The sequence below is a fragment of the Paenibacillus sp. FA6 genome, assembly GCF_051550225.1.
GTDB lineage: Bacteria > Bacillota > Bacilli > Paenibacillales > Paenibacillaceae > Paenibacillus_AQ.
The window spans coordinates 2,998,911-3,229,596 of the sequence record NZ_CP188820.1 but is presented as its reverse complement, the minus strand read 5'-3'; the positions used below and the strand labels follow the sequence as shown (position 1 = coordinate 3,229,596).

The following is a 230,686-nucleotide window of genomic DNA, read 5'->3' as shown; positions in this document are numbered from 1 at the left end:
TCGTGATTATATCCATGTGAGTGATCTAGCAGATGCTCATTACCGTGCGGTAACTTATTTGCGAAGTGGTCAAGACAGCAACGTATTTAACCTTGGGAATGGACAAGGATTCTCTGTTAAAGACGTGATTGAAACGGCTAAGAAAGTAACGGGACTCGATATTCCTGTAGTAACCCAAGCACGTCGTGCTGGAGATCCTGCCGTATTAGTAGCTTCGTCAGAGAAAGCTCGTACCGTTCTTGGTTGGAAGCCAACACATGATAGTCTTGAGAACATTATTCAAAGTGCTTGGAGCTGGCATCAGTCTCACCCACAAGGGTACGGAGAATAAGGGGGATGAACATGGATAGTGCAACTAGAACTCCTGAACAAGATGAAGTTTTACATGCTATTGAGCGTCTTGTACATTTTTCCTACCAGCATAGCTTAATTAAGCAAGAGGATATTGATTATAGTCGCAACATGCTGATGGAGCTTTTTCGTTTCAGCGAACCTTTCGCAGGCGAAGTAGATTATTCACATGCAGGAAGTCCACAGTCTATGATCGATGTATTGATCAACTATGGGTATGAACTTGGGCTAATTCCTGAGAATAGTGATACTTATCGGGATTTGTTAGATGCCAAAATCATGGGGGTTCTGATGGCTCGTCCATCTGAAGTGATTGCGGAGTTTGAAGCTATTTCGGCTGAACGCGGGATTGAAGCGGCCACAGATACCTTTTATAAATTGAGCATAGATTCCAACTACATTCGCATGGACCGCGTGTCTAAGAATGTATACTGGAAGCAGGAGACGGCTTATGGCGATATTGAAATGACCATTAACTTGTCTAAACCGGAGAAGAATCCGAAAGAGATCGCAATGGCTAAGCTACTACCGCCCCCTGTCTATCCAAATTGCCAACTATGTCGGGAGAATGTGGGATATGCCGGGCGGATTAATCATCCAGCACGTCAGAATCTACGAGTTATTCCGCTAGAGATGAACGGAGAGCCTTGGTATTTCCAATACTCTCCATATGTTTATTACAATGAACATAGTATCATCTTTCATCGTGATCATGTACCTATGAAATTGACCAAGGATACATTGAAAAGACTTCTGTCTTTCGTAGATGTAGTTCCACATTATTTCATTGGATCGAATGCGGATCTACCTATCGTTGGTGGCTCAATTCTGACACATGATCATTTCCAAGGGGGTCGTCATACGTTCCCGATTCAGAATGCACCCAAAGAAGCGGTGTTCACGCACAATAAATACCCTGGAGTATTTGTAAGTATTGTGAAATGGCCGATGTCCGTATTGCGCCTTACTTCACAAGATAGTCAGGTCCTGCTCGAAAGTGCCAATGACATCTATGAATCATGGAAGCAATATAGTGATCCAGAAGCAGATATTCTGGCCTTTACAAAGAATGAGTCAGGGGAGGACGTCCCTCATAACACCGTTACGCCGATTGTTCATCGTACAGATGACGGCGCTTATGAAATGGCTCTGGTGCTTCGTAACAATCGTACGAATGAACAGTATCCAGATGGGATCTTCCACCCTCATCCAGAAATGCATCATATTAAGAAAGAGAATATCGGCCTGATCGAAGTGATGGGTCTAGCTATATTACCGGGAAGACTGAAGGAAGAGTTGGATTTGGTAGCTGATATTCTAAGTGGCGATGAACTGCTGTATACATCTGCTACAGCTGGAGAAGTTCCTGTGTTGGCTCAACATTTGGAATGGATCGAGGAACTTCTCGCTGAACATGGCAATCAATATAGTAAAGATGCGGCTGTGCAATTGGTTCAGCATGAAGTTGGCGAAAAATTTGTAGAGATTCTGGGTCATGCTGGTGTCTACAAGAGAACAGAAGCAGGACAGCAAGCGTTTAAGGCATTTCTACAGCATTTGGGATATAACCAATCCTAATATAATCAATGATAATGACCGTTCTTCCACTTTAGGGAGGACGGTTTGTTCCTGTATAGGGAAAGGTTTATACTATAGGAGTGACGTATTATCAAACCATGTGCAATAGGGCTTGATAGTACGTTGGGGAAATTACCAATAATTATCGGAGGCGAGACATATCATGATAGCATTTGAATTTAATAATCCGACCAAGTTAATCTTTGGAAGAGGGACGCTTGCTGCACTTAAAACGGAAGTTCCTAAATATGGTACGAAGGTATTATTCCTATATGGTGGGGGTAGTATTAAGCGAAGTGGTCTCTATGATAATGTTATAGCATTGTTAAATGAGATTGGGGCTGAAGTTACTGAGCAAGGTGGAGTAGAGCCTAATCCACGGTTGTCCACAGTTCATAAAGGTGTAGATTTGTGTAAAACGAAGGGAATTGAACTCATACTGGCCGTTGGAGGCGGAAGTGTTCTTGACTGCGCTAAGGCGATTGCAGTAGGTGCGAAGTATGATGGGGATATGTGGGACTTTTTAGAGCGTAAAGCTAGTCCACAAGCAGCGCTTCCCTTAGGGACAGTATTGACTATGGCGGCGACCGGATCAGAAATGAATGGCGGGTCTGTGATAACCAATGAAGTGACACAAGAAAAAATGGGTTGGGGTAGTTCATACGCTTATCCGGCATTTTCCATTCTGGATCCTGTACATACATTCTCACTTCCGAAGGATCAGACTGTATATGGTATGGTAGATATCATGTCTCATGTGTTAGAACATTATTTCCATGCAGAGCATAATACGCCCGTTCAGGATGGCTTCTGTGAGACGATACTACGAACAGTGATTGATACGGCTCCAAAGCTAATTGAAGATCTAGAGAACTATGAGTTGCGTTCCACGATTATGTACTGCGGCACGATGGCATTGAATGGTGTACTAAATATGGGGATGTCCGGAGATTGGGCCACTCATAATATTGAGCATGCGGTATCGGCCGTATACGATATCCCACATGGAGGTGGATTGGCAATCCTATTCCCGAATTGGATGACATATAATCAGAGCGTCGATATTGCACGCTTCAAACGACTAGCCATTCAAGTATTTGATATTGATCCATCAGGTAAAAGTGATGAGCAGATTGGATTAGAAGGAATCGAGGCATTGCGTTCATTCTGGAATTCCATTGGTGCACCAAGTCGCTTAAGCGATTATGATATCGATGCAAGCCAAATTGAAGCGATGGCTGATAAGGCGCTACGTTTTGGCCCATTCGGTAATTTTAACAAATTGGATCGAGAAGATGTCATTAAAATTTATAATATGTCACTCTAAATTATTGGAATAAGAATATGTTGGGAATAGGGGGAATGTTCGATCTGTGTCGTTTGAGATCACTCGAACATTCCCTTATTAATACTTCCGTAGAGACCGATATCATCTTTCAAAAGGAAGGCTCAGCTTAATGTAGAAGGAAATAAATGAAACAAAAGGGAATGTTAACACGTATAAGTTATTATGAACATAAAGAAGCCCGACAGGAGGGTGTATAATGGAGGCGCTTTATTTAGGCTGTTTGGTAGGAGGTGTATTATTTGCCTTAGTTACTGTAGTACTTGGAGATGTACTTAGTAATGCGCTAGATGGTTTTCTTGATTTCATGTCGGTGGATATTCTGAAGCCAACAGTAGTAGCAAGTGCAGTTACAGTGTTTGGTGGGGCGGGTGTATTATTAACTCGTTACTCTGGGTTGGATAATGTTCCTAACATGTTGCTTTCTATAGTGATTGCGATGTTCATCTCGGTTCTTGTGTTCTATTTATATGTTAAGCCGATGGAGAATAGTGAGAATTCCACCGGATACTCTATCCAGGACTTGGTCGGTAGAATTGGGGAGATCACCATCCCATTACCTGCACTTGGTTATGGAGAAGTCATGGTGAAGGTAGGAGCGGGGAATGTATTACATATTGCATCTAGTCTTGAGGGAGAAGAAGTACCCGCGGGCACTCGTGTTGTTATTGTAAAAGAAGCGGATGGTGTGCTACAAGTTACTGAATTCGAAAAAGGAAGAGGAGATGATGTCTAATGGAATCAATACCAGATTATTTGATTATTCCAGCAATTGTGATTGCCGTCATTATTGTACTTGGATTGGCATTTTGGGCTCGTTATAAGACCGTGGGACCAGATGAAGCAATGATCGTTACGGGTTCCTTTTTGGGGAATAAGAATATTTCAGACGAAGATGGGCGTAGAATTAAAATTATACGTGGTGGTGGAGCATTCATCATTCCTGTATTTCAACAGTCGCAATTCATTTCATTACTCTCACATAAATTAGATGTCTCGACACCGGAAGTATATACAGAGCAAGGTGTTCCTGTTATGGCTGATGGTGTAGCCATTATCAAAGTAGGAGGCTCCATTGAAGATGTAGTTACTGCTTCTGAACAGTTCATAGGAAAGCCTGTCGAATCATTAAGAAGTGAAGCGCAAGAAGTTCTCGAGGGACATCTTAGAGCGATCCTAGGTATGATGACTGTTGAGGAAGTCTACAAGAATCGTGACAAGTTCGCACAGGAGGTACAGGGCGTAGCTGCGCGCGATCTCAAGAAGATGGGGCTGCAGATTGTATCTTTTACAATTAAGGATTTGCGTGACAAACATGGTTACTTGGAAGCGCTAGGTAAACCACGGATTGCTACTGTTAAGCGTGACGCGGAAATTGCTGAGGCTGATGCGGTAAGAGATGCGCGTATTCAGAAGGCTAATGCCGAAGAGCAAGGGCAAAAGGCAGAGCTATTAAGAGATACGAACATCGCTGAAGCATCCAAGGAGAAGGAATTGAAAGTGGCTTCCTTTAAGAAAGTCCAGGATACGGCAAAGGCAGAGGCAGACCAAGCCTATCATATTCAAGAAGCACGTGCTAAACAGATCGTGGTGGAAGAGCAGATGCAGGTAGAGATCGTCCGCAAAAATCGTGAAGTTGATCTGCAGGAAAAGGAAATATTGGTTCGTCAGATGCAATACGATGCAGATGTGAAGAAGAAAGCGGATGCGGATCGTTATTCTGTTGAGGTTGGAGCAGAGGCAGATAAGGCGCGCAGAATGCTTGAAGCGGATGCTATGCAGTATTCAATCGAGACGCAGGCCAAAGCTTCTGCAACACAGAAGCGACTAGACGGGGAAGCAATGGCAGATTCAGAACGTGCACGCGGTACTGCAGATGCAGACGTTATTCGTCTGAAAGGACTTGCTGAAGCAGAGGCGAAAGAGAAATTGGCAGATGCATTCCAAAAGTACGGGGAAGCTGCAATACTCGACATCGTGATGAAGATGCTGCCTGAACTAGCAGGGAAAATTGCTCAGCCGTTGGCTTCGATTGATTCATTGACTGTCGTAGACACTGGAAAAGGCGAAGGAGCCGCTCGAGTTAGTAATTACGTAACGGAGCTAATGGCGACGGCACCAGCGATGTTGAAGAATGTTTCTGGGCTTGACATTGAAAGCTTGATTAAGGGATTTACTCAAAAGCAGCCTGTTGTACAGCCAGTGGCATCATTGCCTGAATTGGCAAAAGCACCTGTTGAGACACAATCTGAAGAATAGTCGATATAAACCCAAATATCAGAAAAAGAGATCGTTGTACAAATAATAGCAGGTCAAGGTGGTTATCCTTGACCTGCTATTTAGTTTTTTTTGGTCTATTGCAACTTGTTAAAGTAGATTATGGGAGAGCGAAATCCACGGTTGTTCTTCCTTTGCTCAAACATACTTGTGCTTGGATAGTGCCGGTGGCGAATTTCATAGTCACTTTCCGTAATTTTTTTTTTGTTTTGGGTGAAGATAAGATGAACAATGTATGCTCGAAGTAGCGCAGCTGTCCCTTGAAAACGATTATAAAACGAAACCACTAACAAAATGGATCATGCTCACATATGATATATTGAACGTGGAATGTGGATTATCGTAAGGTTCTCAATACGACATACGATGGTGGTGAAATTTCATGATCAATATAACGAATTATTACGAAGGTAGAGATTTGGGCTGTTGCTATGCGTCGAAAGGAAGCATGTTTAAAGTATGGGCGCCTACAGCAAGTCTTGTATCGTTAGTTATATATAAAGATTCAGGTCGTTACAATCGGCTTGGTCAAGTGACGAGGCACAATGAGGGTACTGAAATAGTGATGGTGAAGGATGTAGATGGTGTGTGGTCAAGTTACTGTGAGAGGGACTTGAAAGGTTTATTCTATATGTATAAAACGGAGTTTACAGATGGAATAGTTCATTATGTGGTTGATCCATATGCAAAGGCGGTTTCGGCCAATGGAGAAAGAACGGCCATTGTTGATCTGAAAATGACAGATCCACTCGGCTGGGACGAGGATGTGAAGCCAGCACTTTGTCATCCAACAGATAGCATCCTTTATGAACTGCATGTACGTGATTTCTCGATACATCCAGATTCAGGTGTAGTCAATAAAGGAGGGTTTAAGGCTTTCACAGAGTTCGGACTAAAAGATGTCAACGGGAATACGCTAGGAATCGATCATTTGGAGGAACTCGGTGTAACACATATTCAGATTATGCCGGTGTTTGATTTCAAAACAGTGAATGAGTTGAACGTTGGTCACCAAGATGCTTCTATATCGGAGTACAATTGGGGTTATGACCCTCAGAATTATAATGTACCAGAAGGTTCGTATGCTAGCGATGCCAGTAATCCAGCCATACGGATTATAGAACTTAAGGAAATGATTCAAGCTTTGCATAGAAAGGGCATACGTATCATTATGGATGTGGTTTATAATCATACGTATTTGGTCGAGGGCGGACCATTTGAAACGATTGTACCTGGCTACTTCTACAGGACGGATGATTCCGGAAGATATACGGATGGCTCAGGTGTGGGTAATGAGCTTGCTACGGAGCGTCCGATGGTTCGTAAATATATTAAAGATTCCGTGCGGTACTGGGCAGAAGAATACCATATTGACGGATTCAGATTTGATCTAATGGGTCTTATAGATACACTGACGATGAAAGAAATTGCCGATGAACTGCATGATGAAGTAGATCGTAGCATTATGATCTATGGAGAACCATGGACAGGAGGATTATCCCCGCTTACTCATCAGACATTGAAGGGAACGCAAAGGGGGACAAAGATCTCCATGTTTAATGACCATTTCCGTAGTGCGATTAAAGGAGATAGTGATGGAACGGGACGTGGGTTTGCTACAGGTGAGTCTGGTAAGGAGTGGGCCATATGGAATGGAGTATGCGCATCTATTCATGATTTCACGGAGTCTCCGATGGAGACAATCAACTACGTAACTGTGCATGACAACTTGAACTTGTGGGATAAAGTGTTGACGACTGAGGGGCTGCGACAAGAGGCTGGTATGCTAGATATATTCGGTGGTTTACGTGCGGATAGCGTGGAAGTGAAATTAACTGAGACAGCTGATCCTTATAAAAGTGTGGATCCAAAACAACCACTCACAAGTGACGTGGTTCGACGGAGTCTTCTTGCTAACGGGATTATATTAACATCACAAGGAATTCCTCTGATTCATGCAGGAGATGAGATGTTACGCTCCAAATTTGGTGATCACAATAGTTACCAAAGTGGGGACTCGATCAATGGGATCAGGTGGGATAACAAAGGGAAGTTTCAAGCGGTCTTCGAGTATTATCGAGGTTTGATTGAGCTACGTAACAATCATCCTGCTTTTCGTATGCATACTAGGGCACAAATTGAGAAGCATCTAGAAATGTTACAATGTAGTGGCAACGTAGTTGCATATCAACTGAAGAATCATGCCCATGGAGATATATGGCGTAATATTGTAGTTATCTATAATGGGAACAAGGATGCTGTAGCAGTAGATATTCCAGAATCCACAGCGGGTTGGAATATAACAGTCAACGATCAGAAGGCTGGAACGTCATTACTGGAGAGGGTCATTGGGGATACCGTCTTAGTTCCAAGGCTATCCATCATGGTGCTGTATCAAGAACAGCGCCCAACTCTTCTGGAAAAAAGAATGTAATACAAAAAAAAGTGGCAGGCTAAGGGGGTGACCTCAGTCTGCCATGTTGTTTTTTTATCTAGAGAAACATGTCTTTATTTACTTTTTGAAAATACCGAATGGTGAACCGAGGGGGAGAAAGCTACGTCCGAAATGAGCATTAAGAACAGAAGCACCACAGCCATATAACGATACGATAGCAATTCCCATTTCAGCATAAGCTGCAAGTGTATGAAATATATGAGTAGCGATACCGAAAGCATCAAACATTAATCCTAAGAAAAGTAAATCGATCAAAATAAAAATAGTGAAGAGTACTTTATGAGTCTCCATGGCACCAATGGTCATAAATAACGTGAACACTAGATAGCCTAGAAAGGCAAAACCTAATTGCTTGCTATCTATATCTGCGGCCAGTTGTGGACCGAATACACCTAACTTCATCAACCAACTGCTGGCAACTCCAAGCCAAAAAAGACCATAAGCACCGAAAGCCGTCATTCCAAATGTGTTGTTATGTTTAGCATCTTGAACACAAGCGAAAAGCTGGGCAAAAGCACCTAGGAAAATAGCCCATGGAATAATGTAGCCGAACCCTGATGTAAGTCCAAGCTTTTGTGAAGATGCGACGAGTGTTACCATCGCCAGACCAAATAGACCGATTCCACTAGGATCTGCAGTAATAATTTGTACGGATTGTTTCGTTTGTGATGACATAGTTGCCTCCAAATAAATTATGATAAGGGCTGAATCAAAAGCATAAGAAAAGCCCGAACAGCCTTGGATATCATATCACAGTAGTGGATGACTTGCACTCAGAGGAGTGGGTTACAAATGCTACAAATTTGTGACAAGTACACATTTTACTGAAATAACAATCATTGGATTTATAGAAAGATGTTTGAACATATGACTAATTGGGTAATAGATAGGTATGCCTGTAATTTGGCGTGTAACAATACATTCTATAATTGGAGGAATAATGATGACATTACTAATGATTACTGCTGAAAAAAGATTGGAAAACGGTCCACCATCTGTACTAAGAAATTTAAGAGCAAGCGGGAGAATTCCTGCTGTCGTGTATGGTCTGAATGCAGAGAGCCTTTCAGTTCATGTTGACGATAAAGAATTAACGAGAGTAGCTCGTACAGGGCGTTCCGAAATGTTTAAATTAAAAGTTGAAGGTATGAAGGATCTGTCCGTTATTATAAAAGATTTTCAGAAGAAGAGTGGCAAATGGAATCATGTAGACTTTTTACAAATTTCAGAGTCAGTGCCTCTCCGTATAGCTATATCTATTGACTATCAAGGTATTGCAGCAGGAAGTAAATTCGGTGGAGTGGTTCAGACCCTAGTAACAGAACTAGAAGTTGAAGGTCTGCCTGCGGAACTTCCATCTATCATTGAAATTGATATTTCTCACCTTGAGATCGGCGACAAGCTAGTAGCCACTGATGTGAAGTTGCCGAAGGGGATTACATTAGTCCCAACTACTGAAGAATTGTTACTCGCTTTAGTTGCAGCTCCACGTGTTGCCCTTGAAGGAGAAGAAGTAGAGGTTGAACCAGAAGCAATCAATAAATAATTTCTATATGCAATACTGGTTAATTTGAATTGGATTTGAAGCTAATTACTGTTTATAATAGGTACAGTCAAAGGAAATACCGGTTATAACATAATTAGTGGGAGGAAACATATGCAACAAATAACGATAGGAATTGTAGGCTACGGTAATTTGGGTAAGGGTGTAGAAAAGGCTATTCGACAAAATCCAGATTTAAAATTGGTGGCTGTATTTACTCGGCGTGATCCACAAGGCGTAACGGCAAGCGTACCAGTTCTGCAAATTGCAGAAGCTGAAAAGTATAAAGGAACGATTGACGTAATGATTCTATGTGGTGGATCCGCAAAGGATTTACCTGAGCAAGGACCATACTTTGCTAAATTGTTTGATACTGTGGATAGTTATGATACACATGCTTTGATCCCTGATTATTTCGCGAAAGTGGATGCTGTAGCTAAGGAGAACGGACATGTTAGTGTGATCTCAACCGGTTGGGATCCAGGTCTGTTCTCGTTAAATCGGATGTTAGGGGAAGCGATATTACCAGAAGGTAAAGAATATACCTTCTGGGGTCGCGGTGTAAGTCAAGGGCATTCTGATGCGGTTCGTCGGGTTGAAGGCGTTAAGAATGGGATTCAGTATACGATTCCTGTTGATGCTGTTGTATCTAAAGTACGTGCAGGTGAAAATCCAGAGCTATCCACTCGTGATAAGCATTTACGTGATTGTTACGTTGTGGCTAAGGAAGGTGCTGATCTCGTACGTATTGAAAAAGAGATCGTTGAAATGCCTAACTATTTCGCTGATTATGATACAACGGTAACCTTCATTACGGAAGAGGAATTAAAAGACAAGCATTCTGCTATGCCTCATGGAGGTAATGTACTTCGGAGTGGTCGAACTGGAGACAATAATACACAAATTATTGAATTTGGATTGAAGCTTGGTAGCAATCCAGAATTTACAGCGAGTGTTCTAGTAGCCTACGCTCGTGCAGCTTATAAATTGGCGAAACAAGATCAGTCTGGTGCAAAGACGGTCTATGATATTCCATTTGGTCTGCTATCACCGAAATCTGCAGAACAATTACGTAAAGAGTTGCTGTAGTAGTCCATTGTATTCCCGTCTTTGATAAATGAAGCGGCTTGAAATAAAACCTATCTTTCATCATGAAAGATAGGTTTTATTCAAATATAAGTAAGTATTAGTTTCACTTGATACTCTATTCCTTATATTTCCGCTGAAACGAGTGTCGTCTTTGAAGAAGGACGGCATAACCGTTTCTACTTGGTTGTCGTTACGAATGATAGTTATAACGCTTTCTAAGTCGTCTGTAATACAGCCATGTTCTGACCAAGGACGAGCCAATGGTGAGGCTAACAAGCATAAGTGAAATCATGCTCATTATTTGTATTTTATCAAATCCATTATTAAACTCAAGTTCCATATTCAACCTTATATTAACAATATAAATGATGATCAAAGGAAGAAATAGACATGAATAGGTGATCGCTATGCGTCTTGCATGTTTTAAATGGTGTGACTTGTCACTGTAGAGCTGTGGTCTATCTTCTCCCTCTGAATATTCACGGCTCCATATGGACCATTTTTGAAAAGATGAATTGGAAATAAAAACACTCTTCCAGCCAGAATCTCTGTGTATGTCATTATAGCTATTATCGGTAATATTTTGATAATCAGCACAATAACTTACCTTGCGTGGGCGATCTACTCTAAAATAGAAAGTGGTCCCTAGTTTACTCATACGAACAAGGTTATAACCTTGTTCTTCCATGGTTTCGAGCCACTCTTCAAGCTTATCCGGAGCGTAGATCCACCCGAATCTTCTTTTAACAACTATTTGACCAGAACGCTTCAATTGCTTTTCTTCATGTTTACTTAGTCTTCCTTCATCATGATCCATCCCGTAAAATTTATTTTGCTGTATGTTTTCACTGATTAATTTCTTGTTGGTTTTATTGATTTTGACGACAGAATAGATAGTAAGAATCCATAGGGATAATACAGCGCCCATATAAAAATATGTGATGATCCAAAAGGGACTTTTGACAACTGTAAACGATGCATCTTCGGAAGAAAAGATAGTTAAGCTAATTATAGTGACGAAAAAGATAGTCATAGTAGTCATATATATTAAAATACTACCGAAAATGTACATAATCACTCTATTATGTTTGATAATGCCTTCACGAACAGGGGAGGTTTTAATTTCCTCAAGAGGATTTTCATTCGAAATTATATACCAGTGTCCGCTCTGTAGAATCTTCATCCAACCATCATCTATTAAAGCTCTAGACAATGAATCAGCTTGTATTTTATCGTATCCTATTCGATAAGTTATTCTTTTTGGATCGCCTTTTTTAAAGAAAAAACAACGTGTTCCTCGATTCAATTTCACGAAGCAATAACCCTTTTCGGCCATAGACGAGAGCCATTCTTCTGTTTTGCTCACATCATAGCTCCAAAATGGCCTAAATATTTTTTTAATCATTAAAGTCCTCCTCGTATTTTAATGCATTCTGGTGCAGCTCTTTAAGTCTATTTATCTCAACAGTAATTAGATTTTTTCCAATGTCAGTAATTTCATAAACGGTTCTTCTCTCCTCATCGGCAAATACAGTAATAATCCCATCTTTCTGCATTTTTGTTAGAGTTCCGTAAACCGTACCCGATCCTAATTGAACTCGTGATCTTGAAATTTCCTCTACATGTTTAATAATTCCATATCCATGGAGCGGCTTTGTTAAGGATAGGAGAATATAAAACGCCGTTTCTGTCATGGGTACATACTTTTTTAGCACTTTTTCAATCATGTCTAAAGTGATCACCTTTCTGCTATTATGTTAGCTTTATAATAAAGGTTGCAATGAAGAGTTATATCGCAAGTTGATATGTCATGGTATGACTATATCACGACGTGACATAGTTGTAAATATGAGATTATTTGATTGGGAATTCCTTTAGCATAATAAGAAATTTAACATCTAGCTTTACGAGCTATGTACAAAAAAATGCGAGGGGCTGTCCCCTAGCCATTTTCATGACTTATGGGACAGTCCTTCGCATTTTTGTTCGGATCAAGCTTTAGAATTAGCAATAACATAAGAACAATTGGTGCCGCCAGTGGATAAGCACTCTGTACGATTCACATCAACTTGTAGAAGCGATTTGAATAATTCAAGCTCACAGTGACAAGCATGTTGATATTGATTAGCAATGTGAGAGATGGGGCAATTATGTTCTTTTATAATAAAAGTTCCATCGTCAAATTCTTCGCATTCAGCCATATATCCGTTCTCGTTCTGAATCTGCGTAAGTAGAAGTACTCTTTCAGATAAAGGAAGACCTGTCATGGTGGTTTCATATTTCTGCTCTAGCTTGCTCTTGCGTCGCTCGAAGAGAAGGTTAATCATATCTTGACCTGATTCCGCTTCAAGCTCACCAAGTAAATCTAGGGCCAAATTATGATACGTTTTAGGGAAGAAACGTTCTGCCAGCTCACTTAACCGATAGAGCGCCGTAGGCCTACCCATGGATTGACGGATCATACTGTATTCAATATATCCGTCCCTCTCAAGTGTGCTCAAATGTCGACGAACGGCCATTTCAGTAATTTTTAGTTCGTTTGTAATATCCTTTGCTGTTAAAGGTGCCTTAGTCTTCAGCATGTGGACAATTTGTTCTCGAGTGGAGAGTTCAATAGGTTTATTCATTTGAGCCCTCCATAGTTAAACTTGTTTTTGTACCATATTATTGGAATGCTCTTCACATTCATCTGAGCAGAATCCGCGATGTAATTGTTCACACTCTTCGCAGCATATATGCTTGGCATGACAGAGAGTATATCCACAGTTGATGTATCGATCTTCTGACTTGCCGCAATGATGGCATTGGCTGATAACGACATCTTCAGAAGTATGGTTAATGGGTACGGAGATACGTTCATCGAATACGTAACATTTACCATCGAAAAGTCTTCCCTGGACTTCAGGGTCTTTTCCATAAGTTACGATTCCACCATCCAATTGTGCAACATCATTAAATCCTTCATTCATTAAGAATCCTGTCAATTTCTCACAACGGATTCCTCCTGTACAATAAGTCAGTACTTTTTTATCTTTGTATTCGCTTAAATTATTTCGGATCCATTCAGGGAACTCACGAAAGGATTCGACATCAGGACGGATCGCATTACGGAAATGACCAATCTTGTATTCATAATCATTTCTTCCGTCGATCACAATGACATCGTCTTGCTGAAGTTGTTCATGGAATTCGGTAGGAGATAATCTTTTTCCGCTTAATTCATTAGGATCTAGATGTTTCTCATAACGGAAAGTGACGAGTTCTTCCTTGTGTCGTACGAACATCTTCTTGAAAGCATGCTCATGAGATGGATCGATTTTGAAAACCATATCAGCAAATAGAGGATTTTCATGAAAATCCTTCATATATTGCTCCGTTTGTTCAACAGTTCCAGATAAGGTACCGTTAATTCCTTCTCCAGCAATAATTATTCTTCCTTTGACGCCGAGATCTTTACAATATTGCAAATGATCTGCAGTAAATTGTTCGGGATCAGGAATGCTTACAAATTTATAATACAATAATATGTTGTACTGAAGTTGATCTTGGGACATGACTTAATCACCTTGCCTATTAAATTTTTATTCTACTAATTGTAGATGACCTTGACCTACTTAGTCAATATAGAAGTATATTAAGTCTGAAAACAGATATTCGAGCAGGTGAATAAATACATCAATTTAATTATTATTTGGAAGCAGGTATATTAGATGAAGAAGAATTGTAATAAGATGGAATAGGAGGTCTCGTAAAGAGAATAAAAAATTTGAGGAGGAATGACAGATGGGTTTCTTAAATGGTCTGCTGGGAAATGCTTCTCAAGTGGATTTGTCAGAGGTTCGGAAGGAGTATGCTCAAATCTTAGCATCTCAAGAGGTCATCGAGAGAGCCTATAAGTTAGTGCGTGACATGTTTATATTCACCGACAAGCGACTAATTCTGGTCGACAAACAGGGAATAACAGGGAAAAAGATGGAATATCACTCCATTCCTTACAAGAGTATTTCACATTATTCCGTAGAGACGGCTGGGCATTTCGATCTTGATGCGGAACTCAAAATATATATTTCAAGTAGTTCAGTTCCTATTGTCAAGACATTCAATAAGAACGTCAGCATTTATGAGGTTCAAAGCGTTCTATCACAGTATGTTTTGAAATAGTGTGTTAAGCTGATTGTAAAAAGGGGTGTCCTAAAAGCCGGAATAATCAGCTTAGGACACTCGTTAGATGCGGTATCCAAACGTAACTTCAAAAAGAACACCATTTAATATCATAGTAAAATAGATATTGCTTATTTGTAAATCATCCACTATGATATTGTTATAAGTTATCCTGAAAGTTAAAGCACTTAAACTTTTGGGATTTCTGGTACTCAAAAGGATATAATTAATAGGGATAGTTTACTGTAAAGTTAAAGCGCTATAACTTTATAGAGTGCAGAAAGGTTGGTGATTCCGTGACCCATCATGATGATCGACGAGAGATGCCGTACATGTACTTGTACATATCTCCTTGGATCATCGGAATTCTTGTATTCGCTTATCAGTGCTCCTATACAGTTTCTGCTCGGAATCATATGCTTAGCGGTCAGCCTTTCGTCCATGTATACTAAGGATAAGTATATAGGTACGGAAAATCTGCCGCAAGGAGAATTTATAAATGAAGGTAAGTATTTTTGATGTAGCCAAAAAGTCAGGATTGTCAGTAGTGACGGTCTCTCGTGTGTTAAATGGAGTACAATCTGTACGGGAAAATAACCGCAAAAAGGTGCTCGACACGATCAAGGAGCTGGATTACCGCCCCAATGCGGCTGCTCGTAGTCTTGCTCGTGGAAAAACAGGTATCATCGGCTTGATCATGACGACTCTACAGGATTCATTCTTCGATGCAGTTGTCAAGGAACTTAACGATGTGCTCGCGCTGCATGGTTACTTTCTTGCAGTCTCGGTATCTACCAGCATCAGTTCGGATGGAGATCACTATCTCATTCAGGAAGACCGAGTCGATGGATTGATCCTACTCTCACCTGTGGAAGAGGATAGTTATATTTTAGAATTAAAGCGCCGCAATATCCCGTACGTGCTGATCGACAATCAGAAGCCCGAGAACGACGCCTTTTCAGTAACTATCGACAATTTCAAGGGTGGATACGAAGCAACCAATCATTTGCTCGATCTGGGTCACACTTCAATTGCCCATCTGTGCGGTAGTGAGATGTTCCGGAGTACGCGTGAACGCCGCAACGGATTCTTGCAGGCTCTGCAGGAGAAAGCGCTAACTCCATTTGAGATGGTACATGGCGATTTCGAAATTGAATTCGGTTATGAGACTTGCCGGAAGTGGATTCACGACGGTAATCTACCTACTGCAGTATTCGCTGGGGATGATAATATTGCCCTGGGTGTGATAAATGCCTTGATGGAAGCCCAGATACCTGTTCCGGAACAGGTATCTATCGTCGGCTATGATGATCAATACATTGCTTCACAGCTTCGCCCGTATCTAACAACGGTCCGCCAGCCAGCTGATCAGATTGGACTTGCTGCGGCTGATATGCTACTGAAGCGGATAGATGGTTCGATGAAGCGTGCTTCAAGCATTAAAATTGATCCGAAGCTGATTGTAAGGGAATCAACGGTAGAGAGTAAACGTTTCTGATATTTTATCAATTATAGTGTGAGTTCAAAAGATGACTATTTGAACGACCTCTTAATAGGAGTGACAATCATTGGCTTACTACTTGGGAATAGATGGGGGAGGTACGAAGACGTACGCCCTGCTGACTGACGAATATGGAAACGTGCTTGGTAAAGGCAAGAGTGGTAATGGCAACCACCAGATTAATGTTGATATAGCAGCCAATAGTATTCGAGAAGCTACGCTAAGCGCACTCTCGGAGGCAGGTCTTCAGCTTGAAGACATCCGACATGCTTACTTGGGTCTTGCAGGTGCGGATCGCGAAGTGGATTATATGATTCTGCATCCGATCATCCGTAACATTGGATTTACGAATTATACCATTAACTGTGACACTATGATCGGGCTCCGGGCAGGAACCAATCATCCATATGGCATTTCTATCATCTGTGGTACGGGAACCAACTCTGCTGGAAGAAATACACAAGGTGAAGATTATCAATGTGGTGGTTTTAGTTATATGTATGGTGATTTTGGTGGTGGAGGCTCGTTGAATATTGAGGTATTCCGCTCCGTTATCCGTGCATGGGATGGTCGTGAGCAGCCTACTTTATTAACCGACCTGTTGCTTCAGCTTCTTGGTTACGACGCCGTGGAAGTTATGTTTAACGATTTTCAGGATTATGGAAAACAGGTACCTGTAGACGCTGTCAGATTGCTGTTTGAAGCAGCAGCTAAAGAGGACGTTGTGGCAATAGAAATTTTAAATCATCAAGGCGTTGAACTTGGCAAATCGGCTGTTGCTGTCGTGAACAGGCTAGGTATGGCAAACGATGCATTTGACGTTGTACTTGTCGGTAGTCTGCTGACAAGAGGGGATCGTGGCTGGATTCGTGGTCCTATCGAGCAGGCGTTGCTTACGGTTGCACCTCACGCGTCAGTCGTTACATTAACGACTGAACCGGTTGTTGGTGCTTTGTGGTCTGCTATGGAAGAAGACGGACTGACGATCAGCGAAGAGGTACATGTGAGAATGCGGTCTTTTTCTGATTTTGAACTTATCAAATAAACGATACGATTGGATGTGAACAATAATGGCAACAAAGCAAGGATTGAAAATAGCTGTTATCGGCGGAGGATCTTCTTATACTCCTGAGTTAGTAGAGGGTTTCATTCTCCATTATGAAGAACTTCCTGTGCGTGAATTGTGGCTTGTTGATATTGAATCCGGATTGCATAAGTTGAATATTGTTGGTGATTTAGCGAAGCGTATGGTTGAGAAATCAGGGCTTCCCATCCAGGTTCATCTGACAACGGATCGCCGTAAGGCCATTACCGGAGCTGACTTCGTCAGCACCCAGATGCGTGTGGGTATGTTGGATGCGCGCGGTCGAGACGAATCCATTCCACTGAAATACGGCGTCATCGGTCAGGAAACTACCGGTCCTGGTGGGATGATGAAGGCATTACGAACCATTCCTGTTCTGCTTGATGTCTGCCGGGATATAGAAGAGCTCGCCCCTGACGCGTGGTTACTCAATTTCACGAATCCGGCGGGGATGGTAACTGAAGCTATTCTCAAGTATTCTAATGTCAAAAGCATTGGACTGTGCAATGCGCCGATCGGTCTAATTAAGCAGGTTTCAGCTAAGTATGAGGTTGAGCCTGACCGTGTATACGCTGAATTTGTAGGATTGAACCATCTTCATTGGATTACCCGTATTGATGTCGACGGTGAGGATAAACTGGACGAAATGTTAGCAGACACGGCTGGATACAGCGCTAAGAACGTGCCTGCCCGCGAGTGGAATCCGGAATTTCTACAGTCGCTTCGGGCTTTACCTTCATATTATTTGAAATATTTCTACATGACTGATGATATGTTGAAAGAGCAGCTTGAATCCATCAAGAGTGGCGGCAACCGTGCCGAAGTCGTCAAGCGCGTAGAAGCAGAACTGTTCGAGCTATACAGTGATCCAGAACTAAAGGATAAACCGAAGCAACTGGAGCAACGTGGTGGTGCCTTTTATTCTGAAGCAGCTGTGAACCTGATGAGATCGCTTTATAACGGTACTAACGATATTCAAACGCTGAATGTAGCGAACAACGGTATTATTGACTTCCTACCGGACAATGCAAGCATAGAAGTCAATTGTGTCGTCACAAAGAACGGTCCTCTTCCGCTACAAGTGACGAAGATCCCACGTTCTGCCGTAGGACTTATCCATGCAGTCAAAACCTACGAGCAACTCGCCATAGAGGCTGCTGTAACAGGAGATCGCGGTCTAGCTATTCAAGCGATGGCTCATCATCCGCTCGTGCCATCTGTGGAAGTAGCTATTCAGATGTTGGACGAAATGCTGGAAGCCAATAAGGAATATTTGCCACTGTTTTTCGCATCAGATTCGGTATCTTAAGAGCTTGAATAGCTGAGCGATTCGTTTTACAAATCATAAATGACAGCCCCGAACAGGATTGATCTAGTTCGGGGCTGTCATTATTTTTGTTGGTCTGATGGATGGAAAGGATATTGGCTGTTCGAATTTCATGTTATAATACACAGTAAAAGAGTATCAATTCTGATTTGGAGAGGAACTGTCATCATGAAATTAATGTACAAGGGCAAAACGAAAGATGTATTTGCGTTAGATAATGGTCATTATTTACTGAAATTTAAAGATGATGTAACTGGAGAGAATGGGGTATTCGATCCTGGAGCCAATACCGTTGGACTAGTGATGGAAGGAGCAGGTCGGGCAGGGCTTAGCTTAACGAAATTCTTCTTTGAGAAATTGAGAGAAGCGGGAATCCCTACGCATTATATAGATGCTAATATTGAAGAGGCGGTGATGACGGTAAAGCCAGCAACCGTATTCGGCAAAGGGCTTGAAGTTATTTGTCGCTATAGAGCTGTTGGTAGCTTCCTCCGCCGTTATGGCTTATATGCGGAAGAGGGTCAGTCATTAGATGGCTTCGTTGAAGTTACACTTAAGGACGATGAACGCTTAGATCCGCCCATTAGCAAAGATGCACTCGATATGCTAGGAATACTTTCAGCGGATGAATATGAAACATTGAAAGACCTTACGAAGAAAATTAGTGATGTTATTAAGGCAGAGATGAGCATCAAAGGTATTGAACTGTATGATATTAAATTAGAGTTCGGCAGAGTGGACAAGGACAAGCAAATTGTTCTGATCGATGAAATCTCCGGTGGAAATATGAGAGCTTACAAAGATGGGAATTATATAGAACCGTTGGAATTAGAGAAAATGATGCTAGAAGGCAACTAAAATTGCAAATGAACCAAAGGGCACCCCAAGCGGGTGTCCTTATATTTAAAGTATAAGTTTCACGCGATACTCTATTCTTTATATTTCCGCTGAAACGGGTGCCATCTTTGAAAAAAAGGACGGCAGAGCCGTTTCTACTTGGCGAATTGCACTCATACTAATTTTTTTTTGAAGGGACGTAATATGATGACTTATAAAATGGTAGTACTAGATTTGGATGATACGTTGCTCCGGGATGATCATACGATCTCACCACGCACGAAGAAGGCATTAATGGACGCACAGGAGGCAGGCGTTAAAGTTGTCCTTGCGTCAGGTCGTCCTACATTTGCGATGACGCATATTGCTAAGGAATTGGAGCTTGAGAAATACGGAAGTTTCATTCTATCTTTTAACGGGGCCAATATTACTAACTGTGCAACGAACGAACAAATATTCAGCAGTACGTTATCACCTGAAACAGTACATGAGCTATACCATATTAGTAAACAAGAAGAAGTATGGATTCACACCTATATCGGAGATGATATCGTAACACCCGCAAATAATGAGTATACCAATATCGAAGCTGAAATTACGGGAATGCCAATTATAGAACAAGAAGATTTCGTCGGAGCGATCCAAGAGCCAGTTGTTAAGGTGTTAATGGTAGGTGCACCTGAAAAGTTGGTTATATTGGAAAAGAAACTGCAACAACAACTTGAAGGTAAATTGACTGTTGTAACGTCCAAACCATATTTCTTAGAATTCACAGAATTTGGTGTAGATAAAGGGACGAGCTTGCATCATCTCATAATGAAACTAGGCATTAAACAAGAAGAAGTTATTGCGATGGGCGACAGTTACAATGATCTTGCGATGATTAAATTTGCCGGTCTTGGTGTGGCTATGGGGAATGCGCCCGATGATATTAAAGAAATCGCCGACTATGTAGCAGATACGAATATGGAAGATGGCGTGGCAAAAGTCGTTGAATCGTTTATTCTTAGCAAAATTGAGCAGACGAAATAAATTGATATGATGAGGCGGACCTGTTTATTCTCAGCGAATAGGAAATATGCTGTGTTAGTCAGATCATAGATTTGGTAGTGTCGAGTTCAATATGATAGGAATGGGGCATATTAAACTGATTCTCGATGGACAAAGCATAAGCTTAGGACGTGACAACAAACATTCCTTATTTTGCAATCAAGTTGTATGACTTGCTCGATCTCTTAAACAACGAGAAAGCCGTTCTAGCAATGTATGCTAGAACGGCTTTCTTTCAGTCCATTATTTGTAGAATAATTTCATTACATTGTAGATCATTATGGCGCTTTCGGCACGTGTAGCCGTATTAGCGGGATCTAGCTTGCTTGGCGATTTGCCTTGCATCCAACCCAGCTCAACCGCAACCGTAATCGCCTGTTCCGCCCATGGGCTTATTTCAGAAGTGTCTGCGTATTGTAATTGTTCTCCTTGTACGTTTGGAAGTCCATATCCTTTTTCGTATGCACGTACAAGCATTAGGGCCATCTGTTCACGTGTGATGGACGCATATGGATCGAATCGATCCATGGCTACGCCACTTACAACACCAGCGGATACTGCAGCTGCAATATCCTTCGCATACCAGTCTTCCGGTGTTATATCGCTGAATTCAGTCTTCGTCGAGTCACTTGACTGAAGATCGAAGGCGTGTACAAGCATCGTAACGAATTGAGCCCTCGTTAATGTTTCCGTTGGACCAAATTGAGCTTCAGTTACACCTTTAAACACATGCTTGGCACTCAATGTCCGAATAGCTGTGTCAGCCCAATGATCGTTTGGTACATCTGTGTACGACTTGTTATACTCGAACACACCGTAATTTCCAACACGGGTCACTTCGGCTTCGATCCACTTACCGTTTCTTTTGCCTCCAACGAATTCCAGCTTGTCGTCTTCATCAATATAATAGATGCCGAGCAGCTTACCATCGACTTGTTCGCCAATATCGATCTGTAATTTCACTGGCTGCTTAAACTTCGAATAAGGAAGCTTTGCACCCGATTGAAGTTGAAGATTTAATTCTATAGGTATGATCGCGCCAGCTAACTGTATTTGAACATGCTCTTCACCTTGTACGCTGTTAGCAATAAGCTTCGCTTGCTCTGTACTGCGTTGACCCAACGTGAGGGAGATGAACGAACTAGCGTGTTGTGTAGAACCAAGTGTGTTTATTAGATCCTCTAGCACAGCCACCGGCAACTTGATAATGATGTGCTCTTGCACAATTTGCAGCATTTCATCAGCAATTAACTCTGCTGCATTCGTTGGCAGTAGTAGTTCATTCGTATTACTGTTCACCATAATCATTGTTGATCCTTGCTGGGAGCGTAACTGGCTGGCTGGCACCACTTGTGTTGTTTTTTTCTTAGAGTCAACAGGAGTTGTCTGTTTGACAGGCTCCGATGATTCCGATCGTTCAGGTGGATTCGTAGGATCTACAGGATCTGTAGGATCCACGGGATCTATAGGATCTACGGGATCTACGGGATCTATAGGATCTACGGGATCTATAGGATCTATAGGATCTAAGGGATCTACAGGATCTGTAGGGTCTACGGGATCTACAGGATCTACAGGATCTACAGGATCTACAGGATCTACAGGATCTACAGGGTCTACTGGATCTGTAGGGTCTACTGTATCCTGTATCCTAGGTAGTTTAAACAGCTTCGCATTATCTACATAATAGATGTCTCCGTTATCAGCCATTGTCATTAAATTAATTGTTTTACCAATCAACAGCTGCTTTGCATGTAATGTTTCTGGATCAATCATGAATAGTTTTCGTCCAATTGTCGAATACAACATGCCATCTTTATCCCAACGGAGATGGTAAGGGCGATATTTACTCGTTGTGTTGGGAGACATGGTGATGATCTTGCTCTTCACAATATCCATCGTTTCGGGATCCATCGCGAATATGGCTGCCTTGTAACCCGTCGCTGCATCCACAAAGCTGTCTAATACGCCCCATATCAGACCATCGGGTCCTACGGACAATTCACCAATAATTTGAACTTTGCTATCAATCCCATCCACCTGGGGAGTGAATGAATTCTCGATTTTTTTCGTATCGAAATTGAAACGGAATACAGTGGCATTATCATTCATTGGAGCTGGAGTCGCACTGCCACTGCCGCTGAATGCGGTTGTGCTGCCGAATAGTTTACCGTTATGATAAGCCAATCCAATAATTGTGCGATTCTCAGCAGGATTAGAGAATGTTTCGGATGTAACACCTATGACTTTGTTCTGAGCATCTTGAACTTCTTCCATAATCGTCAATGCCCCATCGAAACGGCTACCCGAAGGGAATGTGCCGACGAATAGCTTCCCATCGCCACCGGTCATGACATAAGGTCGGTTTTGATCTTCAATTTTCAGAGCAAGTCCGGGGTTGCCCCAGCCGAATTGATTGTATTGGAGAGGTTCTGATAAATCCATACGATACATTTTGGCACCTGTATAGGTTCCGAAATAAGCAGCCCCATTAAAGAAACCAATGCTTTCAGGTTGATGGAATGTCGGATAATCATGAACAATCTTCCCACTGGCAATATCATATATACTCATCCCGCGTTGGAAGCCGCCTATATATAACAGTCCTTCATGATGCTCCAAGGTATTAATGGGAGTCCCAATGACCGGAATCTGTGCTACATAGGATGCATATTCTCCGCTTGCTGGATCAAAAATGATAGTCTCACCATAAGCCGCCATACTGTACAGTACGTTGCGACCGGCAAAATCCCCCGAAGCAGGTGTAATCCACTGATGGGCTTTAAATTCCGTATCAGGAAGAGGCTGCTTAATGGCCGTGACTGCCGTAGGTTCACTATTAGTTTCCATATTGTAGCTAAATAATTGCTCACCTACTTTGTAGTAGATGATATTAGGCTCTGTTATTGAGGGTGGAGATATTTTATTTTGGAATGGAAGCTCTCTAACGAATGTATTATTTTTATCTTCTTTCAGAATATAGACTTTATCGCCAGCATACACGAATAGATGTCCGCCGTAGATGTCTACTGTTGAAAGTGTCTTTTTCTGACCGCTAATAGGCGGTATGTGAATTTCAATCGTTTCTTTCGTTGCTCGATCAATCCGCATAAGGTGAGCCAATTCACCTACTCCGACATAAACATATTGGTCTGTCACACCGAGTCCTCGTGCATACTTCTGCTCAGCTTTACTTACTCCAAGGTCTGTAAAGCTATTCTGAGCGATATCATATTCGAATACCTTTCCCATATTAGTGGCATGGAATGTACTTCCATATATTTTTCCGTCATTACTTGCTTTGATATCATAGATCGTTGTGTTTCCAGTAGGGTTAACTCCCAAGTTCTCTATCTTCTTATCCTTGACTAGGTAGCGATAGAGCTTGCCGGAGGACCCGAAATAAATATTATCATCTGATCCTTTCGCAATTCCCCAAACGGGGTCGTTCGCGCCAGCTACGCGTTCAGTGAATTTCTGCTCACCCGTAATGGCATCGACGACTGTGAAAGCACTTGGTGATCCCGTCGTTGTTATATACTGCTCATGCTTCCCATCTGGTCCTATGCCAAATGTAGCGGCTTGTGACAATCCAATCTTCACCATTTCGCCGAGATCCACGGCTTGATCTTCATAAGGAGCATCAAGTTCAGCTTCTATGGATTCTATTTTTTTCTCAAAGACGACATCATCGATGTATACTTTTGTACCTACACCTGCAGGCGATTTATAGTACCAGATCTCCGCATAGGAAGCAGTTACAGGTGCAAATACTTCCAGCTGTTTTAATTCCCACGCCATTGGTTTGTTAGCCAAAATATTGCTGTCCACGACGAACTTTCCGTTACTGTCATAATACTTCACATAAATACCTACACTCTTCGCAGCAGCATAGACCGACGTGGTTACTCGATAAAAGTTACCTCCTTCAATTGAAATCTTGTTACTTTTAAATTCGATTCCTTTCTTCGGGCTATGATCTTCTAACTTTAAGCTGCGGAAACCAGACTTAACATAAGTACTGTCGGTGACAGATACGGCTTCAGCAAGGAGGCCATCGTCAGTACCGGTAATATTAATATTCCATCCTGGAAAGCTGCCATCATCATTAACCTGTTCAAACCCTGGGTTTTCAATAGTTACCGGTACGTACTCAATGTTAGGTTGTGCTTGCGCCTTCTGGATCATCGGCGTAAATGCCGGTATGGCAAGCAACATGCTCAGTATCACCATAATGACTCGTTTCGACTTCAATTGAACATCTTCCCCTTCACTTTGGATTTTTTAGAGTGTATTCTAGACCATACTATACAGCCTAGACTCTAATGATAGCGCTGTCAATACTAAAAAGTAAGTGTTTCCAGTCTATTACTCCGCTAGAATTCCCTAGGCTATATCTAGTGGAAAGTGAGCTTATTTCCTTAATATCGCTGTGATTTTCATTGTTTATAATGTTTTTTTTGAAAAGTCCATTTTTACATATGTCTTTTTTATGGTAAACTTCACCTTGAAGATGCTTCTCTTTTTATAAGATAAGATATAAGTAAATGAGGCGAAATCATGGCAAGACCAACTCAAACTGAATTTAATCAACGAATTCAGCATTTAATAGTTCAACTCCGAGATCAAATTTACAATGGTTGGATCCAACCGAATGAGTATCTCCCTTCGGAGCTTCGTTTAGGGAAACAATATCATTTAAATAAAGAGTCAGTAAGACGTGCATTGGATGGGCTCGTCAAGGAAGGCTTGATAACGAAGGTGCGCCGGGTGGGCAATCAAGTTAACGATCCTTCCATGTGGCTGCGGGGATCTAATCGATCTGAAGCAAGCGAGCATTGCGGGTCTTCCGGCATGACAACAATTGAATACGGACAAACGACACTTCGTTTCGCTTATCATCCATCTTTACTTAATGAAGCGAATCTGCAGCAGTTAGTGGATTCATTCGAGGATACTCATTCGGGTGTGCGCGTTCAAATGATGCCGACAGCATTCCCGATTGAGTATGCCGATCATGGACTAGCTGACGTGGTCACCGTTACTTCTTGGGACACGATGAAACGACGGAACCATTCACACAGCGCGCGTCTTAGTCATTTGACGTCAGCTCCCTATGACGATGCAGCTAGCCCAAAACTGAACATTCCGTTTCTAGATCCCCATTCGTCGAACAATCAACGTCTGATTGCGACGCCGTTCTTGTTCTCACCGCTTGTCCTTTGTTATAATCGTGCACACTTTGTGGAATGCGGTATAGAGGTGCCAGACGGAACTTGGACCTGGTACACACTGCTAAATGCTGTTCGGAAGCTGACAAGCCGTTTAGATGTATGGGGCTTCGCAACGCATATTCAATCGATTAATCGCTGGCCGATCTTCTTGTTGCAGAATGGATTTCATTTCCGTCCCGACGAGCCAGGGAAGCGTGTGATCGATGATCCAGCGCTATGGGAAGGCTTGCGGATAGCTCGTGACCTTATTCACAAGCAAGGAAGACCGATATCGTTGTGGACGGAGGACAATTCGGATACAGAGCAATTGTTTCTGGAGGGTAATGCCTCTATCATCCTGACGACGTACTTTGGGCTCAATCGGATGTATAACTCTAGTCTTGATTATGCGCTAGCACCGCTTCCAATTATTACCAATTCGGATACGTTGTTGCTTGTCACAGGTCTGTCTGTTCATAGACATTCACCGCAGCAAGATTTGGCCAACCAATTTGTTAACTACTTAAGTTCTTTCGAGGCGCAGTCACATATACGTCGACAGACCCTTTCATTACCAGCACACGCGAAGGCACTTTCACTAACGGATGGATTGCTTGGCAATCGGCCCCAAAACGAAGACGTATATATGAGTATGTGGCCCCATTGTCGACAATATTCCGACCTCGGACTTGATGCTGATATGATAGAGGCCGTCCGTTTACAGCTTAAGGGCTATTGGTCACGTATGGAAGATGAAGCAGAAGTAAGCGCTCGTCTAGAGATGCTACTCAGATAAGGAAAGAAGTAGAAGCGTGAGCCCGATGGGTTTACGCTTTTTCGAAATATAAGAAATAAAGTATAAGTTTCTGTTTGGATGAATACAGCGATAATCAGATAAGTAGTCATAATATCTAGCTTCGTATCATAAATCAAACAATGACCTTTATTCCAATTGTTTATGCTATTATAAATAGTAACATTATACTATAAGGGGTTAAACAACCATGAGAAAAAGAGTCATTACTAGTTCTTTAGCATTCATTTTACTTCTATCCAGTGCAACCGTATCTGCTCATCCAGGTAGAACGGACTCAAGTGGTGGTCATTATTGTCGTACCAACTGTGCGAAATGGGGATTAAAAACGGGAGAATACCATTATCATAATGGTGGGGGTTCCACTTCAAGCGGTTCTTCATCTAGTTCAAGTTACACAGCGCCTAAAAAAGATTCAAAACCTAAACCTACAAAGCCAACTTATAAAGAGTCTGGTCTTGAAGTTTATGTGAATAGCGAGAGAATCGTATTTAGGAGTGAGCCGGTAATTTACCAGAATACTAATCTTGTTCCACTCCGTGAGATTGCTGAAGGAATGGGCGCGACTCTTACCTATGATAAGGATAGCGGGACGATTGGCGTAACAAAGGGAGATAGAAAGATGACTTTGACCATAGGAAGTAAAACAGTGTTTTATAATGGTATATCGGAAACAGCTAGTGTAGCTCCGATAGTAATCAAAGGGGTAACATATGTTCCTGCTCAGGTTTTTGCTAGGGGCTTGGGAGGAGTAATGGAATACAATAAGAATAATAACACGTTGGAAATTACAATCTAACATACGTAGGAGAGCTGAATGGCTCTCCTTTTTTGTGATTGATAAACAAGAAAAGGGTTGGGGACATACGCCATATCTATCTATTTAGATTGGAGCCATATTACTGCAATAGCAATTGCAGAATTTCTATTATCGTTTTAATTCGCCGTGTTGAAGTTCATACCGTATGACATGCTTGCCTCTTACTTTCTGTTACATTCTAATAGTCAAACACTGATTTTGAGGTTGAGTCATAAAATAGAAGCTAAAAATAGTGAATCAATTCCTTATTTTGGTTAATAGGCAGGTATGATATAATATGGGAAACAATGAAACATATTAGATCAAGCATCTAGTTGAGAAGCCGGTTTACAAGTTGAAGGGTTATTGATTTTCTAGTGCGAACCCGAAGCACACATGAATTCCCTGGGAGGTTCGCACCTACAATTGGTGAAAAATAGACAAAATTTAGTTAATTTCGGGATTTAAATTGAGAGTAAAAGTGTTAATTTGTTTATTTCCACTAAAAAATCATTGAAAATCTACTTTTACATCACTTTTTCGCAGTCGCACTCTGTATGGAGTGCGTGGATTGAAATCGGAACAACATAAGTAAAGTTAATTGATCCGTATTCGTCGCACTCTGTATGGAGTGCGTGGATTGAAATCTCTAACTTCTTTCTTAATCTGCTTGCGCCTGAGTCGCACTCTGTATGGAGTGCGTGGATTGAAATTTTTACAGATGGATCTGATTCAACGAATGCAATGGTCGCACTCTGTATGGAGTGCGTGGATTGAAATCAATAAACAGTATTCGTCTGCTGATCTACTGCCGTCGCACTCTGTATGGAGTGCGTGGATTGAAATGATTACCGTATTACCTTGTTGGATGCTAGTTAAGGTCGCACTCTGTATGGAGTGCGTGGATTGAAATATATCATCTTTTGTCATTATAATGAGTCCCCCAGTCGCACTCTGTATGGAGTGCGTGGATTGAAATCATACGCGTACATCGGTAACGACTTTACGACTAGTCGCACTCTGTATGGAGTGCGTGGATTGAAATCGAGGGCGTTAAACTCGTCCGTAATCAGCACGGGTCGCACTCTGTATGGAGTGCGTGGATTGAAATACCCTCTTCTCCTGCCTCACATCGGACGAGACAGGGTCGCACTCTGTATGGAGTGCGTGGATTGAAATTCTCTTTTTTATGTTTGGAGGGCTAAATAATGAAATCGTCGCACTCTGTATGGAGTGCGTGGATTGAAATGTTGTAATCGATGTTTTTAAAACCCCGCCTTTAGTCGCACTCTGTATGGAGTGCGTGGATTGAAATTTCTACGCTAGCCTGAATACTGTTGCGAAGCTGACGTCGCACTCTGTATGGAGTGCGTGGATTGAAATCCTTTCAGTCCTTCGCGATACTCTTCCTGCTCTTCGTCGCACTCTGTATGGAGTGCGTGGATTGAAATCATCTATATCAAGAGCGACAATTCCTGTCTTGGGTCGCACTCTGTATGGAGTGCGTGGATTGAAATATTTTGCAATATGCGCTGGATCGTCGTGACCCCCGTCGCACTCTGTATGGAGTGCGTGGATTGAAATCTAGCAAGCCTCCTAACAATCCCGACCCGTCACCATAGTCGCACTCTGTATGGAGTGCGTGGATTGAAATTTCGAATCGCATCCCTCGGTTAGCGTGACTCATTCGTCGCACTCTGTATGGAGTGCGTGGATTGAAATCATTGCGTCCTCTGGGTGATCGTAGTCACGACCCTGTCGCACTCTGTATGGAGTGCGTGGATTGAAATTCTTCAGCCTGTATAACGACTAATCGTTTTTCGTGTCGCACTCTGTATGGAGTGCGTGGATTGAAATGATTTCCGAATATTCTATCTCAGCTAAGAGGTATCGTCGCACTCTGTATGGAGTGCGTGGATTGAAATCTATGTAGATCATAGTGGTGCGCTGAGATGAATGTCGCACTCTGTATGGAGTGCGTGGATTGAAATAAGGTTAGCGAAGTAGGGCGCTGCCCCTTACACCCGTCGCACTCTGTATGGAGTGCGTGGATTGAAATATTTATTCATTGCTTATGTATCCATATTACAATCGTCGCACTCTGTATGGAGTGCGTGGATTGAAATGTTTCTAGTGTGTAAGCACAATTACGGAAGGAGGTGTCGCACTCTGTATGGAGTGCGTGGATTGAAATCACTGATTGTGACAAGTAACGTCCTCGACTATCGTCGCACTCTGTATGGAGTGCGTGGATTGAAATATAATCGCCTGTACATTAAATCAACAGGAGATTTCGTCGCACTCTGTATGGAGTGCGTGGATTGAAATCGTCAATTAACGCTGCAATCGGCGGAGGGTACTTGTCGCACTCTGTATGGAGTGCGTGGATTGAAATTTCGGTGTCGCCTATGAGATCGAGAAAACACCTGGTCGCACTCTGTATGGAGTGCGTGGATTGAAATTCTCACCATTTTCGTAACGCTCAATCACTAATGCGTCGCACTCTGTATGGAGTGCGTGGATTGAAATATCCATGGGTGAATCATGTATACCTCACCGATCTGCGTCGCACTCTGCGTGAGTTCCTAGATTGAAATATTAATGTTTCAATGTTATAATTCTTCACATCTTTTGTCGCACTCTATATGAGTGCGTGGATTGAAAATATATATTATTTAATATGAAGAGAAAAAGGTCCATTTTTACTTTAGTAAAAGGGGACCTTTGTTTTAATGAGTAATTTGACATTCTATATATTATTTAATATAATAATTTTACTATTTTGAAATAGATCGCTCTTTTATTATTTGCAAATGCACGAACGTTGGCCAACTTCTTCATACTCTTAGCATCTTCAGAATTCGCTAAACTGAGCATGAAGTTCAAGGGAATAAACGCTGGGCCGTCTCAGCAATCCAAAGTTAACTATTATACGTAAGCTTTTGTAGTGGTGCTAGAGGTAATCCAAACAGATACTGGTACTATTATAAATCAGTGGACATGTACTGGGGGAATGTTACAATTATAATGGGAGGTTGTGTCGATCCATGACAGATAAGCAAGTCGGACAGCGTGTAACTAAAAAAATCAGAGTAGGTAATGAACAGATTTCTGCCGTAGAGGTCAAGAAATTCAAATCCAGAATTAAAGAACTTGAAGAGCAAAATGGTGCCTTAAAAAAAGTTGTGACCCTATTCGCTAAGGACCAGAAGATCGATTAAGGAAGGAAACCAAAGATGATTATCCGGATATATCACGAAGAAGGTGGTTATGGTGGTCATAGGACTATTAAGAAACTGTTCAGTTTAGTGTCGAGAATCCGTTATGGATAAGGAGATGTGTTCATGATTGCGCATATGAGAAAGTCTGATTTCAAAGAACAAACAGTGCAAGAACATTTGGAAGCGGTCTCAAACATTGCGAAGGAATTCGGCAAGAAGGTGAACGTTCCATCCATGGCGGAGCTTGCTGGTTATTTACATGACATGGGAAAGAATACGAAAGCCTTCAGTACATATATTGAAAATGCTGTGAAAAAGCTAGGAGCACCTTCTGTAAAAATTGATCATTCGTCGGCAGGGGCGAAGTATTTATATGAAAAATATTATATTGATTCTCCCAAAAAGCTAAGCGAGAGTATATCCAATATTGTGATCGAAATGGTAGGGATGGTTATTCTCTCACATCATTCGGGATTGCAGAACTTTTTGCAGACGGATGGGAGTCAATCTGATTTCTTTAGAAGGGTATGTAGGGAAGACCTCCCTCATTACGAGGAAGTATGCACAACATTCTTAAGCGTTCCAGGCAATCAAGCGAGGGTTGAAGAACTCTATCAGGCTTCATTGAAGGAAATGAAAACCTTTCTATTGCAACTTCAACAACTATCGAAGCAATGGCAGAGGAAAAGTCACATCTCTAAGCCTGTCTATCATAGTATATTGATGAAGTATATCTTTAGTTGTCTTATTGATGCGGATCGTACAGATTCTCGTCGATTTGATGAAGATGATCATTCGGATTTATATCCATCGAATCAGTTGTTTTTTAAAGAGAGTTATGATCATTTGATAGATCAATTACAAGAATGGGCAGCAGGTCCAGATGCGTCACATCCGATCAATGAGCTACGTGCAGCGATGTCAGAGCAATGCGATCTTTTAGCAAAAGAACCTTCAGCCATTTATCAACTATCGATTCCGACGGGTGGTGGGAAGACATTTGCAAGCTTGCGATATGCGTTGAAGCACGCGCATTTAGAAGCCAAGGATCGAATTATCTATGTCGTCCCATACACAACAATATTAGAACAAAATGCAGATGCCGTTCGGAAGATTATTAAGAACAAAGACATGGTCTTGGAACATCATGCGAATGTCATTGATGATGCAGCAGGTGATGACGAACTAGATGGTTATCAAAAGCCTTCACTAAAACAAATACAGTTAGCACGAGATAATTGGGATCACCCGATTATTTTCACCACGATGGTACAATTTCTAGATACATTCTATGGTAAGGGCACTCGTAAAGCACGTAGACTACATAATCTAACTAATGCGATTGTCATCTTCGATGAAGTGCAATCTGTCCCTATCAAGCATATCCCTTTATTTAATAGCGCTGTGAACTTTCTACATTACTTTGGCAAGAGCAGTATTATTCTGTGCACAGCAACGCAGCCATCGCTTACAGAAACAGATTATCCACTACTGATGGATGCAGATGCTGAAATGGTGAAGGATTTACCCTATGTTGTGAAAGCGTTTCAACGGGTGTCTATCGCGAGTAAAGTAACCACAGAAGGTTGGAATGCGAACAAAATTAGCAACTTTGCGTTAGATGAATTGGAAGATAAGCAATCATTACTTATTATTTTAAATACGAAAAAGGCAGTTCTAAATGTGTATCATGAGTTGAAGGAATCATCAGGATACAGCGTATATCATTTAAGTACATCGATGTGTCCGCAGCATCGCAAAGATATTCTAAAAGAAGTAAAGAAGAAGCTTATGTCAGGCAATGAGAAAGTGATCTGCGTAAGTACGCAACTTATCGAGGCAGGAGTAGATATTAGCTTTGAATGTGTCATTCGCTCACTTGCTGGATTAGATTCGATCGCCCAAGCGGCAGGTCGCTGTAACCGCAATGGTGAATACGCCAAAGGAACGGTATATATAATACGTGCTCAAGACGAAGCTTTATCCAGATTACCTGAAATTGCACTTGGTCAAAAGGTGACCGAACAAGATGTCCTAACTCGAAGTGAATTAGCTGAAGATCTGCTTAGTCCGATAGCGATTCAGACTTATTTTGACTTCTATTTAACGAAGGCCAAGCGAGAAATCCAAATGTTAGATACCAAGCTTAATATTCCCTTAATTGAATTGATTGATCAGAGTCAGAAGTATTACGGAGCTGTGCCACAGGGAAGTCCTACAACGTCAGAACGATCGATGTATAAGACGCTTGAATCTCGTTTCGAAGTTATTGAAGCCCCGACGACAGGGATATTAGTTCCATATCATGTTGAAGGCAGGAATTTAATAGCAGACTTGAATGAGGAGATCCGTGATTACGATCGTTTGAATCTGTTGTTAAAAAAGGCTCAGCTATATAGTGTCAATGTGTATAGTCATACGTTACGTCAGTTAGTTAAAGAAGATTTGATCTTTCCACTTCATACGGAGGGGATATATGCACTTCAGGATGGCGGCTATCATAAGGAATTCGGTCTGTCCCTTACTGGAGAAGGAGAACAGAGTCAATCTATCTATTGAAGGAGGTGAGAAAACATGCGAAATAGTATTGATTTTATTGTTCATGGTAAATACGCTCTGTTTACAGATCCTGTTACCAAAATTGGCGGGGAAAAGTTCACATATCAAATTCCAACATACCAAGCGCTGAAAGGGATTGTTGAATCTATCTACTGGAAGCCCACCGTTATTTGGTATATAGATGAAGTCAGAGTAATGAATGCAATACAAACGGAAGTGAAGGGCTTACGTCCGACGAAATATCACGATTCATCCAATGAGCTAGCTTATTATACTTATTTACGTAATCCATCCTATCAAGTTCGCGCTCACTTTGAGTTCAATGAGCATCGTCCTGACCTTGAACAAGATCGCAATGAGAATAAACATCATAATGTCGCGAAGCGTTCAGTTGAACGTGGGGGACGGCGAGATATTTATCTTGGAAGCCGAGAGTGTCAAGGTTATGTTGAAGCTTGTGATTTCGGAAGCGATGAGAGTTACTACGATAAATATGGAGAGATTAATTTCGGCTCCATGTTTCATGGATTTAACTACCCAGATGAGACTGGCAGAAATGAATTAGAAGCACGGATCTGTATTCCTGTGATGAAGAATGGTGTTATCCAATTCGATAGACCCGAAGATTGTCTTACTGTGCGTTCCATTAAAGAGCAGGAGCTAAAAGCATTCAAGCTAGGTACGAATCTGAAGTGTGTGGAGGAAGAGTATTCCGAAATGTTCCACGGGGAGGTGAATAAATGAGCTGGATGAAGCGCTTGTATGATGTGTACGATAATAATATCAAGCAAGTAGGAGAGTTTAAATCGCGGGGAGAAGGTCAACGTTTCACGTTGCTTCCAATCTCCCATGTGACTCAAAGTGCCCAGATTGAAGTGACATTAGATCGTGAGGGTAACTTTTTTGATGCAAGGGTTGTAGCAAAAGAGGAAGCAAGAACTATTGTGCCAGCAACGCTAAACTCGGCTAATCGCGCAGGAGCGAAGGTAGCGGGACACTTTATACACGATAAGTTGTTTTATGTAGCAGCAGATTATATGAAGTATGGTGGGGCGCAGAAACGTGCAGATAATTACCTGCAATATATCGCCCAGATGGAAGATTGGGCAACGAGTGAATTCAGTCATCCCAAGGTTGAACTAATATACAACTACGTGAAAAAAGGTAATGTTATCCGTGATCTTGTGGAAGCGAAGGTGCTATTTGTAGATGAGAATGGCAAGTTAATTGAGAAATGGACAAGCAGTGATGCTACGAAATATGGGATAGAGAAACCCGATATTTATAAAGTCGTCACTGGAGATAGCAGCGAGTCACTTGTGCGCTTCAATCTGTTAAGGGAACACTCAAAGGATCTTCCTGTATGGGAAGATAAAGAACTTTTTCAAATATTCCAGAACTACCTTGCTCATACAATGGACGGAACTGCGGCCAAAGGTCTCTGCTATATTAGCGGTGAAATTGTAACATTGTCAGAGCAGCATGGATCACGCTTGCGTAATGCGGGTGATATGTCCAAGTTAATTTCTTCTAATGATGACAAAGGATTTACATATCGCGGTCGTTTCGACAAACCTAGTCAAGCCGTGCAGATCGGATATGATGTATCTCAAAAAGCGCATAGTGCATTAAGATGGCTCATTCAACGGCAAGGATACCGCGCGGATACACGGAGTTTTATTACATTTGGAGTTGAAAAACCTGCGGTAGTTCAGCCTCTCCAAGGAACATTAGATATATTTAAGAACTTGAATAAATTAGATGCATCAGACGAATTGGATGAATTAGACGAACAGGAGCTCGAATTGGAACGTGGCCTGTTATTTAACAACGAGACTGAACGAGATTATACGAATCTTGTTATCGCTGAACAAGTTCAACAAGCACTTCAGGGAATGAAGCATAACTTCCAAATTGAAGGAGTTAAACAAATTATTGTGATGGCTGTTGATGCTGCGACAACCGGAAGATTGGCTATAGTGTATTACCAGGAGCTGGATAGTGAGTTATTTCTAGATGAATTATCTCATTGGCATCGTACGTGCAAATGGTATCAGTCTTATTATGATGAGGATACCAAAAAGGTAGTGAACTATGTAGGAACACCTTCAACATACCATATTGTTGAGTCGGTCTACGGTGACAGAGCAGATCCCAGAATAAAAAGGGAATTGTTTACGCGGTTACTACCTTGCATCGTTGACCATGCGGCGATACCAAAAGATATCGTAAGAACGATCTTTAATAGGGTAAGAAATCCAATGAGCTTCAAGGATGACTTATTAAGTCCATCAGGGGATTGGCAAAGAACATTGAATATTGCTTGCGCATTGATTCGCAAACAGTATGAAAAGGAGAAAATCGATATGACGTTAGACCTTGGAAATTCATCGCGCGACTATTTGTTTGGAAGGTTGCTTGGTGTGGCGGAAGTGCTAGAGCGTAACGAACTTAAACTTCGGAAAGACAGCCGTGCAACGAATGCTTTACGCTATTTCAATGCATTCTCACAGCGTCCTGCACGTACATGGATGACGATCCGCAAACAAATCCATCCTTATCAAGTCAACCGAGGGGAAGAAATGTCTTATTATAATAAGATGATTCGAGAGATTGAAGATCGTATATCAGTTGATAAAATGAATAATGAAGCGTTAGGTCCGTTGTTCTTACTCGGATACAGTAGCCAAGTAAAGGAGCTTTACACAAAAAAAGAACAGAAAGAGGAGAATAAGGATGACAATAATTCAGAACAAAATTGATTTTGCTATTGTGTTTACAGTAAATAAAGCTAATCCTAACGGAGACCCTTTGAATGGGAATCGCCCGCGTCAAGATTATGATGGACATGGAGAAGTATCCGACGTTGCGATTAAGAGGAAACTTCGCAATAGGTTACAAGACGCAGGAGAAGCCATCTTAGTCCAATCGGATGAACGTCGTACAGATGGCTATCGTAGTATTAATGACCGTGTATTAGGAAATGAAGATGTTGCACCGTATTTTGCAAAGAATAATAAAGCGGCGAATAAAGAGGAATTAGTTGAAATGTTTGCTAGCAAGGCGTGGTATGATGTTCGCGCATTCGGGCAAGTGTTCGCTTTTAAAGGAACGGATGTATCAGTAGGAGTAAGAGGCCCTGTTTCTATTCATGCAGCAACCAGCGTTAGTCCTGTTGAAATTACGAGTATGCAAATTACGAAGAGCGTCAACTCTACGACGAATGAGAAGGATCCAAGTAGGAAGACTTCCGACACCATGGGGATGAAGCATCGCGTCGATTTCGGAGTATACCTTTTCTGCGGTAGTATTAATCCACAATTAGCGGAGAGAACGGGATTCTCAGATGAAGATAGTGAGAAGTTGAAACAGGCATTCATTACATTATTCGCAAATGATTCTTCTTCAGCAAGACCAGATGGCAGTATGGAAGTGAATAAAGTGTTCTGGTGGGAACACAACTCGAAGCTAGGTCAATATTCATCTGCAAAAGTACATCGTTCGATTAAAGTAAAGTTAAATGACGACGATAAAATTCCGAATTCAATAGATCACTATACGATCACAGTAGAGCAACTAGAGGGTTTATCTGTGAAAGAATATGACGGACTATGATGCATCGGAGTTTCTCTTATTGTCAGGGATTCAGCATTTCCAGTTTTGCGAAAGACAATGGGCACTAATCCATATTGAACAAGAATGGGAAGAGAATGTTCTAACGATTGAAGGGAGCCATCTACATGAGAAAGCGGATGACCCTTTTATTAGAGAAAAGCGAAAAGATGTATTATATGTGCGCGGGCTTCCCGTGCACTCTTCTAAATTGGGACTTACAGGGGTTTGTGATGTCGTTGAGTTTCATAAAGATCCTAATGGCGTACCGTTACAAAATGAAGAAGGAACATACTTGCCCATACCAGTTGAATATAAGAGAGGTAAACCTAAAAAGGATCAGTCAGACATTTCCCAACTTGTGGCACAGGCGATATGTTTAGAAGATATGCTATATTGCACAGTTCCTCGCGGTGAACTCTTTTATCATGAGACTCGTCGGAGGGTAGAAGTGGAAATAACAGAAGATTTGAAAAACAATGTGAGAAAAACAGCCCAACGTATGCATGACTACTATAAAAGAAGGCACACACCTCGTGTGAAAACAGGGGAACACTGTCAGAGCTGTTCATTACGTCATATTTGTTTGCCAGAGTTACTTACGAAGGAATCTGTCGCACGTTATATGAAAAGGATGTTGGCAGAATGAGAAAGTTGTTAAATACGATATACGTTACAACGCCAGATGCTTATCTTGCTTTGAAAGGTGAGAATGTGTTGATCATCAAAGATGATGAAACGATTGGTCGAGTACCTCTACATAATTTGGAAGCCATTTGTACATTTGGACATCAAGGAGCAAGTCCTGCGCTTATGGCTGCTTGTGTAGAACAGAATATTGCCATCGTCTTTCTAACGAGTAATGGTCGATTTCGTGCAAGAGTCATCGGGCCTTCCAATGGAAATGTCGTGTTAAGGAAAACACAATATAGAATTTCAGATGATGAGCAGAAAAGCGCACATATCGCCAGGCATTTTCTAGTTGGAAAGTTGTACAATGCGAAATGGACTTTAGAGCGAATGACAAGAGATCATGCTTTGCGAATTGATGTTGAGAAATTCAAAAACGTGTCAGCTCATTTAACAGAGTCGATGAAACAACTCATGACTATCGATGATTTAGAAGTGTTACGTGGGGTCGAGGGGAATGCCGCCAGTGCTTATTTTTCTGTAATGGACGATATGATCCTGCAGCAGAAGAAGGATTTTTTCTTCAAAGGTAGAAATCGAAGACCCCCACTGGATAATGTGAATGCACTATTGTCATTTGCTTATTCATTACTATCTTCTGAGGTTGGAGCCGCATTGGAAGGCGTCGGGCTAGATGCTTATGTTGGTTTTCTACATCGAGATCGTCCAGGTAGAATGTCACTCGCGCTTGATATGATGGAAGAATTGAGAAGTGTGTACGCAGACCGATTCGTGCTATCGTTAATTAATTTGAAACAGGTACAAGCATCTGATTTTCTGAAAAAAGAAAGTGGTGCCGTACTGATGACGGACGATGCACGCAAAAAGATACTACAACTGTGGAAAGACAAAAAGGAAGAGAAGATTACACATCCATTTCTAAAGGAAAAGATATCTTGGGGACTTGTCCCGCACGCTCAAGCGCTTCTGTTAGCTCGTTTCATTAGAGGAGATATTGATGCATACCCGCCATTTCTATGGAAGTAGGTGAACGATAATTCTAGTATTGATTACGTATGATGTCAGCACGATATCTGATGGAGGTACAAGAAGGCTGAGGGTAGTCGCTAAGAAATGTGAGGACTATGGTGTACGCGTACAAAATTCAGTCTTCGAATGCATTGTTGACGCAACACAATTAAAAAAGCTAGAAATAGAATTAGAAGAACTAATTGATCCAACTGTCGATAGTTTAAGGTTTTATATACTAGGAAACAACCATAAACATAAGGTCAAACATATTGGAGCTAAGTCGAGTTTAGACGTTGAAGGACCATTGATTTTCTAGTGCGAACCCTAAGCACACATGAATTCCCTGGGAGGTTCGCACCAGAAAAGAGTGGATAATATACTTTATTTTAATAATACTGGGTTTTTATATTAATGGAAAAGGCTGGATTCATTTGTTTTCCTCTATAAAATCGTTGGAAATCCACTTTTACATTAGTTTTTCGCAGTCGCACTCTACACGAGTGCGTGGATTGAAATATGGCGATGCGTATAGTCGGTAACATGCGGGGAGGTCGCACTCTACACGAGTGCGTGGATTGAAATCCAGGAGTACATGCTGTATATGCTTTTTGTCCCTGTCGCACTCTACACGAGTGCGTGGATTGAAATGGATGGTGGCTATATCTATCCTGATTTAACAGAGTCGCACTCTACACGAGTGCGTGGATTGAAATTTTTTTTTCAACTTCCAAAGGTTCTTCACGATCAAGTCGCACTCTACACGAGTGCGTGGATTGAAATTCCGATCTGAACATCGGTTAAGCAGCTTAGAGTGGTCGCACTCTACACGAGTGCGTGGATTGAAATGCCCGATGGTAGAGCCTATATATATCAGGATATGGGTCGCACTCTACACGAGTGCGTGGATTGAAATTTATGAAGATTGGTATCGGATCGCGGACGTACATGGTCGCACTCTACACGAGTGCGTGGATTGAAATCAACTTGGAATAAGCTATATCCGAACAATTCAATCGTCGCACTCTACACGAGTGCGTGGATTGAAATGTCCAAAGTGATCTCTGATTAAGATGTAACTTAGTGTCGCACTCTACACGAGTGCGTGGATTGAAATATGTTATCTAAAGGACGTCCAATATCATTGGGTTGTCGCACTCTACACGAGTGCGTGGATTGAAATGATAAATCACGTAATCCCACCGGAGTCCTAACGCGTCGCACTCTACACGAGTGCGTGGATTGAAATCTCCAGTGTGATTCTCCCTTTTGCAACTTGACCCTGTCGCACTCTACACGAGTGCGTGGATTGAAATTTCCTCAACGTCCTGCGCTGTGCAAACATCACACGTCGCACTCTACACGAGTGCGTGGATTGAAATGAAAGCAGCGCGCAGCACATCGTTAATAATATCGTCGCACTCTACACGAGTGCGTGGATTGAAATTTTGTCCATCCTCTTCACCACCCGTTTCCCTCGAGTCGCACTCTACACGAGTGCGTGGATTGAAATGTTCACTTGGCGCGAATGGTCGGAGCAGTCGTTCCGTCGCACTCTACACGAGTGCGTGGATTGAAATATAACTAGCACTTTCACGTATAAAGGATTCTTGATGGTCGCACTCTACACGAGTGCGTGGATTGAAATTGTAGGTGAGCTACCTGGATGACCCGTTGTATTGACGTCGCACTCTACACGAGTGCGTGGATTGAAATCTGGAACTTGACCGCAGACATGAGGCAGCACTGAGGTCGCACTCTACACGAGTGCGTGGATTGAAATTTCGGGAGTTCCGTTGTAAAGTGTGTCCATTTCGTCGCACTCTACACGAGTGCGTGGATTGAAATCTGTAGCCAGTTATAACACACTCCGAATACTGCGTCGCACTCTACACGAGTGCGTGGATTGAAATCTCTTATGTGTTATTATTTATCCAACTACGTTAGGTCGCACTCTACACGAGTGCGTGGATTGAAATTCTTCATTGATCTGCTTATCGAGTGCAGATGTTGTCGCACTCTACACGAGTGCGTGGATTGAAATATTTTAGGGTAGATCACGCTATTCCCATCTCCTGAGTCGCACTCTACACGAGTGCGTGGATTGAAATTTGGTTGGCGGTGGTCCTAAGCGATCATTCAACGCGTCGCACTCTACACGAGTGCGTGGATTGAAATCATTTTATTTAGTGACCATGTTTTTGTTAGAGTTGTCGCACTCTACACGAGTGCGTGGATTGAAATTTCGATGTACCACACCGCTCACATACTGGAATGTCGTCGCACTCTACACGAGTGCGTGGATTGAAATTTTTATCCTAAATCCCATGTCACGCATTTTCACAGTCGCACTCTACACGAGTGCGTGGATTGAAATTCAACAGCATCCATGAACAAGTCTGGAATACACACGTCGCACTCTACACGAGTGCGTGGATTGAAATTCACTATCAGGAAGGTAAGCGTCCAAAAGATATCGTCGCACTCTACACGAGTGCGTGGATTGAAATGATAAAAACATCATGGAACTTCCACAGGAAAGATAGTCGCACTCTACACGAGTGCGTGGATTGAAATATCCGGAGGGTATCGATCAAGAAACCGAGGTTATCGTCGCACTCTACACGAGTGCGTGGATTGAAATTGATTCTCGCTGCAGTAACTCTTTGATATTTTTCGTCGCACTCTACACGAGTGCGTGGATTGAAATCAAAAAGATGCAGCAGGAACGATCGTTACATTTGTCGCACTCTACACGAGTGCGTGGATTGAAATTTCTTCAAATGGATGCTCCGGCTCATCAGGCGCTAATTCGCACTCTACACGAGTGCGTGGATTGAAATTACAAGCGAGTTTGGAACGTACAAAGCCTGTAACGTCGCACTCAACATGAGTGCGTGGATTAAAATTGCTAAGGCGCTATTGGCAATACGATGCCGTAATGGGAAGTACCAAATAAAGCGGTCACTGCATTGGCTCGCACTCTGAAACGATTTTCTCATGAAATAATGAGTTTTTTAAAATGTCTACTTAAAGGAGATAATAGCATCTTTTAGCTTTTTTTATTTCGACAAACCTTTTACTCAGTGATTAGACAAGGTTTTACAAATCAAGTGATTGACACATATATTACTAGAAAAAAGATCTGCTTATTGCACTCTTAGCAATGAGGTATAATGATAACTAATTAATTGATTTAAGAGATTCTAAGTTGGGGGAAGTGCAATATGTTAGAGTTGATCATTGACGAATCGGAACGTTTACGAATAGTGGCGCATGCGTTATCTTCAGATGTTCGTATTAACATTATTAAGCTTTTGAATTTTAAAAAGGAGAACATCGTGGATATTGCTGAGAAGCTAAATCTACCTGTTTCTACAGTCGCGTCGAATATCAAAGTTCTGGAGGGTGCTGGGTTAATCGTTACGGAAGTACAGGCTGCATCCAGGGGAACTATGAAACTTTGTACAGTAAATTTCAATGAAATTCATATGAATCTAAATGTAAATGTAGGGTATAATGATCCAACAAATGTTTACCAAATCGATATGCCAGTTGGCTTTTTTACCGATTGCGAAATTCATCCCACTTGCGGTTTGATTAATGATAATGGGATTGTTAAACCTCAAGACGAACCGTCTTATTTCTTTCATCCGGGGAGAGTTTCCGCTCAACTGATTTGGTTCCAGCGGGGTTACGTCGATTATAAATTCCCGATTACCTCTGATACAAATACGAACATCAAGTCAATTCAATTTTCTATGGAGCTTTGTTCCGAAGCGCCTGGTTATGATCACAATTGGCCGTCTGACATTACAGTATGGATCAATGATATAGAAATTGGAACTTGGACTTGTCCTGGAGATTTTGGCGATAGAAGGGGAAAACTTAACCCACTATGGCTTCCTGACAATCATACACAATACGGTTTGCTAAAAACCTGGAAAGTTGATAACGGGGGAAGTTACTTGGATGATGTGAAAATTTCGGATATTAGATTGCCGGATATCTCATTTAAAATGAATAAATTTATTAAATTTAGAATAGGCATCAAACCCTATTCAGCGAATATCGGCGGAATCAATCTATTTGGAAAAGAGTTCGGTGATTACAATCAGGACATCATTATGAGAATTATATACTAAAGTTAATGTAGAAGGATCGCAGAAAATGGCGATAGCATGCCGCAACCTTTAGACCCGGATTGGGTCTATTTGGCATAATTAGGTATATAAAAGAAGGTAAGCATCGAATATGTTATTGTAAAATGATTCTATCCGTTAATAATAGACTGATCTCGACAGCAATCTCTTGCATTCGAGTATATTTTGAACAATCTGATGTTTTTCTATTTCGTCATAAGAAAGGTCGTTCCCGGGACTGGGCTTTCTCATTTCCGAGGAGTAATTTCAAGTCAAAAGGTATCAATACACGATTCATTACGGATATTGTGTAACAAATCAAAAAGTGGGAAAAAAGTGTTGACGAAACAAAATAACTGATTTATTGTTTAGATTGTCATTGGACGGAAACGTTAATGGAAAAATATTTGTGGAAAGGAGAAAGAATTGTAAACGCTGTCACAAAGAAAACTTAGTTGGGTTTAGATTACACTTGTGGGGGGGATTTCTGTGAAACGGTTCAAAATCTGTGCGATTACAGTATGCGTAATTCTTCTTTCAACTTTGATTCTAAGTGCTTGTTCCAGTACCGGTAATAATAAATCTGTTTCGGAACCGAAAAGTAGTGATCCTGTAGCTTCTGGTGAGAAGGTCACTATTACCTATTGGAACTTATTCGGTGGTGGCGATGGTGTTATCATGAATGAAATGGTTAAGAAATTTAATGATGAATACAAGGATCAAATCGAAGTCAAAGCTCTGACGCAAGATTGGGGCCAGTTCTATACAAAACTTCAAACGGCAGTTGCTGGAGGGAATGCTCCGGATCTCGCAATTTCACATACATCGAAGCTTTCCGAATTAGTAAGTTTAGGAATCGTTGAACCGATGGATGCTTATTCGGAATCCATTGGTTTGGAATGGAACGATTTTAATGAGAACATTCTATCCGCGTCAATCTTTGATGGTAAGCATTACGCAATGCCTCTAGATGCTCATCCGCTTATATTATACTATAACAAGAAAATTTTGAGAGATTTGAACTTGTTGGACGAGAATGACCAGCCTCAAATTGAACCTGGCCCGGAGGGATTTACAAGCTTTATCCAAAAGATTAAAGAGAGCGCTCCAAGTGGCATTGAGGCGATGCTTATTCCATCTGATGGTGAAGATCCGTACCGGGTTTGGTGGGCGCTGTACAATCAGCTAGGCGGACAAGGGTTATTTGATGAATCTGGTAAAAAGGTTACATTGAATAACGAGCAAGGCAAAAAGGCAGCAGAGTTTGTCAGTAGTCTATTTAGTAGTGGTTTGGTGAAGAAGAACTTTCCGAAGGTCGGTGAAACATTCCAAGCGGGTAAGGGAGCTTTACTACCAACAGGTGTATGGTTTACGAGTACGCTTGAAGCAACGAAAGGTTTAGAGTTTGGAGCCATTCCGTTCCCACAGATCTTCGATAAGCCTGCTACATGGGTCGATTCGCATAATTTCATTCTACCTATGCAAAAGAAAGGTGCAGACGCAAACAAAGTGAATGCAGCGATGACTTTTGCTAAATATGTAACGGACCATGCTGCGATGTGGTCTAAGGCTGGGCATATCCCAGCTTCCAAGGTGGCCGTAGAGTCTGAAGAATTTAAGAAGTTGCCTCTTCGCCAGGATTATCTTCAGGCAGGTAACGATGGGGTATATCTACCTAATTCGCCAAAATTGTGGCCAGTGAAGGATCAGCTAGTTCAGGCCTTGAATACAATTTGGTCTGGAAAAGTCCCTGTAGATAAAGGTTTAGAGGCAGCCGTTCAAAGTATGGAGAAGATTCTGACACGATAAATCATGTTTGGCATCGGGGTTATTGAGAGTAACTCCGATGTACTATGGAGGTGAATCATGAAAACGGTAACGGTAGTAGAACCTGAACTTACCCATATCTCTGTAGGAATGCGAAAGAGGAAGAGGAAGCTAAATAATGAACTACTAGCATCCGCCTTCTTAGGGCCTTATTTCATTTTTTTTCTAATCTTTTCAATTGTTCCGATTTTTTACGGGCTATTCGTAAGTCTTCACGATTGGACATTGATTGGCAAAGTGGAATTTGTCGGCTTGGATAACTACTTATATGCGCTTCAGGATACTGACTTTTGGGCCTCATTGTGGAATACAACCTATTTCGTTCTGATTTCAACGCCTCTAATGATCATTACTTCTTTTGGTCTTGCTTTAATACTTGATTCAAGAATTAAAGGTCGGACATTTCTTAGAATCATATTCTTTATGCCTAATATACTATCGGTTGCGGTTGTTAGTTTCATATGGATTTTCGTTCTTGCTCCTTACAGCGGATTGGTCAATACGGTGTTACATAATATCGGCCTTTTAAGTCCAGGAACAGAACTCTTTTGGTTGGATAGTCCAGATCTGGCTTGGATATCTATTGTCATGATTACGCTTTGGTGGACACAAGGCTTTAATATGATCCTGCTCTTGGCAGGGCTACAGGATATTCCTATTGATCATTATGAAGCGGCGACGTTAGATGGTGCGAATACGTGGGCGAAATTTAAATTTATAACTATACCCGCGATGCGCGGACTAATTGTGTTAATTACTGTGCTTCAGGTTATCGCATCTTTTAAAGTATTCGGTCAGGTATGGTTAGTAACGCGCGGGGGTCCCGGCAATGAAACTAGGACAATAATCCAATACATTTATGAAACTGGTTTTACTGCGAATGATCTAGGATTATCTACGGCTATGTCATTTATGTTTTTCATTTTTCTTATTATTCTTTCATTTTTTCAACTTAAGTTTTTTGGTAAAAAGAAGGATTAAGGAGATGAACAAATGGGCGAATTCGCTGGATCTCAAAAATGGACAATTTCTAGAATACTGCTGTACGTCATAGCTTTTGGTTTAGCGATTATTTTTTTCGTTCCGGTCCTATACATGGTGTTTACTTCATTAAAACCTGAAGGTTCAATCATGGGGAATTTATTTGATCGTGTATTGCCTCCATTTACGTTTGACAATTACTTTTATATCTTTGAGACCGCGCCAGTCATAAAATGGACTATGAACAGCCTGATTGTGTCCATTATTGTTCCTGTGCTCAGTTTAACAATGGCTTCCTTGGCTGCTTTTGCACTTTCGAGAATTGATTTCAGCTACAAAAAAATTGCCTTTTGGTTAATTCTGAGCGGAATGATGATTCCAGGAGAAGCAACAATCGTTTCCTTGTATATGGTAGCCAACAGCTTGAATATTCTCGACTCTTATGCGGCTTTGATTCTACCAGGACTAGCAGGGCCGCTTGCTGTAGTGATCATCAAACAGTTTTTTGACGGGATGCCTGATGAGTTAGTAGAGGCAGCCAAGATCGATGGATGTAGTCTGTTTCGTATATGGTGGAACATTTTCATCCCTCTGTCAAAACCGGTATTTGCTTCATTAATGATTTTTTCTTTTCTTGGTTCTTGGAATGATTTCCTTTGGCCGTTTTTATCGATTCAATCGGAAGATTTATTTACCTTACCCATCGGCATTCCATTTTTCATGAGTTCCTATAACCAGGATGAGACTCTACCGATGACGATTAACGCTTATGCATCGATTCCAATCATCATCGTCTTTATCATTTTCCAAAAGTATATTGTGAAAGGCATGACCTTATCCGGAATAAAAGGTTGATTATACACATGAAGATACGATTTAAGTGATATTGACCGAAATTTACCAAACTATAAACATTAAAAGGAGAATCATTCAAATGACTGTACAGTTTAGGCCACCGGCAGTTCCGCTAGTTACGGTAGATCCTTATTTCAGTGTCTGGTCTGCCGCAGATCGTCTATCCGATGAACATACCACACACTGGACCAACAAACGTAACAGCATGACTGGAATCATTATGATTGACGGTCGTCCGCGAAGATTTATTGGTAAAACGAAATTGGATGAAAGTGTCGATTATCCAGAACCGGATGCAATGGAGCAAACCGCTCTGGAAGTCACCGCATTGTCTAGCAAATACCGGTTTGAAGGAGACGGTATCCAACTTGAAGTTGATTTCACCACACCCTTGCTTCTGAGTGAACTTGATATTTTATCAAGGCCGGCTTCTTATGTAACGTTCCGCGTGCATTCTGTGGACGAGAAAACCCATGACGTGAAAATCTATTTTGACATTACCGGAGAATGGTGCGTAAATGCTCCGGATCAACAGATTGTGTGGACAAGAAAACCGACCAGTAACGGGATCGTTTCTCTGTGCATGGGGAGCGAAGAGCAGCCGGTTCTGCAGAGAGTCGGAGACAATGTGCGAATAGATTGGGGTTATGTCTACCTTGCCGTTTCCGAATCAGAACAAATCAACACGGTGATTCAATCTTGTCATATTAGAAAAGAATTCATTGATTCAGGTAATGTGACAATGTCAGATGACGTGCGACAGCCCCGCGCAGTTGAAGATGATACACCTGTGATGGCAGCCATATTCGACTTTGGCAAAGTAAATGAAGAGAAGCGCTCGCAATATGCGGTGTTGGCTTATGATGATATCCAGTCGATCGAATATTTCAATAGGCCTTTGAACGCTTACTGGCGTAGGGACGGCCTATCGTTTGAAGAGATGCTTGCTTCGGCTTTTGCGCAATATGATGAGATCATGAGCAAATGCGATGCATTTGACCAGGAATTGAAGAATGAAAGCGTGAATGTCGGTGGATCGAAATACGCGGATATTCTTTCTCTCGCTTATAGGCAGTCAATAGCGGCACATAAATTGGTCGTTGACGAAAGTGGACAGATTCTGTTTTTGTCAAAGGAATGCTTCAGTAATGGTTGTATTGGTACGGTGGATGTCAGTTATCCTTCGATTCCTCTATATTTACGATACAATCCCGAGCTTATCAAAGGTATGATGAGGCCGATTTTTCGGTATTCTGTCACTGAAGAATGGCCATATGACTTTGCACCTCATGACGTGGGATGTTATCCGAAAGCAAACGGTCAAGTATACGGTGACAATAAAATGGAAAGCCAAATGCCAATTGAGGAATGCGGCAATATGTTAATTATGGCCGCTGCAGTTTGTCTTTCTGAGAACACTGCTGATTTTGCGGATGAATACTGGGACTTGTTAACAAAGTGGGCTAATTATTTGGAGGTAAATGGTCTTGATCCCAACAATCAGTTATGCACCGATGATTTTGCCGGGCACCTTGCCCATAATGCCAACCTTTCCATTAAAGCAATCATCGGTATCGGAGCCTATTCCGTTCTATGCGAGATGAAAGGGAAAACGGATGAAGCAAGACGTTATTATGATGCGGCAAAAGACATGGCATCCCAATGGGTGATGATGGATCAGGCGGGTGACCATTACAAATTGACGTTTGACAGTTCAGAAGATACTTGGAGCTTGAAATATAATCTTGTGTGGGACAATTTATTCGGGCTTGATCTGTTTCCAAGTGAAGTTCTGGAGAAGGAAATAGCGCATTATTTCTTCAAACAAAATAGGTATGGTACGCCATTAGACAGCAGACATACCTATACGAAGTCGGATTGGTTAGTATGGTGTGCATCAATGGCAAAACCGAAAGAAGAGTTTATGGCCATGATCGTGCCGCTCTGGAAATCCTTGCATGAATCGCCAAGTAGGGTGCCTGTCACAGACTGGTATGATACGGTTTCGGGTCAGCAGATTGTTTATGATACGGCGAATGGAAAAGTAGGCTTCCAGAATCGTTCGGTAGTCGGTGGGCTTTATATCAAACTTTTACAACCATTTAAAAGAAATTAAGAGGATTCAAAGATTTCATCCTTAATGTAGGACGCCAAATAGTTTGGATTTCAGGGGTGTGATTCAGTTTCCCAGTGGAAAATCAATTCCCTGTACATGCACTCTAGGCCATTGCCAACATACGGACTTTATTTAAAAATAATATCCATTTATTGTATTCATTGTGAGTCAATCATAGCTTCTTTAAGAGGGGTCACGCTAGTTTCGTCGCACTCTACACGAGTGCGACGATTGAAATGAACGTAATCCGACAACTCGCTATGAAAGACATCGTCATTGGCGAAGATAACATCCCCCTAACTAATATACTATTGGTAAGGGGGTTTTTGGCCTACGATTATTGATGCTTGACTAAGTACTTAGTAGGCATATAACATGTAATGACAGGTAAGAAGTAAGGGAGGCATACATAGTGAGTAAAGCGATGTCGAAGTATGAACAAATTAAAGCGAAAATTGTATTAGATATTAAGCAAGGAACCTATAAACCGAACGATAAAATTCCAAGTGAAAGTGAGTATTGTCGAGCGTTCAATACGAGCAGAATTACCGTTAGAAAAGCACTGGATGAGCTTACTGCGATCGGAATACTTTATAAAATGCAGGGTATTGGAACATTTGTTAAAACGGTTCCGGTCGACCCAGTTGAACAACCGAGAAAAAATATCGTGTTTATATTACCATTTTATATAGAGCTTTTTGACTCTCAGCTTTTGTCCGATATCATCTCCGGGGTGGAGTCGGTGTTGAAAGCAGAAGGGTTCTCTATGGTGATGATTCAAAGTATGAGAGCTGACGATGGATTGGAAGCATTCTTGACGAAACTGAAAGAACTCAATCCGGCAGGGATGATCTATCCTTTTCATTGGGGAACCGATATTCAGGCGGAGCTTGTACCCTTGAATATCCCGATCGTATTTGTGGATAGCTATCCAGACAATTTGTTGTTCGATGCTGTCACCGGTGATGATTACAACAGTGCGTACAAAATTGGAAGGCTATTGCTTGAGAAGGACTGCGAGAAAATAGGCTACTATTCGCCTGTTAATTTCAACTATACGACCGTGAAGGCTAGAGCAGAAGGCCTTGTTGACGCATTAAAAGACGAAGGCAAGCACGTCGAGGAGCGGTGGATTGAATCCAAAAGAGAAGGCCGCTTCGAAGCATTGTATGATGATTTTGTGAAGCTGGATATGATCAGTGATATGAAGAGTTATTTGAAGCGAAATCCCGATCTCGATGCGGTCGTCGTATTTAACGATACCGTGGCGATGGCCTTTTATGTTGCAGCAGAGGAGCTTGGCATCCATATTCCTCAGCAGTTGAAGATCGTTAGCTACGGCAATTATTTCGTAACGAATTATTTCAAAGGTGGTATAACAACGTTTGAGCAGCATTTCTCTAAGTATGGGGAAGAAGCAGCTCGTCTCATTGTGCAGAGATTGCGAGGAGGAATACCTCCGATCCAACAAATTAGGAAAATTCCTTATGAACTTATTAGAAGAGCTACGTTTTAACATTAGGTTGAGGCGTAGTTTGATAATGTTCTATGGAGTAACTTGTCATTACATGTAAAGACAAGTAGGTTGAGTTAAGAAATTTATATGGAAATCAGCTAATATTCAAGTGAAAAGACCAACTACACCTCGCGGTGACTGAACAAGCTTATCCACGAATCGAATTCTTTATGCCTGCTGATGAATCTGCACGATGCGTGTTTGCTACATTGGGTTGTGCTGTTGATGGTTCATTCAAGAAGCTCACAATAAAGCCCGCATCATGTTGATAGAATGGAAAATGAGGTGGGTATTAATGAGTGTATGGTATTTACATCGATCTATTTCATACTGTTGCTTTCCATTAAGCGTAGTAATCGTGTCTAATTTATAAAATAAAAAGAAACCGTTTCTTGGTAAAATGGAGGTACCAATCAACCATTTAAATAAGGAACGGTTTTTTTGTACATTCAATATGCCATGGGTCAACTCAGATTCTTTCTAATACATAATTTGGTTAATCAACAGACCCGATCAGTCTTTTAGTAAGGCAAAAGCGACTCAATCCAAAAAAAGGAAATGATGAAGAAAACCGAATTCCTGGCGTCATACGATTTAGCCACGTGTGGGCAATACCCACGGATGCGGAAAAGCCCGCGGATGGCAGAAAACGAGAGAGTGGAAAGAAATGCTGAACTATTTCCTGATGCTGCATGACCATCCGCCGTTCATTGGCTATGATGAGGATCATAGTTGGCATGGAACCCACTGGCCACTACTGGTTCAGACTAGCCACATTGGCTCCTCGACCAAGGCATCGAACCCGTTCTGGTTAATCCTCATCTCGTCAAAAAGAACAAGGAAAACCGGGATCATACACCGTCTAAAAGTGACCATAAAGATGCACTTGTTATTGCAGACACGGTCAAACACGGGTACTACTCCCCTGTTCGTTTTCATTCCGAAGTTTATGAGGAACTGCGTATTTTAATGGCTAATCGAGAAACGGTTACCAAGCGCCTCAACGCTGCGGTTAATCAGATTCATCGTTGGTAGGCATTGTCTTCCCTTTACCGAAAGAGATCAGTCGGTTAAACATAGAACAGGTTCTTGACGGTTGGAAGCAATTTGTGAAGCGTCATGCGGGAGTTAAACGCGCTGAACTCCTCATTTCACTTGCAAGATCCAAAGAAGAGAGCGTTATGATGCTCAACCCGGACCTCATACTTGTTATTGGAGAGGATTATGTTGAGAAGCTTTCCAAGATTGCACCGACTGTTTTTATTCCGTATGGAGATATGACCCAGGACGAGCGGATTACCTTTATCGGCGAGGTTCTATTAAATTATTACACTGACATTTATTCGGCTACTGCTCAGATTAATTATGTAACCGAAGCATTATTGAGAGCAAGTGAATAGCATTGCTAATTGTATAAGGACTTGATTGAGTCAGTAAAATGCTAAAAAGATGATGAAAAGCATAACGTCCGTTGCCTGCTCCCCAATGTCACTTAATGATGATATACTTACCTGATGAATTATGATAATGATAATGATAATCAAAATCAATTTATGGGTAGTATATAAATCGGAAAAAATTGAGATGAGGGAGCGCGGATAGATGCAAGAAGAAGCAGAAGCAAGCCAGGTATTTACACCGGAGATGATCGATAAGATCGCCCGCATTTGGTCACGTTCGATCATTACATTAATAGATGTACGTTTTCAGAATGTAACATCCCAATACCCGTTGGAGCAGTATAAAATGCCTAGTAGCATGTTTATCTATGCATATGGGGGAGAAGCTCAAATTCAACTGAATGAAATCGCATTTGGAATGGAACGCTTCGGTTTAGTTCACGGCGGGAAGGGGAGCTTGCTCAGTATTTCGCCTAAAGAGGAGATTGTGAAGACCTTTATGGTGTTTTATAAAGCAGAATCACCTCTTTTTTTCAAGAAGTACCTGCAGCAATTACTGGAGCAAGTGAATCCATTTGTTCAACAGTTTGGTTATACGCCAAGTAATCCCATCTTGCTACTCGATTGGTTTCAACAGATGATGAATGGCTGGAACCGCGGCAAGGCGATGGATCAGCTACAGGCCAAAAGTCTTCTATATCTATTGATTCATGGGGTGTACAGAGATTTTGAGAGTGGTGAGATTCGGTATCTCCAGCCAGATCCAGCCTGTTCCACCAAGAGATATCTCGATAAACATTACAGGGAGTCGATTATGTTTCAAGAAATCGCCGATATGTTTGGAATCAGTGGTGGACAATTGACCCGGCTGTTCAAAAAGAAGGAAGGGATGAGCTTACAGGAGTACCTCATTCAGAGAAGGATTGAAGCTGTCTGTCATGACTTGAAGCATACAGAAGCAACCATTAAAGAGATTGCAACAGGATCTGGTTTTGCAGATGAGAAAAACCTATTTCGGATGTTTAAGAAGTATTACAAGATGACGCCAAGTGATTATCGGAAAATAAACGCACTATCCATGCAGGTTGATGGTATTGATAATGATTCTCATTTTCATTACAATGAGGGGGAACTAGCGAGTCTAGTCAAGACTTATAGAGAAGGGGAATCAACCATGTTTGGACAAGTAAGAAGTAAAGAAATGATCTTGGTGGCGACGATGAGCTTGATGCTGTTGTTGTCGGCATGTGGATCGGGGACGGCAACTAATAACGGAGGAACGGTGAATCCAATACCTGCGCAGACACAACAGACGACTCAACCGGAAGTATTGGAGACCAGAACGATATCCACAGTAAAAGGTGATGTTGAGGTGCCTAACAACCCTCAGCGTGTAATAGTCGATTATTTGATTGGTGATGTGGTGGCTCTAGGTGTAACTCCTCTAGGTGTGGCGAGAGTCGCAAGGGGCGAGAAAGAGGCTGTTTTTGCTAACCAGATTACAAACTCCACTAAAATAGCTATGGAGCCGGAAGATGTCATGACTCTTGAGCCAGATCTAATCATATTAGCATGGGGTGATGAAAATTATGAAGGTTTATCCAAAATAGCCCCTACAGTTTATGTCCCTTATGGTGATATGACTACAGAAGAGCGGATACATTTTATTGGCGATGTTTTGAATAAGCAGGAAGAGGCTAAAGCTGTTTTGAATACTTATGCCGAAAAAATCGCAGAAGCGAAGCTAGCCTTTCAGAATGCAGGTCTTTCAGACGTGACGGTTACTATGGGAGAATACAGTGATAAAAATAACTACATCGCTGGAGCCAAGCATGCGGTTGGCGAGCTTGTTTATAATGAACTTCAAATGCAGGCACCGTCAAAAGTTCAAACTGATATTATTGACGCAGATAAATATTGGGCAGAAATCTCTATGGAGGTCTTGGCCGCTTACATGGGGGATTATGTGATCTCCTTAGGGGATACGGAAGTTCCTACTGATAATGCGGTTTGGCAATCGGTACCTGCTGTGCAACATAACCGGATCGTAACGGTGGATAACTCGCTATCTTGGTCCACGGATATCATTACTTCCAGTGCATTGATTGATTATATTGTCAATCAATTGCTGGCATTAGCTAAATAGGGTTTTAACTCGGAATTAACAAACAGCAATATTTGAATCAGTATTGAAGCAGTTAAAACAACAATATTGTTACTTATTCACATAACTAAGATAGGAAATCACTTTATGTGATGGATAAGGTTGTAGATTTTTACTATGGGCAATTAGAAGCCTTGGTTCAAACTAGACTGTCAATAGGTCAGGAAAGGAAAACGCAATGAAAAAAAAGCCTGAACAAAAACGCCGTGGGGCGATAAACTTCACCATGTACATGGTGGTAGGGCTTGGATTAACGGTTCTCATGTCGGCGGCGTCGATTAGCTTCGGCGCCGCCGATATGAGTCTAGCGACTGTATGGGAGGCTATTTTCCGATTTGATCCAACGCACACTGAGCATCAAGTTATTCAAACCCTACGTCTTCCGCGTACCGTAGCCGATCTGATTGTTGGGTGTAGTCTTGCGGTATGTGGTGCTATCATGCAGGGTACGACGCGCAATCCACTGGCCGATTCTGGGCTGATGGGGATCAGCTCTGGGGCAGCATTCGCGATTGCGCTTTGCCTGGCTTTTCTGCCGGGTTATTCGTATGGGCAGATGATGCTGTTTGCTTGTCTGGGAGCAGCGCTCGCAACCGGGATGACCTACTTCATCGCGTCACTGGGCAAGAGCGGGATGACGCCTCAGCGGCTGGTACTGGCAGGGCTGTCCATCTCCATGCTGTTTGGCGCGCTCAGTCAGTATTTGGCGATCAATTACAACCTAGGTCGAGCATTGGCATTCTGGACGGCAGGCAGTACAGCGGGGGCCAAGTGGGGGGAATTGCTGATTATCTCACCGCTATTTGTTGGTGGTGTACTGCTGGCGCTGGCGCTATCACCTTCCGTTACACTGCTCAGTTTGGGTGATGACGTGGCAAGTGGACTCGGTATTCGCAGCGGACTGGTCAAGGGTTTATCGACGATTATCGTGCTCGTGCTGACTGGATTGTCTGTTGTCGTGGTTGGTCCGATCGGTTTTATTGGTCTGATTACCCCGCATATTGTGCGATACATGGTAGGTGTCGACTATCGGTACATTATTCCGGCTGCTGCGTTATATGGTGCGTTGCTGACCGTATCGGCCGATCTCGTTGGCCGCTTGATCAATAAGCCGTTCGAAACACCAATTGGTATTATATTTTCTATCATTGGTGTGCCGTACTTTCTCTTCCTCGCTCGTAGGCAAAGGAGGGAATTTGAATGATCAAGCAGCGTTATACGGTGCAACGGGGCATCATCGTCAATGTAGTGCTTATGGTGCTCATCGTTATGTTTGCTGTCATTAGCGTGAATTCTGGCAAGATGAATCTTTCACCGCTAGAAGTGCTGAACGTTCTAATGGGAAACGGTACCGAAAAGCAAAATCTTATCGTGTTCGATTTTCGAATGCCACGAATCGTACTGTCGATCTTGGTAGGTATGGGAATGGGAGCGGCTGGGGCGGTGATGCAAAGTTTGCTGCGCAATGACATGGCTAGTCCTGGGACACTGGGGATTAGTTCGGGATCAGGTTTGTTTGTCCTATTCTTCGTCGTATTCATCGCATCGACAGGAAAGAGCTCCTTTATTGCATTGCCATTGCTGGCCTTTGTTGGCGGACTGTTGGCGGCGGGATTGATATTCTTATTATCTTATCGCCGAGGGCGAGACATCTCGCCAATCGGTTTGATCTTAACCGGGGTCGCGCTCGGAAGTGGGTATGGTGCGCTGACCACCTTCCTGACACTCAAGCTGGATGATTCGCAGATGAGCTTCATGCTGCACTGGCTAGCGGGGAGTTTGTGGGGCGATAATTGGAGCTATATTTCCGTACTGGCACCATGGGTCTTGATTTTACTTGGCTATATTTTCTACAAGGCTCGCATGCTGAACACCCTTCATCTGGGCAATCAGACGGCAGAAGGGCTGGGTCTTTCCGTGAAGCGGCAGTTTTTGGGGTTGTCGATTGCTGCTGTTGCTTTATCCTCTGGCAGTGTGGCCGTGGGTGGAAGCTTCTTCTTCGTTGGCTTAATCGCTCCGCATATGGCAAGAAAACTGGTCGGACCCGATCACAAATTGCTCATTCCGGCTGCTAGCCTGGCCGGGGGATTAGTCGTGGTGCTGGCAGATACGATTACGCGGACGGTTAGCCTGGGGGGAGATGTACCGACGGGAATCGTCATTACGGTCATTAGTGTTCCGTATTTTCTTTATTTACTAGCGAAGGCCAAATAGGAGGATGACATGGAAAGTATTACAGCGCAACAAATCAATATAGCCTATAATGACACGCTTATCGTAAAAGAACTAGATTTGCAAATTCCGCGTGGACAGATTACCTCGATTATTGGTCCCAATGGATGCGGCAAATCAACCGTACTAAAGGCAGTCGGTCGGCTGCTCAAGACGAAGCATGGCACGGTTTATCTGAATGGTGCCGATATCCGCACACTGTCCACCAAGGAAGTGGCCAAGCAGATGGCGATTCTGCCTCAGACGCCGACCGCACCGAGCGGTTTGACGGTCGGTCAATTAGTCGCCTATGGGCGTTTTCCTCATCAACGGGGCTTCGGCAAGCTCTCCAAAGAGGATAAGGAAGTAGTCGCCTGGGCCCTATTGGTTACACAGCTTACACCGTTTGAGCATCGTGAGGTCGATACGCTCTCTGGCGGTCAACGTCAGCGCGTTTGGATTGCGATGGCGCTCGCTCAGCAGACCGATCTGATCCTGCTGGATGAACCCACCACCTATCTGGACCTGGCGCATCAGCTTGAAGTGCTGGAGCTGCTCTATGAACTGAATCGCAGTCAGCAGGTGACGATTGTGATGGTACTGCATGACCTGAATCTGGCAGCACGCTTCTCCGACTATATGGTGGCGATTCGTGATGGTCAGGTGGTGGAGCATGGCTCGCCAGAGCGCGTAATGACGGCACGGACGCTGCGTGAGGTGTTTGCCATCGATGCAGAAATTATGCTGGAACCACGAACGGGGCGACCGGTGTATGTGACGTACGAGCTATTGCGTGATAAGCGTAGAGAACAAGGGGCGGATCAAGGATTCTTAAATGTTAAAGAACAGAAGGAGGCTATTGCCACATGAAAATCGCATGGCGTGTCCTGCTGGGCGCACGGAAATATTGGTTACATTTAGGCATTGGATTTGTCGGTGCCGTGATGGCCACGATTGCCGGATTTTATTTGCCCTGGGCGCTCCGCTCGTTGACACAATTGGCGACCGATGGTAGCAGTCATTTTGCCGCAGAAGCACTGACGATTGGTTTGTTGCTTCTTGGAGCCACCTGTCTGCAAGCCATCGGAACATCACTGGCAGGCTATATGAACCATTATGCTGCACTTCATTTTGTTGCGGATTTACGAACAAGATTGTATAGCAAATTTCAGCAGATGAGCTTGCGCTATTTCCATCGAAGCCGGACGGGTGACTTGACTGGGCGCGTTGTGAATGATGCGATGGAAGCGGAAATTTTCATTGCCCATGCCATTCCTGAATTTATTATCAACGGACTGACCTTTATCGGAGTAGGCATTCTGCTCTTGATGATCAATGTGAAGCTGGCACTGATCAGTCTGATCACGATTCCGTTGCTGCTTGCGATCACGGTATGGCAAAGCAAGCGCTTGTCGCCGCTGTGGGGAGAGAATTCCAAGGCGCGGGGAGATATCGCTGGCAAGGTGCAGGAAAACTTGTCGGGCATGAAGGAAATCCAAATTTTCAATCGGCAGGAGGAGGAGCGGGGCAACGTTTCTCGACTGGCTATGAAAAATACGAAGACCTATTTACGCGCAAGTTTGTTCTATGAAACCTCTTTGCCGTTGTTGGCATTTGTGACCGCGCTAGGGACCGTGTTTGTCGTGATACTGGGCGGCAGATTGATGGCAACAGGCGAGGTAAGCATTGCTGATATCATCGGATTCATCGCCTACCTGGGTATGTTTTATCAACCGGTAAAGTCCTTTTCAGGCTTGGTGGAAATGGCCGGGAGAGCCGCAGCTAGCCTTAAACGGGTATATGATGTGCTGGAAGAAGAGGAAGACATACAGGAGAAGCGAAACGCAGTCAATTTGCCGCGTGTACAAGGACAGATCTCCTTTCAAGATGTCACATTTCTTTATCAAGATGGCGCGCCTGTATTAGAGGGGCTGAACCTGAACGTTGATCCTGGAAAGACGGTGGCGCTTGTAGGCACAACCGGCGTAGGAAAGTCGACATTGGCCAGTCTAGTTAACCGATTCTACGACCCGCAGGCAGGTTCGATTCGAGTGGATGGCATCGATATTCGTGATGTGACGCTCTCCAGCCTGCGTGATAATATCTCGATGGTGCTGCAGGATACCTTCCTGTTTGATGGCTCGGTATATGACAATATCGCTTATGGATGGAAGGACGCGACCCAGAAAGATGTGATTGCCGCAGCTAAAGCAGCTAAAGCGCATGATTTTATAGCTCAGATGGAGCAAGGCTACGATACGGTAATTGGTGAACGCGGTGTGCGTCTGTCCGGAGGGCAGAAACAGCGGCTCTCGATAGCACGGGCGATTCTGCGCAATGCACCGATCCTCATTCTGGATGAAGCGACATCGGCGCTTGATATCAAGACAGAGCAAGAGATCCAGCAGGCGCTTGACGAAATATCCAAGGATCGCACAACACTGGTGATTGCCCATCGGCTATCGACGATCCGTCATGCGGACCAGATCGTCGTGCTGGAGGGCACAGAGATTGCTGAGATAGGTACGCATGAGGAACTGCTAAGTAGCGGCGGCATTTATGCACGATTGTATGCGACTCAAGTCTCTTGAACGTAATCAATACATACAAAACAGGAGGAGGACAGACCGAAGATGACTGAATTATATGATCTAACGATTGTGGGCGGCGGTCCTGCAGGACTGTACGCTGCGTTTTATAGCGGAATGCGCGATATGAAGGTCAAACTGATCGAAGCCAAGGAAGAATTGGGCGGCAGGTTGCTGCTTTATCCGGAGAAGATGATCTGGGACGTGGGAGGCGTTACGCCGATCCGCTGCGAGCAGTTGATTCGCCAGTTGATTCAGCAGGCAAAAACCTTTGACCCGACAATCGTATTGGGACAACAAGTTAGCAAGTTGGAGCAACTGGAAGACAATACGATGATCGTGACAGCAGAAAGTGGGGAGCAGCATCATACTCGTACACTTTTGCTGGCATTGGGATACGGCGTATTAAAGTTGGCCAAGCTGGACATTGAAGGGGCCGACCGCTATGAAGTGACCAACCTGCATTATACCGTGCAGGAGCTTGAACGATTTAGAGACAGGCGGGTACTCATCTCTGGCGGAGGCGATTCCGCAGTGGACTGGGCGAATGAGCTTGAATCCATAGCGGCTAGTGTGACCGTCGTGCATCGCCGTGAACATTTTGGTGGTCATGAGAAAAATGTGAAGCGGATGAAAGAGTCTTCGGTCGATGTCCGTACCCCTTACGCACTTGCGCAATTGTATGGAAATGCGGCTGGCGATGCGATCGAGGCTGTATTGATCACTAGGTACAACGAAGAAGGAGAATTGGAAAGTGAAACGGAGCGGTTGGATGTAGACGAAGTCATCGTGAACCATGGACTTCGGGGCGAATTTGGTCCGATCGTCGAGTGGGGTATGGAGATGGGGGAGTGGAATATTCCCGTAAATGACAAGCTGGCGACGAACCTGCCGGGCATCTTTGTGGCAGGCGATACAGCCGACTATTCGACTAAAGTGCATTTGATAGCCGGTACGTTTACCGATGCGGTGCTGGCGGTCAACAATGCGAAGAAATACATCGATCCCGAAGCATGGGGCATGGCTCGCGTATCCTCTCACAACAGTGTGTTCAAGGAAAGGAACAAGGCGCTTGGTGTTGCGGAGGATGATATCTGACACCTCTAAACCTATGAAGTGGTAGCGAAGTAACCTCATGCTCCCTCAGATATCTATGTATTCCTTTTTAGTAAGAATGAAGTTGGATTCACATTCAAATTTGAAAATCTTATAATCTGCACGGAAGTAGAATGTGGCTATTGATTTTATAGAGTACAGAGCTGCATTCTGTTTCTTCTTGATGTCCATAGTCACTATATGGTTTTGATCAAATATTGTTAAAATTTCGCAAGACCTTCAATATCCTCTGTTCTTGAAGTTGCGATGTTGTTCGTGACTAAAGGATGATGTGGATATTTTTATTTTTTTCAAATTTATGGTTGCTAAAATGGCGCTGAATTCCTATTTACCTATTAAGAAGTAAATAGTGGAGGTGTCATCATGGAATCGAACATGCAAGGGATCTGTGAAAGGGTCGAAAGAGGATATTGTGCTTAGAGAGGGGACAAGCAGGCAGAGATAGAATTAATTCGCAGATACGAGCCGTTGATCAATAAGTATTCACGGCAGAATGGGAGACTTGACGAGGATTGCAAGCAACATTTGACATTAGAATTCATCATGGCCATTCGAAACTTCGATATCAAGCGATACGATCATTAACATGAGTGCCCTTCAATGGAAAATTGGAGGGCACTTTATAGGTGTAAGGCCCACTAGTGTACGATCGGTTGCAATGCAAACTTTTTTAGTAGTGCCCATATAGCTTATGATTGGGGCTTGAATTGAAAAGATCGTGAGAGGTGAGAGCAAAAAGTACATCTTTAGTTATTATTTTTTTTTCATATGGCTTCAAATCTCCAGGAACAAACATGCCAACAAGTCTGTACTTCTAAATCCTTACTCCGCTCCATTGCTCGATAAAAAACGGGCAGTTCGTACGGCATAGTAGGCAGTAGTGGTTTTTCCTGTTCCACCTTTTTGATTTGCAATGGTGATGACAGTTGTTTTGGACATATTCATTACCCTCCCTGGAGCGTTCGCTCCGTTCATTTGTCAATGGTAGGGAGCGGGGCTGTTCTATCAAAAGTTCTTTCCGAGTTCTATCCATCGTCTAAAAACGGCTTCTTTTTGAGTTATTGCCACGAACCCTTACGGGGCTTGATGAAAACATAAAAACCCACAAAAAACCTTGATTGATATTATCCCCTTCAAGTAGACACTCTTAAAAAACCTTATGTGATAACATGAGGAAACGAGTGAACTTGGAGGGGGTTTTTGTATGGCGAAAAAGGGACAGGTGTTTCAAACGTACACGGAAGAATTCAAAATGAAGGCAATACAAACGTATCTAACGGGATCGGAGAGTTATAAAGTGGTCGCAAAGAGACTGGGGATTAGAAATTGCACCCAGCTCAAAGTTTGGGTAGGGAAGTATCGTAATGGAGAGGAACTCGATACACGTAAGGGCTCAACAAGCCCTATGAAAGGGCGTCCTCGCAGCATATTTGCGACAATTGAAGAAGAACGCGATTACTTGAAAGCTCAGGTAGAATACTTGAAAAAGCGATATCCAAATCTGGTAACGGAGAGAAGCTTAGACTACGAGATAACTACGAAGTGATCGAAGAACTGCGTGAGCGCCATGGTATTACGCGCCTATTAGCCATTGCAGGGCTATCCAGGGCTAATTACTATAAATGGCGAAATGAACGCTCAAGGCGAGCTGAAATTCATACACGAGATCATGAAATCAAAGAGCATATGATCGCGATCCATTTGGCGCATCCCTATTTCGGATACCCTCGAATGCAGACCGCATTGCGTGAGGCAGGCTACCTCGTGAATCACAAAAAAATATGGAGACTCATGAAAAAGTTGTCGATCCAATCGGTCATACGAAAGAAACGAAATCGCTCCAACTATACACCTTCCGTTGTGTATCCTAACCGATTGAAGCGTCAGTTTCACGCAACTTCTCCGCAGCAAAAATTAGTCACAGATATTACGTATATCTCGGATGGCACTCGATTTTATTACTTGTCTGCGATTCAAGATCTCTTTAACAATGAGATTGTAGCCTGGCAACTATCTGAGCGTAACGATGTAAAACTAGTGATGGATACAGTTGAGCAGTGGACACGAAAAAGAGACGTTTCAGAAGCCGTGCTCCATTCGGATCAAGGCTTCCAATATACGTCTCAGGCGTAAAACACACGACTAGAATCATTCGGCGTCAAAGGCAGTCACTCTCGCAAAGCCACCTGCCTAGATAACGCATACATCGAATCCTTCTTTTCGCATCTTAAGACAGAGAAGTTGTACCTTCTTCGGTGTAAGTCAGAAGCTGAGATACATCAAGCTGTCGAAGATTATATCTACTTTTATAATTACCAACGATTTCAGAAGAAACTTAAACAGCGCGCACCGATTGAGTATCGGCACGCGTTGGCTGCATAGCTTTTTTATCTGTCTACTTGACAGGGGTATGACCAGATTATACAAGGCTTTTCGCGGGTTATAGATTCCTCTTCTTGGACTTATCTTCTGCTATCTTCGGAATAGCATGTGCGACTCAAAATCGAATGGGAGCGCGAGGAGGTTCGAGGCCTCTCGCCGGTACCAACATTAAATTTTTAAGTTCATCAGGATGATCCTAATGAACTTTTTTTGTTTGGATTTTCTGACATTCATTCATTGCCTGTATCGCTTTACTCACTATGAGGTACTTTGAACTGTGAAGCATGTCTTACACTGCTCAAGTTCGGTAGGTAAAATGCAGGAGCGTATTGGCATAGTGCTTTTATATTACAAAATGCAGATGGTACATACAAAGGAGCGGTAACCATTTCACTGCCAGCGTATGCATCCACTAGGTTGAGCGTTGCGAATGCAGTATACCAAGTGAACGGCAGTTCATGGCAACCGGTCGTTTATGATGGCAGCACGCCAGTGCAATTGATGACGGAGTCAGCGCCAGGTAAATATACAGTGAAGGCGAAGCTTAGCTTTACGTCAGGAGAAACGGTAGAGGATGAGCTGACGTTCGAAATAGCGAAGGCGAAAGATCCAGAAACTGTCGTACCAGATCCGCTTGTGCTTAGTGTACAAGGTAAGCAAAACACAGATGGAACATACGAAGGAGCAGTTGATGTCTCGCTGCCAATATATGCGTCCACTGGGCTGACGTTCGTAATCGCGAAGGCGAAGGTTCCAGATGGAGGACAGAACCCTGGCATTATAGATAAAGATAAAGATAAATATAAATATGAAGATAACAAAGTAGAAATACCACCATCGGTTTATAATGTTCCGAGAGGTGTCATTCGATTGATAGACCGTCATGACAACCTACGATTTGATCAGCATATTTCACAGCTGGAGCTGTCTGATCAAACAATCACTGTGAAAGCAGGCGATGAGGATGAAGTTTACCTCTTAGTAAGCGTTCAGACGCTAAAGGATCTTTTTGCTAACAATGAAGAGGCTGAATTATTGATCACTTTCGGTTCGGGCACCTATACGCTGCCGTTTGATTTGGTCAATCAAATGAAAGAAACCATACCGAACGATGGGATTTTGACGCTTACGATCAACAAACTATCCGATGTTGCGAAGGCAGAGGTGGAACAATCGTTCAAAGAGAAATACCCATCGGGGATGCTAGTCAGTGATTTCTATGATATTAAACTAGGTATCGCCAATCGTGATAACACCACGGTTCAAGCACTTGCTACGAACACATTTGCTAACTTGACACTTCATACTTTAGATGAGGGCAATGCAGTGCTGCGTTATGCGAATGCTGGATTCTCGTTTGTACCTGCGAAACTGACAGAGAGAGAAGCAGCAGTGCTGATGAGAGGTGATGGGATTGTCGTGGTGGCTCGCAATGATGTTCAGTTCTCAGACATTATTGGTCATTGGGGAATGCGATATATGATTGAAAGTGCTAATAAGGGGCTTATCGTTGGGAGAAGAGAGGGGATATTCGCTCCGAACGAGCTTATCACGCGTGCAGAATTCGTGCAGATGATCGTCAATAGTTTGAATCTTCCAGTCTATAACGAAGTGGTAGATCATACTAATTTGAATAATTCTTATGATGATATTGCTTCGAGTAAATGGTATTTTGAAGCGATTCATCAGGCGAAGCAGGCGGGGATTTTGACTAAGTTCTCAGAACTCGGATTTTATCCTGACAAGCCGATTACGCGAGAAGAGATGGCATCGATCATAGCAGTTGTCCTGCGCAATCATGAAATCGATGTGAAGGCAACCGAGCGTAATCTAACAGAGATTTACAAAGATGCGGGTCAGATGAGCGAAAGCTACTTCGAGGATATTGCCATGATCGTTGATGCGAACATCATGGAGGGGAAAACAAAGGACACATTCAACCCGGAAGGTGCTGCAACACGAGCAGAGTCAACCAAGGTTATCCTCTTGATGCTTCGGGCAATGGACTTTATTGAGTAAAGAACGTTCGTTGTAACGAGAGTCGAGCTAAGAATGAGTAGCTATGCGGCTATACTTGTTCTTAGCAACAAGCTCTCAGCTACATCGTGAATAACAATTAATACTTTTTTTAAAATATAAGAAAGTATAAGTTTCACATGATACTCTATTCCATATATTCCCCTGAAACGGGTGCCGTCTTTGAAAAAGGACGGCATTACTGTTTCTACTTGTTTGTTTCATTGTTTAATAACCAAGCACTGATTTTGAGGTTAAGCGATATTATTACTTATATTTTTCATTTTCTAAAATAATCATATTTTCCTCATTTGAGGATTTTCCTATTTGTTTCGTATTTTCAACCAACCGAAAAATATTGTCACAGCATTGTTTGGCACCCATAATTAATAAGGGTACACCTACAAAATCAATTTTTAATCCTCTTGAGAAAAATCCCCCAATTGACATCACGAACGGTACAGTTGGTGATGTATTAGAGAATATTATTCTTTCATGAAATTGATGTTTGTTTTGTAGTAAAAAGCTTAAGTTTTTTAAAGCTGGAACAACAAGTTTGGAGGATCTCCGTCCTATCGTATACACCGAATCTCCATTATCATCGATCCCGTGAAAAATAATTTTTCCTGAATCATCTTTAGATAATTTATTGAAATAGTTAACATTTAATATTTCTTCTTTAGTTAGTTTTCGTTCTGATTGGGTAATTTCTTTTAAATGATAGGCCGCTGCAAGAGCCGTTGTATGTGTCCCGCCATAGTCATTATAGATATAAATCATGATATCATCCTTTATATTGTTATATATAGCTATTATGGTCATGTATTCTAGTTTCAATTCGGTTCAATGCCTGGATTAATCTCAGCGATAGCGCTGTTCATTAAACAGCTTTCTCTACTGGTATCTTACGTCAAGAACAATGCCTTTCCCCAGCCTCTGTCCGAGAAGGATGAGAGTAAATACTTACAGTTGATGGCCGAAGGAGACGGCAATGCGCGAAATATGCTTATCGAACATAATCTGCGATTGGTGGCGCATATCGTCAAGACATTGTGAACACCAACCGATTTGAGGAAAAGGTGCGGTTTGTGATGTGGGACAAGTTGTTTACTACAAAATTGTTTTCAGTGAAGATCAATCAAGGTGAACCTTATCATAAATAGAGCGAATTTTTTTTATAAAAGATGGGGTTGTCCCTAAGGTCTGATCGGGTATCAGATCCATAATTTGAAAACGGATCATATGTCCGTATCTATCGAAAATAGATATCTCAAAAATATTTGATTTAACTCCTAACGGTTCAGGTAAACAATGAAGTGATGTTGAAGGTAATTGGGTAGCAGATGCTATAATAATATTATCTCTGGCTATACTGATGGAACATTCAAACCTAATGCCCAGATTACACGCGCTGAAATTATTTCTATCATTTCTAAAATTGTTAATCTTTCTTCCGTAAGCGGAAATGCATCTACTACTTTTACTGATACTGATAAAGCTTGGAATAAAGATTAAATTCAAGCAGCGGCTAATGAAGGTATTATCACTGGTAGTGGAGATGGGAAATTTGAGCCTAATAAACAATCATCACGTGCAGAAGCATTAGCAATAATTTTACGTGCTATTGAGCTTAATCCAGAAATTAAAGATTTACTACAAATTATGAAATAATAATCAATAAAGGGATCATTAGTAGAATTCTACTAATGATCCCTTTATTCTTTGTATTAATCTATGTTAGAGCACAAAATACAGCTTAAATCTCGACTCATATTCATAGCTAACCATAAACCATTAAGAATTCATTAAGATTCAAGAAGAGTTCTTGTGGCAAAATATAGTAAGGGCATAATTAAATAATAATGAAGAGGTGCAACCGTCATATGATGCGATGGAGTTTATTGGGAATAAATAAATTGATGATTTGTCTACTAGTGCTAGCTGTGATTACGCTAGGCTTATGGACAGGAGGTAGTATTCAGGAGGTAAGGGCGGCAACAACTCTCGAAGGATTAGAATACGAAATAAGAAGCTCAGGCGTAACCATTACAGGCTATACTGGAACGAACAAAGATGTTATTATACCTACTACAATAGAGGGTTCCCCTGTAACGAGCATAGGGGTTAGTGCATTTTTTTATAAGCAATTAACGAGTGTGGCGATCCCAGCCAGTGTAACGAGTATAGGGATAAGCGCATTTAATTCTAACCAATTAACGAGTGTGATGATCCCAGGCGGTGTAACGAGCATAGAGCCTAATGCATTTAGGGATAATCAATTAGCGAGTGTGACGATCCCAGAAGGCGTAACGAGTATAGGGTCTGATGCATTTAGGGATAATCAATTAGCGAGTGTGACGATCCCAGAAGGCGTAACGAGCATAGGGTCTGATGCATTTAATAAAAACCGATTAACGAGTGTGAAGATCCCAGCCAGTGTAACGAGCATAGGGGATTATGCATTTAGGGATAACCGATTAACGAGTGTGACGATCCCAGACGGCGTAACGAGCATAGGGAATTATGTATTTGCTACTAACCAATTAGCGAGTGTGACGATCCCAGCCAGTGTAACGAGCATAGGGGCAGGTGCATTTAGGGATAACCGATTAACGAGTGTGACGATCCCAGACGGCGTAACGAGCATAGGGAGTTATGTATTTGATACTAACCAATTAGCGAGTGTGACGATCCCAGACGGCGTAACGAGCATAGGGGCAGGTGCATTTAGTTCTAACCAATTAGCGAGTGTGACGATCCCAGATGGCGTAACGAGCATAGGGGATTATGCATTTAGTATTAACCAATTAATGAGTGTGACGATCCCAGCCAAAGTAACGAGCATAGGGGCTAGTGCATTTAGTATTAACCAATTAACGAGTGTGATGATCCCAGACGGCGTAACGAGCATAGGGGCAGGTGCATTTTATAAAAACCAATTAGCGAGTGTGACGATCCCAGCCAGTGTAACGAGCATAGGGGCTAGTGCATTTAGTTTTAACGAATTAACGAGTGTGATGGTTGAAGGGGATTCAACTGCCATTGGAACTGATGCGTTTGGTTCTTCTGAAAATACTTCAATGATAGCTTTTGATCCTTCTCCAGCGAAGACGTATGCTTCTGAGAAAAGTCATAAATACCTGAATATTTTATCTGCTGGGGTCAGCTATTCTCCAAACGGTGAATCGTTGGGGAAGGAACAGATTTCAACAAAGGTGATGATAAAAGTTCCTGATGCTGTATTAGTCAAAGCCGAGTACAAGTGGTCAAAAAGTGACACAACGGCAAGTTGGAACATAGGCGAGGGGACAACGTTTTACAGTGGAGACACAATAACTACCCCTACGGCTACAGGTGATTGGTATTTGCATGTTCGAGTTGATGATGAAGTGCATTCTGAGAGCTATTCACACTCAAATGCTTTTAAGGTACTTGGCCCACTAAGCAACAATGCAGATTTGAGCAGTTTGTCGCTGTCGAGTGGAAGTTTGAGTCCGACGTTTGCGTCGGGCACGATCACTTACACAGCAAGCGTAGTGAACAGCGTAAGTAACCTAACAGTCACGCCAGCTGTAGCAGATAGCGGCGCTACAGTGACGGTGAACGGCACGACGGTAGTAACGGGAATGGAGTCTGGAGCGATTAACCTGAACGTAGGTAGTAGAAATCCGATTACGATAGTAGTTACTGCACAGGATGGTGCTACGACGAAGACGTACACACTGAATGTAACGCGAGCATCGGCACCTCTAAGCAGCAATGCAGATTTGAGTAGCTTGGTTCTATCGAGTGGAAGTTTGAGTCCGACGTTTGCGTCGGGCACGACCACTTACACAGCAAGCGTAGCGAACAGCGTAAGTAACCTAACAGTCGCGCCAGCTGTAGCAGATAGCGGCGCTACAGTGAAAGTGAACGGTACGGAGGTAGCAACAGGAGCAGAGTCTGAAGCGATTGACCTGAACGTAGGTAGTAGCAATCCGATTACGATAGTAGTTACTGCACAGGATGGTGCTACGACGAAGACGTACACACTGAATGTAACGCGAGCATCGGCACCTCTAAGCAGCAATGCAGATTTGAGTAGCTTGGTTCTATCGAGTGGAAGTTTGAGTCCGACGTTTGCGTCGGGCACGATCACTTACACAACAAGTGTAGGGAACAGCGTAAGTAACCTAACAGTCACGCCAGCTGTAGCAGATAGCGGCGCTACAGTGACGGTGAACGGCACGACGGTAGTAACGGGAATGGAGTCTGGAGCGATTAACCTGAACGTAGGTAGTAGCAATCCGATTACGATAGTAGTTACTGCACAGGATGGTGCTACGACGAAGACGTACACACTGAATGTAACGCGAGCATCGGCACCGCTAAGCAACAATGCAGATTTGAGCAGCTTGGTTCTATCGAGTGGAAGTTTGAGTCCGACGTTTGCGTTGGGCACGATCACTTACACAACAAGTGTAGGGAACAGCGTAAGTAACCTAACAGTCACGCCAGCTGTAGCAGATAGTGGCGCTACAGTGACGGTGAACGGCACGACGGTAGTAACGGGAATGGAGTCTGGAGCGATTAACCTGAACGTAGGTAGTAGCAATCCGATTACGATAGTAGTTACTGCACAGGATGGTGCTACGACGAAGACGTACACACTGAATGTAACGCGAGCATCGGCACCGCTAAGCAACAATGCAGATTTGAGCAGCTTGTTGCTGTCGAGTGGAAGTTTGAGTCCGACGTTTGCGTCGGGCACGATCACTTACACAGCAAGTGTAGGGAACAGCGTAAGTAACCTAACAGTCACGCCAGCTGTAGCAGATAGCGGCGCTACAGTGACGGTGAACGGTATTCCGGTAGTAAGCGGAAGTGCGTCTGGAGTGATTGGCCTAAGCGTAGGTAGTAGCAACACGATTACGGTAGTGGTTACGGCACAGGATGGTGTGACGACGAAGACGTACACACTGAATGTAACGCGAGCATCGGCACCTCTAAGCAGCAATGCAGATTTGAGCAGCTTGGTTCTATCGAGTGGAAGTTTGAGTCCGACGTTTGCGTCGGGCACGATCACTTACACAGCAAGTGTAGGGAACAGCATAAGTAACCTAACAGTCACGCCAGCTGTAGCAGATAGCGGCGCTACAGTGACGGTGAACGGTACGGAGGTAGCAACAGGAGCAGAGTCTGAAGCGATTGACCTGAACGTAGGTGACAACACGATCACAGTGATAACGACGGCACAAGATGGAACAACGACGAAGACATACACGATCACGGTAACAAGGGCAGCGACACCACTGAGTAATAATGCAGATTTGAGTAGTCTGGGTCTAACAAGTGGTATCTTAAATCCAGTGTTCGCGTCAGGCACGACTGGTTACACGGTAAACGTGGATAACAGCGTGAGCAACATGAAAGTAACACCAGCTGTAGCAACTAGCACCGCGATAGTAACAGTGAATGGCGTAGTAGTGACGAGCGGAGCGGCGTCGGGAGCAATAAGCCTGAGCGTGGGTAACAACACGATTACCGTAGAAACAATCGCAGAGGACGGAACAACGAAGCAGACATACACGGTAATCGTGACAAGGGCGTCAGCGAGCATTAGTGATGGCGGTAGTGAAGGTAGCCCTAGCAGTGGTGGCAGCCCAACAATCCCTAGTACGGATGACAGCAGAGTGTTAACCTCAACTGATGGTAAAATAACGCTGCCTATAGGAAGCGCAGGCGAGGTGAGTCTACCGAATGCGGTGACCATTGTCATTCCAGCAGGAACATCAGACAAGGAACTAAAAATTACGATAGAGGAATTGACGGATGCGAAAGACCCTCTATTTGGTAAACTCATTCTAATCAGTCCGATCTACGAGATATTGAAAAACTTTACGGAAGATTTGGCCAAACCAGTAAGGCTGACCTTTATCTTTGATCCTTCAAGCTTGAAGGAAGATCAGTATCCAGCTGTCTTCTATTATGATGAGGTGAAGAAGGAATGGGTACAGATTGAAGGCGGTAAGATAGATGGCAATAAGATTACAGTTGAAGTCAATTTCTTTGCGAAGTTTGCGGTAATGGCTGTAAGCAAGGAGGAACAGTCTGGAACGGACCATCCGACATTTAGCGATATTACTGGTCACTGGGCAGCTTCTGACATCAATAAAGCAGCACAAAGAGGAATTGTGAATGGTTATAAGGATGGTACGTTCAAGCCGAATGGCGTTGTCACTCGTGCGGAATTTGTGGTGATGCTGATGAAGGCTTTGAAGCCGCAAGAGGAAGATGCAAAGCTGACGTTCACCGATTCGGCGAAGATTGGCACATGGGCAATAGACGCGATCGAGCAAGCAGTAAAAGCAGGTATTGTTACAGGCTACTTAGATGGCAGTTTTCGTCCAAATGCAGAAATTACACGTGCAGAGATGGCTATGATGATCGCCAAAGCGCTAGCATTAAAGGTCGAAGCGAATACTATAACTGACTTCGTGGATGAAGCAGACATTCCTAGCTGGGCGAAGGCTCCGGTAGCAGCGTTGAAAAGTCTTGGTCTAATAACAGGCAAAGGTACAAACAAATTCGCTCCAAATGCTAATGCTACAAGGGCAGAGGCAGTAACGATTCTGTTGAAGGTGATCGCTCAAGAGAGTAAGTAGAGTTAAAGTAAGCATATTTGGAAATCCAAATACGATTAACAGATAATAGGGCACCTAAAGGGTGCCCTATTAGACTATCTATTTATGATGTTAATTGTTCTCATCCTCTATGATGTGATATTTCTCTTTATTCTAAATGCCGGATTCAGATTTCGCCCTATAGATGTTACGGTGAACCCTATCACAAATGACGGATAAATTTTCGGATAAAAAAAGAGTAGAGCGCAGCAAAATTAGCTTGTGAAGATGACCCTATAAGATCAACTCCGCAAGACGATGAATTCCCTGTTCAATCGATGCTTCATCTACTTGTACAAAGCCCAACACCCATCCCTTTCGTTTGCTTTCCAAACAATAGGGTCCAAGAGGGTATACACGTATTCCCTGTTGAAGGGCTAACTGTGTCACGGTTTCTTTGTCGTATGACTCCTCAGCTTCAAGTAACATATGCAATCCAGTTTCTACACCACATAGTGTGAAACGCTCCCCTAAACCACTAGCCATAATAGCCTTTGTCATGGCTTCGTGTCTTCGTCGGTACACATTTCTGACTCTTCTCATATGGCGCATGAAGTGCCCATTCTTGATGAAGTGCGTTAATGTAAGCTGGTCCATAATCGGGAGATGACGGTAAGTCAACTCCTGTACCCTGGCTAGTTGAGCAATTGCCTCGACAGATCCAACGATGCCGAAATACGAATGCCTGGCTAAACAATGTTGGAAGCGGCTCCCCACGATATCGAAATTCACTATCATAATCGTCCTCAATGATCCAAAACTGTTCTTGAGCGGCCTTATGTAGCAATTGTTGCCTGCGAGGCTCCGACATAACGACCCCGACCGCGCACTGGTGCGAAGGGGTCACAAAGATCAGTTTGGATTGTGGGTGAATTTGCACACGTAATGGTGTGAAACCATAGGGATTACCATAAGCCCAGCTTGATAAATCCACTTCTCGCTGTTCTTTGCCTCTGAACCAGTCATGTAGTTGATCGACAGCTGAGTTTAACAAGGGAAGTTAGGGGGGATGGGGGCTTATTATTAAATTCGCTGGCATATTTGATTTTAGGGCTCGTTGTGTTTCATCACTGCGAGAAAATAGCGATGAAGAAAGGTCTTCTAGGGCAATACTAGCGTACAAAATCGTTTATCCGTTGGGTCTTGTATAAGTGAAAATGACTAACGATTAGGGCATCCAATCAGGTGCCCTTTAATTTCGCTGTTGGAGTGATAGGGAGAACCATATTATAAATGACGGCTAAGTTTTTGGTGGAGAAGAGCTTAGCGGCAAGTAAAAGGGGGTATCCCTCAGGGAGTTTCTTCTGCTCTACGAGATAACCCCATGAAAATAAATGAGTGCATTTGAATCATTTTTCCAAAGCTCAGACTTCTGTAAAAATCGTCGCCCCTAGAATTACTCAATTAAAGAGTCTAACAGCGTTTTGATCTCAAGGTTGAGGCTTAACGTGTTTAAGATAATCGTCAATGCTTCGGCACGTGAGGACGATGCATTGACGATTAAAATTACCATTTTCGTCACCGGTGATGATACCCGCTTTTTCCGCTTGGGAAATTGCATTCTTGGCTAAAGAGTCATCAATGTCTGCGAAGGTAGTTGGCTTATCGAGCTATGTCTCCGGATCAGGAACGACGGATTTGGTGTTCACCCACACACTTCGGGAAGGATATTATGGAGAAGGCATTACCGTTCCGCCGAATCTGCTTTTAAATGCATCCACCATAGTAGACACCAATCAACAGACCTACGATGGCACACTTACCGGTATTCCAGTTACCAGGGTTGATATCATGCATACGGTAAGTGCTATAGCCGCAAGCTTATGTTTTAATTCTCTAAACATGTGTTCCTCCCACAAAATGAATTTATTCTCCCCCACATTCGCAGGGAAATGTGCAACTGTATTGAGAAGCTGCCTATTCTAGCATAATTCCTGAATCCCCCCTTTTTTAAGAGGACTCGAAAATTCAATAATTATACAGGATAGTATGATTCGATCCCAAAAAGGTCCGAAGCGATAAATAAATGATAATTTTATTCTGAATATGGTCTGAATTGTAATTCGAATTACATGTTTGATCATATGTCGAGCTGAGATCGGATTTGCTCTTGAGAAACTGAACTCGGTTATCTCCGACATTTTTGAGGATATTTCACAAAATAGTTACATTTAAGCCTCCTCTGATCAACTCGTTAATATTAGGTTATCTTATACCTACCACTTGCCATTACTATGTTTCTCATCTGAGCCCATATTCAACGCGGACTATTTAGTGCATATGCACAATAATATTCATTGGAATATCAATTGTTATAAGTTAGTAATGCAAATATAATGAAAACGTATTCAAGTTAGTGGAGCAGGACATTGAAGGGGGAATAGAAAAGATTCCACATTAAATGTAGATCAATAGAACCTATTATGCGAATAAATTTACAAGGACTGTGAGTACTCATAGTAGCTCAATGGGATTTACAAAATAAAAAAAATAAAAATCACCCAGAGGAGGATTTAAGATGACAGCAGCAATGGATATTACTTGGATTGGCGCTTTAGCAGGCCTAGCACTGGCAATTATATTGATTTTGTTTAAACTGGCACCAACTTATGCATTGATTCTGGGAGCAATTGTTGGAGGATTTATTGGTGGGGCTAATTTTTCGGAGGTAATCAGCATCCTAATTTCCGGAACACAAAGCGTTCAAGGTACAGTTATTCGTATTATCGCTGCAGGTGTTTTTGCTGGAGTGATGATGGAATCTGGATCAGCGGGAACCATTGCGAAAGTTATTGTTGATAAACTCGGTGGAACGAAAGCGATGCTGTCGCTTGCATTGGCTACCATGGTTATCACTGCAGTAGGGGTATTCATTCCAGTTGCCGTATTGATTGTTGCACCAATCGCGTTGTCTGTTGGCCACAAAATGGGATATTCCAAGATTGCTTTGCTAGTTGCTTTATCTGGCGGCGGTAAAGCGGGTAACATTATTTCACCTAACCCGAATACCATTGCAGCAGCAGGCGGATTCAATCTCGATGTTAACCAGGTAATGCTTGGCGGATTAGTCCCTGCTCTTTTCGGATTAGCAGTTGCGGTGATTATCGCATCCTTAATTAAGTATAAAGGCACTAAAGTAACGGATTTGGAAGCCGTCGAATTGGAAAAGACCAGCTCCATGAATCTACCACCTTTATCTAAAGCTCTAGTAGCTCCAATCATCGCTATTGTTCTTTTGATGATTAGTCCGATTGGTTCGATTTTAGGCGTTGATTTCCTTGAAGCGCTAAAAATTGACTCCTTGTTTATCCTGCCATTTGCCGGTGTAGTTGGCGCCTTGGCATTAGGTAAGGCAAAAGAAATAGTGAATTATTGTACGGCCGGTTTAAATCGAATGACACCAACGATTTTGATCATTATTGGCGCAGGTGCCATTGGCGGATTAATTACAGCGTCAACCCTGCCTGCAGAAGTTGTTGCTCTTGTACAATCCTCGGGCATTTCCGGAATATTCCTTGCACCAATAGCAGGCATATTAATGGCAGCAGCAACAGCATCCACTTCAACAGGTGTCATTTTGGCTACGGGTTCATTCTCAAATGCAATATTAAATACAGGTGTAGCTCCTCTATCGGCTGCAGTTATGACCCATGCCGGTGCTACGGTAATCGACCACTTGCCACACGGAACCTACTTCCACGTTACACGTAATGCCATGGGCATTAGCATGAAGGATAGAATGAAGGTTGTCCTGTATGAAAGTATGGTCGGTATAACGATGACTATAGTAGCAGTAGTTCTATTCGGATTTATCTTATAAAAGGAATGGGGAATCATTTATGGGTAAAATATTTATGTTAGCTCCTGATTCGTTTAAGGAAAGCATGACGGCAAAAGAAGTATGCGAAGCCATGGAAATCGGTATAAAAAGAGCTATTCCAGACGCGGAATGCATTCATGTACCTATGGCTGATGGGGGTGAAGGCACGGTCCAGTCATTGGTAGATGCAACAGGTGGCACTCTGATACAAAAAGTAGTAACCGGACCTCTTGGTACACCGGTTGCCGCCCATTATGGAATACTGGGAGACGGCAAAACAGGCGTGATTGAAATGGCATCAGCCAGTGGAATTCATCATGTTACGAAGGAAACAAGAAATCCTTTAATTACGACGACCTTAGGAACGGGTGAGTTAATTAAGGATTGTATTGAAAAGGGCATTACGGATATCATTCTAGGTATCGGCGGAAGTGCTACGAATGATGGAGGGGCCGGAATGGCTAAAGCACTGGGGTATAAATTCCTGGATAAACAAGGGAATGAGCTAAAGCTGCTTGGCGGAGGAAACCTACTTGAGTTGGATAAGATCGATTCTACTGATGTGCTTCCGCAATTAAAAAATATTAACATCTTGGTAGCATCGGATGTAACCAATCCATTATGCGGGGAACGAGGTGCATCTGTTGTTTTTGGTCCACAGAAGGGTGCCACTCCTGAAATGGTTACATTTTTGGATGAAAATTTAAGGCACTATAGTAACGTAATAAAACAGCAACTTGGAATCGATATTGTGGATGTACCTGGTGCAGGTGGTGCAGGCGGCCTTGGCGGTGGATTGATTGCTTTCACCAACTCTACAATGAAAAAGGGAATTGAAATTGTAATCGAATATACAGGTTTGAAAGAAAAACTGCAAAATGTGGATTACTGCTTTACAGGAGAAGGGGGTATCGATTTTCAGACGAAATTCGGCAAAGCACCTTACGGAGTTGCTAAGGCAGCTAAGAGTGTTAACGGCAGTATGAAAGTAATCGCCTTGGCAGGATGTGTAGGCCAAGATGTTGAAACCTTGTACGATGAAGGATTTGATGCCATCTTTGGAATTGTTCCCGGAGCAGCAGATATTAATACCCTCCTTACGCAAGGCAAGGAGAATGTTGCCCGTACATCTGAAAGTATTGCCAGATTGTTAAGATAACATCAAAGAGGGTGGCCCACAGTCAGATGTGGACGTCCTCTTTATTTTATCCGATTAATCAGCATAAAAATGAGTTCCACGAGCTCCAAAATATTTTTGGGATCTTTGCCTGTAATATTATGAATCTTGTTTAACCTATAGTTTAATGTATTCCTGTGGATCATGAGTCTATTGGCGGTTTCATTGGCGTTAAGGTTACAGTTAAGGTAAATCTGGAGTGTCTTTATTAATTCCTCATTTTTTTCAAGTGAATGGGCTAGCCGTTCTAATCTTGTGTCGTTTTTTAGTGATTTCGACATATCGACGATGAACTCACATTGTGAATAGTAGATGGCCTTTTCGTTGAAATAAACACCCTTCAATACACGCATAGCTGATTTGGCCTGCAAAAGTCCGTCAGAAATAGTGTCGTTCATATTACTGATGGAAATGAAAGCATCCGGATACTGATTTTCTATTGTTTGTTGAAGGACTTCAGACTTATCCGATTCCTGAACGACTATACAAAGCGTATATTTGGAGATTTTAAAGGAAGATAAGCTTTTAGTGACATCCTCAGCAATCTCATTAGGAGATTCCACATAAATGATTTGGGAGGGCTTAGTTAACTGAATGCCATAGGTCAACGCCTGATTCATTAATTCTTTCGTATAGGTGGTGTCTGAATTTATAATTAAGCTAAAAAATTCTTGCTTTAAGTTGTTTTTCAAATTCTCTTTTTCCAATGCGATACTATGGTCGATTAACAAAATAACAGCTGACTTTAAAAGGTTTCCGAAGGGCCTCGTTTCCTTTACTTCGCCACTGATTCCTACGACTCCAACAATACTGCCATTCAATTCGATTGGTAAGTTAATGCCCTTCTTTACGAACTCCTCATCTTTGTTAATTTCCACGATTTTCCTTTGTTTTATGGCTTTCACCGCACCATGATGCAGCGTACCAATCCTTCCTTTATTTCCACTCCCGATGATCATACCTGTTTGATCCATAATATTAATATTATATGGAATATCCTTCATCATTCTATCAACAATGTTTTGGGCCTGAATACGCGTCAACTCATACATAGCTGTATCTCCTTCATGATCACATCTCTAAAGTATAAGCATCAATCGACACACCAGTTCTGATTCAAGGATTTTTGTGCAAAAGAACAAATATTTATTCACTCGTAGCACTTACAATCTTTATTTTACATGGATACATAATAGACTAGCTCCTTGTGAAATTATATCAATAACTATTTTATGGTGTCTATGAGAAGAAAGAAAAGGTCCCTTTTTGTTCTACAAAAATGAGGATGAGGCTGTTCCCTGGCCATTTTCATGACTTCTGGGACAGCCCCTTCTTCTTATATTGAAATTCTTAGTTCTCACTTTAAGAGAATTTACCTCGCAGGGCTATATTCTTCATCAAGAAATTGTTGCACAGTCTGGAAGACCTGTAGTCTGTTTTTCTCAAGCATGACCATATGTGTTGCTTCCCCGATTTCGACCCAACGCCGATAAGGAGCGCCTGTTATTTCGGAGAACAACTCTTTTGCCGATTCGATCGGAACATCGATGTCCCATTCTGCATGAACCAAGAGGACAGGAATCGTTATATCTTTAGGTTCATAGAACTTTTTCCCTAAGGCCCAATATTCTCGGACATCTTGTATCGGACCATTAGTGGCCCTAATGCTTGGAGTTATATGCGTCTGACTCAAGGGGTCGGAAGCAAGCGTTGCGTCCACCCACTTCTCGAACCAACCTTCTGGAAGGAGACCGGGCCTCTTATCTTCCGGAGCAGCGCTTAACCATCTTGCTTTCATATGGCCGGGCGCAACGAGACGGTACGATCCAATCGGACCGCCGGGATCGAGCGGAATCGGCTGCGAGCTCAACCATTGCGGTACTACCAGCACAAGCTTATTCACCTTGTCATTATTTTGGCAGGCGTACGCCCCTGCCACGGTTCCGCCCCAGGACATCCCGAACACATTGATTGTGGACAACTTCGTTCGATTCAAGATGAATTCAACCGCAGCACCAAAGTCCCGAACGCCTGTTTCAGTTCGGACGAGCGGAGGATTGTGACCAGCAGGCTGCTCCATCTCGGGTGGGAGAGTCGATCCACCATAACCGCGCACGTTCACAGCATACACATCATAGCCATGGCTAGCAAGGAAATCCAGAAGGGAAAAGCCGCCGAGTTCGACATCGAACAGACTTTCGATTGAAAATGTTGCGCCGTGTACCATCAATATTGTCCGTTCTGCGGAAAAGCTTTCAATGGAAGACAAGCTTTTATTTCTGACCAGAAGTTCAATGCCTGGTGTATCGCTGGCAATCCGAAAATCTTCTGTCACAATGGTTTCATTCTTTAACAATATGGTTGTGTTCTTCATGGTGTACCTCCCAATTGTCCTATTTACTCATAGCGCCATTTGAAGCCGTCTCCATCCCGAGTCACATAACCTGCCGAACTGCCAGGAAAATGTGTGCCGAAATATAGGGCATTGCGATCCGCTGCATAGGCAAGCGCCCAAAGCCGCGATTCAATGGCTTGTTCGTTGAATTCACAGAAACAAGAGTTCCATTCCGGACGATATACCTGGATTGGATGGTGCATGACATCAGAGGGAAGAGTGCTTCTTCCCCAAGTGACGTCAGACTGATCGACATTTGACCGATGCTATGGCCCGGTGATGGGATAAATTTGATTCCTTCAAGAAATTCTCCGCCCTCGGGTCCGATGTACTCGGCTAATCCCGCTTGGATAATCGGTAAAACACTTTCTTCGTAGGAATTTAAACTCACCTTGTTCGCTTCGTTATGGCTATCCGAACTAGCGTAGTAATTATCTTCGGACTTCGGAAAAACGTATTTGGCATTCGGGAAAGTCGGAACCCATTCACCATCAACTAGCTTCGTATTCCAGCCGACGTGTCTATTAGAATAGTATGCTCGGGAGTTTTCACGATCCACGTTCCGATCGTAATGATGACATGTTCAAGATCCTTTTCCATGCTTCCTTGAAGTAACCAGTCTTTATGTTGTTCTAAGAAGGACGGATCCCAATCAGGAATTAAGTCTTGTGCTGTGTATCCGTTTGTCTCCAATTCATTTAAGCGTCTAACTGTGATGTCTCCCACCTTATAGATCTTTGAGCCCAGTGTCATAATTGTTTCTCCTCCCCCGTTCTGATTAAAGATGGCCCCCGTAGCGATGTAATCGGAAAATAATGCGGGGCAATAAGAAAAAAGCACGGGGTGCAACGCTGAGCGGATTCTATTATTTTTATATGATTTGAACGATGATTTCATTTCGAATCAGTGTATAAGAATAATTTCAAAGGCTATTAAAGAAAGGGCATCCTGCGAAGGATGCCCTTTAAATATGCAGTTACAGACAGCGAGGGGAACCGGACCATAAGTAGGCCAAGCTTTCTTAGCAGTATCCGTTAGTCGGACCCAAAAGTGTCCTATTCCTGATGAAATCATTCTGAGTCTATAAGTTGGTTGGTATTTTGTTGTATATGGAAAAGAAGAGAAAGCTTGTTGGCGAGAAAAAGTGGTGTGTAGGGCATGTCTTCGCGAAGCCAACAGACAATTGTACCGATGAAAGCGGAGGAACCGTACCAGATTGCAATATCCTTCGGAATGGTCACAGCCGAAGCAGATGGGGACTCTGCATGGTTCTCTCTTCTATTAGTAATAAGATCAACGAACAGCTTCATAAGTCGATCGTTGAAGACCGGTATGCGTTGTGAAGCAAGCATCACCTTATAAAATTTTGAGTTTTCAGCGATATGCTCAAGCAGGTGGACTAGTATGGACCAATCCGTATCTATGGAATGAGACCCACTTTGAATATCATCCAGGATAGCCTGAATTTCATTAATCATGTCATCTGCCAGCTTCTCAAGCAATTCCGGAATATCCCGGTAATGAAGATAGAATGTAACACGATTGATGGTAGCACGTTCGGCAATACGATTCACGGTTATTTTCTCAAGTTGAATCACCTCAAGCAAATCGATAAATGCATTGCGAATTAATTGGCGCGTTCGAAGTACACGCGGATCCGTGCGTGGTGTTGTTGTTGGCATCGCATTCATTTCCTTTATCTGTCAATTATTTATACGACAATTATGTCTTGTTATGTAGTTTTTCTTTCACATATACGACAGATCATGATCGAATGTAAACTAAAATACACTTTTAAGGAATCTGTCGTTTGTGAAATGCAAGTGAGATAACTATAATCTTTTACATTGAGCTTATTATACTACAAAGTGTTAATTAGGTTCGTGACAAATTTGAAGGGATTGAGCATACTGAGTAAAAGTTTAGCATTTGACAGAAGTTCTATTAAGAAAGGTCCCTTGTTATTTGTCATGATTTTGGGGGCGTTTATCGCCGTTTTGAATCAAACGATTATGAGCGTCGCGACGCCGGAGCTAATGATTGACTTCAACATTGCGGCATCTACGGCCCAATGGCTGACGACCGGCTATATGTTGGTAAACGGGGTTCTTATTCCGATTACTGCATTTCTAATGCAGCGGTTTACAACCCGGGAGCTGTTTATGACTTCCATGTTAGTTTTTCTCTGTGGAACCATTGTTTCGGCAGCAGCACATTCCTTCGACATATTGTTGGTTGGCCGCCTGATTCAAGCAGCTGGAGCCGGTATTATTATGCCGCTACTTATGACTGTCATCTTGACCGTTTTTCCTCCTGATAAGCGAGGAGCCGCTATGGGATTGGTTGGTTTAGCTATTATTTTTGCCCCTGCTATCGGGCCTACAGTCGCCGGTTATGTCATGGAGCATTATTCCTGGCAAACGATGTTTTATGGGATGATTCCGTTTGTCGTTATTGTTTTAGTTATCGCCTTTGTATATCTGAAAAATGTGACTGAACGGACTTATCCCAAACTTGATATTTGGGGTGCCACTCTCTCAACCATCGGCTTTGGTGCTCTGCTGTACGGTTGTAGCAGTGCTGGAAGCAAGGGCTGGTCAAGTACGGAAGTGGTTTCACTTCTTGTTGTAGGTGTTGTCTCCTTAATTTTGTTTACATGGAGACAGTTAGTCTCTAAGAGTCCGCTTCTTGATCTAAGAGCATTCAAATATAGCATGTTCTCCCTAACGACCGTTATTAATATTGCGATTACGATGGTCATGTATGCAGATATGATGCTGCTTCCACTGTATTTGCAAAATGCACGTGGATACACAGCTATGGAGTCTGGACTTTTGATGCTCCCTGGCGCACTTCTGATGGGATTAATGATGCCGGTGACAGGGAAGCTATTCGATCGCTTTGGAGCGAAGTGGCTGGCCATCATCGGAATGGTTATTACGATCGCGACAACCATCGGGTTCGTTAATCTGACCGATTCCACTAGTTATACGTATTTAGTTCTGATGTCTACAGGACGACGCTTCGGGATGGCCATGTTCCTGATGCCAATCACAACGGCAGGCCTGAACCAATTACCTGCAAGACTGAATGCGCATGGTACAGCCATTGCCAACACCATCAAGCAGGTGGCTGGTGCGATAGGAACCTCTCTGCTTATCACGGTAATGACGACCAGTACCAAATCCCATCTTCAGGATATGACCGTCGCTGGCGGTTCAGGTACACAGGAGCATATGTTGATGGAAGCGTCGATTCAGGGTATTAATGATGCGTATCTTGTCATTATTGGAATCGGAATTGTTGGTCTGGTGCTTTCATTCTTCATTAAACGTGTGGGGCAGGCTGAGGAAGTAGAAGAAACCAAAGTAAATATGAAACTAAAAACAGTATAACCAAGAGTCCTACTTCTCTATGAAGTAGGATTCTTTTTTGTGCGCCCAGCATGGGCGCTATCCCTAAGGTTTAAGTCCGAAATGGTGAAGTATGTATGTTCCAGAAATTGCTTGGACCGATTTTAAGCTAAACCCACAGGATAAAAAAGATGGCAGTAGACCTTTGAGAGAAAAACAAGGTTGTCTCCTCCTTCATACAGAGGTTTTTTTTCCATAAGAACTAATAAGAATGTGGACTAAATGCTAATGCTTTGATAAAATATCATTCTATATTGTTGTCTTCAGGATTTTATTAAGGCAGATTGGAGAGGTAATAATGGGAAATACGGATAAGTTTGAAATGATAGCTAATCGATATGACACTTCTGAAAGAACTCAAATTGCAAAGGTATCATCAGATGCTATTCGTGAGTATTTAGTTGACGCTAAAAGTAAGAATGCTATTGATTTTGGGTGTGGAACTGGTCTTGTCGGAATGAACTTGTTAAACGATTTTAATTCTATGCTTTTTCTGGATACTTCACCAAACATGATTGATCAAATAAAGCAAAAAATTTCTGATTTGAATATTCAGAGTGTAGATACATTGTGCTTTGATTTTGAAAAGGAAGGCTTATCGGATTTACATGCTGACTATATTGTTATGGCTCAGGTTCTACTCCATATTAATGATGTTGAATTCGTTTTATCAAGATTATTTGATGTTCTAAATGAAGGAGGACATTTACTAATCGTAGATTTTAATGAAAATGAAAAAGTAGTTTCAGATATCGTTCATAACGGATTTAATCAAGTAAAGCTAACTGACATTATGACTAAAATAGGGTACAGGGATATTCAATCCAAAACTTTTTATAATGGAAGTAAAATATTCATGGGACATGATGCATCTATGTTTATTCTTGATTCTCAAAAATAAACTCTTTAGGCGGAGATTATCCCGTTAGTAGATTTGAGACTATTGAGATAGCGAGATCAAAAAAGGGCCATCCGTAAAGGATGGCCTTTAAAATTTGCCGTTACAGACAGTGCCGTGATGCGTATCATAAATAGGGCGAAATATGAGTTTTAAAAATTAAGAGCGCGGATAGTTACTCTCTCCGGGGAGTCAGGCACGTTGGTCGGACGCAGGAAAAGGTCAGCGTTACTGCTCACGCTGACCTTTTGGCAGATGGATCTCAAATACCGTCTTATCAAAAGAAACACTCGTCAAGGTAATTGATCCGTCATGGAGGGCAATGATTTCTTGGACAATGGATAGTCCAATGCCGAGTCCTTCACCTTTTCTGCTGCCATCGATACGGTAGAAACGTTCAAAGACATGCTCTTGATCCTGTAAAGGGATGCCGAGCCCTTTATCGATAACCATCATGAATAGGGTATCATCCTTTTCTGAAAGTCCCATTTCAAGATAATGGCCTTCTGATCCGTAGCGAATCGCGTTATCCAACAGGTTTCGCAGCGCACGTTCGATTAGGGAGGAATCAATACAAGCGTGGATATCCCCGTCAGGGATATTTACTTCAACAGTGAAGTTCTGCCCCTCAAGAAACATCAGGTAGTCTGCAGCAATTTTTCGCATCATTTCAGATACATTATGCACTTCAACATGAAGCTCTAAATTTCCCTCATCGTGGCGAGTTATATCTAACAATTGATCTAAAAGCTTATCGATATAACGAGAGCGCTGCAGCAAAACTTTGGCACTCGCTTGCAGCTCCTTCTCATCCTTATACAACCCAGCGCGAATCGTTTCTGCGTAGCCTAAAATCATCGTTAGTGGGGTGCGTAGATCATGGGAAAGATTAGACAGCAGCAGATTTCGTCGGGTGTCAAATTGCTTGATTTGTTCGCCTTGATTTTGAATACGGTGAACCATGGCATTATAATACGTAGTGAGCTGGCCAATTTCATCCTTTTTCGTGTCCTCTAGTACAGTAATTTCACTTTGGAGGTTAAGCTGTCCTATAGCCTGATTAAGCTTACTGATTCGTTTATTCATGGAAGAGAAAAACCCTAGAGATAGCAGATAGGGAATTAATAAAGCAACAATTAACGGTAGCATAAAAGTAGACATGGCTTTAAACGTGCGCATGAAGAAGTAAATTTGCCCATTTTTCATGTCGTCGCTGGATAAACTCATCAATAAATAATAGGGTTGATCCTCTTGGCTAATGGAGTAAGTAAGCGTAATCGGTCCATCGACCCCCCATAGGTTCTGAGGCATATTGAGCATTCGATTTGCAAACTGCCCGAAATCATAGGATTTCTTTTCTCCGAAGGTATCATAAATCGTCGATCCATCTGCTGAAATCCATTCATAACGAATATCAGGATGGTTGCTATGAGCATCATCCAGTATTGGCGTTATGTCTGCGAGATGAAAAGCTTGACGCGTAGCAATTGTTTCAAGGACTTCTTGCGAGATGTCGTTCAGGCCGTTCAGATTATAACCCTTATCTCCTATTTTGCCCATAATGAGGCTAAGAGAAGCAAACACAAGAATACTAATGATTACACTAATGAGCATAAGTAGCCAAAGCTTTGTTCTACTTTTCATTGTCCATCACCTGAGAATCTATAACCGATTCCACGTATGGTGTGAAGGTAATGAGGCGAGTCCACCGTGGGTTCAAGGATGCTTCGCAGTTTGCTTATAAAGACACTTAAATTGTTATCATCAAAGTTCTCATGATTCCACACCTGCTTGTAAATTTCCCTTTTGGTTAAAACGCGGTCTGGATTTTGCATGAACATTTCTAAAAGTCGGCACTCTACCGGGGTTACAGAAAATGATTTTCCATCATTTTGCAAAAGATAATTATCGATATCCAGCACTAACTTATTTAAACGTAGAATCTTGGCAGGATAAGAAGAATGAGGGCGATGTCTTCTTAACTGTGCTTGCACGCGAGCAACCAATTCCACTGGGCTAAAAGGCTTTGTGACATAATCATCTGCACCTAATCCGAGCGTCAGGATTTTGTCTTGCACTTCTCGTCTTGCACTAAGTGCAATTACCAACGATTCAGCCTTTGCTTCTCGTAAATATTGCAGCACCTCAAACCCGTTGCCATCATCCATCATGAGGTCCAGTATCAATAATTCGATCGTATATTTCTGTAACAAATGAATAGCTTGTCGTCCTGAACTGGCTTCAATGACTTGCAGTTCTGCTTGTTCTAAATGCATTCGAATTAACTGACGAATTTCGGGTTCATCATCTACAATTAAAATTTTAATAATGGCGAATCATTCCTCCTTCGTAAGTGACATGAAGCCAATCTTAATCTTGATCAAATCATAACAATAATAAATAGAGAAATACATGTTTTATAACATTCATTAAGATTTCATTAAGATTCAATCGGCAGATAAATTATATGCTTATAGTAGGAATGAATTATAGGAAGGTGAGGTGCTTCATATGAAAAATAAAAAACATTACGCAAGTCTTCTGCTCATTGTTTCGCTATTATTTGTGTTTCCGCAAAGTGTATTTGCTATGCAAATTTTTGTTAAAACACTAACAGGAAAAACCATTACATTAGAAGTGGAACCGGGTGATAGCATAGACAATGTAAAACAGAAGATCCAAGACAAGGAAGGAATACCGCCTGATCAAATGCGGTTAATATTTGCTGGTAAACAGCTAGAGGATGGTCGTACCTTGGCTGATTATAACATCCAGAAGGAGTCCACATTACATCTGGTACTTAGACTTATAAACCGACCTATAATTACACCAGTTAGTATTAGTATGAATGAAGGTGAGGTGTATACATTTTCTGAAGCTGTATTTACCTCGCAATACTCAGGCAATTCTCCTTTGACTCAGATTAAGATAGTCACCTTACCAGAAAACGAATATGGAAAATTACAGTTAAATACAGGGAGTGCCATAACGGATATTATTGCAGGTCAAACTGTAGATGTTATCAATTTACCTGATTCACAATTTATTTCTTACGTTGGTAAAATAGGAGCGATATCTTTTGAGTGGAGCGCAAGTGATATACATAGTGAATCATTGCCCTCTACTGTAGGCATTGATATCCTTTCCAAGGATCCAATTGTTGTGGATACGGTCCCGCCCGTCCTCTCGTTAATAGGTTTAAATCCGTTAGAGTTAGAGGTAGGTAGCCCGTTTATTGATCCCGGAGCGACTGCATTGGACGATGTGAATGGGGACTTAACTAGCGAGATTACAGTTAGCGGTTCGGTGTATACCAGTCAAGTTGGTACGTATAAGCTAACATATAAGGTACAGGATCGCTCGGGCAATGCAGCTACGGATGCAGTGCGGACGGTGAATGTTATCCAACTTCAGAATCCACCCAGCGGCGGTGATCAACCTAGCGTGACCCAATCCAGTAATGCAGATCTAGCTAAATTAACCGTTAATACATCCAGCGAACAACTGGAACTCTCGCCTGCACTCACGTCCGAGGCAAAAGCTCCTGTATGCCAATTCACAGATATTGAGAACCACTGGGCGAAGCTAGATATTTGCGAAGCGGCAGGACTGGGTATTCTGGTGGGAGAGGATGACCACACTTTATTGCCGAATGGCCTCGTCACGCGGGCAGAGTTTGCAGCGATGTTGATGAGAACCCTTCAAATTACAATAAGTGATGAATCGAGCGCGATAGACTTCAGTGATAAGGGAAGCATTCTTGGAGTGTCGCGATTGGCCATCCAGACAGCAGTGGCAGAGGGAATTCTCGAGGGATATCCCGACGGGACAATACATCCACAGCAAACGGTAAGCCGATCAGAAATGGCGGCGATGGTTTCAAGGGCAATGAAGTGGGAGGCCAACAGTACGGAAAGCACATATTTCTCTGATGATGTACGAATACCAGCCTGGGCTAAGCCGTATATCGCAGCAACCTATGAGCATGGACTTCTTAGAGGGCGAAGTGGCAATGAGTTTGTCCCGGATGGACCGACAACAAGAGCCGAAGCAGCCGTCTTACTTCTGAGATTGTGGAAAGCTCTATAACTTCAAATTTAGTGTTGTTGATAAACCTAGGCTAATCGCACAGAATTCGAGCATAAAGGGCATCCAATCGGATGTCCTTTAAAATTTCGCTCTAGAGATGATACGGTGAGCCTTATCACAAGTAGTGATAAGGCAGAAAGTTGTGTTAAAGGTGGGGACGTGGATGTTAAATATCCATATGGGTGCTTAAAACTTAAAACATGTGTAGATGTCGTAAATAGGTACTTAATAATAGAAAATATAGATGGCCGACTCAACATGCGGTAATGGCCTTAATAAAAAGGGAAAAAGCACCGGAATTGCCGGTGCTTTTTTGTATGCTGAAACTTAGAATATGTTATGATTGGCGATCGGTGTGCAATAGCCAGCGGTATATAACCGCGGATAGCTCTGCCCTAGTCATCCATTCCTGTGGGGCAATGCGCCCATCGTTACGACCTTGGACGATGCCGACAGAGATGGCTGCTCCAACATCTTTCTTTGCCCAGGAAGAAACCTGATTTGCATCTTCATGGGAGTTCAGAGCAGAAAGTGCTGCATCTTCACTAACACGGATACCTGTCAATTTTCCGATACGATTAAGGACGATAATGGCTTGCTCGCGCGTGACTAAGCTATCTCCTTGGAAGCTACCATCCTCATAACCTTGTAATAAATCAAATGCTACGGCTGCTTCCAGCTCTTTGGCAAACCATGCCTCTGGACTGACATCCTTAAAGCGGTCTGTATAATTGACTCCGCCTAAACCCAAAGCCCTTGATACTAATACAGCCAGCTGTGCTCTGGTAATATGGCGATCCGGCTGGAAGCTTCCAGCCGCGAATCCGTTCACTACACGGCGATTTGCGAGCTCTTGCACTAGGCTTTCTGACCAATGTGCTTGAATATCGTCAAAGCTTTTCGCGTAGTCAATCATGATGAAGTCACCATTAATAATGAGACTGAGCTCGGCATAATCCTTTCCATTGTGAGTGATGGTTTTAGTTGGAATATGGACAACGCCTTCCTCGACCAGACGAACTGCTGTCGTCACATCTGTCGTATCAATCGGGAAACGCAGCTGTGCAAACCTAGAATAGCGTTCAACCGTTGTTGCTTTCTCTCCTGCTTGGACTTCCATCTTGAGCCCAATGACTTTTCCTTTACCGACGACACCTTTTGGTAGCGAAGCAGGTTGAATGCTTTGTTCATCCACCTGCAGATGCAATACGATGGAATAGGTCGTCATCCCTGAAAGCTCCCATTGTCGCTTCATTTGATCAGTGACGATGTTTGCAGTAGGGAAGCGATATTCAATGCCTTGATGCTCGAGCTCCACAAAGCCTTGAGGGACGAACAGTCCTGTCCAAGCATTTTGTGAGATTTTTATTTCAATGCTTTTTTCTTCTTTGGCGGATATGATATACCATTCTCCATTAACGTCATTGGCGTGGACGCCATCGCCATTGATCCAAATATCAAATGCAGTTGTTAGCGGATGGACGATAGGTCCGGGGCCATTGAGGATAGGCCCAGGTCCGTTACCTCCCCCAGTACGTTCCGGCTCTCTAGTGACATATACAGTCGATTGGGAGATACCTAGAGCATCTGTAAAGTGAGATACAATCGTATTTAACCCAACTTTCAGCGGGATATCCATTCCCCAGGCATAAGGAACACCTTCAACCCATAGTTCTGCCAACGTAATACCCTTCGTTTGATCATAAGTGGCGTTAGTTACGGATACCTCGTATGGCACCGTTGCTGAATACACATGATCTGTTACCGTAGGTGCAAACTTTACGTTTTCAAGCTCCAATGAATGTTCGAAGGTCTCTGTTGTGAACGATATTTGCCGGCTATATCGGGTCTGGGTCCCATCAATCGCAAATGCTCTGGCATAGTATAAGGTATCCGGCCGAAGTCCCGTGAGAGGCTGAGCCATCACTTCTTCATACGGTGCAGTAATCTGGAGCATTTCATCCGCTACAGTTGGATTTGCGGAGGTGCTGACGGCAATGCCAACCTTCCGGAAATAATCTAAATTTAATGTTTTTAATATCACTTTTGTCTGTGCTGTATCATAGGTCAAATCGCTTATTTCTAGATCAACTACCCAGTTTTTAAATGCAAATTGTCGTGTAGGTGACATCGCAATTTCTGCTGTTACTGTATTTACCGTCAATACCTTCCAATAATAAGGTATACCCGGTATCAATGGTGAGGTACTCAAATTGTAGCTGGTCTGACCCGTCACATCTTCCTGTCGATAGGTGACAAAGCTAGGATCTGTAGAGAGCAACATATACTGCTTATCATAAAGGGCAGGATCATTAGAATCTACCCATTCGAGCATGATGTCATCCTCATTTTCTTCGAAAAGCACTCTATCTCCAGGAGCCTGTAATAAGAGAGACGACAGTGTATTCCCTGTTTTTAATAGAATAGGAATATAGGGTCTGCCGTGTTTGGCAAGAAATGAATCATTCACAAGATTTATGCCTTGTGCTACGCCCGAAGGGAAGCCACGGTAACTCCCACCTTCTTTAAGACGATACGTATAATACACCATTGAGGTGGTGCGTTGATGCGTTTCAGCCTGTACGACAATTTCCCCAGTTTCCTCAAAAAAGATCATCTGTAATGTTCCGTAACGCCACGTATTCATGACATTTGAAAACTGCAAAACAGCCATTCTTTTGCCAATCTCCGTGCCGATGACGGCATGGAAGATCGCACCAGGTGTACCATTGATATTCATTCCAGTCTCAGGATGATCCGTGAAAGAGACTATTTTATTACCGTATTGGGTTTGTATTTGAATCTCACTTAGCGTTGTTCCGTTATATGGAAAGTTAATACCTAAATCAAAACTGCCATCCGTGACTTCAGTAGCCGAATACAGCTGGGTTTCGGAGACCGTAGTAAATAAAGCCTCGTGATCAGAATCGGGCGTGATCATCTGCAGTAGAACAGGAATCGTGTTATATTTTTGAATAGCAGGGTCATATATCTTTTTGGGAACAAGATACGTATCCTCCGAATAATAACTCCAGAAGCTTGAATAAAGTGTATTTGGATTTCGATAAACAGTCCCATAATTCGGTTCTATGATGGACAAGGTTGTCCAATCATGGTGAATGAGGGAACCTGCGCTGTCCATAACGCCATTGCTAGAGCCAAGATGGAATGTTGTCTCTACGTATTGATGCGTATCAGGATTTAGTATATACATATTTCCGCTATCTTTTTCAGTAAAAGTAACTTGTTTCCCATCGCCATGCATATTCAGGTACCTTCCACCTACCGAATAAGTATGTTCCAATACTAGCTCTTTAGCTGAGGCATTCCACGAATATTGCTCTAGTTTGTCCTCGTAGCTCGCCAGAAATTTCCCATCAGGTGTCCATAGAATATCCGATGGTTCGATAAAGACCGTCTTTCGATGAGTGAAATCTTGAGCAGATATAATACTGATATTAGTTATGCCCTCACGTATGATCGTAAAAAAGTAGCCATCGTGATAAGTCACCTTTCCAATCTCATTCGCAAAGGTATTGCTACGTAAATAAACACCCTTTTCATCGAATTCATCAAGTGTATTGTTATTGGAATGGTTTTCAGAAACATAAAAATGATCGTTTTCCGGATTCACAATCATCTGAATGTAGTCTAGTTCATAAGTTTCCCCGCGATAACTATTTATGGTGGCCAGATAGGTGTAGTTTTTTTTAGATTGGTTATAAGCAAAGACGGATATCTCGCCGGAAGTTGAGGCTGCGATTAAATCTCCGTTATTCATCAATGCGATAAAGTCGTAACGGAGGTGATAAGGAGTGTCTATCTTAATTTCGTCGCTTCCATTAAGAAGAAGGTAGTTATCCGATTCAACATATGTTCCAAATGCACTAAATGTACCATCTGCAGAGGTAGCAGGATGGGAGTAATAGTAACTACTATCTCCAGGAAGCGGGGTGCAAGTGATCAGATCCGGCTCATCGCAAATATAGGCTGGATTATTGAAAGTTCCCTTGATAAGAAATTTGCCATCTTCTGTGGATACGATGCCAGAAATGTTTACGTTCAAACTCGTATCAACTGATATAACTGAAGGAGTGGGGGCTGTAGTGTCCAAGATAGCGTATTTACCATATGTGAAAGTGGATATATAAATGAGTCCATCCTTACCCTTTTGCATCCAAGAAGGTTGGCTTGTAAATACATGCATATTATCCGCAACTACAGTCTTGGTGGATACATCAAGCTTAATCATCGGAAAGCCAGCATTCGTATCTTTCAAGACAATATACAGATAACGTTCTGAGCCTTCCTTGGAAAAAGCCATCATAACTGGCTCGATTGTAGGTGCTTCTATGGTTGTATGCCAGTCTGCCCCTGTCAATTGAGCGGCTAACGCATCGCGAGTGATCAAACGATCAAGAAATTCCCCGTCTGTTGTGAAATGGAAAATATCACTGGCGTTAGCATAGGTTTCTTTAGCAATCACATACAGATTGTTTGAATCATCTGCATCCAGCATAGTAATGCTTTCGAGATACCCTTCGTCTGGAAAAGTAAACGCATTCGGTGCTAACGAAAAGGGAGTTTCATGAAAGCCGAACGTGTCAGCGACTACAGCTGCTTCTGCCTTGGGTTGCATGGGAAATCCTGCGAACAAAGATGCGAGTAATGTGACTACCAAAAAATAATGTAACTTTCTTTTCATAATCTTCCTCCTGGAGTGTAAAATCATTGTGAATGCAAATAGCGGGTACACTGGCACATCAAAATTGAGCCCGCTCAGATCCCTTAGATTTGAATGGTAACATAGCGTAATGAAAGAATAATGAAAGAAATAATGAAAGAAATACAGTTGACAGGTATTAGCTTATTCACTTTTTTTAAAATATATAGAAAGTCAGTAGCGTTGCATAAAAGCTAACAAGGGAATTCATCTGAATTTTTATGTAAAATTGTACTATGGAGACAAAAAACATCTTGCACCGAATCTTCTTCGATGAGAACAAACATTGGGAAATACCTGATGTCCAAAGAGAAAGTGAATTATATTTGTTTGAGATGCAAGGAAACGGAAGAGATACCGCTTAGTGTAGTGAGAAACTTTGATGCTATGGATGGAGGAGACCCAGAGGTACCACCACAATTTACATGTGGAGGGTGCGGAGGAGAAATGTATCCAGAGTTTTATGAAGGAGTACATGGTTATAACTACTGGATCGAAGATCGGTTAGTAATGAATCTGGGAGTAGCAGAACCCTCAGAGTAGAACAAGAGAAGGGGATGGATATGGAGCGAAAAGTTTACGTTCCGCCTTTAAAGTCGTGTTCCATCCATTAAGAATAATTCAAGGAATACGACTTTAATAGCGGATGCAGCCCATAGCCAGCCCCTTCCCACCCACGCTAGTCACTTTTACATGATCCTTAAACACTGGATGTTTCCGCAGTTCATTTCTACTAATCCACTACATAAACTCCTTAACCAAGGATGCCGAAGGCATTTTTCTTAATTCTTAGGATCGGTAACAGACGTCATGCATGGACCTGGGAATAGTGCGATTAGCGGAGCTAGCGTATCGATCGGTGGAACAGAGCGTAAGCGCGTGAATAATTTCGGTTACTGCGGTGATCAAATACGATAATAGTATTCAGGATAGGGTGACCTCTAGACATAGGCATCTCCTTTCGATTTCGCTCTTTAGATGTTACGGGGAACCTTATCATAAGTAGGGCGAATGGTGATGATGTGTATCCCTACGTGGTTCGGACTAATGGACCGCCCTGACTGCGTTCATTAATAATAACGATGCCATGTCCAAAACCGCAAGTTCGTTTCTTTCATTATTCTTTCATAGCTCTCTGATATAATCCGATAAGTGAAAAAGATAGAATAAATCGGAGGAAAAAAATGAAACGAATTTTAATGGGATTCATGACTGTCGTATTATTATTGTCATCCATCGTGGGCGGCGGCGGTTTATACGTAGCGAATGCAGCACCTGTGGAAAGTTCAGTAAGGTTTGAGGAGACCGATTTAGGATGGGATGCTAATGCGTTTACATTCCCGAATGTCGGAGCGATTAGAAACATCAAGCAAATAGAATCCAGTTCAGAGGATGATCTATATGTTATTGCGCGATTACTGCATGGTGATAAGTGGGATATTTATCATTTTGATACGGATGGTACCTTTCGTGGAGCCTTAGTGGATCGTGCTACACTTGGACAGGATCTATTAAATGCTGGAGCGACCTGGGTAACTGGAAGTTTCGAGTTTTACCCGGAGAAAGTCGTATTCTCTGAGGAAGATGGAGTGAATTACTTATATATTATTCACAAACAGGATGAAACGAATTATCCGATGATCAAATACAATTTGGATTCAAAGTCGGTGGAAAATCCAGAAGTTGTCATGTTTAATCAGCCTGTAACTTCTATTCAGAAAGCCTATGATGGACTTCTTTATGTGGCGACTGGAGCTGAAAATGAATTTTATAGTATAGATCCGTCAACCCCTGCAATAAACATTGAGACAACAAACTGGGGGTTTAAGATCAACAGTATTGCTAAACTCCAAAATGGTAAATTTATGTCAAGTAAATATGCTGATCCCTATTATCTCGCAAAGGGGTATCTTTGTGATGATGATCTAAGTTGTTCTGAACTACCTGATGTCAATAGTTTTTCAATGGTCAGCACTTCCGCTGACGGGACAAATGTAATGGGGATGGGATACCCTTTTGCATTTGTGAATGATTCTCCACCGATAGAGTTAGATCAATATGCAGAAAATATTGTTGAGATCAATAATCAAGGCACAATATTCATGGCCACGATGAATGAACGTCCAATTTCCGTCTTGGAATATAATTCTGAAAGCAATAAGTATGAAAAAACTAGAACGATCGGAACGAGTAGAGAGACAACCTATACGGGTAATAACCTCAATTTCGTGCAAGATGAGAAGGGCCATGTATTTATACTTGATTATCATTTCGCAAGTATCGATGAATTTGACGAATCAGGGTTATATATTCGCAGCTTGTATCTTGAAGAAAGTCCATCTGAAATCACGTATTATAATGGATTATTGTATGCCTTGGATAGTTATAGTGGAGACGTTGTTACCATCTCTACTGATGATCTTAGCTATGAGGGTACTCTTTGGAGTGATGCTAAATCAATCATGGTCACACTCGATGGGAATCTTTTTGTCGCACAGCAGAATCAATTGGAACAATATTCAATAAACCCAGACGATAATACGATGACACTTGTTCACGCTTATCCTTTCACAGGCTCTAACTTAATGATTCATACAGAAGATACGATTTCCATACTTGATAATATGAGATCTACTACGCGACTCATTAATGTTAAGAGCTTTGACACCAAGGATTTTCCGGAGATTTATGGTCAATTTTGGCTGGATCCATCCGGACTTATTGCATTTAATAATCAACACTGGGCAATTGCTGACTTAACCTTGAACATATTATACACAGCTTCTGATCGCGATTATGGCTACACCAGCTTCTACAAAGGCAATGGACAGAGAATGATTCTGAGAACTTTCTATGATTCGAGCTTAGAAACGATACGAACGATTCCTGTGGGCATCCGCATCATTGTACCTTCACTAGCTGATGCACCTGTATTTTCAACGATAAAAGATGAACTTGAGATTATACCAGGAACGCTAGTGACATCTAGTACGATTAACTTAGGAATTAATTTTCCTATGAATGGAATCGTGGTTAACGATTTAACCCTAAATGGGACCCAGATTCAATTTAATGGTGTTCCTGAAACAACTATTGGTATTAGTTCAATGCCCGGAACTATATATCAAGCAGTCATTGGTGACATCGGAAAGCGCAAAGCGATTCTTCAGTTTAATAATCTGGGTAATAATTGGAGCAAAGGCACCCTCCAGATGATCTTCTCGGAAGAAACGGGCGAAATTCAAATACAGATTGAAAAAAATCAGGGAAGCAATGTCTGGACTGACTTATACTTATCGGAAAGGGATACTTATGCACAGAATTCTCATAGTTATGTTATAGGTCTACAATCAGGAAATGTTTTAAGCTTGTTCCCGCATCGAACTCACTTTAGCTTCACTAATGCGGGTCAGTATGCGCCGATTTTCCTGCAATCCACTTCGTCGCCTACAGCGCCTGTTTTGCTATCGCCAGCGACTGGTACGATATTCTATCTAGATACCCCTGAGGTCACCTTTATGTGGGACAATCCGAACCTGCCGGGGAGTTACGACCAAACGAAATTGTTGGTAGCTACAGATCCGACGTTTATAAATGTAATCCGAACAGTGAAATTAACGAATGAAGAGTCGTATACGATGGATACCAGTGACCTCTATGCTGGCATACCTTATTACTGGAAGGTTCTCATTGCGGATACGGCGAATACGGCGTTCTCCTATTCGGATAATGGCACCTTTAGTATTGGTAATTGGTCCGTATCTCTGACAATAAACAGCGCCGATGTGACGAAGAATTCAGCAGAAGCAACTTATGAAATCTTATCCAGTGATTTGGATCAATATACGGCAAGCGGAATAGCCGTTAGTACATCAATCAATCCTACGATTTCGGATTCCGTTTATTCTACCACGGTTCAGGCAGCAGGAAAGCAAGATATCACATTGACGGAACTATTACCTAATACCACCTATTACGCACGTGCTTATGCAGTCACCGATCAAGATACGCGATATAGCGATAACGTGAGTTTTACAACAGGCGGGGAACCGATTAGTTCGCCAACACCAACCAATCCGCCGCCAACGAGTCCACCGACAAGTCCACCGGTTGATGTGAAACAGCCTGTTTTACAGGAGCCTGTAAAACAGGATCCGGTTCCTCAGGAAACGGTTTGTCCATTCACGGATCTCGAGAAACATTGGGCGAAAACAGATGTTTGCCAAGCTGCAAGCTTGGGGATTATTGAAGGCGTAGAAGCCAATCGATATGCGCCGAACTTGGAAGTAACCCGAACTGAATTCACCGTCATGTTGGCACGTGCACTACAATTACCTGCAATTGAAGATGAAGCATCGATTTCATTCCATGATCAAGAGAGCATTCCAGCATGGGCACGGCCGATGATTAAAGCAGCTCTAGCAGAAGGATTCATCACTGGCTACCCAGATGGAACGTTCCGTCCTGGGCAGACGATTACTCGGACTGAAATGGCTGTGATGCTGTCAAAGGCAATGAAATGGGATACGAAAGGGAAACAGAATCTAACCTTCGTGGATGTTGTAAGTATCCCGGCATGGGCGCTACCCTATGTGGCATTAGTATACGAGCGAGGGTTGATACAAGGTCGGGGAGGAAATCTATTCGTTCCTGATGGCATTACGACAAGAGCCGAAGCAGCTGTTGTACTACTAAGACTGTGGAATACCTTGCGTTAATAAGAAAGCCATCTAACCTTTGGGGTTAGATGGCTTTCGCTAAAGATGCTGTGCACTCATATTAGTATTTACTTATCGCGGAAATTACTAGGGATAATGGTGGAAGGCACAGTTAAATCTCCATAATTGGATTAATAGAAGGAGCGTCCGGTGATCCATATGCTTTGTTCCTTCTATCCAAAACACATGGCCAACTGAACCAACATTACTATACAGAGCGTTAATAGCCCAATCGGCTAGATGGCCAGATTGGGCATTAGCAAAGCCACATATTGAAAGGAAGAATGTAGTTAGACACATTGGTTACGGTATTCCTGATTTGGATCGTGCAACTACTAACACTCCATACAGGGTGACATTAATAACTTCGGGCAGGACAGAGATCTTTGCTAGAGATGCACATGTCTATGAAGTTCCTATTCCCGAATCTATAAGATCTGTTGGAGAAGAGTATGATATTTTAGTCGAAATAACACTATCTTATGTTGCTAAACCTAGAAGAACAAGAAAAAGATTGCGTGGATACTTATCTTCATGGGTAGATTGGAAAACAAGTAATATCGGGGAGTCTACAGAGTCTTTTAGTAATCGTGTTCTGAACGGCAGGGATCATAGTGATAGAGACGATGAATCTAGGATCCCATGGACTATAAAGAGTCGAGTTGATACTGGAATTGAGGGACTATCAAGAAATTCGAGCACTCTTCAAAAGGACTGAGCGGTTATTAAGTCTCATCAATTAACTAGCGGGTTTAACATAGCTGTTATCGGGCACCCTGGCTAGAACAAAGATCCTAATATAAAAACTTCTTACTTGATTGAAACTCAGATTGAAACAGAAATTGTTCAAGTATAATTTATTTATCGTGGAAAAACGCCGAATACGGTGTTTTCCATTCCCCCTATTTGATGATATGTTTCGCTCTACTTATGATACGGCGATGCGTATCACAAATAGGGCGAAACTTTTATAAAAATTGGATTGTCCCAAAGATCTGATCGTAATCAGACAAGTTTTCTCTTAGGAGGGAGCTTGTCTTCTTTTATTTTCTGTGGGAATTAAGGAAGGTATACCCGAATTTGACTACATTGCTACGTTAGGATAATAGAATGTGCGGAAGCAAGATAGTACCCTTAAGTTAACCAAGTCAAAGTATTCTTGAAGGGAGAATACAGGTAATAAAGGGATGGTGTTATTCGGATTTATGATTAGTAAGCCTTAATTAATTGAGAGAAACGGGAGTGTGATGCTATGAAAAAGGTGATGTTATTGGCTATCAGTTTGTTTATTCTATTGAGTGGCAGCATATCGGCGCACGGATTAACAGCGAGTGAGAAGAAAAGCGATGGATTGTCCATCAAGGTCAACGGAGTTGAAGTGAAATCAGCAGCGAATCATGTAACGACCGATGGTAAAACGTATGTGTCCGTTGAAGATTTCGCTGAGTTGTTCGATCGTACTTATACATTAAGTAAAGGGAACAAAGAAGTGGTCTTTAGTGGAGAAACAATTTCGAATATAATCATGAAGAAAAATGAACCGACAGCCTGGATTCGGGATCTGGCTGATGCGGTCCACGCCCAGAATGTCAGTTGGGATGGTAAACAAGAAGTGTATGTACTGGCGCTTCCCGAAGGAACGATCCAAATAACGGAGAGCGTACCTAGCATGGGCGGACATTGGTCGAACCCACAAGAAGGAGACCTCCCGACCGGGCCAATCTACGGCGTACATGATGGAAAACTGGTGTTCCTTGAATATATGATTGCTCAGGACGATTTTATAAAAGGAGTTAATCATACTAATGTGGCTGGTATGAAGGGGGTTCCGTCACCCGCTGTCGTGCAAATGGATATTGAGTTCCAAAAGCTGGGGCACGAAGGTTTCGAGGTTCCTCACTACGACATTCATGCATACTTTATTACCGACGAAGAGCAGCATCAAATAAAATAATAGGCAATAAACGTAGTTTGAATAAAAAAATGAAGGGATGTTGAAATGGATATTTTATTTCAGGTTTTGTTGTTTGCTCATATTTTAGGTGCCATTTGTGGGTTAGGTGCGACATTTGCTACTCCTTTTATTATGAAAGGGGGGGAACACGGTTACTACCGCAAAAACAGCTCATGCCGTTAACACTAAAGTTGAGAAACTAGCTAAAACTGGGAGCCTTACCTTGCTTGGAACCGGGTTAATTATGGGGATTATGCATACGTATTTATTTACAAAGGGATGGTATATCACCGCTATTGTTCTATATGTCGCTCTACAACAAGTTGTAGCTTATTTGTTACCGAAATACGCTAAAGAGATGATTACCATTTTAGGAACAGTCGATAGCGATGAATTGCCCAAATCGTATGATGTCGTCGCACAAAAAGTAGCACCTTTAAACCTTATTGCTCAGATTACATTGTTCATTATCGTATTTTTTATGGTGTTTAAACCTTTTTAAAAATATAAGGAAGTATAGGTTTCACTTGAATCAATTTCATAATCGCCGATGCAGCTAAATCGGGTTGCGTAATTATGAAATTGATTCTTGATACTCTATTCCTTATATTTCCGCTGAAACGGGTACCGTCTTGAAAAAGACGGCATAGCCGTTTCTACTTGTGTGGTTCATAACTATAAAATTAAAATAATAAATGAGGGTTACTCTTTAGGAGTACCCTCATTTTATCATTAGATTAAATGTAATAAGACGCAGCGAGATTAGCTTGTGAAGATGATCTTATAAGGCTAACTCCGCAAGACGATAAATCCCCTGTTCAATCGATGCTTCATCTACTTGTGCAAAGCCCAACACCCATCCCTTTCGTTTGCTTTCCAAACAATAGGGTCCAAGAGGGTATACACGTATTCCCTGTTGAAGGGCTAACTTTGTCACGGTTTCTTCGTCGTATGACTCTTCAGCTTCAAGCAACATATGCAATCCCGTTTCTACACCACTTAGTGTGAAACGCTCCCCTAAACCACTAGCCATAATAGCCTTTGTCATGGCTTCGTGTCTTCGTCGGTACACATTTCTGACTCTTCTCATATGGCGCATGAAGTGCCCATTCTTGATGAAGTGCGTTAATGTAAGCTGGTCCATAATCGGGAGATGACGGTAAGTCAACTCCTGTACCCTGGCTAGTTGAGCAATTGCCTCGACAGATCCGACGATAGCCGAAATACGAATGCCTGGAGCAATCATTTTAGAAAAACTCATGAGGTACAACGTGTTATGGGATGCCTGGCTAAACAATGTTGGAAGCGGCTCCCCACGATATCGAAATTCACTATCATAATCATCCTCAATGATCCAAAATTGTTCTTTAGCGGCCTTATGTAGCAATTGTTGCCTGCGTGGCTCTGACATAACGACCCCGACTGCACACTGGTGCGAAGGGGTCACAAAGATCAGTTTGGATTGTGGGTGAATACGCTCAACCACTAGACCATACTCATCAACGGGAACGGGCACCACATTCATACGTCGATATTTCATCGCCATCCAGGCAGCTGGAAAACCGGGATCTTCTACAGAGACAGTATCGCCATCAGCTAAAAGCGATTGTGCGATTAAGTCAATGCTGTGCTGAGCCCCTGAGGTCAACAGAATTTGATTGGTTTGGATATGGACGCCTCGTTCAAGTGATAAATAACGCTGAATTTGCTCACGTAATGGTGTGAAACCATAGGGATTACCATAAGCCCAGCTTGATAAATCCATTTCAGCAGATGCGTGGAGAAGCGATTGTCGCCAGTTTTTTTGAAATAGTCCATCCAAATAGGGTTCATGGGGACTGAAGTCAATATCCACTTCTTGCTGTTCTTTGCCTCTGAACCAGTCATGTAGTTGATCGACAGCTGAGTTCAATAGGGGAAGTGAGGGTGGGGTGGGGCCATCTATTACTATTTCCTTCGTTGACTCCGTGACTTGATTCCATTTACTAACTCGCGTTCCCCCTCGGCGAGATGTAACTGTATAGCCCCGACTTAGCAATTCCTCATACACGATCTGTATAGTTGAGCGAGAGACCCCTACTATGTGAGCGAGTTCGCGGGAAGGAATCAATAATTCTCCTGGGGCCCAGATTCCGCTTGTAATATTATGAATCGCTTGATCAAGCAATTGCTGCCAGATCGGTCTATTATCATTACGGGTTACTTTCATCATCGTGCACACCTCCAAATAGAAGATCCAACCCTAAAACATTAATTATGGATTGTTCATAACTGTGATGTTTGGATGTTTAAACACAATCCATTCATTGATATACTACCGTAATAACGCTGATATTTGCAATCTAGTCGTTGCCGCACTCAAGAAGAGTATCGTATTTAGGGCAATTGGAGCGCGATGAATATCTTATGAATGAAAGGGGAAATTTCGAAATGGATTCAGTTCGTTACAAGATCAGGGAATGTGTGGATCAAGAGAAAATTGAAAGTTTCCTTCACCAAGCGAGAACAGGGTATCTTGGGTTGGTTGATGGGAACCTTCCATATGTTGTACCGCTTAATTATGTATGGACGCAGGGGAAGCTCTATTTTCACGGGGCTGGGGATGGAAGACGTAATCAGGTCATGAAGGAAAATCCAGAGGTATGTTTTACGGTATGTGAGGAATATGGAACCATCACGGATCCGGTACCTGCCAAAACGGATACGGCTTATATGAGCGTAATGATATTTGGACAAGCGGAGCCGATCACAGATTTGGACGAAGCTACTCATGTGCTTCAGGAAATGATGAATAAATATGTACCTGGATATTATAACCGCCCCTTATCCAAGCAGCATGTGGACAAGTATAGGTCGGCTGTATTCGGCGGACCGGTTCAAGTATGCCGGGTAATTCCCCACCATATGACGGCAAAGGCAAGTCCTATTGAAGCAGAGAAAATGTATAGAACGGACATGAATGTCGGACGAGAGAATGAATGACTATGTAATATAGTTTCAGGGCACTTTTTCAGGAAAAGACTAGCTATAGCTAATAACTATAGCCTGCCATAGCTTATTGGTAGATCTGTATAGTCAATCGGAGATGCTATATTAGTATTATCATTATTTTACGAGGAGATTAATCTATGAGCACTCAAACCGAACCTAAAAAGAGAACTGTTACTCCATTTAGATATGATATCGTTGGCAGCTTCCTGCGCCCCGACGCGTTGAAAGATGCTAGATTAAAATTCAAGAGCGGCGAAATTACCGCCGAGCAGCTGAAGGAAGTAGAGAACGACGAAATCGTTAAACTCGTGCAGAAACAAAAAGAGGTTGGTCTTCAAGCTGTAACCGACGGCGAATTCCGCCGCTCCTGGTGGCATCTGGACTTCTTCTGGGGATTTGACGGTGTAGAACGGATAATCATTGATCAAGGCTACCAATTTAACGGTGCGGAGTCCAGACCAGAAACAGCCGGATTGACCGGAAAAATAAGTTACAGCGACCATCCTTTTGTTTCGCATTATGCATTTTTAAAAGGAGTTGCAGGTGAGGACGTCGTTGCGCGTCAATCGATTCCTGCAGCCGCGCAATTCCTGTTCGAGCTGGACCGGGCAGAAAATAAGGAAAGCACGAAGATCATATACCCGAATCGGGATGAGCTTGTTTCGGATATTGCCAGAGCGTACAAAGCGTCAATTCTTGCTTTCTATGCGGCGGGCTGCCGTAGCATTCAAATCGACGATTGTACGTGGGGAGCGCTTTGCGACGAACAGTTTATAGCATTTATGAAGCAGGCCGGCGTGAATGTAGCCGAATATGCGAACGAATTTGCGAAATTGAACGAGGAAGTTATATCAGGTCTGCCGGATGATCTCGTTGTAACGACACATGTATGCCGAGGCAATTATGTTTCGACTTATGCTGGAGTAGGCGGAGGTTACGAGCCTATTGCGCAAACGCTTCTGAGCATCAATAACTACTCCAGCTACTATCTGGAGTTTGATACCGAACGGGCAGGCGATTTCAAGCCACTGCGCTTCCTTAAAGACAATCAAATGGTCGTGCTTGGCTTGTTTTCTTCCAAATTTGGTGAGCTCGAAAGCAAGGAAGATATTCTGAAGCGTATTGAGGAAGCGAAGCAGTACGTCGATTTAAACCGGATTTGCCTGAGCCCGCAATGCGGCTTCGCTTCCACGGAAGAAGGCAACCACCTGACAGAGGAGCAGCAATGGCGCAAGATTGCCTATATTAAAGAAATTGCTGAAGAAATCTGGAGTTAATTGCAAGTCGTGACTGGAAGAACAGCAACCAACTGGACGGACAAAAGAGTGGATAAATAAAGGCTTGTTGAAGCCAGCAAGTGGGGCAAAGTGAATAGCGAAAATACCTATTCGTTAATACAGAAATATATTTTCTTTATGATTACTTAATAAAGCTTTGCCCTTTCAGACAGCTCGCTAAACCGTACCATAAGTAGGACGGATATCTCTGCAATAAAAGAACTAAATATAATTCCAGCCACATCTCAAAGAGATGTGGTCTTTCGTCGTTACTTGTACAAACACAACCAATCCACAAATCTCCTTCCTCAGACGGAGAAGGTATCCATCTGAAGTCAGTTAATAAAATGGAGATCCTAAAATATAATAAATAGATCAATGGAATTACTTTTTATATCGTACGGGAGAGGATGGTTATAGGGTGGAGAAAATGATTGAAGTACGGGGTATTAGCAAGGTGTATGGGAAAAGAAAAACGAAAGAGAAGATACATGCCGTTCGTGATGTTTCTTTTGATGTGAATCGTGGAGAGGTTGTCGGTTTATTAGGGCCTAATGGTGCTGGGAAAACATCAACGATCAAGATGCTCTGTGGTTTGTTAGAATCGGATACTGGTTCTATATACATTAATGGCTTAGATATTGGTAAGAAGAGACTCAAGGCTCTAGAGCATATTAGTGCTGTATTAGAGGGGAACCGAAATTTATATTGGCGTCTTACCGTCAGGGAAAACTTGGAGTATTTCGCGGGTAACCGGGGTTACTCTCGGAAGCAAGTGGCCTATCAAGCGGATAAATTATTAGAGCAATTTAACCTTAAGGAAAAGGAGAATGAGCTTGTTAATGGATTGTCCCGGGGGATGCAACAAAAGCTGGCAATCGCTGTAGCGCTATTAGCTAATACGGATGTCATCTTGCTGGATGAGCCAACGCTCGGTTTGGATGTTGAGGTTAGTTATGAATTGCGTAACATTTTAAAAACGATAGTGAAGGAAGAAAAACGCACGATTATTATTAGTTCACATGATATGCCCGTCGTTCAGGAGTTGTGTGACCGTGCCATTATCATTAATAAAGGTGAAGTTGTGATTGACGACAGAGTGGACAATTTACTTAAGTTATTTGAGACAAGGGCCTATTCAATTAAGCTGGGTGAGCAATTAAGCGTAGACCAGGAGAATACACTGTTGAGTAGATTCCCTTTAAGTACTTATAAAGCAAGTTCCCATGAAAGCATCGTGGAAGTGAATTTAGAGCATAGTCAGGACATCTACGGGTTGTTCGATCTATTGAAAAAGGAAGGTACCATGGTGGAAAGTATTGATCGTATAACCATCGACTTTGAACAAGTGTTTATTCAGATTGTGAAGGGAGGGAAAACCAATGAAATGGCTCCACTTATTCAATGCTAATTTTCGTAAGGAATATATTGAGATGAAACGTTATTTACCGAACACCATTGCGTTAGTCGTCACTTTTTATATTATATTTCTGGCTGCATTTTTTGGAATTATGTTCATTGGTGATCCAGCGAGCTTCGATATGAATGTTCAATATTCCATTGTAAGTGTCGTCTTTTGGAGCTTAACGATGATGACGATGAACTTTATTGGTTTTTCGGTGATAACAGAGGCGACGCGTGGAACGTTAGAACAAATATATATGTCTCCCATGGGTGTGTGGAAAATCATGCTTACACGGATCATCGGACAATTTGGCTTACAGTCTGTTATTATGGTGTTCTTGCTTTTTGGTGCGATGTTCACCTCTGGACAGTGGTTGAGTCTTAACCCCATGACAACGATCCCGATCATTGTAGTGACTATGATAAGTATGGTAGGTATTAGCTTTATGATTGCTGGTTTAGCTATTATCGTGAAACAAATTCAAGCATTTTTACAGATTTTTCAGTTTGTATTGATGGGACTTGTATTTGTTCCGTTAACTGTAGCTCCATTTCTAGCATTCGCTCCATTCGTCAAGGGAGTGAATATGGTAAGAACAGTGATGATGGAGGATCTCACGTTGACACAATTACCTTTGTCAGATTATGGGGCCTTATTATTAAATTCGGTGGTATATTTGATTTTAGGGCTCTTTGTTTTTCAGCGCTGTGAGAAAATAGCCATGAAAAAAGGTCTTCTAGGGCAATACTAGAGTACAAAGTCGTTTATCGTTGGGTTTTAGTACTATAAGTAGGGTGAATCCTATTGCAGAAGATTACATTAGAAGACCCTCTCCAAGGAGGGTCTTCTTTATTCAGGCTAATGCCGAGAATTTTATATCCCCCTTAAACCTATTCCAGGGGAGCCATAACTAAAGCTTTCAGATTTTCTTCCTGGTATTGGTCCATGCCACTGAAAATAGCAGTGAAATAAATATCGTCCTGTTTCCACATATAATAAGTGAGACTCAATAATTTACGTCTACTATCTGAATAGCTTGGTCGTATCGAAAAGCGGAGCTTTGCTCTGATAAAGTTGGAGGTTGTTGTACTGGTCATAAATTTTGTGATTATACGGTAAGTTGTAAATACTCCACAGAGCATCTTCGGTTTGTCTAAACGAGTACTCCGTGTCCTGATCTTCACCCCTCAACATAGTCAAGTCCCTCAAGGCAACTTCAGTGCCGTTCAAGTTGATTGGAATCTTCACCTTAGATCCAATAATTTTCTTAGCTGCAAGTAAATCCTTCTCATCATAAAGAGGAAATGAGTTTCCTTGTCCGTCATAGCGGACATGCTGAACTTCCTGCGGTGCAACAAAGGATTGTACTATTTTCGCCATTTCTTCTTGCGTCATAAACTCGCTATAGTAATTGATTGCATACCAGATACCGTCATCCTGCCAGTAGAAACTTTTACCCGTTTCCGGTATAGACTTGTAGCGTCGCGTATCCGTGAATAAAGTACCTGTGACAGAGCCAATCGTAACAGCTTCCTGTCGATATTCCGGAGTCTCGTTTGGCTCTTGAGGATAATGAGCCCCTCGCAATTGATTGTGCTCCAGCAAATTCCCATTACCGATGGCTACACTTACCTCTATGGTATTTTCATTTTTTCTTCCGAAATGTGGTAAGTGATATATTGTTGGAGGTCGAAAAGATGAGGAAAAGAATTTCATCATTAAGAAGAGTTAAACGTAATCCTAGCAAAATATCGGAAAGAGTAAGAAAGCCAAGAAGGATTCGTATTAGACAAGCAAAAGCGTATGAATTACAAGTATTTAAATTGGTAAACGAAGAACGAACAAGTCGGGGGATTGCTGCGATAACTCTTAATTCGACGCTAACAGATCTTGCGATTTTGAAATCAAGAGATATGAGAGATAACAATTATTTCGGCCATACATCTCCAACCTATGGTACCCCGGGGGAAATGTTAGATCGTTATGGAGTTAGTAATCGTGCTTACGGAGAAAATATTGCAGCGGGTCAAACAACACCAGAAGAAGTAATGAGAGTGTGGATGAATAGTCCCGGTCATAGAGAGGATGTATTCAAGATCCAAAAACCACTTCGTTTCAATGGGGTGGTTTTGTATTTCTATGCCCTAAAATAGTAGTGACAATATAAATGTCCAGATACAAACAAAGGCAAGTAATCCAATGCTGTATTTTAAAGTCATTCTCGTTAATGCAGATTCTTTACCTGTTGCAGACACAGCTGCTGTTGCAATGGCAATGGATTGTGGGGAAATTAGTTTTGCCATGACTCCCCCAGCCGTGTTAGCAGTAACTAATAAGGTTGGATTAATACCAATAATATTAGCCGCCGTGGCTTGAATGGGTGCGAACAATGTATTGTTATTTACAACTGATCCAGTCATAAATACGCCAATCCATCCTAATATGGGTGATAAAAGAGGAAGGATACTTCCCGTTGCAGCTATAGCTTCACCTAATGCGTTAGTTAAGCCTGCATAAGTCATTAATTTAGCTATACCGAGAATAGCGCATATCATCACGATTGGAATCCAAAATTCTGAAATCGTTCGTTTTAAGAGCTCGAGACCTTTTGTAATACCTATAGACTTTGTTGTTACGAGGGTTGTTAAGCCGGCTAACAATATAGCTGTACCCGTTGCACTTACTAAATCAATGCTTGAACTTAAAGTGGATCCAGGTATGCCAAGCGTTAATTTGGTCGACGCAAGAGCTCCACCCGCCGCAAATAAATTTTTGAATGCCGGTAGGCTCCAAATTAAAACAAAAAAACTTAATAAATAAAATGGGGACCAAGCTTTGATCACGTCTACGGCGGTATGTTTTTCAACTTCAACGTTATGATCTCTGAGCGTAAAGATATGCTTAGGCTTCCATTTCCTTAAGAATAAAGCTAAGATCCCCATAGTTAATAAAGAAGGAATAATATCAGCTAATTCTGGACCCAGGAATAACGTAATAATAGCTTGGGTTACGGTGTAGGTAGTAGATACAACCAAAATAGCGGGTAACACTTCTTTGATTCCTCTGAATCCATTCATTATGTAAATTAGTAAGAATGGAATCGCAAAATTAATAATGGGTAACGTGAGTGCGCTCATCATAGAGACATCCATGGAAGTAATATTGCCCTCTAGATTTAATGTGCCTGTGATTGCAACTGGAATTCCAACAGCACCGAACGCTCCTGAAGCACCATTGGCAATAAGACATAACATAGCAGCTTGTAATGGTTTGAATCCTAATGCAACTAATAGAACCGCACAAATTGCAATGGGAACACCGAATCCGGCTGCTCCTTCAAGAAATGCATTAAAACAAAATCCTATGAGTAAAAGTTGAATTCGCTGATCTTGTGAAATGCCAGAAATACTTGCGCGTAATACGCTGAATTTACCTGACTCAACAGAGATTTTATATAACCAAACAGCCATGACGATAATATAACCAATGGGCCATATCCCTTGAATGATCCCTTGAATAATACTTCCAATGGATTCAGCAATAGGTAAGTTAAATATGAGCATCGAGATCAAAAAGGTAGCGGCCAAGTTTAACAAGGCCGCATAAATACCCTTCATTTTAAATACAGTCAAACATAAAAGAAATAATACGATCGGAATAGCTGCAACCAGAGAGGAGATAATCAGATTATTGAATGGATCAAAGGTTGTTACTAACATGGTTGCTAACTCCTTTGTATGAATTCCAAAATGGAGTTTGAATTTCTTTCAGTGTTTTTACGGAAATAGCCAACTTTGCTTGTTCTTCTTCATCTAATGGAAGTTCAACGAGGTCTTTTCTGCCGGAGCGATTGATAACTGTAGGAACACCAATATACACATCGCTGTGACCATATTCGCCCTCTAACAGTGAACCAACGGGCAATATAACTTCTTCATTTTGTAGGATAGCTTTCGTTATTCTAGCCAGTCCCATTGCGATCCCATAGTATGTAGCACCTTTTGACTCGATAATGGCATAAGCTGCATCGCGAACTTGTACAAAGATGGCTTCTTTTCTTTCTTCTGTCAAACCAGATGCAATAAGTTTTCCTGAGATATTGGCTGTACTCCACACGGCAAGTTCTGAATCCCCATGCTCGCCTATGATGTAGGCATGGACACTGTTTGGTGATATATCATATTCTTCACTCAACAAATAGCGGAATCTGGCAGAGTCTAAGATGGTGCCTGAACCAATAACTCTTTCTTTAGGCAAACCAGAGAATTTCCAAGTTGCATATGCTAAAATGTCTACGGGATTCGTAGCTACTAGAAATATGCCGTTAAATCCAGCATCCATAACGCTTTTAACGATGGACTCAAAGATGTTAAGGTTCTTGTTTACAAGGTCAAGTCGTGTTTCTCCAGGCATTTGCGCTACACCAGCACAAATGACAACGATTGCCGCGTCTTTACAATCTTGATACGTACCTGAACTGATCTTTAGTGATGTTGGTGAATAAACAATCCCATGATTTAAGTCCATGACGTCGCCCACTGTTTTTTCTTTATTTAAATCGATAAGAACTAATTCATTACATATCCCTTGATTCACTAAAGCGAATGCGTAGCTAGATCCCACTGCGCCTGTTCCAATTAAAACGACTTTATCTCCGTGTGTTAAATCGCTCATAAATACCTCCAAGTAAGTTTTTTATGAATCGTTCTTAAATAATTTAATGTCCTAATACATCTCATTGTTGAATGAAGGCAAAATGAAGGGAATGACTATGATGTTGGCATCTATTCCATGTTAATCTTACCTGCTTTCGGACGTATTATGCGCCACTTTGGCGGATAGATTCCTTCTTCGATCAATATTTAAAAGGAGAGCAACAGAACGCTTCTGAATGGACCATCGTCTGAATATCCCGAAGTGAAATTTGACGGAGGATATACGAAAAAGAGAATGCAATCTGAATAAAGATGTTAAAAGACTGGGGGAACAGGCAAAGCGAACCGGGTTAAGTAAGGCAACCATCCGCTACTACGAGGATAGTGGCATCCTGCCTGTTCCCGACCGGATAGCGAATGGCTACCGTATATATACGGATAATTATCTAGTGAAGATTAAATTCATCAATGATGCCAAATCATTAGGTTATTCGCTAAAGGAAATCCAAGAAGCTCTACAAGTGCTCAGTCAAGAGATGGAGGCGGAGACGTTAAAGGGATTAGTACGCAATAAGATCTTTGAGATCGATGAGAGAATTAAAACGCTACATTGCATACAAACGCTGCTTGCCGGCTTGCTTCAAACTCCCGAAGAAGACATCCATAACTATTTGCAATCGTTTCGTAATGAGTAATTAGGGCTATAGGTCTAAAATAAAATTTTGGTAAAGACGCTGAATCTTATGTTCTTCAGTGTCTTTTTTTATGGATACTTTTTATTGATTTTCAAGTAGGGAGAAATACTGGCAGGAAATTATTGTGATTATTTAAGAAAAATTTAACAATTACCCTACTTCTTTTTAAACAGTTGTCCTTATTCTAAATGAGTGGAGGAGAAAGCTGAGGATGAAGAAGTGGTTTTTTTTGCTTCTGGGTTATGTAGTGGGGTCATTGTAACGGTGTACCCTTAAGCAGTAGTTATTGAAAGGATGGTGAAGACAACAATGAAGAAATGGATCCGGAAGGATACATCAGCGGCATTGATGTTTCTCGCGCCGAGTGGTGTCGGATTTGCGATGTTCTACCTTATTCCGTTTGCCATGGGAGTGTTCTATTCTTTTATGGACAGTACGGTAGATAGCCAATTTGTAGGGTTGGATAATTACCGTGAGCTGCTCGCGAGCAGTTCCTTCAGACAGGCAGCATCCAATACGTTTTATTTTAGCGCGGTTAGTGTTCCGCTTATGCTTGTGCTGTCGCTAGGTTTGGCGATGCTGTTGAATAAAAATATATATTTTCGAAAATGGCTGCGGACTGCATTTGTGTTACCACTTGTCGTTCCAGTCGCCTCGATTATTCTGATCTGGCAGATGCTGTTCGATTGGAACGGTTCCCTGAACGCTTGGTTGAGCTACTTTGGATCCGAACGAGTAGATTGGATGAAGACCGATGCGGCCCGGAATATAGTCATTGTCGTGTATTTATGGAAGAACATCGGCTATAACGTCATATTGTTTATGGCGGGACTACAGCAAATCCCGAAGGATTATTACGAAACCGCCCAAATTGAAGGGGCAGGGCGCTTACGGCAGTTTCGCAGTATTACACTTGTCTATCTAACATCCACGATGTTCTTTGTAGTGATCATGTCGATCATTAACTCATTTAAAGTATTTCGGGAAACGTATTTGATCGCAGGCGATTATCCGCACGACAGTATATACATGATGCAGCACTATATGAACAACATGTTCATGTCGTTGGACATTCAGAAGCTGACTGCAGCGGCGACGCTGATGTTCGGTTGTATTTTTCTGATCGTCATGGGATTGTTTGCACTTGAACGCCGGCATCGGCAGTTCATGGAATAGGGGGTAGGAAAGTTGTGCTAGTTGCAAAAATACTGCAAAAAAGTGCGTTAACGTTCGTCATGGGCACTATTGCGGTCATGTTATTATTCCCGATTGTAATCACTTTCACAAATTCGCTCATGACAGCACAAGAAATTGGCATCAATTATGGGCCCATAGGGAAGATAGAGGAAGCGGTTGCAGGGAAAGCAAATCCATTTGCGAATTTAAAATTGATACCGGATAAAGTGTCCTTGGAGCAGTATGACAAGATTTTGGTGGGTAGCCCAAAATATCTGATGATGTTCTGGAATTCGGTATTCATGGTGTTGCCGATTATTGCAGGACAGACCCTCGTAGCAGCACTGGCTGCGTACGCGTTCTCCAAGCTGAAATTTCGCGGCCGGGAGCCGTTGTTTATCGTCTATGTCTTGACGATGCTCATGCCATTCCAAGTGACGCTAGTACCGAATTACATTATGGCAGATAAGCTTGGGCTTCTGAATAGTCCGAATGCGATTATATTACCTGGGATATTCGCAGCTTTCGGTGTGTTTATGCTCAGGCAGTTCATGCTGGCTATTCCATATGCCTACATCGAAGCGGCGAAGATCGATGGAGCCGGACATATGCGGATATTCTGCACCATTATTATCCCGATGATCAAACCAGGTCTGGCTGCACTCATTATTTTATTGTTCGTCGACTATTGGAACATGGTGGAGCAGCCGCTTATTTTTCTGGACGATCCATTCAAGCAGCCGCTATCGGTTTATTTATCCAGGATCAATGAAGAGAAGGGAATTGCTTTCGCTGCATCCATGCTCTACATGTCTCCGATGGTGCTGTTGTTTCTATATGCGGAACCGTATTTCATTGAAGGTATTGAATTGTCTGGCATCAAGGGGTAATGTTCGCGAAGCTGATGCTTGCGAAGTAAACTTTCCTACGGAAAGTTCAGACAATGCTTACGAAGTAAACTTTCCTACGGAAAGTTCTTAGGAGGAGAAGAACGGGATATGGAGTTAGCAAAAGAGCCGGCTGATCGTAGGCGTAAACGAAACATTCAGATCATGTTCATTATTTTTATGGGATTGTTAATCTTCTTTACGTTGTTCAGCAACACGCTACAGTCGCTGACCTTGCCGAAAGTGCGAACGGAAAAGCCGGGTACTGGAAGTCTTGTATTTACGATCGAAGGTAGCGGAATACTGCAACCGCTCGCCGAAGCTAAACTATCGAATTCTGCCGGCTGGAAGGTCCAGAAGATTCTCGTGAAAGAGGGAGATCGTGTGAAGAAAGGGCAAAGGTTGATCATCTATGACAGCAAATCTGCCGAACGAGAATTGGAAGATGAAATAACCAATTTAGAAAAACAGCAAATCGAGCAGCAGAACATTCAAGATCAGTTCATTCAGTCGAGCATGGAAGGGGACGAACTCAAGATTCGGAATGCAAGACGTACTATCGAGACAGGTAAACTTAATCTACATACGCAGGAACGTAAAATTAACGAGATGAGAGATAAACTGACAAGCCAACAAGATATTGCCGCTCCTTTCGATGGTATTATAGCGAAATTGAATGCCGTTGAAGGGTTAACATCAGCGGGAGAACCGGATGTTCTTGTCTCGAACAGCAGCCTAGGTTACCGATTCGACATATCTGCCGATTCAAAACTGTTGTCCAGCTTAGGGATTTCGATCGGAGAGAAGATCGAGGTTGAGGTAAATACTGTCCAAGAACAACAGGCCCGTATGATCGAAGGCACGATTGAGGAAGTGGCGAATGAACAACCGCGTATCGAGAGCTCATCTAGTGAAGATGGGGGCCAGACCATAACGATCCCTCAGAAGGTTCTTCGCATAAAGGTCGTTAACTCTGAACTGAAAGGGGGTGAGCAGGCAAAGATAAAACTTGAAAAAGGTTCACGGCAAGAGGGATTGCTCATTTCCAAAAAGGCTATTCATGAGGACCGTGGCGGCATGTTTGTTTATAAAATTGAAGAGCAGAGAGGGGCATTAGGCAATATCTTTGTTGCCCGTAAAGTCCTCATTCATACAAGTGAAACGAATGACAAAGAAACGATGATCCAATCGGATAGCCTCTATGGGGAAGAACTGATTATTCTGGAAAGCAGTGAGCCTTTACAAGACGGAAACCGTATTCGTCTGGAATAGTTAAGCATGTATGCGATAAAAATTATAGGAGGAATTTATATGATGAAAAAATGGCTGTGGATGATATGTGTTGGTATTTTAATGACAACAATGACTGCATGTGGTTCTGGAGGTAGTAAGGAATTGGCAAGTAAGGAGAAACAGGTAATTAAAGAGGGGAAAACAATCGTTACTTTGTCTATACAACAACCGAGCGAATTTCTTCAGACAGCAGAGAAAAAGTTTGAAAAAAAGTATCCGGACATTGATCTTCAAATTCAGACTACAGAGGATTATGAAAAATACACAAAAACGACGAATACAGCGCTGCTATCAGGGAAGGGTCCTGATATCTTCGGAATAAGCGGCTTGCCTATCGATGATTACTTGAGCAAAAACCTTCTCCTAAACATGGATGATTCCATGGAACAAGACAAAACATTGAATAAAAGCGATTTGAAAATGAACATATTGGAACTATTGAAGGTGAATGGCGGTACGTATGCCATGCCTCTCGGATTCGGGATGAATTTATTCGTAGGAGACGGGAACGTGATTAAGAACTCCACTGTGAAGATTGACGACAAGAGCTGGAACTGGAATACCTTTGAGGAGATCTCGAAGCAGCTCATTCAACAGGCAGAGAAGGGCGGCAAGAAACAGTTTTATGCCTTGGCGGAATACCCGGCGGATAGCATTCTCAGGAAAATGGTCTCTGACAATTACGCGGAGTTCGTCGACCTCACGGCGAAAAAGGCAAAGTTCGACTCCCCCGAATTCGTGGAACTGTTGCAGAATATCAAAAAAATGTTTGATGAAAAAGTCATGACTGAGCAGCTAGCTAAAACGGACAATCAGTTGTTTTCTCACGTCAATTTAACGTCGGTAGACTTTATCGGCGGCTTATCTTCACACTTTGAAAATCCGGTACTGCTGCAACAGCCGCATATAGGGAAATCAGATGGAACGCCGATCTATCCTTTATCCGAAATTGCGATACGGGCCAATTCTCCGGTGAAGGACGAAGCGTGGAAGTTCATTTCCTTCCTATTATCTGACGAGGCACAATCGTTGCAAGAGAGAGAAGGTTTCTCCCTGCTAGCATCTGTGGACGATAAAAAAATGAACGAGATTCAGGAACAAGTTAAAAGCGGAACATATGGCAAAAAGACCAAGGTATCGGATGAAGAATTTATGCAGTTCAAACATTTAGTTAATGGCACGTATCGATACGAGGACGGGGATGTTAAAGTATTTAACATGATATACGATGATTCCGCATTCTTCTTTAGTGGACAAAAGTCGGCGGAGGAAGTTGCCAAGCTGATTCAGAACAAGGTGACAATCTATTTAAACGAATAGGAAACAATAAAACTGATGCAGCCCACCTGTGAGCTGCTTTTTTAAAGCTATCAACATGGAAAATATATATTGTTAATCATCTTATTAGGAGTGGAAAAGGAATGAGGCGTATCACGATTTTGATAGCAGATGATGAGGTGGAGATCGCTGATCTGGTTGCCTTACACTTACAAAAAGAGGGATATCATATTGTCAAAGCATCCGATGGGAAAGCAGCTATTCATGCTATTCAATCGCAATCGATAGATTTGGCCATTTTGGATATTATGATGCCTGAGCTGGATGGTTACGAGGTCACCCGTCAAATTCGGGAAAAGTATCATCTGCCGATCATTTTTTTAAGTGCCAAGACCTCTGATCTTGATAAGATCACAGGACTGGTGATGGGGGCAGACGACTATATGACTAAACCGTTCAATCCTATGGAATTGGTGGCTCGTGTGAATTCTCAACTACGCCGTTCCAAGTTGTTCAATCAACCTGCAGCAACGCATAAATGGGTACTGGAAGCCGGTGGATTAACGATTTCGCCTGATCAGCATACCGTTACCTTATATGGCGAGGTTATCGAGTTAACGCCGAAGGAATTTGACATCCTATATCTGTTAGCAAGTCATCCAAAGCAAGTCTTTAGCGCGGAAAGAATATTCCAACAGGTGTGGGGCGAAGCATACTATGAAAGAGGCAATACGGTCATGGTACATATCCGCACCTTGCGGAAGAAGCTTGGAGAAGATATCAGAAAAGATAAATTCATCAAAACCATTTGGGGTGTGGGGTATACGATCAATGAATAAGCGAATCGGAAGCTTTCGGACAAAAATGATTTTGCTGCTGGGGTTAAGTATGCTTCTGTCCGGTAGTATCACTTATGTGATCTATAGAATTCTTCAATTGTATTATTCCAGTGTTCGCCTAGAAGATCCGGTGGCCCAGTATCGTCGCTTCATGTATAACATAGGAGATATTTATTTTTTTCTGATTATTTTTATTCCGCTGTCTATATTATTTTTCTTTTTGTTCACTAAGCCGTATGCCACCTTCTTTAATGAAATTTCCAAGGGTATTCGTCATCTTGCCAATGGTGATTTTAAGAATCATGTGCATATTTCCTCGAATGATGAGTTCAGAACCATTGCGGAGGATATTAATCTGGCGAGTGAAAAACTGCAAGGGGCGGTGGAAAGAGGGAATTTTGCAGAGAACAGTAAGGATCAGTTGGTCGTAAATTTAGCTCATGATTTACGCACGCCACTTACTTCTGTATTGGGTTATTTAGATTTAATTCTTAAGGATGATCATTTGACAGAGGAGCAACACAGACATTTCACATCCATTGCCTTCACCAAATCTCAACGTCTAGAAAAGCTAATCGATGGATTATTCGAGATCACTAGAATGAACTATGGCATGCTGCCCGTTGAAAAGAAGCGAATAGACATCAGCGAGCTTCTGATGCAATTGAATGAGGAATTATATCCTGTTTTCGAGAAAAAAAACCTGATTTCCAGATTGAATATTGAACCTAACATATACATTACTGGCGATGGAGAACTGTTGGTCCGTGTATTTGAGAATCTATTGACCAATGCCACTCGTTACGGGAACGATGGACTGTATGTAGATATCAATAGCCATCTTGATTCAGGGCATGTGGTGATTCAGATCGTCAACTACGGGGGGCATATCGCTCCAGAGGAATTGCCGCATATCTTCGATATGTATTATACGAGTGATCGGGCACGAACGCATCAAGAGGGTGGTACAGGTCTTGGACTGTTCATTGCAAGGAATATTGTGGAGCAGCATGATGGAACTATTTCGGTCGAGAGTAATGTGTTGCGAACACTGTTTGAGATTCAACTGCCACAAGAATCCATAATTTAAGGAAAACTTTATATTTGTCCTGCTTTTTTCTTAACTACTTTTCTCTATCCTGATTATATGAGGTGTTAAGGAGGAAATAGTTGATGAAGAAGTGGGGATTTTTTATATGTGTGATGTTATTGCTAGGGTATATAGCGATAAAGACAACAGCGTACTTTCAGCAGGAAAGTGAGATTACCCTTGGAATTTATGAAAATCAGGGGCTGAGTTTAAAAGGTTCCAAAACTGTTACACAGGATCAAGTGTACCAAGGGGATTTATTGTTGGTTAACAAGGATTATCCTGTTCAACAGGAAGGTGTGAAATCCGATATTGTGAATTTATTTAAGCAAAAGGATTTGATACAGGGATATGTATTGCTAGATCACAATACCCTTCTGTCAAAGCATGTAGCGCAGGAATTTCAGAAGATGATCGAGGTAGCTGGAAAAGAGGGAGTTAATCGTTTCTTGATTAGCAGTGGTTATAGAGATTTTGAAAAGCAAGATAAGCTTTACGAGGAAATGGGTTCGGCTTATGCATTGCCAGCGGGTTATAGCGAACATAACGTAGGATTATCCCTTGATGTAGGATCTACACAGACTAAGATGAGTGAAGCGGATGAAGGGAAATGGTTGGAAAAAAACGCATGGAAATACGGATTTATTCTACGTTATCCCAAAGACAAAATCGAAATCACAGGCATTCAATATGAACCGTGGCACTTTCGTTATGTTGGGTTGCCTCACAGTGCCATCATGCAGGAAAGTAACCTCGTGCTGGAGCAATATTTGGATTTCTTGAAGGAAAAGAAGAGTATTTCGACAGTTGTAGAGGGTGAAGAATATAACGTTAGTTATTATTCGGTTTCCAAAAAGACGATTCTTAAAGTACCGGAGAACGGCCCATATGAGATATCAGGAAACAATATAGATGGAGTTATTGTAACTGTGAAAAAGTGAATTCATAAAAAACGAAGTAGGTTAATTAGTGAAACACACTACATCTAAGATGAAGATGAAGATGGTTTTGGTAGCGGGGTTTGTTATATATCTGTATGTACTAATCAAACTGATCTTATTTAAGTAGGGTTCTGTTGACGTCCATTTTCTACTTTATGAACTTCAGCTCACGTTACACGAACCTAATCGTATTTTCGATCGCCCCGGCAACTATACGCCGTTCAAGGAGATTTTAAAAGGGATTTATAGCTTGTCCATCTCGATTCCATTCGCATCTACGAACCTGATATGCAATATTCTGGCCTTTATTCCGCTGGGTATCTTCATTCCTAAACTATTCACACGAAGAGGCGCATCATTCGTAAATGTGTTCATTCTCTCTCTCTCTTTGAGCTTATGTTTCGAAGTTACACAGCTACTCTTGTTTATTGGCACATTTGATGTGGATGACCTCAAATTGAACGCTTTCGGCGGAATCGTTGGTTGGGTTGCCTGGAGACTGTTTATGATAAGAAACCAACCCCAATCCCATGATGATTTGGTATTATCCCCTTCAAGTAGATAATCTAAAAAAACCTTCTATTAACATGAGGAAACGAATGTGAACCTGACGGGGGCTTATATGGTGGAAGTGACAAGTATATCAACAGTATGTGGTGGGAAAATGTAAGAAATTTTATTCAGGGAGGGAAATTCATGCACAAACGAAGAAAGACGTATGCTGCAGTACTGCTTAGTACTGCGGTTCTAAGCCAGCTTATTACATACGGAGCTTACGCAGCATCGGCAGTTTCACCCGTCGCTAAATCAACAACGGCACCAGTATTCACGCTGGATAAACTGGGGTCTATACCTTTGCAGAGCAATGTTAGCGTGAAGCTGATGGATATCAACATTCTTGCGCAGCCGAGTGGTAATATTCTTATATACACGCTAAGTTATAGCAACGGTAGTGGTAGCAATGTAAGTCTTGTCGATTATTTCTCTAAGGTTACCACAGCAGGTGGTGCGGTAGTACAAGGAAGCCCTATAACAAGTGATGCGACCAAAAAATCGGTGCCCGTAAAGAGCAGCCAATCCGTAACTTATTATGTGAATATCGGCAAGGCTACAAAAGTAAACGGAGCCAAAGTTTCAATATTCGGGTGGGATTTCAACAGCGCGGATTATCAGAAAAGGCTGGGTGTTTTCACGGTTCCGGCCAATTATTCTATGGTAGCTGCTAAAGGCCAGAGCAAGAAGAGCATGATGAATAATCTGCCTATAACGACCAAGGCGGAAAGTCTGCAAGTTGTTCAACTTAACGGAAAGGTATACGCGAAGGTAGGCGTCAGTCTTGCTAACTCGGGTACAAAGGTGCTTAGCGATCCCGGCTATAAAGCATACCTGGCATCAGCGGGTGGTTCGGTATTCGAGCTCAAGCTGGATGAGACCAGCATTAGTTACAAGGTACAGCCTCAGGAGAAGAAAACAATCTACTATTTGGGAGAAATTCCTTCATATATAAAAACGGTTAATATGACGCTACAATTCGCGCAGGAAGACGCCACTTTGAAGATTGATCTTCCAGTTCATTCATTCAGTCTGCCTGTAGCAACAAATTTTGACTTACCCGTGGCTAATTACGCTGTTAAGGAAATTTCCATTGATAATAATACAGTAGAAACGCAGCTTACGAGCACCTCCGTATATTCGGAGAACGACTCCGCGAAATGGAACCTTCAATTCCGTATAAAAAATGTCGGTAATAAATTGGTCACTCTACCCGCTTACGAGCTTGCAATTAAAGCCACTGAAGGATACATCATTCCCGTGGATACAAAGGCGCTTGCCAAGCTATCCTTAAAGCCGCTTGAAGAGAAGATCATTGATCTAAGTGCGGATGTACGATTAAATCTAAATCAAAGTAAGTTAATGTTGCAGTTAACGGAACCCGCTGCTACCGACAAGATTATTTTCCCAACTGCGTATTATCAAATCCCTTATACTCAGGAAAAAAATAGCTTTGTGGGATTAGAGTCCATGTTGGAGAACCGTCATGGAACGTTCGGGGTAAAGCTCGACTCCATTCAGCGGCTACCATGGGCAGATGAAGATCAAATCGTAGCTAAAATCAGCATCCGCAACACAAAATTGACGACAGTACAACTGCCTTCGTTTAAAGCTATGGTTAAAGCGGGAATGAGCGATCTCAGCAGCACAACCCAGATCGTGGCAAAAAATGCTCAAATGTCCCTCGCTCCTAATGAAACGGCAGAGATATATGTGATAGCCAAGGTTCCTTATGCCTATAGTTTCAATCAATTAAGGATTGAGCTGCAGGAAATCTCAGGTGAAGACGTTACGAAATTTCTCTCTTTGAATACCACTCAGCTAAATAATAATGTGATGAATAGCGTTGTCGCAGGTGGCTCTTTCCATATTGATATGACAGGAAAAAAAGCAGAAATCCGCGAGCGTCGGACAACCGTCTATAGTGGGAGTAGCTCAAATGTGATGTATACAGAGCTAGAAATGAACAGCGAAGAATCACGTCAATCGAAACAGGCTCAGCTTGTTGCTTATTACAAAACACCTGATAATCAATATTATGAGGCCAAAGTTAGTCAGTCGTCGGACGCAACAAGTCCAAATGGTAGAAATTTGGTTACCGTTTGGAGTAAGCTTCCGCAGAGTGTGAATACTTCGCAGCTTGTGCTTTATATTGGCGAAGGTGTAACTGACGGTAAGCTGACAGCTCTAGGTGGTACATCAACGGGATATATCAATGCGGTTGGATTATCACTTAACACGGTAGCCGTAACGCCGTCGTCCAATCTGAACAGTGTGGAGATGTTCCCTTACAGCCTTTCGGTTGTAAATGCAGTGGGTACGATAAGCGAAGCTAAGGATGCGTTGAATACAGTTATAACATACAGCTTATCCAAAAATGGAGATTACGAAGCAGGTGCCTACGAGCACAAGCTTGTCATGGAAATCATAGATCCGTATGGACAAACGATGGAAAAGACTTTGACACTCGGGACTGATTTGCCAATGGGACAACATAAATCGTACTCAACTACGTTTAATAGTAACTTCGACACAAGATTAGGCGGAGGCGGGATTCGCATGAATCTGTACGATGAGTTCCAGGGTCAAAGAATGTTGCTGGGCAGCCAATACTATCCACTTACTTATGAAGCAGCACCAACAACGTCAACCGATGGCACTGGTAGCACAGGAGCAGGTTATCAGTAGTCCTTCTAGTGATTAACCGTGGAAACGTAAGCTGCTCTTGTACTCGAGATCGTTAGGGTGAAATTACCTATCCCTCTGTCGGCATGCTCTTTAATTTCACCCTAAAGATGTTACGATGAATCATACCACAAGTGATGGCGAAATTTATGGCCTAACCGTACGGGCGCGGAAGGTCCCCCCTCGGGGGAAGGGGAACTGGGGAAGAATAGCTACGCATACGAGCTCAAATTGGCTATTTGGACGTGTCTGTGATGAAGGCTTCTCAAGCGCCTGCGGATTTCTGCCTGGGCTGGCGCTTGAAGAATTCGATGAAAGGTTCTGGCGGTATCAGTGACTAAGGTTAAATTATGCTATCGATTAATGGTTTAAAGGAGTATGTTCATTATTAACATGATATCGTCCTTTAGGTACTACCATTGGAGAGCCTGAAATGGGATCTTCTATCACCATGCAATTAAGTCCGAAAATGTCTTTAATCAATGTGCTTGTAATAACCTTTGATGGCTCACCCTCAGCCACAAGCTTTCCTTTATGAAGCGCAAAAATATGGTCAGCATAACGTGCGGACAAGTTTATATCATGCAGAACCATTAAAATCGTAGTTCCGTGTTTTCGGTTAAGGTCTGTGAGTAGGTCAAGAATTTCGATCTGATAGGTAATATCTAAAAAGGTTGTCGGTTCATCGAGAAATAAAATGTCGGTTTGTTGCGCTAGAGCCATTGCAATCCAGACGCGCTGTCTTTGACCGCCTGAAAGTTCGTCAATATTATGATTTGCAAACTCCGTTATATCCATAATTCTCATAGCATCTGCAACGGCCTCATAATCCCTTTTGGTCCATCCGCCGAGCAATGATTGGTGCGGAAACCTTCCTCGTCCAACCAAATCCGTGACAGAGATTCCCTCCGGAACAATGGGGGATTGGGGTAGCAGTCCTATAACTCGAGCCAATTGTTTTGCTGGAATTTTGCCGATTGGCCTTCCGTCAAGAGTGACTTTTCCAGATGTAGGCTTTATAAGCCTTGCCAGTGTTTTAAGAAGCGTAGACTTTCCGCAGCCATTTGAACCAATAATAACGCTTATTTTATTACTGGGGATAACAAGGCTTACTTCTTGTATAACCGGTTTATTATCATAGCCGGCTACAACTTTTTCGGCTTGAAACGTATGTGTTTCTTTCATTATAATTCTCCCTTTCGATTCATTCGGATTAGCAAGAAGATCAGATACGGTGCCCCAAGTAATCCAGTTATGATGCCAACAGGGAATCTATACTCAAAAGAAAATTGTCCGATTAGATCTGCCGCCAAAACCAAATTAACGCCAACAAGACCCGCCGGAATTACGTTTGAGAAGCCAACTCCGACTATTCTTTTTGCGATCGGTCCCGAAAGGAAGGAGACAAAGGCTATTGGACCCGTGGTCGCGGTAGCAATAGCAATCATGAAGACAGAACTCAAAATAAGCGCAATTCTTGTCTTGTCCGTGTTCACACCGAGAGAAGAAGCCGTTTGTTCTCCAAGTTCTAATATACTTAGATGTTTGCCCAGCACGATAACGATCGGCGCAAAAATAAGAACCGTTATAACAAGAGGCGGGAGCTGGTGCATTTGAGAGCCATTGAGGCTACCGGCGAGCCATCTGAGCGCTGCAGGAACATCTTGTTGTGCACTGACCAATAGAAGATAGGATATCACAGCGTCAAGCATGGCCTGTATGCCTATGCCGATAAGGATTAATCGCCCGATCGAAAATGACTTTCCTCTGGATAAAAAATAAATTAATATGACTGTAGCAAGGCCCGCAATCACCGAAGCAATTGAAACAATAGCTCCGTTTGTATGAAGTACGATGATGCAAAAAACAGCCGCCGCGCTCGAGCCGGAGGTAATACCAATGACATTCGGGTTCGCGAGGGGATTACGCAACATGGTCTGGAAGGTATATCCGGCAATACCGAAAGCAAATCCGGCAAAAAGACCTGCCAGCATTCTCGGTAGACGTATGGTATTAATCGCAAAAGATACGCCCTTGAGTTGCTCTCCCGAAAGCGCTCGGATGACATCTTTAATCGGATAAATGGTGCTCCCCAGTAAAAGCATGGCGGAGCAAAGAAGGCATGTAAGTATCGCAAGGAAGCCAGTAACAAGTATCCATCGGCGGCGTCTTTGACGTCTGCCGGCCATAATAAATTCAATAGATTGACTTTTCATAATGAATGCACTTTCGATCTCATAGCTAATATGATTAGTACTGGAGCTCCTATAAACGCTGTAACAACGCCGACTTCAAGCTCTCCAGGACTGGCGATGAGTCTGCCGGCTACATCTGATACAGTCAAAATGATTGCTCCTGAAAGAGCTGACATCGGTATAACAAAACGCAAGTCGGGTCCAAGAATAAGGCGTATAACGTGAGTCGATAAAAGCCCGACAAAACCAATAGGTCCTGCCAACGCAGTAGTCACACCGCACAGAAGAACTCCTGCAAGAGCGGCAATAAATCTCAATATTCCTGTTCGTACACCCAGTCCGGTCGCAACATCGTCTCCAAGTGCCAGCGCATTTAGTGCTGGGGCAGAAATAAATGCTATCAATATTCCGATGATCAGAAACGGGGCGAACGTAGCAATAGCGCTCCAGGTTGCCGAACCGACGCTTCCCACTTGCCAGAACCTGAATTGATCCATGACATAAGAGCGCGGAATCATGATTGCGGTGACCAGAGAAGAAAGGGCGGCGCTTGTGGCGGCCCCCGCCAAAACAAGCTTAATGGGCGTGGCACCACCACGCCCCATAGAGCCGATTCCGAATACGAAAACTGCAGTAATCGCAGCTCCGGCTAAAGCTAGCCATATATATTGATTTGCGGTGCTTATGTTCAAGAACGCAATTCCACAAACCACAAACAATGATGCTCCTGTATTAACTCCCAGTATACTCGGGTCTGCGATCGGGTTGCGAGTGACCGCTTGCATAAGCGATCCGGAAACTCCAAGTGCCGCACCGCAAAATAAACTGAAAATGGTTCGGGAGATCCTCTTGCGAACCACATTTGCCCCGTAGGTGTCTATGTCTGGATGAAATAAACCGTCTATCAGTTCATTAAATCTCACCGGCCGAGAACCTAAGACTAGAGATGCCAACACGCATACGGTGAGCAAGACCAAACAAATCATCAGAACTATCATTAAATTCTTCGGAGTATGTGAGCTTAGTTTGTTGTTGGAAACCGATGAACTATTCATTGATCTTGTTAATGGCTCCTCCTATTAATTCAAGGTATTCATCAATGGTATAAGCAATCGAAAGCGGATTTGGGTTTCCGGAAGCTGCTAAAGGCGTACCGTTACCAATAAACACGACGGAACCTCTCTGGATTGCTGCAATTTTGCCAAGCACGGGATCAGCTTTAACTGCTTCATATAAGCTTTCATCGCCATACCCAATTAGTATATCAGCATCGTTAAGGATATCAGCATTCTCGGAGCTTAATTTCAAGGAGTAACCAGTAGGATCCGTAATCTGTTCCGTAACACTTTCGGGATAAGTCATTCCTAGTTCAATCAGAAAAGCACCGCGAGGATCAGCAGGTGTGTAAATATGTAGTTGAGACATATCTTTTGCCGAGAAGTTGACCCAGACGACTTTTTTGCCCTGCATCTGAGGATATTGGCTTGCTTTTTCATTAATGAGGTTCTCAGTGTCCTTAATAATTTGTTCACCTTCTGCTTTCATGCCCATACCTGTTGCATTAAAAGTGACTTGTTCACGCCATGTGGTTGCCCAAGGACTAGTCTGATAGGGCACAACCGGAGCGATTTGAATAAGAATATCATAATCTTCCTGCGTAATACCGGAATAAGCTGCAAGAATGACATCCGGGTTGGCATCCGAAATTGCCTCGAAATCAAGGCCGTCTGTATCCTGGAAAACACTAGGCTTATCTACGCCAAGTTCCTCGAGCTTTTTAGCTGTCCAAGGCAAAAGTCCGCTGTCATCCTGAACGCCGTAATTCGCCGCCGAGAAGCCTACAGGTACAACGCCGAGAGCGAGCACAACATCATGATTAGCCCATTGAATTGTAGCCACTCGTTCAGGCTTGCTTGGAATGACAGTTTCGCCGAAAGCATGCTTGATCACTATCGGATATTCAGAATTTGTATCTTGGGAAGCAGGTGTTTCTGTTTTAGGCGTTTCGGTACTTGCTGAAGCGCTCTCAGTCGAAGTTGGTGCAGGTGTTGAATTTGATTGCTGGCCTGAACAACCAACTAGTGAGATCATAAGCACAGCCGAAATAATTAATGTTCTTACTGAATTTTTTTGTTTTGCATTCATTTGTATACCCTACCTTGTCATAAAATGTATTTTTAAATAGTGCTGACTAACTTGACTGTTGCTTTCCACTCTGGTGATGATTAGGTCGGGATCTTGATCGATGATTTACTCAAGACTGTCTTCTTACACGTCTTCGATGGCATTCAGCTTTTCGGTGAAAAGAGGGCTATTGTTCGTCAAAGCGATGATCAGCAGCAAAGGGATGAATTGGGTGTCATGTTCGAGCTCCTTCTTATGTATTGATAATGATTTTCATTATCAATACTATATCCCATTTGCTGGGTTGTCAACGAAAAATTTATAAGAGCTATTCCCGTTGTACTTTTTTTTGTCTAAGAGAGGTCCAGACTCCATTCCTCATGTATTAACCATCTGCTGTTGTTCTTCAGTCAGGATGTATATAGAAATCGCACGAAAAAGCATCACCATTGTGCTCAAGAATGAGCGTCTCGGAGCATGATTCTCGGTGGATACATGTCTGAACCTCATAGTGCTCATAAACATGGAGCATGTTGTCAAAAAAACGTTCGGATATGACAGGGCTCCTCTTGTTTTTGGGATTAGTGTGTCTATTCTAGAAATGAAAATAAGCGATAAGTATCACATAAATGAGATAATGCCGACTAATTTGATGTGTTTAGTAAAAAAATGATTGACAGACTATCTTGTAAGCTGATAATATTCATTCATATTCAAATCTAGTTCGCCATTCATTCCAATTAAATAACGTGTTTGTAGTCGACTGGATAACCAGAGACTCAATTATGAAAGGACTATTCTTTCATTGTTGAGTCTCTTTTTTGTATTCAGATGATTCCCAAATGTATAGGAGCTGAGAAGAGAAAATGTCAAATGAATTTCAAGGAGAAATCAATCGCTATTTCGAAGATAGTAAACCGTGGTGGCCAAGTGCCAAACGTCCGCCAGAAGGTGCACCAAATGTAGTGTATATTGTGTTGGATGATACAGGTTATTCTCACTTAGGTTGCTATGGGTCAGATATTTCCACACCGAATATTGACCAATTAGCCAATGATGGACTTCGTTATACGAATTTCCACACAACAGCTATATGTTCACCTACTCGCGCTTGTTTATTGACTGGAAGAAATCATCATTCTGTGGGTATGGGCTTTCTGGCTGATATAAATAATGGATTTCCGAATGCACGGGGAAGAATCAGTAAAGAGACAGCTTTATTAAGTGAAATATTGCAAGAAGAAGGTTATAACACAATGGCTGTTGGTAAGTGGCATCTTCTACCATCGGGTGAACGTTCTGTCGCAGGACCATTTGAACACTGGCCGTTATCAAGAGGGTTTGAACGTTATTATGGCTTCTTGGGTGGAGAGACCAATCAATTCAACCCAGACTTAGTTGTAGGTAATGAATACATTGATCAACCGAAAACTGCTGAAGAGGGTTATCACTTAACAGAAGATCTCACAGATAAGGCCATTAAATACGTTAGAGAACAGAAGAGTGCAGCACCTGATAAACCATTCTTCCTTTATCTTGCATACGGTGCTACGCATGCTCCTCACCATGCACCCAAGGAATTCATAGATAAATATGCGGGTAAGTACGATCAAGGCTGGGATGTAGCACGTGAACAATGGTTCGCACGTCAGAAGGAATTAGGGATTATTCCAGATAACACAGTGCTTCCAGCACGTAATCCCGGAGTGAAAGCTTGGAATTCCTTAAACCCAACTGAGAAACGATTGTTTACTAGAATGCAAGAAGTATTTGCAGGGTTTCTTGATCATACAGACTATCATATCGGGCGATTATTGAATGCATTGAGAGAAATAGAACAATACGATAATACCATTATTGTGCTTGTGTCAGATAATGGTGCTAGTCCAGAAGGTCAGCAAGTTGGAACATGGAATGAATACAAGAATTTCAATGGTGAAGCCGAACAAGCTGAACAAGAAATCCAACATATTGATAAGCTTGGTACGCCAGATGCGTACAATCACTATCCGACCGGCTGGGCGCAAGTAGGGAATACACCGCTTAAATGGTATAAGACCTTTGTGCACGCGGGTGGCGTTAAAGATCCATTTATTATTTCTTATCCAGATAAAATAAAAGATGCTGGAGGTATTCGCACTCAATATCATCATGCGATTGATGTCGTTCCTACGATACTTGAACTGTCAGGTATTAGTGAGCCATCTGTCGTTAAGGGGACCGAGCAAAAATCAATAGAGGGTATAAGTTTAGCTTATAGTTTCGAACATCAATCAGAGCCAAGTCATAGAACGACTCAATATTACGAAATGCTTGGAAATCGTGCAATCTATCATGAAGGATGGAAAGCCGTTACTTATCATATCCCAGGCTCATCGTTCGATGCAGATAAATGGGAACTGTATCACGTAGATAAGGATTTCTCAGAAAACAATGATCTTGCAGAATCTGAACCTGAGAAGTTGAAAGAGTTGATTGAACTATGGTGGGTAGAAGCGGAACAATACGGTGTTCTCCCCATTGATGGTCGTGGTTTGTTTGGAAAGTTTAATAAGTCGGAAGTTCCCCAAACAGTGACGTATAAATACTATCCAAATCCGGATGGATTCCATCATCATGTTACTTTTAATTCTAAATTATCTCATTCAATAGAAGCTGACTTTATTCGTTCATCGATTGATGAGGAAGGGGCTCTTATTGCAAATGGTGGGAGATTTGGCGGCTGGGCACTTTTTGTTCAGAATAACCGACTGGTATACCATTCTAATTTCCTTGGCGAACATCATTATTCAGTAGTATCTAGTGAGGAATTACCTGTAGGATCTGTAAATGTAAGATTCAAATTTGAGGAGGAAGAAAAACGGGCTAAATTATTCATCAATCATAAACTAGTGGGTGAGAGTGTCATCTCGAGGATTGCTCCTTTAGGAGGTCCAGGTGTATTTTCTATTGGAAAAAGTGCATTAACCCCAGTTACGGAGGACTATGAATCGCCTTTTACATTCACGGGTGAACTGAAGGAAATTAGAGTAACTATTCCACAATTTGTTCGTGATCTTGATGCAGAGACAGCTATCGAATTAGCAATTGATTAAATGAAGACAGTAATATATTAAATCATAAGTGGGGTTAACTTTATGAGGAAAATGAAAAGTCTCACGCTATTAATGATCGTCATATCTATTGCATTATTAGCTGCATGCAATCCAACTTCTGAAGTGGGTACAGAAAAGAAAGAAAAGTCTAATTTCACTATTAATATAGCTAATATGGGAATACCTATATTGAATGTGGTGAAAGAGCAAGGCTGGTTAGAAGAAGAATTCGCCAAAATTGGCGCTACTGTTGCATGGACCAATCATACATCAGGTCCACCCATTAATGAAGGGATAGCTTCTAAACGCATAGATCTGGCTATGTTGGGGGAAGGTGCTGTGTTGTCTGGAGCAGCCAACAATATTGATGTCAAATTAATATCGTTATTATCAGATGGGGTGAAAGGTATTAACTATCTTATAGCACCAAAAGGTAGTGATATTAAAACTGCTGCGGATCTGAAAGGAAAGCAAATTGGCGTTAGTTTAGGAACATCACATCATGTGTTTTTACTTAAAGCTCTTGACTCTGTTGGACTTCAACAATCAGATGTTAAGGTCGTTAACTTATCAATAATGGATGCACAGCCTGCATTTCAGACGGGTCAATTAGATGCATGGATCACTGCAGATCCTTTTGCAGAAATAGAAGTGAAGACTAATGGCGCTATTGAGATTGCTTCAGGAGAATCCCTGAGCATTACATCTCCGACGTTCTATATCACTCGTGGTGAGTTTGCGAAGGAACATCCCGATGCCGTGAAGGTATTTCTGCAAGTGATAGAGAAAGCGAATCAATTTGGAGAAGAACATCATGAGGAATTCATTGATTTAGCGGCGAAGAGTTCTGGGCGGGATCGTTCACTAGTTGAAACTTCTGCCTCGAAGGCAGAATATCAAAGTTCTCCAACCCCCGATGAGATATTAACTGAATTACAAACCTCTGCTGATATATTGACTGATCTAAAGTATTTGACTAAGAAAGTAGATGTCAAAGGGATTGTGGATAATACGTATATTGATGAGCTGAAGAAATAACAGATGTTGTTTAAGTGAATAGAAGAGTAACGAATTAGTTTGTCTCTCACTGTGATTCTCTAGTATTAAGGAGAATTAGGGGTGGGGGATTTTTTTCTTCATAGTTATATCTCCCATTTTTTTAGCTTCATATATATCAATCAATAAATGATAGGTAAAACCCCCAGAGAGATCTATGAGGTTAACGGGGTTGACGTTAACGTAATCGGGATGAAGCGAGTAGGAATAGTGCGCTGACCGTTGGAAGAAGGCGGGGCATTGTAGGACTCTCCGACTCCCAAAAGGAGCCTCTGTTAGATTCACATCTTTCAACAGAAGTTTACGAAACTTCGTTAAAGAGCTCGGATTGATGACTCCATCTTCTGGTGCCATATCTAAGAAGTATTTGAAAGACATGTCATATTTCGATCGTTCTACGATATCCACATCCGACACATCAAAATGGATTTTAACAATAAATATTTAAACATGCGAATTGGGGGTACAGCATTGCGACCATTATCGAGATAATATTTATTCTGTAATTCTTCTCGGACAAAAGAGAAAGCAATAAGGTCATTCATTTGACGAAGCATATTATCTTTAGGCACAACTTATCGTAAATGGCTATGTATGGACTTAGAGTAAGAGATTGTTGGTTTGGAATCATCGTGAACACCACCTGGTTTTGATACCCTTATTAAACGAAAACAGGCATCTTTCGCACAAATAGATTGTGTGGAGGATGCCTGTAAACCAAAATAATGTATTAAGTGCGAAGTAGCGAAGAGAACGGAATTGCCCTGAAGAAGCGCTTGCGTTCGCCTACAAGATTTCCGCAGGAAAGCTACTTCGGAAGCCTATGCTTTGCCCTAGGATTTCAACCGCTATAAGCGGTATACAATCAAGAAATCGGAGGGCAACAGCGATCTGAAGGACAATCCGTTATCGTAGCGGCTCACCTTATTATTCACCTTCCTATTTCGGATATAATACTCTTGTCCTTAAACGCTTTCTAGGCCTTAAAGTTATCCTGCCATTTCAATAATCGCTGCTCTAAGTATCGAACCAATGAATCTGAGAATTTACCGGCTAATGCAAAGATGATAATGCCGACGAATACGGTATCTGTCTGCATGAAAGAACGAGCATCTTGGATCATGAAACCGATCCCTTTATCTGCACCTAATAATTCTGCTGCAACTAAGCACATCCACGCAACGCTTAATGATAACCGGACACCTAATAGAATATTGGGTAATGCAGAAGGTAACATTAGTTTCGTTATGAGATGGAAACGATTGTATTCCATGACTTTAGCAACTTCGAACAATTTATTATCTATATTTCGTATGCCCAGAAACGCCTGCAGGTATAAAGGGAAGAATGACCCTAGTGATATTAAGAGGATTTTTGAAACTTCTCCAAAACCAAACCAAAGAATGAAGAGTGGGGTGATAGCTAACAAAGGAACAGTACGAATCATTTGAAAAGTAGGGTTTAAATAATGTTCGGATTTGCTATTCATGCCAACCAGAATACCAAACAGTAACCCAAGAGCGCCACCTAATAAGAAACCAAGTAAGGCACGCATGAGACTGATCTCCATATTGTCCCACAATCTCCCTGATGCAGTTAATTCAATTGCTCGCGATAATATAAGCGAGGGAGAGGAGAATAATAGGGAAGGTATAAAATTGATTTTGGTTAACACTTCCCAGATGATCAGCACCAAGACAGGTAAGAACAAGGCACGGAATAAGATTATCCCTCTATTGGAGCTCGACTTTATTTTCCTTTTCTTATTGGTTTTAGCGTTACTTTGTGTAATTGACACTGTAGTCATAAAAATGTTCCTTTCTATTATTAAAATGGGATATATTAAATGCTGAAATCCTCTTTTTCATTAATCTTATGATCTAGATGTTCTAGAATAATGGTTCTAAATTGTTGGAAAGCTTTACTTGCTCTGGTTCTCGGATAAGGAATATCTATGGGTACAATAGCTTTAATGCGACCTGGTTTGGCATCCATGACGACAACTTTAGAGGATAAAAAGACAGACTCATCAATATCATGGGTGACAAGCACCATGGTGGTTTTGTTCTTCTCCCATATTTCATGAAGGGCTTCTTGCAAATGAGCACGAGTAAAGGCATCCAGCGCACCAAATGGTTCATCTAATAATAGAACTTTCGGATTACGAAGTAGTGCTCTCGCAATAGCTACACGTTGGGACATTCCACCTGATAATTGACGAGGATAAGCCTTTTCAAATCCCTTTAAATTGACGAGCTCAATTAAGTCGTCGACTCTTTTGTGGACATCGGGGTCTTTTAAAGATTGATTACTTGCGATATTCTTCTCCGTAGTTAACCATGGAAACAAACGATGCTCTTGAAAAATAAATCCTCTCTCCTTAGATGGGCCGTGGACTTCTTCAGATCCAACCACAATTTGACCTTGAAAATCTAAATCAAGACCGGCAATTAACTTTAGTAACGTACTCTTTCCACAGCCACTTGGACCGATGATGGTCACAAATTCACCGTCTTTAACAGAAAGATCTAAACGATCTAGTACATGAACACTCCCATTATCATTCTTGAAGGTTTTGCTGACTTGATTGATTTCTAACGTGGATACCATAGATAGTTCTCTTCCTTTCTGAAATAAAATAAAAAAGAGACCCAGCAAAATGACAAATAACATCATTCTCCTGAATCTCTAGTTGTCTAGTGGATTCATTCCATGTATTGAATTATTACTAACTTAACATGCATTGAATTCAATATCAATACCTAATTCCAACTAAATTTATAGGTTTAATTAAAAAGGTGTTGACATAGTATTTGGGTACTTGTTATGATACGTTCAACTCATCAGCACAGCATCATTAAAGCCCATCAGTATGGCATCATGTTTACGTCATTTGAATAAGAAAAGAATCGACTACACGAGTAGAGATTCGATGAAAAGTAATGTATTTTACTTTTTGTTGGATCTCTTTTTTTTTTTTCGAAATGACAAACAGATGTAGTAAAAGTGTTAAGTGAAATACAATAAAAAATTGGAGGTAGTTAACATGACAACACAAAAACAACTATTAAAAGTAGTACCCGTATCTGGTCGAATCGGAGCCGAAATTCAAGGTGTTCAATTAAATGGTGATTTAGATCCGGCGGTATTAAATGAAATCCAACAGGCATTAAATGAGCATAAGGTTGTATTCTTCAAAGGACAGAATCATTTAGATGATGCTGGCCAAGAAGCATTTGCCAAACTACTAGGTGAACTATACGCTCATCCGACCGTACCCGTTAAAGACAATTCGAGCGCGATATTAGAGTTGGATTCTATACATGGTGCTAAAGCCAACCACTGGCATACGGATGTAACGTTCGTTCCGGAAGTGCCGAAATACTCCATTTTAAGAGGTGTAACGATTCCATCCGTAGGTGGGGATACAGTCTGGTCGAACACAAACACAGCATATGAAGATCTTCCAGAAGGAATACAGAAATTAGCTGATGAACTATGGGCGATTCACTCAAATGATTATGACTATGCTTCCTATAAGTCGGAAAATGTTGATGCAAAGGAAGAAAATGATAACAACGAAAAATATCGTGCGACCTTTTCATCAACGGTATTTAAAACTAGACATCCTGTTGTACACATACATGCGGAAACTGGAAAAAAACATCTTCTATTAGGTGGCTTTGTAAATAAATTAGAAGGTTATAAAACGAGTGAATCGGAGCATCTGCTTAGCATCTTTAACTCATACGTAGAACGTTTAGAAAATACAGTGCGCTGGCAATGGACTGAAGGTGATGTTGTAATCTGGGATAACTTAGCTACTCAACATTATGCGATAGCCGATTATGAAGAGCGTCGCATTGTACGTCGTGTGACGGTTGGGAAAAACGTACCTGTAAACCAACGTAATGAAGCAAGTAAACTAGTAGGTAAACACAAGTAAATAGAAAGTAGACAACAAATAATAGCAGACTGCCGAATAACTTTCGGCAGTTTTTACTTTAGATTTAATTATGGAGTGTGATAATGATGCAAAACTCGACTACGAAATCATGTTGTTCTGTTTCAAGAGATCAAGGTGCGCTTATAAGAGAAACGAATATCAAAGGTACTCAAATAATCGATCTCAAAGATATGGTTCAGCTACCATCTGGTGAATTTATATTAGGATCAGAGGATGAAGAGAGTTCTGTGGAAGATGGAGAGACGATCAGAAGAAAAGTGTATATTTCATCATTTTACATGGATAAGTATGCTGTAACGAATGAACAATTTTCGCGTTTCATTGCGGAGACAGGCTATGTAACAGACGCTGAAAAATACGATTGGTCTTTTGTCTTCCATTTATTTGTTAACGATGTATTGGAGCAAGATATTCTTGGTTCACCACAGGGAACACCCTGGTGGATTGGAGTTCAAGGCGCTTGTTGGAAGTATCCAGAAGGTAGGAAATCTTCGATATCTAATCGACCTAGACATCCTGTCGTTCATGTTTCATGGAATGATGCTAAAGCTTATTCTGTATGGGCGGGGAAACGCCTGCCTACTGAAGCTGAATGGGAATATGCCGCTTCAAGTGGTGTTATAGACAAGAAATACCCATGGGGTAATGACCTGCATCAGAACGAAGAACATCATTGTAATATTTGGCAGGGAGATTTCCCACATGTGAATCATGGAGATGATGGTTTCTTAAGTACTGCTCCAGTAGATAGTTATGAACCTAATGAATTTGGCCTCTACAATATGTCAGGGAATGTGTGGGAGTGGAGTGAAGAATCATTTACGAATCAACCGTCAGATTCAAACCATATCTTATTAGACCCATCCATCAAACTAATTAAAGGTGGATCATACCTTTGTCATCTGTCTTATTGTAATCGATATCGAATATCTGCACGAACCTTCAACACAATCGACAGTTCCACGGGGCATATGGGATTTAGATGTGTGGCAAACCTTTTATAGCGTCCACTTCCCTGTACATGCACTTCTAGGCCATTGGACACGAGGTAAAGGCTATATCAGGCTAATAAGGAAAAGAACCCTTTTCTTAAAAAAGGGTTCTTTTCTATCACTAGTTTTTCAACTTGTACATACTATGAAATTAAGAAAGAGTTGCTATTCTTTCCTACTAGATTTTGTTCTTCTACTAAATTTAGTGTTTGGAATTAACTAGATAAGAAAAGAAAAGAGGGATACAAGATGGCAGGAATAAAAACATTTATTAACAATGATCAAGGGGTTTTGCAGATTACTCTCTTTGTTCGTCAAGGAGCTGATCCAATCAACCAGGATGGAACAGCTACATTTACTCTGAATCCAGGACAAACAATGTCTGTTCAATTTGGCAACGAGTCAAATCCTTTCCTTAACGGGTTAACACTGTTCACTATTTTCGCTGGAGATCTCTATAGCAAAATTCAATTTGTAACCGTAAGGGAAAGTGAGCTTGATAACCTTCTCAATACAAACGATGTTATAACGATCTCGAAAGTACTAACAGACTATGTGATATCCGGAAGTAACTCTAGTCTAGATGCTGTAAATGAGGCTCAAACTACAGCTGAGATGCGCGCTGCTATTGAAAATCCACAACTGGGGCTCGATCTCACCGCATATAATAGTCTTACTGAGGCACAAAAAAATCAAATAGCCGCATCTTTGCTAACGGAAAGACCTGTTTCAGGATATCCTACAGTAGCTAGCGTACAAGAAGAACTCAATGATGCGATCAACCAAATCGTAGATCCTAACAATATTTTTGTGCTTACTGGCTCAGTGGGGGGAGATGGAAGCATAGCGAATCCCTTTGGCACTATTCCAGCGGGTATCGCGGCGGTAAATCCCGGAGGGACTGTTAACATTTTAAGTGGGACATACCCCATTATTTCGCAAATTTCCGTGAACAAGGAGGGTATCACATTAAAGGGCGAATTAGGGACGCTTCTTTTATTACAGGCTGATCTTATTCCGTTACTGGTATTGTCGAATAATACGACTATTGATGGTGTAACCATAACAAGTGATGTCCCTTACGAAAAAGAATTTATCCAAGTTGGAGGCGCGAATACCAGTCTGATTAATAACACGATATATGGACCGCCACAAGCATTGCCTATGTCAAACTGGGTAGTAAACCGGGCAGTTGTACCTCAGGTAAATGTATCGAATTTATTCGTTGCAAATAATACGTTTCATTCATTGCGTACGGGTATATATATCAATCCAAATGTTACAGGTACCATCAATAACAATGTTGTTTATAATACAAAGGGAGCTTTTTTAGTAGATGGGGCGTTCACGACATTTAGCGGTAATTCTTGGGGAATCCCTATAAATGAGTTTGATATCGTTTTGCTTTTTGGAACTACAATGGGGCCTCCATACAATGATCTGCAAGCATTAAGTGCAGCAAATAATGGTGCGACCATATCAGATCAAAGATAACTACTTCTATAGTTAAGTCAAAAAAGGAAACATTTGAATACCAGAAAATTAATCATCTTTAAGAAAGACGAACTCCAGATACATTGAGGTTCGTTTTTTTTTTTTTTTGCCCTCAATTCCCTGTACATGCACTTCTAGGCCATTGCCCACATACACTAAAGAACAGACTTCAATATTCGACTAGAATAGGGAGCCGATTGGGATTGGCTTCTTCTCTAACGGAATCCAACGTGGGGGTGTTCGGTTCAATGCCTGGATTAATCTCAGCGATAGCGCTGTTCATTAAACAGCTTTCTCTACTTGTATCTTACGTCAAGAACAAAGCTTTTCCCCAGCCACTACCCGAGAAGGACGAGAGTAAATATTTACAGTTGATGGCGGAAGGAGACGGCAATGCGCGAAATAAGCTTATCGAACATAATCTGCGATTGGTGGCGCATATCGTCAAGACAATGTGAACACGAACCGACGTCAGGAAAAGGCACGGTTTGTTTGTAGTGGGAGGTTTGTGCGGTGAGATTAGGACGAGCAATCTAGCCATATGTATACTTCTGATCCTTTCAAGCCTCCTCTCTTAAATATTAAGGAGTGTCTACGGTAAGCTTTATATACCCCCTTCGATTAATAAACAAGACATTACTTGGCAATATTTCATAGCTATTTGGTTGAGATGGGTTCTAAAGTTTGGTTTATAATCGATATAGTGAAGATAAATCGGGGTGAACCGTATCATAAGTAGGGCGAAATGCTTTTCAAAGAGAGACGTGGCTGCGTACTTTACATACAGTCGAATAGAAGAGAGCACCCATACAGGTGCTCCTCTTTTATGTTATATAGAAAATTACGCAAACAATTCATTAAATTTCTTTTATACCTCTTTGCTCAAATACATTCATTACTTGTACCATAGCACTGCACGCTTTTGGAAAGCCAACATAAGCGGCACAATGAATAACGAGTTCAACAATTTCTTTTGGACTCATCCCCACATTGAGCGCGGCATTAAGATGAAAACCCATTTGCTCAAAAGCGCCTTGTGAAATCAACGCTGTCAGAGTGATTGTTTCTCTTTGTTTAAAATCTAATATTTCTCTGGAATATATTTCTCCAAAACCAAATGAAACTAGAAAATCAGCAAAATCCGGATAGAATTTTTTGAATGATTCTATCGCTATTAAACCTTGTGCTCCAACCATTTCATTTAGAACTTCCATTCCCTTGTTATAATTATCTGAATCTCTACTCATATTTATCCCCTCCTCGTTGTTGGTGGAATTTCTAATGGATCAATCATAGCTTCAATAACAACCGTTGTATTTGCAAGTTTAGCTTTTTCTATCGCATCTTCTAACTCCTTAGCATCGAAACATTTGAAAGAAAGAGCCCCCATGGATTCTGCAAACTTTTGAACATCTAACATCGTTTTATAAACAGTTCCCACAGCTTTTCCTAAGTGCAAAGTCATTCCTGTATCAACCATATCGATTTTACCATTATTGAAAACGACAAAAATGACATTAGCACCGTAGTTTACAGCAGTAGAAATCTCAGTTCCATGCATAAACGTGCATCCGTCCCCGGTCAAGCAAACAATCTTTGCTTTGGGATTTGAAAGCTTGGCTCCAATAGAATACCCTATAGCATGGCCCATTGTACCGAACACATCATCAAAATAAAAAGTACCGGGTATCTTAACATCGTAATATTTTATACCATAAAAAGTATGACTCCCATCATCGCCAAAAATGATAGTATCTTCATCTAAAGTTGCGCTCATCACTTTAACAGCTTCAACTGCAGACATTGGAGACATTGGAGATTGACTTTCCTTGAAAGGTTCCTCCATTTTATAATCATAAATATTAAAGGGCATTTTAGTTATTTCTTTGTAATTAAGTTTATCAAATAACGCATTTAGGTTTGTTTTAATATCACCAATAATAGGTAATGTTTCTACCTGAATAGTTTTACCTATGAAAGTCTGGTCAAAATCAAAATGGATGACGTTTTTTGGGAAATTGGAAGGTTTTAGTCCGGCAACGGACATATCAGAAAGTTTAGTTCCAATGACGATCATTAAATCTAAACCGCATTCAACGTATGCACTAGATTCCTCAGTCCCCCCAAGACCGTAAGCCCCCAATGACAAATGGTGATTACTCTCAAATACGCCCTTACCTCCTGGCGTCGTCATGACTGGAATGTTGAAAATCTCGGCTAACATTTTCACTTCTCGATATGCCCTGCTCGAATGTACGCCTTTGCCTAGAAAGATAACTTTTTTACCAGGACGGTTTATTAAATCCTTACACTTATCTAAGTTTGGAGCAACAGGATAAATAACCTCAGGTAAGTCAATTTCAAATTCAGCTATACTTTCAGCTAAAACGTCTGCGGCTATGGATAGATGAACCGGGCCTTTAACTCCTGAGTAGGCTTTTTCTATGGCATGCTGAAAATAAGACTTAAAGGTATCCGCTCTTTCCACTCTGGCGCTAAACTTTGTCACAGGTTCAAACATTTTAACGATATCCGTTCCAAACATAGTTGAGTCTTGGCCTAAAGCTTTACCTGAATCTTTGGTAGAAGGATGTCCAGTAATAAATAAAACAGGAAGATGAGATGCTTTAGCTTGACCGGCAGAAGTTAAAAGATTAGTACCTCCTGGACCCGATGTTCCAATAGCCACGGCTAATTTATTATTCATTAATGCATAACCAGCAGCCTCGAATCCAGCACCCGACTCATGTTTGGACAATACGAACTCAATGCCGTTATTATATAAATCAAGAATGAGTGGAGTGACTGGTTTGCCTGGAATGCCAAATATGTGGTTGATCCCCCACTTTTTAAAATGGATTGCTAATATCTCAGAAATTTTTTTCATTTTAACCATCCATTTCGCTTGAGTAATTGGTTTTTATATCGTCATTCAGTTGATAAAACGACTTTTCAAAATCATCGACAGAAAGAGGTTTACTAAAATAATATCCTTGAATAACATCGCATTTTTTCATTTGTAAAAAATTGAGCTGATCTTTTGTTTCTACACCCTCTGCTACAACATTTAAATTTAAATTGTGTGCCATTGAAATAATTGCGCTAACAATATTTGAATCATTTTTATCCACCATGATATCTCTGACAAAGGATTTGTCTATTTTTAAAGTATGAATAGGGAACTTCTTTAAATAATTCAAAGAGCTGTAACCGGTACCGAAATCATCAATACTAATCCTTACTCCTAAAGCGTTTAATTGACCCAAAACGTTTATCGCATGCTCAACATCCATGGTCATCGTTTCCGTAATCTCTAACTCCAAATAATTAGGATCCATTCCAGTTTCAATTAACGTATTGGAAATGACTTCAACTAAGTTATCCTTTAAAAATTGCTGTGAAGAAAGATTAACCGCTATTCTAAATTTAGGCAACCCCATTTCAACCCACCGCTTACTTTGATCACATACTTCACTTAAAACCCATTCACCAACTTGAGAAATCATTCCGTTTTCCTCTAAAATCGGAATAAATACATCTGGCGCTACAATACCATATTCTGGACTGTTCCATCTTAGGAGAGCTTCCGCTCCAATGATTTTCTTATTAACCAAGTCAACTTGCGGTTGATAGTACACGATAAATTCTTTATTTTCTAAAGCCTTTCTTAATGAAACTTCCAATGATAGTTTATCTTTTTCATTAGAATTGGACTTCATATTTGAATCGAATAGGGTATAATTATTCCTTCCCTTTGATTTCGACTTATACATTGCATTATCTGCGTAAACCATGAACGATTCAGCGTCAGTCCCATCATTGGAATAGATTGCTATACCGATACTCGCAGTTACATGGAACTTGGAACCATTAATAGTGAAGGGAGTGTAAAATAAATCAATAATTTGCTTCCCTATGTGAGTAACTTCTTTTTGCCCATCAAGGTTATGGAATAGGAAAATGAATTCGTCTCCGCCCATTCTAAACACCTTTCCATTATCACCCAAAAATTGTGTCAGTCTACCGGAAACTTGCTTTAGTAATATATCACCATTGGAATGTCCAAAAGCATCATTAATCGTTTTAAAGTGATCTAAATCCAAAAACATAAGTGCCAAATCAATATTTGTGCCAGAAGTTAGAGATGATGAAATATGATAATTTAATGTTTCACTAAGCGATCGTCTATTTGGTAATGATGTTAATTCATCGTGATAGGCCAAATAATTATGCCGTTCTTCATTCAAATAACGTTCTGTAATATCTCTAAGCTGAGAGTATGAACCAATAAAATTATTTGTTTCATCATAGATGGGTTGAGCGTCGAATAAACAAACTACGATTTGATTATCTACGGTTCTTAAAATCATTTGCACATTATCAAAACTCTGTTTGTTTTGTATTACTTTTTTCATGTGACTACTTACTAGACAACCTGGGTTTTGTTCACTTCTATCAACAATGTTGGTATCTTTGTGAATACTGAATGTTTCGACCACAAAATGGTTCACTGAACTAATGATGCCATCAGCATTTGTGATGATAATGCCATTTCTATTTTTATTAACCATAATCTGATTTAACATATCTAACTTTCTATTCTGCTTCCTAAGTAAAAGCTCTCTCTCAATAGAGTCAACAACTGTAGATAACATGGTTAAGAAAAATGGATTATGCAATTCAGTTGCAGTCATAATACATATACTTCCGAGTAAATTGTTGATATCTGTGTAATGAAAGGCCACTCCATAGCACGCTGAGTCATGAAGGATCGTATGGAAATGATTTGAACCTATGATTTGAATCGGATGGCATTGTTGAAGAGATAAGCTCACGACATTCGTGCCCATATCTTCTTGAGTAAATTGTACACCTACTTGTATACCTAATGGTTGAATTGTTTTTTTTATGGTTTCATCGCCAATCATGTGTAGCAAATATCCATTTTCGTCAGATATTACAATTAGTACAGGTGTTCCGCTTAACGAGTCTAAAATCTTTTTTGAGAAAAAATTAACAACGGATAATATTTCACTGTAGGTGTTTCTTTTTTTCATCAATTCTTGTTTTGACATAGAACGTTTCGGTTTTCTAATTTCATTTGGATCCATTCCTGCTTCGATACATTTACGCTTAGACTCAACAATATAGTCCTGTTCATGATCCAGTTGTATCATTTTAATCACCGCCCATTGACTTTAGCTTTTTATATTTATCATAATTATTTTTGAGAGTTGTAAGTTCAATTTTACTGTTTTTAAATATCCGAGACATAACCAGTTTGTGAGTGAACGGATAATCTATTCCTATTAATTTTATTTTCCATTTAATTCAATCTTCCATTTAATTCAATCTTCCTTGATATTATTCGACAAAAATAGATATTACCCTGCAACAATAAAAATTTGAATCAGAACATGAAGAGAAGTGAGGAACTCTTGTGCCCCATAATGCGGTGCGGGAGTTTATTTTTCTTTTAAGTGTTTTGTATGCACTTTAATATCTTTGTATTTTCAGCTGTATGAGTCACCCAATATTCTCCACAAAATGTTACTGTAAATTTTTGGCCTAGCCGATCACAGAAATCGTCCTAAGAAGTAGTGAGTGTGAGATAGTGAAGTTCCGGCGATGGGGAAGAACGCATCCGTTCATCAGCAATACAATCGTATCAAGCAACTCATGTAGGAGAATTCCAAGAGCAGCCCAGTCCGTCTATTACGTTACGGAATGGTATCGAAATTGGAAGTGAAACAATAAGGAATGAACCTTGGGTTCATTCCTTATTTCGGGATTCGGAAACACACCGTCGTAGCTTGATCGGGCGTACTATCAATGGTTAATCCTTGATTGTAAAGCTGCTTTAGCCGTCGGTCGATGTTCCGCAGTCCTACTCTTGTTCTTTTTTTCGTTTGTTCCGTGTGCATGAAGATTAGTTTCCGCTTTTCCTCTGTCATCCCTTTTCCATTGTCTCGAACGGACACTTCGAAATATCCCTCTATATTTTTAACGCGAATGCCGATGACGGTTGTCCTGCTCCAGCTACTAATTGACCATTCACATATACGGCTGATGCATTTCCGATATTTTGGATCGGTAGTCTAAGCGTTTGTTCATGATTCTGATCGAGTAATATCCGTAACCTATACGTGCCATAGCGGAAGGAACGATGCTTGTCCTGGACGAATGCTTCATCCCAAGTATGGGGCACTTGCAGAACGGTCTTGTCACCTTCGGCGGAGAGATTATAAGGATAGAAATCCCACTCGACATTGAACTTGAGCGTTTGATTCGACGAAAATTTCCAACCATGCCAATCCAGCACCCCGTGCTCGGGGTGCTGGATTGTGAAGATAGTCAATGGACGTTATGAAATTCATCCAAGTCAATCGAAGAACGGTAATCGCAATCAGAAAAACAAGTAAAAGGATTGTCCTTCTATTGGTCGTTCGATTTGGCGTCTCTTTATTCAATCTTCGCAATGGAAATGAGTTCTCTATGAATTAATTTGTATCTTTTCTAATCCGATGCTTCAAGACCGGCACGTAACGGGATGTATAGTTATTGTAGAGGTCGTTTTGCTATGGTTAATAATTGAAGAAGTCTATTGATAGACAACTAGGATCAGAATATGGAAGGAGCGGAATTAATAACGATGAAGAAAATCGGGAAGATACGAAAATGGATGAAGAGACCGCTTGCGGTACTGTGTTCGCTGACGCTCGTGGCGAGCAGTTTTTCGACGATGGGGCTGCCCTCGAAGGTGGAGGCTGCTGGTACATATCCGGGCGGGACGAGTACGAATCTAGCACTATGGTTAAAGGCGAATGACGGTATAGCGGATAATGGGGCAGGAACTCTTACCGGTTGGACGGATCAGACGGGTACAAATAATTTTGCGGTCAAAGGGACGCCAGGTTACACAGCTAATGGGGTTAACTTTAACCCAGTTGTTAATTTTACTGGTAATAGTGGAAATAACGAAGCAGGGGCTCTTCATAAGCTGGAAGGGGATAAGGAGATTACTTACGCAGATGCCTATGTTGTCTTTAATAATCCGGCCGGTGTAGTTGTTGGCTCCTCAACAGGTGGAAAAAATTATGGTCCAGCTATATTTAGCAAAGAGGGTAAGACTTTCTATGCAGCAGGTAATGGAGGTAACTCAACCTATACCACTTTTAATTTCCCGACCGGAAATACACAACCCCGTATGGCGAATACCGATATCGGCGGTTCAGAACATAAAGCTCGGTTAGATGGAGTAGACCAAACACTCATAAGAAAAGAAACGTTTACTCCGCTTCCATTTACACCTGTAATAGCTAGTACCTTATCAAAAAAAAACGGAAGTAACTATGTGAATTTTAATGGCGATATTGCCGAAGTGATTGTGTACTCCGGTAGTACGGCTGGCGACCGCGCGAAGATCGAAACTTATTTAGCGGTGAAGTATGGGATTACGCTGGATGGCGGTGCGAGCAATTACATTGCCACAAATGGGGATATCGTGTGGGAAGCCGACAGCACCTATAAACATAATATTGCCGGGATCGGGCTTGATGAAGCGGAAGGATTGAATCAAAAACAAAGCCGCAGCGTCAACCCTGGTAGGCAAGTGGCGATTGGGTTAAGTTCGCTTGCAGAAACGAATGCAACCCATAATGGGCTGCTTATAGACAAGCAGTATTTGATCTGGGGTGATAACGGAGCAGACATGAAATTCACTCAGCAAGTTGGCATAACCAATCAAAACCATGCCGAGCGTATTTGGAAAGTCCAGAACAATGGAAATGTCGAGGGAGTAGAAATTGCGATACCAATGGATGCGATTTTACCCAAATCGACATTACTAGTAAGCGATAGCGCGGATTTTACTACCGCAACAGAATATAAGTTAACTGAGATAACATTAAATGGCGCGGCTCATTACGCTGCAAAAGCAACGTTGAAATATGGACAATACTTCACCTTTGCTGTGCCGGCCCCAATACCGGTAAGCGCCGCGCTTGAGCAAGTGGTAGCGGGCAAAAATGAAATTATCGTTACGTTTGACCAAGAGGTGGAGCTAACCGATTTATCTAATTTTACTATTACAGTTGATGGTAAGGATGTATCGGTGGCTGATATGACATTTGAAATGGACCCAACGGATGAAACCAAGCTGATTCTTACCTTGCCTAATGGAACGGATGTAACCGATAAAGCAGTAAAAGTATCCTACGAGGGCTTAGGTAACTTAAAAGGCAAGAACGGTGTGCCCGTGAATGGTTTTACCAAGGAAGCGGTTGAACCTTTTGCCGCTGCTCTGACAATCGTTGAACCAAGCGACCATCCGGTAACAGTGCTGCGACCGGACATTACGGGAAAAGCTGAAACAGGTTCAGAAGTTACGGTAGTGATCAAAGATACTAGCGGCAACCCGATAACGGGAGCAGGCGGTACGACAACTGTTGATAACAATGGGGATTGGACGTTTATTCCATATATGGACTTGCCGGATGGCACATATACGATTGAAGTGACTGCTACCAAAGGTGGTAAGTCGGCAACGAGGACAAAAGAGATAGAAGTGGTTATCCCAGAACCGATTGCAACGATTACCGAACCAAGCGGCAATAAAGTGAACGTTACAAAACCTGTATTCGAAGGAACAACGGATGTAGGTGCTGTAGTAACTGTGGAGATCAAGGACAAGGACGGCAAGGTTATCGGCACTCCGAAGGTAACCGTGAATGCGGACGGTTCATGGAGTTTCACGCCCGACAGCGATTTGGCTGACGGTGACTACACGGTTGAAGTAACGGCTACGAAAGGAGGGAAATCTGCTACGGAAAGTAAAGCCATTACGGTGGAAGCCGCAACCGGACCGACTTTAGCAATCACCGCGCCAAACGGCAACACAGTAAACGTTGCAAAACCTGTATTCGAAGGAACAACGGATGTAGGTGATACAGTAACTGTGGAGATCAAGGATAAGGACGGCAAGGTCATCGGCACTCCGAAGGTAACCGTGAATGCGGACGGTTCATGGAGTTTCACACCCGAAATCGATTTGGCTGACGGTGACTACACATTTGAAGTAACGGCTACGATTGACGGGAAGTCTACTACGGAAAGCAAAGGGCTGAAAGTAGACACGACAGACCATTCCTCCTTGACGGGGCTGCAACTTAATAGTTCGAATAATGGAACGTCGATCGGATTGTCACCAGTATTTAATGGAGCTTCGACCCACTATACGGCTTCCGTAACGAATAGCGTTTACGGCGTAACGGTTATCCCGACGGCGCTCAATCCGGACGCCAAGCTTGAAGTCTCTGTCAATAACGCGGAGTATCAAGGTGCGGCAAGCGATCATCTGCCGTTGAACGTAGGCGTGAATACGATTGTCGTTAAGGTTACGGATGCTAAGGGCAAAGTAACGAAGTATACGTTGATTGTGACCAGAGCAGACAGCGGAACCACCACGCCGCCAACAGGTCCGACAAGTCCAACAGCTCCAACAACACCGACAGGTCTAACAGGTCCAACGACATCGGGTGAATCGGAAATCGATACGTCAGTCAACGGTAAGGAAGGTACGTTTGCAACAGGAAAAACTTCAACTTCGGGAGACCGTACGACAACGTCGGTTCAAGTGAATCTGGACAAGCTTGCTGAGGAGTTGGCTAAAGGAAACGGACAGAAGCTCGCTATTCATTCTTCGAAAGACGGCGATGTAAAGGTAGACGGATTGACGGCAGAAACCGTTAAGCAATTGTCCGACAAGGGCGCAAGCCTGGAAATCAGCAACCCGCTGGCCATCTATCCGGTTCCTGGAAAAAAGATGGACTTGAGCGGAGTGTCCGAGCAACTGGGCAACACAGCACTCGGCGATATTGCGGTTCATATCGACATCAAGAGCTCTTCGGACGCTTTGATTAATAAGACAAAGAGCAAAGCGACAGCGGGAGGATACGAACTGCTGGTCAATCCGGTTGATCTCGACCTGACCTTCTCGCATGACGGCAAGACGGTAAGATCGGGACAATTGAACGCATATGCGGCGAAATACATTGCTCTACCAGCAGGTATCGATCCGAACCGCATTACGACAGGCGTAATCGTGAACCCGGACGGCAGCGTGTTACATGTGCCGACGGTCGTGACGAAAATAGATAACCGTTACTATGCGTTGATTAATGATCTGCGCAGCCACGGTTCCTATTCGGTCATCTGGAATCCTCAGGACTTCGATGACGTAAAGGGTCACTGGGGCAAAGCGGACGTGAACAACATTGCGGCAAGACTTGATCTTGCAGGGACTGGAAACAACACTTTCTCTCCGAATCGCAATGTAACGCGTTCCGAATTTGCGGAAATTGTGGTACATGGTTTGGGCTTGATGCTTCAAGATGCGCCTCAGAGCCAATTCCCTGATGTGCCAGAAGCCGCGTGGTATCGCAACTCCGTAGCGATTGCCAACGAATTCGGTATCGTTCTCGGATATAGTAACGGAAAGTTCGAAGGCAATGACCAAATTACGCGGGAGCAAGGAATTGTGATGGTTGCACGCGCGTATGAACTGATTACGCAGAAAGGCCAGCTCGACTCATCCAAAGCCCTAGCCATATTGGCCCAATACACGGACGGCGCCAAAGTGTCCGGATGGGCGAAGGAATCTGTCGCGCGGATGATTGATGCCGGTATCGTCAAAGGTGATTCAGCTTCCGAGCTGCTGGCTCCGAAAGCGAATATGACTCGCGCAGAAGTAACAGCATTAATCGCAAGGTTGCTCAAGACGACCAATCTGATCGACAAGTAAGCAAGTTTATCCAACAACCATTGCCGACTTTCAAAGTCGTCGATGGTTGTTTTTTAGGTCCAGCAGGTCATTTATTGCCGATGGCACCATTAAACTGAGCCGTACCATAAGTAACGGCGAAAAATAATGTTGTGGAGAGGACAGGAGAATGTGTTGGATGCGTAGAATAGGTATCAGACTTCTTAGATGTGATGTTTGCTAAAGTTGGATCGTGTATCAGTATTTTACAATGCAAGAAAAGCCCGATTAGCACCCTTTCTTTGTGTATTCTATTTCTTTTACTACTGGTAATGAAAGTTCCGGATTCCATATCTAGGGTAATGGGCAGAAGATGAATTACCGTATGTAATGCTTTCACTTTCCAAAGGTTTTCAAATTGATTTAGATGATGAAAAAGGAAGTATTATATTTATGAGGATATTCGGGAACATCAACCGTTAACTTATTCGTTTTTTGATGAAGTAGCGAACGATATGAACAAAATTACAAATCCGCTTCGTTATTCGGCACATCTGCGGAATGTCCGTACCTCTTCTATCGGCTGTCGTTAATCGCTGCCATGGAACGCTGTTTATCGTTTGGGTCGAAATGTTCATTTCTATCTCTTTATTTTCCGAAAATTATAGCCGCTCCGACAAAATACGTACCACATTTTCCATATGTTTAATCTAGTCGGAATCTCTGAGATCATAAGCACAGCCGAAATAATTAATGTTATTAATGAGATTTTTCGTTTTGCATTCATTTGTATACCCTACCTTATCATGAAATGTATTTTTAAATAGTACTGACTAACTTGACTGTTTCTTTCCACTCTGGTGATGATTAGGTCGGGATCTTGATCGATGAAATTCTCAAGATTGTCTTCTTACACGTCTTCGACGGCATTCAGCTTTTCGGTGAAAAGAGGGCTATTGTTCGTCGAAGCGATGATCGGCAGCAAAGGGATGAATTTGTTATCATTTTCGAGCTCCTTGTATGTGTAGATAATGTTTTTCATTCTCGATAATATATCCCATTTTATTGGTAGATTCAGAGAATGCCCCCTTTTAGAACCCACTTATTGATATAGTAGATAAAGTTTTCATAGCTTCTGGTGGCTTTATTTTTGATGCGATTCCCCTGTACATGCACTTCTAGGCCATTGCCCACATACACTAAAGAACAGACTTCAATATTCGACTAGAATAGGGAGCCGATTGGGATTGGCTTCTTCTCTAACGGAATCCAACGTGGGGGTGTTCGGTTCAATGCCTGGATTAATCTCAGCGATAGCGCTGTTCATTAAACAGCTTTCTCTACTTGTATCTTACGTCAAGAACAATGCTTTTCCCCAGCCACTATCCGAGAAGGACGAGAGTAAATATTTACAGTTGATGGCGGAAGGAGACGGCAATGCGCGAAATAAGCTTATCGAACATAATCTGCGATTGGTGGCGCATATCGTCAAGAAATTTGATAACACAGGCGAAGACTTAGAGGACCTCATATCGATTGGAACCATTGGACTAATCAAAGCTATTGAAAGCTTCAAAACGGGTAAAGGTACGAAATTGGCCACATTCGCAGCCCGCTGTATTGAGAACGAGATATTGATGCATTTGCGTTCACTCAAGAAGACGCGTAAAGACGTATCTCTCCATGATCCGATCGGAACGGATAAAGAAGGAAACGAAATAACTTTGATAGATATTTTAGGTAGTGAAGCAGATGACGTAGCAGACTTGGTTCAGCTGAAGATTGAGAAGAGTAAAATCTATCGTAATCTTGAGATTTTGGATCCTCGTGAGCAGGAAGTCATTAAAGGGCGATTCGGATTAGAGCAAGGTGGGGAGGAACGAACACAGCGAGAAATAGCAAAGGAGCTTGGTATTAGCCGCAGCTATGTATCGCGGATTGAGAAGCGGGCGCTGATGAAGTTGTATCATGAGTTTTATAAGGTGAAGCGTTGAAATAAATAGACTATAAAAAAAGCTGAATAAACGGACGCTAATACTCTCGGTATTAGCGTCCGTTTGTTCAGCTTAAATTTTGTGATTCTTATTTATAGTGAATCAATTTCATAAATCATAAACCAGGATCATAAAACGTGTACAGAAGAATTGAAGAAAGAAGCGATTTGACTACATATGGAGATACAGAATGCTTAGCTCTTTCTGTGACAGTATGATGGGGTATGGATGATGAATTTATTTTGGAAGCTTGATTCTTACTGAAAATCGGATTACGCTATAATAGCTACAACTTGGCACCTGGATGTGCGAAACCGAAACCGTGAACAATTGATTCTGGCCGGTCCAAATGTACTTATTGAACGAAATTTCATAAATGTGGGACCTAAGGATATCTGTGAGCGAGCGAACCTCAGTAAGGTTACCTTTTATAAATGCTTCAACTCTATGGACGAGCTGATATTTGCAGTTCAACAGAAAATCCTTAGTGAAATTACGGATTTTATAGAGCAACGTATGATTATCAGTTTAATAAATTACTTATAATACTTGTAGTGTAGAAAGGAAGTCAGAACTTATGAAGTTGGGGATTATCGCTCCTGTGAATGAAGATAGCTTTGTTTTGGCACAAAAAAGAGGATTGAACTTTCTGGAACTTTGTGTGAATGAGGGAGACAGCGTAGAGGATTTTTACGAGCAGTTGGAGCAAATGTCTGAATGGATAGCCAAATATAATGTTGAGATTGGTTCCATCGGACGATGGAAATCCCAGCGTATTAATGAAAAAGGAGAAATCCTGCAAGAAGAATTGAATCGGTGCTTCAAACTAATTGATGCGGCAAGTAAGCTTAATTGTCCGAACTTTGTCGTTGGCTGCAACTATGTAGAGGAACTGTCTTTTTACGAAAACTGTACAGCAGCGATTACGTTTTTCAATGAACTCCTAGTTTATGGAAGAACGAAAAATGTTAAGATCTCAACGTATAACTGTCGAAAAGTAAACTTCGTACACTCTCCGGAAGTATGGAATATTATTCACGGTCATTTACCGGAGCTTGGGATTAAATTCGATCCATCTCATGCCCGCTTTTTTGGTGGCGATTATATGAAAGAGACGCTTGACTGGGGACACCGGTTTTATCACGTGCATTTAAAAGGTTCGCTGCTGGTAAATGGAAATAAGGTTGATGAGCCGCCTGCCGGCATGGATCAAACGGACTGGCCCTCTTTTGTAGCAATACTAAGAGCCGTTGGATATGATGCCGGACTCAGCATTGAGCCGCGTAAATCAGCACTTCCTGATGAGCTCGCAGAAAAAGGTGTGGATTATTCGGTTTTGTATTTCAAGAAACTTCTGCTGGAGATGTAAAATACAACATGAAAGAGGTGGGAAAATGACTGGAAAATTAAGATATGCCTTAATTGGTGCGGGTGGAAATGCGGAGAAGAAGCATATTCATGGCTATCTGGCTCTACCAAATGTGGAAGTTGTGGCAATCTGTGATATCAATCGAGACAAGGCAACCCGCATGGCAGAGAAACACGGGGTTTTAAACGTATACTGTGACTACAAGGAGATGTTTGCCAAAGAACGGCTTGATATAGTGAGTATTGTTACACCCAACAACCTGCATGCAGAAATTACGGAATATGCACTTTCACAAGGGATTCATGTCCATTGTGAAAAACCGCTCAGCATTAGTGCTGAGGAAGCGCGGAGAATTGTGGCGGCACAGAAGCAATCTGGCAAGAGAGTAATGATCGGTTTAAATAACCGCTTCACCAATGAAGCTGTTTTTTTGAAAAAATGGATTAGCGAAGGGAACCTCGGAGATATCTATAGTGCCAAAGCAGGCTGGATCAGAAGAAGTGGTATTCCGGGCAGAGGTACCTGGTTTACGAATAAGGCTTATTCTGGTGGTGGTGTGATGATTGATCTAGGGGCTCATTATCTGGATTTAGCCCTTTATCTTATGGGACTTCCGAAAGTATCCTACGTTGCTGGTAACACCCATCAAAATTTCGTTCATACGACGACTCGGAATCGGAACGGCTATAAAGGAGTAGACGGCGGTATATTCAACGTGGAAGATGCCGCGATCGGTTATTTGAGTTTACAGGGAGGAGCCAGTCTTGCCTTTGATTTCAGTTGGGCTTCCAATATTGAGGAAGATCGATTCTATGTGGAATTAATGGGAACAAAAGGCGGAGCCAGTCTAGTGAATGGTGTATTGAAGTTGTTCGGTGAAAGCTCCGATATATGCCTGGATATTACACCTAAACTGAAATTGAATCCAAATTTACAGTTAGTGAATGAGTTTCAGCATTTTATCGATTGCATTGAGAATGAAACGAAACGGCTGATCGCCCCAGCTGACGACGGTATTTATTTCTCTGAAATTATCGATGCTTTTTATGAGAGTGCTGCAACCGGTATACCTGTAAATATTCATGATAAACAAAAACAAGTGGTGTTTACCGGATAAAATATTCAAATTCTCGCTTATCACAAGGCGGCAGATCAGAAAAAAAATGAGCTGTCGCCCTTGATATGCTCTAAAGTAAGGATGTTAAGTTACTATCACTCCTCTTGCTTCTCCAGAATGGGCAGCGTGATTCGGATGGCTGTGCCATAGCCTTGCTCACTCTCGATATGAACACCGTAAGGTGAGCCGAACAATAATTGGATACGGCTATGAACATTGTTGATGCCGATCCCGGATAAATGCTGTTGTTTGCACTCATTCACTTGATCCTCGATAGCTAACATACCGACCCCGTCATCGATCACTTCGATAATCAGGATGTCTTCTTGCCTCCGAATAAAGATATGAATATTCCCGCTAGCATAACCGGGGAAGGCGTGGAAGAACGCGTTCTCCAGGAAGGGTTGAATGATGAGCTTCGGAATGAGCAGCTGTAAGCAACTCTCTTCGATCTCATAGTGGACACCGATCTGATCGCCATAGCGGATTTGATTAATATATACATAGTGCTTCAAGGTTTCGATTTCTTGCTCTACTGTTACGCGATCCTCCGTGGAACCGAGTGTACTCTGTAGCATGGAGATCAGACTGTTAATGGTCTCATCGACTTGATCGGTACGGTTCATTTTGGCCAAATATTTAATAGAGCTTAATGTATTGTAGAGGAAATGCGGATTGATTTGCATTTGCAGCGCATTGAGGTCCGCTTTTCGCCGCTCCTGCTGTTCATATACGAGCTTATCGGTGTATTGATCGATTTCAGTAATGAAACGATTATAAGCTTTCGTTAAAATGTTGGTCTCATAACTACCGTCTTCTTGCAAGGGGTGATACTTCAAGTTGTCCCCTGTGGAGGCTTGCATCGTCTTGACGAGTTTATTCAAGGGACGTGTTATTCGTAAACTAAGGGAATAGACGAATAACATGCTAACGATGAGAATGAAGATAACCACCTTGAGAATTTCATTTGAGATCGTGTACAGTGGAGCAAATGCCGTTAACTGATCGATTTCCTCGACGAGGTACGCATTGTACTGTGGTAAAAAATAGGAAATATAGGTTTGCTTATCATCTTCATCAGACCATACCCCTTCATGCTGCTCAGAAGTGTTCGTAGCGACGGAGAGGAGTGGTATATCACTCTTGCTAATAAGCTCCTTGTTACTGCTCGATAGGACCGTGCCGTCGGACGAAATGAGTGAGATGTGGATACCATCCGAAATATAAGGCTTAATTTTGCGGTATATATTCTGTTCATCCATAATAACGGCTACATAACCGTACATATGATCGGTGCTTGTGTCCATTAAAGGTTTGACGGCAAACAAGTAATTATCATAAGGAACGGATTCCGAGAATAAATCCAGACTGCTGTAATATTGAATTTGGTTCTGGACTTTGCCGTTGATGTTCATGAATTTCGATACGAAATCCTGCGGGATCTTGTCCCATTTCAGTGAGTTGCTTGAATAATGCCGGCCCCCTTCTCCAGGAATGCCGGATACGATGATATGAGAATTGTCTGGGCTTAGATAATCCTTATAGAGATCTAGGTACCGACCGAGCGCAATGACGAGGTTAATTTGCTCCAAGGGCGTATGGGCCGGCTTTGTAACATAATTTTTGAACTCCGTGCTTCCGTTGACTTGAAGCATCGTATTGACCACTTGGTCGTTATAGCTGAGCAAATCATCTTTCATCAAATTCATGTTGGCGGAGGCATTTCGGACAACTTGATCGAGTAGAATACGCTCCGAGATTGATGAGGATGTGAACATCAGTAGAATAGAAATAATGATGGTTCCGGATAACATCAGCATGAGGATTTTAATGAAAATGCTGTTTTTTCGAAGCACGTCATTCACCTGTCTTATTGTGAGATATGATTGCGGTACTCCACAGGAGTCATGCCGGTCATCTTTTTGAATACTTTGGAAAAATAATTATGATCCGAGAATCCGGTTAACTGGCTGATTTGGGAAATGGACAGCTCATAGTTCTGCAATAGCTCTTTTGCCTTATCGGTTCGTACGCGATTGATAAACGTCGTTAGATTTTCGCCCGTCCGTTGCTTGAAATAGGAGGACAAATAGCTGTAATTTAGATGAAATTTATCAGCCAGCTCTGACAAGGAAATATCATTCGCATAGTTCTGGTTCACATATTCATAAATCTGATGAAGAATCATCGTTTGAGGATCTGTCTGCTGAACGACAGCTTTCAAATCATCTAGAAATTGAATATAAACCGATTCCAGCTCATCCAAATCAAAAGCAAGATCAATCTTCTTGAAGAGCTTTAGCTTGGAAGAGCTTAATTCAGATAAAGGTTGCTTGATCTGTTCAAGCGTGCTCATGGCGGAATAGATAATATTTTGGCACAACCGTTTCAGGCTGTATTCGTCATACGCTTGTACGGATCGAATATGTGCGAATAATGCTTGAGATTGAATGGCAGCATCATCGATCGCAAGTGAACGGAGCGCTGATGTGAATTGAGCTTGATCAAAATTCACTTTATCACTCTCCGGCTTGATTTCATGCTCAGGTATATTATGCCGCCCAGGGAAATAAATGAGCTTTCCTAAGTAAGACGTTAATCGTTCATGCTCGGCTTGGATCCGGGCAATGTTCCCGAACTCATGGGAAAGAACAAATTTGATATAGGTAAGCGATTTCAATGCATGCTGCGTAAATTTATCCAGGCAGGATTGTACGACATCAGTTTGATGTGCATCATAATTGACTAGGACGAGGCATTCATTTTTCAGAAATACACAGACATAGTGGCAGGAACTCAAATGATCTTGTGCAAGCTCAATTAGAACTTGCTCGATTTGGGATTGAGTCCAAGGGGTTTTGGATAGTAGGATGCTAGTGCTGGCTTTTGCCATGCGAAAATATTTACCTGCGAATTGCGTTCTCCAGTCCTCCCAATCATAATCAACGTCGTCGCTAGGGGTTCTATCAGCGCTGAGCAATTGTCCGAGCTTTAGGGAAGGATCCAACTTCACGGGTGGCGACTCCAATCGGTTTGGAGGTAATTCACCACATAAAGATTGTATTAAGGCAATCAACTCCGAGGCCGATACTTTCGGCTTGAGCAAATAATCGGTGACACCGTATTTGAACACTTCTCGGACGTAGTCGAACTCACTATAGCTGCTGAGCACGACTACTTTAATATCTGGGTACTGCAAACGCATCATTTTGGTAAATTCAACACCGTCCATAATCGGCATAACAATATCCGTAATGACAACATGCGGACGAACTTTGTCCATCGAATCCAGCGCTTCTTGGCCGTTAGAGGCTTGGGCGACAATCTCAATGTTATGTTCGTTCCAATTACATAGATGTATAATTCCTGTTCGTAAGATAGTTTCATCATCAACAATCATGACACGGTAAGTTGCAGAGTTCTCTTTCATGATGGGCGACACCTCGTTGCACAATCTATTTCTTTCATCATAACCCAATCCAAAATAAAAGCATATAATTCACGGTACCCATCCGAAATTTACAAAAATTAATGCTAATACCTGAAAATTTTACTAATGAAGCGGTTTCATAGTGTTAGAGAACAATAATATATGCTAACAAAAGGAAAATTAAACTTATACAAGCCCACCTATAATTTTCTACAATACATGAGAAAGTTATAAAGCGTTTGCACAAATACGATAAAGATAAAGGGGTTGTACAGTATGAAAAAGATTCTATCCGTATTATTACTTGTTACGATGATGGCTTCGGTCTTGGCGGCATGCGGTTCTTCGAACACAGCTGAAAGTACAGATGATGGAGGTTCTACGAAAAAGAAGGTAGTTGCTTGGGCTTGGGATCCATCCTTTAATGGTGCTGCTTTGAAAATTGCTGAGGAGTTATATCAGAAGGAACATCCGGATTTTGAATTAGAAATTGTTGATATGGCAAAAGCAGATTTGGAACAAAAGCTGAACACCAACTTGGCTGCAGGAGTTAAAGATGGATTGCCAGATATTATTCTGGTCAACGATCCGAATATCCAGAAATATGTGACATCCTATCCGAATACATTCGCTGATTTTACGGACAAAGTGGATTTCACTCAATTCTCTCCATATAAAGTAGATGCGCTTCGCATCGAAGATAAAATTTACGGCGTTCCATTTGATATCGGGGTTACCGGGATGTTCTACCGTTCCGATTATTTGGAAGAAGCAGGTTATACGGAACAAGATTTAGACAATATTACGTGGGACCAATATATTGAAATTGGAAAAGTTGTAAAAGAAAAAACAGGTAAGTATATGGCGACAATTAATCCGAACGACGAGGCGTTAACGTCCATTCTATTGCAATCTGCAGGGACTTGGTATATTACACCAGAGAATGAAGCGAATTTCGTGAATAACCCTGCTATGGCCGAAACGCTTCGCGTGTACAAAGCGATTGCCGATTCGGGAATCGCAAAACCGGTAACGGGATGGAGCGAGTTCGTCGGTAGCTTTAACGCAGGGGATGTTGCGACGGTCGTCTCTGGGGTATGGCAAGTGTCTTCTATCATGGATGCGAAAGATCAAAGTGGCAAATGGAAGGTTGCTCCGATTCCTAGATTGGATGTGGAAGGCGGAACAAATGCATCTAATGAAGGCGGGTCGAGTTGGTTCGTGTTAGACGGTTCTGCGAATAAAGACTTGGCGATGGAATTTCTAGCGAAGACGATCGGCGGAAGCAGCGAATTCTATGAGCGATTCTTGAACGAAAACGGCGGGGTTGGTTCTTTCATTCCTTCATTCTCTAGCGATGCTTATAGTCAGCAGGCGGAGTTCTTCGGAGGACAAGCTATTTATCGTGATTTCACGGAATGGTCTACGGAAGTACCAGGTATTACGCTGGGAATGTACACGCAAGAAGCAAAAGACGCGCTGAAAAATGAGCTTCCTACTATTTTGGGTGGTGCGGACTTAACGAAAAGCTTGGCTAACATTCAGAAATTGTTTGAACAACAGGTGCAATAAATAAAAAGTTAGCAGGTGGTAACTAATGCAACGCAAATGGAATAAATCCTCGCTGATGGGATGGCAGTTTATCGCATTGCCTTCAGCGCTCATTTTATTATTTAGTTTTTATCCGATGTTTCAATCATTGCTATTATCCTTTCAGTCTGGCAAAGGTAGCGTAACTCACTATTCAGGCATTGATAACTATATCCGATTATTCTCGGATCCTATGTTTAGGCAAGCGGTATTCAATACGCTGCTATATCTCATCGTTCAAGTGCCAATCATGCTCTTGCTCGGACTGGTGATAGCGAATTTGCTGAACAATCCTAAGCTTCGCTTTAAAGGTTTTTATCGTACGGCTATTTTTCTCCCATGTGTAACGTCGCTTGTATCGTATGCGGTGTTATTCAAAAGTATTTTCGCGGTGGACGGCATTCTGAACAAGATGCTTCTGTCGGTACACGTGATTCAAGAGCCCGTAGCGTGGCTCATGGATCCTGTCTGGGCACGTGTGGTGATCATTATAGCTATTACATGGCGCTGGACAGGATATAACATGATTTTCTATCTGTCGGCGATGCAAAATATTGATCCAAGCATCTATGAAGCAGCCTCGATTGATGGGGCATCTAAGACACGTCAATTTTTAAAAATTACCGTGCCGATGTTAAAGCCGATTATTTTGTTTACAGCTATTATCTCGACCAACGGTACACTGCAATTATTCGATGAGGTTGTGAACATCACGAACGGCGGACCGGGGAATTCAACGATGACGATATCGCAATATATCTATAATCTTTCCTTCGTCTATACACCTAACTTCGGTTATGCTGCAACCGTCTCCTATGCCATTGTTATTATGGTTGCTGTGCTCGCGTTGTTCCAACTGAAAGTAGGGGGGGAGAAGCGATGAGGAAGTTAACAACGATGGTTGTCCATCTGTTTCTGATCTCAGCATCTGCAATCTCGTTATTCCCGTTCATATGGATGTTGATGGGGATGACGAATAGCTCCACCGATATTTTAAAAGGGAAGTTCAGCTTTGGATCAATGTTTATGGAGAACGTTCATAAGCTGTTGGATATGACCAATCTTGGGGCTGCGTTTTGGAATTCTTCCGTTATTGCCATTGTTGGTACAGTCGGTACGCTTCTGTTAAGCTCCATGGCAGGGTACGGCTTTGAAGTCTATCAATCTAAGGGCAAAAGTCGTCTGTTCGGATTGCTTATGTTATCGATGATGATGCCATTTGCTGCTGTCATGATTCCTTTGTTCCGTATGTTCAGCAACATGGGACTATTGAATACGCCGATGGCCGTCATTTTACCGTCGATTACAACCGCTTTTATGATCTTCTTTTTCTTGCAAAATACGAAATCATTCCCGCGTGAGCTGTTGCAGGCCGGTCGTGTGGATGGATTAAGTGAATGGCGGTTATTCACCAAAATCTATATGCCAACGATGAAGCCTACGTATGCGGCTGCAGCAATTATTACATTCATGAGTTATTGGAATAATTTCTTGTGGCCGTTGATCGCGTTGCAGACGCAAGACAAGAGAACATTGCCGTTAGTCGTCTCATCGCTGGCGTCATCCTATAATCCGGACTATGGTATTATTATGGTAGCGATTGTCATCACGACGTTACCGTCGGTCTTCATTTTCTTCTTACTACAGAAACAATTTGTACAAGGTATGTTAGGTTCGGTGAAGTAATTCGCTCCCGATCATAGAGTGACAATAAATTAATATAGGGATGTCCCCAGTAAACCTGTAACTAAAGGTTCATTGGAGACATCCCTTTTCATCATGGAGTATGGAGCTTTCCCGCTCACGGCTTCTTACGAATTGATTTCTGCCCTAAAGCAGAAAAGGAAGTGTAACCTCCTGCGAACAATGTACCGGTCTTATATCCATGGCTGCGTGCGAGCAGTAGAGGATCGGATTGCTCTTCCCGCTCCAATAGTTTTAATAAAATCGCAGCTGCAGCACGAGCATCATCCAGGGCATCATGATGCTTCAGCCCAATTCCGAAATAATCGGCTATGACATTTAACTTATGAGAGGGGAGCTCCTGCAGTATCTTTTTGCCCATCAGATAGGTACAGAAGTATTGGAAAGTTGGATAGGTTAAGGACGATTGATCCAGACAATACCGTAAGACGCTCATGTCAAAAGAAGCATTATGAGCCACAATCAATTTTCCATCCAGGAGAGGTTGAAGTGTTGGCCACAGCTCGTAGAAAGTGGGTTGCCCGGTAACCATCGACGGAGTTATACCATGTATACTAATATTCATGCTATCAAACCGCTGCTGCGGATCGATGAACCAAACTTGTTCAGATATGATTTGTCCCGACTTGACTTCTACAAGCCCTAATGCACACGCGCTATCTCTATTAGAATTAGCTGTTTCAAAGTCGATTGCAATAAAATCCATTGTTAAGACTCCTTATCTATGATCTATAGGTTAATAGTAGATTAGTAAAATGATAATTACAATGATGTGGGCTTATCAGATACGGATCAGAGAAACGATTAGATATGATACAATTATAGTGGCGACAACACGAAATAAACTTATGATCTTCATATTTTAAAGGAGAGAATTGAAGCTATGGTTAATCATCGAATTGTTCTCAACGGTCATGGTACAATCAGCGGTGCTTACCTGAAGGCTTGTGCATTGATCCCGAATGCTGACGTTGTAGGCGTTGTGGGACGTAATGCTAAGAGAGCAGAAGACTTTGCACAGCAGCACGGGATTGCTGTATTTGGAACCAGTCTGGCGGATGTTGTCACTCGGTCGAGCGCGACAGCGGTAATCATTTGCACACCAAATGCTCTGCACGATGAAGGGGTTCTGGCAGCTGCAGAGCTTGGACTACATTGCCTTTGCGAGAAACCACTACATATCTCTCTCGATAAGCAGCGGGAAATGATAGAAGCATGCGAGAAAGCCGGTGTGAAGCTCGCGGTTTCATATATGAGAAGATTTAGTGAACATTGGCAACTCATCAAGCGACTGATAGATGAGGGGAAGCTTGGAAGGATTATAGCTGTCGATGCAACAATCAAACATTTCCGAGATGCAGCCTATTATGATTCTTGGCATGGTACATACGAATTGGATGGCGGTGGTCCTTTCATCCAGCAGGGAAGTCATATCATTGATCTGGTCCAGTGGTTATGCGGTGGTTTCCATGAAGTGACAGATGCCCGCATGTTCCGTCTAGTACACGATATTGAGACAGAAGATCATGGTTACGCTATCGTCAGATATAGCAATGATGCAGTAGGCATGATCACCGCATCGACGGCATGTGCGGGTATCCGCAGAGAGTTAATAGAAATATCTGGGACAGCGGGTTCAATTTCGGCTGATTTCAAAGGGATTGTTACCTGGTCTGTCCCTGGCTTGGAGCAACCAAACGAATGTCTGGAGGTTACAGGAAATGAGGGACTCTTCGCACGACTCGTCGAGGACTTTCTTTGGTCGATCGAGCAGGATCGTCCACCGTTTGTGGATGGCGCATCAGCGGGAGTGACGACGGAACTTGTTAATGATATCTATCGGAAAGCAGGACTTCCCATCGTTAGAACCATGGAATAATAATGTCATGAATGATATTAAGGGATCCACAGATGGTACATTCCAACCGAATCATAAGATTACCCATGAAGAAATGGCTATGATGATGGATCGGGTATTGGAGTGGACCGGTGGGAATAAGGAAGGATTGACAATAGGAACACCAGAGGGAACAATCGCTCCGAAACAATCGGTGACACGAGCAGAAGCTGCTGTAGTGATCCAACGTATGCTTGAAAAACTACAGTTTATAAATTAGTAAATAAACGGAATTCAACAAAAACAGTAGGCAAGGTAATGAACCTTGTACTACTGTTTTTGTTTGGTCTATTTTTGCGAGTGGAAAGCTTAATCTAGCTCTTAACTCCGCTCCAGAATCGTATTTAACGTCGTACGATCTAGATTCTTCACTAAGGTCAGTAATAATTCCTTCGCTGCATCATAATCATCTGTATGGATGATGGAGGAGGATGTATGGATATAGCGGGAACAGATCCCGATCACAGTGGATGGAACACCAATGCCACTAAGATGGACTTGACCCGCATCTGTACCGCCTGGCGACACAAAGTATTGGTATTTAATCTTGTGCGTGTCCGCTGTATCCTGTACATATTCTACGAGTCCACGGTGCGTAAGCATCGAAGGATCGAAAATACGCAGTAATGCACCATGACCGAGATGTCCAAAGGATTGCTTGTCACCCGTCATATCATTGGCTGCACTAGCATCTAGAGCAAAGAAAATGTCTGGTTGGATGAGGTTGGCGGATGTACGTGCCCCTCGTAATCCCAATTCTTCCTGTACGGTTGCACCGACATATAATGTATTAGGAAGCTTCTCTTTATGGAGTGCTTCTAAACATTCAATGGCAAGCCCAACCCCATAGCGGTTATCCCATGCCTTGGCCATGATCTTCTTAGGATTGGCAAGTGGAGTGAAATCGCAGATTGGTACGATTTGTTGTCCCGGATGAATCCCGAATGATTCAGCCTCTTCTTGATTGTCAGCACCAATATCAAGATACATAGATTTGATGTCAACGGGCTTGCTACGTTGTGCTTCATCTAAAAGGTGAGTAGGAGTGGAACCAACCACACCTATAATGGGTCCGTTGTCGGTCATAATTCGCAGTCGTTGCGAAAGCACAGCCTGACTCCACCATCCACCAAGGGGTTGAAAGCGAATCATACCGCTTGGTGTTATACCAGTTACCATAAATCCGACCTCGTCAAAGTGGCCTGCTATCATCACCTTAGGACCGTTCTCATCTCCACGAAGTACGCCAAAGAGACTTCCAAGTCGATCTTGAACAAACTCTTCCGTATATGAAGACATGGCTTCCTTTACCCAAATACGTAATTCCCGTTCAAATCCTGAAGCAGCTGGAAATTCTGTTAATTGGCGGAATAAATCCATCGTTTTTTGATTCATTGAGAGAATACCCCATTTCGATAATTAATCATAATATTGTACTTAGTATGAACTTTGTATTGTAGAATGTCCACGTCATCACAACATAGACATGCACGGTTACCCTTGGTGAGGCATAACATGGAATGGGTGAATGTTGTGTAAAGAACAACAGAAAGGAGCACATATCATGGACCTAACGTTGAGGAAACGTATTGTGATATATGTGTTATTTATTTTGTTGGTTATTGTACTGATTTGTCTTTTTAAATAGATTTGGAAATGTGGCTTTGTAAGTGACCGTTTTCTTAATTATTACTGAAGGCGGTCGCCTACATATTTGTAAAAGTTTACGATCAAATTGGGGATTCTGCCCAATATACTTAAAACTATACATCATGTACAATGTAATAAATGTAAGATACAGGAGGTTTGATTACGACATGCCAGTACTTCAAGAGTCCACTCGAGTCATTTCAGCACTTCGTGCTAATTTGGAATCATGTATATTAGGTAAGTCTTTAGAAATACAACTATTGCTAACTGCACTTCTCGCAGGAGGGCATGTTCTTATTGAGGATGTACCAGGTACAGGGAAAACTCAGTTAGTGAAGGCGCTGGCGAAGTCCATCAGCGGTGAATATCGACGTATCCAATGTAATCCTGATATTCTACCAAGTGATATAACGGGAGTATCGGTCTTTCATCCGAAAGAACAACAGTTTTATTTCCGTCCTGGACCTGTTATGACCAATATATTACTTGTAGATGAAATAAACCGTGCAACGACCAAATCACAATCTGCCTTGCTTGAAGTTATGGAGGAACGTAATGTTACCGTAGATGGGGAAACACATGAGTTACCTCATCCCTTTATGCTCATTGCGACACAAAATCCAATTGATTTCGAAGGTACATATATTTTGCCAGAAGCCCAGCTTGATCGTTTCATGATGAAGATTAATCTAGGTTATCCTGATGAAGCAACCGAGAAGGAGTTAATGAGGCAGCATCAAATGGGACAACCTGTTGATCAATTGAAACCAGTCACTCATATGGAGCAAATTGCTGCCATTCAGCAAGAAATTCGTCATGTGCATATGAGTGACGTAGTTGTTGATTATATGATTGGATTAATACGTAAGACGCGCGAACATCAAGCTGTTCTACTGGGGGCTAGTCCAAGAGCGTCGTTATCCTTTATGCTGGCATGTAAAGCCTATGCGTTTATTCAAGGAAGAGATTATGTACTTCCCGATGATATTAAGAGCCTTGCTCCTTATATTTTGTTACATAGGATTCTGCTCCGTCCAGAATCTCGCCTTGAGAATATTCATAGAGAATCTGTACTCCATAGTATTATCCAACAGACGAATGTGCCTGTAACTATGATGGGGCGTTAAAAGGGATGAAGAATATCCTGAGTGCCCTTAGAAAGGGACTACGCAATCGTAGACTATGGGCGGTTGTTGCTGTATGGGGTGTCAGTCTATTCTATCTGCTGTTCCAAGGGGGGAAGATGTCTTCCATGCTGTTCGGGATGAGCAGCATGCTTGTGGCTTACTTACTAATTGGAGGATACAGTGGTGTTAGCCGGGTAAGGGGAAGTCGTCATCTTGCACTAAATGATGAATATTTCGATTTACTGCATGCTGGAGACCAGATGCAAGTTAAATTTGTCTTGAATATTCCTGGATTTCTTCCATACCCATATATTATCGTAAGAGAAGTATTAAAAAGACATAATGGCCAATCATGGTCTTTCGAAGAAAGTGTTATCCCAAGTTTCCGTGGGAATGCTGAGCTTATGTTTCAAACGCCATCATTGGAACGTGGGCGATACTCTTTTTTAGACACAGAATGTGTAAGTGAAGATATATTTGGAATCATGGAGCATAAAGGGGTGATACATGCACCCGCACACTTCCGTGTTTTACCAAGAACGGTCTATATTCCATATTGGCAACTGTTTGATCGGAATTCTCGCTTAGCTGGCCCGCAGACTGCATTATCCTCTTCTCGTAGGGAAACGACACAGATTAGCGGTGTGCGGGATTATGTATATGGTGATCGATTAACGAGGATTCATTGGAATGCTACTGCGAAGACGGGAACATGGAAGTCTAAAGAATTTGAGCATGAATCTGTTCCCAAAACAATGCTCGTTCTGGATGCTACAGCAGCACATTACACAACAAATGAGCAATTCGAGCTTGCCATATCCACGGTAGCATCGCTATTAGAATATGGGAAACGTGAACGTATAGGCATTGGATTGTGTACAATTGGAAACCAAGTGAAGGTCTTTGTTCCTTCAGAAAATATATTAGAGCGACAGAAGATGCAACATCATTTAGTGGATATGAATGCCGATGGTGTGGGGAAATTACTTCCGAAGATGGAATCCGCAGTTCGTCTCTTTCCGAAAGGGTCTTATTTCGTTCTGATTAGCCCTACTAGTGGACAAGCTGTAATGGATTTGATCCGTTGGGCAAATACGCACGGAATGAGTCCATCTCACTTGCACATTCTTAATTCCGAGGGGAAGAAAGTGAAAGAATGGATAACCTTATTGCGAACAAGTGGAATCCAGGGATGTGCTGTTAGCTCACTACAAGAATTACCTAGGGCAATAGGAGGGGAGTTCGTATGACCAAGCGTAGACCTTTTTTGAAATATGATTGGTTGGCTGCGTTCTCCTTTCTCTGGATATGGATTGTTGCTAGGCAATGGTTATCCTTCACAGAACCAGTATGGTATGAAGAAACTACGTCATTAGTAGGAAGAACAGTTCTTATAATCATAATAATTGAGGTCTTGCTTCCATTAAAAAGAGTGTATCGGATTGTTGCAGAGTGTGCTCTGATCATACTGTTACTTCGTCATACCCTCATTGAATATGGTTTGTACATGCCTAATGGTGAACTGAATAACTGGCTAGAGCCATTTATTATGGCTACACAACCCTATATTTGGTTTGTGGTTTCCGCTGCGGCATTGAGTTTACTGATAGCTAAGTTTATAAGCAGTAAGCGGTTGATTTTCATGTTCATGGGACTTAATATTGTAGCGCTCGCTATCCTTGATTCTTTCACATCCGAAATCCTTTGGGATGAAGCTGGCTGGATGGTATTCGCTATGCTGGGCTGGTTGGTTAGTCATCATTTTCTACGCTTCAAACAGAAATATCCTCAGGGTTGGAAGCATCTACTTCATTATCCTTTCGAGATGGTAGCTCATATTGTGCTGATTTTCTCAGTCATCTTTCTATTGGGTGTCAATATGCCGAAGATAGCTCCTGTTCTAACCGATCCTTACACGGTGTGGAGCGAATGGAGGACGACAACTCCTAGTACTATATCCGAACAAGTGCCAGCTGACATGGACAATGCACAACCCTCAACATCTGGCTACAGTCGTGAAGATAATGAGTTAGGCGGCGCATTTGAATTCGATTACTCTTTAGTGATGACTGTGCATTCATCAAAGCGGAGTTATTGGCGTGGGGAGACAAGAAGGCTCTATTCTGGTACAGGCTGGGAGAGTGAATCAAGTAAGGCTAATTCATTCGAAAACGTACAGGCCGGTGAGGAACTGAAGCGGGATTCAGAACTCATAGTCGAGACAGAGAAAGTAGAACAGACGATGACGATCAAAACGGACAGCATCTATCCAGTATTGTTTGGTGCATATCGAATTTCTACGGTTGAATCGATAGATGGCGAGAAGGAAATGGATGGGGTTCAATGGAAGGATTCACAAGCAGAAATTCATTGGAATACGCAGGAGAATGAGCTATCATATCCCACAACGTATAGTCTTACCTCAGAGGTACCTATTATTCCGGTTGAACAATTAAGTAAACAATCCTATGATGAACTATACAACAATTCAACAGAACAAAGTTATTTGCAAATTCCTGATGATTTCCCTAAGCGAGTTGGAGAACTTGCGGTTGAGATTACACAATCAGCTGAGACACCATACGAGAAGATAGCATTACTACAAGCTTATCTACAATCGAATTATGAGTATACGAATACACCGGATGTATCACGTAAAATAAGTGGGGATTTTGTTGATAGTTTTCTATTTGAGATTCTTGAAGGCTACTGTGACTATTACTCAACATCAATGGTTATGATGGCAAGATCTCTTGATATTCCAGCTCGATGGGTCAAAGGTTATGCTCCGGGTAGTCAGCCTGAAATAGATGAACTTCGTATGATGCAACAAGGATATATAGATACTGGGACGTACACCGTATCGAATGCAGATGCCCATTCTTGGGCAGAAATTTATTACGGTCCATATGGTTGGATTCCTGTTGAAGCTACACCTGGTTTCAATATGCCTCTACTTACGAGAATGGACGATAGCGATAAGGATATAATAGATCAACAAGAGGAACAGTCTGACGATGACATCGAAGGTTCGATGGATTCAGGTGTGAAGTCAGCATGGATGAAAGGGATAGCGGTGGCTGCAATGACTATTCTCTTCATATGGCTTGGGTACGTAGGCTTTCGATCCCGTCATTCGATGAATTTTCTAGTGTATCGACTTCGACGGGGTAAGGAGCTAACTCCTAATGAGAAAGTGGTCATCGAGACAGAACGTTGGTTAAGGTATTTGCATAAGCGTGGGATGATACGTGAGCAGCATGATACGTTACGCGAATCTGTCGTAAAATGGAAGAAGGATGCCCCTACATTAGAAAGATTATTGATGTCACTTCTGGAACTTTTTGAGAAGGCAAAGTATAGCCCGGAGGCTGTAGCAGCTGGGGAATGGTGTGAAGTTCAGAGGGTTGCAGATCAGCTTAAACAAGCTATAAGGGCAAAAAGTAAAAGATAGCAATACCTTCGTCCAATTTACATGTGTAAATTGGGCGGTTTCTTTTGTAATAGCTCATCATATTATGGTATAGTTTGTCGTATGAAACTGAGGTGACTGGACTTGTTTGAAATGCTGATGCCTAAATTAAGGGTGAATACAGTATTCGATATCGACTTGGAAGATCTATATGCAAAGGGGTACCGGGGGATTATTACGGATTTGGACAATACGCTTGTCGGTGCCAAAGCACCACTTGCCTATCCGGAATTAATCGCTTGGTTTGAACTGGTGAAAAAAACTGGATTTCAATTGATCATTGTTTCCAATAATCATCTGGCGCGAGTATCGGCTTTTGCTACGCCATTGGACATTCAATTTGTGCATGAAGCCCGTAAACCTTCGCTAAAGCCTTTTCAAAAGGGCATGAAGATGATGGGACTTTCGAATACAGAGACAATTATGGTAGGGGACCAAATGCTGACGGATGTGTTCGGAGGTAATCGGCTCGGACTGTTTACAGTATTAGTTCAACCCATCTCGGTTCAGGACGAAGGATGGACAACAAGAATCAATCGTAGAGTGGAGCGCGTTGCGCTTAAGCGACTTCGAAAAAAAGGATTATGGCTTGAGGAGGAACAACAAGAATGAAAGAAACTATTGGCGAGCAAGAAGCCATGAGATGCAGTGGTTGTGGTATTACGTTACAAACAGAACAAGTAGATCTACCGGGTTTTGTACCAACTAAGGCGCTAGAACAAGAACAAATTATTTGTCAGCGCTGTTTCCGTATTAAGAATTACAATGAATCATCTAGCGTTACGGTGGATCAAGATGAATTCTTGAAGCTGTTGAGCCAAATTGGCAATAAGAATGCACTCGTGATTCATATTGTTGATCTGTTCGATTTCCAAGGAAGTATGATCTCTGGATTACAGCGTTTTGTCGGGAATAATCCTGTCATTCTCGCTGTGAACAAGATTGACCTTCTTCCGAAAGTTACGAATTGGAACAGAATCAAGAACTGGGTACAGCAACAAAGTAAAGAGAATGGACTCAAAACGGAAGAAATCGTGCTATGTAGCGCTAAGAAGAATCAAGGATTTGACCGGTTGCTTGAGACCATTGCTACCTACCGTGGAGATCGGGATGTATATGTTGTAGGCGCGACGAACGTAGGTAAATCAACCTTGATTAATCGTCTTATTAGAGATTACAGCGATCTTGAACAAGAACTGACGACTTCCCGTTATCCAGGTACGACATTAGATATGGTTAATATACCGCTCGATGACGGTCAACATATTATTGATACACCTGGTATTGTTTACCCATGGCGCTTCAGTGAACTTGTGAGCCGAGAAGATCTCGGGGCGACGATGCCAGAGAATCCGCTTAAACCAATGGTGTATCAATTGAATGAGGGACAGACACTTTTCTTCGGGGCTTTGGCTCGCTTTGACTTCCTCCAAGGTGAACGTCAATCGTTTACTTGCTTCCTTAGCAATCAGACAGGTATCCACCGTACGAAGTTAGAGCGTGCAGATGAACTGTATGCGGAACATGCGGGAGAAATGCTATCTCCTCCTAACAAGGAGAATTTATCGAAGCTTCCGGAGTGGACGAGGCATGAGTTTAGCATTAAACGAGGTTCTCAAAGTGATATATTTATTTCAGGTCTAGGTTGGATCAAGATAAATAGTGACAAAGGTGCTGTAATAGCCATCCACGCACCGCGTGGTGTGAAAGTACTGACTAGACCTTCATTGATATAATGAATTGGCTATATGTCATAAGTTAATTTGAGCAGAGAGTGGGTGAAATAAGCAGATGTTATGGAGCGAATTATCTTCACAACCTAACAACTCTTTGCGCCTTGCGGTGATCGGAGATCCTATCGCTCACTCGAAATCTCCAGTGATGCATAATGCTGCATTGGCAGCGCTTGGCATAGTGGGTGAATACATCCCTCTTCATGTGAGTCGTCAAGATCTAGGTCAAGCCATCTCACGGATGAAAGAACTAGGCTTTCGTGGGATTAATGTGACCATTCCGCATAAAGTAGACGTGATGGCTTACGTGGATCGACTGGATGAATCAGCTGCAATGATTGGCGCTGTGAATACGATTGTGAACGAGAATGGTTATCTTACGGGTTATAATACGGATGGTATCGGATATGTTCGATCGTTAAAGGATGAGACGCATGTTAGTTTGCGTGGGAAATCAATTATGGTCTTAGGAGCGGGGGGTGCCGCACGTGGGATTGTTCACGCGTTGGCACAGGAAGAACCAAAAACCATCGTAATAGCCAATCGTACGGAGGATAAAGCAGTTCAACTGGCAGAGGAATGGAATTCTATGGGGAATATTTATGGTATTGCTATAGATAAATCAACCTCATTTCTGACAGGTATGGATATTGTGATTAATACAACTTCGATTGGCATGCATCCGCACATGGATCAATCGGCTATCGACCCTGAATGTATTCCAACTGGAATCATCGTCAGCGATTTGATATATAATCCGCTAACGACTGAATTGCTGAAGAGAAGCCATGAGAGAGGGTGCACCATACATGGTGGGCTTGGAATGTTTGTCAATCAGGGAGCGTATGCTCTTGAATACTGGACGGGCATGCCTGCACCGATTGATAAGATGAGACAGGCTGTTCTGCAAAGTCTTCAGAACTGATTGTTAAGTAAATAGTAGAAATAGAAGGAGTTTGAATATTACATGTTAAACGGAAAGCAAAAACGTTATCTACGTTCACTAGCGCATCATTTGGATCCTGTATTCCAGGTAGGTAAGAATGGAACGAATGATCATTTGATTCGGCATATCGTAGAAGCTATTGAGAAGAGAGAACTTATGAAAGTGACAGTTCTGAATACATGCCTTGAGGATCGTGCCGAAATTGGCGCGGAATTAGCTGAGAAGTCTGGCGCTGAATTGGTTCAGGTTATCGGAAAAGTGATCGTGCTTTATAAAGAATCGAAAGATAACAAAGAAATTCAACTGCCTAAATAGGGAGGATTCATCATGAAGATCGGTATCATGGGGGGGACCTTTGATCCACTTCATATCGGACACTTGCTTGCAGCGGAATCTGCAAGAGATTCTTATCAACTAGATGAGGTCTGGTTCATGCCAAGCCATATACCCCCTCATAAGGATAAGGCAGGGACAACGGGTGAACAACGGCTAGTGATGGTTGCTGAGGCAATAAAGGGTCATTCTTCTTTTCGGACTCTGGATATAGAGGTTAGAAGGGGAGGCATTTCCTACACTATTGATACGATAGAGGAGCTCAAGGCGACCTATACAGAGTTCGACTTCTATTTTATCATTGGGGCGGATATGGTTAACTACTTACCTCATTGGGATCGAATTGAGGATTTATCAAAGCTGATAACGTTTATTGGTGTGGGTCGTCCAGGATCTCCCTTAGATCTGAACGCATTGCCCTCCTATTTGCAGTCTAAGGTACTATTAGCTGATATGCCACTTGTAGATATTTCTTCTACTGACATCAGGGAGAAGGCGGAATCTGGGCATTCCATACGTTATATGGTGCCAGAACATGTGTATGATTATATTGTAAGGAGCGGGATTTATGGGATACAACCGTGATGAACTAATCGAAGTAGTATCTTCTCAAATGCCTGCTAAACGGTGGGAGCATACACAGGGTGTTATGGAGACAGCAGTGAAACTAGCTGAACAATATGGGGCAGATCCTGTGAAAGCTGATTTAGCTGCTATCCTACACGATGTAGCTAAATATTGGCCGATAGAGCAACTAAGAGGTATTCTTGTGGAACATCAGTTATCAAACGAATTATTATTATATAATAAGCAACTTTGGCATGCTGAAGTAGGTGCTTTTGTAGCAAGTCATGATTATGGAATACAGGATATGGAAGTGTTAGATGCCATCCGATATCATACATCCGGTCGTATTGGGATGACTTTGTTGGATAAAGTGGTATGCTTGGCTGATTATATCGAACCGGGAAGAGATTTCCCAGGGGTGAATAATATTAGAGAACTAGCCAAGGATAGTTTAGAAGTGGGCCTAATAGCTGGTCTAGATACTACGATTAGCTTACTAGTGTCACGTAGGCAGATTATATTTCCTTTAACCGTATTAGCACGTAATGATTTAATAAAGAAAATGGAGGCGAATTCATGAATCAGAAGTTTATTGAACCTAAGAAATTGTTGGATTTGGTCATATCAGGCGTTCAAGATAAAAAGGCTATGGATATTGTTGCACTAGATTTAAGAGGGATATCATTAGTTGCCGATTATTTTGTGGTTTGTCACGGTAATTCAGATGTACAAGTCCAGTCGATTGCTTCAGAAATTCGAAAATTAGCTATGGACGCGGGTAGTACAATTCGTGGTATCGAAGGAATGGATAGTGCGCGTTGGGTTCTCATGGATTTAGGAGATGTTATTGTTCATATCTTCCATCGGGATGAACGCGAATTCTACAACATCGAGAAACTATGGTCTGATGCTAAGGTCGTGGAGATCGTATGAGTTTAGTTGCGGGGACAGTTGTCTCGCTTGAAGTAGCTCGTGAAGTATCTCCTTACGGTTTCTTTTTACACGCTGATGATTTCGATGTGCTGCTCCATTACACGGAGATTACAAGAGAAATAAAACCCGGAGATATACTTGAAGTGTTTATTTTCTTCGATACGGAAGATCGATTAGCAGCGACGATGAAAAAGCCTCATTTGATATTAGGAGAACTAACTAAACTAGTTGTGGCGGATGTAAATCCACGGTTGGGATGCTTCCTCGAAATGGGGCTGGGTCGTCAATTGTTATTACCTATTCGTGAATTGCCAGAGATTAAAGAATTGCATCCACGGGTGGGTGATTCTGTATTTGTCACGATGGAGCATGATAAACAAGGTCGACTACTTGCCAAGCTTGCTGGAGAGTATGAACTTGATCCTCTGACCTTTGCTGCACCTTCTTCATCGCTTAACCAATGGGCGAGCGCAACGGTGTACAAACCACTTCAAATGGGTACATTCGTCGTTGTAGATGGCGGTGTGGTTGGATTCGGTATGATCGGTCTAATTCATTCTTCGGAGCGCACTCATATGCTTCGCCTTGGCGAAGAAGTGCAAGTACGTGTCAGCCATATCCGTGAGGATGGACGAGTTAATCTTTCGATGACTCCTTTGAAGGAAATTGGAAGAGATTTGGATGCCGAGACATTGTTGACTTTCCTCAAGGAGCGCCCTGGGGGAGGAATGCCTTATTCAGATGCTACACCTCCTGATATCATTAAAGAGAGATTTGGTATTAGTAAATCAGCATTCAAACGGGCTATAGGTAAGTTGTTAAAAGAAGGTCTAATCACGCAAAAGGAAAATTGGACATATCTAGTGAATCCGGAATCGAATACGAATGAGGATGAACCATCATAACTTTGTATTAGGATCATAGAACTCCAAGGAAAGTGTGGTGTCATTATGTCATCCTACCGGAAATTTGCATATGTCTACGATGAGTTAATGGAAGACATGCCATACCCTGACTGGATTCGTTTTGCGCGGACGGCTTGGGAGAAACATGGTATGCCTCATCGTATTGCTGAATTAGGTTGTGGAACGGGCAGTATTACGATACCGTTGGTGAATTCTGGATTTGAAGTCACGGGTATCGATATCTCATCGGATATGTTGTCAGTTGCCCGTGGCAAAATGGAAGGAACTCCACGAGGAAATCGTCTCTTTCGTGAAGGCAGTATACGTTGGGTGCAGCAGGATATGAGAGAGTGGGAGTTACCTGAACCGGTGGATTCTGTCATATCTTTTTGTGACTGCATCAACTATCTTGTTGAGGAATCGGATATTACCTCCTTATTCGCTCGTACTTACGAGGGGTTAAAACCAGGAGGAACATTCTTATTTGATGTGCATCATCCGAATACTATGAAACGCTACGATGAGGAGCAGCCGTTTGTGCTTGATGAACGTACTGTTTCTTATATCTGGACTTGCGATCTAGATGCGGAACGTTGTGAGATTGAACACCATTTACGAATCTTCGTGCGTGCTGAACAAGGCGGAGATCAGTATCGTCGTTTCGAGGAAATTCATGTTCAGCGTGCATATGATCCAGAATGGATGAGAGTTGAACTTGTCAAAGCAGGATTCCGTGATGTTTATATGTATGCAGATTTTGAATGGATCGAAGCAGAAGATGATGCGCAGAGACTTTTCTATGTAGCGGTTAAATAGGACCTATAAGGAACAGCCCTACTTTTAATAAGTGGGGCTGTTTATTTGGTTTCATAAATGGGCTATGTTAGACTGTAATCTCGAGCTTGGCTCGAAGAAATGTTAAGGAGTGAATGATATGGAATTGAAGAATAGGTCAGCTATTATTACAGGTGCAGGAAAAGGGATCGGTTTAGCCATAGCAACTTCGCTTGCTAAGGAAGGTGTCAATCTCGGTCTAATTGCAAGAACAAAGGCAGATTTAGAGGTGCTTCGCGATTCATTAACAGAAGCTTATGGTGTTAAAGTTAGCATTGCAACGGCTGATGTTTCTATAAAGAATGAAGTGGACAAAGCCGTAGAGATATTGAAGGAGCAACTGGGTTCAATTGATATTTTGGTTAATAATGCTGGTTTTGCTGAGTTCGGAACATTATTAGAAATGGATCCTGAAGTATGGGAAAGAATGATTCAGGTTAACTTAATGGGAACCTATTACGTGACGCGGGCTGTGCTTCCAGCAATGGTAGAGCAAAATAGTGGTAACATCATCAATATTGCGTCTACTGCTGGTGAGAAGGGGTTCGCAACGGGATCTGCTTACTGTGCTTCTAAGTTTGCGATGTTGGGGCTTACTGAATCTGTTCTGCAGGAAGTTCGTAAATTTAACATACGTGTTGTTGCCTTGACCCCAAGTACGGTGAATACGGATTTAGCTAAGAATGCCGGCTTGAAAGTAGGCGATGAAGACCATATGATGCAGCCAGAGGATGTGGCTGAATTAGCTATTGCAACATTGAAGCTTCCAGATCGTGTTTTTGTGAAAACAGCGGGTCTATGGACAACGAATCCACAGTAGAAAATGAATAAACAAGCCTTGGATCCTTTGATCCAAGGCTTGTTCTTGCTATTCTCCATTCGAACCCATAAGAGATGGTCTTATGTTTCGCCGTCTTTCCATTCCTCAACGATGTTCAACAAGGTCGATACTTCCCAGGATGATATGTGCTAGACCAAAGCCGAGTACACCATACGCAGCAAGCTTATACTTGCTTCCAAGCATTGCGGCACCTGATGCAGATACGACAGTTCCAAGAACGGCAGGAATCAATCCTTCTCGCATATGAACACTCCCTTAAGTAGTTTTGGAAAGACAAAGGTTAGTATTTGTTTATGTGACTTGATTTATACATGTACTATTGAAATTGAAAGTGTTCATACGAAGCACTTGTTGACTTAATATCCTTGGTTCTGTATAATTTGATTCATCAAAATGCATATTTTAAACGTTGATGAGGAGTACTAATTTCGAAATATCATCCAGAGAGCCGGCGGTTGCTGCAAGCCGGTTGATAAATTGAAGTGAACTTGCCTCGGAGTAATGATATGAATATGGAAGGCATTGTCGATCCGGTGACTAAGATCGTCGACTTTTCTATATCGTAAGTATCATCGTCTCACCCGCGTTAAGGGTTCAAAGTGAGTGGAAAACAAAGAATGTATTCCGCTAACTAGGGTGGTACCACGGGAATCAAACCTCTCGTCCCTAGCGATCAAACGCTAAGGATGTAGAGGTTTTTTTGATGGACAAATGAGTTAGATTTAGATCATGTACGCGATTATGAAAGGGGAATATCAAGCCATGAGTGAACAACAGCAACAAGGTCAAGGCTATCAACCATTAATTATTGAACCGAAATGGCAGCAATATTGGGATGAACATGAGACATTTAAAACGGGGGAAGATCCAACGAAACCGAAGTTTTACGCTTTGGATATGTTTCCTTATCCATCAGGTACGGGGCTTCATGTTGGGCATCCCGAGGGTTATACGGCAACAGATATTGTATCACGCTATAAACGGATGAAAGGTTATAATGTACTCCATCCTATGGGCTGGGACGCTTTCGGTCTACCTGCTGAGCAACATGCTTTAGACACAGGAGAACATCCAAGGGATATCACAGTTAAGAATATTAACAATTTCCGTCGTCAGATTAAATCTCTAGGCTTCTCATATGACTGGGATAGAGAGATTAGTACGACGGATCCGAAGTATTATAAATGGACACAATGGATATTTATCCAGTTATTTAATAAAGGACTAGCTTATGTAGCTGAAGTGCCTGTCAATTGGTGCCCAGCACTAGGTACGGTACTAGCGAATGAAGAAGTTATTGATGGGTTAAGTGAACGTGGAGGTCATCCTGTCGTTCGTAAACCGATGAGACAATGGATGCTCAAGATTACCGAGTATGCGGATCGCTTATTGGAAGATCTAGAGGAATTAGATTGGTCTGAAAGCATTAAAGATATGCAACGTAACTGGATCGGTAAATCTAAAGGGGCAGAAGTGAGATTTGATATTCAAGGTCACGATGCAAGCTTGGCGGTATTTACAACACGACCAGATACATTGTTCGGCGCAAGTTATTGTGTTCTAGCTCCTGAGCATGAATTGGTCGCCCTTATTACATTACCAGAGCAATTGGCTGCGGTTGAGACCTATAAAACTCAGGCTTCACACAAAAGTGATCTAGAACGGACGGATTTGGCTAAAGATAAATCAGGGGTTTTTACAGGGGCATATGCGGTTAATCCGGTGAATGGTGCAACGATGCCAATCTGGATCGCAGATTATGTTCTTGCAGGATATGGAACGGGAGCTATTATGGCAGTACCAGGGCATGATACGAGAGACTGGGAATTTGCTAAACAGTTCGGACTAGAAATTATAGAAGTGGTCAAAGGCGGGAATATCGAAGAAGAGGCATATAGCGGAGACGGAGAACATGTGAACTCTGAATTGCTTAATGGCTTACAGAATGAAGAGGCCATTGCGAAAATGATTGAATGGCTAGAAAAGAACGGCAAAGGCGAAGGTAAAATCACATATCGTCTGCGTGATTGGTTATTTAGCCGCCAAAGATATTGGGGAGAGCCTATTCCGATCCTTCATCTAGAAGACGGAACAATGAAGACCGTTCCGATCGATCAATTACCGCTAGTTCTACCAGATGTAGAACAAATTAAGCCGTCGGGAACGGGAGAATCACCACTAGCTAATGTGCTTGATTGGGTAGAGACAATTGATCCTGAGACAGGGATGAAGGCTAGACGTGAGACGAATACAATGCCTCAATGGGCAGGGAGTTGCTGGTATTATCTGCGCTTCATTGATCCTCACAACGATGAAGAGCTTTGCTCTAAGGAAAAGCAACAACAATGGCTTCCAGTAGATCTGTATATCGGTGGAGCAGAACATGCTGTGCTTCACTTGTTATACGCACGATTCTGGCATAAGGTCCTGTATGATCTTGGTATAGTTGATACGAAAGAACCATTCCATAAGCTCGTGAACCAAGGAATGATTCTAGGTACCAATAATGAGAAAATGAGTAAATCACGTGGGAACGTAGTTAATCCGGATGAAATAGTTGAAAGTCATGGTGCAGATACACTTCGAATATACGAAATGTTTATGGGGCCATTAGAAGCTACGAAGCCATGGAATATGAATGGCGTAGAAGGAAGCCACCGTTTCCTTGCTCGGGTATGGCGACTAATTATTAATGAAGAGGGCAACCTTCAAAGTAAAATTGTGGATGGCGAAGGCAGCGATGAATTTAAACGAGTATGGCATAAAAGCATCAAGAAGGTTACCGAAGATTTGGATAACCTACGTTTTAATACAGCGATTAGTCAATTGATGATCTTCGTTAATGAAGCTTACAAAACGGAACAATTGTCTCGTCAAGCTGTTGAGCAGTTTGTACAGCTTCTGTCCCCAATGGCACCGCACATCTCCGAAGAATTGTGGCAGCGCCTTGGGCATGTTGATAGTATCTCGCTTGTTGAATGGCCAACATTTGACGAAGCTTGGACGGTAGATTCTGAGGTTGAGATTGTTATACAAGTGAATGGAAAAATTGTACAGCGTGCGCTTGTTGCAAAGGATATGGACCAAGAGACGCTGCAAAAACATAGTCTGTCACTACCTAGTGTAGAGCAAGCTATAGCAGGAAAAACCATTCGTAAAGTGATTGCTGTTCCAGGGAAATTAGTTAATATTGTGGTCAGTTAATTTCAGGTCGACCGAACAATTTATCTAACTCCTTTACATCTTCATCATATTTATGATGGGTTGTAGTAATTAGCTGGTGAAATACACCATCTAGGTTGTGATTTAATTGCAGCAAAGCTTGTGCGGTAATTCCGCCAGGGACGGCTATCAGTTCTTGTAGCTGGAGTGGCGTTAACCCACCTTGGGTTAATAGCTTACCTGTTCCTAGTATCATCTCACTAGCAAGACAGGTGACTTCCTCACGGGAACTGCCTGTCATCTCTATGGCAGCATCGATCCATTTAGATAAGAAGAAGCTCATAAAAGCAGGGCCACAACTAGAAAAGTCTGAGTTAATGCGTGCCTGTGATTCTTTTATTTCCAACGGTTTGCTGAAGGAAGAGAGTAGATCATGCAGAAATTGCTTATCATTCTCTTCGATTCGGCTTCCATACATAACTAATGAAGCACCACTACCAACCTTATGAGTTACGCTTGGAATGACTTTGGCGATCTTACAACATAGACTATTCTCCAAATGTGCCAATTGCACGGGGCTAGTAATTGATATGATTAGTTGGTTAGGTCGAACGTCATCTTTAATTTCTTGAATTAATGAAGGGAATTGAAGAGGCTTAACACAAATGAATAGAACATCACTGCATCTTACAGTCTGAACATTGTTGCGACATACATTTAGACCTTCATGGCGCTCAGAGAGTGCAAGGGACTTCTTTATCGTACGGTTACTTATGAATAGTTGTTGAGGTTGTAGTGCTCCGAAATGAATGAAAGCATCTAATAAAGTGCTTCCCATACTGCCGGTTCCAATCATTCCTACCTTCATCAGAACATTTCCTCCTTTTATAGTTATCTGAATGACATAATCCTACTTCATAACATATGCGCTAGTACCTTTGCCTCATGACGAAATAACAGATCAGATCAAGTAATTTTATTTATCTTAAGATGATCCTGTCGAAATGTTGTGTTGTTATTCAAATCTAATGTGATAGGGGTGCAAAGTGATGAGACGTATACATAAGGGGATCTATGCTGTAGTTGCCCTATTAAGTAGCGGATATATTATATTATCTGGTGTGGGGGCTGGAGACGGAATTGAGGATTGGGAGCCGTTGAACTTGCAAATAGCGCAAGCATTAGGAGAGGATGAAGCGACCGAAACGTTGAAGCTGAAGACGCAGACAGGTTCAACCAATAAAGTCTCAACGGTTAGCTCGAACAAACAATCGATTGAAATAAAGAATGAGGGCATCGTTAACTCATCAACTAATGAGCCAATAGTCGGTATGGATAAGCAGGAGATCGTAGAAGTTGGTACTAATGAGCCAAGTCCACCTACAACGGTATCGTCTGAAGTTTCAAATAACAATAAAATAAACGTGAATACAGCTGGGTTGTCACAATTAAAGCAACTTCCAGGTATAGGAGAAAAAAAGGCTCAGGCGATATTGGATTATCGCAATGAAAAAGGTCCCTTTCAGAAAATATCTGATCTCGTTAATGTGAAAGGGATTGGGGCGAAAATGATGGAGAAAATAACTCCGAATGTAGAACTATAGATTTAAAGAGGAGGGAAATAGGGTGACAGATACACGTAAAGACTGGGACACGTACTTCATGGATATCGCTTATATGGTATCTACTCGTTCTCGTTGTGCTCGTCGACATGTAGGTGCTGTACTTGTTCAAGGGAAGAAACTACTAGGGACAGCATATAACGGAGCACCGATGGGTATGCCTGATTGTTCCGAGGCAGGTTGTATGATTGCAGAGGATGTATCCCTAGTCCATGTGGATGGGGAAGAGAAGATGATTAGAAAGCAACGTTGTATTCGGACCATCCATGCTGAACAGAACTTATTGCTCTTTACTGATCGTGTGGATCGAGAGGGAAGTACGGTTTATGTGACAGATGAACCATGTTGGACCTGCGCCAATATGTTGGCGAACAGTGGGGTCGTTGAAATTGTATTTCATCGTTCCTATCTCAAAGATACAGACAAGGTAACTTCTATGATGCATAGCAAGGGCATCGTTTTTCGCCAGTTACAATCCTTTGAACCCCCTGGAGAGACGATGACAAGTGTAACGAACTAAATATATGAGTTCATAATATTGGAGGAAGAATCTCCTTTGCGACGATAGCCGCAAAGGAGATTCTTTTTTATTTTTTAAAATATAAGAAAGTATAAGTTTCACTCGAATCAATTTCATAATCGCCGATGCAGCTAAATCGGGTTGCGTAATTATGAAATTGATTCTTGATACTCTATTACTTATATTTCGGCAGAGACGGATACCTTAAAGCGATACGAAGTATCGCTGACATCGGAAGCGTAAACTCCTTGAGAAAGGACGACATAGCCGTTTCTGCTTGTGGAGAAGGGATGTGATATGGATGCAGGGTAGACCCTTATTGTTATTTACTCTATGCTGGGTTGTTGGAAGTAGCACTGCCAGTCTTTATTCAGGACATAGATTAGGTTGGTTATGGGCAGGGATGACGGTATTACTTCTAGCCTCTAAAGTGCTTCTAAAAGTGAGGTGGGGAGTCGTTGTAATGGTATGGACGGCATTCACCCTATCAGGTGGATACTGGGAATGGCATGATCATTCTAACGTAACTTCATTACCATCTGCTGTGAACCAGGATATAACCGGACTTTCTCAGATGATGGTCGATGCAGAGGGGCTGATTGCAACGACAGTGGAAGTAGATGGGGACCGAGCAGATATGAACGTAAATTTATCTGAAATAAATTCATCAGTAGTATCGGAGACAGTGTTGATACAAGTGAAACTTCTAACGAAGGAGGAGCAGCAAGAGGCTGGGAAATGGCAGCGTGGGGATACCATTAAACTGAAAGGTTCTCTTGAAGTTCCTGCCGCTGCTCGTAATTATGATGGTTTCGACTATCGAAATTATTTACGTACGAAAGAAATACACTGGATCATGAAGGTAAAAGGATTACAAAACACAGAAGTTACGACACCGACATCATGGAGCATGATGTCGCTATTCCGTGTGAATGATGCGTTAAGAGAGAAGATGGCATCTAAGATTGATGAATTGTTCCACGAGCCTCATGCTGGATATATGAAAGGTCTGATCATCGGTATGCAAGATGATGTAGACCCAGAGACGTATGGTCAATTCTCTCAACTAGGTTTAACACATATATTGGCTGTATCAGGTACTCATGTGGCTGTATATGTAGCATGCTTAATGATCCTGTTATCGTTGTTCAGACTTTCTCGTGAAACGGTACTAACGATCGTTATTCTGCTAGTGCCCTGCTATGTTCTTCTAACAGGGTTCAGTCCCTCTGTTGTTCGTTCCGGTATTATGAGCATGATTACTCTTTATGCGGCAAGACGGGGATTATTGAAAGATGGACTTCATATTATTAGTGCTGCTGCTCTCATGATGTTGATATGGAATCCCTATTTATTATTAAATGTTAGTTTTCAACTTTCTTTTATCGTTACGTTAGGTCTAATCGTATATGTACCACTAACGATGTCACTGCTGGCAAGGCTACCGCGTAAATTTGCAGGTGCATTAGGAGTGACAGTCATCGCTCAGCTCACTTCTTTTCCACTGACTATATATTATTTTAACCAATTCTCATTACTATCTGTTGTTGCTAATCTACTGTTGGTTCCACTCATCTCTTTATTAGTTATGCCACTGGGTATGATTTCTTTAGCGATAGGCTCGATATGGGTACCAGGGGGAAGATGTGTCGCCTGGGTTGCAGAATGGCTCGATAACATAACCTTTACGGTAGTAGGATGGATGAATACGTATCCAGCGTTTATAACGATATGGTCATCACCCTCTATATTATGGATTTGTTGTTATTATATTTTATTGTATGTGCTACTTAGGTTAGGGAAGTTATGGGTGGAACACGCTCAACCACCTCCAATGTCTATTGATGATACAGTTCCTCTTGAAGATGTGCTTCATTCGCAGCAACGAAAGATAGAATCCCGATCGAACAAGCTTAGTTGGAAGCAGTTCATTGTTGCGCCACTATTGCTCTTATTTATAGTCTTATTGTATAAGGGGTACCAACCAGAGCCATTGAATGGGGCGGGTATAGTATCATTTCTGGATGTTGGTCAAGGGGATAGTATTCTTATTACAACACCTAAAGGGAAAAATATTCTTGTGGATGGTGGAGGGACGGTAAGTTTCAGGAAGCAGGAGGACTCTTGGAAGAACCGTAAAGTACCTTTTGAAGTAGGAGAAAAAGTGGTTGTGCCTTTGTTGAAAAAACGAGGTATTCATCATCTTGATGCTGTAGTGCTTAGCCATGGGGATCAGGATCATATAGGTGGGTTACAGGCTGTTTTGGATCATATTCCAGTGAAAGCTTTATTATTTAATGGTACACTTACACATACGGTTACAATGGAAAAGTTACTATCAACGGCTCTTGTAAAGGATATCCCAATTTATGCTGTTCATAATACGATGGTGATGCAACCTGATGAGTATACGGAGATGATATTCCTATCACCTGAAATGACACAAGATGAGCAAATGGAATTGCCTATAGTAAAGGACCAGAACCATTCATCTCTAGTATTTATACTCGATATGAATGGTGTACGCGTGTTATTAACAGGGGATATGGACATAGCAAATGAGATGAATATACTGAGAAATGAAGCAAATGTGGCAACTGTATTAGAGGGAGCCGATATTATTAAAATTGCCCATCACGGTAGTAAAACATCCACTTCTGAAGAGTGGCTTGCTCGCTGGAAAGCAACAGCTGCAGTTATATCTGCGGGATTCAATAACTCTTATGGTCATCCCAAACCTGAAGTGGTTGATCGGATCACTGAACAAGGAATGGGTATCTTTCGTACGGATCAGCAGGGAGAGATTCAAATGAGACTCTATCATCATGACAAAGTATGGGTCAGAAATAAATTAAAGTAGGTTGAAATTGGATTTTTATGTTTATTAGGGTTGTGCTCCGGACCGTACTCTTGTAAGATTCGCATAGAAGTCTTTTTATTATTAAAAAAAATGCAACAATTTGCTGGTCTTACACGTCAGTAAGATTACAGGGAGAGGGGGATATCCTTTGTGGTAGAGCTTGGACTCATTAGAGCCGCTCAATCGGGCGATCGCGACGCTCTAATTACCCTATTACGTGATATTGAACAACATGTGTATCGCACAGCCTATTATATCTTAAATAATGAACAAGATGCTTTGGATGCCGCTCAGGAGGCGTTGATCCGCATTTATACTCGAATTGATTCCTATGAAGAAAAGGCGAAATTTAAAACATGGGTACAACGGATTGTGACCAATATATGTATCGATAAGTTTAGGCGTACTAAGCCAACGGTATCCATAGATGAGCATGAATTTAATTTTGAAGATAAACAGGATGTCGAGCATATCGTTCTGTCCTCTTATGTGGCGGAAGACATTCGAGAGGCTATTAATCAACTTCCAGAACATCATAGAAATGTTATTGTACTGAGGTACTTACAGGAACTTTCATATAACGAAATTTCAGAATGTTTGGATCTTCCATTAAACACGGTGAAATCATACTTATTTAGGGCAAGACAACAACTACAGAGCATACTACAAGAGTATCAGAAAGGAGGTGTGTCAGGATGAGATGTACAGGGGTGGTAGAATCGATGCACCGATATTTGGATAACGACCTTAATGAAGATGAGGTGGCGGAAATGTTGGGACATATTGCTGGTTGTCAACAATGTGCAGAAGCCTTTCGTACGCTGAAGGCTCTAACCCATGAATTGGAGAGACTTCCGCTCGTCGTACCCAAATATAGTTTGGTGGATGCTATTATGCCTCAACTTGATGCATTGGATCGTGCACGCCTTGAGGAGGAAGATTCCGAAGAACTTCAACCCGCAGAGATGATTCCAGTAGCATATATCAATAAGCGGAAGAAACGATTCCCTACAACGGGGGTTACAAGAACTTTGATCGGGGTAGCGGCTGCCGTAGGTATATTAGGTGTAGCTATCTATAGTTATTCTCCACAACAGTTATCAGATGCACAGATTGAATATAAAGAACCCGTATCTACAAGTATGGAGTCAAACGTGGGTGCGGAAGATGAGGCTATGTCTATGAAGACTGGCGGGGCGGATAATAGTGCAACGAACGATTCAAGTACTGTAGAAGATAAGAATTTGTCTCCTGCTGAGGGTCTGAAGGATGAACTAGGCTCTCCATCGCTGGATTCTACCGAATTAGAACAAGAAACAATGGACTTATCACCTGTGAATTCAGATACAGGGAAACCAAGTGCGCCGTTAAAAAGTGATAAAGAAGTGGTACCTTCTGATTCACCTAAGTCGAATCAACAAGATCCGAGCTCAAATCCATCTTCGAATGCAGCGGATGAACCATCTATTGCAAGGATGGTTCAACCGGAGTCGCTGGATTCTTTGAAGAATGCTGTGGAAGATGAAATACCAGTGGATAAGCAAGCGAGTGAGCCTTTACAAGCATCAGTTGTAGATCCTGTTCCGAATAAGAAACGTATTATGGATGATATTACAGGATTCAGTTTCAGTAGCCATGTAGCTGCATCTCCTGAGACTGCTTCGGCTTCTAGCTCGTTAGATTCACCTGATGGGACAATGTCTGCCGTTCTCGAGAATCAGAAGTTGGTTATATATCGGTTACCTGCTGGAAATGTAAGTGATAAAAGCGTTATTCAAAGTATTGATCTAGTGGGACCTTGGGTAATGGGTGAGTGGTCATTAGACAGTACCGTGTTTACGTACAAAATAGAGCTCGACGGAAAAACGTCAGTCTACACTTATTCTAAGGTAGCCGAAGTTGTTAATACTCCATAATATGGATTTGGAATAGATGTGCCGGAGCGAAGGAGCCCTGAGTGAAGACTCGAGGTTCCTTTCTTATGGTTGGAAAGCCTTTTTTTTGATAGAATAAATAGAAGTGCGTGTTTAAAAGATGACTTATTGAACAACCTCTTAAAGGGATTATGTATAGAGGGGAAAGAGGGAGGGATTTACCATGGACATTAAGACAGCAACCAAAGCGATCAAACATGGAGATGCAGCTCCTGTATACTTACTTTATGGATCGGAGAAATATCAAATAAAAAAGTTCGGTTCCTTATTGGTAGATCAATTAATTCAAAAGGAAGACCGCGATTTCGCAATTGTGAACTATGATTTGGCAGAAACTCCAATACAGGTTGTTATTGAAGAAGCAGAGACATTACCTTTTATGGTGCCGCGTAAGCTAATATTTGTTCGAGACGCCTCTATTTTTACTGCTGGTAAAGAGGGCGGGAAAATAGAACATCGAATCGAAGCGCTATTGGAATATTTGAAGAATCCTGCTGAATATAGCATCCTTATATTTCTGGTGTATCATGATAAATTAGATGAACGGAAGAAGGTAGTCAAGGCGCTGAAGGCTGCAAGTGTTGTCCTCCCATTTGCTTCACTAGGGGGCAATGAACTACTGGAATGGATAGCTAAGGAGACGAAACAGAGAGGATGTTTATTAGCAGCGGGGGCGGCTGAAATCCTTGTTAGAAACGCGGGTACACAGCTTCAGAAGTTGTCATCCGAACTGGACAAACTCTGCATATATTCAGGCGAAGGTGGGACGATAGAGTGTGATACGGTGGAGCAGTTAGTTGCCCTTAGCACAGAGCAGAATGTCTTTTCCCTTGTTGAGAATATTGCTAATTTGAGGTTAGAACAAGCATTGAGTATCTTTTATGAACTATTGAAGCAACGGGAAGAGCCGATTAAGATTGCGTCACTAATCACAAGGCAGTTTCGAATGGTTCTACAGGTGAAGGAATTGACGGGGCAAAGTTATTCGCAAGCGCAAATTGCTTCGCAACTTGGGCTTCATCCTTATGCGGTTAAAATTGCAGGTGAACAAGCGAGAAAGTTCAAATTTGAAGATTTGAAACGAATATTAAGCAGACTTGCGGATCTAGATTACCACATGAAGACGGGACGAATAGATAAGGTGCTCGGTCTAGAACTATTCTTACTTCGAGTAGGTGACTAGGTACTACATAGCAATGATAAAAAGTCCTGATCAGCTACCCGCTGTTCAGGACTTTTGCATCTGTCGTATGAATAGCGCTTCTTATGCTTGAGCATTAAGGGCGTTAAGTTTTTTCGCCAAGCGTGATTTCTTACGAGCAGCTGCATTCTTGTGGATCAAGCCTTTAGTTACAGCTTTATCCAGCTTTTTGGAAGCCAATTGAATAGCAGCATTTGCACCTTCAACTTCATTATTTACCAGCGCGTTGTCAGCAGCTTTAACAGCTGTACGAAGAGCGGATTTTTGAGAAGCATTGAGCGCATGACGTTTGTCATTTGCTTTCACACGTTTAATAGCGGATTTAATATTTGGCATTGCATTCACCTCCTGAAAGACATTCGATAGATCGACATGATTCACAACTTAAAATATTTTAGCATGTGATACATTAAAAAGCAATACTTAAAAGGGCTTGCATAAACATCCTCCTCCTCTCACACACTATCATAGGAAGAAGAAGGAGGTGGAAATAGGATGACATTAGATTTGCAGAATTACAATGTTCGAACAGATCTTGCTTTAGATGCTAAGGAAATGGCAGAAAAAAGATACAGTGCCCCTATTTCAGGTGTAGATGAAGAAATCTCGGAGAATGATGGGATTAAAATTACTCGGCTAAATGTACTTAACGAAGAAGGATCGAAGATGATTGGTCGTGTGAAGGGTCATTACGTGACGATTGAAGTACCTGGACTTCGTGGTGGTGATACCGGATTGCAAGGGAGAGTAGCTGAAGCTTTTGCCCGAGAATTTGAAGACTTCCTAACGTTGATTGGCATACAAAAGACTAGTTCTGTCTTGGTGGTTGGTCTTGGAAACTGGAATGTTACTCCGGATTCCCTTGGACCGCTCGTCGTAGAGAATATATTAGTCACGCGTCATTATTTCGAATTGGTACCTGATCAGGTTGCACCAGGATACCGTCAACTGAGCGCGATTGCCCCAGGAGTACTCGGTGTAACGGGTATTGAATCAAGTGAAATTGTACAAGGTATTATAGATCGTACGAAGCCTGATCTGATTATTGCTGTGGATGCATTAGCATCCAGATCGCTTGAAAGGGTAAACACGACGATCCAAATTGCTGACATTGGCATCCATCCCGGATCCGGGATTGGTAATAAACGGCGTGGATTAACTAAGGAAGTGTTGGGGGTACCTTGTATAGCTATTGGAGTACCTACGGTTTGTTACGCATCTACTATCGTAAACAACGCCATCGATTTGATGAAGAAGCATCTGGATCGGGAAACAAATCATACGAAAGAGATTATGGGGATGTTAGATGATATGCCTGAAGGGGAACGTCTGGCCTTAGTTAAAGAAGTGCTGGAACCTCTCGGACATGATCTAATCGTGACGCCTAAGGAAATCGATGAGTTTATAGAAGACATGGCTAATATCGTTGCTACTGGATTAAATGCAGCTCTGCATGAAGCAGTTGATCCTACGAACGTTGGAGCTTATACACACTGATTCAAGTTGTTGTTCTATCCAATATAGGGAGAAGCTCCGAGTCTAGCGGAGCTTCTTTTTTATGTTTTTCGGTTCTAGTGAATCTCTCCAGTTCATAGATTTAAAGTATAAGAGAGTTCAGGAGGACATTAGAATGAAAAAAGAATGGTTTCAAATTTGGAATATACACAAATGGAGAGCTAAATGGCTGTCGATTCTAACAATGGGACGTACATTCATACTTTTGATGTTGAGTTCAATGATTTTTTTTATATTGCTAGGTCTTGGAGGTATGGCAGAGCAGAGGTTTAATTCATCTCCGGTGTCATCCATGAAGGGCTTCGCATCATCCCTTACAAGTGAACTTTTCATGGATATGTTGGGTATGGAAATGCCCCATTTAAATAAAGGTAAAGAATCATCCTCACTATCTGGCGAGAAAATGAGTACATTCGTGTTTCAATTGCTGACAAGTGTAAATCTTCGGGATCCTAAAAGTTTGCTGGCAAGAGAGTTGCCTGGTATGGATAGTAATAATCCTGTTCTACTCCGTAGTGCGACGGGAAATAAGAACATGGAAGCCCCGGAAGATTATCATCCTGATGCTACTAAAGCTGTGGCGAGTGCCAAATCACAAGAAGGCATCATCATTCCAGATCCAGTTACCAAGCCAAGTGAAATTGTGAAGCCGGAAGATCCGCTAGTTCCCACAAAGGCTCCCACTGTTGAGAACAGTGAGGTTCTAATCTATCATTCGCATCCTCGTGAAGCTTTTAATCCATTACTAGAAACAGTTAGTACTAATCCTAGTTCAGCGGTGCCTACCAAAAATGTGATGCAAATAGGTGAATTTATAGCTACGGAGCTTAAAGCTAAAGGAGTAGGTACAATACACCTTCAGAATGATTATCCAGCTTATATAAAAGAATATAATTGGAACTATTCTTATAAATATTCCCGGCAAGCTGTTAAAGAGGCCCTTGCACAAAATGATAAAATAACCTATTTACTCGATATCCATCGCGATTCTGCGCGGCATGAGAAGACGACAACCATAATCAAAGGTGTAAGTTATGCGCAAATGTATTTCATCATTGGACATGAGAATAAAAATTGGCGTCAAAACGAAGCTTATGCAAATTCTATTCATAAGAAACTGGAAGCTGCTTATCCTGGTATTTCTCGAGGGATTTGGGGGAAAACAGCAGAGCAGGGTAATGGTGAATATAATCAGTCACTATCTCCGAATAGCATTATCATTGAAATCGGAGGAATTGATAACACTAAAGAGGAACTGGAACGTACGTCCCGTATTTTGGCTGACATTATAGCGGATGTATATTTTGAAGATCAGAAGGCAAAGAAAGCAAGTACCGTGAAATCTGAAACAAGCGTAAAAAGCGGTGGTTAAAATAATATTCGTGAATCTTCGTAAATTAAGGAGGGATTGTACATGTCTCGTTTTAGTAAAAGGATGTGGGTCATTGGGATATGGGCTGGTTTAGGCGTTCTTGTGGGCATGCAGTTTGCGAATCCTAATCCAAGTGAGTCTACAACTCCCAAGCCAAGTATAGTGGCTAATACCAGCTCCACACAGGAGTTTACGTTGCCGGTGCCTCAGATTAATCCCAATCCGAGTGTGGCAGGTTCGTATACCATTACATTCCAGCCAGTTACGATTGATACACAGCCTAATGAGGCTTCTGTGCAAGGGGGAGCGACGGTTCCAGCCTATGCAGATAAAACACCTCAAGAAATATTGATACCCGATAGGTCAAAATCATCAGTGGATGTTTTGGCGGATAAGACAGCGACTCTATTACAAAAAGGATCTCAAGAGGGCATCCGTTTCGTAGTAACTCTGTTCAGTTCCATCACAGAATAAGTGTGATGCTTCAAAGGTAATCTTATTTTGTATTTGTCTGGGATTGCCCGTCTAATCTACAACTGTTATAATGAGGTGATTGAAACATCAGGCTGTTTGTGGGGGTAAGGAATGAAGGACGTATTTGAGAGACAAAAGAAAATTCGTAATTTTAGTATCATTGCCCATATTGACCATGGTAAATCTACCTTGGCTGACCGTATTCTAGAGTATACTGGCACACTATCTTCTCGTGAAATGCAGGAGCAAGTGCTGGATAAGATGGACCTTGAACGCGAGAGGGGAATTACGATTAAGCTGCAGGCCGTTAATTTATTATATCGCGCCGACGATGGTGAAGAATATATTCTGAACTTGATTGACACACCGGGGCACGTAGACTTTACGTATGAAGTATCTCGAAGCCTTGCAGCCTGTGAAGGCGCATTGCTGATCGTAGATGCTGCACAGGGAATTGAGGCTCAAACACTCGCGAATGTCTATTTAGCACTGGATAACAACTTGGAGATCTTACCCGTTATTAACAAGATTGATCTTCCTAACGCAGATCCAGAACGCGTAAGACAGGAAATTGAGGATGTTATTGGGTTGGACGCAAGCGAAGCTGTACTGGCTTCAGCGAAGGCAGGCATTGGTATCAAAGAAATCTTGGAGCAGATCGTAAAACAGGTTCCGTCTCCGTCGGGAGATCCAGAACAACCGTTGAAAGCTTTGATCTTTGACTCCCATTATGACGCATATAAGGGTGTTATCGTCTACATACGTGTAGTAGATGGTAGTATAAAAGCAGGGTCCAAGATTAAGATGATGGCAACTAACAAAACGTTTGAAGTCATTGAGGTTGGTGCCTTCATGCCTAGCATGACCATCGTGGATGAACTGAAAGTGGGAGATGTCGGCTTTATCGTTGCCGGGATTAAGCATGTAGGAGATACACGTGTTGGGGATACAGTAACTAGCATGAAGAATCCGACAGCAGAAGCGCTACCGGGTTATCGGACAATCAATCCAATGGTATATTGCGGTCTGTATCCAATTGAGACATCGGAATATGTCGATTTGCGGGAAGCACTAGAGAAGCTTCAGTTAAATGATGCATCTCTCAGCTTCGAGCCGGAGTCATCTAGTGCGCTTGGATTTGGATTCCGTTGTGGATTCTTAGGCTTACTTCATATGGAGATCATTCAGGAGCGGATTGAGCGTGAATTCGATATTCCACTCATCACGACTGCACCAAGTGTTATCTATCGGATCGCGATGACTAACGGGGACGTGATTCAGATTGACAACCCTTCTAATTATCCAGAGCTAAGTAAGATTGACCATGTGGAAGAACCTTATGTTAAGGCATCCATTATCGTACCGAATGACTATGTGGGTATGGTCATGGAACTGTGCCAGAACAAACGTGGAGAGTTCGTAAATATGGAGTACTTAGACGCAAATCGTGTAACGATCATTTATGAAGTTCCACTCTCGGAGATTGTCTATGATTTCTTTGATAAGTTGAAGTCCGGTACGAAGGGTTATGCATCTTTCGACTATGAAATATCTGGATACCGTAGATCTAATCTTGTCAAAATGGATATCATGCTGAACAATGAGCAAGTGGATGCCCTTTCATTCATCGTTCACCGGGATCGCTCGTTCAATCGTGGACGCATTATTTGTGAGAAATTGCGTGAGATTATTCCTCGTCAAATGTTCGAGGTACCTATTCAAGCTACGGTGGGTACGAAAGTAGTAGCTCGGGAAACAGTAAGAGCTTTGCGCAAAAACGTATTAGCTAAATGTTATGGTGGCGATATTTCACGGAAACGGAAGCTGCTTGAGAAGCAGAAAGAAGGTAAGAAGCGTATGAAGCAGGTCGGAAGCGTTGAAGTTCCGCAGGAAGCATTTATGGCGGTATTGAAAGTCGACGACTGATAAGCTGAAGTATGTTATGTATATAGAGTGAATCTATTCACAGGGGGGCCGCTGCGGCTCCCCTTTTCTAACCAATTAGTAGTGAATCAATATTACAATACAAAACTTTTTAGGGGGATATTATTATGGCGGAACTTCAGCATCACAAGCAAAATGTTCATCTGGGAAGCCGTAAACCTCAAGCGATTTATTTGCATATTCCTTTTTGCACAAACAAGTGTTTTTACTGTGACTTTAATTCATATGTATTGAAGGATCAGCCTGTGATGGATTATTTGGTTGGCTTAGATCGAGAAATGGAATTGACAGTTGCGCAAACTCCACCGGGACAAATTAAAAGTATTTTTGTTGGCGGAGGAACACCAACTGTTCTGAAACCCGATGAAATGAAATATTTCTTAAACTCAGTACGTACCCATTTCCCAGACTGGTCAGATGATATTGAATTCTCGATGGAGGCCAATCCTGGGACGACAGATCTGGAGAAATTGACAGTGATGAGAGAAGGCGGTGTAAACCGTGTTAGCTTCGGTGTTCAAGCATTTCAGAATGAGTTACTCTCAGGCATTGGACGGATTCATAATACAGATGATGTCTATCACAGCTTAGAGAATGCCCGTAAAGCGGGATTTGATAACATGTCCATTGACCTTATGTTTGGGCTTCCCAATCAGACATTGGAGATGCTTTCGGAGAGTGTGACGAAGGCGTTGGAGCTTAATCTAAACCACTACTCCATATACAGCTTGAAAGTAGAGGAAAATACGCTTTTCCATACGATGTATCAGAAAAATCAGTTACCATTGCCTCATGAAGATGATGAACTTCAAATGTATCTTTTATTGATGGATCGGATGAAGCAAGCAGGGTATGATCAATATGAAATTAGTAATTTTGCCAAGCCTGGGTTTGAAAGCAGACATAATATGACGTACTGGCTAAATGAGGATTATTACGGTCTTGGTGCAGGTGCGCATGGATATATAGGTCGAAATCGTCACGTAAACATAAAAGGAGTCAATCCCTATGTTGAGGCTGTGAAACAAGGGCTCCCACGTCTAGATAGCTTTCTTATATCGAAAGAAGAAGCCATGGAGGACTTTCTAATGGTTGGATTACGAGTGCTCAAGGGTGTATCCAAAGCCCATTTCGAAGATCAGTTCGAAGAGCAGATGGATGTCGTGTTCGCCAAGCAACTTGAGAAGATGGTGAATACGGGTCTTCTTGAAATTACCAATGAGGGTTATCGACTAAGTGACAAGGGAATATTGTTCGGGAATGATGTATTTGGTGAATTTGTAGGATCGCTTGTGGAAAATTAACATCTTGAACTTTTATGCGTGCTGTTGTATATTTATTCATATTATTATGCAGCGTGTGTAAGGAGGAGAGCGGGATGTCGGTGATATGCAGGAAAGCAGTTCCTGAAGATATAGAATATCTAACTGTGATGATACAGGGATATGCTGAAAAGGGAATTATGCTTCCACGTTCACGTAAGGTATTGGAACAACAATTGGATCAATTTATTGTGGCAGAGCTGGATGGTCAGACCGTTGGTTGTGGATCGTTATTCCAACTAGGCGATGATTTAGTGGAGATACGTTCATTAGGTATTGGGGAAGAGTATAAAGGTCGAGGAATTGGGTCCAAGCTAGTAACTGCGCTAATAGAAGAAGCTAGACAAAGGAAGATTCCCAAAGTGATGGCCTTAACATATGAAGTATCCTTTTTTATTAAGAATGGATTTGATGTCGTAGACAAAGAAATCTTTCCTGAAAAGGTGTGGACTGACTGCGTCTTTTGTAGTAAACAGCTTTGCTGTGATGAGATAGCTGTACTAAAGATACTGAACTGACTTGACAACAAATAGGTCAGTTTGGTATTTTTATATTAGTAGTTAGCACTCAATGGTTGTGAGTGCTAACGATATCTTTTAAAAAAATTGCTGCGAGGAGGGGAAAGAGTTGTTAACTGAACGTCAAAGAATGATATTGAATGTTATTGTTGACGATTATATTCGTTCTGCCGAACCTGTCGGTTCTCGCAGCATTTCCAAGAGAGCTGATGTTGGGTATAGCCCGGCTACAATTCGTAATGAAATGGCTGATCTGGAGGAATTGGGATTTCTTGAACAACCTCATACTTCTGCCGGAAGGATACCTTCCAACAAAGGTTATCGCTATTATGTAGACCATATGGCTCCTTGGATTGCGATTGACCCTGTTGAGCGCAATAAGATCAGATCCTTTTACGCTGAGAAGTTAAATGCGATGGAACAGGTCATTCAGCACTCGGCTACAATTCTTTCTCATATGACAAATTATACATCGATCCTGCTAGGTCCAGAGGTCTTTCATACGTCGCTACGTCATTTCCAACTACTTCCACTCAATGAGACAACTGCGGTCGCTATCATCGTGACAAGCACAGGACAAGTAGAGAATAAGACGGTAGTCATCCCTCCAGGCGTCTCTGTTTCAGAGATGGAAAAAGTGGTGAATTTGCTTAATAGTAAGCTCGTTAACGTTCCACTATTCAAATTAAAATCTCGTTTATACTCTGAACTTGCAGAGGAATTGGAGAGATACACAACACACTATGAGGAATTGCTTATTGTTCTGGATTCTATATTGGATCGTGAGGGTGAACACCAAGTATACCTTAGTGGTACGACGAATATGCTTACGCAACCCGAATTTAAAGATGTCGATAAAGTGAAGGGTATTCTAGATCTACTTGAAGAAACGCCTACCTTAATGAAGATGATGGATCCTAGTTCTAGTGGGAGTGGGATTCAGGTAAGGATCGGTACAGAGAATGATCATAAGGCATTCGCTGATTGTAGCTTGATTACAGCTACATATTCATTAGAAGGAGAGTCTTTAGGAACCATTGGAATATTAGGACCCACAAGGATGGAGTATGCCAGAGTCATGAGCATCATGGGGGTTATTTCAAAAGATTTGACAACGCTATTGTCACATTGGTACAAATAGGGAGTGGAATAGATGAGTCAAGGACAGCAATCACTTCGTGAGGGTGAGGAGCACTACTCGACCTTGCTTAATAATAGTAATGCAGTCCGCGCCATTACTTCTGCGGTGGAGGGTACATTAGGTCCAAAGGGACTGGATGTTATGCTTGTCGGTTCCAGAGGAGAAGTAATCATTACCAATGATGGCGTTACTATTTTGGACAGAATAGATGTAAGTCATCCTGCGGCCAGTCTACTCATTCAAGTGGCAAGATCACAGCAAAGAAAAGTCGGAGACGGCACGACTTCGGCGATTGTGCTAGCAGGTGCGCTGGTACAAGAAGGTGTTGTACAGATTATGAAGGGAGTTCCAGCTTCCAAAGTAGTCTCTGGTATGCAACAAGGCATTGAGTTTGCGATACAATCATTACAACGTCGAACGAGAATGATCCAAGGACTTCATGATCCCTTATTGGAAAAGACTGCTTATGTAGCAGGTCGAGAACGCAGAGATATTGTGAAGCTTGTGATGGATGCTGCTTCCAAAGTGGGTGTGGAACGAATGAAGGAACCCACATTTAATTTAGCAAATTGTGTGATCGCGATTGAGAAAGCTGACAATGAAGTATACGAAGGATTGTTGTTGCGTCAGAAACCTTTGCATTCTCGAGGGAACCAGGTGCTGAAGGATGTCCGAATACTAGTTCTTCAAGATGCGCTGGAGCCTGAGTCTCTAGATGAAGAAGTGTTAACCACAGAGGCTGGATTTGCGCGCTATATGGATCTGCGTGAGCAGTTCGGTAGAGAATTACTAAGCATACATGAGATCGGAGTAGGTGTGATTCTATTAGAACGTGGCATTCATCCTGATGCTGAACAGTTCTGTATTGATCATGGTATACTAGTCATTCAGAGAGTGAGCCGAGTCGATATCAACCGTGTATGTGAGATGACGAGGGCTGTTCCAGTTAGACGTACAGCGCTACATAAGAGTTCTGAACAACTACGGCTTGTATTAGGATTCTCTCCTCAGGTAGCTTATGATGAGGAACTCGAGCGTGTCCGTATGCAATCTCAAGCTAATAGCCAAGGACCATTCGTTACTGTGGTGGTAGGAGCTAGTACAGCTGAAGTGGTGGGAGAATCAGCACGGATCGCAGGAGATGCGGCGTCAGCCTTACAGGCTGCCGTATCAGGAGGCGTGCTGCCTGGTGGAGGTACCACTGAATTGGCCATTTCCTATGAGCTAGAGCGTCAGCGAGAAACAGTCACGGGGATGGAAGCTTTTGGAGTTGCTGCTGTTGCAGCAGCACTTAGGAAGCCTATGTCTCAAATATTGTTGAATGCTGGCTATAATCCTCTTGAGAAATTAGAGGAAGCACGTGCAGCTCAGATTACAGAAAATTGCGATAGTATGGGGATTGATTGCGATACAGGTCACGTTATTAATTATGAGCTTGAGGGAATTGTTGATCCTGCCCTCGTCAAGTCCCATGGGCTGAAAGCTGCTGGTGAAGTCGCAATGGCAGTACTTCGTATTCATAATGTGATTAAGATGAGGGAAGAGGATGGACGGTTAAATGATTAGGAATACCGAACTCCTCATTGAACTCGTATAACATAATCAAGTGATTTTATTTAAACTAGGTTAAGGAGGTGGAGACACCATGAAAGAGGAACAACAAGAAATAAATAATGTTTCAGAAGAAATAGAGACAGACATCGTGGAAGAAGTGAATCAGCAACAATCAACGTCTTCGCTTGAACAAGAACCAGCTTTGCTAACTGAGCTAGAGCGACTACAAGCACTTGCGGATGAGAATCAACAACGTGTTTTGCGTGCACAAGCTGATTTCGACAATTATCGTAAACGTACACAGAAAGAGAAGGAAGATTCGGCTAAATATGCTTCTATTAGGCTAATCACGGAACTATTGCCGATCATGGATAACTTTGAACGAGCATTTTCAGTTGATGTTGCAAATGAGCAAGTGGAGTCTTTTTCAAAAGGGATGGATATGATCTTCCGTCAATTGGAAAGTACCTTACAGGCTGAAGGATTAGTTGCTATGGAAAGTGTGGGACAGCCATTTAATCCGGAATTTCATCAGGCGATCATGAAAGTGGAAAGTGACCTTTATCCAGAGGGAACCGTTGTTGAAGAAGTTCAAAAAGGCTATATGTTGAAGGATAAGCTCCTTCGCCCAGCGATGGTTAAAGTTAGTGAATAATTGAGCTTTATATATAAAAGGAGGAATTTTAAGATGAGTAAAGTAATCGGGATTGACCTAGGTACAACGAATTCTTGTGTAGCAGTTATGGAAGGCGGCGAGGCCGTTGTTATTCCTAACCCAGAAGGTGCACGGACAACACCATCGATTGTAGGTTTTAAGAAAGATGGCGAGCGTATTGTTGGTGAAACAGCGAAACGTCAATCCATTACGAACCCAGATCGTACGATTATGTCAATTAAACGCCATATTGGTACGGATCACAAAGAGAAAATTGATGATAAAGATTATACAGCACAAGAGATTTCCGCTATTATTCTTCAAAAGTTAAAATCAGATGCAGAAGCATATCTAGGACAAACGGTTACTCAAGCCGTTATTACGGTTCCTGCCTATTTCAACGATAGTCAACGTCAAGCTACTAAAGATGCTGGTAAAATTGCGGGTCTAGAAGTTCTACGTATTGTTAATGAGCCAACAGCAGCGGCACTTGCATATGGCATGGAAAAGTCTGAAGACCACACGATTCTTGTGTATGACCTTGGTGGTGGTACATTTGACGTATCCATTCTTGAACTAGGCGATGGATTCTTTGAAGTAAAAGCAACAAGTGGAGATAACCGTCTTGGTGGGGATGACTTTGACCAATTGGTTATTGATTACCTCGTAAGTGAATTCAAAAAGGATCAAGGAATTGATCTGAGTAAGGACAAATCGGCTGTTCAACGCTTGAAGGATGCTGCAGAAAAAGCGAAAAAGGAATTGTCTGGCGTGTTGACTACAACGATCTCCTTGCCGTTTATTACTGTAGTTGATGGGGTTCCACAACATTTAGAAATTAACCTAACTCGCGCTAAATTCGATGAATTAACAAATTCTTTGGTTGAGCGTACGCTTGGACCTACTCGTCAAGCGCTAAGTGACGCGGGTATGACTCCGAATGATATAGATAAAATTGTTCTTGTTGGTGGATCTACACGTATTCCTGCTGTTCAGGATGCCATTAAGAAGTTGACAGGTAAAGATCCTCACAAAGGGGTTAACCCTGATGAAGTTGTTGCTCTTGGAGCAGCAGTTCAAGCCGGAGTTCTGACAGGTGAAGTGAAAGACGTTGTTCTACTTGATGTAACTCCATTGTCCCTAGGTATTGAAACTGCGGGTGGTGTATTTACGAAGATGATCGAACGTAACACTACGATCCCTACAAGTAAATCACAAGTATTCTCAACTTATGCAGATAACCAACCAAGTGTTGAAATCCACGTCTTGCAAGGTGAGCGCCAAATGGCAGCAGGTAATAAGACACTTGGACGCTTCATGCTAGGTGAGATTCCTCCAGCACAACGTGGTATACCGCAAATCGAAGTTACATTTGATATTGATGCGAACGGGATTGTTAACGTAGCTGCAACAGATAAAGGTACGAATAAGAGCCAAAAAATTACGATCACATCTTCAAGCGGTTTGAGTGATGAAGAAGTGGAACGTATGATGAAAGATGCTGAAGAGCATGCCGAAGAGGATCGTCAACGTAAAGAAATGATTGAAGCGAAGAATAATGCTGACCAACTTGTATATTCGACGGATAAAGTCATTAAGGATCTAGGCGAGAAGATCGATGCATCTGAAATCGAAAAAGCTGAAGCAGCCAAAGAAAAAGTGAAAACGGCTTTGGAAACAGATAACCTTGAAGAAATTAACAAGGCGGCTGAAGAGTTGACAGAGATCGTTCAACAATTGTCAATGAAGTTGTACGAGCAAGCTGCAGAAGCAGAACAAGGTGCTGAAGGTTCAGCTAATGACGGAGCGAAGAAAGATAATGTTGTGGACGCAGACTATGAGGTTGTTGACGAAGATAAGAAACAAGAGTAACCTATAGAAGGTTTCCTTCATAAGAAGTGTTTGGAGGAGAAAAGGGAAGGTCAAAGCCGGGGCATCCCATGCTTTGGCTTTCTCTTTGCGAAAATAGGATTGTAAGTATGGATAAGATAACAGAGATGTTGTGGGGGTGGCAGAGTGGCTGGAAAGCGCGATTACTACGAAGTGCTCGGTGTCAGTAAAGACGCATCGGATGAAGAGATTAAGAAGGCGTATCGTAAACAAGCACGAACATATCACCCGGATGTAAACAAGGCCGATGATGCTGAGTCCAAATTTAAGGAAGTTAAGGAAGCTTACGATGTTCTTAGTGATGGACAGAAGAAAGCGGGATATGATCAGTATGGACATGTTGATCCAAATCAGGGAATGGGCGGTGGCTCCTCTGGCGGTGGTGATTTTGGAGGCATGGGTGATATATTCGATATGTTCTTCGGAGGTGGCGGAAGACGGGACCCGAATGCGCCACAACGGGGAAATGATCTGCAGTATACAATGACGATCGAATTTAAAGAAGCTGTATTTGGTAAAGAAAGTGATATTACTATTCCACGTACAGAGTCTTGTGATACATGTTTTGGTTCTGGAGCTAAACCGGGTACGAAACCCCATACCTGTCATACATGTCATGGTAGTGGACAGGAAGAAGTTATTCAGAATACACCATTTGGACGTATGGCTAATCGCCGTAGCTGTTCGACATGTAGTGGTACTGGTAAGATTATTAAGGAACGTTGTGGAAGTTGCCATGGGCAAGGGAAAGTTAAGAAACAACGTAAGATTCATGTTAAGATCCCTGCAGGTGTAGATGATGGAGCACAATTGCGCATGACAGGTGAAGGAGAAGGCGGATTACGTGGAGGTCCTTCAGGAGATCTATATATTGTCATTCGCGTGAAAGCTCACGATTTCTTCGAACGTGAAGGGGATGATATTTACTGCGAGATCCCATTAACCTTTGCTCAAGTAGCATTGGGAGATGAGGTTGAAGTTCCGACATTGACGGAAAAGATAAAGTTGAAGATTCCGGCAGGTACTCAGACAGGGACGTTCTTCCGTCTTAGAGGTAAGGGTGTACCTCGTCTTCGCGGCATTGGCCAAGGCGATCAACATGTTAAAGTGGTCGTTATTACACCAAGTAATCTAAATGATGAGCAAAAGGTACTTCTTCGACAAATTGCCTCTTTAGATGGAGAAAAGACACATGAGCATGAACAATCCTTTTTTGATCGCGTGAAGAAAGCTTTCCGTGGAGATTGATTGTTTCATTCTCTGAGGTGATACTCACTTTTCTTAAAAAGAGACTATTGAATAAAAATGGTAGGCTAAGGTGATCCTTAGTCTGCCGTTTTTTTATTTCTGACAAGGTCATACGAACGGAACCTATGTCATAAATTACTTGAATGAGGATAGAGAAATATCCTTGTAACAATCCAAATGAGAGGAGTATGTCTCATGGAAAACCGACCTTGGACTCATGCCACGAATGTACATGTGCCACAGCCTATAAGGAAAAATGGTGCCGGAGCGACAGATTTAGGTCCTCGGGACGTTATGCGGGATATTGAGAATCCTGACATGCTGGTTCCACCGGTTACTGACGCAGGTTTGATACCTAACTTGAAATTTTCATTCTCGGATACTCATATGCAATTAAATCACGGGGGATGGTCGCGGGAGGTCACCATAAGGGAACTACCGATTGCAACCACGCTTGCGGGCGTTAATATGCGCTTGACGCCGGGTGGTGTGCGTGAGCTTCACTGGCATCAGCAAGCAGAATGGGCATATATGCTATTAGGGCGGGCGCGCATAACCTCAGTCGATCAGGAAGGACGAAATTTCATTGCCGACGTCGGTCCGGGCGACCTCTGGTACTTTCCCGCAGGAATTCCACATTCAATTCAAGGGCTGGAAGAAGGTTGCGAATTTCTGCTCGTCTTCGATGATGGTCATTTTTCGGACCTGAATACCTTATCCATTTCCGATTGGTTTGCGCATACACCAAAAGATGTGCTGTCAGCCAATTTCGGCGTACCTGAGAGTGCCTTTAAGAGTATTCCTTCAGAGCAGGTCTATATCTTTCAAGACAATGTTCCAGGTTCGCTGGAAAGCCAGAAAGTTCAGTCTCCTTACGGGACAATACCTCAAAGTTTCAAGCACCAGTTGCTAGCGCAAACACCAATTAAGACACCTGGCGGAAGCGTACGAATCGTGGATTCTTCTAACTTTCCTATTTCAAAAACCATCGCTGCTGCGCTGGTTGAGATTGAACCGGGTGCAATGCGAGAACTTCATTGGCATCCTAATAACGACGAGTGGCAATATTATCTTACTGGACAAGGGCGGATGACGGTATTTGCGGGAAACGGTACGGCACGTACATTTGATTATAGAGCCGGTGATGTTGGTTATGTACCTTATGCTTTCGGGCACTATATTCAGAATACAGGTAACCAAACGTTGTGGTTTTTGGAGATGTTCAAGAGCGATCGATTTGTCGATATATCGTTAAATCAATGGATGGCTCTTACTCCTCGAGATCTGATTCGAGATAATTTACACATCGGACAGGAATTGCAGGACGCGCTGCGAAAGGAGAAAGTACCGGTCGTTAAATATACAAGTACTCCCTAAGCATTTAAACAGGGGGAAGTCGTCTAGATCGATGTAATTGAACGATTTATGGATGTCTTTTTTTGCAACTAGTAACGACGCATAAAAAAAGGACGAAGCGGCAACCTACCAATATGCTATTTCAGGGAGGGATAAATAAGATGACTAGAAGTAAGCGTAACAATAATATCATAACAAAGACTGGGAAGACGACTGAGCTCATGTCAATGAAAGAGGAAGATGTCGAGTTTTCCTCACTCGATGCTGATACGGAGGATATAGAAGCTCAAGTACGAAGTAAGGAAGCAGATGAACGGCAGTTACAAAAAATGAAGCCTTCGATGTAACTATTATCCTCATTTCATGATGTCATATAAAGCAGGCTATGCTGTCCGAATAAGGATGGCGTAGCCTTTTACTATATATGTCATATTTTTTTGTACACCGATCTCTTTGTATAGTACAATGATAATTATGCATAGGTATGAGGGGGATAAGAACAACATGTTATGGCACGAATTTACGATAGAAACTACGGAAGAATCAATTGAAATGATTTCTAATTTCCTGCATGAAGCAGGAGCTGGTGGTGTATCCATTGAAGAATCCGGAACGCTCAATAAAGTAAGAGATACGAAATATGGTGAGCTCTATGATGAACCTTTGAATGACATTCCCGAAGGTCAGGCAGTGATTAAAGGCTATTTCTCCGTGGATATGGAGATGGACAATGTTGTTCCTATATTGAAGCAGCGGGTCGATGAGCTGAGTCAGTATGATATAGACACTGGTGAAGTTCGCTATGAGTTAAAGTTAATTGATGAAGATGAATGGGCTAATGCTTGGAAACAATATTTCAAGCCGATACGTGTCTCTAAGAGCCTAACCATTAAGCCGACATGGGAAGAGTATACCCCTGAATCTGAAGGGGAAAAGCTTATTCATTTGGATCCTGGGATGGCGTTTGGTACGGGTACTCATCCGACCACATCTCTTTGTTTACGTACATTAGAGGACGTCATTCAGGGCGGAGAAGAGATTATTGATGTTGGAACAGGATCGGGAATATTAGCGATTGGTGCAATTCTTCTGGGAGCAAAGCATGTCTTAGCTGTTGACCTAGATCCAGTAGCAGTACATAGTGCGAAGGAGAATGCAGCCTTCAATGGGATGGAAGGTAGCATAACGGTTAAAGAAAGCGACCTCCTATCTGTATTCAAACATCAAGAAGAGGGTGTGAACTTGGGTGTGACCGTGCCTGTTGATATGGTTGTCGCGAATATATTAGCAGAGGTTATTCTGTTGCTTATTGATGATGTGTATCAAGTGTTACAACCAGGGGGTATTTTTATAACATCAGGGATATATAAAAATAAAGAACTTGTTGTTCAAGAGGCGCTTAAAGCATCCAACTTTGAAATCATCGATGTAAATCGTGAGGAAGAATGGATTGCCTTCGTGGCTAGAAAGAGGTAAGTATGGATTTTCTAAATAAAATATTGATTTACCCGATCGACAAAATGCCGTTTTTCTTGATTGCTATCGTGTTAGCATTTACGGTGCATGAGTTCTCGCACGCTTACTTCGCTAACAAATTCGGCGATCCTACGGCCAAATTATTGGGACGTGTAACGTTAAATCCAACCGTACATTTTGACTTGTTTGGAATTATATTGTTACTTGTTGCAGGCTTTGGTTGGGCGAGACCCGTACCAGTGAATCGTGACAATTTCGAACGACCACGTCTAATGGGTGCAATTGTTTCATTAGCAGGACCGTTGAGTAATTTCGTGCTCGGCGTATTGGGGGCACTCGTCTATGCAGGACTAATTCAATTTGACGTATTAGGTTCAATTACGAATTTGAAACTAGCTGAGGCGATTGCGACCACGTTTTATTTTATTATTATTATGAACTTCTTTCTGTGTCTATTTAATCTTATCCCATTACCTCCATTGGATGGATACCGGATACTAGAAGATGTGGTTCCGCGTGAAGCTAGAGGTAAGATGAAGCAGTTTGAACAGTGGTCCCTGTTAATTTTTCTATTGATATTGTTCATTCCGGGGCTACGGGAATATACGATAACCCCACTTTATGGAGCTGCTCAGTCGATGTATTTGAGCTTTATTAAAATGTTCATGGTTATGTTTGGAGGTTAATTACGTAAGGATAGGATGCTGATAAGCGATGCAACGATATTTCATATCTGTGGAACAATTCAGGGAAAACACCGTGGAAATTACAGGTGAAGATGCACGTCATATTACGAGAGTAATGAGGGGGAAAGCAGGAGATAAGATCATTGTAAGTGATGGTCTATCCCGTGAAGCGGTGGTTGAGCTGGAGTCATTAGAGCAAGGTTTAGTTACTGCTAATATTGTTGAGCATCTCGACATGTTACAAGAAGCACGTGTGAAGGTCACATTGGCGCAGAGCCTTCCCAAAGGGGATAAGATGGAGACCGTTATACAGAAATGCACAGAGATTGGGGCTGTGTCATTTGTACCCTTTCTATCGGAACGTACGATTGTCCAATATGATGCTAAGAAGGAAGAGAAGCGTCTAGAACGGTGGCGGAAGATTTGTAAAGAAGCGGCGGAGCAAAGTCATCGCAATATTGTTCCAGCGATAGAACCACCTCTAACATGGTCGCAGCTGATGAAGTCATTTACGCTATATGATGCTGTATATTTTTGCTATGAGAAAGAGCAGGGATCACAACTTCGAGATGCACTGCTACCTTTTATACAAAGTGTTGAAGCAAGTAGTACGCCTAATGTGTTACTCGTTGTTGGGCCAGAAGGTGGATTCAGTGAAGGGGAATGCCGTAAAGCGGAGGAAGCGGGAGCAGTCAGCGTAGGACTAGGTCGTCGCATTCTACGCTGTGAGACCGCGGGTATGGTTGCCCTTTCTTGCATATTATACGATTTTGGTGAAATGGGAGGAGTTTAAGAATGCCATCCATAGCATTTTATACATTAGGATGTAAAGTCAATTTTTATGATACGGAAGCCATCTGGCAACTTTTTAAAGATGAAGGATACGAGCAGGTTGATTACGAACAGACGGCCGATGTGTATTTAATTAATACATGTACCGTTACGAACACAGGGGACAAGAAGAGTCGGCAAATTATTCGTCGCGCAGTTCGCCGCAATCCGAATGCAATAATCGCTGTTACGGGCTGTTACGCTCAGACATCACCAGCAGAGATCATGGATATTCCAGGTGTGGATCTCGTCATTGGGACGCAGGATCGTGATAAAATAATTCCTTTTGTGAAAGAAATTCAGGAATCGCGTGAGCCCATTAATGCCGTTCATAATATTATGAAGAATCGGGTATTTGAGGAAATGGACGTTCCCGATTTTACCGATCGCACGCGTGCTTTCCTCAAAATTCAAGACGGTTGTAACAATTTCTGTACATTCTGTATTATACCGTGGTCACGGGGCTTATCACGTAGTAGGGATCCGCAGAATATTATTAAACAGGCTCATCAGTTAGTGGAAGCTGGTTATAAGGAAATGGTCTTAACAGGGATTCATACCGGTGGTTATGGCGATGATCTTGAACAGTATGATTTATCTGATCTATTGATGGATTTAGATAAGGTAGATGGATTAGAACGGATTCGAATCAGTTCCATTGAAGCGAGTCAAATCGATGATAAGATGCTTGATGTTCTGAATCGATCTACGAAAATGTGCCGACATCTTCACATTCCACTTCAAGCTGGAGATGATGAAGTATTGAAACGGATGAGACGTAAATATACAACAGAACAATTTTATAATAAAATGGGACTGATCCGCCAAGCTATGCCGGACGTAGGCATTACAACAGATATTATTGTCGGTTTCCCTGGTGAGAGTCATGAGATGTTCCGTAATGGTTATGATCTGATGAAGGCGATCCAATTCTCAGAAATGCATGTGTTCCCATACTCTAAACGGACAGGCACGCCTGCAGCACGTATGGAGGATCAGGTGGATGAAGAAATCAAGAATGCACGTGTCCACGATCTGATTGATCTATCTGAACAGATGCAGCTTATTTATGCGAATCAGTTTGTTGGGCAAGTTCTTGAGGTCATCCCGGAGGGGGCTCGTAAAGGCTCTGAGGGTTCAGGTAAATTACAGGGATTCAGCGATAACTATTTGCAGGTTATTTTTGATGGGCCAGAGGATCTTCACCGTAAAATATGTCGTGTAGAAATGGTTGAGGCTGGTGTTAACGAGTGCAAAGGGAAGTTGATTAGTGTAAGTTAATAAGTTAGCCGAGATATGGATAAGGATTTCATTTTTCTGTTTGTTAGGAGATGAAATCCTTATATTTTTCGCCGCAAGTGAACCTTTTCTTAATAATATGATATAAAGGGGTCATCAGCATGACACATAAAGAGTTTTCAGCAGGTGGCGTCGTATTTAAGAAAGAGAATGGGGAACTTCATATTCAGCTCATACTGGACCGTTATGGTAAAGTGTCGTTAGCTAAAGGGAAGATGGAGCTGGGAGAGACGATCGAAAAGACAGCCCTACGTGAAATTGAAGAGGAGACCGGTATATTAGGAAGTATTGTCTCCCCTGTGGATATTATTGCGTATACGTACCAGAACCCTGTTCATGGAGAAGTGAATAAAGAAGTACATTATTATCTGGTGGAAGCCAAGGGCGGTCATCTGAAGCCTCAAATTGAGGAGATAAATGAAGTGTCATGGTATACGCCTAAAGATGCTTGGCGTCGACAGCAACAGAGCGGTTATCGTAATAATGATATCATTCTCAGGAAAGCTCTGTCATTGTTAGGGATAAGTGTATAAGTCTTAGGATGGGGAACGGTCGATCCTTCTCCAGATCGGAAGATAACATATTGGAAGTGCTATGAGTGAGCAGAGGATATTAAATATCGTCTGCGAATGGGCAATTTGGCTACCGAGGTCAGTGGATAACCAAGCAGATACATTATGTAATTGTTGAATAAAGGGCATGAATAATGCTGCACCACCTACATTCAGTACGACATGAGTCCAAGCGACAAATTTGCCTGATGGAGAACTACCGGTTGCAGCGATGACAGCAGTGACGCATGTGCCTACATTGGATCCTAAGACAATGGCAATACCTACTTCTACGGGTAGGGCACCAGAACTTGCAAGTCCCATAGCCAGGCCAATTACAGCGGCACTACTATGGATTAGGGCAGTCAGGCAGGCTCCGGCAACGACTCCCCAGAGCACATTCTGAGAAGCGCGTTCGATGAACCATCCGAAGACACCGTAGGAATCTAATGCAGGTCCGATCGATTGCATGACACGGATCCCGAACATGATTAATGCGAACCCGGCTACGATGAGGGATATATATTGAGCAGGCTCGAAGAGATGCTTGAATTGGTGTAATTTCCATGGTGTATAGTCATTTACGATCACAGCAGCACCCCATACTGCGATGGATATGAGGAGTAAAGGGGGAGCCAATTGTCCTAATTGCAAACCCATTAATTCGGTTGTGAGGCAAGTGCCAATGTTACTACCAAGAATGATACCAAGCGTTCTAGCGTAGGTGAGAAGCCCAGCGTTTACGAGGCCTATGGTGATGACCGTAACGGCCGTACTACTCTGTAGAATGCCAGTAATGAATGTACTGAATAGCATACCTTTGAGGGGCGACGACGTTGCCTTGCTTAGAAGAGATGTTAACAAGGGGCCAGCCCAGCGAGATAGAGCGGACTCCATTACTTTCATCCCAAGCAGGAAAATGGCCAAACCGTATAATACAGGGAAGATAATAGCATGGAACATGGATATGATTCTCCTTTTAGAGAGGATGTTCAAAAAGTCATCTTTTGATCACGAAGTATACCAAGAAGCGCATTCGACATCGAATATTGAATTCAGCCGGTCCTTCCGGTGCTCACGTAGGTACTGCCTACGCTCCGCTCCTCAGTCCCTAGCTTCATCCAATCTTCTTGGTGCTGAAAAGCTGACTTTTTGAACTTGCATTTTTGCGGTTCTTGTCCTTGAAATAATTATATGTCCGTGGTTGGACAACCATGACAAACATGACAGAACCTGCGGTGACAAGCATCGATACAGGTACATATTAGGGAGTGAAGATGAATGGCATCAGTTATTCTACAACGGAGTCAGAAGAAGAGATTAGAACATGGGCATCCATGGGTGTTCAAAAGTGAAATTGCAACAGTAGAAGGTGACCCAGAAGCGGGTCAGTTAGTTAGCGTACTTAATCATCAGAAGAAGTATCTTGGAACAGGGTATTATAATCCTGCATCGCAAATTACGGTAAGAATCGTATCGTATCGTCCCATTGAATCGATGGATCAGGCTTTCTTTACTGAGCGTTTACAAAATTGCCTTCAGCATCGTGAACGGTTTACCCCAGGCGAGACGGCTTATAGATTGGTCTATGGTGAAGCAGATTTTCTACCTGGATTGATTGTGGATCGATTCGGTGATGTACTAGTGATCCAATTGTTGACGCTTGGCATGGACTTGTGCCGCAATGACATCGTGGCATCGTTGATTGAAGTCATGCATCCCGAAGGAATATATGAGCGTAGTGACGTATCTGTCCGTGAATTGGAAGGTATGGAACAAGTGAAGGGACCATTGTATGGAGAATGTCCACGTCATGTGAACGTTCGCGAGAACGGCTTGGACATTGTCGTAGATATCGTAGAAGGTCAGAAGACGGGATATTTCTTCGATCAGCGTGAGAATCGTGCTTCTATTGAACCTTTGATGACCGGGTGGGGTGGAAGAAGTGGCATCGCTTTGCAGGATGTTGAGCAAGATGGCATGATTAAGAATCTACCTGTGAACAAAAGTGGCGGTATAGTTACATTCCCTTACTGGGATGGAGCTACGGTACTGGAATGCTTCTCTCATACAGGAAGTTTCACATTGCACGCTTGTAAATATGGAGCAAAGAAGGTCACTTGCCTAGATATTTCTCAGCATGCCATTGAAAGTGCTCAAGCTAATGTAGAATTAAACGGGTTTACAGACCGGGTGGAGTTTGTTGTTGACGATGCCTTTCAATATCTTCGTACACAGGTTAAAGGTGTAGAAGAGAGGGTGAAGCGTTCTAATACAGGGACTGGTAAGAATAAGGTTGATACCTCTAAACCGATGACTACTGGTGCAGGTCGAACTTGGGATGTGGTCATCCTTGATCCTCCAGCATTCGCTAAGAATAAGAGTGCCGTACAAGGCGCTTGTCGCGGGTATAAAGATATTAATCTTCATGGAATGAAACTTGTGAATGAAGGGGGATACCTCGTTACAGCAAGTTGTTCCTACCATATGCGTCCTGATTTATTTCTGGAGACCATTCAAGATGCAGCGGCGGATGCGGGTAAAATCCTCCGCCTAATCGAGTGGCGGGCCGCAGGTAAAGATCATCCGCAGATTCTAGGCGTGGATGAGGGTCATTATCTGAAATTCGCTATTTTTGAAGTGCGGAGTAAATAAAATTTGTTATTAGTTCGAGTTCGGATAGGAATAAGCTCTCTTCTGTAAGTGGAAGGGAGCTTATTTTTATTTTTTAAAGGATCAACACTAAAATCAACGCTTGAATATTTCGATAAGATCGGATTGCAGTTGTACTCAACTAACAAACCAAACATACGTTCTTTGAAATAAAGGATATGTTATAATAGTTAATGACTATTATAAAATATAAGAAAGTATAAGTTTCACTTCATACTCCAATTCTTATATTTCGGCAGAGACGGATACCTTAAAGCGATACGAAGTATCGCTAGCATCGGAAGCATAAACTCCTTCAAAAGGACGGAGCAGCCGTTTCTGCTTGATAGAATTTAATAAGTCAGTTTATACGATGAATTGTCAATCCGAGTGTGACAGGATTTGATAATTCATCCTTATATAAAGGAGGCATCCCATGTCGGTTCAATTCCTTATAGGACGTTCGGGAAGTGGTAAAACTACGAATATATTGCAAGATATATCGGCACGAATTAGCCAGAAATCACAAGGTAATCCTATCATCCTGATCGTCCCAGAACAGGGCTCTTTTCAAGCTGAGCATGCGTTGGTGACATCTGGTTCGGTGAGAGGGATTGCGCGTGCGCAGGTGTTAAGCTTTCAGCGTCTGGCTTACCGGGTCATGCAAGAGACGGGTGGGTCGGCACGTGTTGGCATTAGTGAAGAAGGAAAAAGAATGTTGCTCTATAAGATCATACAAAGGCGTAAAGAAGAATTGACTCTGTTCGGTCCATCGGGTGATCAAGTGGGTTTCGTGGGAAGACTAGGTCAACTCTACACCGAGATGAAACGCTATTGTATAGATGCTACGAACGTATCAGAACAGCTCTCATTGATGCAATCTAATGGATTGGGGACTCCGATCTTACGTGACAAGCTAGGAGATATCGTGACGCTTTATCGAGATTTCGAGCAAGAGTTATCTCCTTTATATATGGATAATGAAGATTATTTAATGACATTAGCGGGGGCTATTCCCAGTTCTTCGTACGTGAAGGGCGCGGATATTTGGATTGATGGCTTTCATGGTTTCACACCTCAAGAGTATACGGTGTTGCAGCAATTAATGTCATGCGCATCTTCTGTAACTATCGCACTTACGCTGGATAAAGCTCTGGATCATGGCAAGCTTCCACACGAGTTAGATTTATTTCATCCATCAGCCACAACCTATGTGAAGTTAAAAGGAATGGCTGCAGAATTAGGTGTGGAGTCGTCGGATAGACTACTCAGCTCGGATAACCTTCCGAGATTTGAACATAGCCCAGAGCTTGCGCATCTCGAACAGGGATATGATCGTCGAATTCCTTGGCGTGATTCTGTGCAACAAGAGCATCTTAAGCCTCATGGCATCTCTATTCATGCAGCCGTTAATCGACGTGCAGAAGTTGAGGGAGCACTGCGTGAAATGATTCGCCTCGTTCGTGAGGAAGGTGCTAGATACAGGGAGATGGCTGTCTTTGTGCGGCAATTAGGAGATTATGAGCCTATTATAGGTCCTCTTTGCCGTGATTATGGTGTACCCTTCTTCCTCGATCAGAAGCGGAGTGAGCTACATCATCCCTTGGTGGAGTTTATACGCTCAGCACTTGATATTGTGAAAAGACGTTGGCGGTATGAAGATGTATTTCGCTGTGTCAAGACGGATTTATTGCTGCCATTAGATGGCTCTCTTGATCGTAAAGATATGGATCGATTAGAGAATTACGTTTTAGCTTGTGGGATTCATGGCTACCGCTGGACAGATGGACGCCCATGGAGCGCAACACCAAGTCTCTCACTTGAAGGTGATGCGAATGTGGATCGGGAGAAGAAGGGTGAAGAACTGCTTGAACTGATGGAGCGCTGTCGCGCGGCGATCTGTGGGCCGCTATTTACTTTTGAGAACAGATTAAAGAAAGCTAAGACTGCTCAAGATTTATGTACAGCCGTATATTTGTTGTTGGAAGAGGCGAATGTTCCGCACAAGCTTGATCTTCTGAGTCATGAAGCATTGGAAGCAGGTCAACCAGAGGCTGCCAAAGAGCATCGGCAACTATGGGGAGCGATTCTGGATATACTTGATCAAATGGTCGAATTAATGGGTGATGAGAACATTAGCTTTGATTTGTTTACCGGGATATTAGACACGGGCTTAACGGAGTTGAAATTGTCCCTTATTCCACCTTCCATCGATCAGATCTTAATTGGGAATATGGATCGAACACGTACTAGTGGTGTGAAATATACATTTCTGTTGGGCTTCAATGAAGGTGTTGTTCCTGCGATTCTACAGGAAGATGGCGTACTGACAGAGCAGGAACGACTGTTGTTATCGGATGCCGGGATGGAGCTAGCTCCAAGCATTTCTCGTAAGCTCTTAGATGAAAGATTCCTGATCTACAATGCGTTAACTTCAGCTAGTCAACATATGTGGATATCTTATACGTCCGCTGATGAAGAGGGCAAAGTCCTCTTACCTTCGGAAGTGATTCGACATGTGAAGAAGATGTTCCCATTCCTGAAAGAACAGCCTCTATTGGGGCAACCTCAGGGAGGACAACCGATTGAAGAACAGCTAGACTTTGTAACCAATCCGCAACAGACGTTGAGTCAATTAATAATACAGCTCCAAAAGTGGAAGCAAGGTAGCGATATTCCTGACTTTTGGTGGGAAGCTTACAATTGGTATTTACAGCATGAGCAGTGGCGCGAACCTCTGTTGATGTTACTCCGCTCATTATTTTACGTAAATGAAGCATTGCCATTACACGTGGACACGAGCCGCAAGCTGTACGGAGCCAAAATTCGTACGAGTGTATCAAGAATGGAGAGATTTGTGGCCTGTCCTTTTTCACATTTTGCGTCACATGGCTTAAAGCTAAAAGAACGCCAGATGTATCGGCTAAAGGCGCCTGATATCGGTCAATTATTCCACTCCGCACTAAGTGATATGGCTACACAATTAAAGAATCGAAGCGTTAGCTGGGGGAGTTTAACACCTGAAGAATGCCGACTAGAAGCGGGAATTGCGGTAGATCGCTTGACACCTCTCTTGCAGGGAGAAATCTTATTAAGCTCTAAGCGCTATGGCTATATTTCAAGAAAATTAAAGAATATTGTCGGTAGAGCCTCCATTATTCTTGGTGAACATGCCCGGCGAGGTAACTTTGAACCAGTAGGGCTTGAGCTTGATTTCGGTCCTGGGAAGACGCTACCTCCGCTTACCTTTCCACTGCAGAATGGTTCGATTATGGAAGTTGTAGGTCGAATTGACCGCGTAGATATGGCACAGTCAGAGCAAGGGATGATGCTGAGAGTTATTGATTATAAGTCCAGCCAGAATGATCTAAAGCTACATGAGGTGTATTATGGTCTATCTCTTCAATTGCTAACGTATCTCGATGTATTGTTGACATATTCAGAGGAATGGCTTGGCCGAGTAGCTATACCAGCGGGAACATTATATTTCCATGTGCATGATCCATTATTGCAATCTACGAATGGGATGAATGCAGAGCAAGCAGCAGATGAATTGCTCAAACGTTTCAAAATGAAGGGGCTTTTGCTCGCGGATCGCGATGTTATTGCTCAGATGGATGCAACGTTAGATAAAGGTCATTCTGCGATTCTGCCAGTTGCTTTGAAAGCCGATGGAAGTTTCTACAGCAGTGCAGCGGTGGCAAGCACGGAACAATGGGGAAGTTTATTGTCGTCTGTAAGGAACAATATTATTAAGATTGGAACGCGGATTACAGAAGGTGATGTAAGAATTGAACCTTACCGGATTCAGAATGAGACGGCCTGTACATTTTGTTCTTATAAGCCTGTCTGTCATTTCGATGAAACGATTGAGGGGAGTCACTACCATATCATGGGTAAACCGAACAAAGCACAAGTATGGGACATGCTGTCCAAGACGCAAGGAGGAGATACACCGTGAGCGTATTAGTTAAGCCAGAGGGTAGTATGTGGAGCGATGATCAGTGGAAGGCTATCTCGCTTAGCGGTGATCATATTCTTGTAGCAGCGGCAGCGGGTTCGGGGAAAACAGCCGTGTTGGTAGAAAGAATTATTCGCAAAATTATGAATGAAGAGGAAGGCTTTAGTGTGGATCGGCTACTCGTTGCCACGTTTACCAAGGCAGCAGCGGCTGAAATGCGTCAGCGGATTCGTGAAGCATTGGATAAGGAGCTGGAGAAAGAGCCGGATAACGGACATCTGCGTCGTCAGCTTGCTCTTCTAGGAAGAGCATCGATTACTACACTTCATTCGTTCTGTTTGGAAGTTATTCGTCGCTACTATCAATGGATTCCCTTGGATCCAGGATTCCGCATACTGAATGTGAATGAAGCAGAATTGCTACGTCAGGAAATTCTGGAGCAATTATTTGAGGAGAAGTATGGTGAGGCAGAGGACGGGGGAGTCTTTCTGCGTCTTGCTGACTGGTTCAGCGGTGAACGCAGTGATGATGCTCTGTATCTACTTGTTCAGAAGCTATATGACTTCTCTCGAAGTCACTCTTGGCCGGATGCTTGGTTACGTCAGATGGCGTCTAATTTCTCGATTTCTGATTCCTCAGAGCTAGATGATAGTCCTTGGGTTCATAGTATTGTTAAGGATGCTAAGTTGTCTATTGCTGGAGCGGCAGGATTGCTTCAACAAGCTATATCTTTAGCGATGTTACCTGGAGGACCAGCTCCTTATGTCGATAATTTACGTGATGATTTAGAAATGGTCGAATCCCTTAGAGAATGTCTGGAGGATTTCCCGTGGAATGCTCTTTATGATGCCTTTCAAACCATTTCCTTCGGTAAATTGAAAAGTTGCCGCAAAGATGAGACGGATCCTGATCTACAGGATCGTGTCAAAGAGCTGAGGGACAATGTTAAGAAAATACTGAATGAACTTAAAAATTCCTTGTTCGGTCGCTCGGCAGAAGCTTTCCTGTCAGAGCTTCATGAGGTTGCTCCAGTAATGGAGGAATTATCTGAGGTTGTCATTCTATTTGGTCAGCGTTATCAAGCAGAGAAGAAGTTACGCGGACTTGTCGACTTCAGTGATTTGGAGCATTACTGTTTACAGATCCTACGACATCCAGATTCTTCTATGGATCAACTTCTTCCCTCTGATGCGGCTATTGAATATAAAAGTCACTTCGATGAAGTGTTATTGGATGAATATCAAGATACCAACAGTGTACAGGAGGATATCGTAAGGCTGATTTCCAGAGATACCCCAGGGAATCGCTTCATGGTTGGGGATGTGAAACAAAGTATTTACCGGTTTCGACTAGCGGATCCCGGACTCTTTCTAGATAAATACGGCAGATATGGTGTGGATGAGAACGAAGGAACGGTGATCGACCTTGCTCGTAATTTCCGCAGTAGACGTCAAGTGTTGGATGCGACGAATGTATTGTTCCGACAAATAATGAATGAGAGTGTAGCGGAGATCACTTATAACGAACGTGCTGAATTAGTGTATGGTGCATCATTTCCTAGCAGTTCAGACGGTGTGGAGGAATCTTCTTATACGCCAGAGCTTCTCTTGATTGATCGCGGGAATGGTGGTAGATCAGGCGAAGACGAAGCTTCAGAGAATGAAGAGAACTCCCTTCTTCAAGAAGGCGAATGGGTGGAGATGGAGACGGCTCAACTCGAAGCACGCGCCATCGCTGGGAAGATCAAAGAAATGACAGGTGAAACTGGGGAACCGTTGTTTATTTACGATAAGGAATTAAAAATGATGCGTCCTGTCGTTCATGGCGATATGGTGATCCTTTTACGTTCTGCTTATATTTGGGGACCTCTGATTATGGAGGAACTTCGACAACAGGGGATATCTGCTGATGGGGAACAGAACCAAGGTTACTTCCAGGCTACTGAAGTTGAGATTATGTTGTCCTTGTTGCAGGTGGTAGATAATCCGCTGCAAGATATTCCACTGGCGAGCGTCCTTCGTTCACCCATTGTTGGTTTAACTGAGGAAGAATTAGCTGAAGTTCGCTTGTGTGCGACTGGATCATTCTATGAGGCTATGATAGCGGCTGCGGAGTTAGATTCGGACGAGGGAGCTTCTTCCAATCTCAGAGTGAAATTACGTGAATTCCTTCTTAAAATGGAGGTATGGCGTAATGAAGCGCGTCGTGGCAGTCTAGGAGACTTGATATGGCATATATACAGAGAGACTGGCTATATGGACTGGGTAGGTGGACTTCCTGGCGGGGGGCATCGTCAGAACAATCTAACGGCACTTTACGATAGGGCTGTTCAATATGAACAGACTACAGCATCTAGAGGCTTGTTTCGCTTCTTGACCTTTATCGCCAGACTTCGTGATCATGGTTCGGATTTAGGTAGCCCAGGGGGATCGGATAAGCAAGACAATGCAGTCAGAATCATGACGATTCATAAAAGTAAAGGATTGGAATTTCCAGTCGTATTCTTAGCGGGCATCGCGAAAACTTTCAATCAGCAGGATTTGAGTTCACCCTTCCTGATGCATAAGGATTTGGGATTTGGGCCGAAGTTCGTGGATCAAGAGATGCGAGTAAGTTATCCAACTTTACCGAATCTCGCGATACGTCGTCGATCACAGCAAGAACTGTTGGCTGAGGAGATGCGAGTGCTTTATGTAGGACTAACTCGTCCTAAAGAGAAATTGATACTTGTGGGAACGGCTAAGGATCTTACTAAAAAGGTGTTGTCATGGACTCAGGTTCAGGGCCATCAACCCTATATGCTTCCTGATTATGTGCTATCGAGGAGTCGCAGTTATTTGGATTGGATTGGACCAGCTTTGATCCGTCACCCTGACGCAGAGCTTCTGAGACAGATCGGTGGTGCTACAGAGCCCCCTGCTCCTGCATTGAACGATGATCCATCTGTATGGAGCATAACCGTTCTTTCAGCAGATGAACTTTCACAAGATGTCATGCTGGGTGTAGATGGCGAGAAGGAGATTTCGCAGGATCGTAAGCTGAAGTTGCAAGCCATGTTGAAAAGAGAACCAATACTGCTATCAGCTATCGAAGATATCGATGTATTGTCCACAGCTGGCTCGGCCGGCATCGAGAGTAAGCTGGAGTGGCAATATCCATATGCCATAGCTAGTACGCTTTCAGCTAAAACATCCGTTACAGAGATGAAGAAGATACTCTCTATGCAGGAACTTCCGTCTTTGGATTGGATGGAGGAGAAGAAAATTCAACAAGATTCAACATTACAGCTTCGACGTCCTAAATTTATGGAAAAGAAAAGCATGAGTCCTACTGAGCGGGGAACCGTCTACCATACGCTCATGCAGCATATTCCGTTGCATGCAGGTGAAGTAGATTCTGCGGTAGTGGAAGAAACACTCCGACGACTTACTGAACTGCAGATCGTGACGAAGGAACAGGCAGAAATGATCACTCCAGGGGAAGTGGCTGCCATGTTTCAAAGTGATATTGGAACAAGGCTGCTTGCTGCGAATTGGGTAGAGCGGGAAATGCCCTTCAGTTACGCTCTTTCTGCAGCTGAAGCGCATCAAGGTCTGAATATCATAAAGAGATTATCTGAGCCTGATGAACAGGAATCTTCGGTGACTGCAAGGCAGTTGGAGAATGAAACGGTGTTAATTCAAGGTGTTGTGGATTGTATTTTCAGTGACAATGGTAAGTTGATTCTTGTTGATTACAAGACGGATCGTGTTCTGGAACAGCGAGGTGGAGTGAAGCCACTAGTAGAGCAGTATCGATTCCAACTAGAACTTTATGCTAAAGCGTTGGAGGACATTATGGGTGAGCCAATCAGTGAGATGTGGCTGTACTTCTTCGATGGGTCGCATTGGGCGAAAGTTTAGGGAAGATCAGAGGGGAGAGATGATATGCGTATATTGCATACCGGCGATTGGCACTTCGGACGTTCATTGGAGGGGCGCAGTCGCATGAAAGAGCAAGCAGATTTCGTGGATGAGCTGGTACGGATGGCAGATGATCAGCAAGCGGATCTCATTTTAATGGCTGGGGATGTGTATGATTCTGTTAATCCACCTGCTGCGGCAGAGCAACTATTCTATGAGGCTGCTGCAAGGTTGAGTGCGGGTGGAAGACCACTTGTCGTCATTGCCGGCAATCATGATCAACCTGAGCGAGTGTCATCTGTGTCGCCGTTAGTGACTCGACAAGGCATTACGTTAGTTGGCATGCCCAGCGTGAATGCTGTGACCGTCCATGCCACTCGAACAGGGGAAATTGCCAAAATTGCTGCGCTTCCCTATCCATCTGAAGCTCGGCTGAATGAATTGTTAGTAACAGAAGGGAACGAAGATGATTTGCGTCAAGCATATAGTGCTCGTGTCGGTCAATTAATGGGCATGTTGGCTCGTGAATTCACTCCGAGTACGATTAACTTGGCGATGAGCCATATTTACGTCTTAGGCGGTGTAGAGTCGGAATCTGAGCGTCCTATACAGGTTGGGGGTGCCTACACTGTCGATCCATCGGCACTTTCAATAGGAGCGCAATATACGGCCCTTGGTCATCTCCATAGATCCCAAGCTGTGAAAGGTGAAGGAATGATTCGTTATAGTGGTTCTCCACTTGCATATAGTTTTTCTGAGGCAGGTCAAGCGAAATCGGTCACGATGCTAGACATATCACCTGGAGGACAGCCGATTCTTGAGGAGTTGTTCCTATCCTGTGGAAGACCTTTAGTTCGATGGAAAGCTAAGGGAGGCCTCGAAGAAGTCTATCGTTGGTTGGATGAGGGATTAGATGCTCATGCATTTATTGATTTGGAAATATCCCTTAGTGATGCTTTATCACTTGGTGAAATTCAGAGACTGCGTAAGAGTCGTGAAGGATTAGTGCATATCCGGCCCATCTACCCAGATATGGAAGTTATGGAAATGGAAATAGAACGTTCGCGGTTGCCATTGCATGAAATATTCCGTAAATTCTATCAGCGACAAACAGGGGGAGCGGAGCCAGATGACGGACTCGTACAATTGTTCCTCGAGCTTGTTGATGAGAATTCTACCGTTCAGGAAGAAGGGGATGCACCATGAAGCCGATCACACTAAAACTTGCTGGACTGCAGAGCTATCGTGAAATGCAACAGATTGATTTCGATGATCTTACGCAGATGGGGCTATTCGGTATTTTTGGCCCTACAGGCAGTGGGAAATCAACCTTGCTTGATGCGATAACACTATCTTTGTATGGAAAAGTGGAGAGGGCAGTCAACGGAACACAAGGAATTATGAATCACTCGGAAGATTCGTTGTTTGTATCCTTTACTTTTGAATTGAATTCCTCCGAAGGGGCACAGCAATATCGAGTTGAACGGCGCTTTAAGAGATCCAATGAATTATCGATCAGCAACACCATTAGTCGATTTATTGAGGTTACTCCAGATGGGGATGTAGTGATTGCGGATAAGTTAGCAGACGTTACTCGCTGTGTAGAAGACAAGATAGGACTTAAGATGGATGATTTCACACGTGCGGTTGTCCTTCCACAAGGGAAATTTGCGGAGTTCTTGTCTTTAAAGGGGACTGAAAGAAGGCAAATGTTACAACGATTATTTCACCTGGAACAGTATGGTGATCAATTGGGCCAGAAGCTGAGCCGGCGTGTGAAGGAGAATGAAGCGACTCTGAGAAATATGGAGGCAGAGCAACAAGGTCTGGGGAACGCTGGCAAGGAGGCTCTTGGAGAGGCTAAGAAGCAACTCTCAGAAGCGGTGACCCATGCGGAAGTTTCTCGACGCAGACTTCATGAAATTACAATCCAGGCAGAGCAATTGTCAAAAGTATGGGAATGGCAAATAGAGCGCGGTCGTAGACAAGAACAGTTGTTACAACTTTCATCTTTAGAGAATGAAGTAAAGGATTTGGAGGACAAGTTATCCAAGGCAAGCGTTGCCCAGCATTTAATGCCTTTACTTACTCAGATGCAGGAGAGCAAACAGGAGTATTTGAACCGTGAGACGAAGGCTATATCATTGCATGGTAAAGCACAGGAAGCAGAACAAGGTTCACTTCGCGCAATGGAAACGGATGATGTAGCCAAGCTTACATTATCTTCAGAAGAACCCAAGTTGCTCATTAGACAGGATCAGCTGGTTCAAGCTGTGAAGCTTCAGCAGGAGCGAGATACTCTTCGTAGCGAGTGTCAAGATCTTGATGCGAAGAAAGCTAATGTTGTGAGAACGCAGTCGGAGCTCCATGAACAACTTCTGAAAGAGAAGGAACTTCTTAACAAAGGGCAGAACAGGCAGGCTGAATTGCAGGAAAGCCTGAAGCCCTTGGAGACTCGATCGCAGGAGCGGGAGTTAATTCACAAAGCGATACAGCGTAGGCATATTATTCAATCGAGTGACGAGCAACAACAAATCGTATCGAATGAATACGACCAACAAGGGAAAAGACTCGCTGAAATGAGTTCCAAGTTAAGTTCCTTTGAGCGGGAGTTGTTGAACAATGCGTCGAATAATACTCTTTTCATAGAGAGGCTGACTTCCCATGTATCTGTCATCATTGGACAGGAAAAAGCGGTTAATCAGGATATCCGAAGGCTCTCAGCAGAAGAGGCGGAGTTACATGAGGAGATAAAGAGTCTTGAGACGCATGCTCTATCATTAAGTTTGGCTACACAGTTACAGACAGGACAGCCTTGCCCTGTGTGTGGATCAGAACATCATCCGCATCCAGTAGAAACAACAGATGGTTCAGAGAAACTGACCCTTCAGACAGAGCAAATGGCGTGTCTTCGGGAAGTACACTTGCAGCTTCAAGAGCTTCGGTTAAAGCTTCATCAGCTTATGATGGAGGGTCGAACATTAATGGAGCAAGTTGGTGTTGTATTACCTGAACAAGATGAGTCGCAAACAGTGACAGAGATGGAACGATCTAATGAAGTTACATATTTCTCAGTGGCATACTGGAGAGATAGAATTCATCAGATGGAAGAGACATCTCAAGAGTTGATAAGACAGACTTCAACCCTAAGGCAGGAAAACGTTGGAATGAAGCAGAGTGATGGCATGCTTCAACAGCAACATATGAGATATATGGCAGAGGTAGATGCTTTAAGAAATATTCATACAGAAACGAAATCTAAACTTGACCGTGTAACAACTGAATTAACAAAGTTACATCAAGCGTGGGTGGAACAATTCCCTGAACTTCCTCTGATGGAGATTGAACAGAAATTTGAACTTATGCAAAAGAAAGATGCTGAAGCTGAGACCCTTAAGGAACGGATTGAGATCAGTATTCCTTTTATAGAGGGTAAGTTGCAAGCGGTTCAGTCGATAGAACAACAACTTGGAGAACTAGAAAAAGCTCATATTCAGTGGAATACACAGTGGCAGGGTAAGCATGAATTGCTGCTTGAGAAAGAGGAACGTCTTTTTGCCTTCGTTGGTGAAAGGTCAGCCGAAAGTTTGCTGGAGGAATGTGTTCAGCAACTCAAGATTTTAAGGGCAACAGCGGAACAATCTCAAAAAGAACGACGCACAGCTGAGGATTTGAAGCATGAAGCGATCAAAGTTGCTGTTATAGCACAGCAGGCTGTTGATTCCGCTATGGAGCATTATAAGGCTGCATTAAGTCGATGGGAGCAAATGCTAGCATCTTCCATATTATCTAGTGCAGAAGAAGTCGAAGCATGTTGTTTACAGCGAGAAGAAGAGATGAAACATGCTGATGTTGTTCGAGCGCATCGTGAGAATGAGCGAGAAGTTACGTTGCAGCTTGCATATGTGGAGGACAAGCTCTCTGGGATTGTATTAACCGAGGAAGAATGGGACATCTGTAAAGCTACATTGGATGAATGCCGAAATACAGATGAAGCAGCTATTCAATTCAAGGCTAGAGCTGAACGTGATTTGGAAGATGTCATAGATCGACACTCTAGATGGATGCAACTGGAGGACGTACGTGTAGAGCGTCAGACCCAGGGAGAGCAACTTTCTAAGCTGCAATCCTGTTTAAGGGGTAATGCCTTTGTGGAATATATCGCTGAAGAACAGTTGATGCAGGTCAGTCAGGCTGCTTCACAACGTCTTCTTTTTCTAACTAGACAACGCTATGCTCTGGAAGTAGATTCTGGAGGCGGTTTCGTTATTCGTGATGATGCAAACGGAGGAACACGCCGACCTGTATCCACGTTATCTGGTGGTGAGACATTCCTAACATCGCTGTCTTTAGCGCTCGCGTTGTCCGCTCAAATTCAATTGCGTGGTCAATATCCGTTGCAATTCTTTTTCTTGGATGAAGGTTTCGGTACGCTAGACCCAGATCTGCTGGAGATGGTCATCACTTCACTAGAGCGGCTTCATAGCGATCATCTATCCGTAGGTATTATAAGTCATGTTCCTGAACTTAGAGCGCGTTTGCCGCGTAAATTAGTCGTACTACCAGCTGAGAATGCTGGAGGGGGCTCACGCCTTGTGATGGAAAATATGTAAAAATGCGTGATCAAAAGATGACTTTTTGAACAACCACTAATAACTTCAACTTGTGTGACACCCGTCACAGTAACAGCTGCAAGCTGTTGTTATAATACAGTTAATAACCGACATCTCTTAAGAAGTACCTCGGCGGACTTATGGAATGGAATATTACTTTTCCTTAACATAGGTCCGTACGTCAAGCAGCTCATGCTAGCTGACTAGGTACTTCTTCTTTTTTTTCTTTTTTTAAATATAAGCAAGTATAAGTTTCACTTGATACTCTATTTCTTATATTTCGGCAGAGACGGGTACAATCCAATAATATTATTAGTATCCATTCGCCCAGACCTGAATATGATGACAGTAGATCATGGAGTATTTAGGAGGAATAGAGCGGATGGAAAAAGTTGAAGCCAAGCAAATATGTCATCACCATATGCATCGTTATGTGAGAGTCGTTATACTGGATGGAAGAACTTTCGATGGGTTTATAGAAAATGTGGATGATGAGCATCTCTACTTAGCTGTACCGGTTGGTCATGAAATGCACCATGAACCAATGCACCATGAACCAATGCACCACGAACACATGGAACATGCTGGTTACCATGAAAACAATGCTGCACCCGTCGGAAGTTATGGGCACCAACCTCAACTCCAACCAATAAGTCATGGACCACAACAAGGTTATGGAAGTCAGCAGGGCTGTGGGTGTGGTGGTCAGTCTTGGGGTTCTGGTGGATATCCAGGTGTGGATGCACGGGGATTTTTCCCCGGATACTATCCGGGATCTGGCTTTGGTTACAATCCATATGGAAGACGGCGGTTTAATCGAGCCGTTCTACCATTGGCGTTGCTAACTACACTTACTTTGCTTCCTTTTTTTTAACGTAATCATTTCGAATGTACCAAACAACAGACCAGGAAGATTCCTGGTCTGTTGTTTGGTTACTTTTCTTACCCGTCATAGGAACTCTCCGACCAAGGACGCCAAAAGCCGTTCTTTTTCAAAATATAAGAAAGTATAAGTTTCACTTGATACTCTATTCCTGCCCCTAGTTATTGGCAAGGAAAGTTGCCACATGGTATATTTAATAAGATTTAACTATGAAAATTATTTTCAATTGTTGTTCCAATTAGATCAAGGGGTGAATTCAGTGGATTGTTTATTTTGCAAAATAGTCGAGGGAACCATTCCTTCAAACAAGGTGTTCGAGAATGAGAATATATTAGTATTTCACGATATTACACCTGCCGCACCGATACATGTGCTCATCATACCCAAGAAGCATATTCCTTCGATGAACGAGGTTAGTCTTGAAGATTTGCCAATTATTGCTGAAATCCATCAGGTTGCGCAGCAAGTTGCGAGCGAATTGGGTGTCTCTGAATCTGGTTATAGGCTTATTAATAACTGCGGCCCTGACGGAGAACAAACGGTGCACCATCTGCATTATCACTTACTCGGAGGTGCTAGATTAGGGGCTCTGACTGGCATTTCTAGTTCTCATCAGTAATGTCATCGATTGTAGTGTATGGAAATTTTTCATGAAAAAAAGTTGGAAGGTTGACACCTTATTTCACTTTCACCTATAATAAAAGTTGATGAACCGTGTTATTACTCTTGGACGGTCTGGTCGGAGGGAGGGAAAACTGGTGTCTGAAACGAAAGTTCGTAAAAATGAGACAATCGATGCTGCACTTCGTCGCTTTAAACGTTCCATCGCTAAAGATGGCGTATTGGCTGAGGTGAAAAAACGTAAACATTTTGAAAAGCCAAGCGTTAAGCGTAAGCTAAAGTCTGAGGCTGCTCGTAAGAGAAAGTTCTAGGAGGATTTAACATATATGAATCTTAGCGAGCGATTGAACGAAGACATGAAGCAAGCAATGAAGAGTCGCGATAAATTCAAACTCTCCACTATTAGAATGATTCGTTCGACAATCATGAATCTTGAAATAGATTTAAAAAGAACTTTGGATGATTCCGAAGTGCTTGATATCCTAGGTCGTGAAATCAAACAGCGCAAAGATGCCCTCCAAGAATTTGAAAAGGCAGGCCGCGACGATCTTGTCGCAAATGCTAAGGCAGAAATCGAGATAGTCGGCCAGTATCTTCCCACACAGCTATCTGAAGAAGAAATTAAAGTTATTGTACAGCAGACCATCCAGGAAACCGGTGCTTCTTCGAAAGCCGAGATGGGGAAATTGATGAGTGCCCTGATGCCTAAGGTTAAGGGACTCGCTGACGGCAAACTTGTGAATCAATTGGTTCAACAATTTCTGCAATAAACATACAGGAACATCCCTTGATTCTAAGGGGTGTTTTTTTGTTGAAATATAAGAAAGTATAAGTTTAACATGATACTTTCTTATATTTCCGCTGAAACGGGTGCCTTAAAGCGATACGAAGTATCGCTAGCATCGGAAGCATAAGCTTTTTGAAAAAGGACGGCATAGCCGTTTCCACTTAATTGAAACCTCGTGAGCGGAAGTACGTATTAACTCTCATAGTTGGTTAGATTATTTATTAAAGTGGTAATTATGAATTGAGGAGGGAGGTTAGGTTATGAAATTTATTAAAAAGATGGGATTTTCCTTGGTCTTGATATTTCTATTGGCGGGACAGCTGATTCCAGTATTAGGTGAAGCAGTTCATGCAACAACGGCATCTCCAGTAGCGGCCGATAAGCATGGGAGTGTATACATAATTCCCGTTGATCAAAACATCGAAAGAGGATTACAGAAGTTTATGGAACGCGGGTTCAAGGAAGCGAAGAAGATGAATGCGTCACTCATTGTTCTAGAAATCAATACACCTGGCGGACGGATTGATACAGCTGAAGATATAGGCACATTGATTCGCGAAAGTGACATCGAGACCGTGGCGTATATACGTGGTAATGCTGCCTCAGCTGGAAGCTATATTGCTTTAAATGCGGGTACCATTATTATGGCACCAGGTAGTATGATTGGCGCTGCTGCGCTAGTTGATGGGAGTACAGGTAACTATGTCGATGATCCGAAATTGATTTCCTATTGGAAATCGAAAATGGGTAGCGCCGCAGAGATTAACGGGCGTAATCGCAATATTGCTGAAGGTATGTCTGATCTGAATATGACCGTTGAAATGCCGGAAATTGATTATACTAAGGCTCCAGGGGAAATTATTTCGCTTACGAGTGATCAAGCGCTAAAAGTAGGGTATTCGGAAAATACAGCGAAGACTGTAGAAGAAGCGATTACTTCTATGGGATTTTCTACGGATGACGTATTTCACGTTGAACATACTGTTTCTGAGAGAATAGCGGAATTTCTGACGAGTCGTATTGTGATGACATTGCTTCTCTTTATGGGGATCGCAGGCGTCATTATTGAATTGATTGTTCCTGGATTTGGAGTTCCTGGTATTCTGGGAATCACTGGATTTACACTTTATTTCTTTGGTAACTCCGTAGCTGGATTTGCCGGATCAGAAACATGGATTCTCTTTATTATTGGGATTGTGATGCTGGTTCTTGAATTGTTCATTCCAAGCTTTGGTATACTAGGTTTGTTAGGATCAGCAAGTCTTATTGTTGGTGTAGTCCGAGCGGCGTATAGTACATCTCATGTTGCTTGGTCGCTAGGAATTGCAGTGATCTGCGCTATCATCGTCATTATTGCGGTGGCCATGATCTTCAAGAAACGTGGAATATGGAATCGATTCATACTCAGTGATACCTTGTCCAAAGAGAAAGGGTTTATACCAGTTGCTAGTAAAGAGAGTTTACTTGGTAAGAAAGGGGTAAGTGTAACGCCTCTTCGTCCAAGTGGAACGATACTCATTGAAGGTGAACGGGTGGATGTCGTAACAGATGGTCAGTTTATTGCTGTTAACACCAACATCCATGTTGTAAAAGTAGAAGGATCTCGTATTGTTGTTGAATCTATTGTAGAGTAAATAAATATAAGAAAAATGGAGGCTAATAAATTTATGGAACCAACATTGATTCCGATTTTATTGATTGCTGTAGTTGTTATTATTTTGTTAAGTGTGTTTTTTAGTTTTTTCCCTATTATGCTATGGGTTGCAGCACTATCATCAGGTGTTCGCGTAAGAATTATTACGCTTGTTGCCATGAGACTTCGTCGTGTAACACCTAGTCGAATTGTGAATCCTATGATCAAGGCTACTAAAGCCGGTCTAGGACTTGATATTAACCAACTCGAAAGTCATTACCTCGCAGGTGGTAACGTTGACCGCGTTGTCAATGCACTGATCGCAGCACAACGTGCGAATATTCCTTTGGAATTTGAACGTGCAGCTGCTATCGATCTAGCTGGTCGTGATGTGCTCCAAGCGGTTCAAATGAGTGTTAATCCGCGTGTTATTGAAACACCTATAGTAGCAGCGGTAGCTAGGAACGGGATTGAAGTGAAAGTTAAAGCTCGTGTTACCGTACGTGCGAATATCGACCGTCTGGTTGGTGGTGCAGGTGAAGAGACTATTATTGCTCGTGTAGGGGAAGGTATTGTAACTACCGTTGGTTCGAGTGATTCTCATAAAGATGTATTAGAGAATCCAGATATGATTTCACGGACTGTTCTTGCAAAAGGTTTGGATGCGGGAACCGCATTTGAAATCTTATCTATTGATATCGCGGATATTGATGTAGGTAAGAACATTGGTGCCTTTTTACAGACTGAACAAGCAGAAGCTGACAAGCGAATTGCTCAAGCGAAGGCGGAAGAACGCCGCGCAATGGCTGTAGCAGAAGAGCAAGAGATGAAGGCTCGCGTAATCGAGATGAGAGCGAAAGTTGTGGAAGCTGAATCGGACGTACCTCTTGCGATGGCAGAAGCGCTACGCTCTGGACAACTTGGTGTTATGGACTATATGAACTTTAAGAATATCGAAGCGGATACTCAAATGAGAGGATCTATTGGTAAAATGGGAGACGGTGGAGATATTTCTGGTAATCCCAAAAAATAATAAGTAGGGAATGATGTATCCCATGGATTATATTTGGATCATAATCATTGCATTTGGTGTCATTTCTTCGATAATGAATAAAGGGAAAACAAAATCAAAGGATACCCAAAGCAATATGCCAACTTTTGGAGGGGGTGAGGAACGTTCGTTGCGCCCTAGCCCTACTACAGAAAGTGATGACTCTTACGAAAGTTACGAAAGAACTCCGACGGGGAATCACACGCAGCCTTCATATCTCAATCACGATACGGGTGAAGGAGTCTCTCAAATGTGGGAGGATACGATGGAGAACAGGCAGTTGAACATGCAACAAGATATAAATCGTGTGACTGCTAGATTAGACAGTAGTATTCCTCCAACGCCTTCGGATGAGTGGGATGCCTATGCTACCTCGGATGAGGAAGCTCCTCAGGAGTCTTCTTTATCTGAAATTACTAATCCAGCCGTGAATGGGTTGATTTGGTCCGAAATATTAGGATCGCCACGTGCTAAACATGCGTTCAGCAGGCGGAAACTCTAGAATAAATAGATACCTGATAATTAAAAGGGGTGTCCCTAGCCATTAATATTGGCTAGGGACACCCCTTTTTGTGTGTGCAGTAAAACAGAATGGCAGGATATTGGTAATCATCTTAATCTAAGCCCTCAATAATGGCTCCTAGTCGTTTGAAATAGAATTGAGTATAAATATGGGGGGATTGCCATTGGGAGCTGAGAACGAGCCCTCTAGCTCTTCCTTGAATGTGTTATAGGTTCAGTACCAACTCAATAATATCTTATACAGGATCCCGAGCATTTGGACTCATAAAATGCGTCACCTCCGCATATCGTTAAAAGTAATAGGAAGGGGGAAGACCTTCGTATGACCAGGATTAGTCGCAAACTTCGGAATTGGACATATGAGAAGTTGGATTTACCGAAAGACATTGTTTTTAATCTGCCGCGTTTAACTATGGTTGGTAATAAAGAGCTCTTCATCGAGAATCACCAGGGTGTGATTCATTTCTCACCGAACAAACTGATTCTTTCACTGAGTGAAGGAAGTCTTGAAATAGAGGGGTCAGAACTTATTATTCGGTCTATCTTACCAATGGAAGTGCTAATCGAAGGAGTCGTTATGAATATAAAGTACATAGGAGCGGAGGAGAGTCATTGAAAGTCCCAACATTACTTTATTGGCGTGGGTATGTAGAAATAACTGTAAGGAAGGGTCATGTAGAAGCATTTATAAATGCTTTAACCCAGACAGGGATTCCGGTGTGGAATGTTAAACCATCTTCATTTCAGACTGCTGAGATGAAGGTGTTAGTGGAAGACTTTCATGATCTCAGACCGCATTTACAACGGACAGGCTGCCGCATACATGTAAACAAAAGAATAGGGTTACCCTTTCAAATGATTCGATTGAAGAGACGTCGTTTTTTTGCAGTTGGCCTGGTACTCTTTTTTGCAATACTATTCCTTTTATCATCTCTTGTGTGGGAAGTAAAGGTGGTAGGCAATGTTAAGATACCGAAGGAAGATGTGCTCATGATCGCTAAGCAAGAGGGGATATACCCTCTGCAATGGGTTTATCGTATGAATCATCTGGACAAGCTTTCACAACAATTAAATAGACAGTTACCTGGGACTGCATGGGTTGGGGTTGATCGGCAAGGGACCACGATTACGATTCAAGTTGTGGAATCCTCTATACCTGAGGTTAGACCCCTTCTTAGTCCAAGACATTTAGTGAGTAGAACGGATGCCGTTATTACGAGTATATATGCTGAGCAGGGTAGGCCAACAGTTACAAAGAACAGCCGAGTTAAGAAGGGACAAATCTTGATCTCCGGTTTATTAGGGGATACGGAAAATTCACAGTCTGTCGTTGCCAAGGGTGAGGTAAAGGGGCTGGTATGGCATGAGTATAAGATTGAGGTACCCACAGTTCAGAAATACAAAGTATACACAGGGGAAATCAAGGACAGAAGCTATCTTATTCTAGGTAATCGTGGGGTTCAATTATGGGGTTATGGTAAAATTGAATATGAGAAATATGATGTTGTGATTGAACAAGATCCTCTCACATGGAGATCAACTAAATTACCCATTGGATGGATGACAGAGCATGTGATGGAAATGGAAGAAAGAAGCGAAGTTATCACGATAGAAGAAGCTAAAAAGCAAGGCATAGAAGGTGCGATACGCGATATTATGGCGAAGTACGGAAGCGAATCACAGATTATAAGTCGAAAAGTTTTGCATGAGAACCAAGAGAATGGTAAAGTTTATATGAAAGTGCTTTTTGAGGTTGAAGAGTTAATTGCTGAAGAATTACCCATAGTATATAACCAAGGAGAATGAGGATATTTGTCGGAGAAAAAACAAAGCACAAAAATATCATTTCAAAACGCTGCTGAAGGATTAGCTATATTTGGTCCGCAGGACATTTTTCTAGAAATGATTGAGGCTCAAATTCCAGCAAAGATTGATTCACGTGAATCCGAAATTACGATAAGTGGTGGGGACCGAGAGGTTCAGATGCTTCAACAATTATTTGATGTATTACTTCAACTGGTTCGCAATGGTTATGTCTTAACCCAACGAGATATGATGTATGCGATAGACCTAGCAAAGGATTTCAGAGCAGACCAGCTACTGGATTTGTTCAAGGGTGAAATAACAACTACCTTTCGAGGGAAACCTATTCGTGTCAAGACGATTGGGCAAAAAAAGTACGTCTCGACGATTAAGAAACGTGATATTGTATTTGCAATCGGTCCTGCGGGTACAGGTAAAACTTACCTAGCTGTAGTATTAGCTGTTGCTGCACTTAAAGAAGGTTCTGTTAAACGTATTGTTCTCACCCGTCCAGCTGTAGAAGCAGGTGAGAATCTTGGATTTTTACCTGGTGATTTACAGGAAAAGGTAGATCCCTATCTACGTCCACTTTATGATGCACTGTATGATGTGATGGGTCCAGACCAGACTGCGAAAGCGCTGGAACGAGGGATTATCGAGATTGCTCCGCTTGCTTATATGCGTGGAAGAACACTCGAGGATGCCTTTATTATTCTGGATGAAGCACAGAATACAACAGCCGCACAAATGAAAATGTTCTTGACTAGACTAGGATTCGGCTCCAAGATGGTCATAACAGGAGATGTAACGCAAATAGATCTTCCTAGGGGCAAGAACTCTGGATTAGTCGAAGCCGATTCCATATTAAGTTCAATTGAGGACATTGGATTTGTTTATTTCTCAGAGCAAGATGTTGTCCGACATTCACTGGTACAGAAAATTATAGTTGCCTACGAGCGAGCTGCAGAAAACCAAGGTTAGAGGGGATTGACTCTATGGATTCGAAGGAACCTTCATCAGGCAAATCATTTTTATTCTCATACAAGGATATTAGTTATAAGTATAGCGTGTTAACACGCTATACTTTGTTTCTGTTACTAATTGTGCTATTTTACGTAACTCTTGCACCCAAAATATTACCCGAACGTTATGATATACGGTTGGGTTCATACAGTGAAAAAGAGATTGCGGCACCAGGACAAATTCCGAACAGTAAGGCGACATTAAAAGCACAAGAAAAGGCGGCTGAACAAGTACAGCCCATTTACAGTATCATTCCCATTCGTAATGAGACGTTAATCGTTCAGATTCTAGATCGGATTGATAAACTTAATCAAGACGATCAGGTGTCTAATCAAGATAAGGTCGCTATTTATCGTCAGGAAATTCCGCAACGAGCTGAGGATTTCGTAGAAAATTTCCTGAAGAGTAGTGGAAATGCTGGAACATATTCGGATAAGATATTGGATGAAATATCAAAAGTCATTAATCAACAGGTATATCGTATTCCAGAGGAAACTTTTATAAAAATACCAAGACTTACGAGTGGTGACATCCAAGAGATGAAGCCTGTTGCTCGGGAGATTGTATCAAGGTTAAGTAATGACCAGGTCATGGACGCACAAAGTGCTAGAGCCAAAGTAGCAGAACTGGTGAGTACAAGCTCACTTAGTGACAAAATACCTCGTGAAATAGTGCAAGAACTAGCACGTATGACACTTACAGCGAATAAATTTTATGATGAAGAAGTAACAAAAGAAGCGCAGGTAAAGGCACGTGAAAATACGGATACTGTCTATATCAAGCAGGGTGATGTTCTGGTGAGTAAAGGGCAACTTATTACGGAGGAGTTGTATGCTCTTCTGAATGATAATAAGCTGCTTAAGAATGAGGTGAATTATTGGCCACAGTTGGGGCTATTGATGTTCTCATGCCTATTGACTCTCGGATTACATATGTTTATTCGTCAGTCGAGTGCGAATAAATACAAATATAATAATTCACAGTTACTCATGCTTATTTTAATATTTTTTATTACGGTTGTGTCTATGAATCTCGTGAGTATTGTACAGAATAGCATTCATCCTTATATTGGGTATTTTGCTCCTGTAGCTTTGGGGGCGATTTTAGTAACGTTGCTGATGGATATGTCTCTGGCTTTCTTTTGCGCTATGATATTTAGTATATTGTCTAGCATGATATTAAATGTTAATACGGGTCATATTTTTGATTTTCACTTTGGTTTCTTTACAATGACTGTTTCATATGTTGCTATCACTGTCATTCATAAGGCAAGTCAGCGATCCACCCTGCTTAAGGGAGGAATTATGGTAAGCCTGTTTGGGTCCATTGCTGTATTTGTTATGATTCTAATTGATGGCACGGAATGGAGTCAGCTTCAAGCACTGTATACCGTCGCTTTTGCATTTGTGGGTGGGTTATTAACATCTGTGCTTGTTATAGGGCTTATGCCATTCTTCGAAGTCACGTTTGGGATTTTGTCTGCATTGAAGCTGGTGGAACTTTCTAGTCCGACTCATCCTTTACTCCGTAAATTGCTTACAGAGACGCCTGGGACGTATCATCATAGCGTGATGGTTGGTAATCTTTCAGAGGCTTCTGCTGAAGCCATTGGGGCGAATGGATTATTGTGTAGAGTGGGTTCATACTATCATGATATTGGTAAGACGAAACGTCCAAGTTATTTCATTGAGAACCAGAATCATATGGAGAATCCACATGATACGATGGATCCTAAGCTCAGTAAATCGATCATCATTGCTCATGCTAGAGATGGAGTAGAAATGCTGAAGGATTATAAGCTTCCCAAGCTTATTAGAGATATTGCTGAACAACATCATGGAACGACATTTCTACATTTCTTCTATCACAAGGCATTGAAGAAAGCAGAAGAGCTAGGTGTGGAACCGGATTTCACCGATCTTGATTTCAGATATCCTGGGCCAAAGGCGCAGTCCAAAGAATCGGCAATCGTGGGGATTGCCGACAGTGTAGAAGCAGCAGTACGTTCATTGCGCAACCCTACGGTAGAACAAGTTGAGACGATGATTGAGAAAATAATCAAAAGCCGTATGGATGATCATCAATTCAATGAGTGTGATCTTACACTAAAGGAATTGGGTATTATCGGTAAGACGTTGAAGGAAAGTGTCATGGGGATATTTCACTCTAGAATTGAGTATCCAGAAGAAATAAAGAAGACAACGAAGATGATCGACGAAGAAGATAGAAAGGGAGTCTAATGTATGAGTCTACAACTGGCTTGGAATAACGAGCAGACGGAGTATGAGATTGATGATTCATTAATTACTTTGCTTGAATTAGCACTTCAAAAGGCTGGGGAATCCGAGGGTGTGATGGATGGAGAGGTTGCATTAACCTTTGTGGATGATGAGCAGATCCATGAATTAAACCGGGATTATCGCGGTATTGATCGTCCAACGGATGTCCTTTCTTTTGCTATGAACGATTCGTTAGATGATGAGCTTGAAATTATCTATGAATTAGAAGAAGGAGAGACGATGGAGGGAATACCGGAAGTGCTTGGTGATATAATTATCTCCGTTACTCGTGCTAAGTTACAAAGTGAAGAATATGGTCATTCTTTAGAACGCGAAATCGGCTTCCTATTTGTTCATGGTTTTTTGCATTTACTTGGTTATGATCATCAAGATAAGGTTACCGAGGATGAGATGATGGGTAAGCAGGAAGCTGTTCTGGTTCAAGTGGGGTTGAATCGATAATGGCTAGGAAAACCTTCCTATCTTCTTTTGGTTTTGCGGTGGAAGGAATCAGACATGCCATGACAACTCAAAGAAACATGAAGGTGCATGGTGTTACTGCTCTGCTGGTTATACTAGCTGCTGCCGTTCTAGGAGTAGGTCCGATGCAATGGTTGTTTCTGCTCTTAGCTATCACCTTAGTGTTAACGGCTGAGCTGTTTAACACAGCCCTGGAGGCTGTTGTGGATCTAGTCTCTCTTGATATTCATCCTTTGGCCAAAGCAGCCAAGGATACTGCCGCAGGAGCTGTATTCATCACTGCGGCTTTTGCAGTAATTGTAGGAGTTGTTATATTCTATAAACCGATTGTAGAGTTGTTTGGGGGATGAAATATGGATTCGGTTGCGTTATTGGAAGAAGCAATGAAAGCGCGAGAAAAGGCGTATATCCCATACTCGCACTTTGGTGTAGGGGCTGCTCTATTGGATAGTGAAGGACAAGTACATCATGGATGTAACATTGAGAACGCTGCCTATGGCCCTACAAACTGCGCTGAACGTACAGCTATGTTTCGGGCGATAGCGGACGGGCATCAAGTGGGTAGCTTTAAAGCGTTAGCCGTCGTGGGAGATACAGAAGGACCGATTGCACCTTGTGGTGTATGTCGGCAAGTGATGATAGAATTATGTGATCCCAATATGTTAGTCATTCTTGGAAATCTAAAGGGTGATGTGCGCGAAACAACAGTTGGCGAATTACTTCCGGGTTATTTTGGCCCATCAGATTTAGGGAATTGAATGTGGAGTTACAGAGGGAACATTTTTAGGAGGACAATAAATAAATGGCAAAATTTAAATCAGGCTTCATAGGGATCATCGGAAGACCAAATGTAGGTAAATCAACGTTAATGAACCAAGTCATTGGGCAAAAAATCGCGATCATGTCAGATAAGCCGCAAACAACACGTAATAAAATTCATGGTGTATTCACAACGGAGAAAATGCAAATTGTATTTCTTGATACACCAGGTATTCATAAACGGCAGTCCAAACTGGGAGATTTCATGAATCAGACCGCTCTTAACACATTAGGTGAAGTTGAGGCAGTGTGTTTCCTTGTAGATGCATCGGAAGGAATGGGTGGCGGTGACCGATACATTGTTGAGCAACTTAAAAATGTTCAGACTCCGATCATTCTAGTGCTAAATAAAATTGATCGTATCGAGCCAGAAGCATTACTTCCACTCATTGAAGGGTATCGTAAGTTGTATGATTTCGCTGAGATTATCCCAGTATCTGCTAAGAACGGGAACAATGTGAATACCTTACTTGAGCAGTTAGAGAAATATTTACCGGAAGGACCACAATATTATCCAGCAGACCAGATTACAGATCACCCAGAACAATTTGTTTGTTCCGAGCTGATCCGGGAGAAAATTCTCCATTTGACAAGGGAAGAAGTTCCGCATTCTATCGCTGTTGCGATCGAGGATATGCAGGTTCGAGACAATGGTTTAGTGCATATATCTGCGGTCATTTTTGTTGAGAGAAGTTCGCAAAAGGGCATTATTATTGGTAAACAAGGTGCCATGTTGAAAGAGATTGGACAGTTGGCTAGACATGATATCCAGAATTTATTGGGATCCAAAATATTCCTTGAGTTGTGGGTTAAAGTTAAAAAAGATTGGCGCAATCAGGATCGCGTTCTTCGTGACCTCGGCTTCCATCGCGGAAGCTAACAACCTAGTTTATAGTGCTATAGTCCGAGTTCAACCTCTCTATAGGTTGGTAGGAATTGCAACACATATTACAACTTATATCGCACATCCTAAATTTGAAGATGCAGATGCATTTCTCAA

Annotated in this window: 186 protein-coding genes, 8 pseudogenes, 2 CRISPR repeat arrays and 1 other annotated feature (1 of these 197 running past the window's edge); of the genes and pseudogenes, 149 read left to right on the top strand and 45 right to left on the bottom strand. The window is 42.3% G+C overall.

Features of this window, described 5'->3' with window-relative positions:
- From galE to pulA, 6 genes are all read left to right on the top strand, one after another.
- A protein-coding gene (galE, locus tag ACP8HI_RS15075) for a UDP-glucose 4-epimerase GalE (protein ID WP_438347042.1) crosses the window boundary here: on the top strand, positions 1–331 show its end. Its footprint begins 656 nt before the window's first position; the window shows 331 of its 987 coding nt (coding positions 657–987); its start codon lies off the left edge, out of view; the stop codon is at positions 329–331.
- Positions 332–342: 11 nt separating this feature from the next.
- Complete coding sequence (locus tag ACP8HI_RS15070) at positions 343–1,929, top strand: UDP-glucose--hexose-1-phosphate uridylyltransferase (protein ID WP_438347041.1); 1,587 nt, start codon at positions 343–345, stop codon at positions 1,927–1,929.
- Between the two features lie 163 nt (positions 1,930–2,092).
- The gene (locus tag ACP8HI_RS15065) at positions 2,093–3,256 is read left to right on the top strand and encodes an iron-containing alcohol dehydrogenase (RefSeq protein WP_438347040.1); all 1,164 of its coding nucleotides are present in this window, start codon (positions 2,093–2,095) and stop codon (positions 3,254–3,256) included.
- 217 nt (positions 3,257–3,473) lie between these two features.
- Positions 3,474–4,010, top strand: coding sequence for a protease (locus ACP8HI_RS15060; protein ID WP_438347039.1), 537 nt, complete (start codon positions 3,474–3,476; stop codon positions 4,008–4,010).
- Positions 4,010–5,533: a flotillin family protein gene (locus ACP8HI_RS15055; RefSeq protein ID WP_438347038.1), complete on the top strand. Its 1,524-nt coding sequence runs from the start codon at positions 4,010–4,012 to the stop codon at positions 5,531–5,533. The genes ACP8HI_RS15060 and ACP8HI_RS15055 overlap by 1 nt, the downstream gene beginning before the upstream one ends.
- Before the next feature lie 400 nt (positions 5,534–5,933).
- Positions 5,934–7,985 (top strand): type I pullulanase, encoded by a 2,052-nt coding sequence (pulA, locus tag ACP8HI_RS15050; protein ID WP_438347037.1) that lies wholly within the window; start codon positions 5,934–5,936, stop codon positions 7,983–7,985.
- 78 nt (positions 7,986–8,063) lie between these two features.
- On the opposite strand, the gene ACP8HI_RS15045 is transcribed toward pulA, so the two are convergent.
- Positions 8,064–8,681, bottom strand: a complete 618-nt coding sequence (locus ACP8HI_RS15045) for an acetate uptake transporter (RefSeq protein WP_438347036.1) — start codon at positions 8,679–8,681, stop codon at positions 8,064–8,066.
- Between the two features lie 265 nt (positions 8,682–8,946).
- Between ACP8HI_RS15045 and ACP8HI_RS15040 the strand changes: the two genes are divergently transcribed.
- Both ACP8HI_RS15040 and ACP8HI_RS15035 read left to right on the top strand, forming a co-directional pair.
- Positions 8,947–9,552 (top strand): 50S ribosomal protein L25, encoded by a 606-nt coding sequence (locus ACP8HI_RS15040; RefSeq protein WP_438347035.1) that lies wholly within the window; start codon positions 8,947–8,949, stop codon positions 9,550–9,552.
- A 111-nt stretch (positions 9,553–9,663) separates the two neighbouring features.
- Positions 9,664–10,638 carry a diaminopimelate dehydrogenase gene (locus tag ACP8HI_RS15035; RefSeq protein ID WP_438347034.1) on the top strand — a complete coding sequence of 325 codons (975 nt, stop codon included), beginning with the start codon at positions 9,664–9,666 and terminating at the stop codon, positions 10,636–10,638.
- Between the two features lie 190 nt (positions 10,639–10,828).
- Here the strand turns inward: ACP8HI_RS15035 and ACP8HI_RS15030 are convergent, their stop codons facing one another.
- The 4 genes from ACP8HI_RS15030 to trhO all read right to left on the bottom strand — a co-directional run bounded on the left by ACP8HI_RS15030 (position 10,829) and on the right by trhO (position 14,192).
- Positions 10,829–12,043: a DUF2812 domain-containing protein gene (locus ACP8HI_RS15030; RefSeq protein WP_438347033.1), complete on the bottom strand. Its 1,215-nt coding sequence runs from the start codon at positions 12,041–12,043 to the stop codon at positions 10,829–10,831.
- Entirely contained in the window at positions 12,036–12,365 is a 330-nt protein-coding gene (locus ACP8HI_RS15025) for a PadR family transcriptional regulator (protein ID WP_438347032.1), read from the bottom strand. The genes ACP8HI_RS15030 and ACP8HI_RS15025 overlap by 8 nt, the downstream gene beginning before the upstream one ends.
- Before the next feature lie 264 nt (positions 12,366–12,629).
- A complete protein-coding gene (locus ACP8HI_RS15020) occupies positions 12,630–13,265 on the bottom strand; it encodes a helix-turn-helix transcriptional regulator (protein WP_438347031.1) in 636 nt (211 codons plus the stop codon).
- 15 nt (positions 13,266–13,280) lie between these two features.
- A complete protein-coding gene (gene trhO, locus ACP8HI_RS15015; protein WP_438347030.1) occupies positions 13,281–14,192 on the bottom strand; it encodes an oxygen-dependent tRNA uridine(34) hydroxylase TrhO in 912 nt (303 codons plus the stop codon).
- 229 nt (positions 14,193–14,421) lie between these two features.
- Between trhO and ACP8HI_RS15010 the strand changes: the two genes are divergently transcribed.
- From ACP8HI_RS15010 to ACP8HI_RS14985, 6 genes are all read left to right on the top strand, one after another.
- The gene (locus tag ACP8HI_RS15010) at positions 14,422–14,799 is read left to right on the top strand and encodes a PH domain-containing protein (protein WP_438347029.1); all 378 of its coding nucleotides are present in this window, start codon (positions 14,422–14,424) and stop codon (positions 14,797–14,799) included.
- Positions 14,800–15,298: 499 nt separating this feature from the next.
- A complete protein-coding gene (locus ACP8HI_RS15005) occupies positions 15,299–16,297 on the top strand; it encodes a LacI family DNA-binding transcriptional regulator (RefSeq protein WP_438347028.1) in 999 nt (332 codons plus the stop codon).
- A 70-nt stretch (positions 16,298–16,367) separates the two neighbouring features.
- Complete coding sequence (locus tag ACP8HI_RS15000; RefSeq protein WP_438347027.1) at positions 16,368–17,345, top strand: N-acetylglucosamine kinase; 978 nt, start codon at positions 16,368–16,370, stop codon at positions 17,343–17,345.
- A gap of 25 nt (positions 17,346–17,370) precedes the next feature.
- On the top strand, positions 17,371–18,693 hold the full coding sequence (locus tag ACP8HI_RS14995) for a 6-phospho-beta-glucosidase (RefSeq protein ID WP_438347026.1): 1,323 nt from the start codon (positions 17,371–17,373) through the stop codon (positions 18,691–18,693).
- A 186-nt stretch (positions 18,694–18,879) separates the two neighbouring features.
- Entirely contained in the window at positions 18,880–19,569 is a 690-nt protein-coding gene (locus ACP8HI_RS14990) for a phosphoribosylaminoimidazolesuccinocarboxamide synthase (protein WP_438347025.1), read from the top strand.
- 186 nt (positions 19,570–19,755) lie between these two features.
- Positions 19,756–20,580, top strand: a complete 825-nt coding sequence (locus ACP8HI_RS14985; protein WP_438351847.1) for a Cof-type HAD-IIB family hydrolase — start codon at positions 19,756–19,758, stop codon at positions 20,578–20,580.
- A 261-nt stretch (positions 20,581–20,841) separates the two neighbouring features.
- On the opposite strand, the gene ACP8HI_RS14980 is transcribed toward ACP8HI_RS14985, so the two are convergent.
- The gene (locus ACP8HI_RS14980) at positions 20,842–24,852 is read right to left on the bottom strand and encodes an S-layer homology domain-containing protein (RefSeq protein WP_438347024.1); all 4,011 of its coding nucleotides are present in this window, start codon (positions 24,850–24,852) and stop codon (positions 20,842–20,844) included.
- A gap of 306 nt (positions 24,853–25,158) precedes the next feature.
- On the opposite strand from ACP8HI_RS14980, the gene ACP8HI_RS14975 reads away from it, so the two are divergent.
- From ACP8HI_RS14975 to ACP8HI_RS14900, 16 genes are all read left to right on the top strand, one after another.
- Positions 25,159–26,607, top strand: a complete 1,449-nt coding sequence (locus ACP8HI_RS14975; RefSeq protein ID WP_438347023.1) for an extracellular solute-binding protein — start codon at positions 25,159–25,161, stop codon at positions 26,605–26,607.
- Between the two features lie 208 nt (positions 26,608–26,815).
- Positions 26,816–27,424 carry a copper amine oxidase N-terminal domain-containing protein gene (locus tag ACP8HI_RS14970; protein ID WP_438347022.1) on the top strand — a complete coding sequence of 203 codons (609 nt, stop codon included), beginning with the start codon at positions 26,816–26,818 and terminating at the stop codon, positions 27,422–27,424.
- Between the two features lie 545 nt (positions 27,425–27,969).
- Positions 27,970–29,953: a CRISPR direct-repeat array (repeat unit 33 nt; unit sequence GTCGCACTCTGTATGGAGTGCGTGGATTGAAAT).
- Positions 29,954–30,471: 518 nt separating this feature from the next.
- Complete coding sequence (locus tag ACP8HI_RS14965) at positions 30,472–30,645, top strand: hypothetical protein (protein WP_438347021.1); 174 nt, start codon at positions 30,472–30,474, stop codon at positions 30,643–30,645.
- A 123-nt stretch (positions 30,646–30,768) separates the two neighbouring features.
- Positions 30,769–33,204 carry a CRISPR-associated helicase Cas3' gene (gene cas3 / locus ACP8HI_RS14960; RefSeq protein ID WP_438347020.1) on the top strand — a complete coding sequence of 812 codons (2,436 nt, stop codon included), beginning with the start codon at positions 30,769–30,771 and terminating at the stop codon, positions 33,202–33,204.
- Between the two features lie 15 nt (positions 33,205–33,219).
- The gene (gene cas5c, locus ACP8HI_RS14955; RefSeq protein WP_438347019.1) at positions 33,220–33,948 is read left to right on the top strand and encodes a type I-C CRISPR-associated protein Cas5c; all 729 of its coding nucleotides are present in this window, start codon (positions 33,220–33,222) and stop codon (positions 33,946–33,948) included.
- Positions 33,945–35,966 (top strand): type I-C CRISPR-associated protein Cas8c/Csd1, encoded by a 2,022-nt coding sequence (gene cas8c, locus ACP8HI_RS14950; RefSeq protein WP_438347018.1) that lies wholly within the window; start codon positions 33,945–33,947, stop codon positions 35,964–35,966. The genes cas5c and cas8c overlap by 4 nt, the downstream gene beginning before the upstream one ends.
- The gene (gene cas7c, locus ACP8HI_RS14945; RefSeq protein ID WP_438347017.1) at positions 35,941–36,819 is read left to right on the top strand and encodes a type I-C CRISPR-associated protein Cas7/Csd2; all 879 of its coding nucleotides are present in this window, start codon (positions 35,941–35,943) and stop codon (positions 36,817–36,819) included. The genes cas8c and cas7c overlap by 26 nt, the downstream gene beginning before the upstream one ends.
- The gene (gene cas4, locus ACP8HI_RS14940) at positions 36,806–37,465 is read left to right on the top strand and encodes a CRISPR-associated protein Cas4 (protein ID WP_438347016.1); all 660 of its coding nucleotides are present in this window, start codon (positions 36,806–36,808) and stop codon (positions 37,463–37,465) included. The genes cas7c and cas4 overlap by 14 nt, the downstream gene beginning before the upstream one ends.
- Positions 37,462–38,493 (top strand): type I-C CRISPR-associated endonuclease Cas1c, encoded by a 1,032-nt coding sequence (gene cas1c, locus ACP8HI_RS14935; protein ID WP_438347015.1) that lies wholly within the window; start codon positions 37,462–37,464, stop codon positions 38,491–38,493. The genes cas4 and cas1c overlap by 4 nt, the downstream gene beginning before the upstream one ends.
- Before the next feature lie 10 nt (positions 38,494–38,503).
- Entirely contained in the window at positions 38,504–38,794 is a 291-nt protein-coding gene (cas2, locus tag ACP8HI_RS14930) for a CRISPR-associated endonuclease Cas2 (protein ID WP_438351846.1), read from the top strand.
- Between the two features lie 168 nt (positions 38,795–38,962).
- Positions 38,963–41,384: direct repeats of the CRISPR family, unit length 32 nt; unit sequence GTCGCACTCTACACGAGTGCGTGGATTGAAAT.
- A 318-nt stretch (positions 41,385–41,702) separates the two neighbouring features.
- On the top strand, positions 41,703–42,620 hold the full coding sequence (locus ACP8HI_RS14925) for an ArsR/SmtB family transcription factor (RefSeq protein ID WP_438347014.1): 918 nt from the start codon (positions 41,703–41,705) through the stop codon (positions 42,618–42,620).
- Positions 42,621–43,106: 486 nt separating this feature from the next.
- Entirely contained in the window at positions 43,107–44,426 is a 1,320-nt protein-coding gene (locus ACP8HI_RS14920) for an ABC transporter substrate-binding protein (RefSeq protein ID WP_438347013.1), read from the top strand.
- 57 nt (positions 44,427–44,483) lie between these two features.
- Entirely contained in the window at positions 44,484–45,425 is a 942-nt protein-coding gene (locus tag ACP8HI_RS14915) for a carbohydrate ABC transporter permease (RefSeq protein ID WP_438347012.1), read from the top strand.
- 12 nt (positions 45,426–45,437) lie between these two features.
- Positions 45,438–46,280: a carbohydrate ABC transporter permease gene (locus ACP8HI_RS14910; RefSeq protein ID WP_438347011.1), complete on the top strand. Its 843-nt coding sequence runs from the start codon at positions 45,438–45,440 to the stop codon at positions 46,278–46,280.
- Positions 46,281–46,359: 79 nt separating this feature from the next.
- Positions 46,360–48,396, top strand: a complete 2,037-nt coding sequence (locus ACP8HI_RS14905; protein WP_438347010.1) for a glutaminase domain-containing protein — start codon at positions 46,360–46,362, stop codon at positions 48,394–48,396.
- A gap of 412 nt (positions 48,397–48,808) precedes the next feature.
- On the top strand, positions 48,809–49,912 hold the full coding sequence (locus ACP8HI_RS14900) for a GntR family transcriptional regulator (protein ID WP_438347009.1): 1,104 nt from the start codon (positions 48,809–48,811) through the stop codon (positions 49,910–49,912).
- A 496-nt stretch (positions 49,913–50,408) separates the two neighbouring features.
- Here ACP8HI_RS14900 and ACP8HI_RS14895 read toward each other — a convergent pair whose 3' ends face one another.
- Positions 50,409–50,651, bottom strand: coding sequence for a hypothetical protein (locus ACP8HI_RS14895; RefSeq protein WP_438347008.1), 243 nt, complete (start codon positions 50,649–50,651; stop codon positions 50,409–50,411).
- Positions 50,652–50,707: 56 nt separating this feature from the next.
- On the opposite strand from ACP8HI_RS14895, the gene ACP8HI_RS14890 reads away from it, so the two are divergent.
- From ACP8HI_RS14890 to ACP8HI_RS14850, 9 genes and pseudogenes are all read left to right on the top strand, one after another.
- Positions 50,708–50,947: an IS110 family transposase gene (locus ACP8HI_RS14890; protein ID WP_438351845.1), complete on the top strand. Its 240-nt coding sequence runs from the start codon at positions 50,708–50,710 to the stop codon at positions 50,945–50,947.
- A complete protein-coding gene (locus tag ACP8HI_RS14885; protein WP_438347007.1) occupies positions 50,941–51,312 on the top strand; it encodes a hypothetical protein in 372 nt (123 codons plus the stop codon). The genes ACP8HI_RS14890 and ACP8HI_RS14885 overlap by 7 nt, the downstream gene beginning before the upstream one ends.
- A 202-nt stretch (positions 51,313–51,514) precedes the next feature.
- Complete coding sequence (locus ACP8HI_RS14880) at positions 51,515–53,458, top strand: AraC family transcriptional regulator (RefSeq protein WP_438347006.1); 1,944 nt, start codon at positions 51,515–51,517, stop codon at positions 53,456–53,458.
- Between the two features lie 196 nt (positions 53,459–53,654).
- Positions 53,655–54,680 carry a FecCD family ABC transporter permease gene (locus tag ACP8HI_RS14875; protein WP_438347005.1) on the top strand — a complete coding sequence of 342 codons (1,026 nt, stop codon included), beginning with the start codon at positions 53,655–53,657 and terminating at the stop codon, positions 54,678–54,680.
- Positions 54,677–55,690 (top strand): FecCD family ABC transporter permease, encoded by a 1,014-nt coding sequence (locus ACP8HI_RS14870; RefSeq protein ID WP_438347004.1) that lies wholly within the window; start codon positions 54,677–54,679, stop codon positions 55,688–55,690. Before ACP8HI_RS14875 ends, ACP8HI_RS14870 begins: the two co-directional genes overlap by 4 nt.
- Positions 55,691–55,699: 9 nt before the next feature.
- Positions 55,700–56,557, top strand: coding sequence for an ABC transporter ATP-binding protein (locus ACP8HI_RS14865; RefSeq protein ID WP_438347003.1), 858 nt, complete (start codon positions 55,700–55,702; stop codon positions 56,555–56,557).
- Complete coding sequence (locus ACP8HI_RS14860; RefSeq protein WP_438347002.1) at positions 56,554–58,278, top strand: ABC transporter ATP-binding protein; 1,725 nt, start codon at positions 56,554–56,556, stop codon at positions 58,276–58,278. Before ACP8HI_RS14865 ends, ACP8HI_RS14860 begins: the two co-directional genes overlap by 4 nt.
- A 42-nt stretch (positions 58,279–58,320) precedes the next feature.
- Positions 58,321–59,373: an NAD(P)/FAD-dependent oxidoreductase gene (locus ACP8HI_RS14855; RefSeq protein ID WP_438347001.1), complete on the top strand. Its 1,053-nt coding sequence runs from the start codon at positions 58,321–58,323 to the stop codon at positions 59,371–59,373.
- 450 nt (positions 59,374–59,823) lie between these two features.
- A pseudogene (locus ACP8HI_RS14850) lies at positions 59,824–59,976 on the top strand (helix-turn-helix domain-containing protein); the annotation flags it as partial.
- A gap of 237 nt (positions 59,977–60,213) precedes the next feature.
- On the opposite strand, the gene ACP8HI_RS14845 reads toward ACP8HI_RS14850, so the two are convergent.
- Entirely contained in the window at positions 60,214–60,330 is a 117-nt protein-coding gene (locus ACP8HI_RS14845; RefSeq protein ID WP_438347000.1) for a ParA family protein, read from the bottom strand.
- Between the two features lie 265 nt (positions 60,331–60,595).
- Here ACP8HI_RS14845 and ACP8HI_RS14840 point away from each other — a divergent pair, with 265 nt between their 5' ends.
- The 4 genes from ACP8HI_RS14840 to ACP8HI_RS14825 all read left to right on the top strand — a co-directional run bounded on the left by ACP8HI_RS14840 (position 60,596) and on the right by ACP8HI_RS14825 (position 63,792).
- Complete coding sequence (locus tag ACP8HI_RS14840; RefSeq protein WP_438346999.1) at positions 60,596–60,937, top strand: transposase; 342 nt, start codon at positions 60,596–60,598, stop codon at positions 60,935–60,937.
- Complete coding sequence (locus ACP8HI_RS14835) at positions 60,868–61,524, top strand: IS3 family transposase (RefSeq protein WP_438351844.1); 657 nt, start codon at positions 60,868–60,870, stop codon at positions 61,522–61,524. The genes ACP8HI_RS14840 and ACP8HI_RS14835 overlap by 70 nt, the downstream gene beginning before the upstream one ends.
- Positions 61,525–61,596: 72 nt before the next feature.
- The gene (locus ACP8HI_RS14830; RefSeq protein WP_438351843.1) at positions 61,597–61,773 is read left to right on the top strand and encodes an IS3 family transposase; all 177 of its coding nucleotides are present in this window, start codon (positions 61,597–61,599) and stop codon (positions 61,771–61,773) included.
- Between the two features lie 417 nt (positions 61,774–62,190).
- Complete coding sequence (locus tag ACP8HI_RS14825; protein ID WP_438346998.1) at positions 62,191–63,792, top strand: S-layer homology domain-containing protein; 1,602 nt, start codon at positions 62,191–62,193, stop codon at positions 63,790–63,792.
- Between the two features lie 264 nt (positions 63,793–64,056).
- Here ACP8HI_RS14825 and ACP8HI_RS14820 read toward each other — a convergent pair whose 3' ends face one another.
- Positions 64,057–64,569, bottom strand: coding sequence for a DUF3189 family protein (locus tag ACP8HI_RS14820; protein WP_438346997.1), 513 nt, complete (start codon positions 64,567–64,569; stop codon positions 64,057–64,059).
- A 66-nt stretch (positions 64,570–64,635) separates the two neighbouring features.
- On the opposite strand from ACP8HI_RS14820, the pseudogene ACP8HI_RS14815 reads away from it, so the two are divergent.
- From ACP8HI_RS14815 to ACP8HI_RS14800, 4 genes and pseudogenes are all read left to right on the top strand, one after another.
- Positions 64,636–64,836 (top strand): annotated as a pseudogene (locus ACP8HI_RS14815) (RNA polymerase subunit sigma-70); the annotation flags it as partial.
- 285 nt (positions 64,837–65,121) lie between these two features.
- On the top strand, positions 65,122–65,304 hold the full coding sequence (locus ACP8HI_RS14810) for an S-layer homology domain-containing protein (RefSeq protein WP_438346996.1): 183 nt from the start codon (positions 65,122–65,124) through the stop codon (positions 65,302–65,304).
- Complete coding sequence (locus tag ACP8HI_RS14805) at positions 65,305–65,460, top strand: S-layer homology domain-containing protein (protein ID WP_438351842.1); 156 nt, start codon at positions 65,305–65,307, stop codon at positions 65,458–65,460.
- Between the two features lie 212 nt (positions 65,461–65,672).
- Positions 65,673–70,433: a cadherin-like beta sandwich domain-containing protein gene (locus tag ACP8HI_RS14800; RefSeq protein WP_438346995.1), complete on the top strand. Its 4,761-nt coding sequence runs from the start codon at positions 65,673–65,675 to the stop codon at positions 70,431–70,433.
- 252 nt (positions 70,434–70,685) lie between these two features.
- Here ACP8HI_RS14800 and ACP8HI_RS14795 read toward each other — a convergent pair.
- Positions 70,686–71,451 (bottom strand): annotated as a pseudogene (locus ACP8HI_RS14795) (hypothetical protein); the annotation flags it as partial.
- Between the two features lie 430 nt (positions 71,452–71,881).
- Positions 71,882–72,007, bottom strand: coding sequence for a hypothetical protein (locus tag ACP8HI_RS14790; RefSeq protein WP_438351841.1), 126 nt, complete (start codon positions 72,005–72,007; stop codon positions 71,882–71,884).
- Between ACP8HI_RS14790 and ACP8HI_RS14785 the strand changes: the two genes are divergently transcribed.
- The 3 genes from ACP8HI_RS14785 to ACP8HI_RS14775 all read left to right on the top strand — a co-directional run bounded on the left by ACP8HI_RS14785 (position 71,979) and on the right by ACP8HI_RS14775 (position 75,430).
- Positions 71,979–72,377: a hypothetical protein gene (locus ACP8HI_RS14785; protein WP_438346994.1), complete on the top strand. Its 399-nt coding sequence runs from the start codon at positions 71,979–71,981 to the stop codon at positions 72,375–72,377. The genes ACP8HI_RS14790 and ACP8HI_RS14785 overlap by 29 nt on opposite strands.
- A 592-nt stretch (positions 72,378–72,969) precedes the next feature.
- Positions 72,970–74,271, top strand: coding sequence for a GntP family permease (locus tag ACP8HI_RS14780; protein ID WP_438346993.1), 1,302 nt, complete (start codon positions 72,970–72,972; stop codon positions 74,269–74,271).
- 19 nt (positions 74,272–74,290) lie between these two features.
- Positions 74,291–75,430: a glycerate kinase family protein gene (locus ACP8HI_RS14775; protein ID WP_438346992.1), complete on the top strand. Its 1,140-nt coding sequence runs from the start codon at positions 74,291–74,293 to the stop codon at positions 75,428–75,430.
- A 41-nt stretch (positions 75,431–75,471) separates the two neighbouring features.
- Here ACP8HI_RS14775 and ACP8HI_RS14770 read toward each other — a convergent pair whose 3' ends face one another.
- The 5 genes from ACP8HI_RS14770 to ACP8HI_RS14750 form a co-directional block, all read right to left on the bottom strand.
- A complete protein-coding gene (locus tag ACP8HI_RS14770; protein WP_438346991.1) occupies positions 75,472–76,500 on the bottom strand; it encodes a CdaR family transcriptional regulator in 1,029 nt (342 codons plus the stop codon).
- Positions 76,501–76,820: 320 nt separating this feature from the next.
- Positions 76,821–77,822 carry an alpha/beta hydrolase gene (locus tag ACP8HI_RS14765; protein WP_438346990.1) on the bottom strand — a complete coding sequence of 334 codons (1,002 nt, stop codon included), beginning with the start codon at positions 77,820–77,822 and terminating at the stop codon, positions 76,821–76,823.
- Between the two features lie 23 nt (positions 77,823–77,845).
- Complete coding sequence (locus tag ACP8HI_RS14760) at positions 77,846–78,046, bottom strand: hypothetical protein (RefSeq protein WP_438346989.1); 201 nt, start codon at positions 78,044–78,046, stop codon at positions 77,846–77,848.
- Between the two features lie 292 nt (positions 78,047–78,338).
- A complete protein-coding gene (locus tag ACP8HI_RS14755; protein ID WP_438346988.1) occupies positions 78,339–78,596 on the bottom strand; it encodes a hypothetical protein in 258 nt (85 codons plus the stop codon).
- Positions 78,597–78,913: 317 nt separating this feature from the next.
- Positions 78,914–79,525 (bottom strand): TetR-like C-terminal domain-containing protein, encoded by a 612-nt coding sequence (locus ACP8HI_RS14750; protein ID WP_438346987.1) that lies wholly within the window; start codon positions 79,523–79,525, stop codon positions 78,914–78,916.
- Positions 79,526–79,813: 288 nt separating this feature from the next.
- On the opposite strand from ACP8HI_RS14750, the gene ACP8HI_RS14745 reads away from it, so the two are divergent.
- Complete coding sequence (locus tag ACP8HI_RS14745; protein WP_438346986.1) at positions 79,814–81,238, top strand: DHA2 family efflux MFS transporter permease subunit; 1,425 nt, start codon at positions 79,814–79,816, stop codon at positions 81,236–81,238.
- 316 nt (positions 81,239–81,554) lie between these two features.
- On the top strand, positions 81,555–82,157 hold the full coding sequence (locus ACP8HI_RS14740; protein ID WP_438346985.1) for a class I SAM-dependent methyltransferase: 603 nt from the start codon (positions 81,555–81,557) through the stop codon (positions 82,155–82,157).
- A gap of 225 nt (positions 82,158–82,382) precedes the next feature.
- Here ACP8HI_RS14740 and ACP8HI_RS14735 read toward each other — a convergent pair whose 3' ends face one another.
- From ACP8HI_RS14735 to ACP8HI_RS14720, 4 genes and pseudogenes are all read right to left on the bottom strand, one after another.
- Complete coding sequence (locus ACP8HI_RS14735) at positions 82,383–83,798, bottom strand: sensor histidine kinase (RefSeq protein WP_438346984.1); 1,416 nt, start codon at positions 83,796–83,798, stop codon at positions 82,383–82,385.
- Positions 83,795–84,076 (bottom strand): winged helix-turn-helix domain-containing protein, encoded by a 282-nt coding sequence (locus ACP8HI_RS14730; protein ID WP_438351840.1) that lies wholly within the window; start codon positions 84,074–84,076, stop codon positions 83,795–83,797. Before ACP8HI_RS14730 ends, ACP8HI_RS14735 begins: the two co-directional genes overlap by 4 nt.
- 44 nt (positions 84,077–84,120) lie before the next feature.
- Positions 84,121–84,226 (bottom strand): annotated as a pseudogene (locus ACP8HI_RS14725) (DNA-binding response regulator); the annotation flags it as partial.
- Positions 84,203–84,430 (bottom strand): annotated as a pseudogene (locus ACP8HI_RS14720) (response regulator); the annotation flags it as partial. The pseudogenes ACP8HI_RS14720 and ACP8HI_RS14725, both read right to left, overlap by 24 nt.
- 235 nt (positions 84,431–84,665) lie before the next feature.
- On the opposite strand from ACP8HI_RS14720, the gene ACP8HI_RS14715 reads away from it, so the two are divergent.
- Positions 84,666–86,243, top strand: coding sequence for an S-layer homology domain-containing protein (locus ACP8HI_RS14715; RefSeq protein ID WP_438346983.1), 1,578 nt, complete (start codon positions 84,666–84,668; stop codon positions 86,241–86,243).
- Between the two features lie 337 nt (positions 86,244–86,580).
- Here ACP8HI_RS14715 and ACP8HI_RS14710 read toward each other — a convergent pair whose 3' ends face one another.
- A complete protein-coding gene (locus ACP8HI_RS14710; RefSeq protein ID WP_438346982.1) occupies positions 86,581–90,948 on the bottom strand; it encodes an S-layer homology domain-containing protein in 4,368 nt (1,455 codons plus the stop codon).
- Positions 90,949–91,239: 291 nt separating this feature from the next.
- Between ACP8HI_RS14710 and ACP8HI_RS14705 the strand changes: the two genes are divergently transcribed.
- The 6 genes and pseudogenes from ACP8HI_RS14705 to ACP8HI_RS14680 form a co-directional block, all read left to right on the top strand.
- Positions 91,240–91,509: a hypothetical protein gene (locus ACP8HI_RS14705; RefSeq protein ID WP_438346981.1), complete on the top strand. Its 270-nt coding sequence runs from the start codon at positions 91,240–91,242 to the stop codon at positions 91,507–91,509.
- Positions 91,510–92,150: 641 nt separating this feature from the next.
- Positions 92,151–95,684 carry an S-layer homology domain-containing protein gene (locus ACP8HI_RS14700; protein ID WP_438346980.1) on the top strand — a complete coding sequence of 1,178 codons (3,534 nt, stop codon included), beginning with the start codon at positions 92,151–92,153 and terminating at the stop codon, positions 95,682–95,684.
- A gap of 352 nt (positions 95,685–96,036) precedes the next feature.
- Positions 96,037–96,402, top strand: coding sequence for a hypothetical protein (locus ACP8HI_RS14695; RefSeq protein WP_438346979.1), 366 nt, complete (start codon positions 96,037–96,039; stop codon positions 96,400–96,402).
- A 534-nt stretch (positions 96,403–96,936) separates the two neighbouring features.
- Entirely contained in the window at positions 96,937–97,638 is a 702-nt protein-coding gene (locus ACP8HI_RS14690; protein WP_438346978.1) for a hypothetical protein, read from the top strand.
- A 45-nt stretch (positions 97,639–97,683) separates the two neighbouring features.
- The gene (locus tag ACP8HI_RS14685) at positions 97,684–97,821 is read left to right on the top strand and encodes a hypothetical protein (RefSeq protein ID WP_438346977.1); all 138 of its coding nucleotides are present in this window, start codon (positions 97,684–97,686) and stop codon (positions 97,819–97,821) included.
- Positions 97,822–97,840: 19 nt separating this feature from the next.
- Positions 97,841–98,140 (top strand): annotated as a pseudogene (locus ACP8HI_RS14680) (DUF2269 family protein); the annotation flags it as partial.
- Between the two features lie 279 nt (positions 98,141–98,419).
- On the opposite strand, the gene ACP8HI_RS14675 reads toward ACP8HI_RS14680, so the two are convergent.
- Positions 98,420–99,850, bottom strand: coding sequence for a PLP-dependent aminotransferase family protein (locus ACP8HI_RS14675; RefSeq protein ID WP_438346976.1), 1,431 nt, complete (start codon positions 99,848–99,850; stop codon positions 98,420–98,422).
- Positions 99,851–100,068: 218 nt separating this feature from the next.
- Here ACP8HI_RS14675 and ACP8HI_RS14670 point away from each other — a divergent pair, with 218 nt between their 5' ends.
- From ACP8HI_RS14670 to ACP8HI_RS14655, 4 genes are all read left to right on the top strand, one after another.
- Positions 100,069–100,620 (top strand): pyridoxamine 5'-phosphate oxidase family protein, encoded by a 552-nt coding sequence (locus tag ACP8HI_RS14670; protein WP_438346975.1) that lies wholly within the window; start codon positions 100,069–100,071, stop codon positions 100,618–100,620.
- A 146-nt stretch (positions 100,621–100,766) separates the two neighbouring features.
- A complete protein-coding gene (locus ACP8HI_RS14665; protein ID WP_438346974.1) occupies positions 100,767–101,906 on the top strand; it encodes a 5-methyltetrahydropteroyltriglutamate--homocysteine S-methyltransferase in 1,140 nt (379 codons plus the stop codon).
- 421 nt (positions 101,907–102,327) lie between these two features.
- Entirely contained in the window at positions 102,328–103,317 is a 990-nt protein-coding gene (locus ACP8HI_RS14660) for an ABC transporter ATP-binding protein (RefSeq protein WP_438346973.1), read from the top strand.
- A complete protein-coding gene (locus tag ACP8HI_RS14655; RefSeq protein WP_438346972.1) occupies positions 103,289–104,062 on the top strand; it encodes an ABC transporter permease in 774 nt (257 codons plus the stop codon). Before ACP8HI_RS14660 ends, ACP8HI_RS14655 begins: the two co-directional genes overlap by 29 nt.
- A gap of 272 nt (positions 104,063–104,334) precedes the next feature.
- On the opposite strand, the gene ACP8HI_RS14650 is transcribed toward ACP8HI_RS14655, so the two are convergent.
- Entirely contained in the window at positions 104,335–105,030 is a 696-nt protein-coding gene (locus ACP8HI_RS14650) for a hypothetical protein (protein WP_438346971.1), read from the bottom strand.
- Between ACP8HI_RS14650 and ACP8HI_RS14645 the strand changes: the two genes are divergently transcribed.
- Entirely contained in the window at positions 105,009–105,464 is a 456-nt protein-coding gene (locus ACP8HI_RS14645; RefSeq protein ID WP_438346970.1) for a CAP domain-containing protein, read from the top strand. The genes ACP8HI_RS14650 and ACP8HI_RS14645 overlap by 22 nt on opposite strands.
- On the opposite strand, the gene ACP8HI_RS14640 is transcribed toward ACP8HI_RS14645, so the two are convergent.
- Entirely contained in the window at positions 105,456–107,030 is a 1,575-nt protein-coding gene (locus tag ACP8HI_RS14640; protein ID WP_438346969.1) for an L-lactate permease, read from the bottom strand. The two genes, ACP8HI_RS14645 and ACP8HI_RS14640, sit on opposite strands and share 9 nt — an antisense overlap.
- Complete coding sequence (locus tag ACP8HI_RS14635; RefSeq protein ID WP_438346968.1) at positions 107,011–107,985, bottom strand: L-lactate dehydrogenase; 975 nt, start codon at positions 107,983–107,985, stop codon at positions 107,011–107,013. The genes ACP8HI_RS14640 and ACP8HI_RS14635 overlap by 20 nt, the downstream gene beginning before the upstream one ends.
- A gap of 250 nt (positions 107,986–108,235) precedes the next feature.
- Between ACP8HI_RS14635 and ACP8HI_RS14630 the strand changes: the two genes are divergently transcribed.
- The 11 genes from ACP8HI_RS14630 (at position 108,236) to ACP8HI_RS14580 (ending at position 119,739) form a co-directional block, all read left to right on the top strand.
- The gene (locus ACP8HI_RS14630) at positions 108,236–108,661 is read left to right on the top strand and encodes a MerR family transcriptional regulator (protein ID WP_438346967.1); all 426 of its coding nucleotides are present in this window, start codon (positions 108,236–108,238) and stop codon (positions 108,659–108,661) included.
- A 309-nt stretch (positions 108,662–108,970) separates the two neighbouring features.
- Complete coding sequence (locus tag ACP8HI_RS14625) at positions 108,971–109,837, top strand: carbohydrate ABC transporter permease (RefSeq protein WP_438346966.1); 867 nt, start codon at positions 108,971–108,973, stop codon at positions 109,835–109,837.
- Between the two features lie 14 nt (positions 109,838–109,851).
- Positions 109,852–110,727 carry a carbohydrate ABC transporter permease gene (locus ACP8HI_RS14620; RefSeq protein ID WP_438346965.1) on the top strand — a complete coding sequence of 292 codons (876 nt, stop codon included), beginning with the start codon at positions 109,852–109,854 and terminating at the stop codon, positions 110,725–110,727.
- Between the two features lie 108 nt (positions 110,728–110,835).
- The gene (locus ACP8HI_RS14615) at positions 110,836–111,996 is read left to right on the top strand and encodes an efflux RND transporter periplasmic adaptor subunit (RefSeq protein ID WP_438346964.1); all 1,161 of its coding nucleotides are present in this window, start codon (positions 110,836–110,838) and stop codon (positions 111,994–111,996) included.
- Positions 111,997–112,035: 39 nt separating this feature from the next.
- Entirely contained in the window at positions 112,036–113,337 is a 1,302-nt protein-coding gene (locus ACP8HI_RS14610) for an ABC transporter substrate-binding protein (protein WP_438346963.1), read from the top strand.
- A 101-nt stretch (positions 113,338–113,438) separates the two neighbouring features.
- Positions 113,439–114,134, top strand: a complete 696-nt coding sequence (locus tag ACP8HI_RS14605) for a response regulator transcription factor (RefSeq protein WP_438346962.1) — start codon at positions 113,439–113,441, stop codon at positions 114,132–114,134.
- On the top strand, positions 114,127–115,224 hold the full coding sequence (locus tag ACP8HI_RS14600; protein WP_438346961.1) for an ATP-binding protein: 1,098 nt from the start codon (positions 114,127–114,129) through the stop codon (positions 115,222–115,224). The genes ACP8HI_RS14605 and ACP8HI_RS14600 overlap by 8 nt, the downstream gene beginning before the upstream one ends.
- A gap of 83 nt (positions 115,225–115,307) precedes the next feature.
- The gene (locus ACP8HI_RS14595; RefSeq protein WP_438346960.1) at positions 115,308–116,165 is read left to right on the top strand and encodes a M15 family metallopeptidase; all 858 of its coding nucleotides are present in this window, start codon (positions 115,308–115,310) and stop codon (positions 116,163–116,165) included.
- 250 nt (positions 116,166–116,415) lie between these two features.
- Complete coding sequence (locus ACP8HI_RS14590) at positions 116,416–116,730, top strand: VanZ family protein (RefSeq protein ID WP_438346959.1); 315 nt, start codon at positions 116,416–116,418, stop codon at positions 116,728–116,730.
- 131 nt (positions 116,731–116,861) lie between these two features.
- On the top strand, positions 116,862–119,405 hold the full coding sequence (locus ACP8HI_RS14585) for a hypothetical protein (RefSeq protein ID WP_438346958.1): 2,544 nt from the start codon (positions 116,862–116,864) through the stop codon (positions 119,403–119,405).
- A 115-nt stretch (positions 119,406–119,520) separates the two neighbouring features.
- Entirely contained in the window at positions 119,521–119,739 is a 219-nt protein-coding gene (locus tag ACP8HI_RS14580) for a hypothetical protein (RefSeq protein ID WP_438346957.1), read from the top strand.
- A gap of 23 nt (positions 119,740–119,762) precedes the next feature.
- Here the strand turns inward: ACP8HI_RS14580 and ACP8HI_RS14575 are convergent, their stop codons facing one another.
- The 4 genes from ACP8HI_RS14575 to ACP8HI_RS14560 are packed head-to-tail and all read right to left on the bottom strand — an operon-like array spanning position 119,763 to position 123,742.
- Entirely contained in the window at positions 119,763–120,587 is an 825-nt protein-coding gene (locus tag ACP8HI_RS14575; protein WP_438346956.1) for an ABC transporter ATP-binding protein, read from the bottom strand.
- The gene (locus tag ACP8HI_RS14570) at positions 120,587–121,618 is read right to left on the bottom strand and encodes a FecCD family ABC transporter permease (RefSeq protein ID WP_438346955.1); all 1,032 of its coding nucleotides are present in this window, start codon (positions 121,616–121,618) and stop codon (positions 120,587–120,589) included. The genes ACP8HI_RS14575 and ACP8HI_RS14570 overlap by 1 nt, the downstream gene beginning before the upstream one ends.
- Positions 121,615–122,652, bottom strand: coding sequence for a FecCD family ABC transporter permease (locus ACP8HI_RS14565; protein WP_438346954.1), 1,038 nt, complete (start codon positions 122,650–122,652; stop codon positions 121,615–121,617). The genes ACP8HI_RS14570 and ACP8HI_RS14565 overlap by 4 nt, the downstream gene beginning before the upstream one ends.
- Positions 122,645–123,742, bottom strand: a complete 1,098-nt coding sequence (locus ACP8HI_RS14560; RefSeq protein ID WP_438346953.1) for an iron-siderophore ABC transporter substrate-binding protein — start codon at positions 123,740–123,742, stop codon at positions 122,645–122,647. The genes ACP8HI_RS14565 and ACP8HI_RS14560 overlap by 8 nt, the downstream gene beginning before the upstream one ends.
- Positions 123,743–124,587: 845 nt before the next feature.
- On the opposite strand from ACP8HI_RS14560, the gene ACP8HI_RS14555 reads away from it, so the two are divergent.
- Both ACP8HI_RS14555 and ACP8HI_RS14550 read left to right on the top strand, forming a co-directional pair.
- Positions 124,588–126,816, top strand: coding sequence for an arylsulfatase (locus ACP8HI_RS14555; RefSeq protein ID WP_438346952.1), 2,229 nt, complete (start codon positions 124,588–124,590; stop codon positions 126,814–126,816).
- Positions 126,817–126,858: 42 nt separating this feature from the next.
- A complete protein-coding gene (locus ACP8HI_RS14550; RefSeq protein ID WP_438346951.1) occupies positions 126,859–127,854 on the top strand; it encodes an aliphatic sulfonate ABC transporter substrate-binding protein in 996 nt (331 codons plus the stop codon).
- 288 nt (positions 127,855–128,142) lie between these two features.
- Here the strand turns inward: ACP8HI_RS14550 and ACP8HI_RS14545 are convergent.
- From ACP8HI_RS14545 to ACP8HI_RS14535, 3 genes and pseudogenes are all read right to left on the bottom strand, one after another.
- Positions 128,143–128,503, bottom strand: a pseudogene (locus ACP8HI_RS14545) (transposase); the annotation flags it as partial.
- Between the two features lie 345 nt (positions 128,504–128,848).
- A complete protein-coding gene (locus tag ACP8HI_RS14540; RefSeq protein WP_438346950.1) occupies positions 128,849–129,442 on the bottom strand; it encodes an ABC transporter permease in 594 nt (197 codons plus the stop codon).
- Between the two features lie 272 nt (positions 129,443–129,714).
- On the bottom strand, positions 129,715–130,482 hold the full coding sequence (locus tag ACP8HI_RS14535; protein ID WP_438351839.1) for an ABC transporter ATP-binding protein: 768 nt from the start codon (positions 130,480–130,482) through the stop codon (positions 129,715–129,717).
- Between the two features lie 436 nt (positions 130,483–130,918).
- Between ACP8HI_RS14535 and ACP8HI_RS14530 the strand changes: the two genes are divergently transcribed.
- The 4 genes and pseudogenes from ACP8HI_RS14530 to ACP8HI_RS14515 all read left to right on the top strand — a co-directional run.
- Positions 130,919–131,818 carry a TauD/TfdA dioxygenase family protein gene (locus ACP8HI_RS14530; protein ID WP_438346949.1) on the top strand — a complete coding sequence of 300 codons (900 nt, stop codon included), beginning with the start codon at positions 130,919–130,921 and terminating at the stop codon, positions 131,816–131,818.
- An 83-nt stretch (positions 131,819–131,901) separates the two neighbouring features.
- Complete coding sequence (locus ACP8HI_RS14525) at positions 131,902–132,843, top strand: formylglycine-generating enzyme family protein (protein ID WP_438346948.1); 942 nt, start codon at positions 131,902–131,904, stop codon at positions 132,841–132,843.
- Between the two features lie 237 nt (positions 132,844–133,080).
- The gene (locus ACP8HI_RS14520) at positions 133,081–134,325 is read left to right on the top strand and encodes a right-handed parallel beta-helix repeat-containing protein (protein WP_438346947.1); all 1,245 of its coding nucleotides are present in this window, start codon (positions 133,081–133,083) and stop codon (positions 134,323–134,325) included.
- Between the two features lie 248 nt (positions 134,326–134,573).
- Positions 134,574–134,774 (top strand): annotated as a pseudogene (locus tag ACP8HI_RS14515) (RNA polymerase subunit sigma-70); the annotation flags it as partial.
- Between the two features lie 408 nt (positions 134,775–135,182).
- Here ACP8HI_RS14515 and ACP8HI_RS14510 read toward each other — a convergent pair.
- The 5 genes from ACP8HI_RS14510 to ACP8HI_RS14490 all read right to left on the bottom strand — a co-directional run bounded on the left by ACP8HI_RS14510 (position 135,183) and on the right by ACP8HI_RS14490 (position 140,683).
- The gene (locus ACP8HI_RS14510; protein WP_438346946.1) at positions 135,183–135,572 is read right to left on the bottom strand and encodes a carboxymuconolactone decarboxylase family protein; all 390 of its coding nucleotides are present in this window, start codon (positions 135,570–135,572) and stop codon (positions 135,183–135,185) included.
- A gap of 2 nt (positions 135,573–135,574) precedes the next feature.
- A complete protein-coding gene (locus ACP8HI_RS14505) occupies positions 135,575–137,212 on the bottom strand; it encodes a thiamine pyrophosphate-binding protein (protein WP_438346945.1) in 1,638 nt (545 codons plus the stop codon).
- A gap of 1 nt (position 137,213) precedes the next feature.
- Positions 137,214–139,502, bottom strand: coding sequence for an EAL domain-containing protein (locus ACP8HI_RS14500; RefSeq protein WP_438346944.1), 2,289 nt, complete (start codon positions 139,500–139,502; stop codon positions 137,214–137,216).
- 603 nt (positions 139,503–140,105) lie between these two features.
- Positions 140,106–140,306: a sensor histidine kinase gene (locus ACP8HI_RS14495; protein ID WP_438346943.1), complete on the bottom strand. Its 201-nt coding sequence runs from the start codon at positions 140,304–140,306 to the stop codon at positions 140,106–140,108.
- A gap of 14 nt (positions 140,307–140,320) precedes the next feature.
- Positions 140,321–140,683, bottom strand: coding sequence for a hypothetical protein (locus ACP8HI_RS14490; protein ID WP_438346942.1), 363 nt, complete (start codon positions 140,681–140,683; stop codon positions 140,321–140,323).
- Between the two features lie 294 nt (positions 140,684–140,977).
- On the opposite strand from ACP8HI_RS14490, the gene ACP8HI_RS14485 reads away from it, so the two are divergent.
- The 5 genes from ACP8HI_RS14485 to ACP8HI_RS14465 all read left to right on the top strand — a co-directional run bounded on the left by ACP8HI_RS14485 (position 140,978) and on the right by ACP8HI_RS14465 (position 149,564).
- A complete protein-coding gene (locus ACP8HI_RS14485) occupies positions 140,978–145,126 on the top strand; it encodes an Ig-like domain-containing protein (RefSeq protein ID WP_438346941.1) in 4,149 nt (1,382 codons plus the stop codon).
- Between the two features lie 1,250 nt (positions 145,127–146,376).
- The gene (sigK, locus tag ACP8HI_RS14480) at positions 146,377–147,078 is read left to right on the top strand and encodes an RNA polymerase sporulation sigma factor SigK (RefSeq protein WP_438346940.1); all 702 of its coding nucleotides are present in this window, start codon (positions 146,377–146,379) and stop codon (positions 147,076–147,078) included.
- 306 nt (positions 147,079–147,384) lie between these two features.
- Positions 147,385–147,624: a TetR/AcrR family transcriptional regulator gene (locus tag ACP8HI_RS14475; protein ID WP_438346939.1), complete on the top strand. Its 240-nt coding sequence runs from the start codon at positions 147,385–147,387 to the stop codon at positions 147,622–147,624.
- A 31-nt stretch (positions 147,625–147,655) separates the two neighbouring features.
- Positions 147,656–148,447, top strand: coding sequence for a sugar phosphate isomerase/epimerase family protein (locus ACP8HI_RS14470; RefSeq protein ID WP_438346938.1), 792 nt, complete (start codon positions 147,656–147,658; stop codon positions 148,445–148,447).
- 25 nt (positions 148,448–148,472) lie between these two features.
- Positions 148,473–149,564: a Gfo/Idh/MocA family protein gene (locus ACP8HI_RS14465; protein WP_438346937.1), complete on the top strand. Its 1,092-nt coding sequence runs from the start codon at positions 148,473–148,475 to the stop codon at positions 149,562–149,564.
- Positions 149,565–149,659: 95 nt separating this feature from the next.
- Here the strand turns inward: ACP8HI_RS14465 and ACP8HI_RS14460 are convergent, their stop codons facing one another.
- Complete coding sequence (locus ACP8HI_RS14460) at positions 149,660–151,384, bottom strand: sensor histidine kinase (protein ID WP_438346936.1); 1,725 nt, start codon at positions 151,382–151,384, stop codon at positions 149,660–149,662.
- Positions 151,385–151,434: 50 nt separating this feature from the next.
- Positions 151,435–152,994 (bottom strand): response regulator transcription factor, encoded by a 1,560-nt coding sequence (locus tag ACP8HI_RS14455; protein ID WP_438346935.1) that lies wholly within the window; start codon positions 152,992–152,994, stop codon positions 151,435–151,437.
- Between the two features lie 276 nt (positions 152,995–153,270).
- On the opposite strand from ACP8HI_RS14455, the gene ACP8HI_RS14450 reads away from it, so the two are divergent.
- From ACP8HI_RS14450 to ACP8HI_RS14440, 3 genes are read left to right on the top strand one after another with little or no spacing between them, the layout of a single operon-like run.
- On the top strand, positions 153,271–154,566 hold the full coding sequence (locus ACP8HI_RS14450; protein ID WP_438346934.1) for an ABC transporter substrate-binding protein: 1,296 nt from the start codon (positions 153,271–153,273) through the stop codon (positions 154,564–154,566).
- A 25-nt stretch (positions 154,567–154,591) separates the two neighbouring features.
- On the top strand, positions 154,592–155,467 hold the full coding sequence (locus ACP8HI_RS14445) for a carbohydrate ABC transporter permease (protein WP_438346933.1): 876 nt from the start codon (positions 154,592–154,594) through the stop codon (positions 155,465–155,467).
- A complete protein-coding gene (locus ACP8HI_RS14440) occupies positions 155,464–156,270 on the top strand; it encodes a carbohydrate ABC transporter permease (protein ID WP_438346932.1) in 807 nt (268 codons plus the stop codon). The genes ACP8HI_RS14445 and ACP8HI_RS14440 overlap by 4 nt, the downstream gene beginning before the upstream one ends.
- Before the next feature lie 115 nt (positions 156,271–156,385).
- Here the strand turns inward: ACP8HI_RS14440 and ACP8HI_RS14435 are convergent, their stop codons facing one another.
- On the bottom strand, positions 156,386–156,994 hold the full coding sequence (locus ACP8HI_RS14435; RefSeq protein WP_438346931.1) for a 3'-5' exonuclease: 609 nt from the start codon (positions 156,992–156,994) through the stop codon (positions 156,386–156,388).
- A 177-nt stretch (positions 156,995–157,171) separates the two neighbouring features.
- Here ACP8HI_RS14435 and ACP8HI_RS14430 point away from each other — a divergent pair, with 177 nt between their 5' ends.
- Both ACP8HI_RS14430 and ACP8HI_RS14425 read left to right on the top strand, forming a co-directional pair.
- On the top strand, positions 157,172–158,167 hold the full coding sequence (locus ACP8HI_RS14430) for a Gfo/Idh/MocA family protein (protein WP_438346930.1): 996 nt from the start codon (positions 157,172–157,174) through the stop codon (positions 158,165–158,167).
- On the top strand, positions 158,118–158,405 hold the full coding sequence (locus ACP8HI_RS14425; RefSeq protein ID WP_438346929.1) for an S-layer homology domain-containing protein: 288 nt from the start codon (positions 158,118–158,120) through the stop codon (positions 158,403–158,405). Before ACP8HI_RS14430 ends, ACP8HI_RS14425 begins: the two co-directional genes overlap by 50 nt.
- 101 nt (positions 158,406–158,506) lie before the next feature.
- Here the strand turns inward: ACP8HI_RS14425 and ACP8HI_RS14420 are convergent, their stop codons facing one another.
- A complete protein-coding gene (locus tag ACP8HI_RS14420) occupies positions 158,507–159,580 on the bottom strand; it encodes a M42 family metallopeptidase (RefSeq protein ID WP_438346928.1) in 1,074 nt (357 codons plus the stop codon).
- 422 nt (positions 159,581–160,002) lie between these two features.
- On the opposite strand from ACP8HI_RS14420, the gene ACP8HI_RS14415 reads away from it, so the two are divergent.
- From ACP8HI_RS14415 to ACP8HI_RS14355, 13 genes are all read left to right on the top strand, one after another.
- Positions 160,003–160,962: an AAA family ATPase gene (locus ACP8HI_RS14415; protein ID WP_438346927.1), complete on the top strand. Its 960-nt coding sequence runs from the start codon at positions 160,003–160,005 to the stop codon at positions 160,960–160,962.
- Positions 160,963–160,967: 5 nt separating this feature from the next.
- Positions 160,968–162,212, top strand: a complete 1,245-nt coding sequence (locus ACP8HI_RS14410; RefSeq protein WP_438346926.1) for a DUF58 domain-containing protein — start codon at positions 160,968–160,970, stop codon at positions 162,210–162,212.
- The gene (locus ACP8HI_RS14405; RefSeq protein WP_438346925.1) at positions 162,209–164,416 is read left to right on the top strand and encodes a DUF4129 domain-containing transglutaminase family protein; all 2,208 of its coding nucleotides are present in this window, start codon (positions 162,209–162,211) and stop codon (positions 164,414–164,416) included. Before ACP8HI_RS14410 ends, ACP8HI_RS14405 begins: the two co-directional genes overlap by 4 nt.
- Before the next feature lie 102 nt (positions 164,417–164,518).
- Positions 164,519–165,046, top strand: coding sequence for a YqeG family HAD IIIA-type phosphatase (locus ACP8HI_RS14400; RefSeq protein WP_438346924.1), 528 nt, complete (start codon positions 164,519–164,521; stop codon positions 165,044–165,046).
- A complete protein-coding gene (yqeH, locus tag ACP8HI_RS14395; RefSeq protein WP_438346923.1) occupies positions 165,043–166,170 on the top strand; it encodes a ribosome biogenesis GTPase YqeH in 1,128 nt (375 codons plus the stop codon). The genes ACP8HI_RS14400 and yqeH overlap by 4 nt, the downstream gene beginning before the upstream one ends.
- A gap of 55 nt (positions 166,171–166,225) precedes the next feature.
- Positions 166,226–167,092: a shikimate dehydrogenase gene (gene aroE / locus ACP8HI_RS14390; RefSeq protein ID WP_438346922.1), complete on the top strand. Its 867-nt coding sequence runs from the start codon at positions 166,226–166,228 to the stop codon at positions 167,090–167,092.
- Positions 167,093–167,134: 42 nt separating this feature from the next.
- A complete protein-coding gene (yhbY, locus tag ACP8HI_RS14385) occupies positions 167,135–167,428 on the top strand; it encodes a ribosome assembly RNA-binding protein YhbY (RefSeq protein WP_438346921.1) in 294 nt (97 codons plus the stop codon).
- A gap of 12 nt (positions 167,429–167,440) precedes the next feature.
- The gene (locus ACP8HI_RS14380; protein ID WP_438346920.1) at positions 167,441–168,031 is read left to right on the top strand and encodes a nicotinate-nucleotide adenylyltransferase; all 591 of its coding nucleotides are present in this window, start codon (positions 167,441–167,443) and stop codon (positions 168,029–168,031) included.
- Positions 168,015–168,593, top strand: a complete 579-nt coding sequence (gene yqeK, locus ACP8HI_RS14375) for a bis(5'-nucleosyl)-tetraphosphatase (symmetrical) YqeK (RefSeq protein WP_438346919.1) — start codon at positions 168,015–168,017, stop codon at positions 168,591–168,593. The genes ACP8HI_RS14380 and yqeK overlap by 17 nt, the downstream gene beginning before the upstream one ends.
- Positions 168,590–168,946 carry a ribosome silencing factor gene (rsfS, locus tag ACP8HI_RS14370; protein ID WP_438346918.1) on the top strand — a complete coding sequence of 119 codons (357 nt, stop codon included), beginning with the start codon at positions 168,590–168,592 and terminating at the stop codon, positions 168,944–168,946. Before yqeK ends, rsfS begins: the two co-directional genes overlap by 4 nt.
- Positions 168,943–169,851, top strand: a complete 909-nt coding sequence (locus ACP8HI_RS14365) for a CvfB family protein (RefSeq protein ID WP_438346917.1) — start codon at positions 168,943–168,945, stop codon at positions 169,849–169,851. The genes rsfS and ACP8HI_RS14365 overlap by 4 nt, the downstream gene beginning before the upstream one ends.
- A 45-nt stretch (positions 169,852–169,896) precedes the next feature.
- Entirely contained in the window at positions 169,897–170,667 is a 771-nt protein-coding gene (locus tag ACP8HI_RS14360) for a class I SAM-dependent DNA methyltransferase (protein ID WP_438346916.1), read from the top strand.
- A gap of 118 nt (positions 170,668–170,785) precedes the next feature.
- The gene (locus ACP8HI_RS14355; RefSeq protein WP_438346915.1) at positions 170,786–171,505 is read left to right on the top strand and encodes a 3-ketoacyl-ACP reductase; all 720 of its coding nucleotides are present in this window, start codon (positions 170,786–170,788) and stop codon (positions 171,503–171,505) included.
- Between the two features lie 105 nt (positions 171,506–171,610).
- Here ACP8HI_RS14355 and ACP8HI_RS14350 read toward each other — a convergent pair whose 3' ends face one another.
- Positions 171,611–171,769 carry an asparagine synthase gene (locus tag ACP8HI_RS14350; RefSeq protein WP_438346914.1) on the bottom strand — a complete coding sequence of 53 codons (159 nt, stop codon included), beginning with the start codon at positions 171,767–171,769 and terminating at the stop codon, positions 171,611–171,613.
- Positions 171,770–171,926: 157 nt separating this feature from the next.
- Positions 171,927–172,197, top strand: a binding site (T-box leader).
- 91 nt (positions 172,198–172,288) lie between these two features.
- Between ACP8HI_RS14350 and leuS the strand changes: the two genes are divergently transcribed.
- Positions 172,289–174,730: a leucine--tRNA ligase gene (gene leuS / locus ACP8HI_RS14345; protein ID WP_438346913.1), complete on the top strand. Its 2,442-nt coding sequence runs from the start codon at positions 172,289–172,291 to the stop codon at positions 174,728–174,730.
- Here the strand turns inward: leuS and comER are convergent.
- Positions 174,723–175,556, bottom strand: a complete 834-nt coding sequence (gene comER / locus ACP8HI_RS14340) for a late competence protein ComER (RefSeq protein WP_438346912.1) — start codon at positions 175,554–175,556, stop codon at positions 174,723–174,725. The genes leuS and comER overlap by 8 nt on opposite strands.
- A 181-nt stretch (positions 175,557–175,737) precedes the next feature.
- On the opposite strand from comER, the gene ACP8HI_RS14335 reads away from it, so the two are divergent.
- The 6 genes from ACP8HI_RS14335 to holA all read left to right on the top strand — a co-directional run bounded on the left by ACP8HI_RS14335 (position 175,738) and on the right by holA (position 182,807).
- On the top strand, positions 175,738–176,292 hold the full coding sequence (locus ACP8HI_RS14335; RefSeq protein WP_438346911.1) for a ComEA family DNA-binding protein: 555 nt from the start codon (positions 175,738–175,740) through the stop codon (positions 176,290–176,292).
- A gap of 22 nt (positions 176,293–176,314) precedes the next feature.
- Positions 176,315–176,830: a deoxycytidylate deaminase gene (locus tag ACP8HI_RS14330; RefSeq protein ID WP_438346910.1), complete on the top strand. Its 516-nt coding sequence runs from the start codon at positions 176,315–176,317 to the stop codon at positions 176,828–176,830.
- A gap of 301 nt (positions 176,831–177,131) precedes the next feature.
- Positions 177,132–179,690, top strand: coding sequence for a DNA internalization-related competence protein ComEC/Rec2 (locus ACP8HI_RS14325; protein WP_438351838.1), 2,559 nt, complete (start codon positions 177,132–177,134; stop codon positions 179,688–179,690).
- A 150-nt stretch (positions 179,691–179,840) separates the two neighbouring features.
- Positions 179,841–180,389, top strand: a complete 549-nt coding sequence (locus ACP8HI_RS14320; protein WP_438346909.1) for an RNA polymerase sigma factor — start codon at positions 179,841–179,843, stop codon at positions 180,387–180,389.
- Entirely contained in the window at positions 180,386–181,606 is a 1,221-nt protein-coding gene (locus tag ACP8HI_RS14315) for an anti-sigma factor family protein (protein ID WP_438346908.1), read from the top strand. Before ACP8HI_RS14320 ends, ACP8HI_RS14315 begins: the two co-directional genes overlap by 4 nt.
- 181 nt (positions 181,607–181,787) lie before the next feature.
- Positions 181,788–182,807 carry a DNA polymerase III subunit delta gene (gene holA / locus ACP8HI_RS14310; protein ID WP_438346907.1) on the top strand — a complete coding sequence of 340 codons (1,020 nt, stop codon included), beginning with the start codon at positions 181,788–181,790 and terminating at the stop codon, positions 182,805–182,807.
- A gap of 81 nt (positions 182,808–182,888) precedes the next feature.
- Here the strand turns inward: holA and rpsT are convergent, their stop codons facing one another.
- Complete coding sequence (rpsT, locus tag ACP8HI_RS14305; protein WP_438346906.1) at positions 182,889–183,161, bottom strand: 30S ribosomal protein S20; 273 nt, start codon at positions 183,159–183,161, stop codon at positions 182,889–182,891.
- 159 nt (positions 183,162–183,320) lie between these two features.
- On the opposite strand from rpsT, the gene gpr reads away from it, so the two are divergent.
- The 18 genes from gpr to ACP8HI_RS14215 all read left to right on the top strand — a co-directional run bounded on the left by gpr (position 183,321) and on the right by ACP8HI_RS14215 (position 202,639).
- The gene (gpr, locus tag ACP8HI_RS14300) at positions 183,321–184,322 is read left to right on the top strand and encodes a GPR endopeptidase (protein ID WP_438346905.1); all 1,002 of its coding nucleotides are present in this window, start codon (positions 183,321–183,323) and stop codon (positions 184,320–184,322) included.
- A gap of 133 nt (positions 184,323–184,455) precedes the next feature.
- Positions 184,456–185,712, top strand: coding sequence for a stage II sporulation protein P (locus ACP8HI_RS14295; RefSeq protein WP_438346904.1), 1,257 nt, complete (start codon positions 184,456–184,458; stop codon positions 185,710–185,712).
- Between the two features lie 42 nt (positions 185,713–185,754).
- Positions 185,755–186,186 (top strand): hypothetical protein, encoded by a 432-nt coding sequence (locus ACP8HI_RS14290; protein WP_438346903.1) that lies wholly within the window; start codon positions 185,755–185,757, stop codon positions 186,184–186,186.
- Positions 186,187–186,297: 111 nt separating this feature from the next.
- Positions 186,298–188,112 carry a translation elongation factor 4 gene (gene lepA / locus ACP8HI_RS14285; protein WP_438346902.1) on the top strand — a complete coding sequence of 605 codons (1,815 nt, stop codon included), beginning with the start codon at positions 186,298–186,300 and terminating at the stop codon, positions 188,110–188,112.
- 125 nt (positions 188,113–188,237) lie between these two features.
- A complete protein-coding gene (hemW, locus tag ACP8HI_RS14280) occupies positions 188,238–189,434 on the top strand; it encodes a radical SAM family heme chaperone HemW (RefSeq protein ID WP_438346901.1) in 1,197 nt (398 codons plus the stop codon).
- Between the two features lie 74 nt (positions 189,435–189,508).
- Entirely contained in the window at positions 189,509–189,970 is a 462-nt protein-coding gene (locus tag ACP8HI_RS14275) for an N-acetyltransferase (protein WP_438346900.1), read from the top strand.
- 109 nt (positions 189,971–190,079) lie between these two features.
- The gene (hrcA, locus tag ACP8HI_RS14270; protein ID WP_438346899.1) at positions 190,080–191,111 is read left to right on the top strand and encodes a heat-inducible transcriptional repressor HrcA; all 1,032 of its coding nucleotides are present in this window, start codon (positions 190,080–190,082) and stop codon (positions 191,109–191,111) included.
- A 12-nt stretch (positions 191,112–191,123) separates the two neighbouring features.
- Positions 191,124–192,677: a TCP-1/cpn60 chaperonin family protein gene (locus tag ACP8HI_RS14265; RefSeq protein WP_438346898.1), complete on the top strand. Its 1,554-nt coding sequence runs from the start codon at positions 191,124–191,126 to the stop codon at positions 192,675–192,677.
- A gap of 79 nt (positions 192,678–192,756) precedes the next feature.
- Positions 192,757–193,320, top strand: coding sequence for a nucleotide exchange factor GrpE (grpE, locus tag ACP8HI_RS14260; protein ID WP_438346897.1), 564 nt, complete (start codon positions 192,757–192,759; stop codon positions 193,318–193,320).
- A 33-nt stretch (positions 193,321–193,353) separates the two neighbouring features.
- The gene (gene dnaK, locus ACP8HI_RS14255; protein ID WP_438346896.1) at positions 193,354–195,192 is read left to right on the top strand and encodes a molecular chaperone DnaK; all 1,839 of its coding nucleotides are present in this window, start codon (positions 193,354–193,356) and stop codon (positions 195,190–195,192) included.
- Positions 195,193–195,336: 144 nt separating this feature from the next.
- Positions 195,337–196,458 (top strand): molecular chaperone DnaJ, encoded by a 1,122-nt coding sequence (gene dnaJ, locus ACP8HI_RS14250; RefSeq protein WP_438346895.1) that lies wholly within the window; start codon positions 195,337–195,339, stop codon positions 196,456–196,458.
- Positions 196,459–196,653: 195 nt separating this feature from the next.
- Positions 196,654–197,835, top strand: a complete 1,182-nt coding sequence (locus ACP8HI_RS14245; protein ID WP_438346894.1) for an oxalate decarboxylase family bicupin — start codon at positions 196,654–196,656, stop codon at positions 197,833–197,835.
- A 140-nt stretch (positions 197,836–197,975) separates the two neighbouring features.
- Positions 197,976–198,161: a YfhD family protein gene (locus tag ACP8HI_RS14240; protein WP_438346893.1), complete on the top strand. Its 186-nt coding sequence runs from the start codon at positions 197,976–197,978 to the stop codon at positions 198,159–198,161.
- A gap of 157 nt (positions 198,162–198,318) precedes the next feature.
- On the top strand, positions 198,319–199,290 hold the full coding sequence (prmA, locus tag ACP8HI_RS14235) for a 50S ribosomal protein L11 methyltransferase (protein WP_438346892.1): 972 nt from the start codon (positions 198,319–198,321) through the stop codon (positions 199,288–199,290).
- Between the two features lie 2 nt (positions 199,291–199,292).
- Complete coding sequence (locus ACP8HI_RS14230) at positions 199,293–199,976, top strand: site-2 protease family protein (protein ID WP_438346891.1); 684 nt, start codon at positions 199,293–199,295, stop codon at positions 199,974–199,976.
- 28 nt (positions 199,977–200,004) lie between these two features.
- Positions 200,005–200,769, top strand: coding sequence for a 16S rRNA (uracil(1498)-N(3))-methyltransferase (locus tag ACP8HI_RS14225; RefSeq protein ID WP_438346890.1), 765 nt, complete (start codon positions 200,005–200,007; stop codon positions 200,767–200,769).
- A 2-nt stretch (positions 200,770–200,771) separates the two neighbouring features.
- Positions 200,772–202,088 (top strand): tRNA (N(6)-L-threonylcarbamoyladenosine(37)-C(2))-methylthiotransferase MtaB, encoded by a 1,317-nt coding sequence (mtaB, locus tag ACP8HI_RS14220; RefSeq protein WP_438346889.1) that lies wholly within the window; start codon positions 200,772–200,774, stop codon positions 202,086–202,088.
- A 119-nt stretch (positions 202,089–202,207) separates the two neighbouring features.
- Positions 202,208–202,639 (top strand): NUDIX hydrolase, encoded by a 432-nt coding sequence (locus tag ACP8HI_RS14215; RefSeq protein WP_438346888.1) that lies wholly within the window; start codon positions 202,208–202,210, stop codon positions 202,637–202,639.
- Positions 202,640–202,642: 3 nt separating this feature from the next.
- On the opposite strand, the gene ACP8HI_RS14210 is transcribed toward ACP8HI_RS14215, so the two are convergent.
- Positions 202,643–203,620: a Na/Pi cotransporter family protein gene (locus ACP8HI_RS14210; protein ID WP_438346887.1), complete on the bottom strand. Its 978-nt coding sequence runs from the start codon at positions 203,618–203,620 to the stop codon at positions 202,643–202,645.
- Positions 203,621–203,938: 318 nt separating this feature from the next.
- Between ACP8HI_RS14210 and ACP8HI_RS14205 the strand changes: the two genes are divergently transcribed.
- The 20 genes from ACP8HI_RS14205 (at position 203,939) to era (ending at position 230,566) form a co-directional block, all read left to right on the top strand.
- On the top strand, positions 203,939–205,312 hold the full coding sequence (locus ACP8HI_RS14205) for a class I SAM-dependent rRNA methyltransferase (protein ID WP_438346886.1): 1,374 nt from the start codon (positions 203,939–203,941) through the stop codon (positions 205,310–205,312).
- A 433-nt stretch (positions 205,313–205,745) separates the two neighbouring features.
- Positions 205,746–209,270 carry a helicase-exonuclease AddAB subunit AddB gene (gene addB / locus ACP8HI_RS14200; RefSeq protein ID WP_438346885.1) on the top strand — a complete coding sequence of 1,175 codons (3,525 nt, stop codon included), beginning with the start codon at positions 205,746–205,748 and terminating at the stop codon, positions 209,268–209,270.
- The gene (addA, locus tag ACP8HI_RS14195) at positions 209,228–213,172 is read left to right on the top strand and encodes a helicase-exonuclease AddAB subunit AddA (RefSeq protein WP_438346884.1); all 3,945 of its coding nucleotides are present in this window, start codon (positions 209,228–209,230) and stop codon (positions 213,170–213,172) included. The genes addB and addA overlap by 43 nt, the downstream gene beginning before the upstream one ends.
- Positions 213,173–213,196: 24 nt before the next feature.
- Positions 213,197–214,378, top strand: coding sequence for an exonuclease SbcCD subunit D (locus ACP8HI_RS14190; RefSeq protein ID WP_438346883.1), 1,182 nt, complete (start codon positions 213,197–213,199; stop codon positions 214,376–214,378).
- Positions 214,375–217,785, top strand: a complete 3,411-nt coding sequence (locus ACP8HI_RS14185; RefSeq protein WP_438346882.1) for an AAA family ATPase — start codon at positions 214,375–214,377, stop codon at positions 217,783–217,785. The genes ACP8HI_RS14190 and ACP8HI_RS14185 overlap by 4 nt, the downstream gene beginning before the upstream one ends.
- A gap of 382 nt (positions 217,786–218,167) precedes the next feature.
- The gene (locus ACP8HI_RS14180) at positions 218,168–218,659 is read left to right on the top strand and encodes a hypothetical protein (RefSeq protein ID WP_438346881.1); all 492 of its coding nucleotides are present in this window, start codon (positions 218,168–218,170) and stop codon (positions 218,657–218,659) included.
- Between the two features lie 268 nt (positions 218,660–218,927).
- Positions 218,928–219,287 carry a histidine triad nucleotide-binding protein gene (locus ACP8HI_RS14175; RefSeq protein ID WP_438351837.1) on the top strand — a complete coding sequence of 120 codons (360 nt, stop codon included), beginning with the start codon at positions 218,928–218,930 and terminating at the stop codon, positions 219,285–219,287.
- Between the two features lie 139 nt (positions 219,288–219,426).
- Positions 219,427–219,600: a 30S ribosomal protein S21 gene (gene rpsU, locus ACP8HI_RS14170; RefSeq protein WP_438346880.1), complete on the top strand. Its 174-nt coding sequence runs from the start codon at positions 219,427–219,429 to the stop codon at positions 219,598–219,600.
- Between the two features lie 15 nt (positions 219,601–219,615).
- Complete coding sequence (locus tag ACP8HI_RS14165; RefSeq protein WP_438346879.1) at positions 219,616–220,059, top strand: GatB/YqeY domain-containing protein; 444 nt, start codon at positions 219,616–219,618, stop codon at positions 220,057–220,059.
- A gap of 277 nt (positions 220,060–220,336) precedes the next feature.
- Positions 220,337–221,710, top strand: a complete 1,374-nt coding sequence (locus ACP8HI_RS14160; protein WP_438346878.1) for an NfeD family protein — start codon at positions 220,337–220,339, stop codon at positions 221,708–221,710.
- A gap of 33 nt (positions 221,711–221,743) precedes the next feature.
- Positions 221,744–222,742: a flotillin-like protein FloA gene (gene floA / locus ACP8HI_RS14155; protein WP_438346877.1), complete on the top strand. Its 999-nt coding sequence runs from the start codon at positions 221,744–221,746 to the stop codon at positions 222,740–222,742.
- Between the two features lie 10 nt (positions 222,743–222,752).
- Positions 222,753–223,262 (top strand): hypothetical protein, encoded by a 510-nt coding sequence (locus ACP8HI_RS14150; RefSeq protein WP_438346876.1) that lies wholly within the window; start codon positions 222,753–222,755, stop codon positions 223,260–223,262.
- Positions 223,263–223,604: 342 nt separating this feature from the next.
- Positions 223,605–223,898, top strand: a complete 294-nt coding sequence (gene yqfC / locus ACP8HI_RS14145) for a sporulation protein YqfC (RefSeq protein ID WP_438346875.1) — start codon at positions 223,605–223,607, stop codon at positions 223,896–223,898.
- The gene (gene yqfD, locus ACP8HI_RS14140) at positions 223,895–225,088 is read left to right on the top strand and encodes a sporulation protein YqfD (protein ID WP_438346874.1); all 1,194 of its coding nucleotides are present in this window, start codon (positions 223,895–223,897) and stop codon (positions 225,086–225,088) included. Before yqfC ends, yqfD begins: the two co-directional genes overlap by 4 nt.
- A gap of 6 nt (positions 225,089–225,094) precedes the next feature.
- Entirely contained in the window at positions 225,095–226,066 is a 972-nt protein-coding gene (locus tag ACP8HI_RS14135) for a PhoH family protein (protein WP_438346873.1), read from the top strand.
- Positions 226,067–226,080: 14 nt separating this feature from the next.
- Positions 226,081–228,348, top strand: a complete 2,268-nt coding sequence (locus tag ACP8HI_RS14130; protein ID WP_438346872.1) for an HD family phosphohydrolase — start codon at positions 226,081–226,083, stop codon at positions 228,346–228,348.
- Positions 228,349–228,351: 3 nt separating this feature from the next.
- On the top strand, positions 228,352–228,849 hold the full coding sequence (gene ybeY, locus ACP8HI_RS14125) for an rRNA maturation RNase YbeY (RefSeq protein ID WP_438346871.1): 498 nt from the start codon (positions 228,352–228,354) through the stop codon (positions 228,847–228,849).
- The gene (locus ACP8HI_RS14120; protein ID WP_438346870.1) at positions 228,849–229,217 is read left to right on the top strand and encodes a diacylglycerol kinase family protein; all 369 of its coding nucleotides are present in this window, start codon (positions 228,849–228,851) and stop codon (positions 229,215–229,217) included. The genes ybeY and ACP8HI_RS14120 overlap by 1 nt, the downstream gene beginning before the upstream one ends.
- 3 nt (positions 229,218–229,220) lie before the next feature.
- Positions 229,221–229,625, top strand: coding sequence for a cytidine deaminase (locus ACP8HI_RS14115; RefSeq protein ID WP_438346869.1), 405 nt, complete (start codon positions 229,221–229,223; stop codon positions 229,623–229,625).
- Positions 229,626–229,669: 44 nt separating this feature from the next.
- Positions 229,670–230,566 carry a GTPase Era gene (era, locus tag ACP8HI_RS14110; RefSeq protein WP_438346868.1) on the top strand — a complete coding sequence of 299 codons (897 nt, stop codon included), beginning with the start codon at positions 229,670–229,672 and terminating at the stop codon, positions 230,564–230,566.
- Positions 230,567–230,686 lie beyond the last annotated feature (120 nt).

Bases quoted from the DNA above. Each gene is read 5' to 3' on its own strand.
- ACP8HI_RS15070 (WP_438347041.1), top strand. From the start codon at position 343: ATGGATAGTGCAACTAGAACTCCTGAACAAGATGAAGTTTTACATGCT.
- ACP8HI_RS15065 (WP_438347040.1), top strand. From the start codon at position 2,093: ATGATAGCATTTGAATTTAATAATCCGACCAAGTTAATCTTTGGAAGA.
- ACP8HI_RS15060 (WP_438347039.1), top strand. From the start codon at position 3,474: ATGGAGGCGCTTTATTTAGGCTGTTTGGTAGGAGGTGTATTATTTGCC.
- ACP8HI_RS15055 (WP_438347038.1), top strand. From the start codon at position 4,010: ATGGAATCAATACCAGATTATTTGATTATTCCAGCAATTGTGATTGCC.
- pulA (WP_438347037.1), top strand. From the start codon at position 5,934: ATGATCAATATAACGAATTATTACGAAGGTAGAGATTTGGGCTGTTGC.
- ACP8HI_RS15045 (WP_438347036.1), bottom strand. From the start codon at position 8,681: ATGTCATCACAAACGAAACAATCCGTACAAATTATTACTGCAGATCCT.
- ACP8HI_RS15040 (WP_438347035.1), top strand. From the start codon at position 8,947: ATGATGACATTACTAATGATTACTGCTGAAAAAAGATTGGAAAACGGT.
- ACP8HI_RS15035 (WP_438347034.1), top strand. From the start codon at position 9,664: ATGCAACAAATAACGATAGGAATTGTAGGCTACGGTAATTTGGGTAAG.
- ACP8HI_RS15030 (WP_438347033.1), bottom strand. From the start codon at position 12,043: ATGATTAAAAAAATATTTAGGCCATTTTGGAGCTATGATGTGAGCAAA.
- ACP8HI_RS15025 (WP_438347032.1), bottom strand. From the start codon at position 12,365: ATGATTGAAAAAGTGCTAAAAAAGTATGTACCCATGACAGAAACGGCG.
- ACP8HI_RS15020 (WP_438347031.1), bottom strand. From the start codon at position 13,265: ATGAATAAACCTATTGAACTCTCCACTCGAGAACAAATTGTCCACATG.
- trhO (WP_438347030.1), bottom strand. From the start codon at position 14,192: ATGTCCCAAGATCAACTTCAGTACAACATATTATTGTATTATAAATTT.
- ACP8HI_RS15010 (WP_438347029.1), top strand. From the start codon at position 14,422: ATGGGTTTCTTAAATGGTCTGCTGGGAAATGCTTCTCAAGTGGATTTG.
- ACP8HI_RS15005 (WP_438347028.1), top strand. From the start codon at position 15,299: ATGAAGGTAAGTATTTTTGATGTAGCCAAAAAGTCAGGATTGTCAGTA.
- ACP8HI_RS14995 (WP_438347026.1), top strand. From the start codon at position 17,371: ATGGCAACAAAGCAAGGATTGAAAATAGCTGTTATCGGCGGAGGATCT.
- ACP8HI_RS14990 (WP_438347025.1), top strand. From the start codon at position 18,880: ATGAAATTAATGTACAAGGGCAAAACGAAAGATGTATTTGCGTTAGAT.
- ACP8HI_RS14985 (WP_438351847.1), top strand. From the start codon at position 19,756: ATGACTTATAAAATGGTAGTACTAGATTTGGATGATACGTTGCTCCGG.
- ACP8HI_RS14975 (WP_438347023.1), top strand. From the start codon at position 25,159: ATGGCAAGACCAACTCAAACTGAATTTAATCAACGAATTCAGCATTTA.
- ACP8HI_RS14970 (WP_438347022.1), top strand. From the start codon at position 26,816: ATGAGAAAAAGAGTCATTACTAGTTCTTTAGCATTCATTTTACTTCTA.
- ACP8HI_RS14965 (WP_438347021.1), top strand. From the start codon at position 30,472: ATGACAGATAAGCAAGTCGGACAGCGTGTAACTAAAAAAATCAGAGTA.
- cas3 (WP_438347020.1), top strand. From the start codon at position 30,769: ATGATTGCGCATATGAGAAAGTCTGATTTCAAAGAACAAACAGTGCAA.
- cas5c (WP_438347019.1), top strand. From the start codon at position 33,220: ATGCGAAATAGTATTGATTTTATTGTTCATGGTAAATACGCTCTGTTT.
- cas8c (WP_438347018.1), top strand. From the start codon at position 33,945: ATGAGCTGGATGAAGCGCTTGTATGATGTGTACGATAATAATATCAAG.
- cas7c (WP_438347017.1), top strand. From the start codon at position 35,941: ATGACAATAATTCAGAACAAAATTGATTTTGCTATTGTGTTTACAGTA.
- cas4 (WP_438347016.1), top strand. From the start codon at position 36,806: ATGACGGACTATGATGCATCGGAGTTTCTCTTATTGTCAGGGATTCAG.
- cas1c (WP_438347015.1), top strand. From the start codon at position 37,462: ATGAGAAAGTTGTTAAATACGATATACGTTACAACGCCAGATGCTTAT.
- ACP8HI_RS14925 (WP_438347014.1), top strand. From the start codon at position 41,703: ATGTTAGAGTTGATCATTGACGAATCGGAACGTTTACGAATAGTGGCG.
- ACP8HI_RS14915 (WP_438347012.1), top strand. From the start codon at position 44,484: ATGAAAACGGTAACGGTAGTAGAACCTGAACTTACCCATATCTCTGTA.
- ACP8HI_RS14910 (WP_438347011.1), top strand. From the start codon at position 45,438: ATGGGCGAATTCGCTGGATCTCAAAAATGGACAATTTCTAGAATACTG.
- ACP8HI_RS14905 (WP_438347010.1), top strand. From the start codon at position 46,360: ATGACTGTACAGTTTAGGCCACCGGCAGTTCCGCTAGTTACGGTAGAT.
- ACP8HI_RS14895 (WP_438347008.1), bottom strand. From the start codon at position 50,651: ATGCCAACTATGATCCTCATCATAGCCAATGAACGGCGGATGGTCATG.
- ACP8HI_RS14880 (WP_438347006.1), top strand. From the start codon at position 51,515: ATGCAAGAAGAAGCAGAAGCAAGCCAGGTATTTACACCGGAGATGATC.
- ACP8HI_RS14875 (WP_438347005.1), top strand. From the start codon at position 53,655: ATGAAAAAAAAGCCTGAACAAAAACGCCGTGGGGCGATAAACTTCACC.
- ACP8HI_RS14870 (WP_438347004.1), top strand. From the start codon at position 54,677: ATGATCAAGCAGCGTTATACGGTGCAACGGGGCATCATCGTCAATGTA.
- ACP8HI_RS14865 (WP_438347003.1), top strand. From the start codon at position 55,700: ATGGAAAGTATTACAGCGCAACAAATCAATATAGCCTATAATGACACG.
- ACP8HI_RS14860 (WP_438347002.1), top strand. From the start codon at position 56,554: ATGAAAATCGCATGGCGTGTCCTGCTGGGCGCACGGAAATATTGGTTA.
- ACP8HI_RS14855 (WP_438347001.1), top strand. From the start codon at position 58,321: ATGACTGAATTATATGATCTAACGATTGTGGGCGGCGGTCCTGCAGGA.
- ACP8HI_RS14845 (WP_438347000.1), bottom strand. From the start codon at position 60,330: ATGTCCAAAACAACTGTCATCACCATTGCAAATCAAAAAGGTGGAACA.
- ACP8HI_RS14840 (WP_438346999.1), top strand. From the start codon at position 60,596: ATGGCGAAAAAGGGACAGGTGTTTCAAACGTACACGGAAGAATTCAAA.
- ACP8HI_RS14820 (WP_438346997.1), bottom strand. From the start codon at position 64,569: ATGATTTATATCTATAATGACTATGGCGGGACACATACAACGGCTCTT.
- ACP8HI_RS14800 (WP_438346995.1), top strand. From the start codon at position 65,673: ATGATGCGATGGAGTTTATTGGGAATAAATAAATTGATGATTTGTCTA.
- ACP8HI_RS14785 (WP_438346994.1), top strand. From the start codon at position 71,979: ATGATACCCGCTTTTTCCGCTTGGGAAATTGCATTCTTGGCTAAAGAG.
- ACP8HI_RS14780 (WP_438346993.1), top strand. From the start codon at position 72,970: ATGACAGCAGCAATGGATATTACTTGGATTGGCGCTTTAGCAGGCCTA.
- ACP8HI_RS14775 (WP_438346992.1), top strand. From the start codon at position 74,291: ATGGGTAAAATATTTATGTTAGCTCCTGATTCGTTTAAGGAAAGCATG.
- ACP8HI_RS14770 (WP_438346991.1), bottom strand. From the start codon at position 76,500: ATGTATGAGTTGACGCGTATTCAGGCCCAAAACATTGTTGATAGAATG.
- ACP8HI_RS14765 (WP_438346990.1), bottom strand. From the start codon at position 77,822: ATGAAGAACACAACCATATTGTTAAAGAATGAAACCATTGTGACAGAA.
- ACP8HI_RS14760 (WP_438346989.1), bottom strand. From the start codon at position 78,046: ATGCACCATCCAATCCAGGTATATCGTCCGGAATGGAACTCTTGTTTC.
- ACP8HI_RS14755 (WP_438346988.1), bottom strand. From the start codon at position 78,596: ATGACACTGGGCTCAAAGATCTATAAGGTGGGAGACATCACAGTTAGA.
- ACP8HI_RS14750 (WP_438346987.1), bottom strand. From the start codon at position 79,525: ATGCCAACAACAACACCACGCACGGATCCGCGTGTACTTCGAACGCGC.
- ACP8HI_RS14745 (WP_438346986.1), top strand. From the start codon at position 79,814: ATGATTTTGGGGGCGTTTATCGCCGTTTTGAATCAAACGATTATGAGC.
- ACP8HI_RS14740 (WP_438346985.1), top strand. From the start codon at position 81,555: ATGGGAAATACGGATAAGTTTGAAATGATAGCTAATCGATATGACACT.
- ACP8HI_RS14735 (WP_438346984.1), bottom strand. From the start codon at position 83,798: ATGAAAAGTAGAACAAAGCTTTGGCTACTTATGCTCATTAGTGTAATC.
- ACP8HI_RS14715 (WP_438346983.1), top strand. From the start codon at position 84,666: ATGAAAAATAAAAAACATTACGCAAGTCTTCTGCTCATTGTTTCGCTA.
- ACP8HI_RS14710 (WP_438346982.1), bottom strand. From the start codon at position 90,948: ATGAAAAGAAAGTTACATTATTTTTTGGTAGTCACATTACTCGCATCT.
- ACP8HI_RS14705 (WP_438346981.1), top strand. From the start codon at position 91,240: ATGAGAACAAACATTGGGAAATACCTGATGTCCAAAGAGAAAGTGAAT.
- ACP8HI_RS14700 (WP_438346980.1), top strand. From the start codon at position 92,151: ATGAAACGAATTTTAATGGGATTCATGACTGTCGTATTATTATTGTCA.
- ACP8HI_RS14690 (WP_438346978.1), top strand. From the start codon at position 96,937: ATGAAAAAGGTGATGTTATTGGCTATCAGTTTGTTTATTCTATTGAGT.
- ACP8HI_RS14685 (WP_438346977.1), top strand. From the start codon at position 97,684: ATGGATATTTTATTTCAGGTTTTGTTGTTTGCTCATATTTTAGGTGCC.
- ACP8HI_RS14675 (WP_438346976.1), bottom strand. From the start codon at position 99,850: ATGATGAAAGTAACCCGTAATGATAATAGACCGATCTGGCAGCAATTG.
- ACP8HI_RS14670 (WP_438346975.1), top strand. From the start codon at position 100,069: ATGGATTCAGTTCGTTACAAGATCAGGGAATGTGTGGATCAAGAGAAA.
- ACP8HI_RS14665 (WP_438346974.1), top strand. From the start codon at position 100,767: ATGAGCACTCAAACCGAACCTAAAAAGAGAACTGTTACTCCATTTAGA.
- ACP8HI_RS14655 (WP_438346972.1), top strand. From the start codon at position 103,289: ATGAAATGGCTCCACTTATTCAATGCTAATTTTCGTAAGGAATATATT.
- ACP8HI_RS14645 (WP_438346970.1), top strand. From the start codon at position 105,009: ATGAGGAAAAGAATTTCATCATTAAGAAGAGTTAAACGTAATCCTAGC.
- ACP8HI_RS14650 (WP_438346971.1), bottom strand. From the start codon at position 105,030: ATGATGAAATTCTTTTCCTCATCTTTTCGACCTCCAACAATATATCAC.
- ACP8HI_RS14640 (WP_438346969.1), bottom strand. From the start codon at position 107,030: ATGTTAGTAACAACCTTTGATCCATTCAATAATCTGATTATCTCCTCT.
- ACP8HI_RS14635 (WP_438346968.1), bottom strand. From the start codon at position 107,985: ATGAGCGATTTAACACACGGAGATAAAGTCGTTTTAATTGGAACAGGC.
- ACP8HI_RS14625 (WP_438346966.1), top strand. From the start codon at position 108,971: ATGAAGAAATGGATCCGGAAGGATACATCAGCGGCATTGATGTTTCTC.
- ACP8HI_RS14615 (WP_438346964.1), top strand. From the start codon at position 110,836: ATGGAGTTAGCAAAAGAGCCGGCTGATCGTAGGCGTAAACGAAACATT.
- ACP8HI_RS14610 (WP_438346963.1), top strand. From the start codon at position 112,036: ATGATGAAAAAATGGCTGTGGATGATATGTGTTGGTATTTTAATGACA.
- ACP8HI_RS14605 (WP_438346962.1), top strand. From the start codon at position 113,439: ATGAGGCGTATCACGATTTTGATAGCAGATGATGAGGTGGAGATCGCT.
- ACP8HI_RS14600 (WP_438346961.1), top strand. From the start codon at position 114,127: ATGAATAAGCGAATCGGAAGCTTTCGGACAAAAATGATTTTGCTGCTG.
- ACP8HI_RS14595 (WP_438346960.1), top strand. From the start codon at position 115,308: ATGAAGAAGTGGGGATTTTTTATATGTGTGATGTTATTGCTAGGGTAT.
- ACP8HI_RS14585 (WP_438346958.1), top strand. From the start codon at position 116,862: ATGCACAAACGAAGAAAGACGTATGCTGCAGTACTGCTTAGTACTGCG.
- ACP8HI_RS14580 (WP_438346957.1), top strand. From the start codon at position 119,521: ATGAATCATACCACAAGTGATGGCGAAATTTATGGCCTAACCGTACGG.
- ACP8HI_RS14575 (WP_438346956.1), bottom strand. From the start codon at position 120,587: ATGAAAGAAACACATACGTTTCAAGCCGAAAAAGTTGTAGCCGGCTAT.
- ACP8HI_RS14570 (WP_438346955.1), bottom strand. From the start codon at position 121,618: ATGAAAAGTCAATCTATTGAATTTATTATGGCCGGCAGACGTCAAAGA.
- ACP8HI_RS14565 (WP_438346954.1), bottom strand. From the start codon at position 122,652: ATGAATAGTTCATCGGTTTCCAACAACAAACTAAGCTCACATACTCCG.
- ACP8HI_RS14560 (WP_438346953.1), bottom strand. From the start codon at position 123,742: ATGAATGCAAAACAAAAAAATTCAGTAAGAACATTAATTATTTCGGCT.
- ACP8HI_RS14555 (WP_438346952.1), top strand. From the start codon at position 124,588: ATGTCAAATGAATTTCAAGGAGAAATCAATCGCTATTTCGAAGATAGT.
- ACP8HI_RS14550 (WP_438346951.1), top strand. From the start codon at position 126,859: ATGAGGAAAATGAAAAGTCTCACGCTATTAATGATCGTCATATCTATT.
- ACP8HI_RS14540 (WP_438346950.1), bottom strand. From the start codon at position 129,442: ATGGAGATCAGTCTCATGCGTGCCTTACTTGGTTTCTTATTAGGTGGC.
- ACP8HI_RS14535 (WP_438351839.1), bottom strand. From the start codon at position 130,482: ATGGTATCCACGTTAGAAATCAATCAAGTCAGCAAAACCTTCAAGAAT.
- ACP8HI_RS14530 (WP_438346949.1), top strand. From the start codon at position 130,919: ATGACAACACAAAAACAACTATTAAAAGTAGTACCCGTATCTGGTCGA.
- ACP8HI_RS14525 (WP_438346948.1), top strand. From the start codon at position 131,902: ATGATGCAAAACTCGACTACGAAATCATGTTGTTCTGTTTCAAGAGAT.
- ACP8HI_RS14520 (WP_438346947.1), top strand. From the start codon at position 133,081: ATGGCAGGAATAAAAACATTTATTAACAATGATCAAGGGGTTTTGCAG.
- ACP8HI_RS14510 (WP_438346946.1), bottom strand. From the start codon at position 135,572: ATGAGTAGAGATTCAGATAATTATAACAAGGGAATGGAAGTTCTAAAT.
- ACP8HI_RS14505 (WP_438346945.1), bottom strand. From the start codon at position 137,212: ATGAAAAAAATTTCTGAGATATTAGCAATCCATTTTAAAAAGTGGGGG.
- ACP8HI_RS14500 (WP_438346944.1), bottom strand. From the start codon at position 139,502: ATGATACAACTGGATCATGAACAGGACTATATTGTTGAGTCTAAGCGT.
- ACP8HI_RS14485 (WP_438346941.1), top strand. From the start codon at position 140,978: ATGAAGAAAATCGGGAAGATACGAAAATGGATGAAGAGACCGCTTGCG.
- sigK (WP_438346940.1), top strand. From the start codon at position 146,377: ATGCCTGGATTAATCTCAGCGATAGCGCTGTTCATTAAACAGCTTTCT.
- ACP8HI_RS14470 (WP_438346938.1), top strand. From the start codon at position 147,656: ATGAAGTTGGGGATTATCGCTCCTGTGAATGAAGATAGCTTTGTTTTG.
- ACP8HI_RS14465 (WP_438346937.1), top strand. From the start codon at position 148,473: ATGACTGGAAAATTAAGATATGCCTTAATTGGTGCGGGTGGAAATGCG.
- ACP8HI_RS14460 (WP_438346936.1), bottom strand. From the start codon at position 151,384: ATGCTGATGTTATCCGGAACCATCATTATTTCTATTCTACTGATGTTC.
- ACP8HI_RS14455 (WP_438346935.1), bottom strand. From the start codon at position 152,994: ATGAAAGAGAACTCTGCAACTTACCGTGTCATGATTGTTGATGATGAA.
- ACP8HI_RS14450 (WP_438346934.1), top strand. From the start codon at position 153,271: ATGAAAAAGATTCTATCCGTATTATTACTTGTTACGATGATGGCTTCG.
- ACP8HI_RS14445 (WP_438346933.1), top strand. From the start codon at position 154,592: ATGCAACGCAAATGGAATAAATCCTCGCTGATGGGATGGCAGTTTATC.
- ACP8HI_RS14440 (WP_438346932.1), top strand. From the start codon at position 155,464: ATGAGGAAGTTAACAACGATGGTTGTCCATCTGTTTCTGATCTCAGCA.
- ACP8HI_RS14435 (WP_438346931.1), bottom strand. From the start codon at position 156,994: ATGGATTTTATTGCAATCGACTTTGAAACAGCTAATTCTAATAGAGAT.
- ACP8HI_RS14430 (WP_438346930.1), top strand. From the start codon at position 157,172: ATGGTTAATCATCGAATTGTTCTCAACGGTCATGGTACAATCAGCGGT.
- ACP8HI_RS14425 (WP_438346929.1), top strand. From the start codon at position 158,118: ATGATATCTATCGGAAAGCAGGACTTCCCATCGTTAGAACCATGGAAT.
- ACP8HI_RS14420 (WP_438346928.1), bottom strand. From the start codon at position 159,580: ATGAATCAAAAAACGATGGATTTATTCCGCCAATTAACAGAATTTCCA.
- ACP8HI_RS14415 (WP_438346927.1), top strand. From the start codon at position 160,003: ATGCCAGTACTTCAAGAGTCCACTCGAGTCATTTCAGCACTTCGTGCT.
- ACP8HI_RS14410 (WP_438346926.1), top strand. From the start codon at position 160,968: ATGAAGAATATCCTGAGTGCCCTTAGAAAGGGACTACGCAATCGTAGA.
- ACP8HI_RS14405 (WP_438346925.1), top strand. From the start codon at position 162,209: ATGACCAAGCGTAGACCTTTTTTGAAATATGATTGGTTGGCTGCGTTC.
- yqeH (WP_438346923.1), top strand. From the start codon at position 165,043: ATGAAAGAAACTATTGGCGAGCAAGAAGCCATGAGATGCAGTGGTTGT.
- aroE (WP_438346922.1), top strand. From the start codon at position 166,226: ATGTTATGGAGCGAATTATCTTCACAACCTAACAACTCTTTGCGCCTT.
- yhbY (WP_438346921.1), top strand. From the start codon at position 167,135: ATGTTAAACGGAAAGCAAAAACGTTATCTACGTTCACTAGCGCATCAT.
- ACP8HI_RS14380 (WP_438346920.1), top strand. From the start codon at position 167,441: ATGAAGATCGGTATCATGGGGGGGACCTTTGATCCACTTCATATCGGA.
- yqeK (WP_438346919.1), top strand. From the start codon at position 168,015: ATGGGATACAACCGTGATGAACTAATCGAAGTAGTATCTTCTCAAATG.
- rsfS (WP_438346918.1), top strand. From the start codon at position 168,590: ATGAATCAGAAGTTTATTGAACCTAAGAAATTGTTGGATTTGGTCATA.
- ACP8HI_RS14365 (WP_438346917.1), top strand. From the start codon at position 168,943: ATGAGTTTAGTTGCGGGGACAGTTGTCTCGCTTGAAGTAGCTCGTGAA.
- ACP8HI_RS14360 (WP_438346916.1), top strand. From the start codon at position 169,897: ATGTCATCCTACCGGAAATTTGCATATGTCTACGATGAGTTAATGGAA.
- ACP8HI_RS14355 (WP_438346915.1), top strand. From the start codon at position 170,786: ATGGAATTGAAGAATAGGTCAGCTATTATTACAGGTGCAGGAAAAGGG.
- ACP8HI_RS14350 (WP_438346914.1), bottom strand. From the start codon at position 171,769: ATGCGAGAAGGATTGATTCCTGCCGTTCTTGGAACTGTCGTATCTGCA.
- leuS (WP_438346913.1), top strand. From the start codon at position 172,289: ATGAGTGAACAACAGCAACAAGGTCAAGGCTATCAACCATTAATTATT.
- comER (WP_438346912.1), bottom strand. From the start codon at position 175,556: ATGAAGGTAGGAATGATTGGAACCGGCAGTATGGGAAGCACTTTATTA.
- ACP8HI_RS14335 (WP_438346911.1), top strand. From the start codon at position 175,738: ATGAGACGTATACATAAGGGGATCTATGCTGTAGTTGCCCTATTAAGT.
- ACP8HI_RS14325 (WP_438351838.1), top strand. From the start codon at position 177,132: ATGCAGGGTAGACCCTTATTGTTATTTACTCTATGCTGGGTTGTTGGA.
- ACP8HI_RS14315 (WP_438346908.1), top strand. From the start codon at position 180,386: ATGAGATGTACAGGGGTGGTAGAATCGATGCACCGATATTTGGATAAC.
- holA (WP_438346907.1), top strand. From the start codon at position 181,788: ATGGACATTAAGACAGCAACCAAAGCGATCAAACATGGAGATGCAGCT.
- rpsT (WP_438346906.1), bottom strand. From the start codon at position 183,161: ATGCCAAATATTAAATCCGCTATTAAACGTGTGAAAGCAAATGACAAA.
- gpr (WP_438346905.1), top strand. From the start codon at position 183,321: ATGACATTAGATTTGCAGAATTACAATGTTCGAACAGATCTTGCTTTA.
- ACP8HI_RS14295 (WP_438346904.1), top strand. From the start codon at position 184,456: ATGAAAAAAGAATGGTTTCAAATTTGGAATATACACAAATGGAGAGCT.
- ACP8HI_RS14290 (WP_438346903.1), top strand. From the start codon at position 185,755: ATGTCTCGTTTTAGTAAAAGGATGTGGGTCATTGGGATATGGGCTGGT.
- lepA (WP_438346902.1), top strand. From the start codon at position 186,298: ATGAAGGACGTATTTGAGAGACAAAAGAAAATTCGTAATTTTAGTATC.
- hemW (WP_438346901.1), top strand. From the start codon at position 188,238: ATGGCGGAACTTCAGCATCACAAGCAAAATGTTCATCTGGGAAGCCGT.
- ACP8HI_RS14275 (WP_438346900.1), top strand. From the start codon at position 189,509: ATGTCGGTGATATGCAGGAAAGCAGTTCCTGAAGATATAGAATATCTA.
- ACP8HI_RS14265 (WP_438346898.1), top strand. From the start codon at position 191,124: ATGAGTCAAGGACAGCAATCACTTCGTGAGGGTGAGGAGCACTACTCG.
- grpE (WP_438346897.1), top strand. From the start codon at position 192,757: ATGAAAGAGGAACAACAAGAAATAAATAATGTTTCAGAAGAAATAGAG.
- dnaK (WP_438346896.1), top strand. From the start codon at position 193,354: ATGAGTAAAGTAATCGGGATTGACCTAGGTACAACGAATTCTTGTGTA.
- ACP8HI_RS14245 (WP_438346894.1), top strand. From the start codon at position 196,654: ATGGAAAACCGACCTTGGACTCATGCCACGAATGTACATGTGCCACAG.
- ACP8HI_RS14240 (WP_438346893.1), top strand. From the start codon at position 197,976: ATGACTAGAAGTAAGCGTAACAATAATATCATAACAAAGACTGGGAAG.
- prmA (WP_438346892.1), top strand. From the start codon at position 198,319: ATGTTATGGCACGAATTTACGATAGAAACTACGGAAGAATCAATTGAA.
- ACP8HI_RS14230 (WP_438346891.1), top strand. From the start codon at position 199,293: ATGGATTTTCTAAATAAAATATTGATTTACCCGATCGACAAAATGCCG.
- ACP8HI_RS14225 (WP_438346890.1), top strand. From the start codon at position 200,005: ATGCAACGATATTTCATATCTGTGGAACAATTCAGGGAAAACACCGTG.
- mtaB (WP_438346889.1), top strand. From the start codon at position 200,772: ATGCCATCCATAGCATTTTATACATTAGGATGTAAAGTCAATTTTTAT.
- ACP8HI_RS14215 (WP_438346888.1), top strand. From the start codon at position 202,208: ATGACACATAAAGAGTTTTCAGCAGGTGGCGTCGTATTTAAGAAAGAG.
- ACP8HI_RS14210 (WP_438346887.1), bottom strand. From the start codon at position 203,620: ATGTTCCATGCTATTATCTTCCCTGTATTATACGGTTTGGCCATTTTC.
- ACP8HI_RS14205 (WP_438346886.1), top strand. From the start codon at position 203,939: ATGGCATCAGTTATTCTACAACGGAGTCAGAAGAAGAGATTAGAACAT.
- addB (WP_438346885.1), top strand. From the start codon at position 205,746: ATGTCGGTTCAATTCCTTATAGGACGTTCGGGAAGTGGTAAAACTACG.
- addA (WP_438346884.1), top strand. From the start codon at position 209,228: ATGGGACATGCTGTCCAAGACGCAAGGAGGAGATACACCGTGAGCGTA.
- ACP8HI_RS14190 (WP_438346883.1), top strand. From the start codon at position 213,197: ATGCGTATATTGCATACCGGCGATTGGCACTTCGGACGTTCATTGGAG.
- ACP8HI_RS14185 (WP_438346882.1), top strand. From the start codon at position 214,375: ATGAAGCCGATCACACTAAAACTTGCTGGACTGCAGAGCTATCGTGAA.
- ACP8HI_RS14180 (WP_438346881.1), top strand. From the start codon at position 218,168: ATGGAAAAAGTTGAAGCCAAGCAAATATGTCATCACCATATGCATCGT.
- ACP8HI_RS14165 (WP_438346879.1), top strand. From the start codon at position 219,616: ATGAATCTTAGCGAGCGATTGAACGAAGACATGAAGCAAGCAATGAAG.
- ACP8HI_RS14160 (WP_438346878.1), top strand. From the start codon at position 220,337: ATGAAATTTATTAAAAAGATGGGATTTTCCTTGGTCTTGATATTTCTA.
- floA (WP_438346877.1), top strand. From the start codon at position 221,744: ATGGAACCAACATTGATTCCGATTTTATTGATTGCTGTAGTTGTTATT.
- ACP8HI_RS14150 (WP_438346876.1), top strand. From the start codon at position 222,753: ATGATGTATCCCATGGATTATATTTGGATCATAATCATTGCATTTGGT.
- yqfC (WP_438346875.1), top strand. From the start codon at position 223,605: ATGACCAGGATTAGTCGCAAACTTCGGAATTGGACATATGAGAAGTTG.
- ACP8HI_RS14130 (WP_438346872.1), top strand. From the start codon at position 226,081: ATGGATTCGAAGGAACCTTCATCAGGCAAATCATTTTTATTCTCATAC.
- ybeY (WP_438346871.1), top strand. From the start codon at position 228,352: ATGAGTCTACAACTGGCTTGGAATAACGAGCAGACGGAGTATGAGATT.
- ACP8HI_RS14120 (WP_438346870.1), top strand. From the start codon at position 228,849: ATGGCTAGGAAAACCTTCCTATCTTCTTTTGGTTTTGCGGTGGAAGGA.
- ACP8HI_RS14115 (WP_438346869.1), top strand. From the start codon at position 229,221: ATGGATTCGGTTGCGTTATTGGAAGAAGCAATGAAAGCGCGAGAAAAG.
- era (WP_438346868.1), top strand. From the start codon at position 229,670: ATGGCAAAATTTAAATCAGGCTTCATAGGGATCATCGGAAGACCAAAT.